The organism is Chryseobacterium sp. UF-290 (assembly GCF_058245615.1).
The window spans coordinates 115343-345016 of sequence record NZ_JBSICB010000004.1 but is presented as its reverse complement, the minus strand read 5'-3'; the positions used below and the strand labels follow the sequence as shown (position 1 = coordinate 345016).

The following is a 229674-nucleotide window of genomic DNA, read 5'->3' as shown; positions in this document are numbered from 1 at the left end:
AAGCAATCTTATCTGTCAGTGTCGCTCCGTATTTGCGAGTGCAAAAGTAAAAATTTATTTCTTAATGACCAAATTTTTGAAAGAAAAATTTAAAGTTTTTTTCGTAACCCAAATCCTTTCTTACAATTCAATCTACTACTCCTGCGCTCCCTGTAATTGGGACCGCAAAGATACAAACTTTATTTTAACTCACAACCTTTTTTATTGAAAAAAAGTAAAAGTATTTTTGTCTGTTTCTTCGGTACAATAAATGTTTATGCTTAGCTAAAAGCTCTTCTGCGCTTAACTGACTACTCTCGTTTTCAGTGGGGCAAAGATAATCACTTATTAATACACAAAACAAGTTTACTTAACATAAAATTTATACTCGTGGATAAGTATAATTGTAATATTTTAGTATACAGGAGATTATAAATTTATTGATAGTTATCCACAATAACCAAACGGTGTATTTAAATGCTTTATAGGACTGTTTATCTTACTATAGTAAGGAGCTTAAGCAGTTTTTCTTTATATAATATATATACTACATTATAAACAGAACCTCATCGGTTGTATGGATTCAGGTATGTTTATATTCAACCACAGATGGCACAGATTGACACAGATCATCATAGCGAGCGGGTTTTGGTAATTCGATGGGGGCATGTGGAATTCAAGTATTCAGAATATCTCTCAATTATTACCACATCCATAGCCCCCATAGAACGGTGAACACGCAACAAGACCCGGAATCCAGAAGGACTTCAGCATTGGAGAGCTTTGGAGTGAGCAGGATGAGGGAATAAAGGGAAATAGCTCCTAGATAAATGGAAGGGTTTGAGAGTCTTAGGGCTTTAGAATATCGGACGTTTATATATAAGTAAGATTGCTTTTTAAAAGTGGATAAAAAAAAACATTCCGTAAGAATCCTAAATATTGAATTCCTACGGAATGGCTATAAAACGAAGTATATGTTTTTAGTTCAGAACATAAGACGTTCCGTCTCTTCCATCTTTTAGTTCGATACCTTCTGCAAGCAGTTTATCTCTGATCTGATCTGAAAGCTCAAAGTTTTTGGATCTTCTTGCCTGATTTCTCAACTCGATCAGAACTTTTAGGGTCTGGTCAAGCTTTTCGTTATTGTTTTCTTCAATGGTCTGTAATCCTAAAACATCGAAGATAAAGGCATTCAATGTTGATTTTAAATCTTCAAGGTCGCCCGTTGAAATCGTTTCTTTACCATCATTTAAAGCAAAGATATATTTTACCCCTTCAAATAAATGGGCAATAAGAATTGGAGAATTGAAATCGTCCGTTAAGGCATCATAACATTTATTTTTCCATTCTGTAAGGCTGAATGCAGATTGTTTTGTATCATCAGGAATAATTGTGTTCAATACTTTCACAGCTTCCATTAGTCTTATGAAACCTTTTTCACTGGCAATCATCGCATCATTGGAAATATCCAGCACACTTCTGTAATGTGCCTGCAAGAAGCAGAAGCGCACAATTGAAGGATGGAAAGGCTTTTCAAAGAAATCATTTTCTCCTGTAACCAGCTGCATAGGAAGGATATAATTTCCAGTAGATTTGCTCATACGCTGAGAGTTCATTGTCAGCATATTGGCGTGCATCCAGTAATTTACCGGCGCTGCGTCATTACAAGCTTTTCCTTGAGCGATCTCACATTCATGGTGTGGGAATTTCAGGTCCATCCCTCCTCCATGAATATCGAAGGTTTCCCCTAAATATTTTGTGCTCATCGCTGTACATTCAAGGTGCCATCCCGGAAAGCCTTCTCCCCAGGGAGAGTTCCATCTCATAATATGAGCAGGAGATGCTTTTTTCCACAGGGCAAAATCCTGTGGGTTTTTCTTTTCTCCCTGACCATCAAGATCACGGGTATTGGCAAAAAGCTCTTCTATATTACGTTTTGAAAGTTCACCATAGTTCAGACCTCTTTTGTTGTATTCCAATACATCGAAGTATACTGAACCGTTACTTTCATAAGCAAAGCCTCTTTCAATTAATTTCTGTGTCAGCTCGATCTGTTCTACAATGTGCCCTGTAGCTGTAGGCTCAATATTAGGAGGAAGCAGATTGAACATATCTAAAACTTTATGAAAATCCACGGTGTACTTTTGTACGATCTCCATAGGTTCCAGTTTTTCTAACCGGGTTTGCTTCACGAATCTGTCATTGTCTACATTTCCGTCATCGGTAAGGTGCCCTGCATCGGTAATATTCCTAACATATCTTACTTTATACCCTAAATGCATTAAGGTACGGTAGATAAAATCAAATGAAAGAAATGTCCGTACATTCCCTAAATGTACATTGCTGTATACTGTAGGTCCACAAACATACATTCCTATATTTCCTTCCAAGATAGGTTTGAATATTTCTTTTTCTGCTGTAAGAGAGTTATATATTTTTAATTGCATTTATTTTAAATTAAAAGATTTAATGATTAAGATTCAAAAATTAGTTAAAAAATAGTTCTTCCACAACAAATAATTGTCGTGATGAAAATTTTATGTGAAACTTTTTTAAATTTTATCATAATTAAATCGCTTTAAATGGCTTTGCAAATGATTGACATAATGGTTCATTGATTAGTCAAGTTTTGCATGGCTTCCTACATAATGTAAGAATTCCTGTCTTGTAATCGGGTTGGTTCTGAAGATACCACTCAATTCAGCAGTAATGGTAGAACTAGCCGTATCTTTTATTCCCCTGCAATTTACACAAAGGTGCTTTGCGTCAATGATGCAGGCTACATCTTTCGTTCCCAACGCTTCTTTCAGAGCATTCACGATCTGCATGGTCAGCCTTTCCTGAACCTGTGGCCTTTTTGCATAGTAATCAACGATCCTGTTAATTTTTGAAAGACCGATTACTTCCCCGTTTGAGATGTAAGCAACATGTGCTCTTCCGATAATGGGTAAAAAATGGTGCTCACAGAAAGAGTATACGGTGATGTCCTTTTCTACCAGCATCTGACGGTATTTATATTTATTGGAAAAAGTAGATATACCCGGTTTGTTTTCAGGAAGAAGTCCTCCGAAAATTTCGTTTACATACATTTTCGCAACACGCTTTGGAGAATCTTTCAGGGAATCATCATTCATATCCAGCCCCAGCGTTTCCATAATCTCTCCAAAAAGCTCAGTAATTTTTTCTATTTTTTCCTGTGGCGATTTATCAAAAGCATCTTCCCTTATAGGCGTATGTTCTTTTCCAGTGAAAATATCATCGTCGTTATCAGTAAAATCAACCATTTTTATTTAATTTGCAGCAAAAATACGGATAATATCTGTTCCTCTATTTCAATTGGAATGAAAAACATTATCTTTTTATAACTAAAAATCTATGATTATTGTCGAAGAAGTACAAAGCAAAGACCAAAAAAGGGAATTTCTGGAATTTCCTGCGCAACTTTATCAACACGACAAAAATTATATCCGGCCTTTGGATCAGCATATTGAGGAAATTTTCGATCCTGAAAAGAATAAATTCTTTAAAAATGGGGAATGTAAAAGGTTTTTATTTAAAAAGAATAATAAAACCGCAGGTAAAGTAGCCGTATTTATCAACCATTGTTATCAACAAAAACTACCTACGGGAGGAATCGGTTTTTTTGACTGTATTCATGATCAGGAGGTAGCCAATTTTATTTTTGATCACTGTAAAGAATGGTTACAAAAAAGAGGGATGGAAGCCATGGACGGCCCTATCAATTTTGGAGAAAGGGATAAATTCTGGGGTCTTTTGGTCGAAGGATTTATTGAGCCTCTGTTTGGAATGAATTACAATTTCCCTTATTACAGGGAGCTTTTTGAAAATTATGGTTTTCAGGTGTATTTTGAGCAGCTTTGTTTTACAAGACCGATTTTTGCTGAAGTTTCAAGGGTTTTTAAGATTGCTTATGAAAGAAATAAAAGAAATCCAGCCATTTCTGCGCAGCCTATGAAAAAAAACAATCTTAAAAAATTTGCACAAGATTTTACAGAGATTTATAATAAAGCATGGGCTTCTCATGGTGAAGGCAAGCATCTGGACGAGACCAAGGTTCTTAAAATGTTTAATATGATGAAACCTATCATCAATGAGCACATTTCATGGTTTGTATATGAGAATGAAAAGCCTATTGCCATGTGGATCAATATTCCGGACCTGAATCAATGGTTTAAGTATTTAAATGGAAAGTTCGGTGCTTTTGAAAAACTTAAATTCTGGTTTCTAAAGCGGTTTAAAAAGAATGAAAAGATGGTGGGTCTTGTTTTTGGAGTAGTGCCTGAGTGGCAAAAGAGAGGGATTGACGGATACATGATCTGGGAGGGAACACTACATTTGAGGAAACATACTGATTTTACGATCACTGAACTTCAATGGATCGGTGACTTTAATCCTAAAATGGTCAAAATTGCGGAAACTCTTGATACAACAGTGACCAGAAAGCTGGCTACTTACCGGTATTTGTTTGACAGAAACAGAGAGTTTGAGAGGCATCATATTCTCTAGGAATCTTGGGTTGAAGATGGAAGCTATTGACATATGATCAATAACTAAAGATTCAGTTTTTATAGATTCCGTTATCCAAAAATCAGATTAAAATAAAAGCCCTGCCTTAAACGGCAGGGTTTCTTCATTTTTTGGCACTTTTATTAGAACAGTTCTCCTGCTATTTTTTTAATATTATCGCTTTTCCCCATTGAATAGAAATGAAGAACAGGCACTCCGAAATCTAAAAGCTCTTTGCATTGAGCAATCGCCCACTCTATGCCTATCTGTTTTACAGCTTCATTATTTTTAGCGTTTTCCACTTCACTGATCAGCTCTTCCGGAAGGTCTATTTTGAACACCTGTGGCAGGATCTTCAAATGTTTCTTTGTCGCGATCGGCTTGATTCCGGGAATAATCGGAACCGTGATTCCCATTTCTCTTGCTTTATGAACGAATTCAATATACTTTTTATTGTCAAAAAACATTTGGGTCACAATATAGTCAGCTCCGGCATCTACTTTTTGCTTCAGCCATTTCAGGTCATAATTCATAGATGGAGCTTCCATATGCTTTTCCGGATACCCGGCTACACCAATGCAGAATTTATTAAGCTCATCACAAATCTGCTCTTCATTATGAAGATATTTACCTCTTCCCAGATCATTGATCTGATTGACCAGGTCCATAGCACTTGCATGGCCTCCCTGAGTGGGTTCAAAATATTGATGTCCTTTCATGGCATCGCCTCTTAATGCCATTACATTATCTATTCCAAGATACATACAGTCTACCAAAAGATATTCGGTCTCTTCTTTGGTAAAGCCACCACAAAGTAAGTGCGGAACTGTATCTACATTATATTTATGCTGAATGGCGGCACAGATTCCCAGAGTTCCCGGACGCATTCTTGTGATACGGCGTTCCATCAATCCGTTTCCTTTATCGATATAGATATACTCTTCCCTTGAAGTGGTAACATCAATGAATGGCGGCTTGAATTCCATCAGCGGATCTATATTCGTATACAGGTCTTCAATACCGATTCCTTTCTGAGGCGGAACAACTTCCAGGGAGAACAAAGTTTTTCCATTTGCGCTTTTAATGTGTTCTGTTATCTTCATGTCTAATTTTAATCTGCTAAATTGGGTGACAACCACTTTCTTGCTTCCTGAATGCTACAACCTCTTCTTGCTGCATAATCCTTAAGCTGATCTTCTGTAATTTTTCCTAAACCGAAATATTTGGCGTGCGGACTTCCGAAATAATATCCGGACACGGATGCTGTAGGGAACATTGCCAGACTTTCGGTAAGGAAAACCCCTGTATTTTCTTCTACTTTTAGAAGATCCCAGATCGTTTTCTTTTCCAAATGGTCAGGGCAAGCCGGATAGCCTGGGGCAGGACGGATTCCTTTGTATTTTTCAGCAATCAGGTCTTCATTGCTCAGCTCTTCCTGAACCGCATAGCCCCAATATTCCGTTCTTACTTTTTTATGTAAAAACTCAGCGTAAGCTTCTGCAAAACGGTCTGCCAATGCTTTTACCATGATAGCGTTATAGTCATCATTGGCTTTTTCATATTCAGTCGCCAATTCGTCTGTACCGAAACCTGTGGTCACACAGAAAGCCCCCATATAATCTGTTTTTCCTGAACTTTGAGGAGCAATGAAGTCACTTAAAGCCAGATATTCTTTACCTTTTGATCTTTGAGCCTGTTGTCTTAAGGATAAAAACCTTACCTGCTCGTTATTATTCTCATCAAAAATTAAGATATCATCCGTTTCATTGGAATTGGCTTTAAAGATTCCAAAGATGGCTTTTGCCGTTAATAATTTTTCGTCTAAAATTCTCTTTAAAATAATCTGGGCGTCTTTAAATAATTCCTTAGCCTGAGCTCCTACCACCTCATCTTCCAGAATATTGGGATATTTCCCATGAAGATCCCAGCTTCTGAAGAACGGTGACCAGTCTATAAAGGGAACGAGTTCATTCAAATCCTGATCTTCGATAACTTTTATACCTAAATTATTCGGTGTGAAAATATCTTCTTTTTCCCAATCTATTTTAAAACGGTTTTCTCTCGCCTCTTCAATAGATACATAGTCCTTATCTACCTGTCTGCTCAGAAACTTCTCTCTGAAATCTGAATAGTCATTCTTCAGATCTGAAACATATTCTTTATTTCTGTCTCCTAACAATGAGCTTACCACATTTACAGCTCTTGAAGCATCATTAACGTGAACCACTGCGTTTTTATATTTTAAATCGATTTTCACTGCAGTATGCGCTTTTGAAGTCGTAGCACCTCCGATCAATAAAGGAAAATCTAAGTTTTGTCTTTCTAATTCTGAAGCGATATATACCATTTCATCCAAACTTGGCGTAATCAGCCCGCTCAATCCTATGACGTCTACTTTTTCTTCAATAGCTGTCTGGATGATCTTTTCAGCAGGGACCATTACTCCCAGGTCAACAATTTCATAGTTGTTGCACCCTAAAACCACACTTACAATGTTTTTTCCGATATCATGAACATCTCCTTTTACTGTAGCCATTAAAATTTTTCCATTGGCCGGCTTTGTACTGTCTTTCTCCGCTTCAATGAACGGCTGTAAATAAGCCACTGCTTTTTTCATTACTCTCGCAGACTTCACTACCTGCGGTAAAAACATTTTTCCGCTTCCAAATAAATCCCCAACGACTCCCATCCCTGTCATCAGATTGATTTCAATAACGTGGAGCGGTTTTTCTGCCTGCTGTCTTGCCTCTTCCACATCTTCTTCGATAAAGCGGTCAATTCCTTTGACTAAAGCATGAGTAATCCTGTCCTGCAATGGATGTGTTCTCCACTCCAGATCTTCAGTCTTTTCTTTCCTGACCGATTTATGTTTTTCGGAATAGTCAACAAGCCTTTCCGTAGCATCTTCCCTCCTGTCAAGAATTACATCTTCTACAAGCTCCAGTAATTCTTTATTGATTTCATCATATACTTCCAGCATGGCAGGATTCACAATACCGATGTTCATTCCTGCCTGAATAGCATGGTAAAGAAATACGGAATGCATTGCTTCTCTTACGGTATCATTTCCACGGAATGAAAAAGAAACATTGCTCACTCCTCCACTTACGGAGGCATAGGGAAGGTTTTGCCTTACCCATCGTGTCGCTTCAATAAAATCAACAGCATTTCTTCTATGTTCATCCATTCCCGTAGCCACCGGGAAAATATTTAAATCGAAAATGATATCTTCTGCCGGAAACCCGATCTGATTGACCAGAATATCATAAGACCTCTTCGAAATTTCAATCCTTCGTTCAAGACTGTCAGCCTGCCCTACTTCATCAAATGCCATTACAATCACCGCAGCACCATATCTTTTGATAGCTTTCGCGTGTTTGATAAATTCTTCTTCTCCTTCTTTTAAACTGATGGAATTCACTACACATTTCCCCTGGGCAACTTGAAGACCTGCTTCCAGGATCTCCCATTTGGAAGAGTCTACCATGATAGGAATTCTTGCAATATCCGGTTCGGAGGCAATTAAATTCAGGAATCTGATCATGGATGCTTTTCCATCGATCAGTCCGTCATCAAAATTAACATCCAAAATCTGCGCTCCACCTTCTACCTGATGGCGGGCAATATCCAAAGCTTCGGAGAATTTCTCCTCTTTTATGAGTCTTAAAAATTTTTTGGAGCCGGCAACGTTAGTTCTTTCACCAACATTGATGAAATTACTCTCCGGTGTTATGATAAGAGGCTCAAGGCCTGATAATCTTAAATACTTCATTTTATTCTTCTAAAATATAGTAGGCATTATTCGCATTCTGCCTCAATAAATCTCTATGCTTACCTAGAGCTGTGAGCAGCGGAAATCTCTTATAGGCTAAGCCATGCTCTTTAGCAAATGCCTCGATTTCTTCTGTGATCTCATTATAATACATATAGCTATAGTTCGGAAATAAATGATGGGCAACATGAAAATTAAAGTTCCCCAGCACATTTCTTACAAACCAGTTATTTTCTTTTAAATCATTGGTCACTTCCAATTGGTGACGAAGCCAGCTGAATGGAAGACCATTATCTTTATTCAATTTTGGAAAAGCATTATCAGGAAGCGGATGCAAAGGCAATAAAACAAACAATGCAAAAACGCTCGCGGAAATAACCTGTAAAAACCAGACTCCTAAAGCCAATCCTATTGATACTTTAAAGAACAGGACAGGAATCACGATCTGATAAAAAAAGTAAAATAACTTATAGCTTACCATTTTCACTTTTTCTATCACAGGTATTCTTCCCTGAGTTTTTAAAATCACTCTTTCTTTATCAAAGAAGTCTCTGAAATCCCTTATAAACATCCAGTTGAACAGATACAGCGGATATACTAAAAAGAAAAACCTGTGCTGATATTTCTGAACTCCTTTTGCCTTGATCCATGGAACTATTAAAAGTAAACCACTCTGCTCGATATCAGTATCCCAACCATCCACATTCGGATAGGCATGATGGCTTGCAATATGTCTTTTCTTCCAGATATAAGAGTTGGCTCCTACAAAATCAAAGATATGTAACACCATCTCATTCAACCTTTTACTTTTATAAATATTGTTATGAGCTGCTTCATGAATTAAGTTTAAATAAATCAAAACCAGGAATATCCCCATTGAAACAAAGCTCATGATATAAACCCAGGATCTTTCCGCATTGAGAATAGCAACGAAGTATAATCCTACATAGACCAATGGAAGGAGTATCGCTTTGACCTGAATATACAGATCCCTCTTTTCAGGAATTGCTTCTACCCGTTGGTTCACTTTCTTTCTCAGCTCATTAAACAGCCTGGCATCATCTGAATCTTTTAAGTAAATCGGCTTTTCCATTATATTAAATTTTGTGATTTATTTAAAGATAATATTTATAGCTCAGCCTTCATTCTTGATTTTAATTTAAAAAATCTATCAAATCATACAAATTCCCTCAATTTTCTTGGCGGATAATTTTCCACCAGATCAGCAATTGCTTTGATATGTTCCGGAGTGGTCCCGCAGCATCCTCCGATAATATTGATCAACCCTTTCTCTGCATATTCTTTGATCTGTCTTGCCATATCTTCCGGAGTTTCGTCATATTTCCCGAAAGCGTTCGGTAGCCCTGCATTCGGGTAAGCTGAAACATAAAATTCTGTGTTATGAGCCAATGTTTCCAGATAAGGAGTCAGCTGATCTGCACCTAAAGCACAGTTGAACCCTACACTTAACAGGTTCAAATGGGAAACTGAGATCAGAAAGGCTTCTGCCGTCTGCCCGCTCAGTGTTCTTCCTGAGGCATCAGTGATCGTCCCGGATACCATGACAGGAATTTTAATTCCTCTTTCTTCCTGAATTTCATCAATGGCAAATAAAGCCGCTTTTGCATTCAACGTATCGAAAATGGTTTCTACCAAAAGAATATCTGATCCACCATCCAGCAAAGCTTCACATTGTTGTTTGTAAGCTACCCTCAATTCTTCAAAAGTGATCGCTCTGTAACCAGGATCATTCACATCAGGGCTTAAGCTTGCCGTTCTGTTGGTAGGCCCTATAGATCCTGCCACGAATCTCGGTTTATCAGGATTTTTTGCGGTATACTCATCGCATGCTTTTCTGGCTATCTTTGCAGACTCATAATTCAGTTCGTAGACAAGCTCTTCCATATGATAATCCGCCATTGCAATCGTAGTTCCTGAGAACGTATTGGTTTCAATGATATCAGCTCCTGCTTCCAGATATTTCTTGTGAACTTCTTCAATGGCCTGAGGCTGTGTCAGGGAAAGCAGGTCATTATTTCCTTTTACAGGATGCTCCCAGTCTTTAAAACGTTCTCCACGGTAATCTTCTTCTTCGAATTTGTACCGCTGAAGCATAGTGCCCATAGCTCCGTCAAGAATTAATATTCTTGTCGATAAAGCTTTATATAATTGTTCTGAATTTTTCATTTTTATATGTTTTGGCTGAAACCGTTTGATATTCTAATCATCAAAACCCGTTCTTACTGAATTAGTCCAAAGCTTGTTTTAAGTCATTGATAATATCATCCACATTTTCCAATCCTACGGAACAACGAACCAATCCTGCGGTAATTCCCACTTCATTTCTTTCTTCATCTGAAAGTTTAGAATGGGTTGTAGATGCCGGATGCGTTACGATCGTTCTTGTATCACCCAGGTTGGCAGAAAGCGAACACATTTGTATCTTATCCAGGAAGTTTCTTCCACCTTCTATTCCGCCTTTGATTTCAAAAGCAACGATATTTCCCCCAAGCTTCATTTGCTTTTTGGCTACTTCATAACTTGGATGGGATTTCAGGAATGGATATTTTACCAATTCCACATTCGGATGGCTTTCCAGAAACTCAGCAACTTTCAATGCATTTTCACAGTGCTTTTCTACACGGATTGCCAATGTTTCCAGACTTTTTGATAATACCCAGGCATTAAAAGGGGATAATGCAGGTCCTGTATTTCTTGCGAAAAGATAGATCTCTCTGATCAGGTCTTCTTTTCCTACTGCTATTCCTCCTAATACTCTTCCCTGGCCGTCAATCAGTTTCGTTGCTGAATGTACAACAATATCTGCACCATATTTAATGGGCTGCTGAAGGTAAGGTGTTGCAAAACAGTTATCTACAATAAAAATAAGATTGTATTTTTTCGCAATCTGTCCAAAGAACTCCAGGTCCAGGATTTCAATAGCCGGATTGGTAGGCGTTTCAAGATATAAGATCTTTGTATTAGGCTTGATATACTGTTCAACATTCTCTGCTTCTTCAGCTTTGAAGTAAGTGGTTTCAATATTCCATTTCGGGAAATACTTGGTAAACAAGGTATGAGTGGATCCAAAAACGGACTGACAGCTTACGATATGATCTCCAGCGTCCAATAATGCGGCAAAAGTAGAATAGATCGCCGCCATTCCCGTTGCAAACGCATATCCTGCTTCCGCCCCTTCCATTTTTGCGATTTTCTCTGTGAATTCAGTTACATTAGGATTGGAGAAACGGCTGTATAGATTTTTAGGTTTTTCTTCTGCAAAGCTCGCTCTCATATCTTCCGCATCCTGAAAAATAAAGCTGGACGTAAGATACAATGGAGTGGAGTGCTCATCAAACTGGGTTCTTTCAGTCTGGGTTCTTATTGCTGATGTTTCAAAATTTTCCATATAGTTTTAATTTGTCAATTTACCCATGTACTTATCTAACAGTATAACAGTCAGATTCTTCGCTTTGATCTGAATTACAATAATAATTATTGGCAAACTGTTACATTGTTAGATTGTTACATTAATTTATTTTGTTTCACTTACTCTTAAAATATCTCCGAAAACACCTCTTGCCGTTACCTGTGCTCCGGCTCCGGCTCCCATAATAACAATTGGGTTTTCACCATAGCTTTCTGTATAGATCTCGAAAATCGAATCTGAGCCTTTTAGCTGCCCCAGGGCTGAAGTTGCAGGAACAGAAATCAGTTTTACATCCAGTTCCCCTTTGTCTTTCTGCAAATCACCATGTAAATCACCGACATATCTCAACACATGACCAGGTTCCTGATTTTCTTTTATTTTCTGGTATTCTTCATCCAGCTCTCCAAGTCTCGAAAGGAACTCTGCTTTTGAAACTGAAAGTAAATCTTTCGGAACGAGATTTTGAATATTGATATCTTCAAATTCATTGATTAAATCCAGTTCTCTTGCCAAGATCAATAATTTTCTTGCCACATCATTTCCGGATAAATCTTCTCTCGGATCCGGTTCTGTGTAACCTTTTTCCAACGCTTCGTTGATGATGGTGGAAAATTTATCATCTCTCAAAGAAAAATTGTTGAAAACATAGCTCAATGTTCCCGAGAACACTCCTTTTATTCTTGTGATATTCTCTCCCGAAAGGTGTAAGAGTTTGATCGTATCAATTAACGGAAGGCCCGCTCCTACATTGGTTTCATACAGATAACGTCTGTTATTTTTGTTCAAAGTATATCTTAGCTTACGGTATTCTTCGATAGGAAGCGTATTAAAAATCTTATTGGAAGAAACCAGGTCAAAGCCATTTTCTGCCAGGGTATGATAGTTTTTAACAAAATCTGTACTGGCTGTGTTATCCACAACAATCAGGTTCTCCAGCTGATTTTCGTTGGAAAAGCTGATCAGCTCTTCAACATTTGACGGACGTTCAGCTATCAACACCTCATCATTCCAATTAGACTCAAATCCCTTTTTATTGAATGCGATCTTTTTGGAATTGGCCACAGCCACTACTTTAAGATCTATATTTTTACGTCTCCTGATCTCTTCTGAAGATTCCAAAACCTGGTCAATCAAAGTTTTCCCTACATTTCCGTGTCCGATGATGGCCAGATGAACCGTTTTAGGCTTTTTGAAAATTTCGGATTCTATAATGTTTTTGGTTTTTTCATCCTGTGAGGAAGTGACTACAATATTGACTCTGTTTTCTCCTGCCACCTGATTCAAAAGCAATGGAAAAACGTTATTTCTGGCCAGCTCAGCAAAGACCTTATTGAAATCTTCTGCTACAAAACCAATGACAGAAACATTATTGATACTATAGATCTGTGATACTTTTCCTGATTTTCTTTCTGCTTCAAATTCATTAATAAGACAAGCCACCGCTTTTTCCGCATCATTTTCGTGAACCAATATGGAGATTCCATTTTCTATGGCTTGCTGGGAGATCACCCCAACGCTGATTCTGGCTAAAGTCAGCGCTTTAAAAATTCGTCCGTCAATCCCGATTTCTCCTAAGAAATCTTCTCCTTCAAACTTAATGATTGATCTGTTCTTTAAAAATTTTATTTCATTAGCCTTTTTCATTACTTTATAAAATGTTTTTTATGATATTATTTAATTGTTGATATTCCATTAGGAAGGCATCGTGCCCATGTATTGACTGGATCTCGTGATAAGAAGCATTCACCTTTTTCTCTTTTAAGCTTTCAAAACACATTCGAATTTCAGAAGCCGGGAAGAATAAGTCTGTATCTACGGAGATCATGTGCATTCGTGCTTTTATCTTCTCCAGGGCAGCTTCGTCAGCATTGATATTCATCAGCAGATGGTTCATCAGCCTGTATGCTTTTAAACTAAATCTCTCGTTTAATGCATTACCATGATATACTAACCAATCTTCTGATTCCAACCGCTGTTTATCGTGATTGTATGTATTTTGAAATCTGTCATTAAGCGATTGTGGAGTCCTGTAACATAGCATGGCATGAATTCTTGCTTTTTGTAAAGGTTCATTCTGAGCATTCAATAAGAATTTCTGAACCAGACATTGTGCATGAAGCCAGTCATGAGTCCTGTAATCACAGGCTATGGGGATAAAAATTTCTGCAAGCTTAGGTTGCTTTATCAGCATTTCCCAGGCAATTCCTCCTCCCAGTGAACCTCCAATAACAGCATATAGGTTCTGGATATGTAAAGCTTCCAATCCTTTCAGAAATATATTGGCAATATCTGAAGGAGTGAAATCCTCATAGTCTTCAATTAAAAAATTATCGTAACCGTTTCCGGGGATATTGAAGCACAGAACTGTGTACTTATTGGTATCAACGATCTGATTTTCTCCTACCAATTGTTTCCACCAGCCTTTTTCCCCGGATACTTTTGAATTTCCGGTCAGGGCATGGTTGATCAAAATGACGGGAGCTGTAAACAGGTCTTTCCCGAAAAGCTCATAGCTCAACGGGATATGGTATTCCTTTTGGGAATAGGTCTGATACGAAAGATTAATATAGTTTAGTTCTGTTTTCAATTCTATTATTTTAATACAATTGAAAATGCCACAGGAAATGGCTGAAAAGAACTTCAGTAAGTTATCTGTCCAAAATCATTTTGGTAGAACGTAGCACCTTCTTTGCTTGCACAAAGGGTTGCTAAGGTTTCATAGGGTCTAATCCCTCAACCTTTCTTGATAACATTTTCAATATTTGAATGAACGAATGGTGCAAAGGTAGTTCTTTTCTTTTAATTTCAAAAAAAAATTATTTTAATATTTCAAAAAGCCTTTAAACACAAGTATTTCAGGGCTATATTAATAATTATTCAGATGAAAAAAATTGGAATTACTTTCCAAAAAAACTAACTTCGTGTGGAAAAATGATGAGATATGACTGCCGAAAAAGAAAGATTACAAGATACCAAATGGAAAAACTGGGGACCTTATGTAAGCAACCGGCAATGGGGTAATGTACGGGAAGACTACAGTACGAACGGAAATGCATGGAACTACACCAATCACAATAATGCTGAGAGCTATGCCTATCGCTGGGGGGAAGAAGGCATTGCAGGGATCTCTGATGTAAAACAGCTTTTCTGTTTTGCTTTTTCATTCTGGAATAAGAGGGATAAAATGGTAAAGGAGCGTTTTTTCGGTCTGAGCAATCCACAGGGAAATCACGGTGAAGACATTAAAGAGATCTTCTACTATCTGGATAATACTCCTACTCATAGCTATATGAAGATGGTATATAAATATCCGATCAATGAGTTTCCTTATGATGAGATTGTTTCTGAGAACGGAAGACGCAGCAAAAAGGATCCTGAGTATGAAGTTTTTGATACCGGAATTTTTGACAATGATGAATATTTTGATATTTTCATCGAATACTGCAAGGCTGATCACAATGATATCCTGGCCAGGGTCACCATCTGCAACCGAAGCCGGAATGATGCTCCTATTGTCGTAATGCCAACCGCCTGGTTCAGAAATAACTGGAAATGGGGCTATAATACTTATAAAGGGGAAATGAATGCTTCCTCTCATGACGGAAGTATCAATATTGGTCACGATAGTATTTCAATCAAAAAGCTCTATTCCAGAAATGTAAATGCACAAAGTGCATTTTGTGATAATGAAACGAATACTTCAAAATTATATGGAGCTCCTTTAACTGAAAATATTTATTTCAAGGATGGGATCAATGATTTTATCATCCATGGAACAGATACGGTTAATCCTGAAAAAAGAGGGACTAAGGCATCTTTCCTGATCGATGAAATGATACAGGCAGGACAGTCTCAGGTTTTTGAGTTCAGATTATGTCCGGACGAAACAGATGAGCCTTTTGCAGGATTTGATGAGATCTTCCAAACCAGACAGGCGGAAGCGGAAGAATTTTACAGCGAAGTCCAATACGATACCGTGAATGAAGATGAAAAAAATGTTCAGAGGCAGGCTTTTGCCGGACTGCTTTGGAACAAACAGTTCTATCATTACAATGTTGGAAAGTGGCTGAAAGGGGACCCGAATCATGAAGCACCGAGAAATTTTAATGAGTATGTAAGAAATACGGAATGGAACCATCTTCACAATAAAGATATCATTTCCATGCCTGATAAATGGGAATATCCATGGTATGCCACCTGGGACCTGGCATTTCACTGTGTCCCTTTTTCCATCATTGACGCTGAGTTTGCCAAAGGACAGCTTTTGCTGCTGACCAAGGAATGGTATATGCACCCCAACGGGCAGATGCCTGCCTATGAATGGAATATGAGTGACGTGAATCCTCCTGTACATGCATGGTCCTGCTTCCGTGTTTTTAAAATTGATGAAAAAAATAACGGGAAGCCTGACTTATTATTCCTTGAGAAAGTTTTCCAGAAGCTTCTTCTCAATTTTACCTGGTGGGTAAACCGGAAGGATAAAAATGGTAAGAATATTTTCGGAGGCGGTTTCCTTGGGCTTGATAATATCGGAGCCTTTGACCGGAATATGGTTTTAAAGGATGGTCAGCATCTTGAGCAGGCTGACGGCACAAGCTGGATGGCGATGTATGCATTGAACATGATGCGGATTGCCATGGAACTTGCCCAGTATTATCAGGTATATGAAGATATGGCGATCAAGTTTTTTGAACATTATCTTTATATCGCCGAAGCAATAGAAAACCTGGGTGAAGGAACGAAAGGTCTATGGAATGAGGAAGACGGATTTTTCTATGATGTACTTCAGCTTGGAAACGGGGACAGTGTTTCTTTGAGATTAAGAAGTATTGTCGGCTTAATTCCGCTATTCGCTGTAGAGATCGTTGATCACCGGCTGCTTGAAAAGATGCCAAATTTCAGAAGCAGAATGGAATGGATCTTAAAAAATAAGCCGGAACTCACCAAGCTTGTTTCTCACTGGGATGAGGAAGGGCAAGGAAGAAAGCACCTTATGAGTATTCTCCGTAAGAACAGATTAACAAAGGTTTTAACGAGAATGCTGGATGAAAAAGAGTTTTTAAGCTCTTACGGAATCCGGGCCATGTCTAAGGTATACGAAGAAAATCCTTTTGTATTTTCAGTTCACGGAACAGAAAATGTAGTGTACTATACGCCTGCAGAGAGTGACAGCCGGATGTTTGGAGGAAACAGCAACTGGCGCGGTCCGATCTGGTTTCCTATCAACTTCCTGATTGTGGAGAGCTTGCAACGTTTCCATTATTATTATGGAAACAGCCTGAAGGTAGAGCTTCCAACCGGAAGTGGTGATAAAAGGAACCTTGATGAAGTGGCTCAGAATATCAGCAAGAGGTTGTGCTCAATCTTCTTAAAAGATGAGCATGGGCAGCGGGCTTTCAATGGTGGAAATCCAAAGTTCAATTATGATGAACATTTTAAAGATTATATTACTTTCTTTGAATATTTCCACGGGGATAACGGAAGAGGTGTTGGCGCCTCTCATCAGACAGGCTGGACTGCAACTGTGGCCAAACTGATCAAACCGAGACTCACGTTTTAGATGAGTGATGAATAATAGAAAAACCGGATAAAATATCCGGTTTTTCTATTTTTACAAGAGAAGATTCTAAAATATTAAAAGATTTATACTTTATTTTTTAGCCACAAATGCACGAATTTTTCATTTATTCGTGCATTTGTGGCTAAAAAAATGGGACTCTTTCGAGCCTCATCTATAGATCTATATCTTTTCCCCGTTGACAAATACTTCATATCCGATCTCTACATTCGGCTCTAAGGTTTTTGATACGGAACAATATTTTTCAAAAGACAATTCTGCAGCTTTTAATGCTTTTTTAGAATCAATTTCTCCTTCTAAAAGAAATTTCACATTGATCGATTTAAAAGGTTTAGCATCATCTACCTGCACTCTCTCCCCTTCTACTTCTGCCTGAAAGCTCTTAATATCCTGACGCTGCTTCTTTAAAATAGAAACTACATCAATCCCGCTGCAGCCTGCTACTGCCATCAGAACACTTTCCATTGGCGAAACCCCTTTTGCTCCCGGCTGGGATGTATTGTCCAAAAGGATAGAATTTCCCTGAGCATTTGTACATTCAAATAAAAAGTCGTCGTTGAGTCTGTTAAGTGTTATTTTCATTATTGCTTATTGCTTATTGCTTATTGCTTATTGCTTATTGCTTATTGCTTATTGCAAAGTTATAAAATTCCTCTCGCTTTTATTTCCAAATATTTATTGATAACATCGATATTCAGATTTTCAGGCAGCGTATATACGGTATAAATTCCATACTTACGGAGCTCCTGAATGATCAGTTTCTTTTCAAATTCAAATTTCTCCGCTACAATTTCGTCATAGATCTCCTGCATATCTTCCGGGTTTTTATTAATTAAAGTCTGCAGCTCAAAATTTTTAAAAAATACAACTACCAGCAAGTGGTTTTTGGCGATCCCACGAAGATATTTCAACTGGCGGTTAAGCCCATCCAGAGTTTCAAAGTTTGTAAAAAGCAGGATCAGACTTCTTTGGTTGACAGAGTATTTTACATCCTGATACAAACGGTTGAAATCGCTTTCAAAAAAATCGGTTTTAATATTGTAAAGCGCTTCTGATATCTTTTTCAGCTGTCCTGACTTATTATCGGCAGCAATTTTATTTTCGGCTTTTTTTGAGAAGGTCATCATTCCAGCCCGGTCACCCTTTCGGAGAATGATATGAGACAATGCCATGGCAGCGTTGATAGAGTAATCCAAAAGACTTAATCCGTTGAAAGGCATTTTCATTGTTCGCCCCTTATCGATCAGCATAAAAATACGTTGTGATCTTTCGTCCTGAAACTGGTTTACCATGAGACGATTGGCTTTAGAGGTCGCTTTCCAGTTGATCGTTCGGATATCATCCCCGGGAACATAATCTTTGATCTGCTCAAATTCCATCGTATGCCCCAGTTTTCTGACTTTTTTGATCCCTCCAAGCAAAAACTCACTTTGTAAAGCCATCAATTCATATTTTCTGAGATGGACAAATGACGGATAAGAGGGCAATGCTGCATCTTTCTGAAAAGTGAATCTCTTTGACACCAATCCTAAAGGTGAAGATGCATAGATATTCAATCCTCCGAAATGATACTCTCCTCTCTCCTTCGGTTCTAATGCATATTGAAAAAACGTATTGGTACCGGAAGCCATTTGCCTCTCAATCAGAAAGTCTCTTTTCTGAAACTGGAACGGTATTTCATCAATGACCTTAACATTGATCTTAAAGCTGTAATTATTTTTAATATCAATCTTTACAAAATTCTCGTCACCATTAGATAGCTTTTCCGGCAATATCCTTTGAGCCTGCAATGTATTTTTCTGATTAAAAAGCAGCAGATAATCTACCATTACGGCAAGAAAACACATCAACAGTACAATATGGGCTATCCACATGAATACCGGAAAGAAAAATGCCAGGACATACAGTACTCCCACTCCGATGAGTGTGAAGAAAAAGCGTGTATTGATGTATAAGTTTTTCATTATTCAGGTCACAGGTTGCAGATTATGGGCTTTAGGAGAGTGCTTATTAGTCTTTTCATAATCATTATTACTGCAAGGAATTAATTAATCCGTTCAACATTTTGGATATTTCTATAATTTCATTACTCCATCTTAAATAATCTTCTTCATTTAAAAATTTAAGATTTTTTGAATAGACTTCTGCCAGACTAAAAGTTCTTTAAAATTTGCCATATTGAATATTTTGTACTTTAATTAATTTTTTGGTCCATCTCCTGCTACCTGCCACCTCTATTATCTATTATCTATTATCTATTATCTATTATCTATTATCTATTATCTATTATCTATTATCTACCTAGGGATCTCTATTCCTTCTAAGATCTGGCGGATAATTTCATCTGCAGTAAGCCCTTCCATTTCTCTTTCCGGAGAAACGATTACTCTGTGCCTTAAAACTGCATAGCTTGCTTCTTTAATATCTTCGGGGGTTACAAAATCTCTTCCTCTTAATGCCGCAAAAGCTTTTGATGCAGTAAGAAGCGCCAGTGAAGCTCTCGGTGAAGCCCCCAGATATAAGAACTGATTTTCCCTGGTGTTGATAATTATTTTAGCAATATATTCCATCAGCTGGGCTTCCACGATGATATCTTTGACCAGACGCTGATAATTTTTCAACTGTTCTGCCGTGATAACACGATTTACCCCTTCCGTTTTGTCTTCTTTTTTGCTTTCGTGCTGATTTCTGATAATCGCAATCTCCTGCTCCAGGTTAGGATATCCAACATTGATCTTAAACAGGAAACGGTCCAGCTGGGCTTCCGGAAGTCTATAGGTACCTTCATGCTCTATCGGGTTTTGTGTCGCGACGACAAGGAACGGCTCTTCCATCGTATAGCGGATGCCATCCATAGTGATCTGCCTTTCCTCCATGACCTCAAATAAAGCGGACTGAGTTTTTGCCGGTGACCTGTTGATCTCATCAATTAATATAAAGTTGGAAAAGACAGGTCCTTTTTTAAATTCAAATTCAGAGTTTTTCACACTGAAAACTGATGTTCCCAGGATATCAGAAGGCATAAGATCCGGCGTAAACTGGATTCTGCTGAAGCCTACATCAATCGTTTTAGCCAGCAATTTGGCAGTAATGGTCTTGGCAACTCCGGGAACTCCTTCAATCAGGACATGCCCGTTTGAAAGTAATGCCGCCAGCAGGTGATCTATCATATTCTCCTGCCCTACAATGACCTTTCCGATTTCAGATTTTACTTTATCCAAGCTCGCACGAAGCTCAATCATATCAATTCTGGATTGAAACTGATCTTCGCTTTTATTAAGATTGATCGGGCTTTGATTTTCTATGTTTGGGTTTTCCTGGTTTTCCATAATAAAATTTAATTTACCAATCTAACAGCGCATCAATGTAACAATTATTTTATTGGGAATAGTCGTTAATATCATTGCTAGCTGTTACATTATTATATTGTTATATTATTTAAGTATTTCATCAAGGAGCTTATTGATCCTTGCAAGATCTTCTTTCATCACGCTGGCATAAGGATCCTGTGCCTTTTTGATCAGAATTATGGCTTCATTGATCATTTCCATGCTCTTTCCTGTCTTTAGCTGTAGCTTTTTAGCAAATTCCGCATCTAAATCCCGGGTATCAATGAGCAGGTCCATTCTTACTTTATTGAGGAAGTACTGGGCCTTTTTCGCCATCATATCATGAAAATCGCCTTCCTGAAGATAAAGATTTCCAATGCTTTTTACAAAATCCAGTGAAGTATTCCTTAGCGGCTCTATCACAGGGACTATTCTCTGCTTCCTTTTTGCATTGAAGAAAATGAACAACACCAAACCTCCCAGAAAGACCCACCATGCATATTTTAAAGCAGGATTTGCCAGTACAAACCTCATAAAAAAACGTGAAGCATTATTATTGCTTTTTATGAACCAAAACGTTTCCCTATCCTGAAGATAAGAGAATACATCCTGTGCGTATTTTACACTTCCTGGCTTCAGAAGGTAATAATTGGTCAGAAAAAGAGGCTCGCTGTGGACATAAATATTTCCTTTGCCAAATTTCACTTTAATAAAATTAGCCTGATCCGTATTCTTATCCTCCACTGTTTTTCCTAATACTTCAATTCCGGGTTTGATAAATGAAAATCCTCTTCCTGATGGAAATTTATCTAATGTAATAAAATCATTCTGATATTTTTTATCGGTAAGCTTCAGCACATTCTCCTCTTCAAAAGATATCTCCGAATCATAATATCCTATACTGTCTGAAATCTCTTTAGGCATACGGCTCACCATCAGCATAGCATCAGAGCCTTTCGAAACCTGATCCAGAATTTTGTTCCAGGATGCTTTGTCAATTTCATTTTCGATGACAACAATGTTGTGGGATTCTTTTTGACGCTGGCTATAGTATTCGTATGGAACCTGTTCGATTTTCTTCAGATTGTTCTTAAAAAGATTTTTCGCTTCATTATCAAAAACAAACAAACCAAAAGGTGATTTTTCATGAATATCAAAATTCTTCCGCCAATCTATCGTTTCTTTTTTATTAACTTCAAGCAACGCCAGAATAACCATCACAATGATGAAGATTACAGCATATATTTTGAAAGTTTTATTCATGGTTGGTTTTATTATGGTTTAAATGCCTGGTATTTATTTTTAAAATTCTGATAGCTTTGTTCTTCAATATTAAATTCACCGTACCAGACATAATCAAAAATATAGGACAGATCAGAAAAATCTTTTTTAATGTGAGGGGTTTTTAATTCTGCGGCATAATCCTTATTCGTCTTTTCGGGGTTCCAGCTGATCAGTTTTTTGTCACTTAATTTTTTAAGTGTAAATAAGAACTGATAGCGTACTGCTGAACGATAGTCCTTTGCATTTTCGAACATTGCAATGCTTTCCGGGAAGTTGATTTCATGGATATTTTCATGCAATTCTTCCACATTCAGATCCAGTTTTTTATTCTTTTTGCTAAAAATGAAATTTCCATCTTTTCCAAGAACATATTTTATGATAAAATAAAGCAGGAATCCTACAAGAATAATGGCAAACAGACGAATAAGAACGGTAGTAAATTTTACAGATTTTGTAAAAGCGGTCTCTCCAAAAATACTCTGCAGAAATTGGTTGATTTTTCTCATCAGCTTTTGGCCGAAAGACTCTCTCGGTTTCGATACTGAATAGTCAAATTCATTTCCTTTATATCTTGACGGAATATTTTCTTTGAACTTTTTCGGATAAACTACATTTTCTGAAACAGGTTTTCCCATCAATACAGAATCTGCACGCAGCATATTCCTGTAATGTCCTGTGGTATACAAAGAATCTCCCAAATAATCATCCACATAACCATCATCCTGAGCCTGAACAAGCCCAAGAGAAAGAAAAAACAGGATAAAAAAAAGAATCTTATTCATTGATACCAATAGTGTCTATTTCTGCAAGTTCCACTTTCTGATGAAGGTCTGTTCTGCTGTCATAATACATCAGCCCGGAATTTACATACATCAGATTCGAAAGGATAAACGAAAGCAACATGGAAACTCCGTAGAATACGAAAAAAACAATTCCAAAAACACCTGTAAAAGGATTCTGCTCAAAATTACCATCCGGAGCGGAAGTAAGAACAGCTCCATAAAAAAATATAAGCGGAATGTATGTAAAAACCGAAGATATAATAGATATGATCATCATCATAATAATGGATGCACCCCAATATTTCCAATAGGGAGATTTTTCGCTTCCATTCGGGTAAGAAAACTGTGCCCGTATAGAGTAGCTCAGACTTTCAAAAAATCTTCTGTCCGAATTAAAATAATCATACATCAGAAACGTAATGACATTGAATAGGGTAGGATAAATAAGGAATATCAGGAACAATCCGATGATCAGAAATATCAGGACATAAGAAAAGCCTACCAAAAAGAGGGCTAATGGGGCAACAATAAAGATCAGTCCAATACATAACCTGGCTATTTTCCCGGCATTCTTTTTAAAATCACCTAAAATATCATCCGTTTTTATCTTATCAGCCCCCTGGGCAATCCTTTTAATATAAAAAACCGGATACAGATAACTGACGATAGCCAGCACCATAAAAAGCAGAAGTGTCAGTAATCCAACGGCAATCAGCATTCCTGCATTATCAGAGAAATATTGTTCAAAATAATAGGTTTCACCTCTTAAATTGGATCCGAAAATCTGAGAAAAAAGTTCTTTGTATCCAAAAATAACAACGCCTACCATTAAAATCAATAGCAGCCCGTTGATCAACAGATAACTTTTAAAATAATTCTTCCCGTATAGCTTAAAGAAATTGAAACTGTCACCAATAAAGGTTCCGAAATCTCTTTTTTTATAAAATTGTATCATTGATGTGCTTATTAGTTTTTTTATTCACCACAGACGGATACACAAGATAGTAAAATATTACGATCGCAAGTGAACCCAAAATAATTGCCAGGTTGAGGATCAGAGGCATCTTCAGAGCATGTCTTGTAACATATCCTTCGATTACTCCGGCACAAACCGTGAAAGGGATCGTACTCAGAAAAATCTTAAATGAATCTTTAAAGCCTTTTTTAAAAGAATTAAACCTTGAAAATGTCTTTGGAAACAAGATAGAAGCCCCCAGGATCAACCCGCACATTGCTTCAATCACCATCGCAAAAATTTCAAACACACCATGCAGCCATATTCCCCTTGCACTGTCTTTCAATGCTCCATAGTCATAGAAGAAATATTGAAAGGCTCCCAGCATCACACTGTTGGAGAGAAGGGCAAATAGAGTTCCTACTCCTCCGGCAATGCCATAAACATACAATTTCGCACCCACCTGTATATTATTAAAAATAATACCGATGGTACTTCCCCAGGTTGAACCGCTCTCATATACAGCAACAGCATTTCCTTTTTTTATATTTTCAATAGTTTCATTCACATAAGCCTCACCGTTTGGTATGGCTACGGTCAGAAAACTTTTATCATAAATGGCAGAAAGCACACCTATTGAGGTAAACAGGATAAAAAAAAGGAAGGCATACACCAGATACCTTCGATACTGGTATACCAACAACGGAACTTCCGTTTTGAAAAAATAAATCAGCCTGTTCTCCTCTACTCTTTTCGTTTTATAAATCTTCTGAAAGATCTGAGATGATAAATGATTCAGATAAACTGTCGTATTGCTTTTGGGATAATAGGTCTGGGCAAAAGAAAGATCATTGATCAGGTTTATATACAACGAAGACAGGTCATCAGGATTTTTTTTTATTTTCCCTTCAATAACCTGTTCTATTCCCAACCATTTTTCTTTATTTTGTTTAATGAAATAAACCTCTCTCATAATTGTAAGGCTAAAATAATAAAAAATATGTCTCAAATTGCGATAAATACCTCACAAAATGTAAATATCAGCTTTAATGTTGCCAGCATAGGAGAAAGAATGCTTGCCTTCATCATTGATCTTCTGATAAGGGTGGCCTATATCGTTATTGTCCTGTATCTGTTCTTCAATATTTTCGATCTGGGGTATTTAATGAACGGATTGGATCAATGGTCTATCAGAGCTGTTTATATCCTTCTTACATTTCCGGTCTACATTTATCCTGTTGTATTAGAAAGCTTGATGGAGGGACAAACTCCGGGTAAAAAACTGATGAAGATAAGGGTTGTCAAGATCGATGGCTACCAGGCCGGTTTTGGAGATTATATGATTCGCTGGGTCTTCAGAATTATTGATGTTTCTTTTGCAGGTATTGTAGGTTTGGTTTCAATGATCATTTCTAAGAACAACCAGCGTCTAGGAGATATAGCTTCTGGCACAGCTGTTATTTCTTTAAAGAATAATATTAATATTTCCCATACCATTTTAGAAAATATCAAGGAAGATTATGTCCCTTCTTTTCCGCAGGTGATTGCCTTAAGTGATAATGATATGAGGATCATCAAAGATAATTATACCAAAGCTTTAAAAGTAGGAGACCGCCAAATCATCACAAAACTCTCGGATAAGATAAAAAGTATTCTGAAGCTGGAAATAGATCCTACCCAAATGACAGAGAAACAGTTTATCAGCGTCATCATTAAAGACTATAATTACTATACGGGAAAAGAGTAATTCTCTAATAATGTAACAATATATCAGTTTACCAATGTAGCAATAACATGCTCATAATGCCTGAATTGATACATTGTTATACTATATTACCATAATATTGTATAGCCTTTTGCTTCAGAGGATTTTTGCTCCAATCTTCCCATTTCCCTGTATATGGATCATAGCCACATTTTAAAGGCTTAGAAATATCCAAGCCATCTTTATCTGTATGAGTCTGCTCTGTGTAAGCCCTACAATCCGTACAGATATAACGAAACTCACAGTCTTTGCATACTTCTATATGATATAATAAATTGATTTTTATGTTAAAATAATCAGTATCATTTTTTCTTTAAAAATTCTTTTGTAATCTTTCTTCGATGTTGGATGCTTTGAAGGCCTATACATCTTCTATTACGGTTAATAATTACAGAATCTTTTATAAATTTATCATCAGTGCTTTTTAAACCATATACAGTTTTTAAATGGTTAATCTGATTGTATACTTCGACCATCTCTGCATAATCTCGTGGCGGGCATTCTCCGGATTTTACATAATCTAAAAGTTTATTTTTGAAATATAAATAATCTTCTGTTTGCGCCATATGGTTTAAATAAATCAACATTGGCATAAAAACACCATCCTCTGTTTCAAGTCCAATTTTCTGCATTGATGGATAACCAAAATTTATAAGAGACCATTTTAACAACTCAGCATTTTTCTTAAATTTTTTTAATGATTGTTTACCTGTTATAGAATCTTTTTCCTGATCCCGGATAAAGGCAATTCTAAAGGAATCAATGAGTTGTTTATTTAGATCTTTTTTCCATTCCGCAACTTTCCGCTCTATAGTAATACTGTCAATTCCATACTTCTTATAAAGTTTAAAGAAATCTGAATCTTCTCTTTTAAACTTCCAATAAGGAGCAACTAAAGGGATAAGCTTGTAAAGACTTTCCTTTCCCCCAAAATCTTCATTATATTTATCAGCAAGTGTAACATAAGTGGCATATTCTTCAATTCTTTCCTGGTTTTTAGGCTCATACTCTTTAAATAATTGCCGGTATTCCTGGATAGCTAATCGGGGATTGCCGGTCAGCCGGTAAATACTGTCAATTTCATTAACCTTGTTATAATAAACAATATAGTTTTTCTTACAAGATGACAGCATGAAAAAGGAAATCACTAAAATACTTATTGGTATTTTCATTTTTAAATTTTGTTTGATCAATGATGAGCATAAGAATATGTTCAAAACTAAATTTAGTAAAATAGATAATAATGTTAAAGTCCGGGTTTACATGAATGAGTATCTGTATTCACAGCCCTATCAAATAGGTAAAGTTCAATCATTAATCCCATAATATTGGATTGCTTTATTTTTTAAAGGATTTTTGCTCCAATCTTCCCATTTTCCGGTATATGGATCATAACCACATTTTAAAGGCTTAGAAATATCCAAGCCATCTTTATTCATATAAGTCCGTTCCGTATAAGCTCTGCAGTCTGTGCAGATATATCGGAACTCGCAGTCTTTACATACTTCAATATGATCTTTGGTCAGATTCCAGTATTTTTTGAAAGCTGGCCTTTTCAAAGCTTTTTCTAGGCTGGTATCATGAATATTTCCAAAACTTTCGGGCATTAAAGGACAGTTTTTTATATTACCGTCTATATCAATTCCAATTTTTTTATGTAAGCAGGAATTATGATTGATTGCTTCAAGAATTTTTGGAAGGTTAGTATTGAAATATTTTATATCCACTTTTCCGCAGGAGGATATTTTTAAATCTTTATCTGTAAAATGAATTGTGAACCTAAACTCATCTCTTACTTTGAAAGGGGGTTGGTGGCAATTATAGAAAATAAAATTGTAAATTCTTATAGTTGTCTGATTGAGGACTTTAAAAAAATCTTTGTTAATAGCATGATGAAAAGGAGCGTAAATCTCAATACCTTCCAGAACAGAGTTTTTAAATTCATAATCAATACCCTGAAATTCCTCAATAGAGAGTTCTTTACTGCAATATATAACCAGATGTTTTACTCCCAAATTATCAATAGAATTTCTTATTTTACCAAGTACAGATACATTATTAAATTCTATAAAAATATTTGAGATTTGAACAGCTTCATGATATTCATAAGATAAGGGATGAAAATTTTCATCCCTGCTACCGCTAGTGATGAAACCATATTCTTTTTCCAAAAGAAAGCCTATATACTCATGGATTATCTGTTTAGACTCAGTATCGTAATTTTTCAATATATTTTCAATTGAATCATGTTTCAACTCCTCAATAATATCATAAAGCTCCAAAGGATACAAATCAGAAAGATTTCTCTGAAGATCAGAGATTAGTATTCTTTTGGCTCCTTTTGTAATTAAAATATTACTGAATAGATTGAAATATTTCATAGCAGTCTTGTAAGTGGTTTTATTGGTTTTTCTCTCATAAGATAACTTGTTTGATAGACTCCACATTTTATATAGTTTATGGTAATATTGTTCTTTTCATTAGTTTTTTTAATTCCAAACTCCTCAATAAATTTAAAAGTGAGGGGAAGTTTATTCTTTTCTTTTTTTATTGTATTTTTCATAAATATTGGGCTATTTCTTTTTCTAATGAGTAATTGCAGATTGCTGACAAACCAATAAATTGACCTACAGGATTAACCTCCAAAAAGTAGAAATCATCGCCACTTTTTATGAAATCTATTGAACCGCAGTTTAAGTCTAAAGACTGCATAAGATAATGTACTTTTTCTTCAATGTTTTTGGGTAGTTGATAGCGTACTTTTCTGTTTGGGTTCTTATAATTATATTTTCTGAAGTCAGTTTTAGTTTGCTCATCGTTTTGAGAAATTATGGCTGTAGACCACATTTTACCATCGAGGTAAAAACTCCGTATTTCAAAGTCCTTTTCAATTTTTTCCTGAAAAAACGTGATAAAAAAATTATCCTTTTCTTTTTCCTTTATTATAGAAGTATAGATGATACCGTTTGAATTTTTATTAATAGAATCTAATATTACATTTTCTGTGATAACTTTTGTAATAGTTTTATTGACAATGACTTCATCCGTATTTTCAGCTAAAAAATATTTTGGAACGCTTAATCCTGTTTTTTGAGCCTGTTCTAAGACCAGAAGTTTATTTACATGGCTATTGCTCTGTTTATTAATGCTTTTTTTTGATTCTAAGGTTTTTATTACATAATCTTCCAGCCAGTGCTGGGTTTCATCCATATAAAGGTTGACAGTATCATTATCATAATGTAAACGTTTAAATTTTAGCCCTCCTCTTCTGTACCACACGCTCGTTATTTCATCTAGAAAAAAACGGTTTCTTTCACTTAGCAAATAAATTCTTTTTTTGTCTGTTTTAATCTCAAAAAACTCATCTTCATGGACACGGATAAACTGTTTTCTCATTTTTAAAAGATATCTAATGACTTTTGTCGTTGTTGAGTCTCCATTATTTGATATAATGAGTATCATCTTCTTTTTGTTTTTTAAAAAAATCCTTTCTTATTTTGGCACTGTGTTTTAGGCTCGGTATCCCCAAGGTTTTCCGATTGCGGTCAATCTGTGCACTGTCTATTACAGTAATCATATTAAAGCCATAAAGTGTAATCTTTTTAGGATATCCCATTTCTGCATCCACCATACGGGCATAATCACGAGGTGAACAGTCTCCCGACTTTACATATTCTAGTAGCTTTTCCTTTATATAAGGATAATGCTTTTTAGATTCAACCATATGAGTGGTAAATGTTGGCATAGGAAAGCTTCCTATTTTCTGTGGTGTTGGAAAACCATAATTTTTAAAGACCCATATAAAAAATTTTGCATTTTTTCCTACATTTTTCCTAGTCATTATTGTATCAAAAGGTCTTCCCTGCTGGTCTCTGATCAGAGCGAGTCTGAAAGAATCCACAAGGCTTTTATTAAGGCTGTTTTTCCATTCTGTTACTTTCTGTTCTACAGATGTATTATCTATTCCGTACTTATTGAACAGGTACAAATATTTTTTATATTTATCACCATATGGGGCTAACAGAGTAATCAATTTATAAAGGCTTTCTTTTCCTCCAAAGTCTTCGTGATACTGATCAGCAAGTGTAATATAAGTAGCATACTCTTCAATACGCTCTTGGTTTTTAGGATCATATTCTCTGAAAAGTTCTCGGTATTTTTTTATAGCAAGTTGAGGATTATTTCCCAGTCTATATATGCTGTCTATATCATTAACCCTATTATAATAAATAATATAATTCTTTTTACAGGATGAAAGAATTAGTAAAATACTAATAGAGATAATATACTTTATTAATTTTCTCATATATAAGCAAAATGTAACTTTAATAATAAAAATAAGGAGGGAATACCCCTCCTATTGTTTATGGGTCTAACAAACTGTTACCCTGCCAATATAATCACCACCATTAGATGTATAGTGATCTGCTTCATAACATCCCGGCGGTGTAACTGCTTCACTAGATTCAATAGCATGAGATGCTAGACTACCGTTAATAAGCTTTAAATCATTTCTTTTGATTTTCTTGTTTTCTAAAGAAGAAAAGTTTTTCTTCATTCCATTTAACTTTTTCATAATAATTTTTTTAATTGTTTTGTGTTACTATTAACATTTCAAATATATCAAACCATGTTGAAATATAACTATGATTTTTATGTGAATTTTATGTGATTTTCAGCCCATAAAAAGGAGTTCATTTTGATGTATAGAGCTTTATATTGCAGCGTTCATTCTTTTTATCTGTAGCTGTTTCAGGAGAATCAAAACCTAACAGGTTTTAAAAACCTGTTAGGTTTAGTTGGTTTTTATACTTATTCCAGCCCATAAAATGTTATATTTGTATTGATATAAAAAACACCACAATGATCAAGAACAAACTCATCAAAGTCCGCAAGGCCAAAGAACAAACCCAGGAAAGCATGGCAAAAACTCTGCATATGACACAGTCACAATATCAAAGAAGGGAAAAAGGAGAAATTAAAATTTCAGACGAAGAATAGGAACGACTGGCAAGAGCCTTGAATGTCCCTGTTGAAGATATAAAGGAAGAAGATACTCCTCATCAGATCATCAATAATTTTGATAGTAATGAAGGAAGTTATTTTGGTAGTAACAATTATTTTTATAACATTCCGGAATTCCTTCTTGAAAACCAGCAGGATTATATTAACCTCCTGAAACAGGAAATAGAGGAGCTTAAAGAGCGTATCAAGATACTGGAACAAAAATAACTAACAGCCTATCCAATGAAATTTGAAAACAATAAATCCGGAAACGGCGGAGTTCTTACACTAAACAACGAAATCAAAGAAGTGGGAAGGCTCACCTATACTATTTTCCCTGAAGATCATAAACTGATCATTTCCTTTGTATTGGTACATCCCGAATTTGAAGGAAGAGGAATGGGAAAATATTTAGTGGAAGAGGCCATTAAATTTGCCAGAGAAAATAACTGGAAGGTTTACCCTCACTGCTCTTATGCGAGATCTGTAATGATGAGAATGAATGATGTGGATGATATTCTTTTAAAGAATTAAAACCTCATTCAGAAGAATTTCTTCAATATCATCCGGATAATCTACTTTCAGATGATGACCGGAAGCTACCCACTCCATAATTTCCTGAAGATTTAAAACTTTAGAATTAGGGACTCCCATTTTATCCAACGCACAGGCATTACATTCCTGTTCATATTGATTATGAATGGGAATTACAAACAATTTTTTATCCATAAAAAGAGCCTCAGCAGGGGTTTCAAAACCAGCATTGCATAAAATTCCTTCACAGCCTTCAAAGTATTTCAGATATTCACTTTCATCGATAGGGAATACTTCCACATTCTTTATTCTCACCTTCACTTTACTGTATTTGGAAAACACTTTCCAGTCAACAGGAATATTTCTTAATACCTTGATAATATTTTCATCTGCAAAGCTTGGGAGGTAAACAAGGTAATATCCTTGTTTATTAGGGTTAAGATTTCGGATCTTTTTTCTGATCACGGGCTTTTTTATCTGGGGATGGTAATTTTCAAAATGAAAGCCGATTTTTCTCTCACTGGGAACATAGTATTTTAAGATCATTTCTCCCAGAAAATCTTTTTTTGTAGGCTTTGGTGTTTCAGGAAAGCTCATGGATGCCTGATGGCTAAGCTCTATCATTGGCAGTTTCTTCAGTTTGGAAGCCCAACCTGTCAGTGGCTCGTAATCATTAATGATCAAATCATAATTTGAAAGTTCCAGTTCTCTGATTGTTTTGGCTGCTTCCAGGAAATTATTCTCTGTAAATGTTTTGCGGTATGATAAACCTCCTGTTTTGTTATAAAGAAGGGAAATCCCTTTATAATGAAAGTTGATGTCAAAATCAGCCTTTAATTGTGACTGATGACCGCTGATCAGGGTATCAACCGAGGCATATTTTTTGAGAATAGGAATAATTTCCTGCGCTCTGGCCACATGCCCGTTTCCAGTCCCCTGGAATGCATACAGAATCTTCATCTAGGAAAAGTTAGTTACTATTTTTAAAAGCGCTGAAGAATCCATTTCCTGAATTTCTTCCGTTTCGTCATCTCTCAGCAGATGCTTATGGTCATCATAGTAAAAAATCTTCCATTCTTTATCGTTATATTCCAAAGCAGAGAGGTTTTCTATCCAGTCTCCTGAATTCAGATAAGTACATGAGCCTTTTTTATTGATGACCTCACGAATCTGCGGCTGATGGATATGCCCGCAAACCACATAATCGTATTGGTTGTCAATGGCCAGTTCAGAAGCTGTAAGTTCAAAATCTCCGATATATTTTACGGCCTTTTTCACATTGTTCTTGATCTTCTTTGAAAATGAGTATTTTTCCTTACCCATTTTTTCTAAGAACCAATTGACAACATTATTGATAATAATTAAAAGATCATAGCCTTTTCCGCCAAGCTTAGCAATCCATTTGGAATGCTGGACAGAGGCATCGAAAACATCACCATGAAATATCCAGGTTTTTTTCTGATCAATCGTCAGGCAGATCTTATTACAGACCTTAAGTTTTCCCAGCTCAAAATCTGTGAATTTACGGAACATTTCATCATGATTGCCTGTAATATAATAGACATCCGTATTCTTGGTAGCGAATGAAAGGATCTTTCTGATCACTTTCAAATGAGGTTTAGGGAAGTAAGACTTTTTGAACTGCCAGATATCAATAATATCTCCATTCAAAACTAAAGTTTTTGGCTGGATAGAATTGAGATATCTCAGTAATTCTTTAGCCTTACATCCATAAGTTCCCAGATGAACATCCGATATAACAACTAATTCAACGTTTCTTTTCATCCGTATGTTTTCAGCTTTTTAATTTGAACGGATGGAACGCCTCAAAATTTTTCCGGTATAGAAAATATAACAAAGCGTTTCATAGTTCATACAAAGAAACTAATTGAAAGTTAACTGTATATGAATGCTATATTATTTTTTATAAAGAGTTCATCAGCTCTTCTGTGATTTCCATATTATGGTAAACGTTCTGAACATCATCATCTTCCTCGAAACGCTCAAGCATTTTCATGTTGGCTTTGAACTGTTCTTCGCTTACTTCTTTTATATTATTCGGAATTCTTTGAAGTTCCGCGCTCTTTGCTTCAATTCCAAGCTCATCCAATTTATGAGACAAGGAACCGAAATCTTCAAAAGCAGTGGTAATCATTACTTCTTCTTCATCTTTTTCTACGTCTTCTGCACCGCCATCGATCATTTCCATTTCAAAGTCATCCCAATCCATTTTGATCTGTGCCAGATCTATCGTGAAAATACCTTTTCTGTCGAAGATAAATGCCAGTTCTCCATTTTTCCCAAGGTTACCATCAAACTTGTTGAAAACAGCTCTCACGTTGGCTACCGTTCTCGTTGTATTGTTTGTAGTACATTCTACAAAGAAAGCAACCCCTCCTTGCCCGTAACCTTCATAAGTGATCTCTTCATAGTTTTCAGCATCAGCACCACTTGCCTTTTTAATGGCTCTTTCTACATTATCTTTAGGCATATTAGCCCCTTTAGCATTCTGGATACATCTTCTCAGGGCCGGGTTAGATTCCGGGTCTGGTCCTCCGGCCTTTACTGCCAGCGCGATATCTTTTCCTATTTTAGAGAATGTTTTGGCCATTTTGTCCCATCTGGCCATTTTAGAAGCTTTTCTGTATTCAAATGCTCTTCCCATTTTAATTTTTTAAATTTTCAACAAAATTACTTAAAAGTCAACAAAAAAAAAATACCTCCAAAAAAATTGGAGGTATTCATTATTTAGAAAAATTAATTATTTTTTCTTTTTAGCCGGAGCTTTTTTCTTTTTAGCCGGAGCTTTTCCTTTCTTAACTACTACTTTTTTCTCAACAACGTCTAGGTCAGACTTCTGAAGAGCTTCCCAAGCAGCACCGTTAACAGCCTCAACAACTACTTTTCTGTCAGCCATTCTTTCAGCATCAGAAGCTTTTGCAGGAACTTGAGCATCTCTAGAACCTACACCTGTAGATTTTAATTGATTACCATTAACCCCTCTAGCTTCAAGAGCAGCAACTACAGCAGCAGCTCTTTGTCTTGAAAGTTTCAAGTTGTAAGCAGCAGCACCTTTAGCATCTGTGTGACCTGTTACTAAGAATGTACCATCCTGAGATTCTTTAACGATTCTAGCAGCTTCATCTAATTTACCATTAGATTCTGGTCTGATTGTAGCCTTGTTAAAGTCGAACAAGATACCTTTAAGAGCACCTGTAGCATCTTTAGCGATTACATCTTTTGGCTTAGGACATCCGTTGTATTCTGGAAGACCTGGAACAGTAGGACAAGCATCATCTTTATCTAAGATACCGTCACCGTCTGTGTCTGGCCAAGGACAACCGTTGTTTTCAGCAGGACCTGCTACTGTAGGACAAGCGTCATCTTTATCGATTACACCGTCACCATCAGTATCTGGCCAAGGACAACCATTGTTTTCAACTGGACCAGCTACATCTGGACATTGATCGTCTTTATCTGGAACTCCGTCACCGTCAGTATCAGGACATCCCTGGAATTCTGGTAAACCTGGAGTATCTGGACAAAGGTCATCTTTATCTAGGATACCATCCTTATCTCTATCTCTGTTTCCGAATCTGAATAAGATAGATGCAGAAGCTTGCCAGTGGTTAGCAACTGTAGATTTATCACCTGGAGTTGACACATAGTCACCTTGAATACCAAGACCAAAGTTTTTAGTTACCCAGAAGTTAGCACCAGCACCTGTAGATACAGCAAAGAAGTTAGCTTTACCGTTCTCGTTACCGTCTTTACCGTTATTAACGTTTTCAATTGGGTTACCGTTAGCATCTACACTTGTTCTTGGGAAAGTAAGTGAAGTGTAGTCATGTCTTAGGTAGTTAGCACCAACTCTTAAATATGGATCAAACCAAGATTCTTCGTTCCATAAAAGACCTGCAGCTTTAACCTGAAGACCAAGACCTGTCATTAGGTAAAACTCTTTCCCCATGTTGAATCTCTTGTTTTCAACATTACCTACTGAAGTTTGCCAGTCGATAACGAAACCTTTTCCAATGTTTCTAGCAACTGTTAACTTAGATAGTGGAGGTGTAATAGAGAAGTTGTTCACATTGAACATACTCTTTGTTAAATTTTTAGCAGAGAACGTATTACTGAAGCCTGAACGTGCTGCTACATGGTTTTCTGCGTGAGCACCAACTCCGATCAACCACGGATTGTTGGTAGTCTGTGCGAAAACAGTAGAGGCAACAGTAAGCGCCAATGCTGAAATTCCTAATTTTAGATTTTTCATAGAATTAAATGATTAAATAATTGATAATGCAAAATAAATATAATTTTTCTTTATATACAAAGTTTTTCAAATGATTTTTAACTTTTCTTTAATATTCTGTCCAGGTTCCGTTTATTTTCTCTATCTTTTATCGCCTCTCTTTTATCAAAAAGCTTCTTCCCTCTACCCAGCGCTATCAGCACCTTTGCTTTACCTCGATCAGTGATATATAATTTTAAAGGAATAATTGTATTTCCGGCATCCTTTAACTTTTTTTCAAGTTTCTGCAATTCTTTTTTGTGCAACAGCAATTTCCGTTCCCTTTTTGTTTTGTGATTGTAAAAAGTTCCTAATTTGTACTCATCTATCATCATGTTAATAATGTACAATTCCCCATCAATAAACTGACAGAACGATTCTGTGATAGATGCTTTGGAAGAGCGTAAAGATTTTATTTCTGTACCCGTCAGAACCATCCCCGCTTCATATTCTTCAAGAATTTCATACTCAAAACGGGCTCTTCTGTTTAATATACTGACTGTTTTCTCAATCTTCATCATTGTAAAATTTCGTTAATGAAATATATAAAAAATACCATACATTTAAAAACTTGACTATTATATTATTACAAAATACCCAAATTCTTTTTGTATTTTTGCGCCAAATTTACAAAACTATATGTTAACAGTATCTAACTTATCTTTACAATTCGGGAAAAGAGTTCTTTTTGACGAGGTAAATATTATGTTTACCAAAGGAAACTGCTACGGAATTATCGGAGCAAACGGTGCGGGAAAGTCTACATTCCTTAAAATATTAACAGGAAAGCAGGATCCTACAACAGGGAACGTATCTTTGGAACCAGGGAAAAGAATGTCAGTTTTGGAGCAGGATCACTTTGCTTATGATCAGTATACTGTTCTTGAAGCTGTTTTGAGAGGGAACAAAAAATTATTTGAGATAAAGGAGGAAATGGATGCGCTATATGCGAAGGAAGATTTCTCTGACGAAGACGGAATTAAAGCCGGTGAGCTGGGGGTAATCTATGATGAAATGGGTGGCTGGACTGCAGAATCAGATGCGCAGACTATGCTTTCCAACGTAGGAATTTCCGATGATATGCACTGGCAGCTAATGAGTGAACTTGAGAACAAGGACAAAGTAAAGGTTCTTTTAGCTCAGGCACTTTTCGGTAATCCTGACGTATTGATCCTTGATGAGCCTACCAATGACCTTGACATTGATACCATCTCCTGGCTAGAGGATTTCCTTGCAGACTATGAAAATACAGTAATCGTGGTATCTCACGACCGTCACTTCCTTGATACGGTTTGTACGCATATCGGTGACCTGGATTACTCTAAACTTAACCTTTATACAGGTAACTACTCTTTCTGGTACCAGGCATCTCAATTAGCAACAAGACAAAGAGCTCAGGCCAATAAGAAAGCTGAAGAGAAGAAAAAAGAACTTCAGGATTTCATTGCCAGATTCAGCTCCAACGTTGCAAAAGCAAAACAGGCAACTGCAAGAAAGAAAATGATCGATAAATTGAATATCGATGACATCAAGCCTTCTTCCAGAAGATATCCGGCTATCATTTTTGAAATGGAAAGAGAAGCCGGAGATCAGATCTTAGATGTAAAAGGGCTTGAAAAAACAAAAGACGGAGAATTACTTTTCTCCAATATTGATTTAAATCTTAAGAAAGGGGATAAAGTAGCTGTACTTTCCAAAAACTCTTTGGCAATCACAGAATTTTTCGAAATTCTGGCTGGAAATGTTGAAGCTGATAAAGGAACTGTTGCCTGGGGAGTTACAACAACTCAATCTCACATGCCTTTAGACAACACCAATTTCTTCCAGGAAGACCTTAGCCTGGTTGATTGGTTGAGACAGTTTACTAAAAATGATGAAGAGCGTCACGAAGAATTTGTAAGAGGATTCTTAGGAAGAATGCTGTTCTCGGGAGATGAAGCTTTGAAATCTTGTAAAGTACTTTCAGGAGGTGAAAAAATGAGATGTATGTTCAGCAGAATGATGCTTCAGAAAGCAAACGTTCTTTTACTGGATGAGCCTACCAACCACTTAGACCTTGAAAGTATCACCACATTGAACAACTCTTTGTCTAACTTTAAAGGAAATATTCTATTGTCCTCTCATGACCACGAAATGCTTCAGACGGTTTGTAACAGAATCATTGAACTGACTCCTAACGGAATCATCGACAGAGAAATGACTTATGACGAGTACCTTGCTGATAAGAAGATAAAAGAATTAAGAGAAAAAATGTATTCTTAATCCGATACCGCAATAACAAATATAAAAATACCTCAAAGCGATGCTTCGAGGTATTTTCGTTTAAACAATAAATAAAATAATTATTTTGTCAGTTTCGAAGTAGGAAGGGCAACAGTTCCCGGATCTTTCCATAATCCGTCTTTTTCAGCTCTCTTTTTGATCGCCTGAGCTCTTTTCTCACTGTCCGGATGAGAGTTGAACATTTTCTCAAAACCGGTCTGTGTACTTCCCTGTGAAAGCAATGCCAATTTTTTAAATGCTGTATAAGCTCCTACTACATCATATTTGTTGGTTTTCATAAAATCATAAGAGTAGGTATCTGCTTCTGATTCCTGCTTTTTGCTGTGAGAGGCATCTAAAAATGCATTAGCCATTTTCCCCACCTGACTTTCGTTAAGCGTAGCAACTGTTGATGAAGCCGACGAAGCTGCGTCTAAGGCTGCAGCCTTCAGATAAGCTGATTTCATTGCATCTTTGGTATCCTGGTTTTTCACGTGACCGATCTCATGGCCAATTACTGCCAACAATTCGTTATCCGTCATGATATCCATCAGAGAAGAAAATACACGTACACTTCCGTCTGCACAGGCAAAAGCGTTAATATCCTTTACTTTATAGACTTTGTAGTTCAGATTCAGCCCATCCTGGGACTTATGATTTCCAAACAATTTATTCAATCTTATGGTATATGGATCTTTTGGTCCGGCTATAGGATTGTTCTTATCCATCCAATCTACCGATTCTTTAGATAATTTGATAGCGTCCTCGTTGGTAAATGTTAAAGCTTTTGCACTATTTGAGACTATTCCGGCAGCTTTACCGAGATTAATTTTTTGTGCACTGATCGAATGCATTGCCCCTAATAACATAAGGCATACTGTAATTTTTTTCATAGTCATTTTAATTTGGAGCACGAAGAGAGCTATTTTTTAACAATTATTAAGTCAAAACTTAGCTTCGGTTCTTTTCAGAATGCTATTTTTTTCCTTATTTTTGTGAAATGAGTCAAAAATGGATTTACAAGCCCGAACCCGATGAGGAAGTTGTGGACAGACTAAGTTCGTCACTTGGTTTTGGTACTTTTGAATCTAAACTCCTCGTTCTGAGAGGAATTGACAATTATCAAAAGGCCAGAGAATTCTTCAAACCGAACCTTAACGATATACACAACCCGTTTTTAATGGCAGATATGCAAAAAGCTGTAGAGCGTATTGCCAATGCAATTGAAAATGGTGAAAAAATATTGGTATACGGCGACTATGATGTGGATGGAACCACTGCTGTTGCCCTGATGTACCTATACCTCAGCAAAATTGTTGAGAAAAAATACCTGGACTATTATATTCCGGATAGAAATTCCGAAGGATATGGAATTTCTACGGAAGGAATTGACTTTGCCAAAGAAAACGGCTTTTCACTGATCATCGCTCTGGACTGTGGAATCAAGGCGCTTGATATGATCAACTACGCCACTGGTCTGGACATAGATTTCATCATTTGTGACCACCACCTTCCGGGTGAAGAGATCCCTAATGCCGCTGCTGTTCTTGATCCTAAAAGAAGTGACTGCAGATATCCTTTTAAGGAACTTTCCGGATGCGGGGTCGGCTTTAAACTTTGCCAGGGATTAAATACGATCTATAAGATCCCTGAAGCAGAATTATTCGAGCTGACGGATCTTCTTGCCATTTCCATTGCGGCAGACATCGTTTCAATGACCGGAGAGAACAGGGTTCTGGCAAAAATGGGATTAAAAACCCTCAGAAAGACCAGAAATCTCGGATTAAGATTATTGATCCCTGAAGATAAGCTTTCTCATTTTGAAATTTCAAATATCGTTTTTGAAATAGCTCCCAAGATCAACGCTGCCGGAAGGATCTCACATGGCAGAGCTGCTGTAGAACTTATGGTCTCTGACAATCTGAAACATGCCAACCAGATTGTGAGTGACATCATGAACCTCAACGATGAAAGACGTGAACTGGATATGAACTCCACTCTTTCTGCTTTGAACCAAATCATAGAATCCCAGCAGGAGACCAAGCATACTACGATCGTTTACCATCCTGAATGGAATAAAGGGGTCATTGGAATCGTGGCTTCCAGACTTATTGAAACCTACTATAAGCCCACTCTCGTTTTTACAGACGGAAACAATGGGGAAATGGTGGCTTCTGCAAGATCTGTTTCTGATTTTGATGTGCATGAAGCGCTTGATATGTGCTCGGAATATTTCCTTAAATTCGGAGGACATCATGCCGCTGCCGGACTTTCTATGGAGAAAGATAAGTTTGATGCTTTCAAGGAAAAGTTTGAAAGAATTGTTTCTGAAAAAATTCAGGAACATCAGAAAGAGCCTTCCATCTCCATTGATACTGAGATCAAAATCGATGAAATCAACAGGGAGTTTATCAATTTTCACAGGAAGCTGGCTCCTTTCGGGCCTCATAATATGAAGCCTATTTTTACATTGACCAATCAGAAGCTTTCAGGATATGTAAAAACAATGGGTAAGGACAACAATCACCTGAAGTTTTATATCAAGCAGGAATCTACGGGACGCAATATTGAATGTGTCGGCTTTAAGCTTGGACAGTTCGTTGAAGATTTTAAGAATAAAAATTTTGACCTTGCTTTCACTTTGGAAGAAAATCACTGGAAAGGAAATGTAACCCATTACCTTAACATTAAAGATGTTCAGTTTAGGGATTAGATGCGAGGTTTCAGGTAATAGAAATCAATATAAATATGAGAAACTATAATGAATTAATTATTGTCAAGAAATTTATTGAGATTTATTCATCAATGAAACATTCAGCATCTCAAATATCTCCTCTTGTAAAATTCAATGATTTAAATCCTTCAGAACTTAAAAAGAACTTTACCTCCAATATTTGTACCCTAGGGACTACCTCCTGTTATCTGCCACCTAAAACACAATGAAAAAAATCGGTTTATTTTTCGGATCATTCAACCCAATACATATCGGGCATCTCATTCTGGCCAATTATATTCTGGAAAATTCGGATATGGATGAACTTTGGTTTGTAGTAAGCCCGCAGAATCCTTTCAAGGATAAAAAATCTTTACTGAAAGACCACAATAGGCTTGACATGGTACAGCTTGCGGTAAAGAACTACCCGAATATGAGGGCTTCCAATGTAGAATTTTCTTTGCCGAAGCCAAGTTATACCATTGACACCCTCACCTACCTTCACGAAAAATATCCTGACTATTCTTTCAGCCTGATCATGGGCGAAGATAATCTGGAAAGCCTTCACAAGTGGAAAAACTCTGATCTACTCATCAATAATCATCATATTATTGTCTACCCGAGAGTTTTTGAAGGAGAGAAAAAGCACCCGGAATATTTACAGCATGAAAATATTTCTTTGATAAAGGCTCCTGTTATAGAACTTTCTGCTACAGAAATCCGCAATATGCTCAAAGACGGCAAAAATGTAAGACCTATGCTTCCCCCTGAAGTTTTTGAATATTTGGATGGAAGCAGTTTTTATAAGTAATTTTGCAAATAAGAAATTAGAGGTTAAAGTTAGAAAGATTTTTCACTTTTAATCCTCAACTTAGTCAATACAATAATGAACTTCATCGAAAAATTTTTCTCAAAATATCCTCAGGAAAAACTTATCAAATGGTTTAAGCAGATCTGCCTTGCAGAAGCTATTACCTGTTTTCTTCTTTACGGGATTGCCATGATATGGAAAAGGTATGATGATGAAGGTCTTCTCCCTACTATTTTTATCATTATTGTGGGTAACATCCACGGTCTTTTTTTTACCCTTTATCTTCTATTCTGTATCCCGATAAGAAAAATTTTCAAATGGGACGATGAAGATTTTGTGTTTGCTTTATTAGCCGCATTTTTCCCTTTTGCAACGGTCTGGGTAGATAAAAAGCTGGCGAGATTCGACAGAGAATAATTGTTTTTTATTGAAATTTCAATTTTTCCTGTAACAAAATTATTGTTACAGTTGTCTTATTATGTAGAAAAGTCAAACAATTAAATTTTTAACGTAAATTTTTAATAACTGAAAATCAATCAGTTAAAACCACTTAAAGATATTTTTCAGTACTTTGTATTGCATAATACTAAATTTATTATATATCTTTGTAATGTTAAATAACAAACCATACAAGCTATTAATTAAAAAATAATAATTATGAAAACTCAAATTCTCATTGCTGCCCTATTTTTCAGTGGCCTCATTACTGCCCAGCAGAAAAAAGACAGCTTGAAGGTTAATAGTATTGAGGCAGTCAATATCAAGAAACAGGTTTTCAAAAAACAGGGAGACCGGTTAGTTTACGATGTGGCTTCTTCTCCTATCGCTAAAGGGACTAATACATTCAACCTTTTGAAACAGACTCCAATGGTTTCCAGTATAGACGGAAGAACGTTGAAGATCCTCGGTAAATCTGACGCGGTTATTTATATCAACAATAAAAAAACGAATATGGATTCTGAGGCATTAATCGAAATGCTGAAGTCTACTCCATCAGAAGACATCCAGAAAATTGAGGTGATTACGGTCCCCGGAAGTGAATTTCAGGTAGAATCTAAGGAAGGGGTGATCAATATTGTCATGAAAAAGAATAAAAATAATGGCTACAACGGAACCATTAAGATGCTTAATGAGCAAGGCTACTATAACAACCCTTCAGCCGGAGCTTCCTTTAATTTCAGACAGGGTAAATGGTCCGGCACCTCAAATTTCAGAACAGGAAGCTGGACAGAAAGACAAAAATATACTTTGTCTAACGGGGATCCTACTTTCAGGAATGAGTCATACGGATACAATGATGATCCAAACAAAAACTACGGCGGAGGCTTTAATATTGATTATGAAATCAATAAGAAACATAGTCTTGGATTCTCTTATAATATGAGATACAATAAAAGCTTCAATTCTATTCTGGATATAACCAACTGGCAAAACGGAGCTTTGACCAACAGAACCGTAAATAATGAGGATGCGCAAACAAGAAACCATTCTTTCAATTTAAATTATGAGATAAAAACAGATTCTATAGGCAGTAAACTTACCTCAAATGTTTCATATCTATGGTTCAATCGTGATAAAGTGAGCTTTAATGAAAGTTTCCCCTTAGACAATGATCCTGATAACAAATATTCAGCCCTGCATCAATCTGTACCGCAGATCATCAATAACTATGCAGCCAATATAGATTATCTGAAAAAAACACCTAAAGGAGCAACATGGCTTATGGGAATCAGCTACAATCACACCAATACGGATAATGATACAAGACAGGACAAGCTCCAGAATGGTGAGTTTATAATAGATCCAAACCAGACCAATCATTTCATTTATAAAGAAAATATCCTGGGAATCTATCTCAACTATGAAAGAAAACTGACTGAAAAGTTATCCGGAAAAGCAGGTGCCCGTTATGAAATGACCAGAAGTACCGGAGATATTCTGGATAAAACAGGATTTGAGAGGAATTATAATAATCTGTTACCTTATCTGAATTTAAATTATGCGATCAATTCTGACCACAATCTTAGCTATACTTTTTCCAGCAGGATCCGAAGACCGAGATTTTGGGAACTGAATCCTTCCAGAACGTATTTCACTCCTACAAACTATACTCAGAACAATCCTTTTATACTGGCATCCAAATTTTATAACCAGGAGCTGAACTATATGTACAAAAATGCCTTCTATGCCAATCTTAGCTTTAATATGGTAGAAGACGCCGCTGCTTCTGACCTGCTTCCTTTACAGGGAACTGTAACAACCTCCGACATGGAAACAACAAGGTTTCTCAGATATATAAGAACCAATTACGGAAACAACAGGGAACTTAGCTTAACTCTTGGAATGAACAAGTCCTGGTTCAAAGACATATGGACCACCAACTATTCTGTTAATTTAGGGTATGTTACCTACAAAGGCGGGGTATGGGAAGATCCTACGTCTATACCGGTTCCGGGAGAAACCGAAGTAGTGGATCCATATATTATTGATGTTAAAAACTACAATATATCTGCGACGATCAACAATACCGTTCGGCTTTCTTCCAAAAAAGACTGGTTTCTGGGTGTTAATTACTTTTTTGCAAGTAAAGTCGCCATGGAAGGAGGGGTAATAGGTGCAAGACAAAGTTTCGATCTCAGCCTGAAGAAAATTGCAGGTGACTGGACTATTGTAGCGGAAGTTAATGATCTATTCAATCAAAGCTATTATCGGGTCAACGGAACACAGCCTAATGGAAAATATAATAATATAACCAATTTCAACTATCCAAGACTACTGAATATAGGGGCTACCTATAATTTCGGGAATCAGAAACTGAAAAAAGCAAGGGAAATGAAATCAGCCAACGACGCTGTAAAATCAAGAACCTGATCTATAAAAATTTACCACTTCAACCACTTTTAAACAAACAGACATGAAACGTATCCTTTTGTCAATGGTAATCATATTCGGGACCTGCGCTTTTGCCCAGGAGAAGAAGTCTGATACGGCAAAAACAAAAAATATAGAAGGAATCACCCTGACGAAGCAGGTATTCAAAAAGCAAAGCGACCGTTTTGTATATGATGTCGCAGCGTCTCCTGTTGCCAAGGGAAATACCACTTTTGACCTTCTGAAGCAAACCCCGCTATTGTCATCAACGGATGATAAAACTCTGAAAATCGCAGGAAAGAACAATGCTTTAATTTATATCAACGGAAGAAAAACCAATATGGATGCTGAGTCTCTGGTTCAGTTCCTGAAAAATACTCCGGCTGAGAACATTCAGAAAATTGAGGTTATCACGGTTCCCGGAAGTGAGTATCAGGTGGAATCATCTGATGGGATCATCAATATCATTTTAAAGAAAAAGATGAGTGACGGCTTCAACGGAAACATGAGAATGTCTAATAGCACCAATAAATTCAACGGAAGCCAGGCCAGCTTTTCTGCCAATTACAGAAAAGATAAGCTGGGAGTCAGTGCCAGTCTGAGCGGTGGTGAAAATATTGACCCGCAAACCTACACTTTAAGAAACGGTACCGCCACTACTTCCAATGAATCTACAGGTGATATTAATGATCCGAACAAAAATATCGGAGGTTATCTGAACATCGATTACCAGCTGAATGATAAAAGTAATCTTGCCTTATCCTGGAATACATGGGCCAATAAAAGCTACAATTCAACGGTAGATCTGTTTAATACCATTAAAAATGGAGCAGATACAAAATATACATGGTCCAAAAACAAGGAAGATGCAAGATCCTATAACAACTCCCTGAATTTAAATTATGAGTTAAAAACAGATTCTCTGGGAAGTAAATTGAATATGAATGCAGCCTACCTGAACTATAGAAGATTTCAGTATACAGATAACCAGACCTTTATATCAGATATGAATATGGGATTGGGAAAAAGGACGACACAGGTGCTGCAGGACCTGCCACAGATCATCAATAACTTCTCCGGAATGGTGGATTATATTCAAAAGTTTAAAAATGATCTGACGGTTTCAGTTGGCGGAAATTATAACAAAACAAAAACAGACAACGATTCTAAAAACATTACTTATTCTTTTGATCCTGTGAAAGATCCGGACGCAAGGCCCAACCACTTTATCTATGATGAAAATATCTACGGTATGTACTTAACCGTTGAAAAAAAGCTGTCAGATAAGCTTTCGGGAAAAGTAGGAGCCAGATATGAAATTACAAACAGTCTTGGAACTTCTGATAATGCACCTACTGAAGCCCTTAAAAAGATTGAAAGAAATTACAAAAATTTCCTTCCTTATTTAAGTGTTAATTATGCGATCAATGATAAAAACAATATTTCTTATTCCTTTTCGAGCAGAATGAGAAGGCCAAGCTTCTGGGAGCTTAATCCGGTGAAAAATATTCTGACAGATGATAATTACACCCAGAACAACCCATTTGTAAAAGCATCTTCCACTTACAACCAGGAGCTTACCTATATGTACAAGAATTCATACTTCCTGATTTTAAACCATTCCTACATTCAGGACGCTATTACCCAGGTTCCGTTACAGGGGTATCCGGTTTCGCCTGACGGTACTGTAGGAAATAATCCGGTATTGAGATATATCAGAACCAATTTCGGGAACAAGCAGGAAATGTCCGCAATGATTGGTCTTCAGAAGTCATTCTTCAAACAATACTGGACAACGAACTTCAATATCGGAGTACAGCACAATATCAACAACGGAAGCCTTGATACTGATCCTACTACAGGAGACCGGTTCAAAAATGAACAAGGGGAATATATAGTATACACCAACAAAAACAATTCTACCAGCCTTTTGATCCAGACCAGCAACACCATTCGTCTTGATAAAAAGAAAACCTGGTTCTTTGGAGTCAATTATTTCTTTGTGGATAAGCAGCAGATTGAGCTTGGACTGTTGAAAAGTTTAATGAGTCTGGATCTCAGCATAAAGAAAATATGGAACGACTGGACCTTTGCTGTCAATGTGAATGATGTTCTTAATACCAATATTATTAAGATTGAAGATTATCAGGCTAACGGAAATTATAATTACATCCATCAGAACCGCTACAACAGAAACTTAATGGTAAGCCTTACCTACAACTTCGGAAACCAGAAAGTGAAAAAAGTAAGGGACATCGACGGTGCTTCTGACGCCATCAAAAGCAGAACAAGATAAAGTTATCTTTCTTCATATTCAATTATTTTTATTATGAAACCCACTGAAAAATCAGTGGGTTTTCTATCTTTATGGGAATGAAAAAAAATTTGATCATTATTACTGCTCTGCTCACTTTATTTTCTTTGCTGACAGCCTGTAAAGAAAAAAAGATAACATTGGGTGATACTATCATTTTTGACAAAGAGGAAAATATGCGATACGGGGATAGCCCTGAGCAGATTTTGGACTTATATATTCCTCATAAAAAAGAAACCTCAATGAGAGACGTCTTTATTATCATTCATGGTGGAGGCTGGCGTAGTGGAAATAAATCACAGCTGACCTTTTTCACTTTCTCAATAATGCAGAGATTTCCTGATTATATTTTTATCAATATGAATTACAGACTGGCTTCAGGAATTCAATATGGAATGCCTAACCAAATGGATGACATTCAAAGCGTAGCGGCGTTTATTAAAAAGAAATTGAATTACAATCCCAGACTGATCCTTATGGGGAATAGTGCCGGCGGGCACTTATCTATGCTTTATGCTTATCAGGCTGGTCCTGATAAAAATGTAAAAGCTGTGATCAATATTGTGGGTCCCACTGATCTTTCAGACCCAGGCTTTAAAGCCTATGAAGATTATTCTTTTGTGGAAAAACATCTGGTCGATCCCAGAGCTCTTCCTACAGGTACCTCAGCCGTTAATTTTGTCAGTCCGGTACATTGGATTACAAAGAACACTCCTCCTACATTATCCTATTACGGAAAAACAGACCGGGTGATTCCTATGACACAGGAACGGATCCTGGATTCTATTTTGAGTAAAAATAATATTATTCATGAATCTTATCAATTCAACGGAGGACATCTGGATTGGGATAAAAAGCCAAACAGCACATTCCTGATAGATAAAATGGAAACATTCCTGAAACAGGTTGATAAAAAATAGCACACCTTGACCTGTCAAAGTGTGCTACATTCTATCTTATTCGTAGTATTTATTCGGATTTTACAATTTCTGTCCTTTCAGATATTCCATTGGCATTGAAAGCTTCGATCTGGAAATAATAGGCATCCGCCCTGTCTGCTCCTGTAAAGAAATATTCATTCTTTCCATATACCATAATGCTTCCGTATAATTTGTCCGGAGATTTTCCCCAATAGATCACATAGCCATCAGCTTCTGAATTCTGCTGCCATTTCATCCAAATGCTTCTTCTCTCCCCATATTTTTTGGCATCAGCTCTGAGAGGGACAAATCCTTCTACCTTTTTAGGCTTTTCCCCGGCTCCTTTTCCGAATACTCTGAAGCCACTCAATGCAAATTTTCCCGTAGGCATTTTCAGGTTTTCCATTTTCAGGAATCTTGCTCTGGCAGGTTTTTCCAGCTCAATATAATCATGGGGTACATCTTTTGTATTCCTGCTTTTATCAACGATTACATTCCACTTTTTTCCATCATTTGATCCGTAAATTTTATACTGATGCATTTTTCCCAGGGTTTTGCCCATGAATTCTGCATCCTGATCCGCATAATTGATCTGAATGGCATTAATCGTAGATACTTCACCAAGATCTGTTTGAAACCATTCCCCCGAATTTCCTGTTTTCGCGCTCCAGTAGCTTTTGATATCCTCATCTACGGCAAAATTAGGCTGATAGCTTCCCAAGGTAGATGAAACCTGAACAGGTTTATTATAGTTCAGCAGCATCCATCCCGCAAAAAGCCCTTTTGTAAAATCTTTCCCCTGTGCAAACTGTGGAAGGTAGGTAGGATAATCTCCATAAGCGGTATTACAGTACATCACATCATCCTTGTCAAAACCTGCAGGCCAGATCCCGAGTCTTCTTTCAAAATTATTTTTAGTGGAAATAAATATGGTTGAAACATGCCACCAGTTTTTATAGTTATCTTCAAAGGTAGCTCCATGTCCCGCACCTCTTGCAAAGCCTCCCGGTTTATAGGAAAATGGATTGTGCTGCTGGTATTCAAAGCCTTCTAAAGGATTTTTACTGACGTATACTCCATCTGAATATCCGCTGAACTCCGTAGCAGGAGCGCCATACTGCATATAATATTTTCCGTTGTACTTCGTCATCCATGCCCCTTCTACAAAAGGCTGAAGGAATACATTGTCATTATATTCCCCAAATCTTTCCCAGCCATGGTCTTCAGGCTTTAGTTTGATGATCGGTTTTACGAAACCTTCAGACTGAAGTGTTTTTACTTTTACTTCGGTTCCCAATAAAGGCCATTCATTGCTGGAGCCCCAGTACAGATAAAGTTTATTTTTATCTTCATCATAGTGGAATGCAGGGTCCCACGCTCCTACTTTTAACGTGTCTACCGCTATTTTCCAATCGTCTTTGGTAGGATTTGTACTTTTCCAAATTGGAAAATCCTGCTCCCAGGTAGATCCGTAAACGTAAAGAGTATCTTTCATCGCCCAGACTGCCGGAGCATTGAGGTCATGAATATATTTATTATCTCTGAGAAATTTCCTTTTTACAAACTTCCAGTCCAGCATATCATCACTATACCAGTATCCTTCCTGGTTTGTGGAGAAAAGAAAAAGTTTATTTTTAAAATTGACAATCACCGGATCAGCTGTAGCACGATGCTTCCCTTGTTTGGAGAAAACTTCAAAAGGGGTATAGCCATAATCTATATTGATAGGATTGCAGAAAGTCTTCTGCTGTCCTCCCACAAATATTCCGAGGAGAATTGCTAATGATAAAAAATATTGTCTCATTTTTAGATTTTAAACATTCAGGACAAAGTTAATTAACTTTTTTCGGTTTCCTCCAGATAAAACCATCAATCACATGGATAAAAAATCCGGCGCTGAATAAAGGCCGGATACATTATTTAACATATTGTTTTTATTATTTTTTTGGAAGAAAAACTTCGGCAAGCATACATCTTGCGCTTCCTCCTCCGTTTACTTCGATTGTATTCAGATCCGAATAGATAATTCCGCAATATTTTTCGATGGCGGCCACCTGTTCAGCGGTTAATGACTGGTAAGCTGTCTGGCTCATTACCAGGAACTTTTCCCCATCTTTATTTTGGACCTGAAGCATATTTCCTGCAAACTGCTGCATTTGTTCCTCGGAAATTTCTATGATCTCTTTTCCTGAGTTCTTGATGATTTCTATTACTTTCTCTCTTTCCAGCTCATCATCGATACAATCCAGGCAGATTACCACAAACTTATCCGCCACACACATCATTACATTGGTATGATAGATAGGAAGTCTTTCTGATCCTACTGTCTGATATGAATGGAAAACCACAGGGGTAAAACCATATTTGTCACAAAATTCCCTGAATAAGTTTTCGTCAAGCCTCAAAGAAACGGAACCATAAGCGATCTTATTATCGTGATCGAAGATCATACTTCCTGTTCCTTCCAGGAAATGTCCCTGCGTTTCAGGGAATGACCAGTCATCGATCTCTGCGACCTCGAATCCCTGACCTTTGATGCTTTCAATAATATCATCCCTTCTTTCTACTCTTCTGTTTGATGCAAACATTGGGTATAGCACCACTTTCCCATCTCTGTGGAAACTTACCCAGTTGTTGGGGAAAATAGAATCGGGCGTATGAGGATCTAATGTATCTTTAATTGTAATAACATTGATTCCCTTTTCTCTCAGTTTTCCGACAAAGGTATTGAACTCAGCCAAAGCCTTTGACTGGATATCTGAACCTGTCTGCTCCACCTGAAAGTAATTGTTTTTCGCAGTTTCTGCGTTGTAACCGAATGCGATCGGCTCTATCATTAGTACTGTATCTGTTGTCTGCATTTTTTATAAGTTTGAAGGTGTTAGTGTATGAGAGTTTGAGAGTATTGACAACGGTTACAAATTATTCTCTTCTTTATTAATCTGAGAAAATGAACACCACTTTTCTGACTGACTCATCATATTAACTAACATTCCTATTATTTGGTTATATTGTTTGTGCAAATGATCATATTGCTCTTCATTCATATAATTACAGGCAAGCGCAAACTGAAGCCATGTTTGGGTTTCTCTTGCTTCTCCTTCTGAGTCTGTAAGTTTAGCTATGAAGGATTTTTCATATTTTCTTTTTCCCCAAGCTTCGCTAATATTCGCCGTCACAGATCTTGATGATCTTCTTATTTGGTCCGTAAGAGAATAAAGCTCTTCTTTTGGAAAAGATTTTGAGAGTTCATAAATCAGTCGGGCTGATTCAAATGATTTTTGATAAACTTTTAAGTCCTGATGAAATTTAATCGTTGACATACACTAATATTTATTTAAAATAAAAAAAATACTCAAACACATCAACGCTCTCACTCTCAAACCCAAAAACTCTCCTACTCCATTATTCTCTTACAAGGGGCATTGTTGAGCATCTTAATAAGCCTCCCATTTTAGAGATCTCTCTGTAAGGAATTTCCTCTACCGTCATTCCCCATTCGTTTCTTAAGTGGTCGTTCATTCTGGTGAACGCTTTATCGGAAACCACAATCTCCGGAGATATGGAGAAAATATTCGGGAACATTTCAAACATTTCCTCATCATTGATGTGGAAGCAGTTTTCTTCTCCAAAAATATCAATGATCAGACGGTAATCACTTTCGTCTACAAATCCGTTTTTGTAAATGATACATTTGTCTTCTCCCACCGGATTGAACGTACAGTCCAGATGCAAAATTCCCTCATACGGAACTTTATCATTTTTCTTCAGCTCAAGATCGATGATTCTTTTTTTCGGAAAATATTCTTTTAAAATTTCAATGGCATATTCGTTAGTTCTCGCCGTTTTGTAGTTTCTGTAATCTTCACTGAAGCAGGTTCCTATGAAAAGGAAATCATTCCATACGATCACATCTCCCCCTTCTATATGGGCTGTTTCCGGAAGATTGATAATTTTTCTCCAGGCTACTTTTTCAAAAACGCTTTTGTAGGCTTCCTGCTCATCTGCTCTATCAGCGATTACATTGGAAATGATCATTTTATCATCAATCACAAAGGCTACATCTCTTGAAAAAACCTGATTATAGTCTTCTATAATGCTTGGGCGCAGTACTTCAACGTCATATTTTTTCAGAACTGCTTCAAAAGCGTTCATTTCATTGATAATATCCTCTTCTTTAGGATAAATATTGTGTTCGATTGAGTAATATGACTTGGCGTCATAGCTTTCTTCTAATGTGGGAACCGGTCCCAATGAATTAGGCTGGCCTAGCACTACTGACCTCAGCCTTCCCGTTTCGTTTTTAATGTTTAGTCTCATAAAGATTTATGCAATACTACAAATATAAGTAAAGGTCTCTACCTAGAAAACTTTTGGATTATTTTATGTATGAAATTTGACCGTTTCCAGCAGCAGTTTTTAATATTTTTTAACAAAAAGTACGTTATAAAGTTTAATAACCATCTACAACTTACTCTATTTCATCTACATAAGAATAAAAAACAGAGTGAAAAACAAAAACAATTTCATATATTAGTGATATAATTCTCGAGAAATTATATTACTAAAACTTTACTATTAACATCAAAAAACAAAGTCATGAACAAGAACAATTCCGTGCTGAAAAATGCACAAAAATTAGGAAGAGAGCAACAAAAATCCCTTATGGGAGGAGCCCCTATCTCAACCGGCAGAAGATGCTGTGAGTGGGATGAGAATGGAGTATGTTATATCTGGACATGTGACAGATGCCACTGTCCATAATAAATTAAGAACCTGCTTTTCAAGCAGGTTTTTTTATATTGTCTTATTTTCTTTGATCTGGCAGATAGTCTGGTTTAATAATCCGGGCTGCACAAATATCAATCTTATCTGATTTCAAGTCTCTTTAAAATCAGCGTCCGTAAATATTCTTCGTGATCATCTCCCCATTTTCCCAGCACGGTAATTGCAGGAATTAGTGTCTTCCCAAATTCCGTAAGGCTATATTCTACTTTCGGAGGCACTACAGGATAAATTTTCTTGGTGACAAGATCATGCTCTTCCAGTTCTTTCAGCTGTACATTCAAAACTCTGCGTGAGGCATCAGGAATTTTACGCTGCAGCTCACTTGGCCTCTGAAATCCTTCATTGATGAACCACAGCAAACGGATTTTCCATTTACCATAAAGTACTTCTGCAATCAAATCAAGCCCGCAGTCCAGTTTGGGTGGAATTTTTCTTTCATACATAAAACAAAAGTAACGCAATGACACAAAAACCGCAATAGGGGATTAATTTATCCCTATATGATTCGTAACCCCGTACTTGTATGAGCGTGACATACTCCTGAAATTTGTACAAAAAAGAAATGACAGATCCATTTAATTTCAACAACGAATTATCAGATAAAATTGCTCTGGTAACCGGCGGAACCAAAGGAACAGGGAAAGCTATCGCCGAAAGATTATTAATGGCAGGAGCAACTGTAATTGTCACTGCGAGAAATCAGCCCGAACATATCCATGAAAAACTTCATTTCATCGCAGCAGACCTGAGTCTGCCTGAAGAAACTGAAAAATTGGTAAAAGAGGTTCTTTCATCTTTTGGCGGGCTGGATATTCTGATTAATACACTAGGAGGATCGGAAACACCGGGTGGTGGTTTTGCCATCCTGAGTGATGAGGATTGGGAGAACACGCTTCAGACTAATCTTCTCGCGCCCGTCCGATTAGACAGAGGATTTCTCCCACAGATGCTGGAGCGCAGACATGGGGTCATCATTCATATTGCTTCCATTCAGGGGAGATTGCCTCTGTTTGATTCCACATTACCCTATGCTGCCGCCAAAGCCGGCTTAATCAATTACAGTAAAGGTTTATCAAAAGAAGTTTCTCCAAAAGGGATCCGTGTTCTCACTGTTTCTCCGGGCTGGATCATGACAGCTTCTGCCACCAGAATGATGGAACGTATTGCTGAAAGCTCAAAAATCACTATTGAAGAAGCGACCCAAAGCGTTATGGATGCCTTGGGCGGAATTCCTATCGGTAAACCTGCACAGCCCGAAGATATTGCGGAATTTGTAGGATTTTTAGTTTCTCCAAGAGCCCAATATTTAACAGGAACCGAATATATAATCGATGGCGGCACCATTCCTACTATTTAATCATTTAAAACTATCAATATGAATTTACCCAAGATTTTAAAAGACCTCTTAAAAGCCCAGGAACTTTTTGACAGCACCTCTTTTTCTCGTTGCTTTTCAGATAATGCACTGATTTTTGATGAAGGAAAAATCTATAAAGGAAGAGAGGAAATAAAACAATGGAATGAGGAAACCAACAGTGAATATAAAACCTTGTTTGAGGTAACAGATTTTTCAACAGAGGATACAACCACTATTCTAAAAATCAATATTTCCGGTTCTTTCGATGGCAGCCCGGTGATGCTGAAGTTTCATTTCCGGATTGAGGACAATGTCATTGCCGCTTTAGTCATCACCTACTAACTTCAAACAACAAAAAATCCCAAAGCAAGCTTTGGGATTTTAATATGATAGAAACAGAGATTATCTGTTTGTAATATCGATATAATTTCTTTGTGGAGCTCCTTGGTAAACCTGTCTTGGTCTTCCGATCGGGTCTCCTTTCAATCTCATTTCTTTCCACTGAGAGATCCATCCCGGTAGTCTTCCTAATGCAAACATTACTGTAAACATTTCTGTAGGAATTCCTAATGCTCTGTAGATGATACCTGAATAGAAGTCAACGTTTGGATATAATTTTCTTTCTACGAAGTAATCATCCTCAAGAGCTACTCTTTCTAATTGCATTGCAATGTCAAGAGCTTTATCCTGGATTCCTAAAGCTTTAAGGATATCGTCAGCAGCTTTCTTGATGATCTTCGCTCTTGGGTCGAAGTTTTTGTAAACTCTGTGTCCGAATCCCATTAGACGGAAGTTATCATTTTTATCTTTTGCTTTAGCAACATATTTAGATACGTCACCACCATCCTGCTCGATAAGTTCAAGCATTTCGATTACAGCCTGGTTAGCACCACCGTGAAGTGGTCCCCAAAGTGCAGATACTCCGGCAGAGATAGAAGCAAAAAGTCCTGTATGCGCAGAGCCTACCATTCTTACTGTAGAAGTAGAACAGTTTTGTTCGTGGTCAGCATGAAGGATCAATAATTTATCCAGCGCATTGACAACTACCGGATCCATTTCGAAATCAGCGTTTGGTAATCTGAATGCCATTTTGTAGAAGTTCTCTACATAGTTCAGGTTATTGTCACCATGGTTTAATGGTAAACCTTGAGTTTTTCTGTAAGTCCAAGCACAAAGGTGAGAGAACTTAGCGATCATCAGCTCAGCAGCGTGATCCATTTCTTCTTTAGAGTTTACGTTAACGGCTTTCGGGTTGAAAGCTGTCAAAGCAGATGTTAGAGAAGATAAAACTCCCATAGGGTGAGCAGAACGAGGAAAAACATCAATGATCTTTTTCATCTCATCTGCGATGAAGTTATATTTTTTAATGTTGTGTTCAAAGGAATTAAACTGATCTTGAGTAGGGAGCTCTCCATGTAATAAAAGATACATTACTTCTGTGAAGTTTGATTTTTCGGCGATTTGCTCGATTGGATACCCTCTGTAGAATAATTCTCCTTTATCTCCGTCTAAGTAAGTGATGTCGCTGATGGTAGCTCCTGTATTTTTGTAACCTAAATCCAGAGTGATTAAACCTGTCTGGTCTCTTAATTTTGAAATATCAATCCCTCTGTCTCCGATAGTACTATCCACGATTGGATATTCATATGAATTACCTGCGTAATTCAATATTACTTTGTTGTCTGACATTATTTATTTTTTTTTAAATATACTACTTTCCATAAAATACGGCAAACAAAAATTATCGCTTGCCGTTATTTATAAATTCAATTATCTTTTAATTTTAAATGCTTCTAAACCCGGGAAAATCGCTGTTTCGCCAAGAGCTTCTTCAATTCTCAATAACTGGTTGTATTTAGCCATTCTGTCTGATCTTGAAGCAGAACCTGTTTTGATCTGTCCGCAGTTCATAGCAACTGCCAGGTCAGCGATAGTAGAATCTTCAGTTTCTCCTGATCTGTGAGACATTACTGAAGTAAATTTATTGTTCTGAGCCATTTGTACTGCTGCCATTGTTTCAGAAAGAGAGCCGATCTGGTTTACTTTTACAAGGATTGAGTTGGCAATGCCTTCTTTTACTCCTCTTGATAATCTGTCTACATTCGTTACAAATAAATCGTCACCTACCAACTGTACTCTGTCACCGATCTTATCCGTTAACATTTTCCATCCTTCCCAGTCATCTTCCTGCATACCGTCTTCAATAGAAATGATTGGATATTTAGCCGCCAATTCAGCAAGGTAAGAAACCTGCTCTTCTCTTGATCTGTGAGCTCCTTTGTCACCCTCAAATTTTCTGTAATCGTAAGTCCCGTCTTTATAGAATTCTGAAGCAGCGCAGTCTAATGCCAGCATGATGTCATCACCAGGCTTGTAACCCGCCTTTTCGATCGCCTGAAGTAATGTATCCAAAGCATCTTCAGTTCCGTTGAAAGTAGGGGCAAAACCTCCCTCGTCTCCTACGGCTGTAGAAAGACCTCTTCCTTTAAGGATTGATTTAAGGTTGTGGAAAATTTCAGTTCCTTTTCTCAATGCGTGAGAGAAAGAATCTGCCTTTACCGGCATGATCATAAATTCCTGGAATGCGATAGGAGCATCTGAGTGAGATCCACCGTTGATGACATTCATCATTGGAACAGGAAGTGTGTTTGCGTTCACTCCTCCTACATACTTATAAAGAGGCATTCTCAATTCTGCAGCGGCAGCTCTTGCTACAGCTAAAGAAACACCAAGAATTGCATTAGCACCAAGATTTCCTTTGTTCGCCGTTCCGTCAAGATCAATCATAATCTGATCGATATAATTTTGTTCGAAAACCGGCTGCCCAACTAAATTCTCTGCAATTACTTCTTTTACATTTTCAACAGCTTTCAGAACTCCTTTTCCTTGATATTCTGAACCTCCGTCACGTAATTCTACCGCTTCGTGTTCTCCTGTAGATGCTCCTGAAGGTACAGCGGCACGGCCCATAGCCCCGCTTTCTGTAAATACATCTACCTCAATCGTAGGGTTACCTCTGGAATCTAAAATCTGTCTTGCTTCTATATAAGAAATTGCACTCATATTTTATTTTTTTTAGTTTAGACAAATTTAATCAAAATTTAACTTTTAAGGGTATTGCAGGCAATATTTTTGAAATAATTCCAAGTTAAATTTTAGTTAATTTATATTATGATAATTCTACAATTTCTTTGTGAAGCAAAAGAGATTTAAAATGGGGAAATAATGATACTATTCCTTTTTCATTGCATCAAAATTAAAACTAACATTTAAGAAGCCAAAAAGATTATTGTTTTTAATGTCATACTTTAAAATCAATGGAATCCAAAGGTTTTTTAAAATTCTTATTCTTAAATCTGCATTGGCTAAGAATTGGTCATTTTTTTCTTCATCCATCAACCCTGAAACTATCCTTTTATATTCAAAATTCGGTTTAAGTTCTACTATAGATTTTTCTTTAGCTTCCCAAATTGAAATATTCAATCCTAATTGTGATGAAAATTCTTTTCTTTTTATGACAGATATCGTGATACTATCTTTTGCTCTAAACTGATTCCGGAAGTCAATTTCCAATTTTCCATTCTTAGATTTCAATCCCTGCAGATAAACCAAATTTGCATCAAACTCATCTAAAAACTTTGTGTTTTTTTGAAAGTTACTATGGAATCCTACAGTTAGTAAAGGTCGTCTTTTTAATCTTCCTAATTCATTTTGAAAAGTATCTAAAAATTGTTTAGCATCTATTCCATCTTGCTCTTCTAACAATATCTTTTTAAAATCCTCCGGCAGGTTATCTATGGGGAGGTAATATTGTTTTTCAATCGAAGCTTTTGCTAATTTCTCAATTTTTTGATAATTTTCAGAAGTTGCTATGTTTCTATATTTCTGTAAAGCAAATATTAAAGCAGAACTTAGTTTGGCGAAGTATTTACCTGATTCATATTCTTCTCTGGCAAAATTTGCTAAGGTTGTGTCTCTTTTATTAATGATCGCCCAATCAAATCCATAATTAAATCCCTTAAATTTATAATCATTGTCAAGGTTTAATCCTATTTGTATCTGGAAGTTTCTATAAAAGGTTTCTCGTTTACTTGCATAATTATAGTCAATTAATAGAGTACTATCAGCCTTAGCTCTCAATGAAAATATATTTGCTTTAAATTGAAAAGATTTATTTTCACTTGCCAGTCCTTTAAATGAAGCTTGCATAAAATCAGTCAACACATCTTTCCAATTTCCTGATTTTGTTTCTTCAATTTTATTATAAAGATTTTCTGATTTTAAATCCTTTTTGGCTAAAACTCCATCCTGAGCAAAACCCAATATTATATTAAAGAAAACTACAATAATCCCTAATTTATATGCTGATGTTTTCATAAGTCATGTTTTAGTTTACTTCAAAATGATAAGTTAATAAATACCCATTACCTTTTCTATTTGCGGGATTTAAATCAGAATCATCACTAAGTGTGATATCTCCATCGATTTTTATTTTCGTATTTCTATCTGGTGATAATGGATTTGAACCAATTATATAAAGATCATATTCTGCTCCTCTTTTAAGCTCAAACTCTTCAGAAAAAGTTCCACTTTCTATTTTTTCAAAAAGAGGTTCTGTACTGCCTTTTTTAAAAATTTTATAAACAATTCCTAAAATTGAAGTTCCACCGGTTACTGTAATATTCAATGTTATTGTTTTCATGATGTATAGTTTTTTAGGTTATTTATTATTTACTTTCTCGGTGAAGGAGATAAAAGCCCGGCTAAGGCGCCTATAGCTCCTGATGAGATGGTAGCAAAGATGGTTACCAACTGACTGTCCGGAGTCCCATCACTCCAAAAGGAAAGAAGAATAAGTCCTGCTATAATGGACATAATTGCCAACCCAAGCATAATCACGATAATCCTGTAGATCCAATAATCCGTGTCCTTAGGATTTCTTATTTCCACATTTCTTATGGCTTCCACAGGATTGCTTTTAAATTTCTCCTGAAGATCACTGTTGCTTTTTAAAGCCGCTTCCAGATCTTCAATGCTGTTGTTAATAAGAGTTTTCATGGCTTTCAGTTTATATATCAAATTTCCCTCTAAAAAACATACCTGTCAATTACACAAAAGGGTGATTATCAAACAAAGCAGCAGTATTAGAAATGCTGCTGCTAAAAGTTTATGGATAATTTATAGTATTATTTTGAAGAGTAAACTGGTTCCTGGGTTTTCAGACAAAATTCTACAATCCCCGTTGAGCTCATCCATTCTCCGCTTCATATTCCGAAGGCCATTTCCTTCATAGCAATCTTCAGAAATTCCTTTTCCATTGTCTGAAATTTTCATAGAAAAAACATTTTTATCCTGAAAAAATGAAAGCTTGAGGTGATCTGCATGACTATGCTTGTAAACGTTATTAACGGCTTCTTTCAGACACAAAAATAAATTTCGTCTTAACTCTGTAGAAATTGGAGTTTCAGCAATAATATTTTCATCATCAGCATGTAGTACTATTTTTGTTTTTTTCAAAAAGTTACCGGTATAAAGTACAGCGTAATCAATAAAATTTCCCAGGGTATCATTCCCTGAGTTCAGGCTCCAAAGCATCTCTCGCATGGAAAGATTCATTTCTTCTGAAGTTTTCAACAGTTCATCAATATCATTCAGCAGATCATCATCATCCGCTTTCTGTTTTAGAAATTCTGCCTGAAGCTTCAATGCAGAAATCCCGGCACCAAGATCATCATGCATATCATGGGAAATGCGTTCTCTTTCTTTTTCTATTGATTTTTGTTTTTCAAGTTCTTTCTGAAGAAGCTGGTTTTGATACTCCGATTCTTTGAGTTGTTTTTCTTTGAGATATAGAAGCTGCTTTCTGTTGTACATTAATACAACAAAAATGATAAATGCAACAAAAAACATCATTACAGTTATTGCAATGATATAGACCACTTTGATTTCTATAGGGAGGTTCTTCATTCTTTACAAAACAAGCTACGAAAAAACAATGAATATGTTATTATATTAATCATAGTAAATACTTTAGAAATTCCATCTAAAAAATGAGGATCTGTCTTATTGAAATAGTACATTGGTAATCCTCTGAAGAGAAAAAACACCCCCCATATTAAAAGACCGCTGCTTATCCAAAAGGCCATTTTATCAAAAATTAACCCCTCTATTCTCTGAGTAAGAATGTGTGTAAACCATCCCATACTTCCAAAAATATAAAATAATGGAAGAAGAGCTATAGTTACGGGACTGAATTGAACAAAACTATTTGGAATTTGGAATACAATAGTCACTAATAAAAATATAAGAAAAATCCACATCCAAATTCTTTTATAAATTTTTTCTGAAAAATTTTCTCTAAAAAAATAATAGAAGTATAAATACGAAATAACAATAAATAAGAAAAATATATAATTAGAATTTATTAAATGGTCTTTTCTTACTTTATTAAAAAGTATATCTACGATACAAACTACCGATATGTAAATATAAAAATGAAATTGTAATCTTTTCTTTCTCTTTATAATCAAATAGACTGAAAATAAAAGATTTAGTAAAACTACAATTTCATATGTTTTATTCAAAGTGTTCATTTATGGACAGGTTGGAGGGCATAAAGAATTCATATCATAATCTTTTAGCCCTTCAATCGGTTTTCTATCAGTATCTTCTGCGTCCGTAAGAGTGGTCAGTTGCCCAATATCATTTTTATATTTAGTTATATAATAATTTTTGTTTTTTTCTGCAACAACAACATCTGGATCTATGACTTCTGTTAATTTAAATTTCAAATGTTTAAACTTTACTGTTACATATCTATCATGAGCTTCGATACCACCTTGTTGCTTAGCAAAATCTATTGCATCTATTTTGAGATACTCTGTATTATCCTTTGTATTGCAAAAAGGATTAATATGTGGTTTGATATTTTTTTTATAATCATCATGCATTATTTGAAAATCTTCAGGAGTAACCTCAACTGTATTAGTGCCAGGATTTAGAGACATCATTCCATAGTACTTATCTCCAATCAATTCGTTACTCCCATTAAAGTAACCTAACAAAATATAAAGTTTACCATTATGATCCTGTAAACCATGATATTTTGCACCAAATTTACTTTGATTAAATTGGATAAAATAAAGGCGAATTACTGATACTTTATTATTATTTTGAAGAAAATCACATATTTCTAACCATTCTTTTTTATCTAAAATAAATTCATCGCTTTTTAATAAATTTAGTTTAATAAGCTCATTATATGTTCTATTTTTAAATGCCCTTTGCATTCCTTGGGAGATATTGGGTGGTACAGGATCATATTGAGGCTTACTTTTAGTTATTTCCTGTAATTCCTTAAGAAATTTCTTATTTTCATCACAGCCCGTGAGTAATAAAAAAAACATTACGCTGAATAAAATTTTAATAGTTTTCATGATTTCTTAGTTTTTAAAATGGTTAAATTTATTGATTGCTTCTACTTTATTGCTGACATGCAGCTTTCTGTAGATATTTCCAACATGTTTTTTTACCGTATCGATGCTGATGAATGTTTTATCGGCGATTTCCTTGTACAGAAGTCCTTGGGAAAGAAGTTCGAGCACTTCCTTTTCACGTACTGTAAGTTCATCGAAACCTTTAATCTCGGGTAGTTTCTTTTCAAAGTGTTTAAGAACTTTCCGGGCAATGGAAAAACTCATGGGAGCTCCGCCATTATAAACATCACGGATGGAAGACAGTATTTTATCCATGCTTTCCCCTTTTACAAGGAAGCCCATGGCACCGGCTTTTAAGGAATTAAAGATCTTTTCGTCATCCTCAAAGCTTGTACACATGATGAATTGAGTGTTGGGCATATCTTTTCTGAGCTTCTCGATGATCTCTATTCCGAGCATATCCTGAAGCTGGATATCCATCATGACTACATCCGGGGAAATATCAGAAAGTTGTTTCAGTGCGCTATCTCCATCAAAGAACTGGGCAACCACCTTCATATCATTCTGGTAATTGATCACCTTCTTCAACGCATTGTTGTAGTTCTTTTCGTCTTCTACTATGGCGATGGAAATGCTCATGTCCTTTTTTATTTGAAGCAAATTTCAACAGAAAACAGATTAGAATCAATTACACTTTTGTGTAATCTTTATATTTGAGTTTGTAATGATGGTCAGTTTTTAGTCTATTAAATTTAATCAATTTTTCATTCCAAAGTGTATTTTCATATAAATAAATCATCAATTATTTGATAAGCTGATCCAGAATCGGATGATCAATGCTGCTAACAGAATTTTGGGAATTGATCTGCTCAAAGATCTGAATAAGGTTCTTTCCTTTTTTCAGCCAGACTCCGGGAACATAAAGTGTTTGCTGGGGACCCGCTTTACTCCAGTATCTTCCAATATTTCTTCCGTTGATAAAGACAATGCCCTTTCCAAAATTCCGCATATCCAGAAAAGTATCTCCTGTTTCATCCAAACCGAACTCAGCTTCCTGAATTACAGGGGAACGATAGGCAATACTTTTTGTTTTATAAGCATGTTTTGGAAACCGGTCGAAAGGTAAAGGAAACATCTCCCAATTTCCTGAGATTTCAGTTCCGTTGATTTTTACAGGCTCTATAATGCCTTTTAAATTATGAACAATCTCTGCTCCATAATTGATCCTTCCCATATTTTCCACCAGAATATCCAGTTGATCTCCGGATTTGATGTCAATTTCAAGGTCATATTTTTTATAGATCCTGTTCAGCTCTCCTTTCCAGAAGCCATTAATATAAATATTGGCATAATCCCTTAGTCCCTTTATTTCTAATATTCCTTTATCATCTTTATCAAATTTTCTTCTGTACAGAACATATCCGTTTCCAATATTCAGATCTTCAAAGGTAAGCGGCTGGTCATCAATAACAGGCTTCTGCCCATCTATTACATCAAACAGGCTATTCATTTTTGAAAATTCAATTTTCGGGATCGTGATCACTTTTGCCGGTTTCGGAACATCGGGAAGCTTATTCTGATTTATTTTTTGAAAGATTTCTCTTAAAGCATTATACTTTGGAGTTGCCCAGCCTGATTCACTGACAGGCGCATCATAATCGTAGCTTGTAAGGTCCGGCTGGATATCAAAGTCTTTATTATAATTGGCTCCGCTTGTAAAGGCAAAATTCGTTCCTCCATGGATCATATAATAATTAAAGGAAACGTCATTCTTAATATACAACTCTGTCTGCTTCACCACTTCTTCCGTAGAAACTTTTACAAATGGCTCTGCCCAATGATCCAGCCATCCCGGATAATATTCAGCCACCATATAAGGTCCTTTTCCTCCGTTATATTCGTTGATGCTTTTCTTTAAAACTTCAATATCACTTTCTCCGTTTGCGGTAGGCAGAGCGCCTTCAATAGAACCTCCTTTAAAAAGTGAGCTTCCATCTGAGGTAAACAACGGAACAGAAATACCGCCTTTCAAAAGCATGTCTTTTATTTTGTGACTATACTTCCGATGTTCCTCTAAAGGGATATCTTTCCTCTGGGCGACATAAGATCCAAATTCATTTTCAGCCTGGACCATGATCACCGGACCTCCATTATTAATTTGTAACGGGACAATTTGCTTTGCTAACTGATTGATATATTTTTCACATTCCTTTAAAAAAGCTTCATTGTCTCTTCTTATCTCTAAACGCTTGTTTTTTTGAAGCCACCATGGATATCCGCCAAATTCCCATTCTGCACAGACATAGGGCCCGGGACGAATAATGACATACAGTCCTACCTCTTGTGCTGTTTTTATAAATTTTCGTAAATCTTTCTCTCCTGAAAAATTCCATTTACCAGGAGCTTCTTCATGGTAATTCCAGAAAACATAAGTGGTCACTGTATTCAGTCCCATTGCTTTCATCATCTGCAACCGGTGCTTCCAATATTCAGCCGGAACTCTGGGATAATGCATTTCACCGGAATAGATGGTAAATGGTTTTCCATTCAATAAAAAATGGCCATCTTTTATTTCAAAATTCCCTTTTTGGGAAAATGCTGAATTGATGGAAAAAATGAAAAGAATGATACAAAAATACCGGCTGAAATTTCTCATATTTGAAGGCATGATTTTTGTAAAATTAAAGAATAAAAATCATATTGAATATCAAATAAAATAATCATGAAAAAAAATCTCTTAGTACTTGGTGCAGTACTTACATTAACGGTGATCAGCTGTAAAAAAAGTGAAAGTGGCAATAAAAGTGTTATCAGGACGGACAGCTCAGAAACAGTCATTACAGATAACAATGGAAAAATAGATTCTGTAACACAAAGTTCCTCTACAATAGATGTCAACGGGCAGAAAACTGAAAAAACCGATTTTGTTTATAAAGCAACAGACGGTACTCTGGTAAAAGTAGTATTCAAAAACGATCCGAAAGAAAGCACCGTAGCTATTACCAGCAACAAAAAAACATTTACACTACCTAAGTCAGAAACCAAAGGTGATGAAACCATCTATAAAAAAGAGGATATGACAGCAAGAGTGAAAGGAGACAGTCTTCACCTTGAGCAGGGCAATGCTATCATTGAGCTGAAAAGAACCAAAATTTAGAACACAAAGTTTTAATATAACTTCCACCAGGGCTTATTGCTACAACGAAATTCAAGCAAGTTTATAAAAAAGGAGACAAAAAAGGTCTCCTCATTTTATTTTTAAATGTGTTTTATATAATAATCATTAGTATATTCCTATTCATTCCTCTTCATGGATAGTGCCACCAGCTTTCCATCTGCGAATATTTCTTTAACAATATGATATCCTAATAATGGTCCATACAGTTTTGCTGAGTCCCGGGTACTAGGCAAGATATAGGGTGTTTTATCATAGCCTTCCTTTTCAAAGTAATCATAAGACCATTTTATCAAATATCCTCCATAGCCAGATCTTTGATATCCCGGATAAACGGCCAGATATTCCGGCTCCATGATTTTATTATAATCATGAGGATTAAAATCCACATATCCGGTTTCATACACCCAGTAATACCGTTTTACTCCTTCCGGGCCAAGGACCTCCTGCCATCTCTTTTTAAATTCATTGGTGCTGTCTGAACCGCGCACAGTTGAAGTCCAGACAACAATGGCCTTATGATCCGGGCTGCTGAATACTTTTCCTCCTGATGAAAGACAGTCTTTAATAACAGCTTCAAAAAAGTCACTCATGGAACTCTCATCTGCATTTCCCCCGAACCAATAATTCAATGTAGGGTCATTTAAAAAAGCTTTGGCTAATAATTCCCATTGCCATGGTTCCGGATGGGTAACTAAAACAGGTTCTTCAAATTTTTGTGAAGATAATTTTTGTGTTGTGCTTTCCATATTGTATAATTTATAAAATGGTTAGTTTTTTTATATAAGACTTTACTTACAAGCATAAGTCACATGAAGATCTTTCGATAAATCAGAGAAAAAATGATCGATGACTTCTTTAGAGATACCCGGCATGCAAATGAGATGGGCATAGTCTTCTCTGGTCGCCAGTTGCCATTTTTTACATATAAATTCTGATGGTTTTGGAAATACTACGGTAATTGCATTCTTGTTACGGTAAGAGGATATTCCTAATTCCTGGAACATATTTTGGGTATATTCAGCTAATGCCAGAGATTCCAAAGTACTTCTGAGTAAGCCTTCTCTTCCCTGCTGTTTGATGGTATACCATAGAACCACAGGAGTAAAGCCATTTCTGGATCCACCGATAGTAGTATCTAGTGATCCTATATAAGATATATATTGATCGGCAAGGTTTTCCACATGCTTTTTTTTAACCACTACAATTCCACAGGGAATAGGTGAGCCTATGAATTTGTGCCCGCTACAGGCAATACTATCGGCACCATTTTTAAAGTCAAACGTTGGATCTTCCTCTACTAAAGGAAGGTAAACCCCGGCCAAGGCTGCATCACAATGGATATAATAATGCTCAATATTAAGTTTCTTTATCATATCCGCTATGACAGGAATATTATCCATTGCCTCTTTCATCGTTGTTCCTATATTAGCAGCAATAATAACAGGCAGATGGGAATGTTGCTTTACAGACTCTTCCAGCTCATCGTAATTGATCTCTCCATTAAAACCCGCAGAGATTTCAATGGATTTCATATTGAGTAATCGAATACTTTTCGGTATGCTGTAATGAGATTCCGAGGAATAATATACAATTCCATCGGGATATTTTTCCCTCGCGAGGTATAATCCATACAGATTCCCTTCACTCCCTCCATTAGTAACATAGCCAGAATAATCATTTTTTGGTGCCCTGAATAGGTCCGCAAAAAATTCTACGACTTCTCTTTCAATAGCAAAAGAGTTTACCTGGTAATTACTTTCAATAAACGGATCTCCTAAATTGATAAGAGGATAACGAAGCAGACTATACAATTCATGATAATTATTTCCTTTCGCAAAAGGATATCCAATGGATGTAACAGCATTTCCTGCCACGCGATCCATAAAATTTCTCAGTTTCTGAATTTCTTGCTCGATCATTGTTTTAGTTATTTAATAGGTTAATGATATTTTGAAAATAGTATCACTCTTATCGGGTAGAGTACTTACCCTCAATCATCATTCGATCACCTTCATCAATTCAGGTGCTTAGCGCTTTCTACAAAGGAATATTGCTGAAATACTCTACTTTTTCAGAATAGATAATCAAACATTCTTTATTTTTTAACATTTTTTATAAGATTAAAGAATTTTTTTACATAAGTTTATTTTCTATATTTATCACCACAATATGATTATTTATTTATCAAAAATAATTAAATAAAAAAACATAATTGACAACATAATTTGCAATTTATTTGCGATTAATCACAAATAAATGCAACATTTTGCAAAATATCATCACACAAATACAATGAACTAAATCTATTACCTAGAACCTATGATAAAATTTAAATTATTGGAAGCGAGAAAAAGGAAGAAATTCACTCAGGAGCAGATGGCAAATGCGCTGTATATGAATATTTCCAATTATAGCAGAAGGGAAAGCGGCCAGATTAAAATAAATACAAATGAATGGCAAAAAATTGCAGAAATATTAGATGTGCCTCTTGAGCAGATTTATGAAACGGATGATGAATTTTTCCTGAGCATTCAGAAAAAAAATGAAACCCACGACTGTACTACTCCCGACCTTTGCAATAATCAGGTACTTACTGAGCTGGAACATTGCATCGGGAAAATAGAAGAAGAACTCGGGAAACTAAAAGAAGAAGTAAAAAACCTGAAAGTCCCAAATACAGGATAAACTGTTGAATAAATAAAAAAGCCATCCGGGTTTCGGATGGCTTTTCATTTATCTCTGAATGAATATTATTCTTCAGTTTTCTCTTCAGCAGAGTCAGCTGCTTCAGCCTTAGGCTCTTCAACTTTCTCTTCTGCTTTTGGAGCTTCAGCAACTACTGCTTCAGCTTTTTTAGCAGTTGTAGATCTTCTGCTTCTTCTTGTAGCTTTTTTCTCTTCAGCATTAGGGTTGTAAAGCTCGTTGAAATCTACTAATTCGATAAGAGCAGTATCAGCAGCATCACCTGGTCTGAATCCTGTCTTGATGATTCTTGTATAACCACCGTTTCTTTCAGCGATTTTAGGAGCTACAGTTCTGAATAATTCAGCAACCGCAAATTTATTTTGAAGGTAAGAGAATACTACTCTTCTGTTGTGTGTAGTATCTTCTTTTGCTTTTGTTAATAGAGGCTCAACATATACTCTTAAAGCTTTAGCTTTAGCTACAGTAGTGTTGATTCTTTTATGCTCAATTAGAGAACAAGCCATATTAGAAAGTAAAGCACTTCTGTGAGAAGCTGTTCTTCCTAAGTGATTGAATTTTTTACCGTGTCTCATTATTAATTATTTATCAGCGTCTAACTTATATTTTGCAACGTCGAAACCGAAGTTAAGACCTTTTGAATGCACTAATTCTTCTAGTTCTGTCAAAGATTTTTTACCAAAATTTCTGAATTTCATCAAATCAGACTTACTGTAAGAAACCAATTCTCCAAGTGTTTCTACTTCAGCCGCTTTCAGACAGTTAAGGGCTCTTACGGAAAGATCCATATCTGCTAATTTAGACTTAAGAAGCTGTCTTGTGTGAAGTGTTTCTTCATCGTATTGGATAGATGCTTTTACAGCTTCAGTTTCAAGCGTGATTCTCTCATCAGAGAATAGCATGAAGTGATAAATTAATATCTTAGAAGCTTCAGTTAAAGCGTTCTGAGGGCTGATAGACCCGTCAGTTTCTATATCTAATACAAGTTTTTCGTAGTCTGTTTTTTGCTCTACACGATAATTTTCAATGCTGTATTGTACTTTCTTAATTGGTGTGAAAATAGAGTCAATAGCAATAGTACCTACCGGTGCATTGTTTGACTTATTCTGTTCTGAAGGAACATATCCTCTACCTTTTTCAATATTGAAAGTAATTTCGAAAGTTACATCAGTGTTTAGGTTGCAGATCATCAAATCCGGGTTTAGAACTTCGAATCCGTTGATAGACTTTCCTAAATCACCAGCAGTAATAACCGTTTGACCTGAAACTTTAGCAACAACCTGCTCGTTAGCCTGGCCTTCTGCTGCAGCTTTTAATCTTACCTGCTTAAGGTTAAGAATAATTTCGGTAACGTCTTCGATTACTCCTGGAATAGTTGAAAATTCGTGCTCTACACCTTCTATTTTGATAGATGAAATAGCGTATCCTTCCAGAGAAGAAAGCAACACTCTTCTCAAAGCATTACCGATTGTAAGCCCGAAACCTGGTTCTAAAGGTCTGAATTCAAATTGACCTTTAAATTCATCAGAGTTAAGTAAAATTACTTTATCGGGTTTTATGAATTGTAAAATTGCCATATTATTGGGTTGAGCAAAAATTTGATTAAAAAATTATTTAGAGTAAAGTTCGACGATAAGCTGTTCCTTGATGTCCTCCGGAATCTGGATTCTTTCAGGAGCAGAAACGAAAGTACCTTCTTTCTTCTCATCGTTGAATTGTAACCACTCATAGTTTGCTTTAGAAGCTAATGCGTTAGTAACAACTTCAAGAGACTTAGACTTTTCTCTTACAGCGATTACATCACCAGCTTTAAGCAAATAAGATGGAATGTTTACCAGTTCTCCGTTCACAGTGATGTGTCTGTGAGAAACCAATTGTCTTGCAGCAGATCTTGTTTTAGCAAAACCAAATCTGTACACTACGTTATCCAATCTAGATTCGCAAAGTTGTAATAGAACTTCACCTGTTACACCTTTACTTCTGTGTGCTTTTTCGAATAAGTTAGCAAACTGTCTTTCTAAAATACCGTAAGTATATTTAGCTTTTTGCTTTTCAGCTAACTGAACTGCATATTCAGATTTTTTAGCACCTCTTCTCTTGTTAGGACCGTGTTGTCCTGGCGGTTGGTTCTTTCTTTTTTCGAAGTTTTTATCATCTCCGTAGATTGCAGCACCAAACTTTCTAGCAATCTTAGTTTTAGGTCCAATATATCTTGCCATAATGGGTAAATTCTAAAAATTAAACTCTTCTTCTTTTTGGTGGTCTACATCCATTGTGTGGCATTGGAGTCACATCAATGATTTCGCTAACTTCAATTCCTGAATTGTGGATAGATCTGATGGCAGATTCTCTACCTGCACCAGGTCCTTTCACAAACACCTTTACTCTTCTTAATCCAGCTTCGTGAGCTACAGCAGAGCAATTTTCAGCTGCCATTTGAGCAGCAAAAGGAGTGTTCTTTTTAGAACCTCTGAATCCCATTTTACCGGCAGATGCCCAAGAAATTACTTCTCCGTTTTTATTTGTCAAAGAAATAATAATATTATTGAAAGACGCTTGGATGTGAGCTTCACCAATTGCCTCTACTTTTACTTTTCTTTTTTTAACTACTTTAGTTTGTTTTGCCATAATTCCTAACGATTATTTACTTGCTTTTTTCTTGTTAGCAACAGTTTTTCTCTTTCCTTTACGGGTTCTAGAGTTGTTTTTCGTTCTCTGGCCTCTTAAAGGTAATCCTAGTCTGTGACGTATTCCTCGTTGGCATCCTATGTCCATCAATCTCTTGATGTTCAATTGCACTTCAGATCTCAATTCTCCTTCTACTTTTACGTTTTCAGAGATATATGTTCTGATTGCAGCCAATTCATCGTCATTCCATTCGTTGACTTTCTTGTCTTCGCTGATACCGGCAGCTTTAAGGATTTCAGAAGAAGTACTTCTTCCTACTCCGTAGATGTAAGTTAAACCGATAACACCTCTTTTGTTTTTTGGTAAATCAATACCTGCAATTCTCGCCATAATTTAATGTTAACCTTGTCTTTGTTTAAATTTTGGGTTCTTCTTGTTGATTACGAACAGTACACCTTTTCTGCGTACAATTTTGCAATCAGCGCTTCTTTTTTTAATTGATGCTCTTACTTTCATTTTGATAGTATTTATTTTTTAACAAAGGCCAAATGGAATGCTTGTTCCATTTGGCTATTGTTTAATATCTAAATGTGATTCTCCCTTTCGTTAAGTCGTAGGGAGACATTTCTAGTTTTACCTTATCACCAGGTAAAAGTTTAATATAATGCATTCTCATTTTGCCGGAGATATGAGCAATAAGAATATGCCCATTTTCCAACTCTACACGGAACATGGCGTTCGAAAGTGCTTCCACGATCACGCCATCTTGTTCAATATGTTTTTGTTTTGCCATAAATTAATATCCAGTCGTTCTTGATAATTTAGACTGCATTAAGCCATCATAATGATGGTTCAGCAGATATGTATTAATCTGTTGAACTGTATCTAAAATTACACCCACCATAATTAATAGTGATGTTCCCCCGAAAAATAGGGCAAACGCATCTGTCTGAACAAAGCTTCCATGCACAATTGCCGGAAGGACTGCAAAGATAGATAAAAAAATTGCACCTGGCAAGGTAATTTTTGATAAAATATCATCTAAATAATCAGCTGTTTCTTTACCGGGTCTTACTTTCGGTACTAAACCTCCATTTCTCTTCAAATCATCAGCCATCTGGTTCACCGGAATTGTAATCGCAGTATAGAAAAATGAGAAGATAATAATTAATAGCGCAAACAATACATTGTACTGCCAGCTAAAAACATTCTTGAAACCTGCAAGAAAAGTGTTAGACTCATCGAATTTTGTTAATAATCCTGGTACGAACATCAATGCCTGGGCAAAGATAATCGGCATTACACCAGCAGCATTTACTTTCAATGGAATCCATTGTCTTGCTCCCTGCATAAGATTTCTGTTTACACCTCCTCTTGCTTGAGCTCTGCTTACATACTGAATCGGGATTTTTCTAACAGCGACTGATAAAATCACTGCCAAAAGAACTACCACCATCCAGAATAATACTTCAATAAGGATCATGATAGATCCCATTCCCCCTTTTCCGTTCTGCACGGCCATCTCCTGTACGAATGCTTCAGGTAATCTTGAAAGGATTCCCACCATAATAAGAATGGAAATACCGTTTCCGATTCCTTTATCGGTAATCTTTTCACCTAACCACATTGCGAATACTGAACCGGCAACCAGGATAACAATACTTGGTAACCAGAACATGATAGAGTTTGGCTCTACATAGTATGCAGACTGGAACTGAGCATACGGTAAGAATAATTGAGTAATAGAAGTTAAGTAAGAAGGTGCCTGTACCAGACAAACTCCGATCGTTAACCATCTTGTAATTTGGTTCAATGTATTTCTACCTGACTCTCCATCTTTCTGAAGCTTCTGAAGATAAGGAATAGCCATCCCCATCAACTGAACAATAATAGAAGCAGAAATATAAGGCATGATACCTAACGCCATTACGGAAGCGTGGCTGAAAGCTCCCCCCGTAAACGACGAAAGCAAGCCAAGGAGACCTGCTCCTTGCTTGTTACCGCCTTGATTTTTATAATGCTCTAAGAGATCTCCCACCTCTGCAAGGTTAATCGCAGGAAGCGAGATATAAGATGCGAATCTATACACAAGGATAATACCTAACGTAAAGAGAATTTTATCTCTTAATTCCTTTAGGCTCCATATATTTTTAAGTGTTTGTATAAATTCTTTCATTAGTAAGTATTATAAGGTAATTGCTTTTCCACCTGCCTTAGCGATAAGCTCTTCAGCAGATTTAGTGAATTTGTCAGCAGAGATTGAAACCGCAGATTTCAATTCTCCTCTACCCATAATTTTCACTAATTCGTTTTTAGAAATTATTCCGTTGGCTACTAAAACTTCTTTCGTGATATCTCCAGTGATGGATTTGTTCTCGATTAAAGTTTGGATCGTATCAAGGTTAACTCCTCTAAACTCTTTTCTGTTTACGTTTTTGAATCCGAATTTAGGTAATCTTCTTTGTAAAGGCATCTGTCCACCTTCGAAACCGATTTTCTGAGAATAACCAGCTCTAGCTTTCTGACCTTTGTGTCCTTTTGTTGAAGTACCTCCTTTTCCACTACCTTGACCTCTACCAATTCTCTTTGAGTTGAAAGTAGATCCTGCAGCAGGTTGTATGTTATTTAAATTCATTTTAATTTCTCTTTTATAAAATTATTTTTGAACTTCAAGTAAGTGACTTACTGCAGCTATCATTCCTAAGATAGAAGGAGTAGCTTCATGTTCTACAACTTGGTGAAGTTTCTTTAATCCTAATGCTTCAAGCGTTCTCTTTTGGGTTTTTGTTCTACCAATAGCGCTTCTTACTTGCTTTACTTTAATTGTTGCCATTGTTTTAATTATTAACCGTTAAACACTTTACTTAGAGAAACTCCTCTCATTCTAGCGATCTCTTCAGGTCTTCTGATATCCAATAACGCTTTGAAAGTAGCTTTCACCACGTTGTGAGGGTTAGAAGATCCTTTAGATTTTGAAAGGATATCGTGAATACCAGCAGATTCCAATACCGCTCTTACCGCACCACCTGCGATCAATCCTGTACCGTGAGAAGCAGGTCTTAAGAAGATATCTGCACCACCGTATCTAGCAGTAGTTTGGTGAGGAATAGTGTGGTTCATTACCGGAACTTTAACAAGGTTTTTCTTAGCGTCTTCAACTGCTTTAGCAATTGCAGAAGCAACCTCTTTAGATTTTCCTAAACCGAAACCGATAACACCTTCTTCGTTACCTACTACAACAATAGCAGAAAATCCGAAAGCTCTACCTCCTTTTGTTACTTTTGTTACTCTGTTAACAGCTACGAGACGATCTTTTAATTCTAATCCTCCCGGTTTTACTCTTTCTATATTATCTAGTCCTAACATATTTTCCGAAATTTAATGATTAGAATTTAAGTCCACCTTCTCTCGCTCCATCAGCTAGAGCTTTTACTCTACCGTGGTATACGAAACCGTTTCTGTCAAATACAATACTTTCGATTCCTGCAGCGATAGCTTTAGCAGCAATAGCTTTACCAACAGCGGCAGAAACTTCAGTCTTAGTACCTTTAGCGTCTACTCCTTTCTCTCTGGAAGAAGCTGATGCTAAAGTTTTACCATTTTTATCGTCGATTAACTGAGCGTAAATTTCCTTATTACTTTTGTATACAGATAATCTTGGCAATTCAGAAGATCCAGAGATTTTCCCTCTTACTCTTCTTTTTATTCTTATTCTTTTTTCTAATTTACTTAATGCCATAATACTTATAATTTATTAAGCAGATTTACCAGCTTTACGTCTAACATTTTCACCAACGAATCTTACACCTTTTCCTTTGTATGGCTCAGGCTTTCTGAAAGAACGGATCTTTGCAGTAACCATTCCTAGAAGTTGTTTGTCATGAGACGTTAAAGTAATAATTGGGTTTTTACCTTTTTCAGTCAATGTATCAACTTTTACTTCACTTGGAAGTTCTAATACGATACCGTGAGAGAATCCTAAAGCTAACTCAAGTTTTTGACCTGCGTGAGAAGCTCTGTATCCTACCCCTACTAGTTCTAGTTTCTTTTCGAAACCTTCTGATACCCCAACGATCATGTTGGCGATCAACGCTCTGTATAAACCGTGAAGCGCTTTGTGTTGCTTAGAATCAGATGGTCTGTTTACATTAAGCTCACCATCTTTTTGTTCTAAAGTAATTCCTGCTGTAAGCTCCTGAGAAAGTTCTCCTTTAGCTCCTTTTACAGTTACTACACCGTTATTTTCAGTGATTGTAACTCCTGCTGGAATTGTTATAATTGCTTTACCAATTCTTGACATTTTCCTCTGATTAAAAATTAATAAACATAGCAGATTACTTCACCGCCTACTTTCTCTTCTCTAGCTTTCTTGTCAGTCATTACTCCTTTTGAAGTAGAGATGATAGAAATACCCAAACCGTTTAGTACTCTTGGAAGTTCAGTAGAACCTTTGTACTGTCTCAAACCTGGTCTAGAAGCTCTTTGAATAGACTTGATAGCCGGTTTGTTGGTTTGCTTATCGTACTTTAAAGCGATTTTGATCACTCCTTGAACAGCGTTATCTTCAAACTTGTAGTTTAAGATATACCCTTGATCAAATAAGATCTTAGTAATCTCCTTTTTGATTTTCGATGCAGGAATTTCCACCACTTTGTGGCCTGCGCTTTGTGCGTTCCTTACTCTTGTTAGGAAATCTGAAATTGGATCTGTTACCATTTTTCTTTTATAAATTATTGGTTAAAGACAATCAGTTTTGCAAAGACTTGAAGAGTAAAATATCAGACTTCAGAAATTCTTAGGTCTGATATTTTTATCTTTAGTATCTGAACAACTTAATCGTCCCGATTTTAATTAGTAATTATTACCAACTAGCTTTTCTTACACCTGGGATAAGACCGTTGTTTGCCATTTCTCTGAAAGTTACTCTGGAAATTCCGAACGTTCTCATATATCCTCTTGGTCTACCTGTCAGTTTACATCTGTTGTGTAATCTTACAGGAGAAGCGTTTTTAGGTAATTTCTGAAGTCCTTCATAATCACCAGCTTCTTTTAAAGCTTTTCTTTTGTCAGCGTATTTAGCAACTAGTGCTTCTCTTTTGCGCTCACGCGCTTTCATTGATTCTTTAGCCATTTCTTAGTTCTTTTTAAATGGTAAACCGAAGTGAGTTAGTAATGCTTTAGCTTCTTTATCTGTCTTCGCAGTAGTAACGAAAGTGATGTCCATCCCTTGGATTTTTTTCACTTTGTCGATTACGATTTCAGGGAAGATAATCTGCTCAGTAATACCTAAGTTGTAGTTACCTCTACCATCGAAACCATCAGCTTTGATTCCAGAGAAATCTCTGATACGTGGCAAAGCAGAAGAAGTAAGTCTGTCTAAGAACTCATACATTTTGTTAGCTCTCAAGGTTACTTTAGCACCTACAGGCATTCCTTTTCTCAGTTTGAAAGCCGCTTCGTCTTTCTTAGAGATCGTACCTACAGCTTTCTGACCAGTAATGTTCGTAAGCTCTTCTACAGCATAATCAATGATCTTTTTGTCTGCAGTAGCATCACCTAAACCTTGTGATATAACGATTTTCTCTAATCTAGGTACCTGCATGATTGACTTGTACCCGAATTCTTCCATCATTGCAGGAACAATTGTCTCTTTATATGCTTTTTTGGGTCTTGCTATATATTCCATGTGTTATTTAAAATTATAAAGTTTCACCCGTTTTTTTGTTGATTCTTACTTTCTTATCTCCTTCGGTTTTGTAACCTACTTTGATAGCTTTTCCGTCTTTACCAACTAAAGCTACGTTTGAGATATGAATAGAAGCTTCTCTTTCAACGATTCCTCCTTGAGGATTTGAAGCTGAAGGCTTAACGTGCTTTTTGATGATGTTAAGTCCTGCAACTACTACTCTAGGGTCTCTTCCTTCTTTCTTGATCACTTCAATAACTTCACCAGTCTTACCTTTGATATCTTTCTTACCAGTAGTAATGATTACGTTATCTCCTCTTTTTATTTTTAACTTTGACATTTCTTTTAAAAATTTTAAAAATTAAAGTACTTCAGGAGCTAATGAAATGATTTTCATATATTCTTTATCTCTCAACTCACGAGCAACCGGTCCGAAAACACGAGTTCCTCTCATTTCTCCCGCTGCGTTTAGTAATACACAAGCATTGTCGTCGAATTTGATGTATGAACCATCTTTTCTTCTTACTGCTTTTTTAGTTCTTACTACTACAGCTTTAGATACCTGACCTTTTTTAGCGTTTCCTGATGGTGTAGAATCCTTGATAGTAACAACGATTTTATCACCAACTGAAGCATATCTTCTTCTGGTTCCTCCCAGAACTCTGATAACTAGCACTTCTTTTGCACCTGTATTATCAGCAACTTTTAATCTTGATTCTGTTTGTAACATTATTACTTAGCTTTTTCAATGATTCTTACTAATCTCCATCTCTTGCTCTTGCTCAAAGGTCTAGTTTCCTGGATCAGAACTGTATCTCCTTCTGTGCATTCGTTGTTCTCGTCGTGTGCAGTATATTTTTTCGTTTTCAAAACGAATTTACCGTACATCGGGTGCTTTACTCTTGTAGTTTCACTAACAACAATAGTTTTTTCCATTTTATTGCTGGAAACCACTCCGATTCTTTCTTTTCTTAAATTTCTATCCATTGTAAAATGAAATTATTGTTTGTTAGTTAACTCAGTGTTTAGTCTTGCGATTGCTTTTCTCAAATCTCTGATTTGAATCGGGTTTTCAATTGGGCTGATTGCATGAGCCAATTTCAATTTAGAATATTGAGCTTTTGCTTCAGTTAATTGAGTTTGAATATCACCCGCGCTTAAATTTTTAATATCAGCTTTTTTCATTGTATTCAAAGATTATAGAGGTTTAACAAAATCGTTAGCAACGATGAATTTAGTAACTACTGGTAATTTTTGTGCCGCAAGTCTAAGAGCTTCTTTCGCTATTTCGTAAGGAACTCCTCCTACTTCGAACATAATTTTACCTGGTTTTACTACAGCTACCCAATATTCAACAGCACCTTTACCTTTACCCATCCTTACTTCAGCTGGTTTCTTTGTAATTGGCTTATCCGGGAAGATTTTGATCCATAGTTGACCTTCTCTCTTCATATATCTTGTCGCAGCGATACGAGCTGCTTCAATTTGTCTTGCAGTGATCCAAGCTCCTTCAGTTGCTTTGATCCCAAAAGTTCCGTATGCAAGTTGACTACCTCTTTGGGCATTCCCCTTCATCTTCATCTTATGAACTCTACGGAATTTGGTTCTTTTTGGTTGTAACATAATTTAATATTAGATGTTAGACGTTAGATGTTAGATGTTAGATAAAATTGAATCAGTTCTTGTAACGGAAGATCTAATTTCTAGTTTCTATCTTCTAACTTCTAATTAATTATTATTGTTATTGTTATTTTTTCTAGGTCTTCTGTTGTCTCTGTCTCCTCCTCTGTTTCTATCTCCTGACTGACCACCTTTTTTCTGTTGTCCCACTAATGGAGAAAGTTCTCTTTTACCGTAAACTTCTCCTTTCATGATCCAAACTTTCACACCTAGTCTACCGTAAGTAGTGTGAGCTTCTGCCCAGTGATAATCGATATCAGCTCTGAAAGTTGACAATGGAATTCTTCCATCTTTGAAAGATTCTGATCTTGCCATTTCAGCTCCGTTCAATCTACCAGAGATCTGAACTTTGATACCTTCAGCACCCATTCTCATAGTACTTGCCATTGCCATTTTAACAGCTCTTCTGTAAGAAATTCTGTTTTCAATTTGCTTAGAAATACTATCAGCAACCAGTACAGCGTCTAATTCAGGTCTTTTGATTTCGAAGATGTTGATTTGAATATCCTTACCAGTCAATTTCTTCAACTCTTCTTTTAATTTATCAACTTCCTGACCTCCTTTACCGATGATAAGTCCCGGTCTAGCAGTAGTAATAGTTACTGTAACTAATTTTAAGGTTCTTTCAATATAAATTTTTGAAATACCACCTTTAGATAATCTAGCTTCAAGGTATCTTCTGATTTTGTAGTCTTCAGCGATTCTGTCTCCATAATCGTTTCCGCCAAACCAGTTAGAATCCCATCCTCTGATGATACCTAATCTGTTACCAATTGGATTTGTCTTCTGTCCCATACCTTGATTAATTTTCTTTATTACCTAAGATTAATGTAACGTGGTTAGATCTTTTTCTGATTCTATACCCTCTACCTTGCGGAGCTGGTCTTAGTCTCTTCAATTGTCTTGCACTATCCACGAAGATTTCTTTAACGATAAGGTTAGCTTCCTCGATGTCAGCTCCTTCGTTTTTCACTTGCCAGTTGGCAATAGCAGAAAGAAGTAATTTCTCTAATTTGTTAGAAGCTTCTTTCTTAGAATATTTTAGGATATAAAGTGCTTTGTCTACCTGCTCTCCTCTGATGATATCAGCAACTAATCTCATTTTTCTCGGAGAAGACGGGCAATTATTTAATGAAGCTTTAACAACGTCCTTGTTTGCTTCTTTTCTTGCGATTGCGCTATCTTGTTTTCTAGATCCCATGTTTATCTGCTTCCTTTGTTTTTGTTACCACCATGACCTCTGAAAGATCTTGTTGGAGAAAATTCGCCTAACTTGTGACCAACCATGTTTTCTGTAACGTAAACAGGGATAAAAGATTTCCCGTTGTGTACAGCGATAGTTTGTCCTACGAAGTCCGGAGAGATCATAGATGCTCTAGACCAAGTTTTGATAACTGTCTTCTTACCAGACTCTATATTTGCCTGAACCTTCTTATCTAAAGTATGATGAATGAACGGTCCTTTTTTAAGTGATCTTGCCATAATTATTTTCTTTTAGATACGATGTAACGGTTAGACACTTTGTTTTTCTTTCTAGTTTTGTAACCTTTAGCTGGTTTACCGTTTCTAGATCTTGGGTGACCTCCTGAAGAACGTCCTTCACCACCACCCATTGGGTGATCTACAGGGTTCATTACAACCGCTCTTGTTCTTGGTCTTCTACCTAACCATCTGCTTCTACCAGCCTTACCTGATACAGTTAATTGGTGATCTGAGTTGGAAACAGAACCAATCATAGCCATACATTCAGTAAGGATCATTCTTGATTCTCCTGAAGGCAACTTGATGATTGCATATTTACCATCTCTGGAAGTTAATTGAGCTGAAGAACCAGCACTTCTTGCTAAAATCGCACCTTGACCAGGCTTCATTTCAACACAAGAAATTACAGTACCCAATGGAATATTTTTCAATTTCATTGCGTTACCTACGTTTGGTTCAACGCTTTCACCTGATACTACTTTCTGATCTACTTTGATACCGTTTGGAGCGATGATATATCTCTTCTCTCCATCAGCATACTCTAATAAAGCGATAAATGCAGTTCTGTTTGGATCGTATTCTACAGATTTTACAGTTGCTTCAACGTTTGCTTTGTTTCTTTTGAAGTCAATAATTCTGTATTTCTTTTTGTGTCCACCTCCGGTGTAACGCATGGTCATTTTACCTGTGTTGTTACGTCCACCTGACTTTTTAATACCAACTACTAGAGATTTCTCTGGTTTGTTAGTAGTAATTTCCTCAAAATTGTTTACAATTCTGAATCTCTGTCCCGGGGTGATAGGTTTTAATTTTCTAACAGACATTACTATTATTTATAATTAATAATTAATTTACAGCAAAAATATCGATAACCTCACCTTCAGCAAGTTTGATTACCGCTTTTTTCAATTTGTTTGTCTTTCCTACTTGAAGACCTTTTTTAGTGTATTTTGAAGAAACCTTCGGAGCATAAATCATTGTGTTAACGTCTGCTACTTTTACACCGTAAGCTGCTTCAACAGCTTTTTTAATCTGGATTTTATTCGCCTTAGGATCAACTAAGAAAGAATAAGAACCTCTTAAATCTGTAAGGTAATTAGCCTTTTCTGAAATAACTGGTTTAATAATAACTGACATGACTTATTTCTTTAAATTTTCCTGGAATTTTTCAACTGCACCTTCTAAGAAAATAATCTCACCTGCATTTACTAAGTCGTAAGAACTGATTTCGTTGAAGTTCATTACTTTAGTTTTAGGTAAGTTTCTTGAAGATAAATACACATTCTTGTTAGCTTCAGGAAGAACGAATAAAGACTTCTTACCGTTAAGTTCCAATGCGTTTAATACATTGATGAAATCTTTAGTCTTAGGAGCACCAAAGCTCAAATCTTCTAAAACTTTAATGCTGTTGTCTCTCATTTTCTGAGATAAAACAGATTTTTTCGCTAATCTCTTAAGAGCTTTGTTCAATTTGAATCTGTAGTCTCTTGGTTTTGGTCCGAATACTCTACCTCCACCTCTGAATACCGGAGATTTGATATCACCGTATCTAGCAGATCCTGATCCTTTTTGTTTCTTAAGCTTTTTAGTAGAAGCAGTGATTTCGCTTCTTTCTTTTGCTTTATGAGTCCCTTGTCTTTGTGCAGCAAGGTACTGTTTAACTTCTAAGTAAACCGCGTGCTGATTTGGCTCAATTCCGAATACTGTTTCGTCTAGAGTTACTTTTCTTCCGGTCTCTTTTCCTGATGTATTTAATACTACTAGTTCCATTTTCTGATAATTACATAAGAATTTTTAGCTCCCGGAACAGCACCTTTTACTACTAAAAGATTTTGTTCTTGATCAACTTTTAACACTTGAAGGTTTTGAACAGTTACCTGCTTACCTCCCATTCTTCCAGCCATTCTCATCCCTTTGAATACTCTTGAAGGGTCTGAACCAGCACCGATAGAACCTGGAGCTCTAAGTCTGTTGTGCTGACCATGAGTTGCCTGCATTACACCTCCAAATCCGTGTCTTTTAACAACACCCTGGAAGCCTTTACCTTTTGAAGTTCCTGTTACGTCAACATACTCACCTTCAGTGAATAAATCAACTTTTACTTCTTCTCCTACTTTTACTTCATCAACGAATTCTCTGTAGAATTCAACTAATTTAGCTTTAGGAGCAGAACCAGCCTTTTTAAAATGACCAGCTAACGCTTTACCAACGTTCTTCTCACTCTTGTCATCGAAACCTAATTGAACAGCTTTATAACCGTCTTTTTCTAAGGTTCTGACCTGTAAAACCGAGCATGGACCAGCTTGGATAACTGTACAAGGAATGTTTTTTCCTTCTTCGTTAAACAAAGATGTCATACCGATTTTTTTACCAATAATACCTGACATTGTTTATATTATAATAAAATTTATCCTTTATTTATCACCATTTTTCGGGAGTCTGAAGTAATTTCTACTTTTGATATAGGCATACTACGCCCCTAAAATGAGTGTGCAAATTTATAAATAATTTTGTAACTGACAAATATTTACGCTAAAATATTTTGATTTTTAATCAATTAGATAATTTTGAAAAAATTCAGACGAATTTCCCGGGAGAATTATTTTGATTAAAAAAAGAATTTAAAAAACCTGATTTACACAATCACATTTACTCCCACTTCTTCCAACCCTTCCTTATCTTCATTAGAAATACCCACATCTGTAATCAGGTAATCTACTTTATCTAATAAGGCAATTTTACCAAAACCTTTCTTATTTAATTTTGAAGAATCCGCAAGAATTACCGTCTGGTCTGCACATTCAATCATAATTTGGTTCAAATGGGCTTCTGCCGCATTCGAAGTACTGATGCCAAATTCCAGATCAATTCCGTCCACCCCCAGAAAAAGCTTATTACAGGAAAATTGTTTAAGGATCCCTTCTGAAATAGATCCCACTATAGAAGTAGAGCTTTTCCGGACCTCACCTCCCAATTGAATAATATTAATATTAGGATTATTACAAAGTTCAATCGCAACCCGTAAAGAAGAAGTAAGCACCGTAAGCGGGCCAAAATTCATCAGCATCCTTGCAAGGTAATGCATCGTTGTTCCGGAAGCCAGTATGATACAGTCATTCTCCTGGATCAAAGACAAAGCCGCTTTGGCAATAGCCTGCTTTGCCTCTACATTGATATTTTCCTTCTCTCCTACATTTTTCTCATAGGCATATCTTACCTGCTTGCTCGCTCCTCCATGATTCCGGAAAAGCAGCCCCAGACTTTCAAGATGATTCAAATCCTTTCGGATCGTAACTGAAGAAACATTCAGTTTTTCACACAAATCCTGAACAAGAACATGACCTTTTTCATCAAGCTCTTTCAATATTTCATCATGCCTTGGAATTAGCTTCTCCATTTTATTCGTTTCTTCAAAAATACCGTTTTTTTTTCACATGTTGAAATTTCATTTATTTTCTTTTTACTTTCATTTTTAATTTATATATTTGAAAACGAAACATAAACGAAACATTTATGAAACGAAACGAAGAACTCAGTACATTAACCCATGTAAAAGAATGGGACTTTATTGTCATAGGAGGAGGAGCCAGTGGGTTAGGTTCAGCATTAGACGCAGTAAGCAGGGGGTTCAAAACTTTATTGCTTGAATCTCATGATTTTGCGAAAGCAACATCCAGCCGAAGTACAAAATTAGTACATGGTGGAGTAAGATATTTGGCACAGGGAGATGTCGGCCTGGTAAAAGAAGCATTAAAAGAAAGAGGTCTGTTAGCAAAGAATGCAGCGCATATCGTAAAAAACCAGTCTTTCATTATTCCCAATTATACATGGTGGGGCGGAATCTATTATAAAATAGGATTATCCGTTTACGATTTCCTTGCCGGAAAGCTGAGTTTGGGTAAAACAAAATACATCAGCAAATCAAAAACCGTTGAAAAGCTTCCCACTATTGAACAAAACCATCTGGTGAGTGGTGTGGTTTACCAGGACGGACAGTTTGATGACGCCAGATTGGCGATCAACCTTACCCAAACCATTATTGAAAAAGGAGGAACTGCCATCAATTATATGAAGGTTATCGGTCTATTGAAAAACAGCGCCGGTAAGATCATCGGGGTTACCGCTGAAGATCAGTTTACTCAGCAGCAGTATCAGATCCATGCGAATGTGGTCATCAATGCAACAGGAGTATTTACCAATGATATCCTTAATATGAACAATCCCAAGCATGGGAAATTCGTTGTTCCAAGCCAGGGAATTCATTTGGTACTGGATAAGTCTTTCCTTAAAAGCGACGATGCCATTATGATTCCGAAGACTTCAGACGGAAGGGTTCTGTTCGTGGTCCCCTGGCATGACAGGGCTTTGGTAGGAACTACAGATACTCTTCTGAAGGATGAAAGTTTTGAGCCTCGTGCTTTGGAGGAAGAGATCAGCTTTGTTTTGAATACAGCAAGACAATATCTGGCTAAAAAGCCAACCCGTGAGGATGTGAAGTCTGTTTTTGCCGGACTCCGCCCTCTGGCCGCTCCTAAAGACGGAAGCAAAAGCACTAAAGAGGTTTCAAGAAGCCATAAGGTTGTAACATCCGAAACAGGGTTGATTTCCATCATCGGAGGAAAATGGACGACTTACCGCAAGATGGCGGAAGACACGGTAAACGAAGCAATGAAAGTTCACAGGCTGGGAAATACTTCATCTAAAACAGAACATCTTTCCATCCATGGAAATGTGAAACCTGAACAGGTAGACAGAACCAACCATTTATATGTTTACGGGTCTGATATTCCGGCAATAAAAGCTTTACAGGAGATCAACCCACACTACGCTCAAAAGATCCACCCGGATCATCCATTCACCGTAGCAGAAGTAGTATGGGCAGCAAGGAACGAAATGGCAGAAACCGTTGAAGATGTTCTGGCAAGAAGAGTGCGCTTATTGTTCCTCGATGCAAGAGCAGCAATAGACAGCGCTCATCATGTAGCAGGGATCATTGCTGAAGAAAAAGGATATTCTGAAGAGTGGGCACAGAAACAGGAAAATGAATTCATTGAATTGGCAAGAGGGTATTTATTAACTCCTTACTCGCCTAAAGTTATCAACCTAAATTAACACACTATATATGAATGAAAAGTTAATTCTCGCTTTAGATCAGGGAACAACCTCCTCCAGAGCGATTCTATTCAACCACAGCGGAGAAATAAAGTTTGTATCTCAGAAAGACTTCAGACAGATCTACCCAACTCCGGGCTGGGTGGAGCACGACCCTAACGAAATCTGGTCATCACAGATCTCTGTAGCAGCAGAAAGCATTGCCAAGGCAGGCATTTCAGGATTGGAAGTAGCTGCCATCGGTATTACCAACCAACGTGAAACTACGGTTGTTTGGGACAAGGAAACCGGCGAGCCTATTTATAATGCCATCGTATGGCAGGACCGCAGAACTTCAAAATATTGTGATGAACTGAAAGAACAGGGCCACGCTGAGATCATCAAAGAAAAAACGGGACTTGTGCTTGACGCCTACTTCTCTGCCACCAAACTAAAATGGATTCTGGATCATGTAGAAGGAGCAAGAGAAAAAGCAGAAGCAGGAAAGTTATGTTTCGGAACTGTTGATACATGGCTTGTATGGAAACTAACCCGTGGAAAGATGTTCATCACCGACGTATCCAATGCCAGCAGAACAATGCTTCTGAACATTCACACTCTGGAATGGGATCAGGATCTGTTGGAATTATTTGACATTCCTAAAGCTATTCTTCCGGAAGTAAAGCAAAGCAGCGAAATATACGGAGAAACTGCAACGACCTTATTTTCAACTAAAATTCCTATTGCAGGGATTGCAGGGGATCAGCAGGCTGCTTTATTCGGCCAGATGTGTACATCTCCCGGAATGGTAAAAAACACTTACGGAACAGGGTGCTTTTTATTGATGAATACAGGGAAAGAAGCTGTATCATCTAAAAACAACCTGCTTACAACGGTAGCATGGAAGATCAACGGAGAGGTCAATTACGCTTTGGAAGGAAGTGTATTTGTGGGCGGTGCGGCCATTCAATGGCTGAGAGACGGCCTTAAGCTTATCAAATCGTCAGAAGAAGTAAATGAATTGGCAGCTTCCGTTGAAGATAACGGCGGAGTCTATTTCGTTCCTGCACTTACCGGACTGGGAGCTCCATACTGGGATCAGTATGCGCGGGGAACCGTTGTAGGCATCACCCGTGGAACAACTGACGGCCATATTGCAAGAGCAACATTGGAAGGAATTGCATTCCAGGTGTATGATATTGTAAAATCTATGGAAGCTGATTCCGGCAGAGAGAGTCTGGAGCTGAGAGTGGATGGCGGAGCTTCTGCGAGCAACCTGCTGATGCAGATACAGTCTGATCTGTTCGGCTTTAAAATAACAAGACCAAGGACCCTTGAAACGACTGCGCTTGGTGCCGCTTATCTTGCCGGCCTTGCAGTAGGCTATTGGAAAAACATAGACGAAATACAGGCTCAATGGATCGTAGACAAAGACTTTCACCCTCAACTGGAAAAAGAGAAAGTCGATAAAATGCTTCATTTTTGGAAAAAAGCCGTATCACATGCCCAAAACTGGATAGAAGATTAATTGCCTGACCTTAAAAAAACTCACATGACACCATTTATTGCAGAATTAATAGGCACAGCGCTTCTTATATTATTAGGAAACGGTGTTGTAGCCAATGTTGTACTAAAAGATACGAAAGGAAATAATTCCGGCTGGATCGTAATTACCACCGCCTGGGCATTAGCCGTGTTCGTTGGGGTAACGGTTGCCGGACCTGTAAGCGGAGCCCATCTGAATCCAGCTGTAACAATTGGCTTAGCTACCGCCGGAAAATTTTCCTGGGATTTAGTCCCTTCCTATATTGCCGCTCAGATGATGGGAGGCATGCTAGGCGCATTTCTGGTATGGCTGTTTCATAAAGACCATTTTGCTGTGACAGAGGATGAAGGAGCCATGCTGGCCTGCTTCAGCACCGGTCCCGCTATCAGAAAAACGTCCTCCAATCTTATCAGTGAGATCATCGGGACCTTCGTACTTATTTTTGTCATCTTTTATTTTTCAGATCCAAGTATTTCCCTTCATGCAGATCCTTCCGCTAAAGTAGGGCTTGGTTCTGTAGGAGCTATTCCTGTAACATTTCTGGTATGGGCAATAGGACTATCACTAGGAGGAACTACAGGATATGCTATTAACCCCGCAAGGGACCTCGCTCCCAGGATCATGCATTCCATTCTTCCTGTAAAAGGAGGCAGTGATTGGGGATACGCATGGATTCCGGTAATCGGCCCGGTTATAGGAGCCGTTATCGCAGCTTTTTTATTTGGATATTTAAACTAAAAAAACAAAGGATACAAATGATGAAAATCTTAAAAGGGATCTTCCTGCTTGCTTTAGGGGCAGGAAGGTTATTTTCACAGGAAAGCAATGAAGCAAAAGAAGGCAGACTTGACTTCACCGCCAATATTCAGAACAATCATTTATGGAGAGGGCTGATCATTACGGATAAGCCTGTTGTGATGGGAAATCTTTCCTATGCTTTGGACGCGGAAAAGAAATGGAAAGTAGGTATCTGGGGAGCCTCTGCTCTGGCAGATGATAAGGACAATACTCATTACAAGGAGATCAATTATTACATCCAATATTCTGACGGACGTTTTTACATCGGGCTATGGGATCTTTATAATTCAAGAAATATCAATACCACAGTTGCTGCTGATGACATATTCAGCTATTCCCAGAGAAGAACAGCACATATTATTGATCTGAGGACCAATTATACTTTCGGGCCTTCTTTTCCCATTAATATTGAAGCTGACATCATGCTTTACGGAGGAGCCAATGCAGGAGAGGTTATTCTGGAACCGGACGGAAGCTATAAAAAGAACAGATATTCCACTTACATTCAGGCAAGCTATCCCGTAATCAGCGGGCAGAAAGTGAATCTGGATGCTTTTGTAGGAGCCGGATTTGCTCTCAACGATAAAACCTTCCTGTATGGAAATGGTAAAAACAGTTTTGACATCGTGAATATAGGGGTAAAAGCCGGTAAGGTCATTAAAATCACAGATCACTACAGTCTTCCCGTATCTATGATGGCCATGTGGAACCCGTCTAATAAATATGCACGGATTCAGCTTGCTGCGACAGTTTTTTAAACTGAGTTTAACTCAATTATATAAGCCACTCCTTTTGGGGTGGCTTTCTTTGGGTCATACAGGTTATATAAAAACAGAGATTTAATGCCTGAATATTATAACACCAGTTAGTTTTTTTAATCACAACTGATGATCAATCACCGGGATTTTACGGTTTATAGTTTGTATAAATATATTTAATTTTGAAAAAAAAGTTATGAAAAAGATTTTCAGTTTACTCATCCTGTGTATCAGCATTTTCAGTCTGGCGCAGCAGGTAGAAGTTCCTTTTACCGGACACAGAAGTTTTGACATCATGAAAGGATACAGTGGGACCGGTACTCCCCATTATTACCTGGATGTGAAAAAAAACGGTGATGTATATTTCGGATATGTTCAGGTTAATCAGGCTAACGGAAAAGAAACGACAGAGGAAATAAATGCCGGCAAGTATGCTCCTGATAAAGTGATGAAAGTACAGTTCAAGAAATTTAAGGAAACTTTCTTTGTTAAGTTCGATAAGAATAAAATCTTTATGACTGACGAAAAAGGGAATGTTCAGAATCTTGAAGGATGCTGCTCTTCCAGTGAAAGTATAGATAAGGATACCTGCGCCTGTGAAAGCGAATTATATCAATGAAAATTATAAAAGTCTTATTACTATTCTTACTTGTTATATCATGTAGCAGTAAGGAGGATCACCCTTACACGTTTTATTACTGGAAAACGGGATTAAAGCTGGATAAGGAAGAAAAAAAGGCATTGGATAAAGCTTCGGCACCTTTTCTTTACACCAGATTTTTTGATGTGGATAAAACAGGCGGAAAGTTCCAGCCTGTCGCTGTGATCACAAAGGATCAGAGCTTTCAGACGGATAAACAAATTGTACCCACTGTATTTATCACCAATCCTACATTGATTGGTATTTCTTCTGAAGAAATCAAGTTTCTTGCGGAAAGCGTTCATCATTTAGTTCAAAAAAAAATTGAAGAGTATCATTTAAAGGTTAACAATGAAATTCAGATCGACTGTGACTGGACCGCCGGAACAAGAGATGATTATTTTAAATTTTTAAAGGAACTGAAAAAGGTTTCCGGAAAAGAAGTTACCTGTACCCTACGTCTCCATCAGGTCAGAGATAAGAAGAAAACCGGAATTCCGCCTGTGGAAAAAGTATATCTGATGTGCTACTCTACTTCTTCTCCTTTGGAAAGGTCTGATAAAAATTCAATTCTGGATGTCAATATTCTAAAAAGCTATCTTTCAAAACTGGAGGATTATCCTATAAAAAAAATTGAAGTAGCTCTTCCTATTTATTCCTGGGGCATTGTTACCAATCACCTGGAAAAGCACAGACTGATCAACGCCTTATCTAAAAAAGATCTTGAAAATCCTGATTTTAAAAAGATCTCGGATCATGAGATTGAAATTATGAAGGACGGCTTTTATTTTGGGAGCTATCTGAACAAAGGCTTCAGAATAAAAGTAGAGGAAATCTCAGAAGAACAGCTGGAAGAGGTCATTGCTTTCTTACAGAAAAAAATACCACACTTTACTATTATTTATTATCAATTAGATAGTAAATTTGTGTTTGATCGAAAATTGTAAATCTCCTGAAGATTAGACAGGTCATTCAATACTTACCTTATGAATTACCTGCCAGACATTTTAATACTAAACTATTATATAAGCAATACAAAAACACTACAAACCCTATGAAAAAGTATATTCTTTCACTTGCGGTTGTATCACTTTTCTATACGAAATCTGACGCCTGTGCCTGGTCGGATCCTGATTATGAATACTTCAACCTTTTTACACAAAGCATTATAAAGGATAAGTCTTATCTCCCTTTCCTGCACAATTATTCTTCAAGGTTTTACAGCGGGTACAATCCCTCCCTGATTCCTGATGACAATCTGGAGACTTGGAAAAAGTTCTTTAATAACCAGCTTAATTATGCTGAAACAGAGAGCCTGGTGTATAAAGTAAGCATGAATGATCTTAATGCACTGAAGAATGGGAATCCAACGAATCCCCTTCTGCAAAAGCTTGGAACAGGATTTTACCAGAAATATAAGGAAGCTGTTGATTATCTGATTGAGGCAAAATACCTGGAGCCTTATATGAGCATCAATTATGTAGAAAGTGATAATTCATTTTACTATGACAGGGATTCCAACAGGAAGAATGCGACAGCTCTTGATTATAACAAAACCATCACCGCGCTCACGTCATTGTATAATGCTGCCAGAAACCCTGAAATCAAACAGCGTTACGGATATCAGCTGGTACGCCTGAACCATTATACAAGAAATTACGATGCTGCTATCCAGGCTTTCAAAACATATATTGACCCTATAAAACTGAGAGGCACAGTTTACTTTATGGCACTGGATCAGCTGGCAGGCGCTCAAAGAGGACTGGAGATGAACAGTGATGCCAACTGGAACTTCTTTCAGGTATTCATGAACAGCAAAGACCGTAAGGAGTCTGCTTTTGTTTCTATGAAACTTTCGGATACGGCTTCTTTCAGCAACATCATGAAGAGAGCGGGAACGAATGAGGAAAAAAATATGGCTTATTTCCTTTTAGGATATGAGGATTTTAACAACCCGATCCCTATCATGGAAAAGATGTATGAGATCAATCCTGACTCTGAGATCCTGAAAGTAATGGCAGTGAGAAGCATCAATGAACTGGAAAGGAGCTATCTTCCTACGTATTACTATACTGACGCTGCTTCCGGGAAAGTATCCGTGCAAAGAGGGAAAACAGACAGCAAGGACTCACAAGATTCCCAAGCCGATAAAGCCACTACCGAAGTAAAAGAAGAGAAAGTTTCTTTCTGGCAGAAAATCGTAAGGTTCTTTAAAAATCTTTTCGGAGGTTCCAGGTCTGGCAAAACCGGAGATGGAAATAAAGCAGACCAAAGTGATGATGAGCTGTTCAGCAACCCGGACAGAATTCCGTTCTATACAAGAACAGGATACTATTATGATAATAATACCCAGGATTATCTGGATGACCTTGAAAAATTCACTGAAAAAACAAAAGAAAAGTCTAAGGATGAATATTGGCAGATCGCAGATGCTTATCTTAAGTTTTTAAAGAAAGATTATAAAGCAAGCTCTGCAATCCTGAATGACATTAAAACGACCAATCCTGAATATCAGGAAGAAATCAAAAGAATGAAAGTGCTGAACGATATTGTTTCCCAGCCCAAAATTGATGCTGCCTACGAAGATCATTTAATGAAGGATTATGCTGAATATTTTGCAGAGAAAAAAGTGGAGAAAGACACCGTTACTTCCAATGATTATGATTATTATGGCAATGCTCCTTCTACTGCTGATTTCCTGAAGGATGTTCTTGCCAACCGTTACTTCCTTCAGGGAGAAGACGGAAAGTCATTCCTGATGAATAATAAGCTTTCTGATCTTCAGTATAATCCGAATTCAAACCTGGTAAAAAGCGTTGAAGATTTCTACAGAAAAACGAACAAAACCCAGTTTGAGCAGCAGATCATTGCTAAAAACATGGACAGTGTAGGAAATATTGATGCGTTTTTTAATACCATCTACGGAGACAGGGCCATGAGGCTTGCCAACTTCGAAAAGGCTAAATCATATTACGAAAAGGCCCTGCAGTTTGCCGGAATCCCAAGAGTCAACTATGACTGGTCAGAAAAAAGTGGTCAGACCATTACCCCCAAACAGTATACTTCTACTGAGTATAACGGTTTTGATAACGTTTCAAATCTGGTTTTTGGCCACAATGTATGGGAAAGCTTTGGAAGCCCGGAAACGGAAAGTATGAAAGCGGAAAATTATTCTGATTTCCCTTTTATTAAGAACAGCATGAATAAGCTGGAACTGTGTGACGCATTGCTCCAGCTTAAAAAGATTGGAAACGGAAATGATGAAAAAGCGGCGAAAGCGAATCAGCTTATCGGAAATCTGTTATATAATACTTCTATTTTAGGGTATTACCGACAGTTGTTTGTCATGGATATTGATAACAGCAACGGAGGCAAGTATGACTTCTGGAACACAGACCGGACCAATCCTTACAAGTATTATTATAAGAACTTCCTTGACACATCTTATATTGAGCCTGATAATTTTGATCTGGCCATCGGTTATTACCAGAAGGCTCTTAAGCTTTCCAACAACAAAGAAGAAAAGGCAAGAATCCTGTTCCAGATGGCAAGTGCTGAACAAGGTAAATATTACCAGTATGAAGCGAAAGCTCCAAAAGATATCGACTATTCTGATCCGAAATGGTCTGAAAAAGAAGATGCCCGCCAGAAAGAGCTGGATCATCTTAAAAATCAAAAATACAGAACGTATTTTGCTCAGCTGAAAGCTCAGTATTCAGATACGGAAACAACCAAAGACCTGATGGGAAGCTGTAGCTATTTCAGCTATTTCATGAGATAGTAGTTACTATAAACGAATAAGCAGAAAATTATTAACTTCAAATAAAAAAGAGAATGATTTCTCATTCTCTTTTATTTTGTTGTTCCTGTTTCTGTAACCATTCTTCATGTTTCCTTTTGAAGAATTCATATTTATAATCCTGATTTCTTTGTGCCGCATCTATGGAATGAGACATATGAATATCTGCATCTTTTTTGGCAAACTGTGCCAGGTTTTCATAGTAGCAGTGGAGCTGATCCAGCTCTGCTTCCGTGAGATCTTCAATATCGACAATACGGTTACTCGCTTTTTCGTGAGCAGCTATGATTTCATTCAGCTTAATCTGTATTGCCTTAGAATCTTTATTTTGTGCTTTCTGAATCAGGAATACCATTAGGAATGTAATGATTGTGGTTCCGGTATTGATCACCAGCTGCCACGTTTCCGAATAATGAAAAAAAGGCCCGGAAACAGCCCAGACAATTACAAGAAGCATGGCTCCCATAAAGGCATTACCGCTTCCTGTGAATTTTACGGCCTGGTTTGAAAACTTTTCAAAAAAATTATTATTCTTGTGACTCATTGCGTTCATATTTTATTAATTAAATTTATAAAATTAACACGAACAAGCAGAAAGAATGTTGAAGTTAAGCCAAAAGTTGGAGCTATAAGCCGGAAGTACTATTGGGAATGTAAAATACTGGAAGAATTTTAATAGAAAATTATTGTATAATCTAATTCATAAGGAGAATGGATCTTTTTCAGACTAACAGAATTTCCATCATCCAGCTTCCTGCCTCCTTCCCTATTTCATTTTCCTGAACCTATGCCACCAAATCAGAAATCCTGTAACCGGTAAAGAGCAGCCGATAAGAGATACGATAAAGTACAGTATAATACTTGGAAGTCCCATAATTTCTCCGGTATGCAAAGGTTTTGCCAGAGAGGTAAACTGCTTGTTCAAAGGTTTATCTGAAAACAATTCTTTGGTTTTGAAGACCCCGGTTTTATCAAAGGTTACTCCATCCGGCAGCATCATTCCCAAAAGATTGTGGGTATTGGTCTTAATAACCACATACCTTGGATTATCCTTGTTGGGAAGCTCTATACTGGTAACAGCTACGTAAGGAAGATGCTGATCAGACAGCTTCAGGATCTTATCAATAGAAGCGGAAGCCGCATCTTTCAGATTCTTCTTTTCATCCTGCTTCTGGAGCATATCTTCCAGAAGTCCGCCGAAAGCATCATCTCCAGTATCTTCTTTTTTTGAAATATTGTCTATTGAAGATCCTCCCAAGCTGATGATAAGGCCGTTTTTTACCCAGGGATACGTTACATACAGACCTGTGACAGCAATAAAGAAGAGCATCAGAAAAGTATAAAAGCCGAGTGTATTATGAAGGTCATGATTAATACGCTGAAATTTCGCTTTCCACATGACAGTCAGCCCCTGTTTTAAAAACTTCAGCTTTTTAGGAAGCCAAAGAATCAGACCTGAAATCAGGAGCATACAGAATATCAGCACAGATGCCCCTACGATCTGACGCCCTGCGTTACCCATCATAAGATTTCTATGAAGGTCTAAAACCACTTCAAAGAATCTGCCTGACCCGATTTCCGGCTGCCCAAGGATATTTCCCGTATATTGATTGTAATAAGCACTTTTATCCAATTGATTTTCCCGGTAGCCGATCATATAGCTTCTTCCTTTATCATCAGGGATCATTAAGGAAGTAAGCTCTTTATTCTGTTGTAATAATTCGGTCTGGATCAGGTCAGGATTTTTAACTTTACCGGAGGTTGGGGTGATGTATACCTTATCTCTGTTGCTAAAATCAATGATCTGGTTTTTAAAAGCATATAAGCAACCCGTAAGGCACATCATAAAAACAACTATACTTGATAAAAGCCCCAGCCAGAGATGGAGAAGCCACATCAGGTATTTAATTACCGATTCATTTTTTCTCCTTTTTCTGTAAAGACTTTTAAAAAATAATTTCATGCTGGTACTAATAACAAAAACATTAAGACCTTTTTACGATCTTAATGTTCTTTACATTAAAATTAATATGAATGTTTAAAGTTATTTTCTTCCCTTGAACTGAACATCCTTTACAATCTCTTCGAATTTGGTATAATGCTCAGGAGTTAATGCTTTCTGAATAGCAGCCTTTCTCTGGGCATCAAATTTTTCCCAGTATTCTTTAGCCAGATCATTATTCCCATGATATACGTCATGAGCATCATTAAATGCTTTTTCAAAAGCGTCATTGGCCGCATTCACCACTTTGAATTCATCTTCGGAAAGCTGTGCTTCCGTTTTAATTCTTTCCAGTAAAGCATTATCATATCTTGGTCTCTTTCTGGAATTCTCATCAACGAATTTGTTGAATTTTTCCATTTGAGGACCATCCAGTACTTTAGCCATTTCCAGGGACTGCTGTGCTCTCAGTTCTTCATTTTTGATTCCTAATGCCACACGGTCCATATTTCCTCCCTGAGCTTTTGCAGCCTGGAAGTTCTGTTCCTGCAGATCCTGATATTTTTTAGTGATCTCATCGAAGCTTTTCTCCTGATCAGGGGTAAGCTGTACTTCAGTTTTGAACTGGTTATAGTCGATACCTTTCTTCTTATCTCCTGAACATGACATTGCCACTGCTCCAAGAGCTAATGCTAAGAATACTATTTTTATACTTTTCATAATTGATGATTTGTTAATTAGAATTTATAGTTTACCTGTACGGCAAAGTTTCTTGGCTGGATCTGATCGATGTATCCTCCTCTGAAGTACGAATTATACCCTACTGCATCGAAAATGTTATTAAAGAATGCTCTTAGTCCTAATCCATTTTTGAAGGAATATCCTACCTGAGCATCTACTGTAGTATATTGTGGCATAAAGAACGGTTTTTCTCCAGGTTGTGTCCCATTTACATGACCGTTATCCGTATTGGTGTATATTTGTTTATAATCGTCCACCGGTCTTTTTCCAACAAAATAAATTCCTGCACCTACATCAAGCCCCGTAAGAACTCCTGTATCAAATTTATAGTTCAACCATGCATTTGCTGAATGTTTAGGTGTATTAATAGGTGCTGAGCCATTAACAAATGAAGGACTATCTTCATATTTTGCATCAACATAAGCCCATCCGGTCATTACCTGAAGATTTGGAAGAATTTTACCAATTAATTCCACTTCAATACCTTGCCTTTTTAAGTTACCAGCCAATGCATATTTCCCGGTAGAGTTTCCTCCATCAAGAATTTCGTATGATAAATTGTCTGTATTGATGTCAAAGAGAGTTACATTAAATCTTAACCTTTCATTAAGCCAGTCGGATTTGATTCCTGCTTCCCATTGTTTCGTTGTGGATGCTCCTACAGTTCCTCCACTGAATAACTCATTATTAGAACTTCTCAAAGCAGTTGTACTTGTATAGGAACCAAATATATTCATGTTTTCAATCGGTGAAATCATAATTCCCAAGGAAGGATTCCAGGCATAGTCTTTTTCTTTATCCGAACCTATCAATCTACTGTAACGAACCCCTAAATGAGCCTTGATATATTTGTTGAAAGTAATAACGTCCTGAGCCATTAACCCAAAAGTTGGTGCCACTGTATTGACAATCGGATTTTTATCGATCAGTTCAAAATTATTAGCATCAATATTTGAAGGCAGAATATTATTGATATCATTAAGAACATTAATGGCATCTACGTTTTTTGCTTTATAAGACGTAGTTGTCACATTAGATTCTTTCCAGTCAAAGCCAACCTGAAAAGTATGTTTCATAAAACCTGTCATAACATCAGAACCGATGAAATCAAACTGGAAAGCTTTATTCAGATCTTCACGTTCTGATTTTGTAAGAGTTCTTTTTCTCATCTCATTCGGACTCTTATTATCAATTGGAGCTAATGCCGCTCCTACAATATCCGTTTGGTAAGATGAACTCATATAAGCAGCTCTCAATTTTAACTTCTCTGTCAGCTTCCTTGTTGCAGTGGTTGAAAAATTAAACGTCTCAGTTTTTGCTTTATCTGTAGAAAAACCAAGGAATTTTCTTTCTGGCATTCTGTATATTGCTTCAGTATCTCCCTTAGCCAGATTAACAGTACCTCTGTCCGGCGTGGTATTGTTATGCAGATAATCCATTTCCACTATAATTTCCGTTTTATCATCCGGACGGATCGCAATGGATGGGTTCACATAAATACGGTCTGTATTAATAAACCTTCTAAAACTGTTACTATTCTGATAGGCTGCATTGAATCTGACAGCAATTTTTCCCTGTGAATCAAGAACTCTCTGGAAATCCACAGTTGGTCTGTAAAAATCCCAGCTACCATATCTGAAACCTACGTTGGTCTGATTAATAAATTTTGGAACTTTAGTCACAACATTGATTACACCACCAGCAGATCCCAAGCCATCACCAATACCTTGTGTAACTGCTGCAGAACCTTTAATTACCTGAATACTTTCTATCCCCTGCATATCAGTAAGCATAGCTGCTGTACGGAAATCTGAATCCATCTGAACTCCGTTTTTTAAAACAGGAACTCCTCTGTACCCTCTGATTGACATACTTTCTCTTGTACCTCCATAGCTACCGAATTGGGTAACTCCAGGAACATTCTTAGCTACATCTGTAACAGTCAATCCTCCTAAGTCTTCGATTACTTTATAAGAAATTACAGAAATACTCTGAATCTGATCTCTGGTTTTTAATGGTAATCTGGTAATTGCATCTAAACCTTGCGGCTGTTTCTTTTTTTCACCAAATAGTTCTACTTCATCAATTTCTTTTGATTTCTTAATAGAATCATTCACTTGCTGTGCGCTTACGAAAACCCCACCTAATACAAGCAGAGAAAAGGATACTACTTTATTCATCTGATAATTTTTTGCAAAATTATTGTTTTTATTCATTCTAAATAAACAACAATAGATGATATATCTCATTGTGAAGAATTACTAAATATGAAATGTTAAATATCCCGTGTCATCTTAAAAGATACTCTCAACAATAGCTCCAATTAATTGGAAAATAAAAAGAGATGCTTCTGGTATGATAGCATCTCTTTAAATTTTGAAAGACAAATTCTTAAGATCATAGTTCTAAGCTGAGGAATTAAATTAATTCAAATCTCTTCTTTACTTTGAAGGATATTTTACTGCCTTATCTATTTCAATAGGGTTATTTTCTTTTAGCATCATTTTTTTACGCTCATCAGACATTCCCTTTATCTGGTCTATGCTCTTGATCTGCACTCCATAAACATAAAATGTATTTTCAGGATTGGTATTAGATTTAAATGATTCTGCAATATCATGCAACGGATCATTATAAAGTTCCAATTGTTTTTTTGCGATGATCTTATCATTCACAGGGATGGGTTTCTTTCCACTAAAACTCTCCAGGAAAGGTGTTTCATAGGTTTGGGAAAATTTCATACTTTTAACCAGTTTAAAAACATAATTCTTCTTGCTGTCTTCTATTTCGAATATCAGTCCCGGAAGCCCACGGAATTTATAAGGCCCCTCACTTAAATTGATGTCTTTACAAAACCAGGCCTCCCATTTTCTGCCTCCGAAAGCTGTAGTTGCTTTTTGTAATTTGTATTGACCTTCTATCTTAGTTTCATCTGATAATTTCCAGTTGATCCTATCATTAGATCTTAAAGAATAAAAATCGGTCAGCATAATGAGTGATGTATTTTCAGAAGAGTTCTTTTTCCTGATAACAGCAGGAAGATCGTCATTCCACATGGATCTTTTGCTTCCTCTGATCGTATTTAAAGAATCATTTTTTGCATAAGCATAAGGATAGAATTTAACATCTTCGGGATTCACATCCAAAATCATATTGGTTTTAATAAAGTCCTTGGCCAATGAGTCTTTTTTATATTCGAGCTGATACACAAAACGGTGGGTCTGTGCCCCAAATATTAAAGGAATTAATAAGAAAATGAGTTTTTTCATAGTATAAGTTTGAACCAAAAATATCAATAAAGCCTGAATTTATCTAACTATATTAATAATCTTTTTTGAAAATTGAAGCAAAAAAAATCCGTCCCTAAAAAAGAACGGATTCTATAATCATTGCAAAGTATGCAGTTATCACACTTTAATTTCAACATCTACACCGCTTGGTAACTCTAACTTCATTAGAGCATCAACAGTTTTAGAAGAAGAAGAGTAGATATCCATCAGTCTCTTGTGAGCTGAAAGTTGGAACTGCTCTCTTGCTTTCTTGTTTACGTGCGGAGATCTCAACACTGTGAAGATTCTCTTATTCGTTGGCAATGGAATTGGTCCGTTTACAACAGCACCAGTAGCCTTTACCGTTTTTACGATTTTCTCTGCAGATTTATCTACCAAGTTGTAATCGTAAGATTTAAGTTTTATTCTGATTCTTTGTGACATTTTAATCTAATTTAATATTAACCTTTAGCCTTAGCGATTACTTCTTCAGCAACGTTCTGTGGAGCAGCTTCGTATCTTTCGAATTCCATAGAAGATGTAGCTCTACCTGAAGATAATGTTCTAAGAGAAGTTACATAACCAAACATTTCAGAAAGCGGAACGAAAGCTTTGATAACTTTAGCGTTATTTCTGTCATCCATACCGTTTACTGTACCTCTTCTTCTGTTAAGGTCACCTACGATATCACCCATATACTCTTCAGGAGTTACTACTTCAAGTTTCATGATTGGTTCCATGATAACTGCTTTAGCAGCTCTACCAGATTCTTTGAAACCTAACTTCGCAGCAAGTTCGAAAGATAATTGGTCAGAGTCAACCTGGTGATAAGATCCATCTTTCAATGTAATCTTCATAGATTCAACCTCAAATCCAGCCAAAGGACCGTTCTTCATAGCTTCTCTGAATCCTTTTTCAACTGAAGGGATAAATTCTTTAGGAATGTTACCACCTTTAATTTCGTTGATGAATTCAAGACCTGTTTTACCTTCGTCAGCAGGACCGATTTCGAATACGATATCCGCGAACTTACCTCTACCTCCAGATTGCTTTTTGTAAACCTCTCTGTGGTTAGCTTTTTGTGTAAGAGCTTCTTTGTATTCTACTTGTGGCTGACCTTGGTTAACTTCTACTTTGAACTCTCTTCTCATACGGTCTACGATGATATCCAAGTGAAGCTCACCCATACCAGAGATAATAGTTTGTCCTGAAGCCTCGTCAGTTTTAACCTGGAACGTTGGATCTTCTTCAGCTAATTTAGCCAGAGCGTTACCCATTTTATCCTGGTCAGCTTTAGTTTTAGGCTCAACAGCGATACCGATTACCGGATCTGGGAAGATCATAGATTCAAGAACGATTGGGTTCTTTTCATCAGATAATGTATCTCCTGTTTTGATATCTTTAAATCCTACAGCTGCACCGATATCTCCAGCTTCGATATACTCAACCGGATTTTGCTTGTTAGCGTGCATCTGATAGATTCTTGAGATTCTTTCTTTGTTACCAGATCTTGTGTTCAAAACATAAGAACCAGCATCCAATCTTCCTGAATAAGCTCTGAAGAATGCTAATCTACCTACGAATGGGTCAGTAGCAATTTTGAAAGCTAATGCAGAGAAAGGCTCTTCTACAGATGGTTTTCTTTCGATATCAGCATCAGTTCTTGGGTCTGTTCCTTTGATATTATCCTTATCTAGTGGAGAAGGAAGATATTTACAAACAGCATCCAACATAAACTGTACTCCTTTGTTCTTGAAAGAAGAACCACAAGTCATAGGAATGATAGAAAGATCAATAGTAGCTTTTCTAAGCGCTTCGTTAATTTCCTCTTCAGAAATTGAATCCGGATCTTCGAAGAATTTCTCCATCAAAGTCTCATCGTAATCAGCTACAGCTTCTACTAATTTCTCTCTATATTCAAGAACTTCATCTTTCATGTCTTCCGGAATTGGAACTACTTCATAAGTAGCACCTTGTCCAGCTTCATCCCAAATGATCGCTCTGTTTTTAATTAAGTCTACAACTCCTTTGAAATCTTCTTCAGCACCGATTGGTAAAACGATTGGAACTGCATTAGATCCTAACATTTCTTTTACTTGTTTTACAACGTTCAAGAAGTCAGCACCTTGTCTGTCCATTTTGTTTACGAATCCCATTCTAGCAACTTTGTAGTTGTCAGCAAGTCTCCAGTTTGTTTCAGACTGAGGCTCTACTCCGTCTACTGCAGAGAAAAGGAATACCAATCCATCCAATACTCTCAAAGATCGGTTTACTTCTACTGTGAAGTCAACGTGTCCCGGTGTATCGATGATGTTGAAGTGGTAAGGTTTTGTTTCAGGTAATTTCTTACCTTGATCTGTTGGGAAATTCCAGTTACAAGTAGTTGCAGCAGAAGTAATAGTAATACCTCTTTCTGCTTCCTGTTCCATCCAGTCCATTGTAGAAGCACCATCGTGAACTTCTCCAATTTTATGGTTTACACCTGTATAGAATAAAATCCTTTCTGTAGTGGTAGTCTTACCTGCATCAATGTGAGCAGCAATACCAATATTTCTTGTAAATTTAAGATCTCTTCCCATTTCAGATTAGAATTTGAAGTGCGAGAAAGCCTTGTTAGCTTCCGCCATTTTGTGAGTATCAGTTTTCTTTTTGAAAGCTGCACCTTCTTCTCTTGAAGCAGCTACAACTTCGTTAGCTAATTTCAAAGCCATAGACTTATCATTTCTAGCTTTAGAATATTTGATTAACCATTTCATTGCCATAGAAATTTTTCTGTCAGCTCTGATTGGCATAGGGATCTGGAAGTTAGCTCCACCTACTCTTCTGGAACGTACTTCTACGTGAGGCATTACATTAGTCAATGCATCTTTCCAGATTTCAAGTGCAGTTTTTTCGTTATCTCCTTTTTTAGTTTCTACGATATCTAATGCATCATAGAAAATTTTGAATGCGATTGACTTTTTACCGTCAAGCATTAGGTTATTTACGAATCTAGTTACCAATTGATCATTAAATTTCGGATCTGGTAACAACGGTCTTTTTTTCGCTTTCGTCTTTCTCATTGTCTTATTCCTTATTTAATGATTATTTTTTCTTTCCTTTTGCTGGTGCAGCTGCAGCCTGACCTGGTTTAGGTCTCTTAGCTCCATACTTAGATCTTCTCTGTGTTCTTCCATTTACACCTGCAGTGTCTAATGCACCTCTTACGATGTGGTAACGTACTCCCGGTAGGTCTTTCACCCTTCCGCCTCTTACCAATACTATCGAGTGCTCTTGAAGATTATGTCCTTCGCCCGGGATGTAGGCGTTAACTTCTTTACCGTTAGAAAGTCTTACCCTTGCAACTTTTCTAAGTGCAGAGTTAGGTTTCTTCGGTGTAGTAGTATATACTCTCGTACATACACCACGTCTTTGTGGACAAGAATCAAGGGCAGCCGATTTGCTCTTCTTGGCAAGCGTGGCTCTTCCTTTTCTTACTAATTGTTGAATAGTAGGCATTTAATTGCTTTTTATTTTAGGGTGCAAAAATAGGAATATTTTTTTAATCTGCAAACACTTATATAAAAATTAAAATCAAACACTTACATCAAAAAACAGACACGATTCAATATGGCAATCAGAGAAGCATAATATACATGCGGAAAAGAGATTAAAAAAAATAGATCTAACCGCTAAAAAAATAAATATTAAATAATTATGAAATATAAACCAGTCTTCATATTTTATTCAGGATAAAAAATGCAAACAGAATCTGATACATCCAAACTATTTTAAAAAACTTTCGTATAGTTATCATCTATTAATATTCAGAGGAGTTCGGCACAATATTTCGTAAATTTGAGATATACAAAAATAAACTTCAAAAAATAAATATATACATATGAAAAACGCTAGTATTATCGGCCTTAAAGAAGCTGATTGCAAAAACATCTCAGAAAAATTAAATGTACTTTTAGCCAACTATTCTGTATTTTATCAGAACACCAGAGGTTCTCACTGGAACATCAAGGGCGATCAGTTCTTCACTCTTCATCCTAAGTTTGAAGAGTTGTATAACAGCCTTGTTTTAAAGATTGATGAAATTGCAGAAAGAATCCTGACGCTGGGAGCAACTCCGGCACACAATTATTCTGATTATTTAAAGGTAGCCACCATCAAAGAAAGCAAAGAAGTTACTGACGGCTCCAAAAGTGTTGAGCAGATTCTAAGTTCTTTCAAAGTGGTGATCGATCTGCAGAGGGAGCTTTTAGATATTACAGACCAGGCAGGTGACGAAGGTACGAACTCTCAGATGAGCGACTATATTACGGAGCAGGAGAAAGAAGTTTGGATGTACAATTCTTATCTGGGAAAATAACTCAAGCAAAAAGCATTGAAATATTTCAAAAAAATCGTCTTACATTTAGACGATTTTTATTTTTTATTTTTATATTTGCGTTAAAATTACACATATAATGAACGATGTAAGACTGAACTCAATTCTAGATAATGATTTTTATAAAATAACCATGCAGAATGCTGTGGTGAAATTATTTCCTAATTCTATTGTAAAATATGAATTCATCAACAGAGGTAAGCATCACTTTCCTGACGGTTTTGACGTTGCCTTGAAAGAGGCCGTCAATAAAATGGCAGAACTTAAGCTTACCAAGGATGAAAAAAAATTCATGGCAAGAACCTGTCCTTATATTGATCTGCCCTATCTTGATTTTTTGGAGGGCTATCATTACGACCCGTCTGAAGTAAAGATCCATCAGGAAGGAGGCGATCTTTCTGTCATCGTCGAAGGCCTCTGGTACAGAACCATTCTTTGGGAAGTTCCCTTGCTCGCACTGATCAGCGAACTCCATTATGAGATGAATCATATGGAAAGAGACTCCAATGAAGTGGTTATGAGCAAAACCATTGAAAAGGCAGATTCATTAGGCAGACTTGGAGTAACCTTTGCTGAGTTCGGAACCCGAAGAAGACATTCCTATAAAGTACAGAACCTGGTGATGGAAGCCTTAACCCAGAAAAAGGAATCCACCTTTATCGGAAGCTCCAATGTTCATTTTGCAATGAAATATGGGGTAAAGCCAATCGGGACCCATGCTCACGAATGGTTTATGTTCCATGCTGCTGAATATGGATTCAAAATGGCTAATGAACTGGCTTTGGAACACTGGGTGGATGTATACAGAGGAGACCTGGGAGTAGCACTCTCAGATACTTATACTACTGATGTTTTCTTCCAGCAATTTGACAAAAAGTTTGCCAAGCTTTTTGACGGGGTACGCCATGACAGTGGTGATCCTTTAGAGTTTGCCGATAAAACCATTGCCCATTATCAGAAGAACGGAATTAATCCTATGTTTAAATATATTATTTTCTCCGATGCGCTGAATCTTGAAAAAGTAGAAGAAATCACCAGCTATTGCAGAGGAAAAATAGGCATCTCTTTTGGTATAGGGACCAACCTTACCAATGATGTAGGATTAAAGCCAATGAATATTGTGATGAAACTGATCGGTGTACAGGCTCCTAATAAAGAATGGATCCCAACAGTAAAGCTTTCTGATGAGCATGGAAAATATACCGGTGATCCGAAAATGATCGAGCTGGCTAAAGAATTTTTAAGAATAAAAGATTAATACAATGATACTAAGAATATTTTTAACACTATTTATTTTTGCAACCATATCATCATCTGCGCAGGAAAAGAAAACTGAAAGTCCTAAATTTAATCAGGAATTAGCCACATCTCTGGGTGCAGATAAGTACGGAATGAAACCCTATACTATTGTCATGCTCACCACAGGTTCTGTCAAGATTGATGATCAAACAAAAATGGGAGATATAATGAAAGGCCATATGGCCAATATCGGAAAACTCGCCGACGAAGGTAAAATTGTGGTGGCGGGACCTTTTCTGGGGAAAAATAAGCAGAACTACCGTGGTATGTTTATTTTCAATACCCAATCAAAAGAAGAAGCTGAACAGTGGGTAAAAACTGACCCTGCGGTTCAGGCAGGCGTTTTCAGCTATGAGATTTTCCCGTGGTACGGATCTGCAGCATTGCCTTTATACCTTAAACATCATGAGGAAATATCTAAAGAAAATCCATAGCAGGATCTATTTAAAATTTTCCTGAAATTTTGAAACCAACCACTTTATTAGAATTAAACACTATTTTATCCTGGTTTTCAGACAATTATCTGCTAAATCACTTTTATCAATTTCTAAAATACTCCTTTAAAGCAGTAAAACAACCAAAATAAATCACAAAGAATAGTAATTTTTTAAATAATATTTAATAAAATACGAATTTTATTACATTTTCCATTACCAAAGATAATAATTATTATATTCGGTATAATAAAAAAACTTATCTTATGAAGAAAATTCTATTCTCGGGATTCATGGCATTGTCAATGATGAGCAGTGCCCAGATTTTAGTTACTGAAAGCTTTGAAAATGGAACCTATCCGGGATTTGTAATAAGCGGTGGCTATACCGGTTTATTATCAGGTCCCACAGCCGGTTCATACATTATTGGCAATTGCGATGGGACTACATCCATAGGTGCAGAATCTTATGGTTCGAGTACTACTAACAGAACCATTAACTTAGTCTATACAAAGCCGGCGAGCGTAACAGCTAATGGAAAAAAAATTGATATTTCTTTTTCATATTCAACACAACCTTATAATACTTCCAGTCTTATTGGAGGTAATATTAATGTGGAATATTCTACAAACGGAGGCACTACCTATACCCCTGTAAGCACACCTATTACATTAACCAGCGCAGCTCAAACATGTGCTACATATACAGGCACAATTCCTGAGAGCGCCAATGTAAACGGGGATTTTATGCTAAGAATCCAGACTGTAGGTACAGCAGGTACTACATATGATTTTTATAGCTTGATAGATAATGTAAAAATCAAACAGGAAGTCACTGCTGTTCCTACCTGTACCACCATAAGCAGCCCGGCCAATGGAGCAACCGGAACTTCTGTACGCCAGCAGATAGCCTGGAGTGCTGCTGCAGGCGCAGAAGCCTACCAAATAAAAATCGGCACTACCTCAGGAGGCTCAGATGTATATTCCGGAACAACCTTCAGTACTTTTTACACCCCAACATCATCTAATGCTTTTCCTGAAAATACCACCCTCTATGCAACAGTTACTCCTACGAATGCTTTAGGAAATGCAACAGGATGTCAGGAGATATCTTTCACAACAGCCACTAATCCTTTTACACCATACTGCGGTCCTCTTTTTGCTAAAAGCAGTGTATTTCCAATATCCAATATCATATTCAGTGATCTGACCAATGCATCCAGCACTACGGCCAATGCAGGTGAGGGTCATGAAAATTTCATCAGCAAAGCAGCCACTGTTACCAGAGGAACCTCTTATCCTATAACTCTTACCGGTACCGGGCTAGGTAGTAACCGATTCGGATTTACAGTATTTATAGACTGGAACCAGAACGGAAGCTTTGCAGATGCAGGAGAATCCTATTTTGTTACTTCAGATTTCGCCGGAGGCACTGGCAATACAGTCACTGTCAATAAAAGCATTGCGGTACCCGCTACTGCAATCCTGGGCAATACAAGAATGAGAATAAAATATCAATTTAATAGTTCAACAACCTCTGTGAGGACAGAACTATCGGACCCATGCACCGATCTCAATGAAGGACAGGCTGAAGACTATACCATTACAGTAGAAGATGTATTAGCCACTTCGGAAATCAATGGTAACAAAAAAGCGGATATTTCCGTTTACCCTAATCCATTCAAAGATATTCTGAAAATTTCTGATACAAAAGGAGTGAAATCAATTTCTGTAACGGATGTTTCCGGCAGACAGGTGAAAACGCTTAAGGCCGGCAATGAGCTCAACCTTTCTGATCTGAATTCAGGCCTTTACCTGATCAACCTTCATATGGAAGACGGAAGTGTAAAAGCGCTAAAAGCTATTAAAAAATAATATCTTTAAAACAATTTTTATAATTGAAAGGGCTGTTTCATTTCTGAAACAGCCCTTTTATTATGTCACTAATGTATGGATCCTTTTATGTAATACATGTATAATCTGAAAGGATAAAAAATAAGAGGTCACCCGTTTAAGGCAACCTCGTTCTTATTGTTTATTAGTAGTCAATACAGATAAACGGTTTTCTCTGCGGATAACAGCAGTAAGGATTACTACAAAATATATAACCCGGGCTACAACCTCCATCAATTGGGGTTTCACATGCTGCTATAGCTCCTCCTAAAACAGTTTTCAACTCTTTTCTGTTTAAGCTTTTTAAATTTTTCATGATTAATTTAGTTTAATTTGATTTCCTACTCTTTAAGATTTTCGGATTCCTCTCTTATTTATCTCTCTTTATATGGAATTAAATATACAATTTATTTTTCAAAATACTATATCTCAGTAAATTATAAATAAAATTATATACATTTATAAAATTATATCTTGAATAATTGAATTATTTTTTTTACTTTAACTGTATCAGAAATACACTTATCATATTCATAGTAAACAAGTTATAACTCAACCAATAGTATCATTAAAAATGAATTCCATGAAAAAAATGAATTTTACAAAACTTTCAAGAAAAGAACTTAAAGAAGTATCAGGAGGAACTTTGTATCCTGCCTTAGAATGCTATTCCAACAGAGATTGCAGCCGCTACGGAGAAGCTATGATCGCATGCCCTGATGGAACAACCTCCATGACCGGTTACTCATGTATGGGCGGGAAATGTATGATTGAAACAGGATTCTGTGGACCTTTGGTTCCTATTGGTCCTATTGGTCCGGGGCCTTTAGTACCGATACAGCCATAGTGAATGGAAAAATAAATGCAGTGAGTCTTGCCGACTCACTTTTTTAGTATCTTTAAATAAACAAAATCAACCATGAAAACTATCGAAGAAGTTCTGAAAAAGCTTGATGATATCATCATCCGGTGTAAGGAAAACAAAAGTCCGGCAGGATATTTCGCCTGTACATACCGGATCATGACGGTACAGGTACTGAAAGGTATTCAGCAGAAAAAATTTGAAGATAACCAGAGAATGACCTTACTCGACATCGCTTTTGCCCAAAGATACCTGGAAGCCTGGGAAAGCTACAGCAAAGGAAAAAAATGTACCCACTCGTGGTATATCGCCTTTGAAGCAGCCCAAAATAAAGATCTGATCATATTACAGCATATTTTCCTGGGTATGAATGCCCATATCAATCTGGACCTGGGAGTTTCAGCAGCTTCTATCATGCCCTACCGGAAAATAAACCCATTGAAAAAAGATTTCGAAAACATAAATACCATTATTGCTTCGATCAACCAGAATGTGCAGGATTCTTTAAACAAAATATGTTATCCGGTAGATCTGATAGATAAGCTCTCCAACGGTAAAGATAATACTGTGCTTGATTTTGCCATATCAAGGGCAAGAGATACCTCATGGGCAACGGCAGTGATCACTTCAAATACACCCAATTTCTTAAGAGATTCAGTGATCAGTATTGTGGATTACGCGGCAGCAAAAGTCGCAACACAAGTATTGAATCCAAAAATACTCACTCCTTCTCTTTTAAAGGAATTAAAAAAATGTGAAAGCAGTGATATTGTCAAAAATATTGAAATTTTAGAATCGACAAAAAATGCCTGATAAAATCAAAAAAAGCCGGGATCTTCCTCACGGATCCCGGCCCAATAATGAACAAAATAAAAGAACCTATAAGGTCTCTCTATGCTTTATGCTTTCTACGGTAAGCATAATGAAAGATGATCGGCAATACTGTAAAAGACAGCAGCATACAGATGATCAGTCCACCTACAATCATAATAGCCAGAGGTTTTTGTATTTCCGATCCCATCCCGTTAGACATAGCTGCCGGAAGAAGTCCCATAGATCCCATCAAAGCGATCATCACAACCGGGCGGATCCTGCTTTGAACCCCTTGGGCAATCGATTCTTTAAGTGACATTCTGTTTTGAAGATTCTCTTTCATCACACCAATCAGAACGATACCATCAATAGTAGCTACTCCGAAAAGAATAATAAACCCAATTCCCGCTGAAATCCCGAAAATAGTTCCTGTAAACCAAAGGGACAAAAATCCCCCGATAAATGCGAATGCCAGTGTAATGGAAGAGATCAGCGTATCTTTCATATTCCCGAAATTGAAGTACAATAGCATCAGGATAAGAACTAAGGAAATCGGAATCACCATCGCCAGTTGTTTTGCAGCTCTTTCTTTACTTTCAAATTCTCCGGCCCAGGTCATTTTATGATTCTTTGGCAGCTTTACCTCTTTATCGACCTTCGCTTTTGCTTCTTTGATCGTACTTCCTAAATCACGTCCTTCAATATTGAACCCAACTCCAATATATCTGCTGTTTCCTTCACGATAAATAAATGAAGGTCCGGTATGATAATCAATGGTTGCAATCTCTTTCAACGGAACTTTTTTATTATCCTGAGTAGGAATCAGAATATTCCCCATCTTTTCCGGAGTATCACGGTATTCCTTCTCAAATCTCAGCATGACATCAAACATCCTTTCTTCCTCATAAAACTTCGTTGCAGCCTGTCCGCCGATCGTCATTTCGATAACAGCCTGCGCATCTGCTGTGGATACACCATATTTTGCCATTTTAGAGTCATGAAGCTGTATCCTTAATTCCGGAAGTCCTATATTTTTAAAGACATTCACATCGGAAATTCCGGGAACAGTTCTGATAGAGCCAGCCACCTGATTCGCATAGTTTTCAAGCTCAAACAGATCATTACCGAAGATCTTGATTACCAATGGCGCTTTTACTCCCGCTACATATTCCTCCACGTTATCCTGTATCGGCTGGCTGAATCCAAAATTAATTCCCGGATATTTTTCAAGAGAAGTTCTCATTTCTTCAAGAAGCTCTTCTTTGGATATTTTTTTCTTCCATTCATTTTCCGGCTTCAGCTGGATATTAAATTCTATATTAAAGAAACCTGTAGGATCTGTTCCGTCATTCGGCCGGCCGGTCTGGGTCATTACAAATTTCACTTCATCATATTTCATTAAGATCTCCTTCATCTCTTTGGTCAGCCGAACAGATTCATCGAGATTGACACTATTCGGAAGGGTTGCCCTCACATAGATCGCGCCTTCATTAAGTTTAGGTAAAAATTCTGATCCGTAATTGGAGAATCTCCATCCACAAACAGCCAGCAATGCAATGAATCCTATGATAAATCCTTTTTTGTGACGGTCGCTGAATTCATAAATCCTGTAAATATTCACTCTGAAGAATCTTGAAATAAAGTTTTCTTTTTCCTCAATATTCTTTGTCAGCAAAAGCTTACACATCGCCGGAACATAGGTCAGACTCAGGATCAATGAACCCAATAGTGCATATCCCAGGGTAAATGCTAGTGGAGAGAACATCTTTCCTTCAACTTTCTGGAACGAGAAGATCGGCATCAAAGCAACAATAAGGATCAGTAAAGCAAAGAAAATATAGCTTGCCACACTTCCGGCACTTTTCTTAATGATTCCCAACTTGGAAATTTTATTGAACCGCCTTAGTCCTATTTTCTTGGCTTTATGTTCGAGGGCGACAAATACATGTTCTACGATCACCAACGTTCCTTCGAGGAGCAGGCCAAAATCCAGCGCCCCCATAGAGATCAGATTAGCCGGCAACCCTTGAATTTTAAGCATAATGATCGCAAAAAGGAAAGCCAGAGGAATAACCGAGGCCACAATGAACGTTGTTCTCCAATTATACAGGAAAATAAATACAATAATGGAAACCAGAATGACACCTTCGATCAGGTTTTTGGAAACGGTATGTACTGTTGTATTCACCAATTCTGTACGGTCAATGATCGGAACAATCTGGACATCACCCGGCAGCTCTCCTCCATTCAATTCTTCGATCCTTTCTTTCAGCTTTGCAATAACTTCGCTTGGATTTTCCCCACGAAGCATGATTACAATTCCTTCTACCACATCATTTTCCTGATTGTATCCCACCTGACCCAGTCTGGGCTTTGCAGACACTTTGACCTCCGCAACATGCTTCACCAGAATAGGGGTAGAACCTTTCACTTCGATCTGAATATTCTCAATATCGTCTTTTTTCTCTAAAAGACCTATCCCCCTCACTACATAAGCCTGGTCACCTTTTGCCACAACATCTCCTCCCACATTAATATTACTCCTCGAAACCGCTTCATACACATCCAGGGGGGAAAGGTCATAATTGTGTAATTCCGTAGGATTGATCTTTATTTCATAGGTCTTTTCTTCACCTCCAAAGCTCACGACATCAGCTACACCGGGAACTGCTAAAAGTTCTCTTTCTACAACCCAATCCTGGATTGCTGTTACTTCTTTAATCGGTAATTTACTTTTAATGATATACCTGTAGATTTCACCCGTAGCTCCGGATGGCGGCTCTATGCTATATTCCGCACCATTGGGCAGATCCACATTCCCCAGCTTATTGGAAGCGTACTGCTGCGCATAGAAATCATTCACATGATCATCAAAGATCACAGTAACAACCGACAGCCCGAATAATGAAATGGATCTTACCGATGTTTTATTCGGGATGGCATTCATTTCTTTGGAAATCGGTAAGGTGACAAATTTTTCTATTTCTTCAGCACTTCTCCCCGGCCATTGGGTGATTACCCTTACTCTGGTGTTGGTAACATCCGGAAAAGCCTCAATAGGGGTATGTATATAGGAATAGATTCCTCCTGCCAGCAATAGAAAAGTCCCCAAAAGAACGATCAATGAGTTTTTTAAAGAGAAGGAAACTATATTCTGTACAAATTTTCGCATTACTTCGTGGAATTATTTAATGGGTTCTTCAGGTTTTCGTAGATCAGCAGTCCATTGGAAGCAATGACATTTTCACCCTGCTTCAGGTTCCCTTCTACATAGATATACTGGCTGTTGGAAGCTATTTCCGTCACCGGTCTGATCTCCAGTTCACAGTCTTTCTTATATACCACAACATAGCTTTGGTTGTTGTCGAAGATCAATGCTTTGGCAGGAATCGCCAGGGCGCTTTTATTTTGTGAATTAACCGGTAAAACAACATCCGCCGACATACCAGGTCTTAGCTTCATTCCATTATTATCCATAATAATTTTGGCTTTAAGCACTCTTTCATTCTCATTGAATACCTGTGAAATATTGTTGATCTTTCCTGAAAAGCTGTCATCCGGATAAGCAAGGGTCTTTACCACGACAGGCTGGTCTACATATACATGCCTCATATTGGTAGCATACACATTCGCCATTACCCAAACCTTATCCAGATTGGAAATGGTAAAAAGCTGATCACCACCTGCAGTGACAGGCATCCCTTTGGAAATATTTTTGGCAATAACATACCCGTCCGCAGGAGCTTTGATCTGAATGGTACTGCCCCCTGCAGAATATAGCTGCATATTTTTCTGAGTCTTGGAAATATTGGACTGAAGAATCATTACTTCAGATCTTGCCTCCTGAAGATCTTTTTGGGAAGCAATATCGTCCTTATACATCGCTTCTACAGAAGCAAGTTTTCTTTTGGCCACTGCCAGCTGGGCCTGTAAAGTTTGGGTATCATCCTGCATTTCATTGACTGCAGTACTTTTTACACTGGCCAATACCTGCCCCTTTTTTACATAATCCCCTAAAGAAAAGTAAGTATCTGTAACCACTCCATCCACAAGGCTTACAAAAGGAACCGTCTTATCTGAGTTGCTCTCCACTTCTCCGGTAAGGGTAATGCTTTCCTCTATAGGAAGCATTTCCGCTTTCACCAGTTTAATATCCTTCTTAAGTTCTTTACTGATGCAGTAGCTTTTTTCAGTCTGTTTATTTTCCTCTTTTCCGGTACATCCCGTAAAGACTGCTAAGGCAGATAGAGAAATCGCAGCAATGTATTGGGTCGTATTTTTGTTCATATCTTATAAATCTTGTCCTACAACATATTGCAGGTTTTCATAGTATTGATTAAGTTCTTTTTTAGTATCCAGAATGATCATTTTATTGCTGATATAGGTATCCAGAAAGTCCATATATTCCAGCATGCTGATATTTCTCAACCGGAAATTTTTCTCATGGCTTACCAGCAGGCCATCTAATGTAGATTCGTAATTCTCATCTATTTCTTCGGAAATCTGTTGTGTCCTGATATAGTTTCTGAAGACAGAAACAATTTCATTTTCAGATTTCAGCATATTTTTCCGGGTTTCGTTTTTACTTTTCTCGATCTCAAGTTTAGCTTCCTGAATATTTCCTTTATTCCGGTCGAAAATGGGAAGATCAAACGAGACTCCCAGTCCAATGAAATCCTTCATAATGTTTCCACCCCGATCATAGCCTATGGAAACAGCAACATCCGGAGTTTTCATTGCATTTTGAATTTCCAGATTTTTCTCCGCATGTTTTTCCTTATTTTTCGAGATCAGGATATCCGGACGGTTTTCCTTCGCCTTTTCAAGCCACTGTGATACTTCAATTTCTGAAAGCTGTTTTTCCGGCATGGTAAAAGAATCGGAAATAATAAGATAAGTACCGGAAGGTACCATTAGCAAAGCTTTCAGTTCCATCTGCTGTTCTTCAATTTCCTGCTTCAGTGAAACCAGCTTTTTCTTGAATTCAATCTCCTGCGCTTTTAAGCGGACATATTCTGCTTTACTGATATTCCCGAGATTCAGCTGGTTCTGGTAAGACTTTGTTAATTTTTCAATAGAGGAGATCTGGCTCTGATAGATCTTCTGCTGCTCCTGGTTGTAAAGGATTTCTGTGATGGTATTCCTCAAAGACTTCTTAAGTTCCCGAAGCACTTCCTGCAATTCATATTTCTCTCCTTCTACTTCTATTTTCTGCAGTTCAATATTTTTTCTTCTCTTCCCTGCAGTCTGAATCACCTGCTCTATCTCAGCAGAGATCTGGGTATTCTTTCCCCAGTTCCCTATAAGGGCTGGCTGTTCTTCAATATCGTAAGTTCTCCATAGATTGACTTCGCTGATGCTGAGGGTAGGATTAGGCCAGTATTTTGCCTGGACAGCACGGGCCTCTGCCTGGGATATTTCCAGTTTCCGTGCAATGAGGTCCAGATTTTTAGCCAGAAAAACTGCTTCAGCCTCCTGTCTGCTGATTTTCAATGTATCGGAAATCTGTGCAGAAAAGAAGCTAAAGCAATGAATATAAAATAGTGTAAAAAGAATTTTCTTCAAGGTCTCTTATTTTAAGACCACAAAGCTATCTATCTAATATTAGAGCCAATTTCGAATGAAATTAAAATTCAGTTAGCCCAACATTAGAGTTTGATTAGAACTTTTTTACAACACAAAATCCACAATGTCTTTACAAATAGTGTAATCAGGAATGAGAGGGAAATATAAGGGTAACGGTAGTTCCCACATTGACAGCAGAGTCAATCTTCATCACAATACGATGATGGTCAAAGATACTTTTTGATAATGATAAGCCGATACCGCTTCCTTTGATGTCGTCCACATTTTTACCTCTGTAGAATGTTTCGGTTATTTTTACAAGATCATCCTGCGGAACCCCTTTACCTTCATCCTTCACTTCAATAACCAGATGATGATCTCTTTCTGATAATATGACTACAACAGGATTATATTCAGAATATTTGATGGCATTTTCTACAATATTATATAATGCAAGATAAAGTAACGTTTCATTTCCCGGCATTTCTAATAAGGCGGGTTTTGCAACGTTAAGCTGTATTTTAATGGATGAATTCTTTTCTTTTGCTTTAGGTTCCAGCTTCTCATAAATTTTCCAGATCAGCTCATCTATTCTAACCTGCTTATGTGAAGTTTCCAGTTTTGTCATACCGGACATCAGCAGGAGATTATTCAGGATGTTTTCAATTTCGTAAACATGATCCAATGATTCTTTTGCCACCTTCCGGTATTCTTCAGGAGTACGGTCCTTTTTGGCAAATACTTCGAGGTTTCCGGAAATAGCCGCTAAGGGAGTTTTAAACTCATGGGAAACATAATTGATGAAGTTCTGCTGCAACAGGACATTTTCAGAGATCCTGCCTAATAGTTTATTATAAGACCTGATCAGATCTTCAATCTCATCATTGGTATTGGCTGACGTAATTGCCGTGGCAATATTATTATACTCTGCTTTATTAATCCGTTCTACCACATTGGAAATAGGTTTATAAACAACCTTTGAAAGATATCTGCTCAGGAAATAAATAGCCAGCAAGCCAATAATCAGTACGGAAAGCATAATAATGGCAAGCCTTAAGATCTGTGACTGGAATGAATCGTCCGGAGATTTTACAAAAACAACAAAATCGCCCTGGTTGTCCGGATAAAAGATCCCATAATAAAACTGATTGTCAGACATGAATTGTATTCTCTTGTTGTTTCTGACCACCTGCAAATGAGAGGGCTTTATATTCTTATCATTCAGATTCTGCCCGAATGTGACCTCATTATTCTGATTATAAACCGCTACCCTGTTATTTTGAATAAGATGATTATATTCTTTTTTGACCTGCGCATGCCTGTCTTTCGGAAGCTCATCTTTCTCAAGGTAGTAGATTGCAGAAATAAGTGCCGTATTTCTCAGCTTTTCAAAATAAAAGATCTTCGTGCTGTCATAATAGGCGAAAAATATCACCGCAGATGTGATGATAGACACGATGCCGAATGAAAGGCTTGAGATAAGGGTAAATCGGTTTCTGAGTGTCATAGTCAGTCTTTAATTAAGTACCCGGTTCCTTTCACCGTATGAATAAATTTATGTTCGGTTTCATCGATCTTATTACGGACATAGGAAATATACACATCGACTACATTCGTAGTGTTGTCAAAATCAATTCCCCAGACCTTGTGTAAAATCTGTGTTCTGCTCAATACCTTATTCTTATTCTCCATAAGAAAGGTAAAAAGTTTATATTCTGTAGGAGAAAACTCGATCTCCTTATCGTTCTGTGTTACTTTATGAAGATCAGTATCAATGACTATATTTCCACACGTAAGGTAATGATCTTCCTTTTGATAGCTTAACCTGTTTCGCCTCGTCAGGGCTTTGATCCTTGAGATCAGCTCTTCAAAGTGAAAGGGTTTTGACAAATAATCATCAGCTCCCAGATCCAGCATTTTAATTTTATCATCCGGGCTGTTCAAAGCACTTAAGACCAGAATCGGGGTATAGTTTCCTTTGAATCTGATAAGCTGGGTAAGCTGCATTCCATCTAATCCCGGAAGCATAATATCCATTAAAATAATATCAAAATCGTAGGTATGAAGAAATTCCCGTGCCTTTTCACCGGAATCGGCAAGCGTCATATTGTAACCGGCTTCAGAAAGCCCTTTCATCAAAAAGTTACTGATTCTTTGATCATCCTCTACCAATAAAATATTCATATAATGCTGAAATTTCCCATAAATATAGGTAATTCTGATGTTAGAAAGGAAGCGACAGGCCTAAAAGGAGTGAATTCTGTGAATATTCAGAAATTAATTGCTCAATAGTAACTTCCAGCCTTTTTTCATAATTTTGGAAGATGGAGATGATATATTTATTTATTGGGTGTATTGCCGGTGCAATACTGGGAGCGGTTATTTTATACTTTGCACTGAAATCATCAATGGTTTCAAGAAGTTCCTATGATGACCTGAACGCCTTCTTCATCAGAACCCAATCTGACCTGGAGAATTCAAACCTGAAGATCCAGGAGCTTAATCAAAATATCAGCAAAGAGAGAGAAGCCAATATTCTTCAACAGGATTTACTGGATGACCTTAAAAATGAGTTTTCAAAAATATCAGCCGAACATTCTTCACTGACAGCACAGTTTCAGGAATTAAAGCAAATCAATCTGAGACAGACTTCCCAGATAGATACCTATACCATTGAGAAACAAGATCTTTTTGCCAAAAACGCTGAGCTTACCGCAAAAAATGAAAGCCTTCAAAGGTCTCTGGACACCCAAAAGGAAGAAATCACCAAAATACAGGAGGAGTCAAAACTTCAGTTTGAAAATCTGGCCAACAAGATCCTTGAGGAGAAAACAGAAAAGTTTACCACATTAAACCAGAATAATTTAAAAAACATCCTTGATCCTTTCCAGGAAAAAATTGCAGACTTAAAAAATAAGGTCAATGAAGCCTATGAGAAAGAAAATAAGGAACGTTTCTCTCTTGCTGAAAAAGTAAAGGAGCTCGCGGAGCTGAACCAGCAGATCTCCGACGATGCCAAAAAGCTCACCAGGGCTTTAAAAGGTGAAAGCAAAACACAAGGAAACTGGGGAGAAATGATCCTTGAAAGCATCCTTGAAAAATCCGGTCTGGTAAAAGGAAGGGAATATTTCCTGGAACATGAATTGCGTGATGAAGATAACAATGCGCTATTCTCTGAGTTCTCAGGAAAAAAAATGCGGCCGGATGCCGTTATTAAATATCCTGATGAAAGAAATGTAATCATTGATTCCAAAGTATCGTTAACAGCCTTCACTGACCTGATAGACGAAACCGATCCGGATGTATATGCTATAAAACTGAGCCAGCATCTCGGATCCATCAAGAACCATATTGCACAGCTAAGCCAGAAGGCATATGACGACTACGACAAATCAATGGATTTTGTCATGATGTTTATTCCAAGTGAGCCGGCTTATATTGCCGCTATGCAGGCAGACCCCAACCTTTGGAACTATGCTTATGAAAAAAGAATCCTTCTCCTGAACCCAAGCAACCTGATCACTTCCCTGAAACTGATTGCTGATCTGTGGAAACGCGAATACCAGAACAGAAATTCTATGGAAATCGCTGATCGTGGCGCTAAGCTTTATGATAAGTTTGTAGGGTTTGTGGAAAATCTTGAGAAAGTGGGAAGAAATCTTGACCAGGCTAAAAACGTTTACAATGATGCTTATAAGCAGCTTCATACAGGAAATGACAACCTTGTGATTCAGACCCAGAAGCTGAAGTCACTGGGAATCAAAAATAAAAAAGACCTGCCACAAAGCCTTATTGACAATAGTAATTTAACAGAATAAAAATTGCATGGGTATATTTTGAGTCCGGATACAACCTTTGGACTGCCATATTTCTTCATTTCTTTATGAATCTGTACCGGGAAATCTATTCTGTATCAGAAAATGTTTCCGGAAACCTCTATGGAAATCTTTACAAACTTCTTTCCATTGTCGTCATGATCTCAGTCGTTATCTATTTTAAAAGGAAAAATAAAATCCCGTTTGAGATCACATGGAAAAACCTTTTTGTCAAAACCAACGAAGCTCAATCATAAATTTTGCATAATTTTGCGGAATGTTGATAGAAAGTTTTCAAAACGATAAGATAAAAAATGTCACTAAGCTTCTTACTGACAACAGATTTCGTAAAAAATCAAAAGTTTTCGTCGTAGAAGGGCAACAGGAGAATGAAAGGGCAATACAGTATGATTTTGAACCTATAGAATTCTTTATCTGTGAAAATATCTTTAAAGGCAGGCTTCCTGACAGGAAAATCCACTATGTGAGCGAAAAGGTATATGAAAAAATAGCTTACAGAGGAAGTTCTGAAGGTATTATCGGAGTATATGCAGCAAAAGAAGCACCTCTTTCCTCATTCATTCCAAAAGAAAATTCTACGGTAATTATTGTTGAAGGCGTCGAAAAGCCCGGTAACCTTGGAGCGATTTTAAGGAGTTGTGAGGCATTTGGGATAGACGCCCTTATCGTAGCAGATGGAAAAACCGATTTTTATAATCCCAATGTAATCAGATCCAGTGTAGGCTGCCTCTTCGGAATGGAAGTTTATCAGGCTGAAAATAAAGAAACGCTGGAATTTCTTCAGAAAAATCAATTCAACATTTATACAACTCTGATGGATGAAAGTGCTGAGGACCTTTATAAAAGAGATTTCACACAGCGTTCTGCGGTATTATTCGGTACTGAGCATTCGGGGTTAAGTGATTTCTGGACCGGAAAGGGAAAGAACACCCTGATCCCTATGTCCGGAAGCATCGATTCTTTGAACCTGAGCAATGCTGTGGCTATTACCTGCTATGAGTCTTTAAGGCAAAAGAAAGGATAAGTCAGCTTTTTCAGGATTAAAAAAAATCTTTAGACATTAAGATTCAATAATATTGTCAGATAAAGCCTGGCTCTGATGCAATGAGATTGATTCGCCTCCGGTTCGCAATGACAGGTAAAGAGATTAAAATAAAAAGCATAAAAAAACCGTCTCACTGGGTGAAACGGTTCTTTTATTTTTAAGCTTACGCTAGAATTATTTCTTAGCAGCATCTTTAGCAGCATCAGCAGCACCTTTAGCAGCATCAGCAGCTCCTTTAGCAGCGTCAGCAGCTCCTTGAGCAGCATCTTTAGCAACTTCAGCACCAGCAGCAGTTGTAGCAGCAGCAGCATCTTTAGTAGCATCTACAGCAGCAGTTGCAGCAGAATCAACAACTTTAGCAGCAGAATCAGTAACTACAGCAGCAGAATCAGCTAAGCTAGCAGCAGCAGAATCAGTTGTACCTTCTGTAGAAGTAGCTTCAGTTTTTTTACAAGCAACTAAAGAGATTGCAGCGATAGCAGCTACGAATAATGACTTTTTCATAATAAATTAAATTTAATTTTGTTAATATTGTTTTATAAAATTTTCTTCTGTTCTGTTATTTGAACAATACAAAGGTAGAGCAGTTAGAAAATTTGTCTATGAAAAATAATTGTAATACCTTTGTAAAATTGTTTTACAAAAAAACATAGCTGATAATCAATAATTTAATTATTTCTTGAAAAATTGACAGATTTAGATCTATTACACTTTGAACAGCTGAAAAAGGATGTTCAGGGTCAATACTTAAAAGAATACACCCCTTCACAGGATGATATTTCCAAGTGGAAGGGTATAGATATCATATATTTCCAGGAAGACCTTCGCAAAAAAGCAAAAGGTAACATCAGTGAAAAATCATTTTACACCTACTTCAAAACTTCACCAGTCACCAAATTACCCAGGATAGACATGCTCAATTTATTGAGTATTTATGCGGGATACGACTCATGGTACGAGTTTAAGAAACAGCATCTTTTTGCCGGAGAGCTGCTTCAGGAAAATGAAAGCCTGGATGAAGAAGAGATCAGTGAACTGGAAAAAACAGTGTCTTCGGCTCCGGAACTTCCAAAAACGGAAATTCAGTCTAAAAAACTGGAGGCTCAGCCTGCTGAAAATTCTGATTTACAAAAATCAACTACTGAAAATCAACCTGTTAATGAAAATGAAAATTTTCAGAAAGATAGTCATACTTCACCTTCAATACCTAAGAAAAATTTCATCAGAAAGAATGCGTGGGCTCTTGTCACTTCAGTGCTGATTGCTGTAACAGGTTTACTTGGGTTTAAGGATGTGCTTTTTTCAAAAACCTATAAATATTGCTTCATCGATAAGGACAGGGGAGTTTCTGTAATCAATACATTGGAAATAATGGTGGTAAAGGAAAATGAGTCTCCGCTGATGTATAAAATAAAACCCGGAGAATGTTTTTATTATTCCACAAAAGATAAAAATCTTAAAATGCGGATCAGCGCTCCTTTCTATGAACCCTTAGAAGTCAACAGAAACCTGGAAAACGCTCCTGAAGAGGAAAAAATAGAGCTGAAACCGGATGATTATAAAATGGCAGCCTATTATTTCTCCATCAAAGATATAAAAGGGGGTAATAATGAGGAGCAGGTAGCCCTGATCAAACAAAAAAGAAATCAACTGGAAAATCTGATCAGCAGTAACGCTGTAATCTATCAGGTCTATGACAACGACACTTATGGAATAGAAAGGCTTGATAAGCAAAAGTATATCACCCTTGTAACGACACCTACTACTTCACTGAAAAATCTGAACGTAATAGAAATGAAAAAGGATACTAACGGTAAAATCATATCCATCAAATTTAAAATTGCCTCCACAGATGAAAAGAATAAATAACTTTCTAATTTTCACGGTGCTTCTGACTTTATTTGTTGCCTGTAATAAAAAAACAGAGGTAAGTGATCTCGATAAATTAAGAAACAGCAACAATGAAAAAAGCTATCCGGCTATACAGATGGACAGCATGCAGGCAATCAATTCAATCACCAAACAGAAAGTCCAGGAACTTCTTGATTTGTCTACCCTTTATTTGTCAGGCAACAGAAATACGGAAATAGATACTGTTATTTATTCACAAATGGAAAGCTATTTCCACAAACCGGATTCGTTGACCTTTAAAAGGCTTATCAATGAGCTGGACAGCATGAAAGTAAAAACAGTAAAGGTAAACAGTCTGAACGTTTATAAAGAATTTTATAAAAAAGATACACTGGACTATGCTAAATTCAATGTAGAGTATTTTGACAGCAAAAATAAATCTTTAGGAAGCTTTGAAAAGAATGCACAGTATATATTATTGTCAACCTCTAAACCTAAAAAGGAATTTAAATTCTATTTTTTAGATTTTTATTCCAAACCGCTTAAGAAAGACAGCACTGTCGCAGGAGTAACCAAATAGTCTAAAGGAATATCATTTTCCCAGACGTCATCGATATTTTCATCGGGGTCAAAGTAATTGACTCCGATTTTTTTTGTTTCTGTGGAAATACTTTGAAACAGTCCGTCATAAAAACCTTTTCCATAGCCTACTCTATTTCCTGTTTTATCGCAGTACAAAAGCGGAGTAATGACATAATGAAAGTGATTTTCACCGGAATCCTCGTTTGAAACAGGTTCTGAAATTCCCCAACGGTTTATTTCAAACCCGGTATCTTTGAAAATTTCAATATTGATAAGCTTATCAGCTACAACTTTAGGAACATATACGCGGATATTATGCTCCCAGAAATACTTAATAAAGATCTGGGTATCAATCTCATTAAACTTCTCAATCGGAACAAAAATATGTACCTTCTGTCCGGCATGAGGTTTAAAATAAGTGATAAAGTTTTGAAAAACATTTTCAGATAACAGGAAAGCCTCATCACGAGACAAGGCTTTCCTTTTTTGCATATATTTTTTTCTAAGCTCAGCTTTCAACATAACAGTTAAATTGTTTTTACTGAACAGTTTCTTTATACATTACGCGTTTTCGGCAGGTTCCAGAATTTTATAAAGCTTGTCTGACAAACGAACTCTAAATGGAATTTCAAAAGTGATCTGGTCTCCTTGTTTTGCCGTTTCACAAGGACCTCCGTTTGCATAGATCTGAGTCATGGTAAGCTCCTGTTCCCCAGTTGTAGGGCCAGAGATCAATACCTTATCTCCTACAGAAAGCTCTTTATTTTCAATTAAAAACTGTCCGATCTTTGATTTTGAATAATAGTGCTCTGCTTTTCCAACCAATACTTTTTTGACGGATATTTTCTGACGGATATTTTTTGTTTCCGCTTTTGCTAATGGTTGGGTTGGCAAATCTCCTGATTTTTTAAATTTCAAAGCATCAGATTTTCCTTTTCTGAAAACCTTATTTCCAACCTGCAGTCCTTTTCTTAATTTCACCTGCTCTTCCCATGGTAAGTGTATCGTCTCCAAACATTCTGTGGAACAACAGTTTTCCATCGCGGCTTTACATTCATCACACTGAATGAACAATAGATGGCATGCATCATTAGCACAATTGGTATGGTTATCACAAGGCTTACCACACTGGTGACACTGTGCGATAATATCATCTGTAATTCTTTCCCCTAACCGGTGGTCAAATACAAAGTTTTTACCAATGAATTTACTTTTTATCCCTTCTTCTTTTATCTGGCGGGTATACTCAATGATTCCCCCTTCTAACTGGAAGACGTTTTTAAAGCCCTGATGCTTGAAGTAAGCACTGGCCTTTTCACAGCGGATACCACCTGTACAGTACATCAGCAGGTTTTTATCTTCCTTATGGTTCTGTAATTGTTCGTTGATAATAGGTAAGCTTTCTCTGAAGTTTTCCACATCCGGAGTAATGGCACCTTCGAAATGCCCTACTTCACTTTCGTAGTGATTTCTAAAATCAACTACAATTGTATTGGGATCTTCAAGCATATTATTAAACTCCTGTGCTTTTAAGTGAATTCCTTTGTTAGTAACATCAAAGGTATCATCATTCAGACCATCGGCAACAATTTTATGTCTGACTTTGATGGTCAGCTTTAAAAAGGAATGATTATCCTGCTCAACCGCTACATTCAGACGGATTCCTTTCATAAAATCGTATACTTCTAACGTATCGCGAAAAGCTTCAAAATTATCCGCAGGAACGCTCATCTGAGCATTAATTCCTTCATGGGCAACATAAATACGGCCAAGCGCATCAAGGGCGTTCCAGGCTATAAATAAATCGTCACGAAATTTTTTGGGATCTTCAATTTTAGCGTACGCATAGAAAGATAAAGTAAGACGTTCCTTACCAGCTTCATCAATAAGTCTAGCTCTTTCTTCTGCGCTTAAGGTGTTATACAGTTGCATGCTATAAACGTTTTAAGTGAGAAAAATTTTTTGCAAAGATAATCATTTTTCAATTATGTATATTGATAAGTGTAACTGATGACTGATCTCTCCCGGCAATTATAATAAAATGAATAAGATATATGGAAGAACTATTTATACTTCACCCGGATATTCTGACCTATTTTCTTTAATATTTTTTTAAGTTTTGTTAAGTATGACATTAACAATTATGACATAATGTATAAAATGATTTAATAGCCGTTAAATTTTAGTTAAAATTGAAACATAGCATACTAATTGCTTACTTATTTAACAGTAAATTTGTTTACTCAAAAAACATAAAAAAGAAATTAATTAATAAACAAGAAAGATATACAATGAAGAGTACTTTAAAAAAACTTTTACCATTTGCAGTAGTGGGAGTTATCTCGGGAGCTACTACCGTTGGAGCTATACAATATTTCGGACATAACTCCAACAACGGAGATCAATCTTATTTCACAGCATCAGCACCTACGGCATCATTTGTAGGAATGAATACAGGTGCGGTAGGCGATGATTTTGTAAAAGCGGCCAAAACAACCGTTCCGGCTGTGGTCACCATCAAAAATTACCAAAGCAGAAGCTCAAGCAGAGCTTCAGAACAGGATCTGTTCGACTTTTTCTTCGGAGACCCTTTTGGAGGAAGAGGCCAGCAGCGACAAAAGCAGCAGGCTCCAGACAACCTCCCTTCAGGAATGGGTTCAGGGGTAATCATCTCTCCGGACGGTTATATCATCTCCAACAACCACGTAGTAGCCGGTGCCAATAAGCTGGAAGTGGTGTTAAGCAACAAAAAATCATATATCGCAACTTTAGTAGGAACTGACCCTAACACTGATATCTCTTTATTAAAGATTGAGGAAAAAGGACTTCCTTATCTAAATTTTGCCAACTCAGACAATATTGAAGTGGGACAATGGGTACTTGCAGTAGGAAATCCACTGGGATTAAATTCTACAGTAACCGCAGGTATCGTTTCTGCTAAAGGAAGGGGAATCGGAATCTTAGGAAGCCAGGGAAAAGCAGCAAACCCAATTGAAAGCTTTATCCAGACAGATGCCGCGATCAACCCGGGTAACTCAGGAGGTGCTCTGGTAAATACGAATGGAGACCTTATCGGTATCAACTCTGCGATCCAGTCTACAACAGGATATTATCAGGGGTACGGATTTGCCGTTCCGGCCAACCTGGCAAGAAAGATCGTTGAGGATATCAAGAAATTCGGAATTGTACAGAGAGGATTCCTGGGAGTTCAGTCATTAGACCTTTCCAATGATCAGCTGGTAGCAGGATACAACAGACAGTTCAAGACTAATCTTAAGGTAGGTTCCGGAGTTTATATTACAGGATTCGGAGAGAAGAGCGGTGCTGAGGATGCCGGATTGAAAAAAGGTGATATCATTACCAAAATTGATAATTATGCTGTAACGGACTTCGCTGATCTTTCAATGTCTATCGGAAGCAAGCGTCCCGGAGATAAGGTGCAGGTAACTTATTTAAGAGATGGCAAAGAAAATACAACTACCGTCACACTTAAAGACCAGAAAGGAGGAACTTCTACAAAAACAAAGGCTGATCTTACCGTAACTGAAAAGATCGGGGCTGACTTTGACCCTCTTAATGAGAGATTCAAAACAGAATACGGTCTGAACAGTGGTGTGGTTGCCAAAAACGTTTCAGAAGGTAGCGAAATGGCCAAAATCGGTATTGTAGACAATTATATCATCATTGAGATCAATGGCAAACCGGTAAATTCACAGAAAGATGTAGAAAAAATCCTGGATAAATACCAGGGGAATGTACAGGTGAAATTTGTGGATGACTATGGAAGAATCTATACAAAAGGATTTAAAATGCCTTAATCAAAACAATAGTTTTGTTTTCATATCAACAAAAAACGCTGCAGAGATCTGCAGCGTTTTTTAATATTTTTTTATTTAGGGTTATTCATTTTTTCAGCAATTCTTTTCTTTTTGTTCCGCTCATAAATCACTTCTACGATTTTACCGCCAATCCATGAAAACGGAAAGAAAGTAAGGAAGATCGATATCTTATAAAATGTGGGGTGATAAGGAAATATGATCACATCCAACATTGCGATAAAAAGCATAATAAAGCCGATAAGGATAGCATAAGCTACTTTGGCATATTTAACGATGATAGCCGTTGCCACCCCTCCAATTGTAGTTCCCAATCCGGAAATAAACAACAGGAAGCCGAAAAACGCCTGGTCATCTTTCATACTGAAAAGAAACCTTTGCCAATGCTCAAACGGAGCGAAAGCTTCAAAGGTAACCCATTGCGGAAAAGCCCTTATACCAAGAGTAATGATAAGCCCCGCAATACTAAGACCTACCAACACCGCAATTGTATTTCTTATAAAGTTCATTAATCCTGATGTGCGATCATAGAAATTTCGATATCCACATTTTTAGGCAGGCAAGAAACCTGCACGGTCTCACGGGCCGGATAGCTTTCTGCATCCAGATAAGATGCATAAATATCATTCATGACAGCAAAATCATCCATATTCTTAAGGAAGATCGTAGCCTTTACAACATTTTTAAAGGTCATTCCTGCTTCTGTAAGAACCGCTTCAAGGTTTTTCATTACCTGGTGCGTTTCTTTCTCAATTCCCTCCACCAATTTACCAGTTGCAGGATCTACAGGAATCTGTCCGGAGATATACAAAACTCCGTTTGCCATATTAGCTTGTGAATAGGGTCCGATGGCTGCAGGTGCATTAACTGTGTTTATTATTTGTTTCATATACGGATATTTATTTTTTCTAGATTCTTTACAACCACCATTCTTTGTTGATAAATTCCGGCAATGGTGATTTTATTAGAATTTATTCTGGTTGCAAATATAAAATATATATTCTCAAATGCCAATCTGATATTAGAAAGGGGCATTCGGCTGCGTAAAACTTCTGTCTTTGTACTTCAGGGCATCACTTAATATATTCGCTTTGATCCCGATAAAGAAATCGTAGACTTTATACTGCCCGAACGGAACCCAGTTGAAATTAATCGTAAAACTTCGCTGATCTCTTGAAAAACCTATTCTTGTATAGGCCAGTTCTTTTGTCACCAGGTCAAAGTGGGTACTTCCGTTGATATTCCAGTAAGGAGTAAGCTTGATGCTTCCGTCAAGACCTACAGATGCAATCTTGCTTCCAAATCTGCTAAGCCCTTTTGAGTAAGCATAATTGGCATTAATATTCAAAGTCCAGCTCTGGTCAAAATGGGCATAATTATCATCATCAAAATAATAATTCTCATTTCTTATCTCTCCTTTTTTAGAGTATTTTTTAGCATACTCTGTTTTTTCACCAAACATTTCACTGCTTAACGGATAAGATAGCTGAACATTGAATCCCTGTACGTTGAAGTGTCCGAACTGTTCCGTTCTGATACCGGTATCCTGCCCCGGAAGGAACTCGATCTTATAAGGATCAAGGGAAAGGCTCGTATTGACAGTAAGCTTACTGTTGAAAAAGGAAGACTGACCATTGATCGTAAAGATAGACCACGGATGGGTTTTTGCAGCAAAATTGTAGTTCCCTGAAAGGTTTAAAGATTCAAAGATCTTGATCTTTTTCACCCCGGTAGAGTCACTTTTGGACTTCACCTTCATCTCGATGTTGTTTCCGATATTAAAACCTAAAGCACCTACCACTCCACTTGACGGACTTCCTACGATTCCTTTTTCAAAAATAGAATAAGGGGTAAGGGCTCCGTTCGCATTATAGTAGTTTTTGTAATACCCGAAGTTAGGGCTTGAGAAATCCGGAGAATAGGTAAACCCGATACTTGGAGTCATCATATGTCTTACCGCTTCCACGGCAGATCCTTTTTTAAATTTCAGCATTCCGTAAAGCGTTGTCTGAAGACTGGCGGTAGTAGAGAATGTTGAATATCCTGTCAGATTTTTATTGATCTCGTCTACTGTAACGTTCTTTACAGGATCATAATATCGGTTCAATGTCTTTGTTGTCAAGGCATTGTCGATATTGGCATTTAAGCTGAATGTGAAATATTTTGCCAAAGTGGTGTTCGTTGCCAGTGCAATATTATTTTTAAGCCCTGTCTGCATTTTATCCCACATTTCCTTTTTAAACAGCTCATTTTCCTGAGTATTGACAAAGTTGGTAAGATTAAAGCCTGTATTGACCGTAATATTTTCAAGAAGTCCCTCTCTGACTCCTGTTTTTGATTTAAACAGATAAAACTGATTCACCGCTACGTTCATCTGCGGAAGGCGAAGATCTGCCAATCCTGTTGCAAAATTCTGGGAATATGATGCTGTTCCTGTAATGGTTATAGGAAGCGTCAGAAATCTTTTGGTAAGGGTTACCGTTGAATTCTGCTGTGTATTCAATACATTCTGGTTGAAGATATAGTTATTATTCAGCGGATTGTTGTAAAACTTTGTACTTACGATATCCACAGAAGCGCTGAATGTCAGGAAAGGATTCGCTTTGGCGTCCTGCGAATGGGTCCAGTTAATTCTATATGTGCTGTTTCTGGTATAGTCTTCCAGTCCTTTGATTCCTCTTACCATAGTTCCGATATCCGCATTGAAGCTTCCCGAGTAACGGTACTTTTTCTGATAATTCATCTGCGGACGCAGGTTCCAGCTTCCTTTGGTGTAAATATCCGCCAGTACTTTAAGGTCAAAGTGTTCTCCAATCGGCTGATAATACCCTATTCCATTCAGGAAAAAACCAACATCTTCCCTTTCTCCAAAACTCGGAATAAGAATACCTGCAGCTCTTTTGTCTGAAAACGGTAAAATGGCGAATGGGAGATAAAGAGGTGTAGGAACCTGCTCTATAAACATCTGAATAGGTCCGGTAACGATCTGGGATTTGGTTTTGGTTTTTACAAGCTTGATGTTGTAAGCCCTCATAAAGTAATCCGCAGCAGTATCTTTTTTCTTAATGAAATAATCATCGGTCGTATAATCTGCTCTTACCATGGCAAAAACAGAATCGTTATATTTTTTTGTTTTCTGAGCGATGATCACCCCTTCACTTTCTTCTGTTCTGGCATTGAAGGCTATAGCCTGCTTAGTCTTTGTGTTATAGCTGAATTCGTTGGTTTCATATTTTTTTCCGGCCTGTGTAGTGATCACGGGTTCAACGATCTTCCCTAAAGAATCCTGTTTTCCTCTGGCATAGATCAGATTTTTATTATCATCAATGGAGATATAATCTGCATCGATCTGCATATCCTGATACTTTACCTGGGCGTTTTTGTTAAGGAATGTCATTTTTTTAGGAATATCCCTTCTCTGGTCATCAGCTTTTGTACGAAGAACATCATCTAAAGCTTCTTTTTTTACAACTATGGTATCCTTTTTGGAAATAGTATCATTAACCACATTTTTAGGCAATTTTTCAGGAGTTTTCTGTGCTAAAAAATTGTTAAAAATTAGGATAATTAAAATTTGTAATATATTTTTGAGGACGGTTTTGGCCAATTTTATTCTATATAATTAAGGCCCAAAATTAATATAATTTTTATAACTGTAAGATGCACAAACAAAATTTTAAAATAATTTTATCATTTCTCCTTATCCTTATCAGCAACTTTTTTTTCTCCCAAAAGAAATTTACCATTGTTTTGGATGCAGGACATGGAGGAGGTGATCACGGGGCCAACAGGACCTATGCAGACATTGGAAGGGTCGCAGAAAAAGACATTACACTCGCCATTACCTTAAAAGTGGGTGCGATGCTTGAAAAGAACAGGGATTTCAAGGTAATATATACCCGTAAGATCGATGAGTATCCTTCTCTTTCTGACAGAACGAATCTCGCCAACAGAAGCAAAGCAGATCTTTTTATATCCATCCACTGTAATTCCTCACAAAGACCTACGGCATATGGCACGGAAACCTATGTTCAGGGGCCTAATCAGAATAATGAGAACCTTGAAGTTGCGAAAAGAGAAAATGACGTGATCTTTCTGGATGAAAAAGATAAACAGATCTTCGGTTCTTATAATCCTGACTCCCCGGAATCTTTGATCGCATTAAAACTTCAGCAAAGCAAATACCTTGAATCAAGTCTTCTTTTGGGAGGATTGGTAGAGGATAATTTCGTCAACAAAGACAAACGATTTTCCAGAGGAGTGTTCCAGAAGAACCTTCACGTTCTCCGTATGAATGCCATGCCTTCTGTACTGATCGAAACAGGATTTATCAACCATCCCGAAGAGAGTCATTATATCGCCTCGGAAAAAGGTCAGAATGAAATTGCTGAAAGTATCTATAATGCAATTATCGATTATAAGAAAGCAATCGACAGAAAATCCGGAGGATCATCAATTGCCGTCAAACCCCAGGAACCGGAAAAACCGGCAGAAACCCCTCTGAAAAATGATTTCAGAATATTGCTGATGAGTTCCCCTACAAAGTATAATGAAAACGATCCTGCTCTGAAAGGACTAAACTATATCCTTACGATCAAAGAGAACGGACAGTATAAGTATTACTATGCTGTAACCAATATGGCTTCTGTAAAGGACATCAACCTTAAGACGGCCAAGGATGCAGGGTTCCGAAATGCCTTTGCGGTAGGATTCATGCCTAATCAGCGGATCAGCATGGGATATTACACCATAGAGGTCTATGTGGGTGACAAGCTGAATGGGAATTCATATATCGTTCAGAATCTGAAAGACGTGGAAAGACAAAAGGACAATGGAGTCTTCTACTATACCTATGGAAAAGTCTATACATTGGAAGATGCTGTAAAGCTTCAGAAAGAGCTTGAAGCTAAAGGAATCAAAAACACGGTGATACAAAAAATATATAAATAATTTTAAAAAATAATTTTGAAGTTTAGAAGTTAATTATTACTTTTGCAACCTCAAAATTTGGCCTATTCGTCTAGTGGTTAGGACTCAAGATTTTCATTCTTGCAACAGGGGTTCGATTCCCCTATAGGCTACCAAATTTGATACCATGCCGGATTTAAAAATACAAGAAGCAAAATTGCTTTTTAAGAAAATCCACTCTAACCCAAAAAGTTACGATTTACAAATCAATGAAGAAGGGATTACAGGCAGGGATGATAAAATAAGTTTCAGACTTTACAGGACCGGAGAAAGGGTTGCTTTTGAAGTAACAATAGACGGACTTACTTTCACCAATACCACTGGAGAATGGAACAATGCACTGATCATGTTGGGAAACACGATCAAAAAAATAGAAAAAGAACAGGAAAATTTAAAAATAGAACAAGCAATAGATAAACTTAGAAAATACCTATCAGAAGAAAATTAAAAAATTTTAAAAATAAATTTGGTAGTTTTAAAAAAAGTTTATAGTTTTGCACTCACATTTAAACGATATGGCAAATCATAAATCAGCGTTAAAGAGAATTAGACAGAACGAAGCTAGAAGACTTCGTAACAGATACTACCACAAGACTGCTAGAACTGCAATGAAAGTCTTGAGAAGCGAGGAAGATAAAGCTGCTGCAACAGAGCAACTGCCAAAAGTTATCGCTTTATTGGATAAATTAGCTAAGAAAAACATTATCCACAAGAACAAAGCGGCTAACTTGAAAAGCAAATTAACAAAACACGTTAATAAGTTAGCGTAATACTATAGTAGGCCCGTTCGTCTATCGGTTAGGACCTCAGATTTTCATTCTGGTAAGAGGGGTTCGATTCCCCTACGGGCTACATAATTTAAGAGTTGATACTTATAAAAACAAAACTAACACATTACTTCGGCAATGGAAGATAGAGGGCCCGTTCGTCTATCGGTTAGGACCTCAGATTTTCATTCTGGTAAGAGGGGTTCGATTCCCCTACGGGCTACTTAGCAACAATTAAAAAACTCTGATCAATACAAGTATCAGAGTTTTTTGTTTTTTGAATCCTTACGATTTTCCGAATTCTTTTTATACTATCCATTAAGGTATTTTTACCACGTTAGGAAGATCTAAACTACGCAGGTTTTTACACACAAAGGAGCGATTCAGGTGTTTTATTTTAGCAAAGAAGGACAAACTTTGTCTCTGAAGAGGAGCCTTATCGCACTCATTTGCTTAAAAAGAAATTTTCACTTGCTCGTTTTACCGTATGACATCATAGACAAATCCTGATACTGAAGCTTCCATCAGTTGGTTTTTTGACGTCTTAAATTTTAAGCCTGTTCCACATTCAAACCATTCACATACTCCCTTCAAGCAATTGATACACATCCTACGTGTAACAGTCTATAAGATATGAAAATAGCAGTTCGGCCAAAAAAATCACCAAAAATGGAAATATTATTTTTTACTTTTCCTTTTAATTCTTAAATTTGGCTAAAACTATTCATTTAAATATAAATAACATGAAATTTAATTTACTTATGGGAAATCAGTGCTCATTTAAAGCAGCGCTAATAGCTTTATTTCTAATCTCAGCCAATACATTATCATTTGGCCAGAACAGAATTTATGCCCACGCTCAAAGTTCAGGCGTTTTTGGAGTAGCATGTCTAGGCTGTCGTGTAGACAACCCACAAAATGCAGTTGGGAACAATGAGGACGATTATTCTACAATGGTATTGGGAACTGTATTATTGGGTGGAATTCAGCAAACGTTAACCTTTCCGGATCTTCGGGCCGACACAAGATTGGTTGTAGGCATCGGAACAGATAATATACCATTATCAGTACAGCTGTTAAGCGGTGTAACTCTTGAAACAATGAATGGAGGAACTTCTAACGATGACCGCAGAACAATTGATGTAAGCCTTCTTAAGCTGGGAGCAACTCCTAACAGAGGTACTGTAGAGTTCAAGCCTGAAAAAGCATATGATGGAATCAGGATAGGATTAACAGGTGGAGTACTGAGCCTTGGAGGCGGATTCAGAATTTATTACGCCTATCAGGATCCACTGATCAACATTATGGCTCACAGCCAGGGCGGGCAAATTACCCTTGACGCCAATATTCCGCTGGAAGGATCTCAAGTTGCCCTGACCAATACATCTGGAAAAGAAGTATTCCGTACCAGACTCGGATCAAACACATTTGATTCAAAACAGCCTGAAGGGGTTTATTTCATGACGGTTCAGACCAAAGAAGGAAAAACATACTCACGCAAAATTATTGTTAAATAAATGACAACCCCCAGCCGGCAGATTTTTCAATCTGCCGGTTTTTTTGTGCTTATTTTTAACAAAATTAATATTAACTAAAAATTAATAAAATTATTTTATATAATAAAAATATTTAAACATATATAAAAATTAAAATAAAATAAATACCATAATTAATTTATACGTAAATTTACAAAAACTAAAATCCAAAAATTATTACATATGAAAACCAATTTACTTATGAGACAACGCATGATCAAAGCGGCATTGTCTGCTTCATTTCTGTTCCTGCTGAGCACTGTGTCTTCTGCTCAGATAACCAAAATTTATGCAAACAATCAAACCAGCCAGGTATACGGAATATGTATCGGCTGTGGGGTATTGAATCCTTTGAACGCAATAGGAAGTAACGAAAATGACTATTCCACTCTACAGGTTTCAATAGGTCTGCTGGCCAGAACAGAACAGACCCTCATCTTCCCAAGCAGCAACATCAACAATAACACCAACAAGCTTGTTATCGGAATCGGCTCCAACGGAACGCCTCTGTCTGCCCAGGTACTTGGAGGAGTATCGATCGAAACATTTAATGGCAATGTTTCCAACAATGATTACAGAAACCTCAACAATGACATTCTGAAGCTTGGAGATACTGATCCGAGCAAAGGTGAGATCGAGCTTACCATGAACATTCCTTTTGACCGTATTAAAATTAATGTAAACTCAGGGTTATTAAACCTGGGTGGCGAGCTCAGGGTTTACTACGGATATCAATACAAAGATCCGTATATCAACTTTATAGCTCACAGCGAAGGCGGACAGATCATCCTTGATAAAAATATTTCTGCTGAAGGCTCTGAGGTCACTTTGAGCAATACTTCAGGAAAAGAAGTATTCCGTTCCAAATTAAAATCAAATATATTCGAAACGAAGCAGCCTGAAGGCATTTACATTATGACTCTTCAGACCAAAGAAGGAAAAACGTACTCACGAAAGATTATTATTAAATAAATGAGAGATCCGGACCGGCAGGCTTAAAGCCTGCCGGTGCTGTTTATGTCGGCTTTCAAAGCAACCCTTATCCTGTTAAACAACTTTCAATAGTACAAAACCCCCGGCCAATGAATTGGCCGGGGGTTTTAAAATCAGCTATGCTTAAAAATTATTTTTTAAGCAGCTTTTGCTGGTATGTTGCTTTATTAGTTACAGCCTTCAAAATATATACTCCATTCGGAAGCATACTTACATTAATCTGGTTGTTATTGAGCTGTACATTTACTGATTTACCGGAAGCGTCATAAACAGAAACGTTTAAGATTTTCTCCTGAGTTTTAACCGTAAGGATATCCGTAACCGGATTTGGATAAATACTGAATTCTATTTTCCTCACTTCTGATGTAGCTAAAGTAGAAGCTGTACTGTTGACAGTAAGCATCTTTTCAACAAGTTTTCCGTTTGAATTAAAGCTGATCTTAACATCAGCGGTTCCGGAAGCCAATGGGGTCAGAACAAGCTCGTCATCTGCATTAATCACAGCAGACACAGCCGTCGGATTCGAATTTGATTTAATCGATTTTACAATGGCTGCTGAAAGGTTGTCATTATCTGAAACTACTGTTTTCAGATCAATTACAGAAGCACTGTTCAGGTTAACCTGTGACGGGAAAGTACTGCTAACGGTCGGAAGACCATTATCCGGGAATACGGCTAAAGCCGGGAACCAATAGTAGTCATTAAGTGTCTTTGTATTGGTAAGAGCTCCGGAAGCATTAAAAGTATGGATCCAGTTTTTCTGATAGTGTGCACCATAGCCGCTTTCTGTGGTGTTCAGGATCAGCTCATCAGTTACCGGGTTGACACGAAGTGCCGCACCGTAAGGAATCTGCTTGAATGTGCCTGTCTGGCCTGGAATTACTGCAAAATTTTCGTTAAACGCTTTCGTAGTGACATCAAACTTTACGATCTGTATTCCCGAAACAAAACTGTTAACTGAATTGATCCAGTATAATACATTCTGGCTGCTGCTGGCTGTAAAGCTGCCCGCATTCCATGCTCCCCAAGATCCAAGATATTTCGTAGTCGGAATATTGTATGAAGTAGTAACAAAAGTGGTCGGATGGATATTCACCACTTTCTGATCCTGGATAGCCCAGATGCTTCCGTCTTTCGCCTGAACAACAGAATGGAAAGCTCCGGGTATCGTATTAATCAGGGTATCAGTAGCAGGATCAATTACTAAAATCCCCGCAGACTGCTTCACGGCAAATACATATTTAGAAGAACGGATCATATTTCCGATCTGCCCCGCATATTGACCGCCGCCACCTGTTCCGGCTATTAAGCTTCCAACCTGTAAATTCGTAATATCAAATACATAAATACCATTAGAAGCTCCGATGTAGCCTTTATTCTCGTTAACACCTACAAATGATCTTCCATCTCCGCCGCCGATATCGTTAAAACCGGCAATTTTCTGCATGGTTTGCGCATTGGCTACTACAAGTCTTCCTCCCGGAGTATACTGAGTATCTCCGCCGTCTGCAGCCTGTTTTGAAATAAAATAAAATTTGTCACCATAGATCGTTCCGTATTGGGTCGTTGCTCCAAAGGCATGATTGTTATTTGCGTTACTGTAGACACGGTAGTTGATCTGTCCGTTGCTATCTATAAAGTTTACAGAGCCGTTGGTATGTCCAAACCATTCTTCATTCACCATAAAGTAGCCATTGGTAAAGTTGGCAGAAGCCACATAAGGTGACACCGGCGTCATGGTAGAAGAAATTTCCGGCGAATTAAATGAAGGATTAAAATTCCATACATCCCAGGAGCCGTTCTGCAGCACACGGGAAGTTGCACCTACCCCCGAATATCCGAAATCAGCATCTGTAGGATCTTTTACCCAATAAGACCAGTATCCGTTAACCGTCCATCCGGACTGCCAGTGATCACTGGCATCAGCGGCCGTATAGGTATCGAAATCATAGTCGCTGGTATTCACAACGCCACCTACAGGATAAAGCGGATATGTTGTATTTCCATTTTTGTAAAGAGCGTTGGTATTCTGCCCGTTCAAATCAAATCCTATTCCTCCGATTGCTGTTCCAAATTGTGTTCCCGGATAAAGCAGGGTAAAGAATCTGTGGTCCGCTTGGGCAATTGCTCTCAGCATATCTTCTCCGGTCGCATTTCCGTTCCATCTGAAACCCCATACCAAAGCATCAGGATTTTTACTGTCATTCCACTGTACAACAAAAGCTGCTTCATTCGTTCCGCTTCCCACCCAATACTGGATATCAGAAAAATTGATGTTGGTGGTTACTGTCGTATTCAGCTGGCTGCTGCCCGCACCCTGAATATCATTTCGGGGCACGCCCTGCACTGTTATCTGAGCATTCGTAAAGAACGCGAACAGAAACAGCATGGTAAAAAGGTAAAACTTTTTCATTTTTGAATTATATTGATTAAATTTTGTAGTCTGTATTATTAATTGAGATGCAGATCATAAGCTCCTGCCACTTCCGTAGAAACTTCTCCCAGCCAGCCGGCCTCCTGGTTGATTCCTGTGTACACTTTTATAAAATCTATACCCGGGAGCTTTACATAGTTCCCGTTTTTGTCTACGGCCCAGGAAATATCAATATTGGAAGCTTCATCATTATTCGGGGCATTGTCTGCATAACCATAATCATAAGATGTTCCCACCCAATAAGCTCCCGTTCCGCTCTGGTCGTAAAAATTATCCTTAAGTCTCGTTCCCGTCAGGCTATAAGAAGCATTCGGGAGCCATAAAGGATAATAGCTTTGTGCATGGAAGGTATTTTTAGTTTTAAATCCAGAATTCCCCATATTATCCTGCCATTTGATGTACTCCACATCAGTCTGCCAAAAATCACTTCCGGGAACCGGGGGCTTGTTTTCATTGGGCTTGAAGTATGTTATGCTGTAATTTTTAATTGTTGAACTTTTAAAATATTCACTGCCGGCGATCTCATACCATTCATCTTCATCAGGTTTGCCGTTTTTATTTTTGTCGTAGCCAACCATAATAATTCCGGGCTCGCAGGAACCTGATCTGGTTGCGTTGGCATCATTTCCCCAGAATGCATTGCCGAGGATCTTAAAATCTCTTCCTTCAAGATTAGGAATAGTATGATCGAAGCCGAAAACAACATAGCCTCCAAAACCGCCAAGTGTGATCATCGTAGAATTTCCACCTACCAATGATTCTTTTGCTTTTTTGATCATATCTGCCTCCGTATTTCCGTTTACATATTCCGGGATCTCATTGGTAAACTGCCCCACAGCCGGACGGAATTCAAAAACATCTGCGATATATTTGCTATAAGGCGTCAGCTCTTTATTAACGATGATCGACGACTGATAGCTTTTCACCAGCCCTTTTACTTCCACCTTTAACGTCAAAGGATAAGTTTTTGCATAAGAACTCACAAAATCCAGCTCCTGATTTTCAGAAATAATAGAATCATTGATACTCCATGTCAACTTACCTTCAATTTTCGGGTCTATATTTAAAAGCTTAAGTCTGTCAATCGTATAGGATTCTTTAAGAACTTCCGCAGGAAAAGTCACTTCTTCTACAACTTCTTCACTATCGCTTTTACAGGCTGCAGCTCCCAGCAGAAGCGAAGAGAGAAGTATGGTTTTTAAAATATGTACCGTTTTTCTTTCCATTTTTTCAATCTAATTTATTTATATAAAAAAGTAAAATGAGCAGGAATGTTACCTCCTTCTGTCTTCCATTTGAATTTTCCGTTCTTATCGAAACAGTATACATATCCGGTGGTCACATAGTTTCTGGCATCAGTCAGATAGATATCTTCCGTATAAGGATTTACAGCAATTCCGTAAGGAGCTTTGATCTCATCAGCGTATTGCTGATCAATAATTTTATTGGCAATGACCTGCTCAGTCTTGACATCGATGATCCCGAAGGTTTTGACATAACTATGTGTATTATAATTGAATTCATTGCCATAATAATACAGCTTGTCATTCACGATCGTCATTCCGCTGACAGCAACATGGAAGTCCTTCTTCACCGTTCCCGTAGCAGCATCCACAAGAAACAGACTTGATGGAATATTGTAATAATCTCCTCTGGAACTCACATATAGATCCCCGTAATTATCTTTCTGAATACGGTGGAGATTGATCGCCACATCAATTTTTTTGGTCTGCGTAAAAGTATTGAGGTCAATGACAGAAACTGTTTTATCATAATTCGGGAACATATATCCTCCGGAATTGGCCACAAAAAGCTGATCCCCGATAATTTCCATCTCTTCCGGCTGATACCCAACCACAACCTGTCTTTGAATCGTCAGTGAAGTAGTATCGATCTCTACCACTTTCCCGGGCGGAGAATTTGGGTTTAACTCAACAGGGCCGGCATAGCTGCTGGCATAGACTTTATTTCCTTTAAAAGACAAATAGCGGCAGTTCTGGAGCTGTATGGTCTTGATACGTTTTGCAGTCTTAGCTTCCAGTACTTCAATTTTATTGGAAACATTCACAATCACATACATTTTGCTTCCGTAGATCATGATATCATTTCCTACATCACCCAACTCTTTTACCACACTCGGGTTGATCTCTGCGTAAATATTTTTATGATAAGTTCCGGTAGCATAATCGAAATAATCGAGCGTACACTTGTTGCTGCCCATATTTCCTTCATTCAGAAGATAAAATCCTTTGATGGGAGTATCTTCTCCGGTACCTACTTCATTTTTTTCTGAAGGAACCACATAATCATCTGTCCGGCAGGAGAACAGAAAGAAGATGGTAAGAGCCAGCAGGCAAAAGTTTAGTTTTTTCATAGTATAAAGCTTACAATAAGTTTAAAATTTCTTCCGGGCATCGGATAGTTCCTTACCACGTCATAATATTGATCAAGCATGTTATTGACCTCAAAACTGACCTTGAACTGATGGGAATGCCAGTTGAATTTTCTCTGAATTGATATGTCATGAGTATACCACGGCTGAAGATAATTGGCACGGATATTATTCAGCTGCGCATCATAGCGTTCTCCGGTGTACATAAAGCTGTAATTGAAACTCCAGTCCTTATAATCTGCCATCATGGTAAAAGTTACAGCATGCCATGGCACATAAGGAATCTGGTCTCCATAATAGCTTTCTTTTTTATCGGTAAAATCTCCCGCTCTCTGGTAGGTATAGCTTACCAGAGGTTTCAGTTTAACTTTATTGATATCAAATTCAGCCCGGACATTCACATCTGCACCTATGATCTTTACATTACCCAGGTTTGTCATCATCCATCTGAAAAGATTAGTGGTAGGAACAGCGACAATCTTATCTTCGACTTCATTATAATATCCGTCCACTTTCACATAAATCCCTTTAAAAACTTTATGATCATACAATTTCTGGTAAGTGAAGCCGGCATCATATTGATTCGTATATTCAGGTTTCAGCATTGTGTTTCCGATCATAGTGTAATACAGATCATTGAAAGTCGGCATTCTGAAAACTCTTTTATAAAAAGCCCGTACCGTAAAATCTTTTGCATCAAAAGGCTGATAGCTCAAAAATACAGAAGGTGTCCATTCAGTTTTATCAGGAGACTTGGCATTCATTTTTACATTTTCGTGGACAAAGGTTCCGAGAACGCTTCCCAAAAACTTAAATCCTTTCCACTGATAGGTTGTAGCAAAGGCAAGCAATGAAGTATAGCGGGTAGGATATGAAAAATCCCTAAGGCTGGCATCCAGATTATTATACTGAAAATCAAAGCTGGCACTTACATCCCAGTCTTTATTAATGGAATAAATATTTGATGTGGAAAAATACAGCTCTCTCTGTACATAAGCATTATCTATGGGAAGAGCTGTTGTCGCGACATTAACTGTGTCCAGGAATCTTGTATAATCATATGCGAATTTGGCTTTAACCTGGGTTTCAAATTTTGGAAACAGTTTTTTCCTGAAACCGGCCTGAACAAAATAATTTTCATCCAGCATCTGCTGCCCTTTAGGTCCAAAATCATTATTGACAATGGCGGTAGGAATCCCACGATCTGAAATATAACCATACCCCCTCACATTCCAGCTTCCTTCATCAATGGTCCCGTGAAAACTGGTTTCAAAACGTTTGGCTCTGATATAAGAATCGTATCTTCTCGCAATGGTATCATTGGCAATAGATCCGTCAGAATTTTTCTTCTCATATTTATACTTATATAGTCCGTCGCTCTGTAAAAACTCCGAACTGAAACTTGCAGAAACCCTGTCTGAAAGCTTTTGTTCCAGACGGAACGAAGGATTAAATAAACTGATGGAGCCTAATTTGAGCTTAAGCGTCAAGTTCGTTTTTTGATCTCCCTTAAAAACAGGTGTTTTAGGCTGAAGATAAACTGACCCTGAAGATCCGAAGTCTTTTGCCGGCTGGAAAATCTCACTTTTCTGACCATTATACAAAGAAACCGATTCTATATCATCCAATGAAAATTTTCCAAGATCTACAATACCGTTCTGCACATTTCCCAGCTGGATACCATCATAGAAAACGCCTACATGCTGGCTTCCCATACTCCGGATATTCACCGTTTTCAGGCCGCCCATACCTCCATAATCCTTGATCTGTATCCCGGAAAAATACCGCAAGGCATCAGCTACCGACTGGCTGTTCAGCCTTTCAAGCTCCTCACCCTGTAATGTCTGTGCCGGAAGGATTTCCTTAAAATTCTTTTTATAGATTTCGACAGCTTTGATCGCTTCTTCTTTGAGACTGTCCTTTTTCTTTGTTTGGGAAAACAAGAATTGAGATGTTAACACCAAAGCGGTGAAAACAATTTTATGAAATTGAGATATAATCAGTTTTGCCACCATTAGCTCATTCATGGATAATGATGACGCCAATGGATATAAGAAAGCAACGACAAAGTACAGTGATCACTGCACAGAATCATTGTTGTCCTAAGCTTTATTCCACGAAAGCGTCAAACGTTTAATTTTCTGGCAGGTCTTCTGACTTACTCCATTTTTGAAATCCTTCCCATTAAAAAAACAGTGGATATATTCTTCAAAAACTCTGGTGCGGAGCTTACAGCAGCGGGTCTGTTCCGGATTTCCACCGGATTCCCTTTTAAGAGCTTTTTACGGCTCACCAAATTTCGGCAAATATAGACAATTATTAATATATATTCGTCAACAACGAAATGATTCACAATATTATAAATATACCAAAAGAAATAAAAACTGCCACGAATGCACAAATCCTTTTATTCGTACATCCGTAGCAGGAACAATTGTTTACATTCTCAGCTATATCCCGATATTCAGGAAAATACTGAACCTTGATTTCGCCTCGATATCTCCTCCCGCCAGATGGGTATACACCGGAAGCATGACTTCGCTTCCCAGGCTGAACCTTTTATAGGAAGCTTCAAATCCCAGCTTTCCATACAATGCGCTTCCGGAAGTATTAGGCAGCCCTTCACCAAACTGTTTATTTTGAGCGTAGACTTCTCCCTGAAGCCCGGTCTTAACAGAAAATACAGTCTTTTCATTTCCTGTAATCTGATAAAAACCTGTGGCTGCATAATTCCACTGATTTCCGAAGCGGTAATGCTTTTTGTTTTCTGTCTTGATGGTGTAATCCGTATTGATCAATACCGCAATCTTGTTTTTTTGAAATTTATAGTTCAGAGCAGCCTGATAATCCCAGCTTCCGGTTCCCAGCTGAAAGCTGGGATTGACTCCTGATATTCCTTTTTCATCGAACTTACCGAGAGGAACTTTCACTCCCAGCCCTCCACTCAGCTGATGAAAATTATCTTTAGAACCTATTAACCGGTAAATTCCCATCAGGTTCAGATCACCAATCCCATTGATCCTGATATCCCCCTGCATTGTTTTTTTTTCATGAAAATGGAATGGCAGACTTGCATAAACACTCAATTTTTCCGTCACCGGAATCTTACCCCAAAGCTGTAATGTATTGAAATACTGATCCTGAGTCAGGTCTTTTACAAATAAGTTTTCTTTTGCCTTATAATGCTGGGCAAAGTATTTGATCCCGATAAACTGTGGATTCAATAAAGATTCAAAACCGGATGAACCGTTTCCTGCCGCACAGCCACATGCATCACAATCTTCATAAAAACTGATCCGGCTGAAGCTTTCCGGAACAATATAAGCACTGTCTCTGACCGTCTTTGCCTGGTTCATATTAAATACAGCCAGACCTATTATCAATATGATCTTCTTCATGTTTTCTTAAATTATTCTGCAAATTTTGGATTGGATATAAAATTCTTATCGGACAATGTTTTCAGGAAAGCGATAATAAGCTGCTTTTCCTGATCACTCATTGCAATTCCCGTATGACCATTCTGTTTGAGCTGTGGGTCCAGATTGGGATTATCTTCCACATGATCAGAATAGAAATTTAGCACGGCCTCCAGGGTGTAAAATCTTCCGTCATGCATATAGGGAGCCGTATATTCAATGTTTCTTAAACTTGGAACCCTGAATTTCATCCAATCAGCCTGAGTAAGGGTAACACGATACCTTCCCGCATCTTTAAATCCGGTATTATAATACATTCCTGTATTCCTGAAGCTTTCATCAGTGAACAGCTCTCCGCTATGACAAGAAGCACATTTCTGATTAAATAAGGTCATTCCCTGAGATTCTTCAGTAGTAAACTGCTCTTTTCCCTGTCTGAACCTGTCATATTTTGAATCCGCTGATATCAATGAGGTCATAAACTGGGATAATGCCTTCAGAATCCTCTCCCCTGTAATGGCTTCATCTCCGTAGGCAGCCATAAAAAGTTTTTTATATTTCTGATCGTTTTTGATCTTCGAAATGGCTTCCGGAATGGAGCTGTCCATTTCATTGACATCCGTAATCGGGCTAATAGGCTGCTCGTTCAGATTATGGATCACTCCATCCCACATATATCTCTTCAAAAAAGCCATGTTTTGAAGAGGTGGTGCGTTTCTGATCCCGATCCTGTCATCAACACCGTGGCTCACCGTATGCCCGTGATGGGTAAACGCATTTTCCTGGATATGGCAAAATCCGCATGAAATGGTATTGTTCCCGGAAAGCCTGCCCTCATAAAATAATTTCCGTCCCAATTCTACTCCATTTTTTGTCACCGGATTCACCGATTGATCAAAAGTCATCTCCGGGAAGTAAGAAGGAAACTGCAGATTGTAAGCTTCATCTTTTTCCAATGGCTGAATGACCTCATCGGAACAGGAAATACAGCTTACTAAAAGTACCAATAGAACAAGTATGGTTTTAAACAAAAAATTAATCATTATGAACGTGATCTACTTTAAACATTTTTGTAATATTATTCGTCACATCCATAAGGTGCACGCCTGATCCCATCATCATATCATTCGCTGTTGTCAATGTAAGAGCTTTATCTCCGCTCAAAAACTGATTCAGGTCTGCAAGAATATGGATAGAAGGGCGTATCTGCCCGGTAACTCTTGCTGTTGTAGGTAAGTTCAGCGTAATTTCACGGTATAGATCCGGAGTGTTGTTGGCTGCCGTATTCCCCATATTTCCGGTATGATTCATAAATTCTTTAGAAGGAGCATCAGTACCATACTTGCCTTCCAGCTTTACAAAGACATACCCTGCAGCCCATGACCATGACATCCCTTTCTGCTTGGCTTTGGTCCAGAATTCCGCCTGACCATCCTGCCCAAGCAGATATGCTTTCTGGCTGATTCCCAATCCGAATTTTATCTTCTTATAGTTATTTTTCGGAATACCGGACAGATTGAGATATACTATTCCTGCTACAGCATCCGCCTGATCTACAATGAAAGCTCCTTTATCAGGATTATTTTCATTGTATTTAAACTCATTTCCACTCTCGTCGGTCAGGGTGATATTACTGACAACATATTTTAAAGACGAGAAATTATGCTTTTGCCCCTGTGAAGAGGTCTGTACGGTTTGATTCAGAACGATGTCTCCTAAATTATTGAATCCGTTTTCAAACTTGATCTGAAGGTTCCCGGGTGTGGTATCCTGCTGATCATCATCCCTGCTGCTGCCGCAGGATAAAAAAGTGAATAAAGTAAGGGCAATAAAGAATAATGATAAAAATTTATAAATTTTCATTGTTGATTTTTTAAGTTGGATAAATACAATAGAATTGTTTTGAATGCTGAAAAGCATTCATTTTTTTCCACAAAAGCACAAAAGTTTAAACACTTAAGTCATTGTAAGCTTTGCGCATGATACTTCCGGGCAAAGCCTTTTGTAACTTTTATGGTTAAATAGTTGAATAATATGTATGACTTAAAAAACCGGCGGTTTGAAAATAGACTTCAGAAACAGGAAAGAATACGCTGTTTCATAGATAAAATTGAAATTGAAAAACAGCTTTTTTTCAGTAACAGAAATCTCTGTAATGTCAGGAAGAATATAAATATCAAGGATCTTCTGTCCTGTATTTTTTGTTTTTTGTAAAGGTGAAGATTCTGAATCGTTGGTCTTTGCAAGTTCTTTGCTCAGGTAACATTTTCCGTTACAGTGAATCTCCGGTTTACTTTTATTAACACACAATGTGTTTACGATATAATCATAATTTACAGCATACTCCGCTAATGGTATCAAAGGTCTGAACACCATATAAAAGGTAAAGAGTATGCTGTAAAAGAATTTCATCAGATTATTTTTTGCTTAAAGCTTCATCATATCTTTTGCTGACTTCTTTCCAGTTCAGCACATTCCAGATAGCAGAAAGGTAATCCGCTCTTTTATTCTGATATTTCAGATAATAAGCATGCTCCCAAACATCGATTCCCAGAATGGGTGTTCCTTTTTCTTCTACAATATCCATCAGAGGATTATCCTGATTGGGTGTTGAGGAAACAAATAATTTCCCGTTTTTATCCACAGAAAGCCAGGCCCATCCCGAACCGAAACGATCTGCACCGGCTTTACTCATTTTTTCTTTGAAAGCATCCATGCTTCCGAAAGTTTCATTGATTGCCTTCGCCAATTTTGCAGAGGGCTGTGTATTTTTTTCCGGGGTTAGGATTGTCCAGAAAAGCTCGTGGTTGTAGTGACCTCCCGCATTGTTTCTTACGGCAGGACTTAACTTGGAAGTTTCAGCAAGGATCTGAACTAGCGTCTGTTTTTCCTGTGGTGTTCCTGCAATCGCTTTATTCAGATTGCTTGTGTAGGCTGCTCCATGTTTTGAGTAATGGATTTCCATGGTCTGCGCATCGATAGAGCCTTCCAATGCATTATACGCATACGGCAAAGGGGTCTGCTTAAACTGAGCCAGTGTAAACTGGGCTGCAAAAACTGCACTTACAGCAGCTATTTTCAAAATCTTCATAATGTTTTGTTTTATGGTTGAACAATATTTTTTTATTAAGCTGGAAGAGGGATAATGGAGGCTGGAAATAATTTACCATTAAAGTATCCCTTCTCCAACTTCTATTTACTTTATATCAAAAACCGTTAGAGCTTCATCGTCTGGAATAACTTCCAGCTTCCCTCCTTCCTATTTCAATAATTTATTAATGTCTTCGATCAGAATTTCCCTGTCAGGGTGATATTTCCCGTTTAGCCTCGGTGTCTTACCTTCCGGATCATCATAATTCAATCCTGAGTAATACAGGATCGGCATGTTCTCTTTATTATACCTGCACCGGATATTTCCGTCCTGATCTACCAGGGCAATCATTCCACTGTGATTAAGACTTTCGCTTTCATCTTCTTTGTCTCCAACATAGATATTAAACTGATCTGCAAGTTTACCTATATATGTTCTGTCTCCTGTTAAGAAATGCCAGTTGGGAGATGTTGCTCCTATCCTCTTTGCATGCTCTTTCAATGCTTCCGGAGTATCATTTTCCGGATCAATGCTGATGGAGATGATTCCAAAATCGGGATTATTGACCTGATTTTGGATCGCTTTCATATTGGTATTCATCACAGGGCATATCGTAGGACATTTGCTGAAGAAAAACTCTACGAGATATACTTTTCCCAACATATCTTTATTGGTAATTTTTTTATTGTTCTGATCAGTCAGTTCAAAATCCGGAACTTTCATCACGGTATAAAGATTCTTTTTAAAGTATCCCATCCCTATACCTATTCCCAGAAAAAGCAGCGCTATTACAGCAATTGGTACAATTACCTTACTCTTATTATTGGTCTTATTATTTTTGGGCATACTTTTCAGGGCTTTGTTTGAATTCATCTTTACAGTAAGAACTGCAAAAACCGTACGTTTTATTTTTGTATACGGCAGTATCTTTCAGGAATTCTGCCGTTTTCATATGACAGATCGGATCTTCTTCATTTACCACCTGTACATTCTTTATATTTTCTCCGGAAGAGCTCATATTGCTTTTATGCTTTACCTGAGGGGCTTCCTTGGCACATGACACTAATGATATTGACAGCAGAGCCGTCAAAATAATCTGAGATTTCATTTTAATGTTAAATTGAAATTAATAATGTTAAATAAATTGATAACTCCAGGGATAAGTTAAAACCTTCCAAGAGCAAACCACAAAATTCAGCACATTTAAACAAGTTAAAATGATACTGCTACAAATAAAACATTTCGACTTTGAGCAGAGAGAAAAGATTATACCTTCTGCAGCTTACATTTTTTATGTACCTGTATTTTATGACTTTATAGGAAAGCTTCAACATTTTCCGTCATAAAACTAAAAATATAGTTTAAATTGAAATTAAACTAAAGGAGGATGGAATATCCGGGAAACGTATTCTGAAGTATGAGAACTCATATATCCTGAATCTGATACGCCAACAGATAGCTCAGCGTTCAATTGATGGGAAAAGGAGAGAATATCATGAGAAAGAAAGACATCTAATCCTGCAATTTTTACCGTTTGGGAGCTATTGGACTGTTTCTCTGTCTTTGCCAGCTCTTTTTCCACATAGCATTTGCCTTTACATGTAGACTGTGGTATTTCTCTGTTTTCACAAAGGTTATTCACAATGTAGTCATAGTTAACAGCATAATTTACCAATGGCAAAACGGGACGTACTGCAACGGTAAAAATGATGAATATGGAAATTAATAATCTCAACGATTCTGTTCTCTTCTACAAATATACTACTTCAAAATTGTTTTATGCTTTATTTATGATGAATGTCATTGATGGTTTTTGTTAATTTTTCTTGATGATGGTTTGGATTGTTGTTCGAATACGCAGCGGGGCAAAGCCCCGTTCAATAAAGACCTTTATAAGTCGCAGGGATTTTATCTCTGACAAAACTGCATGGTGTCTACTGTATGTTTTTAATCTGTTACCTATAAAAATCGCATAACTGTGTCTGTTACTGTAACTATATTATTCGGAACTTTGGACGTAAAGTTTCAGAACTTAAAAGACACTCAAAATCAGGACGTTTGATATCTTTGCCCTTTCAAAACGAAAAAATTTAGTTCTTTATAAAAGTTTAATCTTGTTAATAAAGGCTCTGTTGGTTTCTCCGCAGAGCTTTTTTATTCTCGTGATGATCTGATTTATTGGAATACGCAAAAGATTTTAATCTATGATAAAACTGTAATACTGACTGATGTACTCTCGCCGATTGTGCTGATTACACAGATTTTCATAAGAAGGTATAAGAATTTTATTTGTACAACATTTTTTGTTCATAAAAAACTGTCTCTTAAATATTCTTTTTTTGGCTTTTTACCATTTCGCCCTTTTGCCTCTTAAGGAAAAATAAAAGCTCCACTGAAAACAGCAGAACTTTTATTCAATATAATTTAGTCTATGTCTATTTTTTTCGGTTTTATTTTCTTCGCCTTTTTACCTTCTAAAATTTCATTCTCTGAATCCGCACCGCATTTAAAATAGCCAGCAATGCCACTCCTACATCGGCAAACACAGCTTCCCACATAGTTGCCAGACCTCCTGCTCCAAGGATTAAAACAATTGCTTTTACGGCAAAGGCTAAGATAATATTCTGCCAAACGATCTTTTTCGTTTGCTTACCGATATTGATTGCCATGGGGATTTTACCTGGCTTATCATCCTGAATCACAACATCTGCTGTTTCTATGGTAGCATCACTTCCCAAGCCTCCCATTGCAATTCCGACGTCACTTAATGCAACGACCGGAGCATCGTTTACTCCATCTCCCACGAAAGCTACGGTTTGGTTTTTAGCTTTGATCTCTTTTACCTTATTCACCTTATCTTCAGGCAACAGGTCTCCGAATGCATTGTCGATACCAAGCAGATCGGCCACATATTTCACAACCGTACTTTTATCTCCACTCAGCATGGTGGCTTTTACATTCATTTTATGCAGGTTGTCAACCGTTTGTTTTGCATCTTCTTTTATACTGTCTGCAATGGTAATATATCCTGCAAACTTTTTATCATAGGCTACAGCAATCAAGGTATACACAATATTGGCATGGTTGAGATCATAGCTGATGCTGAACTTATCCATCAGCTTAAAGTTTCCTACCAATAGTTCTTTTCCGTTAACCGTTGCCTTCAGTCCATGCCCTGCAATTTCTTCAACGTTTTCCAACGGAATAGCGTAATTGATATCACCTACATAATTGTGAATCGCCGTAGCCACCGGATGTGTGCTTTTACTTTCCAGAACATTAACCATCTGAAGAATTTCATCTTTATTAAATTCAGGGCTGATGCTGACCTCCTGAACTTCAAATACGCCCTCTGTCATCGTTCCGGTTTTATCCATTACTACATTTTGGATCTCTGCAATGCTGTCCAGGAAATTACTTCCTTTAAATAAAATTCCATTGCGGCTTGCAGCACCTATTCCACCGAAATATCCTAACGGGATAGAAATTACTAAGGCACAAGGACAAGAAATTACAAGAAAGATCAGTGCCCTGTACAGCCAGTCTCTGAACTGATAGTCACTGACAAAGAAATACGGAAGTAAGCAGATTGCTATGGCCAGCAATACAACGATCGGTGTATACACTTTAGCGAATTTTCTGATGAATAGTTCTGTTGGTGCTTTTTGGGCCGTCGCATTTTGGACTAACTCCAGTATTTTACTCAGCTTACTGTCTTCATAAGCGGTAGTCACGTTTACGAGAGCAATACTATTCATATTGATCATTCCTGCCAGTACCGCTTCTCCCTTATTTTTGGTATCCGGTTTACTCTCTCCTGTTAAAGCAGCCGTATTGAATGAGGCTGAATCTGAAAACAGCTCACCATCCAAAGCCAGTTTCTCACCTGGTTTCAGCTGAATAACGTCACCTGCTTTGGCTTCTTTTGCCTTAATGGTTTTGGGCTGATTATTTTCCATAACCGTCACCTCATCAGGACGCTGATCAAGCAAAGCCTTTATATTTCCTTTTGCTCTGGTCACCGCCATAGACTGGAATACCTCACCTACTGCATAGAACAGCATTACTGCTACTCCTTCAGGGTATTCTCCGATAGCGAAGGCTCCAATAGTCGCTATTCCCATCAGAAAGAACTCTGAAAAAACATCTCCGTTGATGATACTTTTACAAGCATCTTTCAATACTGGAAATCCTACAGGGATATAAGCTACCAGGTACCATACTAAACGTACCCATCCTGTAAACCATGTCGGTTGTATATAATTGTCAAAAGCGATTCCCAATAGCAGGATGACAAAGGATATGATGGCCGGGAGAAACATCTGAAACGCGGTCTGGTCACCGGTATTATGAGAATGGCCATGTCCGTCATGATCATGCCCATCACCTTCTGAGTGATTATGCTTGTGTCCTTTTGTATCTGGTTTTTCCGGGGTTGTGCTACAGCATTTTTCCATAACTGATATTTTTATACAAATTTAGGGTTGAGACAGATGCAATGCTATTGCAAACTTTCAATACAGTTTTCGCAGATTCCTTTAGCAAACAATCTTATTTCATCAATCCTGAAACTGGTCTGTATATTTTCAGGAAAGGAAATATCCTCTTTGCAGGTAGTCTGCTTACATATTTTACAATAGAAATGCAGATGCCAGTCTTTATGTGTTTTTTCATCACAATCATCTTCGCACAGCTTATATCTGGTAGTTGTATTTTCCTGTATGCTGTGAACAATTCCTTTTTCTTCAAAGGTTTTTAATGTTCTGTAAATGGTGATCCTGTCCGCATTGTCAAAGTGGTTTTCTATTTCGGAAAGGGACAGGGCCGCTTCCTGAGCGCTTAAAAAATCATATACCAGAATCCTCATGCTGGTAGGCTTGGTATTTTTATCGATGAGTTTGCTTTCTATATCTTTTTTCATGTTCAATAAATTTAAATATTACAGATGTACTTCATTTTCTTCATAGCCTTCTTCCCCCATCTGATATCCGTATGTTTTGGAAATTACATTTCATAATACAATGTATTTTCTTTTTTTAAGGGAACGTTCTGTTCACCAGTCATTTGTCTGATATTGGTCTCAATGGTCTGAGCCAAAGAAGTCATCGGAGTATCTACCGGACCGTTCTCAAACGGATCCTGCATAATGATCGATGTTTTTTCTATCATAATAAATACAACGGGAATAAGAAAAGTAATCATCATCTCAACAGACAGCTGCGAATCATCAAGGCCAAATGGAAGTATCGCCGCAAACACATAGATCAAAATATGCACAAGGACACTGTAAGATCTTGGAAAAACGGTATTTTTCAGCCTTTCACATTTCCCCATACTGTCGCAAAGCCTTGTGATAATGTCATTCAGCTGCATTTGCTGAAAATCGGTAAGCCTTTTGGAAGCAGCAATTTCTTTCAGCTGCTGAGAATGGGCATCCAAAAGGGCATTCGGGATATTCATCGCCCTGATCTGATGCTGATCCAGATATTGCTGGACTTTTTCAGAAAAAGGCAGCCTTCTCAGAGATTCCCCAAGGGCATAGGTCCAGATGATCTGCCGGTCAGCAAATTCTTTTATGGCTTTATCATTTCCTTCAGGCATAAACTGAATGATCAGTCTCATAAATGTTCTGGAATCATTGACTATGGCTCCCCAAACCGTTCTGGCCTCCCACCATCTTTCGTACGATTGAGAGGTACGGAAAGCCAGCAACAGCGAAACCGCTGTTCCTAAAAGTGCCGGAATATTCAAAGGAAGGGATATCTTCTGAAACCATGGCAGCATATCTAAAAGTCCTATAGCTACGGCAAATATTCCGATGAACAGAATTTGGGATTTTATTTCACGGATGAAATACCAGACTGATATTTTTTTGTTTAATAACATACTAGGTCATGTATTAAATGTTGTAAGATGATCTTTACTTCCCTCAGTCGGTTAAACAGCTCTAATGTAAGGATAAAAATCGACATTTCACTGATTCCGACAGGCTTAATTAATGTTCGTGTTCTCCCGAATTCACTAATTTAGCGTTGACAAAAAAGGCTCCTTTTACCACAATTTTAGCATTGTCCGGAATGTTCCCTACAGGAGTGATAGCAGTATATCCCATATCTGAAGTTCCTTTCACCACCTCTATTTTTTCAAAGTTCAAAGTTTTAGGATGGGGTTTTCCTTTTTCATCATGCTCCTCCTCTACTTTTTTATCGGTCTGCATGAACACATAATATTTACCGTCCGCTTCTACAATCGCTTCTGTTGGAACAGCAGGTGTAGTACTTTTATCAAGGCTTACAATTCCGGTGATGTTCATTCCGTCAATCAGACCAGATTTGTTTCCGATCACTTCGCAATGCATCGAAATCGTTTTGCTTTCGTTTTCAAAAGAAGATCCTATGCTGTAAATTTTGGCGTCATATTCTGTTTCAGGGTTGTTCGTCAGTTTAAAATGAACGATCTGCCCTACTCTCATTTTAGGAAGGTCTTTTTCAAATACCTGAAGATCCAGGTGGATGGAACCATTATCAATTACCGTGGCAACAGGTTGAGAAATATCTACATAGCTTCCTATTTGTGCTGTAATACCACTGATCGTACCACTGATCGGAGATGTGATAACCAATCCTGATCTCATATTTCCGTTATTGACCTGCCCGGGGCTGATCCCCATCATCTGGAGCTGTTTTAAAAGAGACGCTCTTTTGGTTCTTAATGTTTTCAGCTCCGCATCAGCACTCTGCAGGTTCTTCTTTGCGCCCGCATCATTATCAAAAAGCTCTTTTTGTCTTCTGTATTCCTGTTTAGCATAGGTAATCCTGCTGTTTGTCGTCAGATAATCCTCCTGAAGCTGGATGTATTCAGGGTTAGCGATCGTTGCGATTACCTGCCCTTTTTTCACAATGCTTCCTACCTGAATATTTATTGTCTTAATAATTCCTCCGTATAAAGAAGTAATTGTTGCCTTGTTACTATTAGGAACGCTCAACAATCCGTTCGCTTTAATAGTGGACGTCAGTTCTTTCATCTCTACTGTACCTAAAGCAACTCCCACTGATTTCATTTGTTCTTCCGTCAATGAGGCAATGGTTTCCGGGGCTTCTTCATGTGGTTTTTCTTTCTGCTCGGTTTTTTCAGGGGCTTTTTCCTCTGAAGCTTCTTTTTTTCCACAGCTTATTATCAGCAGAGAGATCAGCGCAAGAAATAGGATATTATATTTGAGTATCATAGATGAGTATTTATTTTTTCCAGGATCACCTGCAAACGCTATTTCCATTTGCATTGGTGTGGCAGTGAATTTCGTTAACAGCGATTTCATATTATTTATTAATGATTGAATTAATAGTAACCACAGATTGATTAACCTGTTGGATCGATTCCAGATATTTTAATTGAATGTTTGTCGCGGTCTGCAATGCGAAAAGATATTCCACATAGGAGATTTCTCCCGTTTTATATCCCAGCTGGGCCGCTTTTACAATTTTCTCTGCATTCGGCAGCGCCTGATTGACATAGTAATCATATTGCTGTATATCCTGCTGATACTGGCTGAAAGCATTTTCCAGCTGTGCAGAAAGTTGTTTCTGCTGCATTTTCGCATTGGTTTCCGCAACCTGCTTTTCATATTCCAGAGCCTGAATTCTTGCTTTTGTAGCCCCAAATGTCAGCGGAATGGCTACTCCCACTGTTGCTGACTGGAAACGTTTACCGGAATTATAATAATTTTCCTGCCCGTTGATGGTATGAAAGCCAATCAGGGATTGGTTGGTATATCCTAAACTGAAATCCGGCAGACCAAGAGATTTTTCAACTTTTTTATTCTTCTCCGCAATCTCCATTTCCTGGTAAAAGGCTCTTACTGAAGGATTATTTGCAACCATTGAGCTATCCAGTACATTTTCTGCTTTTAAAGGTTCATAATCTTTTTTGAACGGAACTTCTAGTTCTTCTGAAGTGTTTAATAAGGTTTTTAAATTCTTGTAGGCGTTATTCAAATAGACTTCATTCTGTCTCAGCAGCAGGTCGATCTCCCCTTTCTGGGTTTCAGCCGTATTGATCTCGATCTTTTTAATGTCTCCTGCTTTAAATCTTACGGTAGCAATCCTGATAAATTCTTCGTAAAAGCCCTGCAGGCTTCTCAGCTGTGCTTTGTTGTACTGAAGATATTCGATCTGATAGTAATAGGTACGCACCTGTCTTATCAGTTCATTGACAGTAATCTCTTTATCAATCTGTTTGTTCTTAATATTTTCATTAATCAGTTCTCTTCTTGCTTTAAACAGCGTTGGAAAAGGAATATTTTGTGAGATCGCAAATGACTGATCAAATTTGGGGCTGTTGTACTGTCCCAGCTGCGCTTCTACACTTAATTTGGGAAGCTCTTTGGATGTTGGCCTTAATGCTTCAGCTGATTTAATGCTTAAATCTTTCGACTGCAGGGTTAGGTTGTTGCCTATTGCCATTTCTACAGCCTGCTCAACGGATATCGCCCTGGACTGTGCTTTAAAGGTCTGTCCCAACAGCATAAATCCTAAAATAAGAACGATGGTAAATGTCCCTGTCTTATTATTTTTCCTTTTCAAAATCTTTGTATTAAAAATAATATAAAGCATCGGCAAAACGAACAGAGTAAGGAATGTAGCCGTCACCAGGCCTCCTATCACAACGGTTGCCAAAGGCTTCTGAACTTCAGCGCCCGCTCCGGTGGAAATAGCCATCGGTAAAAATCCCAATGAAGCGACTGTAGCCGTCATTAAAACAGGTCTTAATCTTGTTTTCGTTCCTTCAAATACCCTTTTCAGAATATCCGCTTCCCCGTCTTTTTCCAACTGGTTGAAGGTTCCTATCAGCACGATTCCATTGAGTACAGCGACCCCGAAGAGCGCAATAAATCCGATTCCGGCACTGATGCTGAACGGCATATCTCTGATCAGAAGAGCGAATACTCCTCCGATAGCACTCATAGGAATTGCCGTAAAGATCAAAGCTGCCTGCTTGAATGAATGGAACGTAAAGTACAGCAGCATAAAAATAAGGAGCAGAGATACCGGAACAGCGATCATCAAACGTTTACTGGCTTCCTGAAGGTTCTCAAACTGTCCTCCGTAAGTAAAGTAATATCCGGATGGCAGCTTCACTTGATCCAGTTTTACCTGAATATCCTTCACAACACTTTCCACATCACGGTTTTTTACATTGAAGCCAATTACAATTCTTCGCTTACCCTGCTCACGGCTGATCTGCGCCGGACCAAGTTTATAACTTACGTTAGCCACCTGAGACAAGGGAATCTGTACTCCTGTAGCGGAAGTGATCATTAAATTATTGACATCTGAAATATCGGTTCTGTGAAGGCTGTCAAGACGGACTACCAGATCAAAACGTCTTTCGTTTTCAAAGACCTGTCCTGCTGCTTTTCCTGCAAATGCAGTACTCACCGCATTATTGACATCTTCAATATTCAATCCGTAATTGGCAATCCTTGTTCTGTCATATTGTACATTGATCTGAGGAAGACCGCTTACTCTTTCGATCTGGGGAGCCGTTGCTCCATCAACCGTTTGAATGATCTTCCCAACTTTATCTGCATACATCGCCAGCGAATCCAGGTTCTCCCCGAATATCTTTACGGCAACATCCTGCCTGATCCCGGTCATCAGCTCGTTGAAACGCATTTGAATAGGCTGGTTCTTCTCAAAAAATACTCCCGGAATAGTTTCCAGCTTTTCGCTGATCTCATCAGCCAGTTCATTGTAAGATTTTTTTGTTTTCCAGTCGCTTTGCGGTTTTAATACCACAATCATATCGGTTGCTTCAGGAGGCATAGGGTCTGTGGGAACCTCAGCGGATCCGGTTTTTCCTACAACCATTTTCACCTCATCAAACTGCCTGATTATTCTTGAAGCCTGCATTGATGTCTCTATACTCTGGCTCAATGAGCTTCCCTGTGGTAAGATACAGTGGAAAGCAAAATCACCTTCCTGTAGCTGTGGAATAAACTCACCACCCATATTTTTAAAAATAAAAGCAGAAATAAGAAAAACTGCTGCTGTCGCAGAAACCATTACATATTTTACTTTAATCGCTTTCTTTAATAACGGTTGATAAATCTTTTGAAGACGATTCATCATCTTATCTGAAAAAGTTTCTTTGTGTGATATTTTTTTAGATAAGAACAAAGCGCTCATCATTGGGATATAGGTCAAGGAGAGAATTAATGCTCCCAAAATGGCAAATCCTACCGTTTTTGCCATTGGTGTAAACATTTTCCCTTCTACTCCAGCCAATGTAAGGATCGGAATATACACGATCAGGATAATGATTTCCCCAAATGCGGCACTGCTTCTGATCTTTGATGCGGAAAGGAAGACTTCCTCATCCATTTCAGATTGCGTTAATGTCCGTAAAGATTTCCTTACTCCCAAATGATGCAGTGTTGCTTCTACAATGATCACCGCTCCGTCTACAATCAATCCGAAATCTATAGCGCCAAGGCTCATCAGATTGGCACTGACTCCAAAGACATTCATCATTCCCAGCGCAAACAATAAGGAAAGTGGAATAGCCGATGCTACAATAAGTCCCGCCCGTAAGTTTCCAAGAAAGATTACAAGAACGAAAATCACAATCAAAGCTCCTTCAATGAGGTTCTTCTCTACGGTATTAATAGCTCTGTCCACTAAATCTGTCCTATCCAGAAACGGCTCTATCACCACATCATCAGGAAGAGATTTCTGAATGGTCGGAATTTTTGCTTTGATATTGCCAACCACCTCATTGCTGTTTGCCCCTTTCAACATCATAACAACACCTCCTACAGCATCCACTTTTCCATCATAGGTCAGTGCTCCGTAACGGACTGCACTGCCTAAGCGGACATCCGCAACATCCTTTATAAAGATCGGAACACTCCCGGTTTCATTTTTAACAGCAATATTCCGGATATCCTCCAATGATGTTACCAGACCTATTCCACGGATGAAATAAGCGTTGGGCTTTTTATCAATATAGGCACCTCCTGTATTCTGGTTGTTTTTCTCAAGGGCTGTAAATATTTCGGTAATACTGGTTCCCATCGCCTTCAATCGATTGGGATCAATAGCAACTTCGTATTGTTTCAGTTCTCCTCCGAAACTATTAATCTCTGCGACTCCCGGAGTTCCATTAAGCTGTCTGCGAACAATCCAGTCCTGCATGGTGCGGAGTTCTTTAGCATTATATTTCTTTTCGCTTCCTTTTTTGGGATGAAGAATATACTGATATACTTCTCCCAGCCCTGTACTTACAGGAGCAAGCTCAGGAGTTCCTACCCCTTTTGGAATTTCTTCTACTGCATTTTTAAGTTGCTCACTGATGAGCTGTCTTGCAAAGTAAACATTTACATCTTCTTTGAAAACAACCGTAATGACAGAAAGCCCGAATCTTGAAATACTCCTTGTCTCCTGAATATCCGGAACATTGGCAATACTCTGCTCAATAGGAAAGGTTACTAATTGTTCCACTTCCTGTCCTGCCAATGTAGGACATACAGTGATGATCTGTACCTGATTGTTTGTAATATCCGGTACGGCATCTATAGGTAGCCTCGTAGCGCTCCAGGTTCCCCAGATGACCAGCACCAGGGTCATAATACCTACGAATGCTTTATTCCTGATACTGAATTTTATGATTTTATCTAACACGATTTATATTTAATTTTTATTGAAAACAGATGCGTACAGCATAAAATACCGCAGCAAAAATATCCTGAAAACCTCTGCAATGATATTGCAAAGTTCCAAGCACAGCTTAGAAAGATAACTTTCTAAGAATCAATAAAAATTAAATTTTGGGAGGCTGCCAGATAGGGTCGTAAATCTGGTAGGCAAAGTCGTTTTTATGGAATAAGATCTTCTTTGAAAAATAAGCAGGAATCTGCTCAGGAATTTCCAGCAGAGGATCCATCTTAAATGCCGAAACGGTAATCTGACAGCAGCTGCAGGCACAAAGCGGAGAACAAATATCTCCTTTCTCAGTAGATTGAGCTCCGTGAATACTTAATGCTATTTTTTTGTTCCCTGAATCCAGCGGATGCGACACGTCTTCACATGGCATCAATGATAACGCCATGAAATAAATTGTCAGTATCCATCTTAAAAGGTTCATTGTGACAAAGGTAAAACTTTTTTATAAAATGGGTTCAAACAAAATATTTGTATTTTTAACTAAAACACAAATTACAAAAAACCACCGCAAAAGCAGTGGCTAAAAAATCAAATCTAATTATGGTCTTTATCTTATAAATTCGGGTTATTCTCAGATTCTCTCTGTGGAATACTGAATAAATAGTAATTACTATTTGGAACAAATGCAGACTGATCAGGGAATGCAAAGACTGAGTGCCCTCTTCCGTCAACAGTTTTCACAGTCCCCTCCGGTGTGGTGATCTGAACCTTAACCGGTTTTCCGTCAGCATCTACAAATGGTTTTCTCTCTACTGTTCCCTGTGTTCTTATAATATCTGAAAGTGAGAAGCCTTCCCCGAATAATTCTTTTCTTCTTTCGATCAGAATTGCTTTTACTACATCATTCTGTGCCAATGGACCATTGTAGGTATTGGCATTCCTTGCTGCTTTTAACTGGTTTAAAGCAGCTACTGCCTGAGATACATTTCCATTTCTTGCTTCGGCTTCAGCTTCGATCAGGTACATTTCAGCAGCTCTCATATAGACGATATCAGCAATAAGAGTAGGTTTAAATTTAAACTTGGCATATCTCAGCAACCCTTCTCTTCCTTTCTCTCCATCCCATGAAAATAACTGATATCTGATATCATTAGTATCAAACAGATCTTTAAAGTAAGGATCCGCCATAAAGCTGTAGTAATAGCTTCCTGAAGAAGATACATCCAGATAATGGAAAGCATAGCTCGCATCAGACTGTTCCTGAGTCTGCTTATGTCCCCAGATCCATTCTGCATTCTCAATATCATTGAACCCGTCTTTATATTTTTCCGGAGCCATGAAAGCATAGCCTTCTCTTGCAGTTTTTGCAGCATCAGAAGCCTTGCTCCATTCGCCGGTATTCAGGTATGTTCTGGCCAAAAGCCCGTTAACTACATTTCTATTGATCTTATCCTTATTATTTCTTGAATATCCTTTCAGCAAATTATCAGCATCGGTAAGATCACTTTTAATCAATGTATAAATTTCTTCCAGACTCGCTTTTTTCTTCCCAACCGTACCTGTTGTCGACGGCTCCGTATAGATAGGGGCTGTCAAAGCTGACTTATCTTTAAGGTAGCTGAACTGATAAAAGCTGGCAATATTCAAATAGCAGAAAGCACGTAAGGCTTTTGCCTGTCCTTTCACCTGATTCTTTTTTTCCTGACTTCCTTCTGTATCATCAATTCTTGCAATAACATTGTTCATATTATTGATTGTGGAATACAGCATGGACCAGATAAACAACGGCCTGCCCGCCGTATTGTTGACCATTTCCGTAAAGTCATAGGTAGATGCAAATCCGTATTTATTTCTAAGCACCGCCACATCACTTCCCATAGCATCGCTCGCTCTCAGGACCGTTGAGTACCCGATATTAGCATACGTTGTCCCGTCATTATTGAATTTCGCCCAGGTTCCGTTGATCACGGTTTCAGCACTTTCTGCTGTTTTGAAAACTTCCAGGCTGTTAGCCTGATCAGTCGGCGCTGTAGTCAGATCACTTTCACAGCTTGTCAGGGACCACAATCCGATGAGAGCAAAAGATAAATATTTTAAATTTTTCATTGTTTCAATTTTAAAAGATTAAAGAGTTGCCTGAAGACCAAAAGTGATTGTTCTCATTGCAGGATATCTGTAATAAGTTGTACCATCCAACGCTTGTTCAGGATCCATTCCTTTGTGTTTGTAGAAGGTAAGAAGGTTTTCCGCCTGGATATAAATTCTGAATTTTTTAAGTCCTATTTTTTCAAAATAATCAGAAGGAAGCGTATATCCTAAACTTACATTCTTAAGTCTTGCATAGGTTCCTGAATACAGGAATCTTGAAGACGTTGAAGTCCAGTTGTTTGTTGTAGTGCTTAATCCCGGAACATCTGTATTGGGATTTTCCGGAGTCCATCTGTTCAGCATTTCCACTCCCCATGCACGTCCTCCGGCACTTCCGTTATGCAGCAGCGAAGTGTAGTCCGTATCAAGAATCTTTCCCCCAATCTTAAAGGTCAGTAATCCTGAAAGATCAAAGTTTTTATAATTAATACTTGTACTGACCGCTCCGGTCAGCTTAGGCAATGCGGATCCCTGCAATATTTTTGTTGCTTTTGCATATTCTGAGGTTGTTCCTTCCACCTCATTTCCGTTCGCATCTTTAGAAATAGTTTTCCACAACGGCTTTCCGTTGCTGGGGTCCACTCCTACCCATTCCTGAATAAAGAAGTCATATACAGAACCTCCTTCTCTCAATAGTTTACTTCCCACGACAAGAGACCCTTCAGGCAATTTAGTCACCTTGTTATTTAAAGTACTCAGATTAACATCCACATTCCACTGGAAATCTTCGTTATTAACCGGAGTTGTGAAGAGTGAAAATTCGAAGCCTGTATTCTGTATTGTTCCCACATTCGCCGGATAATCACTGATTCCCAAGGATGGTGCAACCGGTACATTGAACAGAAGATCCTGGCTTTTTCTTTTAAAATATTCGATATTACCTTTAATTCTGTTATTCAGGATGGCAAATTCCAAGCCTATATTCATATTAAGGTTGGTTTCCCATTTAACATTATTTGTTCCTGCTTTTTCCAGTGTTGTTCCTGCTTCCCCGCCAAGCGTAGAAATCCTGTACAATTCCTGATAAGCATAATAAAGAGGCTGTCCGTTTGGACGCAGTAGTTTATCATTCCCCTGCCCTCCATAGCTGGCACGTAAAGTCAGTTGATTGAAAATATTAAGGTTTTTAATGAAGTCTTCATTTGAAATTTTCCAGGAACCTCCTACAGACCAGAATCTTCCCCATCTGTTATCCGGTGAGAACCTTGAAGAACCGTCCGCTCTCCCTGACACCGAAAGGAAATAGGTATTATTAAAATCATATTCAACTTTTCCAAGGAAACTCAGTAAGCTCAGTTTATCACTATTTCCTCCAAAGTTTACCAATAAGGAAGCTGCATCCGGCTCATAGTAGTAAGGAAGGGAAAAACTGCTTCTTGATCCGGAGATTGTCTGATAATCGTACTTGTAAAATTCATGTCCTGCTAAAACATTTACATGGTGCTTTCCAAACTTCTTATCATAGGTAAGGATATTACTCGTGGTATAAGAAAGTGTTCTGGTATTGGATCTTGTCACAGAACCACCAATTTCAGCTCCCTGTCCTAAAAGCGGATTGGAATAATAATGTCCGTTATAATTAACCAGGTCAAGTGAAAAACTTGTTTTGAACTTCAGCTCCGGCAAGAAAGTAAATTCCATAAATCCTTTTCCTGAGAAGTTATCTTCTTTATTTTCATTTTTGTCCAGCGGTAAGGTTGCCGCCAGGTTCTGATTCTGAAGAGCACTGGTAGGTCTGTATTTTCCGAAATCGTAAATCCTGTTTCCGGCAGCATCGAGCACAAAAGATCCATCCGGGTTTCTTTCATAGTAAGGATAGAACGAAGGAACGACTCTTGCCGCCTGGATAATATTACTTGCCTTGGAATCTGAAGAGGTAGGGGCCTGTTGGATACTATTCGTATAGCTTAAATTAACGCCAACATTTAACCACTGTTTCACTTCTGAATTGATCTTTAATCTGGTATTGTATCTTTTAAATCCTGATTCAATAGCCATCCCTTTATCATCAAGATAGCCCAGGGAAAAGAAATAATTGCTTTTTTCGCTTCCTCCGCTGATATCAAGATCCACCTGATTTCTCGAAGCCACTCTCTGTAAAATATCTCTCCAGTCATCATTCCATAGAGGCGTTGCTCCTGGTAACAGCTTTCCATCTGTTCCTACCGGATTAGAATATCCGGGGCCATAAGGATTGACCCCCAATGCTGAAACAAGATTATCCGATGCCATCTGCGCAGCCTGCTGAGAGGATATCTGACTGGACTGATATCCGTTTCTTAAAGCTTCCCAGTATAATTGGAAATATTGATCTGTGCTTACCTGCTCATAATCTTTTACTGCTCTGCCGGAGAATCCCTGGCTGACATTAAGGTTCACTCTCGCTTCTCCTTTCTTTCCTGATTTTGTAGTAATGATGATGATCCCGTTTGCTCCTCTTGAACCATATAAAGCACTTGCCGTAGCATCTTTTAAAACACTGATCGATTCAATATCATTTGGACTTATTGCGTTCAGGTTTCCGTCAAAAGGAATTCCATCTACCACATATAACGGATCACTGGAGGCGCTTACTGAACCAATACCTCTGATCCTGATCGTGGAAACGGCACCAGGCTGCCCTGAAGCACTGGTGGTCTGGATCCCTGGTACCTGCCCTTCCAGAGCTTTGGTAATATTGGTCACAGGTCTGTTATTGATCTTATCGCTGGAAATAGTTGCTACAGAACCGGTATAGCTGTTTCTTTTTGCCTTTCCATAGGCTACAACCACAACTTCATCGATCTCCTTTTCACGGAGTGTATCTTTTTTCGGTTTGGATATCTGCCCGTTTACTCCTGCAATACCTAAGAAAAATACAGCAACTGGTGGGATCCAAACTTTAGAATTAAATAAATTTTTGCTAATCATAATCAATTTTATATATCAAATATTAAAATTTTGCCCTTTGCAGAAAAATCAGCAAAGGGCATCGATAAATACGATAAACCAAATGCTTATTTTTCCTTTTCAGGCTGAATGTAACACCTTACATATAGCAGGTTGTTAAGACTTCACAGGGTCAGTTCCCTCCATCTTTCTTTATAAGCCGATCGAAATTATGGTTGCAAAGCTATAAACTTTTAGTCTACAAAACAAGTAGACTTATTTATTTTTCATGATAATTTTTCAAAAATTAACATAATATTTTATCAAAAGCCATTGAAACAAAGCACTTAAAGAATTATCACTTTTTCAAACATGATAAATATCATTAAAAATAATTCAATTGTCAAAAAATGAGAAACCTTACCTAAATTTTTAATTTTTAATTGAAAAAACTTTTTAATTTTATAAAATGAAAGTTTTGATTATAAACGGGCCTAACCTGAATCTTTTAGGCACAAGAGAACCGGAGATCTATGGGAGCATTTCCATGGAGAGCTATCTGGAAGTTCTAAGATCTGAGTTCCATGCTCATGAATTAAAATATTATCAGTCTAATATTGAAGGGGAACTTATCAACAGACTTCAGGAAGATGATTTTGATGCGATAATCATCAATCCGGGAGCTTTCACTCATTATTCTTATGCTATAGCTGACTGCTTAAAGAACATACAGAAACCCAAAATTGAGGTTCACATCAGTAATATTTACAAGAGAGAAGAATTCAGACAGAAATCTGTAACAGCAGCTAACACCGATGCGGTTCTGTCCGGATTTGGAATGGCTGGATACAGATTGGCTTTATTAAGCTTACAATAAGACCTCACATCTTCCACAGATTTGTTATAATATTCGCTCGCAGATTTAACAGATTATGCAGATTTTATTCTTTAAGATCAAGTTTCCGTTTTTATGCTCAAGCACCTGCGAAAGTTGTGCTATCAGTGGGAAATAAAAAACAAAATGCCTCATCATGGATGAGGCATTTGAATATTTATAAGTAATCTTATTAGATTGTTTGCTGCTGCAATTGAGGACCTGAAGCGACCAATTTTTTTCCTTCTTCAGTATCACAATACTGCTCAAAATTCTTGATGTATCTTGAAGCCAGATCTTTTGCTTTTTCTTCCCATTCAGAAGCATTAGCATAGGTATCTCTAGGATCCAGAATACCGGCAGAAACATTTGGAAGCTCAGTCGGGATTTCAAGATTCATGATCGGAACCTGAGTTTTAGGAGCATTATCGATAGAACCGTCAATAATTGCATCGATGATCGCTCTTGTATCTTTCAGAGAGATTCTCTTACCTGTACCATTCCATCCTGTGTTTACCAAATAAGCCTTAGCGCCGTGCTCTTTCATTTTACCGATCAATGTTTTAGAATACATTGTTGGGTGCAATGTAAGGAATGCTTCACCGAATGCAGGAGAGAAAGATGGTTGCGGCTCTGTAATTCCTCTTTCAGTACCAGCCAGTTTGGAAGTATATCCGCAAAGGAAGTGGTATTGAGCCTGATCTTCATTCAGGATCGAAACCGGAGGAAGTACCCCGAATGCATCTGCTGAAAGATAAACTATCTTTTTAGCATGTCCTGCTTTAGAAGGTAATACAATTTTGTTGATATGATAGATTGGATAAGAAACTCTTGTATTTTCTGTAATAGATCCGTCTGTATAATCTGCGACTCCATTGTTAATAACAACGTTTTCAAGAAGCGCATCTCTCTTGATCGCTCTGAAAATATCCGGTTCTTTTTCTTCTGATAAGTCAATTACTTTAGCGTAGCATCCTCCTTCATAGTTGAATACTCCGTTGTTATCCCAACCGTGTTCATCATCACCGATAAGGTATCTTTTCGGATCTGCAGACAAGGTCGTTTTTCCTGTTCCCGAAAGACCAAAGAATAGCGCTACATCTCCTTTTTCTCCTACGTTAGCAGAACAGTGCATTGAAGCCATTCCTTTTAATGGAAGGTAATAGTTCATCATAGCGAACATTCCTTTCTTCATTTCACCACCGTACCAGGTACCACCAATGATCTGTAATTTTTCAGTAAGGTTGAACATGATAAAGTTCTCAGAGTTCAGCCCCTGAGCTTCCCAGTTCGGGTTAGTTGTTTTAGAACCGTTGATTACTGTGAAATCAGGTTCTCCAAAGTTTTCAAGCTCATAATGAGAAGGACGGATAAACATGTTCGTAACAAAATGCGCCTGCCATGCTACTTCCATGATAAATCTTACTTTAAGTCTTGTATCTGCATTCGTACCACAGAAAGCATCTACTACATAAATTTTCTTAGCTTCTGAGAGCTGGTTCATCACTAGTTTTTTACAAGACCCGAAAATTTCCGGTGTAGTTGGCAGGTTTACCTTACCATCCCAAAAAATTGTATCTCTTGTAACATCATCCTGAACAATATATCTGTCTTTAGGTGAACGACCTGTGAAAATTCCTGTTTTTACTGATACTGCGCCAGATTCCGTAAGCTCAGCTTTCTCAAACCCTTGATTTTCAGGAGAAACCTCTGCCTGATATAATTCTTCGTACGAAGGGTTATACACTACTTCATAGTTTCCTTTAATCCCTAATTGCTCTAAATCCTGGATGATTTTAGTGTTTTTCATTTTACTTATATTTTCTATTTCTTTATTGACTTCAACAAAAATAATATTAATTATTTGTTAAAGGTGGTTTAAATATACTGATATAAGTCAGAATGACAAATAAAAAAACGGGATTGTAAATTATTGATTATAAATTAATTATATCTGACCATTCAAAAACAGTCGTAAAACCTTTCTCCCAAAAATAGTCTTTAAAGCCCCCAAATTTGGCACTCATCACAAAATCTCCGCCCCAGGCTCCTAAACTTTTGACAAATGCAGGACAGTCTGAGAATATTTTTTCCTTAACTGCAGGAATTTCAAGGAAATTGGCAATTTTTTGTTCATGAATCATCATTAATTCGGAAAAATTTTCCAATTCGCTGCATAATAAAATTTTCTTTGTGATATCTGAAAATTCATTAACCAGTTCCCCGGATTTCTTTTTTGATTTATACAAATTGATCCCTTCTCTGCTATCCTGTTTCTGATTGAGATGAATAAAAATCAGTTCATTTTTAAAGGAAGGATTAAAATCTACCTTCTCATATCTGATCTCAGGCTTACTTTGGAAAAGAACGGCAGATTTCTCTTTTGCCACTGCAATATCATAGCCACTACCTCCCAAACTGATTGCATTTAAATAAAAAGGATCTATTTCAGCCCACTCTGCAAGGTTGGTCATTAAGGTAGAGCTGCTTCCAAATCCAAAGTCTGCAGGAAACTGAAGGTTTGTTTTTAAATGGTAAGTAAAGTCGTTCTTGAATTTAATTGTAGAAAGCTGCTGAACATTCTTTAATGTCTTCACAATGAATTCAGCTGATGGAATATTAGCTTCCAGGATCTGCCAGTTTTTATAATCAATGACAGCCTTTAGCCAGGGTCTGTTCTGATGGAGAGCTTCCCAAAGGATCAGAGATTGGCCGTCATCCTTTTCTTCAAAGAAAAACTCTTGTCCCAGCCTGGTAGGTACTGCTAAGACAAGAGCTCCATCGATTGCGAAATATTCTGAAGTAAGCATAAGCTTGCCCGGTGAAAATATCGCTTTCATATATTTTTATTTAGATGGCAGACGCAGCTTCCACTGATCCGTCAATTTTTCTGATCAATCCCTGAAGGGTTTTTCCTGGTCCAACTTCTATAAAATTAGAGGCTCCGTCTTTGATCATATTCTGGACAGACTGTGTCCATTTTACAGGACCGGTAAGCTGAGCGATCAGGTTTTGCTGGATCTCATCAGGGTTTGTTACCGCTGTAGTTGTGATATTCTGATATACCGGGATCGTCGCTTTTCTGAACTTTGTTTTTTCGATAGCTGCCGCCAGTCTTTCTTGTGCAGGCTGCATCAATGGTGAATGAAAAGCTCCGTTTACAGGGAGTAACAATGCTCTTTTCGCTCCTGCTTCTTTCAGCTTTGCACATGCTTCCTCTACAGCAGGTGTTTCTCCTGAAATTACCAATTGCCCCGGGCAGTTATAGTTTGCCGGAACAACTATTCCACTGATCTGTGCACAGATCTCTTCTACTTTAGCATCTTCCAGCCCTAAAATAGCCGCCATAGAACTCGGATTGGCATCACAAGCTTCCTGCATTGCCTTAGCTCTTTCAGATACCAATTTCAAACCATCATCAAAAGATAAAACGCCGTTCGCTACCAATGCTGAGAATTCTCCTAAAGAGTGTCCTGCTACCATTTCAGCTCCAAGACCGTTTACCGCCTTTAATGCTGCTACTGAATGTATAAATATTGAAGGCTGGGTGACCTCTGTTTTTTTAAGATCCGCATCCGTTCCGTTGAACATAATGGAAAGAATATCGAAACCTAAAATTTCATTGGCAGATTCCATCAGATCTTTAATATCTTTTCTAGAATCATACAATTCTTTTCCCATTCCTACGAACTGAGAACCCTGCCCTGGAAATACAAGTGCTTTCATGTATTGAATTAAATATTATGCAAATATAATTATAATGTTAAGAATATTCTTTTTAAGAGCTGTAAACATTTAAGGTACTAACCTGATTACTCTGTAGCCGGTATTTACATACGCTCCGTTGGCTTTTGATTTGACAAACTCAAATTTTGTAGCAAGCTGAGTCTGCACTTTATTCATCTGCTTGAATATTTCTCCTTTTTTGTTTTCTCTGGTCAGCATATCATTTACCACATCAAAACCTACGATGGCATATTTCGGAGGTGTTTTGCAGTATTTGCTCTTATAAGCAGCCAGGATCTCTTTTTCAAAACTTCCATCTGTATTGATTTTTCTATCCATCAGATACACAAGGCTTGCCTGGCTCAGATCATCCACCTTCTTTTCGAAGACTGGCGAATAGAACATACTGAAGGCTTTTACTCCCTGTACTTCTTTAGAAATAGCGATCACCTTATTGGCAAAAGCGTCTCCCACATTATTGTCATCATTCGCCAGAATTGCAATAACCGGGGCAGACTGTCCTGTCATCATGTTCTGATCCAGCTGAATATCTGCCGGAGAATTGACAAGAATAATTTCAGGATTTTTCACTGCTTTTTCAAGACCTGCCTTAATGTAATTGGCATTTTCTTTTTTAGCATCTGCCACTACATATATTTTCTGATTTGAGTAGATTCCTTTTACCTCTTCTACGATCTTATCAGCATAGGTCTGATTGTTCGTTTCAACGATAATAAGATTACTGTAGTTATAGAGTTCCGGAGTGTTGGCAAATGGTGCTACAACCGGTATTTTCTGATTTTTAGTAAAATCAAGAACATCAATTACGTTTGATTTGAAGAACGGACCGATAATCAAATCCGTATTATCAGGATTGATCTGAGTCAGAGAATTTTTGAAAGAAGCTTCGTTTCCTGAATCAACGATCTTGATATCCAGCTTCTGACCTCCTCTTGCATTTCTTTCTATAGCAAGCTTGGCTCCCGTCAAAAAGTCAAGTGCCATCCCTCTGTATTGCGTTTCGTTGGTGCTATACCCGAAAGGAAGCATTAAGATAACACTCAGTGCATCACCGTTTTTCTTTACGTAAGCGGCATCCTGTTTTTTGATCTTTAAAACCATTCCTGCTTTCAACCCATTTGAAAGGCTGGGGTTAAGAGCGATCAATTCATCAATTGAAACGCCAAATTTGTTTACAATGGAGAAAACAGTGTCTCCCTGCTGAACAGTATAGGTCACGTAATCATCTCCTACAACAACATTTGAGGAAGCAGAAGATTTTTCATTTCCTGAATCAATTTTTGCTTTTGAATTTACAGGTTCTGTAACGGTATCTGTATTTGATCTTTTTATTTTAATGGTATCACCAGGCTTCAATCCTTTTTCTTCCAATCCGGGATTTAAAGCAAAAAGATCCTGTTGGCTGATTCCCAACTGTTTTGTAATTCTGTAATAATTATCTTTGGCCTGGATCACGTACGTCTCACCTTCTACAGCAGATACTTCTGCTACTGTTTTTTCAACCGTAGTTTCTACAGGTTTAGTGGCCACTACAGTTTGCTGATCTCCATATTTTTTAATACTGGCAAGAGGTAATGTAATCTCATCGCCTATTTTCATATGAGAATCCAGTTCCGGATTCAGTTTTCTTAAGTCTGTTTCTGAAATTCGGTACTGTTTTGTAATTCCATAGATCGTTTGCTTTGGCTGCAAAACGATTTTACCTATTGCAGTACCGGCAGTAGTCTGTACTTTTTCAGCTACAGCCGCTTTAGTCACAACCGGAGTAGCTGTCTTATCTGATTTTATGGTCAAAACATCTCCGATAGCCAGTTTGCCATCTTTATGCTTAGGGTTTAGCTTCAGCAATTCATCTACAGTCATTCCATACTTTTTTGCAATGTTGTAAGGGTTATCGCCTTGTACAACCGTATGTGATTTCTGGGCTGAAACTCCCAAAACCATACATAAACTGGATAGAATAAAAAACCTCTTTATCATATTCGATAATTATAATTTACAAAAATACTTCTTTAAAATTAAATGGCAACAATTATTAATTTGGAATCTTGAACCACCATCTCTTCCAAACAATTTTCAAGCCATGAATAGCCATAATCTGAAAAGAATACACTGAAGTTATACACTCTTTCCTGCCAGGTCTTGGCAGGGTGAACATCTAAAAACAGATTTTCAAGTCTTTCCAGCAATTCATTCTGTTTTATTTTTTCCGCATGAAGCAAACGCTTTTTCATTCTTTTAAATGATTTCAGCTGCCTTACCTCCTCTGCTTTTACCATATTCCCAAAAGACTTTTCAGTGGTTTCCGCGGAAGCTTTCAGCTCTGAGAAATTGTGGATCAGCAATTCTTCTTTTTCGTCCAATAATTTTAAAATGGTATTATCTTCTAAAATTTTCTGATTGGTAAGTACGGTAAAATTCCGGAAAAAGTCTTCTACCTTAAGATCCAGCTTGTCAATCTTCCTAATTGTTTTTTCTTTTAAGAAAAGCATCGAATTCCTTGGAATAAGAATAGGGAAAGGAATTTTAACTGCTGAAAAGTAATCTTTAAGTTCCAGCCAGTACATGATCTCTGCATTTCCTCCGATATAGGCCAGATTGGGGAGCACTTTTTCCTGATATACGGGACGCATTAAAGCATTCGGGCTGAATCTTTCAGGGTGATTTTCCAATTCTGCCAGTATTTCCTCTTCTGTAAACCGGATATTTTTGTCTACAATGCTATATTCCTGGCCATTAAACTCGATTCGGTCTCTCGTATCGGAAAGATAGAACAGGTTGATTTCACGAGGGTTTACCTGAACCTTTCCATACTTTTCAGTCAGAAAATCCACTTTATTTTTAGAGTCCTTTTGCAGGCTGAAATGAAGAAGCTCATCTTTAAAGACCTCTTTCATCTGACTTTTAAGCGCTTTGGAATCTCCATCCAATATCAGAAGCCCAAATGCTGAAAAGAGACGGTTCACCAGAATTTTAATAGCCTGCGTCAAAGTATTTCCGGTCTTATAAGCTTCTTTCATCATCAGGATCAATTCGGTTCCGAAAACAGAATCTTTAAATTCTTTTTCAAATTCGGAAATGAAATAGGTATCGCTGATCCCGATTCTTCCTACCGGACCTCCTGATTTTTCGTTAGTCTCATAGTAATTGTTCTCGGTTTTAAAATGGTTGATCTCGGCAAAATCGTGATCTTCCGAAGCCATCCAATAAACAGGAACAAAGTTAAAGTCAGGAAAATATTCTTTCAGATAAGTACAGGTCTTGATTGTCTGTAAAATTTTATAGACAAAGAAAACAGGGCCTGAAAAGAGGTTCAGCTGGTGCCCGGTTGTAATGGTAAATGTATTAGGCTGCTGGAGTTTTTCCAGATTTTCTCTCTGCTTTGAAGAAAGTGTAAGATCCGAAAGCTGCTCTTCAAATACTTCTGACAGAATTTTTCTTTGGTCAGATGAAGAGCTGTTTATTTTAAGATGAATCTGTTGACGAAAATGTTCTACAGAAAATGTTTTATTTTGAAACCCCTCAATTTCCTGATTCAAAAAATCTTTTACCAATTGAGGAATGCTTTCTATATCGTTAAATGATATTTTATTAATCGTTTTCAACCCGTACAGTTTTTAGTTGAACAAATACCACACGATCCCGATGTTCAACCTGAAATCATACACCGGATAATGTGGAAATGCATATGCTTTGTTATTGGAAATAAAGGTTCCTATCTGCTGACCTTCTATGAAAAAGAACATTTTTTTCACCTTCATATTAATATACAGGTCGGCAATAGGCTGCCCTCCGATAGAGAAGGAATTTGTATTGGGAAGAATATATTCATTAAGAATTGGTGAATATTCTCTTGATGCAAATTTTGAGAAATAATATACTTTAATTCCAGCCTGAATTTCAGCGGCCTTTTTAAATGCCTGGGTCTGATAGAAGAAGTTAGCTCTTCCAATGAAGCCGGGTAAAGGGAGCAATTCTTTATTGGTCATTACATTTTGGAAATGTAATCTTGTATTCAAATAAAATTTACCGAAATTGAACGTTGCGTCTCCTCCAATCTGGGAGATGTTCACCGAGCTTTCACTCTGTTTCGGTACAGCACCAAATTCCGGCTTTACATCATTATCAAGGTAAGTATAGTTATCAATTCTGAAATAGTTGGCGAAAATTTCTGTTTTAAACCACTTCAGATTGATACTCCCTCCTGCTTCCATTACAGACTGGTTCTTTGCATTTTCAAAATAATAGTTGAAATTGCTGTAGACCGAAGTATTTAGAAGATAATTGAATGACGGATATGCGCTTTGAAAGTTGACTTTAGCATTGACAAAATAATCTTTTATCGGCTCAAATTTTAAGCTGTTGGTTGTTCTAAGATAGCTTTTGAACTGGCTTCCGTTAGAAAATTCTAAAAATGAGTTCAGCTGGATTTTATCCCAAAGTTTTACCTGTAGATTTCCCACAGCTCCTATCCTGTTCTCTTTAAGCTCACCCGGAAAAGGTACTCCATTAAGTGCAACCCAATCTCTGATACCTAGTTTAATCATCTGATATCGTACTCCTGCATCCAGTTTGAATTTTTCATTGTTGAAAATTAAACTCACCGTATTACTGAAATTATCAGAATACTTTTTGGTAGTCAAAGTAAATCCGTCCACTAAGTCTGTAGGCGCTTCATACCAATAAGTTTCCAGTGCACCCTGATTATAATAATATTTATTCCCCTGATGAGAAATGGTGTGTCTGATGCTGAAAGGAAATTTTTCTGCGTTGAACGGAGTGAACTGATGACTCAGATAATATCTTCTATAAGAGAACTGAGAGCTTGTCGATGCAAGATTTACCTGTGCATTCTGTCTGTTCTTATAATTGCTGTCACCATTCTGAAACAAATCATCTTCTGTAATCCCTCCACTTTCCTGGTTATTTACATTCTGATGAAGATAGTGGGCGAAGATTTCATAGTTCCCGCTTTTAGAAATGTAGTGCCCTGAAAATATTGTATTGTTGTTTGCTGCCAATGAATTCCTGTAAAGTCCCTGGGAACGAAGTCCCATGTATTCAAGAGCAAAGTTGAACCTTTTCCCTATATTCTGGGTATAGGTAGATCTTAAAGCGGCACCATTCCGCATAGCATTGTGATAAATGAATGAAGCGGTAGGTGTTTTTACATCATAATATTTTACCTCATTGGCCCCAAGGATCATATAAGATTTATTGGATGGCAGTAAAGCCAGGTTCTGTTCCGCATTTACTTCAAACACAAGAGGGTTAAACCCCGAACCAATATTGGCAGGCTGTACTCTTCCGAAATTATCTTGATTATTATACTGAGAGAAAATATGAGTTTTATCAAAAGTCATTACCGTGTCAAAAACTTTTTTTTCTGAAAACTGGGTCTGAAACTGATAATCATTAATGGTAGGTTTGAAAATCTCCAGGGAATCTTTTTTTCCCGAATCTATTACCAATGTATCTTCTTTTTTAATCGGTGGCACCTTGACATCTGCCTTATCAACGATCTGCGCCTTAATTACGAAACTAAAGAAGGAAAATATGAAAAGGATATACTTCATTATTCATTTTTGTACAGCAAAAATAAGAAATAATAGCAAATAAAAACCCCTGCTCGGAGCAGGGGTTCTATATAATATGATTATTGTTGATTAATTTAAAAGTTCATTAGCATCTATAGCACCTTGTGGGAAAGGTAATTTATATGTCTCTCCCTTAAGTTTCAAATCTGACCACCTAACCCATTCAAAAGATAATTCTAATCTTCTTTCGTCATCTAATGAAAGTGTTGAGTTTCTTATATTCTGAAGTTCTGCTAGTCTCGCTGTATTTCCTGCTTCTGCTGAAATAAGATACATCTCAGGAATTCTGGAAATTAACAAATCTGAATCATCATTTCTCGAATATTTATTTGAGAAAACGAAGTTACCCGTATCTGGAGCCTGGGCAATATCAAATAATACTTTCCTTGTATCATTTGTTCCCAATAATGCCAGCAGATCATCTGCTACGCCAAAACAGTTCCAAGTTCTTGCATCATAACTCATAATCCATCCCCAAGATCCATTTGCTTCCGCAAGGTTACCCGCAAATTTAAGGATTACTTCTCCCTCATTGTTTTTAGGATTTGCTGAAATAGTAAATTTACCACTTTGGATAAGTTCTTCAGCTTCAATACCTGCATTAACTAAATCACCATTCATTCTGTATACTCTTGCCAATAAAGCAGAAGCAGCTTCCTTAGTAGGAGTCAGTTTAGCTATCGAGTTAGCAGTATTTAAAGGTTCAATATTAGCTTTAGCATATTTAAGGTCTTCGATAATAAATGCTAAAACCTCTTTAGGTGTATTTGCTTTTATTGGCTTATTATCGTAGTTCTCATCTACCAATGGAACTCCTTCATAAAGATCGTACAGTCTAAGATACGACAATGCTCTCACATATTTTGCCTTCCCTTTTTGTGCATCAGATGCAGTAGGAACTTTTAATATTGTATTTGCCCTACTGATTGCAGTATAGAAATCTTTGTAATAATAAGATAATAGAATATCATCTGCCGGAACTATATGTTCATAAAGATACTGAACCTGAATAAATTGAAACTTATAAGGCTTATAGTTATCACCCATAATCTCGGAAGCCATCACATTAAAATAAGGATAACCGCTAGGTTCCATTATTCTTTTATATGCTCCTGTTAACAATTTATCAATATCTGCCGAAGATAAAGGAGCATTAGCATCTAGAGATGCCTCCGACTTAATATCTAACTCGTTCTCGCATGAAGTGAATAATAATCCAAATGCAAGTAATAATATACTTAACTTTTTCATTTTTAATTAAATTTTAGAAATTAACATTTAAACCTAAGCTATAAATTTTTACATTAGGAATACCATTTAAATCAACTCCCGAAGAAATTTTCGTAGTATCTGATGTTGTTTGGTCAGATGTTACAGCCTGATCTACATAGTATGTTTCTGGATCTAATCCAGAATACTTGGTAAATGTAAATGGATTTCTTACCTGAGCATAAATCCTCATAGACTTAACAAAACCTAAATGTTTACTATTAAGATTTACACCTAAAGTAATATCCGTAATTCTTAAATAATCAGCATTTTCTAAAAAGCGAGAAGATCTTTGATTATTCCAACTTGAAACAGAACTTGCTAAATGAGGTCTAGGCACATTAGTATTCATATTTTCAGGTGTCCAATAATCCATTTGCTCGCCAATCATATTAGTTGAAAAAGATGGATAGCCTACTCCTGCCCCACTTACACTTCTCTCTTTATACAAAGCGTATACTTTCTTACCGATAGAATATTGTGCATTAACAGATAAATCTAGTATACCATAACTAAATCTAGTATTGAATCCTCCATACATAGGAGCAATACCTCCGTTGAATACTTTTCTATCTTCTCCATTGATAATACCATCACCGTTGAGATCTCTATAAATCATATCCCCAGCTTCTACAACTTTAGTTACATTTCCAGCAGCATCTTTATATTCATATCTTTGTTGTGCAACCCCAAGAGATTCGTAAAGATAAAATGACCCTAAAGATTCTCCTTCTTTAACAATAGAAGCAAAACCTGTCGTAAATTGTCCTGCTTTGGTACCAATTTTTTCAACAGTATTTTTGTTGTAAGAGAAATTAGCTCCAAAATCCCACTTAAACTTTTCTCCCTTAATGATTTTAGCATCTAATGCAACTTCAAAGCCTTTATTATTGATTGAACCTACATTTTGCATTTGATTTAAAAACCCACTTTCCTGAACAACTGGCATCCTATATAATAAATCATTTGTTGTTTTATCATAATAATCAACTGTTAAATTAAGGCGTCTATTAAATATTGACAAGTCTAACCCTGCATCTATAGATTTTCCTTTTTCCCATTTAAGATCCGGATTATAAAGGTCTGTTACCGCTAAACCTGGATTCTGATTATGATTTTGGCCCGCTCCAATAAGATTTTGTCCGATTGAATAAGCAATACCTGTTTGATTGCCTGTAAAACCGTAAGAAGCCCTCAATTTCAATTCATTAATCGCTGGCACATTGAAAAAAGATTCATTAGAAACGGTCCAACCAAAGGATGCTGCAGGGAAATTTCCCCATTTATTACCTTTTGCAAATTTGGAAGAACCATCATATCTAGTCGATAACATTAAGTTATATTTATTATCCCATGACAACTGAGCTCTTCCAAAAAAAGAAGCCATTGACATTGCAACATAGTATGCTCTACCATTATTGATAACCCCTGCAGAAACTAACCAACGTAGATCATCTGAGGGAAAATTTTCTCCTTGTACAAAAGAATCTTCATACTCCCATCTTTGGAATGATTGTCCGACTAAAACATTAAGTTTTAATTTATTATCTACAAAAGACTTATCATAAGATGCTGTATTCTCGATCAAGTAATTTCTATTATTCTTAGTACTATAGTATCCATACCCCCATGGTTGACCTTCCTTCTCCCCTCTTCTTGTACTAGGAGCATCAAATCTGTTATATCTATTAGAATCTATACCTCCACTAAGAGAGGTTTTTAAAGTAAGTCCCTTAATGGGATTGTAAACAGCGAAGAAGTTAGCTCCCACTCTTTGCCATATATCACTAACCTGCCTTTCGAATGCCCAAAGAGGATTGTTAGTGTTTAGATTTCTGTTAGGTCTCCCATCAGCTCCATAAACAGCTTGATTAGGAGCTGCATTCATTGCATTGCTCCATGGCTGATAAGTATTATTGTCATCAGCGATTGGATTCGATTTTGTATAGGTAAAATAAGAATTAATTCCTATTCTAAATTTATCCGTTAGTTTTTGTTCTACATTTAGTCTAACTCTTCCAATCTGATATTTATCTTGTACTATAATTCCTTCTTGTTCAATGTGAGATAATGACAGATACATTTTTGACTTATCCGTTCCAGCAGTAATACTTAACTGGTTATTAGTAATAGTCCCAGTTCTTAGAACATAGTCCATCCAATTAGTATTGATACCTGTATCTGGCATCGGATTATTAATTCCTAAATAACCAACAGAACCAACGGCTGGATTAGGCAATATCCCATTCTGAATATCGTTGATATAATTTTGTCTTGCTACATCATGTACTTGCTTGTACTGAGAAGCATTAAGAAGATCTGGTTTTTTGATTATCTCTTGTATACCATAAGAACTTGAAAAAGACACTGTAGGCTTCCCACTGTAACGACCTGATTTTGTTTCAATTAAAACCACCCCATTTGATGCTCTGGAACCATAAATTGCACTAGATGCAGCATCTTTCAAGATTTCCATACTACTAATATCTTCAGGAGACAAATTCCCCATTGATTCTTGAGGTACCCCATCAATAATGTATAGAGGATTGTTGGATGCACTTAATGATCCATTACCTCTTATACTTATTTTAGTATTATTTCCAGCTCTACCTCCTGTATTAGCAACCTGAACACCCGGTGCCTTTCCCTGTAATGCTAATTCAACAGATGAAACCGGTTGTTCCTGTAAAGCTTCACTCTTAACAGTTGCAATAGCTCCTGTGACATCGCCCTTCTTTTGTTTTCCATAACCAACCATCACAACTTCTTCAATTTGAGTTTCCTTTGTGGTTGTATCCTTTTTTGTCGTTTGTGCAAAAGCGGCTTGTCCTATAAAGAACAATGCTCCAGCACTTAATACACGTAGCTTAACATTCATATTAACAAATTTTAATATATTTTAGGAGCAAATATGTTAATAAATATTAATACTGGCAAATTTTTCACCTCTACAGCCGTTGTTTACATTCACAATACAGTAACCTTACCACAATACATATATAATAATTCACAATATTTACTTCAAATTATTCATGAAAATTTAAAATCGATCTCAAAAACCCGCCCCTTTAACACTTTATAATCAGTTAAAAAAAAATTATTTATAATAAATCTAAATTACAACTATGCTAATTTTCAGCGATCTAACTATTATCAAGTTAAAAACCAATATTTTATATCACCTTTTATTGTTTTATCCGTTAATTAAAAAGAACTTTACTTTGTGATCCGAAAATCACTTAGTTTCTCTTTTGAAAATAATATATTTATACTTTTGAAAACAAATCATAAATTTAAAGAATGAAAAAACAATTTTGACCACATTAGTCATAGCTAGCTTTGCACAGCAGACCCTTTCAGTAAATGGTGCTACAGGGGCGCAATCGGTATTTGACGGTATCAAATCTACAACAGGTAAGACACTTAAATATGAAGAAATCGCAGGCGATTCTCCTTATATCAATAAAGAATTTTCCAATGCTAAAGTCGCTGCTAACTATGAGCAGGTACCTGTACGTTATAACAGCTACTCCGATGAAGTTGAGTTTAAGAAAAACGGAGAAGTTCAGGTTCTTCCAAAAACCTCAGATTTTTCAAGGATTGAGGTTGCTTCCCCAAAACAAACTATAGTACTTCTCCAAACTTCGGATGATCTAAACGGATACTTTTTTGAACTTTCCAATGGTAAAAACAGCCTGTATAAAAAGATCAAGACCAAATTCAACGATTTTGTTCCGGCAGCAAATTCTTATGCGAGCGACAGGCCAGCGAACTTCAAAACCCTACCTCCGGTATATTACATCAAAACAGACAATGGCTTTATAAAGAAGCCGAGAAATCAGAAAGAAATAATCGAGCAATTCCCGGATAAAAAAGAGAGTTTATCCGCTTTTTTCAAATCAAATAAGATCAAGTTTGACAAGGACGAAGATTTAATAAAGCTGGTTACTTTTTTAAATCAGAATTAAAAAATTGTTTAAATAAATTTAACATATAAAAAACCAGGCGCCTCAATGAGGCGCCTGGTTTTATTTTATCTGAATGTATTATTTCAGCTTTTTCTTAACAGCTACTTCTTCGTAAACCTCAAGAATATCCCCGATTTCGATATCGTTATACCCTTTCAGGTTCAGACCACATTCGTAACCTTTTGTCACTTCCTTCACATCATCTTTGAAACGCTTCAAGCTTTCAAGCTCTCCGTCAAATTTAACAATACCATCTCTCAACAAACGTACTTTCGACTGTCTTGTTACTTTTCCGGTAAGAACCATACAACCAGCAATTGAACCAACTTTAGAAATCTTGAATACCTCACGGATTTCAACATTTCCAATTACCTGCTCCTGGATTTCCGGAGAAAGCATTCCTTCCATTGCTTCTTTTACTTCATCGATTGCTTTATAGATTACAGAATATGTTCTGATTTCAATTTCCTCACGGTCAGCAAGCTCTTTTGCATTAGCACCAGCTCTTACGTTGAATCCAATGATAATTGCATCTGACGCTGCTGCTAAATTGATATCAGACTCTGTGATCTGTCCTACACCTGAGTGAAGGATTTTCACACTGATTTCTTCTGTTGATAATCTTTGTAACTGGTCAGAAAGTGCTTCCACAGAACCATCCACGTCACCTTTAAGAATAATATTCAGTTCTTTGAACTCTCCTAAAGCAATACGTCTACCTAATTCTTCAAGTGTTGTATGTTTTTTCGTTCTGATAGAAAGTTCTCTCTGAAGCTGCTCTCTCTTATTGGCAATTGCTTTACCTTCACTTTCATCAGTATAAACACGGAATTTATCACCTGCCGTAGGTGCTCCGTCCAAACCTAAAATCGTTGCAGGAATTGAAGGACCTGCTTCCGCAAGATTCTTCCCTCTTTCGTCAAGCAAAGCTTTTACTTTACCATGATTTTTACCTGCTACTACATAGTCACCAACTCTTAAAGTTCCGGTCTGTACCAACATTGTTGCCACATATCCTCTTCCTTTATCTAAAGAGGCTTCAATAACAACTCCATTAGCTGAACGGTCTGGGTTAGCTTTCAGTTCAAGCATTTCTGCCTGTAATAAAACTTTCTCCAATAATACATCTACATTGTTACCAAATTTAGCAGAAATCTCCTGAGCCTGAACATTTCCTCCCCATTCTTCAACTAAAACCGGCGGATTCAAGCCTGAAAGCTGTTGACGGATATTATCAGGATTTGCATTGGGCTTATCCACCTTGTTGATAGCAATAATCATTGGTACTCCTGCAGCCTGAGCGTGAGCAATTGCCTCTTTTGTCTGTGGCATTACATCATCATCGGCAGCAATTACAATAATTGCAATATCTGTGATCTGAGCACCTCTCGCTCTCATCGCTGTAAAGGCTTCGTGACCCGGAGTATCTAAGAATGTAATTCTCTGACCGTTTTCCAATTTCACATTGTAAGCACCAATATGCTGAGTAATACCTCCGGACTCACCTGCAATTACGTTAGTTTTTCTAACATAATCCAGTAATGAAGTTTTACCGTGGTCAACGTGTCCCATTACAGTAACTACCGGTGCTCTTGACACTAAGCTTTCTTCAGTATCAACTTCATCTTCTGAGTCTGTATCTTCAAGATCAGCATCAGAGAATTCAATTTTATAACCGAACTCATCCGCTACTAATAATAAGGTATCAGCTTCCAATCTCTGGTTCATGGTAACCATTACCCCAAGTGAGAAGCATGCAGAAATTACTTCTGTTGGAGAAACGTTCATTAAGCTCGCTAATTCCCCTACTGTAATAAATTCCGTTACTTTCAGCGTTCTGTCTTGTGCTTCAAGCTCCTGCTGACGTTCATCCTGCTCTCTACGGAAAGTTCTCTTATCTTTTCTGTGTTTTGCAGATTTAGATTTACCTCCTTTATTGGTAAGTTTTTCTAAGGTTTCCTTGATCTGGTTCTTAACTTGCTCGTCAGTTAATTCAACGGGCATCACTCTTTGACCAGGTCTGTTGTTTTGACCCCCTTTCTTAAATCCACCACCTGGGCCACCTTGACGGTTTCCTCCCTGGTTGTTTCCGAAACGGTTTCCTCCCTGGCCACCTTGACCTTGTGGACGATTTCCTTGCCCACCTTGTCCTTGACGGTTTCCACCTTGTCCACCGTTGTTGTTCTGACGGTTTCCTTGGCCCTGACCACCTTGGTTATTATTTCCTGAGTTTTGATTGTTCCCCTGGCCTTGATTATTCTGACCACCTGGTTTTTCAATTCTCTTTCTTTTCTTTTTCGCCCCAGCACCTGGTTTTGGCGCAAACTGAGTCAGGTCTATCTTTTCTCCAACGATCTTAGGACCATCAAGCTTCTGATATACCGTCTCAATTTTTTGAGGTTCCTGAGATTCAGGTTCAGCGTCAGCTTTTGGTGCTTCCGCTTTTTTCTCTTCTGCAACCACTGGTTTTGGAGTTTCTTTTACCGGTTCCACAGGTTTTGCTTCTTCTTTTTTCTCCTCCATTTTTGGTTTGTCTTTTTTCACAGGTCTGTTTCTAGATTCTATTTGAGACAAATCAATTTTATCCAAAACCTTAAATTCCTGTTTTTCTGGAGCTGCTTTTACTTCCGGCTGTTCTTCTTTCACAATTTCTTCTTTCTTTTCTTCAACCGGTGTCGCAACAGGGGCCACAGGAGCTGCAGGAGCCTCTTCAGCCTCAGGCTTCTTAGGTTCCAAATCTATTTTACCTAAAATTCTGGTTTCTGGTTTATTTGCTTTAGCTCTTATCACTTCAGGGGTTTTCTTCTCTTCAATTTCCAGCTTCTCTTCCGGAACTTTAGTGATCACCACCTCATGGGAAGCCTTTCGTTGTTCGCCGTCTTTAGCAAACTCAGCTTCCAATGCAGAATATGCCGCTTCTTCCAATTGAGCGTTAGGATTGCTTTCAACCTCGAAACCCCTTGACTGTAAAAACTCTACTAATCTGGACATCGAAATGTTGAATTCCTTAACCGCTTTATTTAATCTAATTTTTGGCATCTATATTATTTACTGTTTTTTAATTTTTAAAATTAAAGTATTTCCTTTTTACTGTTTATTAAATTTTATTCCTAAAATCTTAATCTTCAAATTCTTCTCTCAGAATACGTTTAACCTCTTCTATTGTTTCTTCTTCAAGATCAACCATATTTAAAAGACTTTCAGTTTCTTTATCTAATACTGATTTTGCAGTCGTAAGTCCTACTTTCTTAAACTCATCCAAAATCCACTGCTCGATATCGTCATTGAATTCTTTCAATTCAACATCGTCATCCTCGCTGGACTCTCTGTATACATCAATCTCATATCCTGTCAACCAAGAAGCCAGTCTGATATTTTGACCTTGTTTTCCGATTACCTTAGAAATTTCCTCAACCGGAGTATATACCAACGCATAGCTGGTCTCCTCATTGATCTCAATCTTGTTGATTGTAACGTTTCCTAATGCTCTCTTCACCAAGATCTCAGGGTTTTTAGACCACTGAATAACATCGATGTTCTCATTTCTCAACTCTCTTACAACGCCATGAATTCTGGACCCTTTTACCCCTACACAAGCTCCAACCGGATCAATTCTGTCATCGTAAGCATCTACTGCAATCTTCGCCTTCTCTCCAGGAATTCTTACTACCTTTTTCAGGATAATTGTTCCGTCCTGGATCTCAGGAATTTCCAGCTCTAATAACTTCTCAAGGAATTTAGGTGCAGTTCTGGAAATAATAATCTGCGGTTTAGAACCTTTAAAATCTACTGTCTCGACAATAGCTCTGATATTCTCACCCTTTTTAAAGAAATCGGATGGGATCTGGTTTTCTTTTGGTAAAATAAATTCGTTTCCTTCATCATCCAGCAAGATCACGTGCTTGTGACGGATATGGTGGATTTCCCCAACAACGATTTCCCCGATTTTATCTCTAAACTGCTCGTACAGCATCGCATTATTATGCTCCTGAAGTTTTGTAGCCAGGATCTGCTTAAGGGTAAGGATATTTCTTCTTCCCAACTGTGCAACAGGAATTTCCATTGTAAAGTCCTCACCTACTTCAAAGGTAGGATCAATCTTCTTTGCTTCAGAAATTTCAATTTCCAGATCATCATCTTCAGACATTTCGTCCTCTACAATCGTTTTATTTAAAAATATCTGAAAATCTCCTTTATCCGGGTTTACAATCACATCAAAATGGTCATCTGAGTCAAATCTTTTTCTCAAAAGTGTCTTCAGTGAATCTTCAATAATTGCCATAAGATCAATCTTACTGATCCCTTTTTCGTCTTTAAAATCACCAAAGGATTCAATCAACGCTATATTATCCATCTATTCTTTTTTCTTTTTAAAATTTAATTACTACTAATGCTTTTTTGATCTCGGAGTAAGAAATCTCTTTCTCCTCTTCTACATCCACTTTTCCTTTTCCGATATCTTTCGGCTTCCGGTAACGCAGAATAAGTGTGATCTTCTCATCGTCTACTTTTGACAATTCCCCCTCAATCTTGGAAGAATCCTCCAGCACTACCTCAATCTCTCTTCCTATGTTTTTACTGAACTGTCTTGGTGTGGATAATGGCTCGCTCAATCCTGCAGACATCACCTGAAGGCTGAAGTCATGCTCTTCACGATCCATATTGAATTCTATTGCACGGCTCGCATCAAGGCAGTCCTGCAACGAAACTCCATTATCACCATCCAAAATCACCGTAATATCATCCCCTGCAGAGATCTTAAGATCAATAAGAAACAGATCTTTTCTGGTCTCAAGGAATTCATTTAATAATTCTTCAATTCTTTTTCTAAACTCCATACGTACTTTTATCTTGGTTTACAGTACGAAAAAAGGCTTTCTTGCGAAGCCTTCTCATTTTTTCCGTAAATCCATTGCAAATATACGCTTTTTTTCTAAAAATGCAAAATAATCTTATTATCAAGCAAATAGACTAAAACTCATTTACAATAAATTAAAGAAGCAAGTGAAAGTATTTTTATTATTTTTGTCTTGAATTTTAAAAACAAAACATTTTGAATATAACGATTGTAGGAACAGGCTACGTAGGATTAGTTACAGGAACTACCCTAGCAGAGCTTGGCAATTCAGTTTACTGTGTTGACATTGATGAAAAAAAAGTAGAAGGTATGAAAAACGGCATTGTTCCCATCTATGAGCCGAACCTTGAAGAAATGTTTCTGAGAAACATCCAGTCTGAAAGATTATTTTTTACCACAAATCTGAAAGAAGCTTTAGATAAAAGCGAAGTCATATATCTGGCATTACCTACTCCTCCGGGAGAAGATGGTTCTGCAGATTTGTCCTATGTACTTCAGGTTGCCAACAACATTGGAGAGATGATGACAGAATACAAGGTCATTGTCAACAAAAGTACCGTTCCCGTAGGAACCGCAGACAGGGTAAGAGAAACGATATCCGCAAAAACAGATATTCCTTTTGATGTGGTTTCAAATCCGGAATTTCTCAGAGAAGGATTTGCTGTGGAAGACTCTATGAATCCCTCAAGAGTAGTGGTAGGAGCCAGTTCCGAAAGAGCAAAAGACATTATGTCTAAAATCTACCAGCCCTTTACCAATACAGGTATTCCGATTATCTTTATGGATGAGAAATCATCTGAGCTTACAAAATATGCTTCCAATTCGTTCCTGGCAGTAAAAATCACCTTTATGAACGAGATCGCCAATTACTGTGAAAAAGTAGGTGCCGATGTAGACAAGGTAAGGTTAGGAATGGGAAGTGATGATAGAATCGGACACCGATTTTTATTCCCCGGTATCGGATATGGAGGAAGCTGTTTCCCTAAAGACGTAAAAGCGCTAATCAAATCCGGAAAACAGGAAGATTTTAATTTCCAGATCCTGGAAGCGACTGAACAGGTAAATACGGCACAGAAAGTAATTTTAGTTTCTGAAATCGAAAAGTACTTTGGCGGAAATATTGAAGGGAAGAAAATTGCCCTGTGGGGACTTGCTTTCAAGGCTAACACGGATGACATCAGAGAGGCTTCGTCTTTAGACAATATTGCCCTGTTACTTGAAAAGGGAGCTAATATCACTGCATATGATGCTGTTGCAGAAAGCAACGTTCAGAAACTTATTGGAGATAAAATACAATACGCCAAAGGAATGTATGACGCATTAGAAGATGCTGACGCTCTGTTCATCGCTACAGAATGGCCGGAATTCAAAAATCCTAATTTTGAGCTTATGGCTAAGAAGATGAAAAATAAAGTCATTTTTGACGGAAGGAATATGTATCCGCTGGAAATCCCGGAACAAAACGGATTTTATTATAAAAGTATAGGAAGAAGGACCATCTCAAAATAATTAAATGAAAAATATAATCATTACAGGAGGAGCCGGCTTTATTGGCTCTCATGTGGTAAGAGAATTTGTAAAAAACAATCCGGACAGTACGATCATCAATCTTGATGCTTTGACCTATGCCGGAAATTTAGAAAACTTAAAGGACATTGAAAATGAGCCTAATTATGTTTTCGAAAAAGCAGATATCACCCAGCCGGAAGAACTCAGAAGAGTATTTGAAAAATATAACCCGGATGCTATTGTTCATCTGGCTGCAGAAAGTCATGTTGACAGAAGCATCACGGATCCTATGGCATTCATTAATACCAACGTGAACGGAACAGCCAATCTTCTTAATCTTTGTAAGGAGTTCTGGACACTTAACCCTGATCATACGCATGGCAGGTTCCCGGATGAAAAAAGAACGAATTTATTCTATCATGTCTCTACTGACGAAGTCTATGGAAGCTTAGGGGAAACCGGTTTCTTTCTGGAGACAACACCTTATGATCCGCAGTCTCCTTATTCCGCGTCAAAAGCAGCTTCTGACCATTTGGTAAGAGCTTATGGAAATACTTACGGAATGCCGTTCATTGTATCCAACTGCTCCAACAACTACGGGCCGAATCATTTCCCTGAAAAGCTGATCCCTCTTTGTATTTCAAATATCATTAATGAAAGACCGTTACCTATTTATGGCGATGGGAAATACACCAGAGACTGGTTATTTGTAATCGATCACGCCAGAGCGATCCACCAGATCTTCAATGAAGCAAAGACCGGAGAAACGTACAATATTGGAGGCTTCAATGAATGGCAGAATATCGACCTGGTAAAAGAACTGATCAGGCAAATGGATGCGAAGTTGGAAAAACCGGAAGGATATTCCGAGAAACTGATCACTTTTGTAAAGGACAGACCGGGTCATGACAAGCGCTATGCTATTGATGCGACTAAATTAAATAAAGACCTTGGCTGGAAACCTTCTGTAACGTTCGAGGAAGGATTAGGAAAAACCATCGACTGGTACCTTGACAATAAAGAATGGCTGGAAAATGTAACCAGCGGAGATTACCAGAAATATTACGAAAAACAATATAATTAACAAAGATGATGAAGCATATTTTTTTATTGCTTTTCGGGATATTTTCTGCTTTAGCGGGAGCGCAAGAACTCCCTCCTCCCGCCATGGCCAATTCATCTCAGCAAAAACTGATTGATGAGTTTATAGAGGTATCCCATTACAAAGAAGCACTGATCAATTATGCCAAAGAATATATCGAGCTCAGGATGTTTGATTATGATGTAACTCCTCCAAAGGAGCTTCTTACCAAAGAACAGGCCCGTTCTATTATCAGCAATTTTGATTTTAATAAATTAAGAATATCACTGTACAGCTCATTTTCTTTTATCCCTGAAGAAAATTTAAAAAAGTTAATTGCATTCCATAAAAGCATAGGAGGCACACTATCGAAGAACAATTCTGTACTCTTAATGACTGATACCATAAATTTTAACATCAGGAATCAGATAGACTATGCTATAGAGAATTTAAAAAATAAAAGATGAAAGGAATAATATTAGCCGGAGGTTCCGGAACAAGACTTTACCCTCTAACCATTGCAGTCAGTAAACAGCTGATGCCTGTTTATGACAAACCTATGATCTATTATCCGCTTTCCACGCTTCTTTTGGCGGGGATCAAGGATATTTTAATTATCACGACTCCGCATGATCAGGCGGGATTCATCAAGCTTTTAGGAGATGGCTCACAGATCGGCTGTAATATTGAATATATTGTACAGCCAAGTCCGGACGGACTCGCTCAGGCATTCATCCTGGGAGATCAGTTTATCGGTGACGACTCTGCGGCTCTTGTCCTTGGTGACAATATTTTCTACGGTTCCGAAATGGGAACATTGCTGAAAAACAAAACCAATCCGGATGGAGGGGTTGTTTTTGCTTATCACGTTGCAGACCCTGAAAGATATGGCGTGGTGGAATTTGATCATAATTTAAAAGCTGTATCCATCGAAGAAAAGCCTTTAAATCCAAAATCAAACTACGCTGTTCCCGGCCTGTACTTTTACGACAATGACGTGGTGGAGATTGCCAAGAACATCAAACCTTCCGCAAGAGGGGAACTGGAAATCACTGACATCAATAATGTCTATTTAAAGAATGGAAAGCTTGAAGTAGCTGTTCTCGACAGAGGCACGGCATGGCTGGATACCGGAACTTTTGATTCTCTTCATGATGCATCAGAATTTGTAAGCGTCATTGAAAAAAGACAGGGATTCAAGATTGGCTGCATCGAGGAAATTGCTTTCAGGAACAAATTCATCGATGAAGAAAAACTGCTGGAAACAGCCGTAAAATATGGCAAAAGCGGTTACGGTGAATACCTGAAACAACTTATTGGAAAATAACAACAAATTTTACACATTTTGCATACTATTGGCTTTATGCCAATAGTTTTTGCTCATGCCAACAAATATCAATATATTAGTTGTAATTTTTTAGTTTTATGTTAATAATAATTCATAAACTAAAAAAAATTGTAAGAATTAATTATCTATAAATTTGCAAAAACTTACACAGATGAATGAACCACAACAAAAGTGGACCGAAACGATTGATGCTGATCATTCGTTGTTTGATTTGAAGCTAAAAGAAGTCTGGAAATACAAGGATCTTGTCTATATGTTTGTCAAGAGAGATTTTGTATCCAGCTTTAAACAAACCATTTTGGGACCCATCTGGTTTTTTATCAATCCTATCTTAACGACCATTGTATATCTGATTATTTTTGGAAGGATTGCCAGATTACCTACAGACGGTGCCCCCCCACTTCTTTTTTATCTTGCCGGAGTTACGCTCTGGAATTATTTTTCCACCTCTCTTCTGGCTACCTCGTCTACATTTTCCGGAAATGCGGGAATTTTTGGGAAAGTTTATTTCCCGAGACTGGTTACGCCTATATCGATCGTAATATCAAATCTTATGCGATTGGGGGTTCAGTTTCTTCTGTTCCTTATCGTATGGGTATATTATTTAAGCCAGGGTAAGGTACAGCCCAATCTGTGGATTCTTGCCACGCCTTTTCTTATTCTGTTGATGGCATTCTTTTCTCTGGGGTTAGGAATGATTTTCTCAGCTCTTACCACAAAATATAAAGACCTCAACATGCTTTTAGGGTTTGGAGTCAGTTTATATATGTATACAACTCCTGTTATTTATCCTACTTCTTCGCTCAGAGGAGTTTTCAAAGAGATTGCCTTATATAATCCTTTAACAGGTATTTTTGAATGCTTTAAATATGCGTGGTTAGGTGTCGGCAACTTCTCTCCTCTTATGCTTGGTGTGAGCACGATCATTATCCTTATCATCATGGCTGTAGGAATTGTGATCTTCAATAAGGTTGAAAAAACCTTTATGGACACTGTATAATTATTCCCTTATTTAAAAATATAAATTGAAAAAATATGCTGGCTTTAAAAGCAGAAAATATATCTAAACAATATCGCCTGGGACAAGTCGGAACAGGAACTCTTTCTCATGACTTAAACAGATTCTGGTATAAGGTAAGAGGAAAAGAAGATCCTTATCTGAAAATCGGAGAGGCTAACGACAGAACGACAAAAGGAGATTCTGAATACGTATGGTCCCTGCGTGATATCAATTTTGAAATAGAAAAAGGTGATGCCGTAGGAATCATTGGAAGAAACGGGGCGGGAAAATCTACATTACTTAAGCTATTGAGCAAGGTAACAAAACCCACTACCGGAAAAATATACACCAACGGAAGGATCGCTTCTTTACTGGAGGTAGGAACAGGCTTTCACCCTGAGATGACCGGGAGGGAAAATGTATTCTTAAATGGTGCCATTTTAGGAATGACCCGTAAAGAGATCAAACGTAAGTTTGATGAAATTGTAGCTTTTTCCGGAGTAGAAAGATACATTGATACTCCTGTTAAAAGATACTCTTCAGGGATGTACGTTCGTCTGGCTTTCGCCGTTGCCGCTCACCTGGAATCTGAAATTCTTATTGTAGATGAAGTTCTGGCAGTAGGCGATGCCGAGTTTCAGAAAAAATGCCTGGGAAAAATGAATGACGTCACAAAAGGAGAAGGAAGAACCATTCTTTTCGTGAGCCATAACATGGCCGCTGTGAAGCAGCTTTGTACATCCGGTATCCTTCTGAAAAACGGACAGGTTGCCCACCGGGGAGATATAAACAGCGTGCTGGAAAATTATATCATCAATGAACTTTCTCCTAACAGCGAGTTTAAATATATTGAAGATATCAGCAAAAAAGCCCAGATCCAAAAAGTAAGGGTTTACAATAACAATGCTGTAGAGACTACCGAATTTGGACATAATGATGACATCAATCTTGATATCAGCTTTATCAACAGAAGCGTAAAAAACGGCATCAGGGTAAACATTGCCGTGTTAGATAAATTTGAAAATGTAATCTTCATCACAAGGAAAGTGTTTGAAGAAAAAAATGAAAATAATTTTACCATAAAAATCGAAGGAGGGAAATTAATTCCCAATACCTATGTACTGTCAGTCGCAATAGATACTCCGGCAGTAGAATTATATGATATTATAAAAGGAGGTATACAGCTTAATATCATTGAGACAGGTCATGAGAATTTCCTTACCGGAGATACAGAGAACGGAATCATCACTCCACCTGTTATATGGATATAAAAAATGAGTAAAAAAATATTAATTTTATCTACAGGTGATGTAAACGGAGCATACGAAGCAATGTATAAAGTGGCCCATATCATGAAAAATATGGGACATGAAGTTGCTATGTGTGTAAAGCACAAAACAAAGAACGAAGAATTTATTAAAGCATATAGCCACCCCTCTCCTAAAGCTGTACAACCTGGCACTCTGACTAAGATTATTAATAAGGTCAAAACAGAATTCAACCTCACAAAACCCAAAGAGGTAAAAAAAACGCTTAGCACAGACAGAAAATACTCTTTTTTCAGTAAGGATGAATCAGCAGAAAACATCAATACAGAAAGTCTGCTGAAAACCGTAGGCTTTATCCCTGACTTTATTTTTGTAGGGATGACCATCGATTTTCTCAATACCACAGACCTCCTCAATATATATAATGCAACGAAAGCCAAAATATATAATATCACGGTAGACATGAATCATTTCACCGGGGGATGTCATTTTTCCTGGGGGTGCGAAGGCTATGTAAGAGGTTGTGATGAAACGTGTCCTGCCATTACAAAAGAGGATGAAAAAGTGGTTGCAAAGAATAATTTTGAGAGAAAATACAGTAATGCCCAAAAAGCTAACTTTCAGATCATTGCAGGTTCAGGGCTCACATTGGAACAGGCTCAAAAATCAAAAATTTACAGAGAGCAGGAAATCATTTATAATATCAACAGCTTAATCGATACCAGGTTACTCAATGACAAAAATAAATCAATAGCAAAAAGGATCTTTTCATTATCTGATGACCGCTTCTATATTTTGACAGGGGCTCAGAACATGGAAGATCCCAGAAAAGGCTTTGCATACCTGATCGGGGCTCTTGAAATACTGGATCAGGAATTACCCCAGGATGTAAAGGATAAGATCGTTCTGCTGGTAGTTTCCAATAGCGTCAATGAAGAGTTTGACAGGGTTACCTTTACCAAACAGAAAATAGATTATATAAAAGACTACAGGCTGCTGGCATTACTATACCAGGCTGCTGATCTTTTTGTCAATTCCTCTATTGAAGATTCCGGTCCTATGATGGTTTCTGAAGCCTTAGCCTGCGGAACTCCGGTTGTAGGCTTTGATACAGGTGTGATAACCAATATGGTAATAGATGATTATAACGGCTATAAAGCTCCATTGAAGGACAGTAAAAAATTAGCTGAAGGAATAAGAAAAATCTTTGAACTCAATAAGGATTCCTATAATATTTTTTCTAAAAATGCGGTTCATCAGGTAGAAGAATTTTCCTCCTATGAATATGCTGAAGAAATTTTTACCAACATTTTAAAATAACGAATGATCAAAAGACTTTATAATAAAAAAATTTCCGGCCTGGGACTCTCCATATTCAGGATTGTCTACACGTCGGTATTGCTTTGTGAAGTAATCCAGTTCTATTATTTCAGGCATCTGATCTTTGATAAAATCCCTTTTCTGGATCCTGCCGAAATTGATTTTGGAATTCCAATAAAAATCTGGATGATTGCCCTTATTTTTATCATATTAGGGCTTTTCACAAGACTGGCAACGATCATTAATTACCTGATGACCATTATTCTTATAGGCAGTATCAACACCTATGAGTATCATATGTTCTATGCTTATCTGGGAATCAATTTCCTGATGCTGTTTTTACCGGTTTCGAGGAATTTATCCCTGGACCGGCTTATTGAGAAATATAAGTATTCAAATACCAGGTTTCAGTATGATCCTCCCAAAAAAGTAAGTATTTTATGCTATTATATTCCCATGTTTATTGGGGTTGCTTTTGTATACTTTGATTCTATTTTTTATAAGTTTACATCGGCATACTGGACCCAGGGACTGGGTATGTGGTACCCGACAAGCATTCCCTTCACCAACTTTATTTCGATTCCTGCCATATTGGATCAGAAATATTTAATGCTGTTCTTCGGGTATCTGACACTCGTTTTTGAACTTGTTTTCATTTTCACATTCTTCCGCAAAAAATGGAGAGTTCCTCTATTGATTATAGGTATGGGACTGCATCTGGGAATATTGATATGTTATCCTATTCCATGGTTTGGTTTAGGAATGTGTGCCATTTATCTTTTGATGGTACCTGTTTCCTGGTGGGAAAAACTATTCACTGTCCGTAAAAAACCGGCCAAACTTACTTTTTACTATGATGGGGAATGTCCTTTATGCAACCGTACAAAGATTACGATCCAGCATTTTGATATTGCGGGAAGAATAGACTTTAAAATGGTACAATATTATGCAGAGCAGAATCCGTTACTGAAAGATATTCCAACGGATGAGCTTCTGGATGACATTCATTCGGTACAGGATGGCAAGGTATACAAAGGACTGGATACCTATATCAGGGTTTTTAATGCCATCACTTATTTAAAACCTCTGAGCTGGATATTACGCATTCCCGGAATTTACCATATCGGTAAAGCCGTATACAAATTTGTTGCAGAGAACAGAAATACTGAACGATGTACGGAGGACAACTGCGGATACACACCCCCATCTCTTCCCCCAGATGAGGATAAATTCAAAATTCTTCAAAGCTATACATTAAAAGACCTTAAGGTTTCGCTGATCAGCCTTGGACTCAGCATAGTAATCATATTACAGATTATCGTTTCCTATAATTCCATTAAAAATAAAGGAGGCTTTGAAAAAACACTTCTAGGAAAAAAGATAAGCAGACTTTCCGACGCTGTAGAAAAGCCCTCAAAAACTTATCTGGGAATCACTCACCACGCTGTTTTCATGGATTACCATTTCAGCGAATACAATCACATTGTTTCCCTTGCTTATCTCGATAAGAACGGGAACGAGGTCTGGCTGCCTATTATAGAAAAAGACGGAACTGCCGGAAGGTATCTGTATGGACCTACATGGATCAAATGGTCGTTCCGTACTACAGACAATATCATCAATCAGGAAAACCTGAAAACCGGAATCCGGGACTTTACAGCATTCTGGGCTGCAATGAACAATATCAACTTACAGGACGCAAAATTCATTATCAAGGTAAAGAAAATTGACACCACTCCCCATCATTGGGAAAAAGGATTTCTTTTAAAACAAATGAATAAGCCATGGCAGAATGTAGGAACGGCCCAATGGAAGGATAAGGAATTTTCAATACAGGTACCGGAGATCGAAACGTTATAACAAAGTATCCTCTTTCAAATTTAAATATTAATTAAATGGTGAAAAAAATTGCAATATTAGGAGCCAGCTATTTACAGATGCCCCTTGTTCAGAAAGCAAAGGACAATGGGCTGGAGGTTCATTGTTTTGCCTGGGACGATGGGAAAGCAGTATGTAAAGAATACTCAGACTATTTTTATGACGTTTCCGTTCTGGAAAAGGATATCATTCTTGAAAAATGTAAAGAGATAGGTATAAATGGTATTATTACAATCGCCACTGACATCTGTATTCCGACAATAGCTTATGTAGCGCATGAGCTCAATCTTCCGGGAAACAGTGTAGAATGTTCATTACTCACCACCAACAAATCATTGATGAGAAAATGTTTTGAGGAAAATAATATCCGATCTCCCCACTCTATTACAGTTTCCGAATTCAACCCTGATGATTTTAAAAATTTTAACTACCCTTTAATTATAAAACCTTCCGACAGATCCGGAAGCTTAGGTGTTATAAAGGTCAACTCTCTTGAGGAATGCAAAACAGCCATAGAAAATGCGATAAACTGTTCTTTTTCTAAAACCTGTGTGGTAGAGGAATATATCAAAGGGAAAGAAGTAAGTGTTGAAACCATTAGTTTTAAAGGCGAACATAGGATGATAACAATTACGGATAAAGTGATTACCTCAGAGCCTTACTTTGTAGAACTGGCACATCACCAGCCAAGTTCATTTCCTGACCATATTCAAAATAAGATACTGGATATTACTTATGCAATACTGAATGCTACAAAAGTAGAAAACGGAGCATCTCATGTGGAACTCATGATCACTGCAGATGGTGATGTCTATCCTATTGAAATAGGAAGCCGGATGGGTGGTGATTTTATAGGTTCGGATCTGGTGCAGCTGTCCACAGGATTTGATTATGTACAGGCTGTTTTAGATATCGCGTTAGGCCAGTTTAAACTTCCTGTTGAAATAACACAAAAAAAATATGCAGGTGTTTATTTTCTGTCTGAAAACACAAAATACCTGTTGCCTTTTTTTACTGACAGCAAATTCGACCAATACATTGTAAAGAAAGAAATTACAAATCCTTCTTTACAAAATGTACATTCCAGCAATGACCGGTCTGGATATTTAATCTATCAGTCTGACCAAAAAATTGACTTTGCATGAAACGTATCGCCATAATTGGATCAGGCCATTTGGGGCAACAGATCCTGTATCATATCCATACTGATACAGAAGATCAGGTTGTAGGCTTTTTTGATGACTTTCAGGAAAAAGGAAGCCTGGTAAAAGACCTTCCGGTATTAGGAGGCAAGAATGATATTCCGGATTCTTTTCAACAAGGCCTTTTTGATGAATTGGTAATTGCTATAGGATACAAGCATTTAGACTTCAAGAAACAGGTATTTGAAAGCTTTAAAAACAAAATCCCTTTTTACACCTTCGTTCATTCAACAAGCATTGTTGATCCTTCAGCCAAAATAGGAAGCGGAACTATTATTTACCCTAATTGTATGATCGATCAGGATGTAGAGATTGGAGATAATGTACTGATGAATATTTCCTGCTCCATTGCCCATGATTCTGTAATAGGAAATCATTGTTTCCTGTCTCCATCAGTATCTATAGCTGGTTTTGTAAAGGTTTCCGAATTATGTATTCTCGGGATAAACAGCACCATTATTGACAATATCAGCATTTCGGAAAAAGTACAGCTGGGAGGAGGATCTGTTGTCATCAAGAACATTTCCAATCCTGGATTGTATGTAGGAAATCCTGTAAGATTTATACGGTAATTTCATATGGGGTCAAATAAAAATATTTTTTTTGGAGGGTTAAATGAGTTAAGGGCAATTGCAGCACTTTCCGTAATTCTGCATCATATTGAATTATTCAAACACCGTGATCAAATCGGAAGTTTATTTGATTCAAAATACAGTGCCTATTTTATCGGACATTTAGGGAAAAACGGTGTATATCTTTTCTTTGTGCTTAGCGGATTTCTGATTACGTATCTTTTATTAGCTGAAAAAGGAAAAAATAACCATATCAACCTTAAAAAGTTTTATCTGAGAAGGATTTTCAGAATATGGCCATTATACTATATTATTATTTTCATATCCTTTATTGTTATACCGTTTTTAGCATCTGCTTTTCCTCTTTTTTCCATCACTCCGTCTTATTACCATTTAATAAAAGATACTTCCAACTATGATATAATGTCGGTATTTCTCCACATTATGTTTCTCCCCAATTTTGCCCTGAAAGCAGGAAAAGTTATTGTAGGAGCTTCACAATCGTGGTCAGTAGGTGTAGAAGAACAGTTTTATATCGTTTGGCCCCTTATAGTTTCCTTTTTCAATAAAAAAATAATGGTCTCGGTTTTCTTATGCATTTTGATTGCTTTTATTGTGATTAACCTGAAATTCCCCCATTCACTGATAGGTGGTATTGTCAGCATTATTCCGTTTGAATTTATGGCTATTGGTTCGCTGGGAGGATACTTTTATTCAGTATACGCTGATAAAATTACAGCGTATACAAAAAGTAAAACGATTTATGCAGCTGTATTATTGTTGATACTGGCACTGATTTCCATTCCTGTCTTTACTTTGTATATCCAAAACATTATTTTAGGATTTGTATTTCTGTTGCTGATAATAATAAGTATAAACCCATCAAACAAAGTTGTTCTGAGGAACAAGTCCTTTTCGTTTTTAGGAGGTATTTCCTATGGAATTTATATGTACCATCCGTTTATTATGTTTTTAATATTCCCTGTTTTTTATAAGCTATTAAAATTTTATAATAATATATTTGTATTTAATATTGGTGTATTTATTTTCATTCCGGGCCTGAGTATTTTAATCAGCTATGGCTCTTACAGGTATATTGAAAAGAAATTTATAAACATCAAAGATTCAAAATTCAAAACACTATGATCCCATTTAATAAACCATTTATCATTGGTAAAGAGCTTACCTATATTGAAGAAGCGGTAAAAAGCGGTAAGATTTCCGGAGATGGAATTTTCACAAAGAAGTGCCAGCAGTTTTTTGAGCAAAAATATCATTTCCCAAAAGTGCTGATGACAACATCATGCACGGACGCGCTGGAGATGGCAGCGATTTTATGCAATGTGGAGCCGGGTGATGAAGTCATTGTTCCGAGCTATACTTTTGTATCTTCAGCCAATGCCTTTGCCCTTCGGGGAGCTAAAATAGTTTTTGTAGATTCTTGCCATGACAATCCTAATATTGATCCTGTAGAAATAGAAAAACATATCACAGAAAAAACAAAGGTTATCGTTCCCGTACATTATGCAGGAGTAGCCTGTGATATGGAAAAGATCATGGATCTGGCCCACAAGCACAATCTGTTTGTAGTGGAAGATGCGGCACAGGCTATTGACAGCTATTATACATTCTCAGACGGAACCAAGAAAGCATTGGGATCTATAGGGCATTTTGCAGCTTTCTCTTTCCACGAGACCAAAAATATCATTGCCGGAGAAGGTGGAATGCTGGTCATTAATGATTCCCAATATTTTGACCGTGCTGAAGTGATCCGGGAAAAAGGAACAAACCGAAGCGCATTCTTCAGAGGAGAAGTGAATAAATACGGCTGGGTGGATCTTGGCTCATCATTCCTACCTTCAGAGATCATATCGGCCTTTCTATATGCTCAGCTGGAAAACCTTGAGGTCATTCAGAAAAAAAGACTAGAGATATGGGACAAGTATCAGAATGGATTGTCTTCATTACAGGAGCAAGGTTTTGTTTCCTTACCGGATATCCCTTCCTATGCGACAAACAATGCCCATATGTATTATATTGTTTGCAGAAGTTACGATGAAAGAACCCATTTGATCCAGCATTTAAAAGCTCAGGATATTCACCCTGTTTTTCATTATTTAAGTTTAAACAAAAGTGATTTTTTCTTAGCCAATAATCCTGAAAAGGATATTCCTAATTCTGATCATTTCACAGATTGTCTGCTTAGACTGCCATTTTATTATGAATTATCTGAAACTGAGCAGAATAAAATTATCGAACTGATCAACAGTTTTTTTACAAAATAATATCAGGACTGCATCATTTTTCAATAATAAAAATATGAATTTTTTGAAAAAACATATTGTAAAATTTTTATTCAACGTACTGAATTCCAATGCTTATAAAATTCACCAGCAAAACAAGCTGAATGAATGGGCTAAAAAAAGCTTTAAGAAATTCGGGACAAATTCAGCCATTCCGGAAGAACATTGGATAAAAAATCCTAAATATATCTCTATAGGTAAAAACTTCAGCGCTCTATATCATTTAAGGCTGGAAGCCTGGGACCGTTTTCAGGGAGAGACATTCAATCCTGAAATAGTGATTGGTGATGATGTTATCTGCAATTCTGATGTTCACATCGGGGCGATTGATAAGATCGTTATAGGAAACAATGTTCTCATGGCAAGCAGGATATACATTTCCGATCATTCCCACGGAAATATTACTGCTGAAGATTTAGAAAAGATCCCAGGCATGAGACCCCTGTATTCCAAAGGTCCGGTGATCATCGAAGACAATGTATGGATCGGTGAAGGAGTATGCATACTTCCCGGAGTTACCATTGGAGAAAATTCTATCATAGGAGCCAATGCGGTAGTCAACAAAAGCTTTCCTAAAAATTCTGTAATTGCAGGAATTCCTGCCAGATTAATAAAAACATTAGAAAACTGATTATGAAAAAAATAAAGCCCCTTGCATTTTATCTTCCCCAGTACCACCCTGTTCCCGAAAATGACGAATGGTGGGGAAAAGGATTTACCGAATGGACCAATGTAGGTAAAGCCCAACCTTTGTTTGAAGGACATGAGCAGCCTATATACCCTGCAGATCTGGGATATTATGACCTGCGTGTTCCGGAAGTAAGAGAGCAGCAGGCCCAAATGGCCAAAGACTATGGAGTGCACGGATTTATCTATTATCATTACTGGTTCGGAAACAGTAAGCAATTACTGGAACGTATTGCCAACGATGTGCTGAAATCCGGAAAACCGGACTTCCCCTTTTGCTTCTGCTGGGCCAACGAAACATGGTCCGGGATATGGCATGGCCTTTCTGAAAAAATACTGGTAAAACAGGAATATCCTGATGAGCAGGACCTGATCGCCCATTTCGAATATCTTTTACCTTTCTTCAAAGATGAGAGGTACATAAAAGTAGATAATAGACCGGTTTTCATCATTTATGATCCGAATCATCTGAACGACGGAGACCCTCATTATATCTCAAAATTCAGAGAGCTGGCAAAGAAAAACGGATTTGATGATCTGTATATCATGGCTTCCAATAAGCTTCGTGACGATATAGATTTTCAATCGATGGGTTATGACGGCAAGATTTCCAATGCATTTCAGAAAGCATGGGCACCTTACGTTCAAAGTAAAGACTATATATCTTCTTACGACTATTACAAGAACAGGGTTAAAGGACTTGTAGGAATCAAGAAGAAAGAGCAAAAGAAAGTCAGAGTTCAGGACACCAATCTGGTGGTCAGAGATCTAAAGTTCGAAGAGCATAATATTCCTAATTTCCCCTGCATATTGCCTAACTGGGACAACACCCCAAGAAGCGGCTATAATGGAATCATCCTGGGCAACAATTCTCCGGAATTATTCGAAAAACAGGTAGAAAAAGCAGTCAATTATCTCGAGGATAAAAATGATTACCCCGAACTGTTCTTAATTGTAAAATCCTGGAACGAATGGGCAGAAGGAAATATACTGGAACCGGACAGAAAATATGGTTTCGGATATCTGAATGCATTAAAAAAAATATTGAATAAACACAAATAGAAATGAGTAAATTCAGCGTACTTGTCGCCAATTATAACAATGGACATTTTTTTGAAGAATGCTACCAAAGCTTAATTGCTCAGACTGAAACAGACTGGGAAACGGTAATCCTGGATGACGGCTCTACTGATAACTCCCTGGAAATTCTAAAAAAGATCGCAGACAAAGATCCCAGGGTCAAAGTTTATCAGAATGAAAAAAACAAAGGGATCGGGTATACCAAAAAGAGATTGATAGAACTCGCTGAATCTGAAATATGCGGTTTCCTGGATCCTGATGACGCTTTGGTACCTCAGGCGCTGGAGCTTATTTTAAAGGCCCACGCAGAGAATGAAGAAGCGGGACTGGTATATTCCAATCTGGTATTTTGTGATGAGCACCTCAACCCAAAATCGGTACACAAAGCAAAACAGATCACAGCATTAGACCAGTCTTATTATAATTTCAAAGGAGAAATTTCAAGCTTTGCCACTTTAAAGAAGACGATCTATGAAAAAACATCCGGTATCGATCCTTTCTTAAAAATCGCTGAAGATAAGGACTGGTACATGAAGATGTGCGAAACAGCCCCTGTAAAATATATAGACGAAGATCTCTATTTATACAGAATCCATAAAAACGGTATTTCTACAACCCAAAATATGGAAAAAGCCGTATTCTGGCACTGGGTAGCCATGATAAAGATGGCTGAAAGAAGAAACATTAATATTGAAGATCTTTTTCTGCAAAACTATGTTTCAAAAAACAAATATGAGCAGCTGCTTCATAAGCTGGATCGTGTAAAAAAATCGAAATGGGCAAAACTGGGTGATAGGCTTGGATTGTTTAAAATTTTTAAATATCTGTAACTGCCTTTACAGGACTAAGTGTAATATAATCCCAGCTTAATTAGAAAAAGAATATATGATTATTGGTAATGGAATTCTGGCAAACGCCGTAAGATCTTATGACAGAGAAGATGTAATGTATTTTGCATCGGGAGTTTCCAATTCACTGGAAAAAGATCCTTCTGAATTTGAGAGGGAAATCACCCTTTTACAATCCAGCATCGGAAAATATCCCGAAAAAAAACTGATCTATTTTTCAACATGCAGCATTTATGACCCTACCAAAGCGGACAGCCCTTATGTAGCTCACAAGCTGAACGCAGAAAAGATCATTACAGAGCAATGCGGAAATTTCATCATTTTCAGAGTAGGAAATGCTGTAGGCCGTGGAGGAAACCCGAATACATTAATTAATTTTCTTAAAAACTCTATCTTATCAGAAAAGCGGTTCACCATTTACAGCCATGCAAGAAGAATCCTGATCGGTATAGATGATATTGCATTATTTGCGGAGCGCTATCTTGACGACCTCAACAATGAAACCGTTAATCTTACTTATCCTTATCAATATTCCCTGTCAGAGATCCTGACCCGGCTGGAAGTTCACCTTGGTAAAAAGGCGGTCTATGAAAATATAGACGAAGGCTCCTATTATAATATTGAATTCAGTCCTCTTACGGAATCTTTTTTTACGGGGATATCCGCTGAAGAATACCTGAACAGATTATTCACAGCTTATTTATGAGTATTAAAAAATCATAAACAATCTACATGAAATACAGGGTGAATCTTTTGAATACAAGAAAAATCATACCTTTATAACCGGTAATGCTGCCGGAAAAAACAGCAGAAGCAAAAATTTAATTTATATTTCCCCTCACAATATAAAAGTTAATACAAATGATTACAATGACCGGAACCACAGTTCCACCTATAGAAAATGAGCAGCTGAGGCTGTCCCGCATACAGGAAAAACATACAGTTTTGACCTTCAAGGCACATACAGGTAAAGCTTTTGAAAACGGATTCAGTTATCTTTTACAATAAAAAACATATTGAATGGCAAATAAAGTCTCCATCATTGTTCCATGTTTTAACCATGCAAAATATCTGGAGGAATGCATACAATCTATTAAAAATCAATCCTATTCCAATTGGGAATGTATTATTGTAGATGATGGCTCAACAGATGATACTGAAGCTGTATCCCGTAAGCTTGAAAATGAAAAAATAAAATATGTCTATCAGGAGAACAGAGGGTTATCAGGAGCGAGAAATACAGGAATAAGAAATGCTTCAGGTGATTATATCCTGCCTTTGGATGCCGATGATACGCTTAATCCTCAGGCTTTAGAAAAAATGATTGCTGTTTTTGATCAGGCACCGGAAACGTTAATTGTATTTTCAGATACAGTGACCTTCGGACATACCAGCAAAAAATCTAACCTTCAGGAAAAATTTACCCTTAAAGAACTGCTTTTGGGAAACAAGCTATACTGTACTTCCATGTTTGCTAAAAAATACTTTGATGAAGGGATCATATATGATGAAAAATTAAGACATGGCTTCGAAGACTGGGAATTCTGGATCCAGCTGATATCCTCCCACAGAGAGCAGCCGATCACCAAAATTGACTATCCTGTTTTCAACTACAGATCCCACCCGGAAACCTCGATGATCAAAGAAATTACAGGAAGTAATGACAAAAAAGAGTTTATATACCATGCGGTGTATGAAAAGCATAAAGCACTCTTCCATGAGTTTTTCCCAAGCTATATTGCGCTCTTGAACAGAAAAACCTTTTATGAAAAAAAACTTGAAAATATATATGGCAGCAAGCCCTATAGAATATATAACTTTTTAATAAATTTATTTAGATGAGTCAGTTTGTTCACGTTATAATGACAAGATTCAATGTTCCTACAAGAGGCTGGAACGAAACACGTTCGGGTTTTAAACCACTTACAGAAGAATGGCTGGATGACAGATTCAGGCTGTTCAGAACCTATGTTCTTCCTTCCTATAAAAACCAAACCAATCAGAATTTCGTCTGGCTTCCTTTTTTTGATGTAAATACTTCAGAAAAATTCAGAAAAATCATTGCAGAGATTCAAGAGGAGTATCCTACTTTCAGGCCTGTTTTTGTAGAGGATTTTGATGAGATGAAAACAAAGGCGGTAGAAGTTATTCCGCAGTTTTTCACTCCGGAGACAAAATTCGTCATCACCAGCGAGCTGGATAATGATGATATGCTGCATAAGGATTATGTAAAAACCGTACAGGAATACTTCAAGCCGGTACATGACCTTGTTATCGATTTAAGAAGAGGCTATCAGCTTACTATGCAGCCGAACCATAAAGCGGTAGTTACGGTATACAATGCAGTGGCCAATCCGTTCGTAAGCCTGGCAGAAAGTGTAGACAACTTCAAGACCATGCTGAAAGAAAGAGCTCATAACAGCTACCGTGATTATGAAAACTTCTCTATAGAAGACAGCAAGGAGATGTATATCCAGATTGTTCATCAGTATAATTTAATGAATTCTACCTTTAAGCATAAGGCTGTTCCGGAAGTTGACTTTTCAGAATATGGAATGACGGAAAGCACCAGGTTTACGATAGACCGCTTCAAAACATTACAGCATAATATTGCCCGTGTGCCTTTCGTTCTGGGTCTTATCATGAAAAAGATCTTTAGGATCACATAATTGCAGTTAAAAGAATTCAGTATCATATTTCCCACTTATTAAAAATGAAAATTTCAGTAGTTGTTCCCGTTTATAATGCCGAAAAATTTGTTTCCCAGGCTGTAGAATCCGCTCTTCAGTTTGAAGAAGTCTATGAAGTAGTCCTGGTGGAGGATAAATCTCCCGACAACGCGTTGCAGGTCTGCCGGGAACTTGCTGAGAAATACAGCAGGGTAAAGCTTTATCAGCATCCTGACAAAGGTAATCACGGAGCCGGAGCCAGCAGGAATCTGGGAATAGAAAAAGCGGAAGGAGACTTCATCTCATTCCTGGATGCAGATGATTACTATCTTCCCAACCGCTTTGATGCGGAAAAGGAACTCTTTAAAAATGACGATGTAGACGGTGTCTATGGAGCAATTGGAGTTCATTATTATTCAGAAAAAGCAAAAGAGCAATATTACAAAGTATTCGGAGACCGTTTAACAACCGTTTATCAAAAACAGCAGCCCGGAGATGTATTTCCCGGACTGCTTAATATGAGAGGAACTTTCGGGCTGTTCAGCCTGGATGCTCTGACCCTCCGGAAAAGTTCTCTGAAAAACATGGAATATTTCTTTAAAACCCATTTAAGGCTTCACCAGGACACGGAATTTATATTCAGGCTTTCCTATTACCTGAATTTATATTCGGGAATTATTGACAGTGCTGTAGCCGTAAGGGGAGTACATGAGAACAACAGAATTACCAAAGTAGACAGCCGGGAAGTAAAACCGGCTTCAACAAGAGTTGTACTCTGGGCAGAGGTGAACAGATGGGCAGAAAGTGAAGATACGCTGCCTGAAGAGATCAAGCTCCATATCAAAAGAGTTTACAGAAGCTTCCTGATCGCCAATGCTCCCTTCCTGAAAAAATGGGGAATGATCTCCAAATATTTATTGACGGATTATCCAAGCATGCGCTCAGGGCTTTATAATATCAATTTTAGAAAGCACTTATTCTGACACTTCCAGTTATAAACTAAAAATTTAGTTTATAACTGGAAATCATTGATATTCATTCCTTTTGAAGCTGATCTTTCTCAAAATATTCCTCATTGGCTTTTCAATGCACTGATAGAAAATTGCTGAGCAGATCAGCATTACAATAATGTAGATAACAAATACGGTATCAATATCAAAGCTGTATTGCTGTGCTCTTAAAAACTCCCTCAGCAGATAAAGGATGGGGATATGGGTAATGTACACCGCATAGCTGATCTCACCAAGATATTCCAATGGCTTTTGTGAAAACATTTTTGTGAGCCATCCGTTATTAAAGGAGATCAGAATAATAGCAGGTACAAATAGTAAAGCCATCAGACCATTATGGTAAAACAGCGGAACGAACATCAGCGAAACCATTACCAGCAGAAAAAGCAGAACGATGTGAAGATCATACTTCTTTTGCCTGAAATTCTTAATAAAATATAGGCCTGCAAGGTTTCCGATCAGAAACTCATTGAGATGCCATACAGGAAAATAATATAGAAATTCGTGGCTTTTAGTATGGGGTCCCTTATATATTCCCAAGGTAGGATACCAGTTTGAAAAGACCTGGGTAACCATCCAGATGACAATAGCAAAGATCCAGATCGCTTTATTCTTTTTGGAATAAAAATAATTGTACAGTACAGGAAAAATCAGATAGAAAAAGAATTCTACTGAAATTGACCAACCTGGAAAATTTAAGATCATGGCTTCTCCGGGAATCCAGCTTTGTATGCCCAATCCGTACAAAAGAACCTTATGCCCGTCAAAAGGATGATATCTTGTTATAAAATACAGCAAAAGCCCAAGTACATACAACGGGTAAATTCTTGCAAACCTGTTCTTATAAAATTCTAAATAGTCTATTTTATTCTTCTGACCGTAAGCCACGATCATAATAAAGCCTGAGAGAATAAAAAAGTAGCTGACTCCCACATTCGCCCTCAAAAAAAGATTGGAAATATAATCTATTCTATATAAAAACAGATCTTTATTGAAATGGGAAATAACAATTGCCATGGCAGCAATAAATCTGGTAAATGTAATCTGACCTATCTTCACAGAAACACAAAATGCTTTACTTTATCAAAACACATCTGCCCCCAATCTGCTGACAGTTTTATTTCATTTAAAGTGTTAATTTTAAGGCACAAAAATAAGATTTATTATTATAATTCTGTAAAACAAATTATATTTGTAATTACAAGTGTGAAAACAAATTTAAATATGCTTCATGAAATCCTAGCAAAACTTCAACGAAAAAGTCAGATTTCACTTCTCAGAAAACACCCTAATGTTTCCTTTAAAGGAATAAAGCTTGGGACCAGCAACCATTTTATTCTTCATGGAAATTTAAAAAAGGTGAGTATCGGAGAGGGGGTCAGCTTCAGGAACTATGTTCATGTTCTTGTGCAGCAGAATGCCAGCCTGGAAATCGGAAATAACTTTTTCATGAACAATTTTTGCTCTATCAATTGTCTGGACAGCATTTCCATAGGTGACAATACGTTATTCGGTGAGAATGTAAAACTGTATGATCACAACCATGCCTATGAGACTCATCCTAACTTTAAGTTATATTCTTCTGAATTTACCACAGCACCTATCAAAATCGGGAAGAACTGCTGGCTTGGCAGCAATGTCACCGTGCTGAAAGGAGTGACCATAGGAGACAACTGCATTATAGGAGCAGGCTGCACCATTCATAAAGATATTCCATCCAATACAACAGTAATCAATCATCAGGAATTAATATTCAAGACACACCCATAATGAAGTTCTCCATCCTTATCGCACACTATAATAATGCGCTCTTTTTCAAAGACTGCTTTGATAGTATCATGGCCCAGACCTATACCAACTGGGAAGTCATTATTGTAGACGATTGCTCTGATGAATCAGAAAAACAGACAGTAAAAGAAATGATCTCCGCAGATCCCAGGTTTTCCTTTTATGAAAACACAGTCAATAAAGGAGTGGGATATACTAAAAAAAGATGTGCAGAACTGGCAACAGGTGACATATGCGGCTTTGTTGACCCTGATGATGCTTTAACGCCTGAAGCCTTAGAAGAAAGTATACAAGCCTTTACAGACAAGAATATTGTAGCTACTTATTCTCTTTTTCACGTCTGTAATGAACAACTGGTTCCTGAAAAGCTATTTCCATACACCAAAAAAATAAAAAACAGGGACCCGAATTTTTTTAATATAAGATTTGAAGTTGCTCACTTTTTCACTTACAGAAAAAAAACGTATGATCAGACCGAAGGGATAGATGACAGCCTTACCTCCTCAGTAGATCAGGATCTCTATCTGAAATTATACGAAAAAGGAGACTTTTATTTTATAAAAAAATCCAACTATCTGTACAGAATCCACGCTAAAGGAGTTTCCCAGGATAAAAAAAAGAAAGAAAAATTACGTAAAAACTGGCATATTGTATTGTATAATGCTCTCAAAAGAAGAAATACAGACCGCTTGTATGGTACAGATATTGATAAAATTGATGATCTGCCTGACTTTATTTTCAACAAACAAAACACATTGCTTTCACGAATCATAAGAAAGTTCTCATGACTTTAAATAAAAAAATAAAAATTTTGTTCAGACACCATTCCATGGAAATGGGAGGTGTGGAAAAAGTTCTGCTGGGACTTCTCAACAATCTCGACACTGACAAATACGAAATGACCGTATGCCTTACGCTCAATCAGGGAAAACTACGTGATGAACTTCCCAAGCATATCCGGAAGGTTTACCTTACGGACGGAAAAGAAGATTTTTCCGGCAATTCCGTATTGCAGAAACTGCAGCTGATCGCGAGAAGGATCAAGCTCAGAAAGCTGAAGAAAAACCCTGCTATTGCAGACCGCATCATCAATGACACTTTCGATATAGAGATCGGAATGGATTATAGAGATTACGATGTTATTCTCAACTCAACCCAGAAGAACTCAAAAAAAATAGGATGGTTTCACTCTGAGATCAATGTTCCTAAATTTCAGCCGTTGGTCCCTGGAATACTAAAAAGTTTTCCCCAGTTCGACCATATGGTGTACTGCTCCCACAAAATAAAGGATATGATGCATCAGTATTATCCTAAATTGGATTATCCTGCAGAAAGTGTGATCATCAACCCTATTCCTATCGAGGAGATCAAACGCAAGGCAGAAGAAAAACTGGAAAATTTCCCTGAAGGACCTGTTTTTGTCTCTATCGGAAGACTGCATTCAAGAAAAGGCTACCACAAGCTTATTGAAGCTCATAAAAGGCTTATAGATGAAGGTTTCCATCATAGTATTGTTATCATTGGTGATGGTGGGGAAATGAAGAACCTTAAGGCTCAGGCAGCGAGCAATAATGTAGAAAAAACGTTTATTTTAGCAGGAAATCAAATGAACCCTTATCCTTATATCAAAAAGGCGGATTATTTCGTTCTTCCTTCCGAATCTGAAGCGTGGCCGCTGGTAATCGCCGAAGCACTGATTCTTCAGAAGCCTATAGTGGCGACCAATGTGGGAGACGTAGGACTTATGATCAAAGACAGGGAAACAGGATACCTCATCAACTATGATGTTGATGAGATGTATAAAGGAATGAAAGCCTTTCTTACAGATCCTGATCTGGTTCTCCACATCAGGGAGAATCTTAAAAATATTGAGAATCAGTTTGACAACCAAAAGATATTCGACAGCGTGGAAGAGATCATAGAAACTCTCCATAAACAATAAATTACTGCGCAGAATATCCTCCGTCAATCACAAGATTGGTACCCGTCACCCATCTTGCTGCGTCGGAGAGAAGAAAAATACAGGCATTCGCTACATCTTTAGGCTCACCTATTCCCAGCGGATGCTTTTTTATGATTTCTGATGAAGCGTCTTCACCGAGATCTTCAAACATCTTTTCCAAAATCGGAGTATTGACCATGGCAGGACTTATACTGTTGACACGGATATTGCCTCTGGAAAGTTCCATTGCCAATGAACGGGTCCCGGCAATTACGGCTCCCTTACTGGCTGAATAGGCAGCCTTTCCTGCCTCTCCTACCATACCGGCGACAGATGAAATAAATACAAAGCTGGAAGTTTCCTCTTTATATTTCTTTAAAGACAAGATCTTTGCAATTTCAAACCCTGCAATGACATTGATCTCAAATATATCATGATACAGCTGGGCACTATGCTTTTTCAGCGGCAAGGTCTTCTCTATTCCCGCACAGTGTATAAAGCCTGATACTTTCCCCAAAACAGCAACTTTTTCTGCGATGATCGCTTCAAGCCGTTCAGAATGAGTAATATCTTCAGCAATGATCTCAACCTTTGTTCCGGGATTCAGCAAAGAGGCTGTTTTCATCAGCTCTTCCTCATTTCGTCCTACAAGAATCAGATTGGCTCCACTGTTGCTGCATTCAACAGAACAGCTTCTCCCGATGCCGGAAGAAGCCCCTGTAATAAGAATTGTTTTATTGGTTAACGAGAAAGCATCCATTAATCTTCAAAGTTTTCTTTCCCTATCGCATTCATCAGATCCGAAACGGTTTCTATATCCTTAAACTGTTTGGTATCGATCTTTTTATTGAAGTTTTCATCTACAAATGCAATGACAGAAAGCAAACTGATTGAATCATAGCTCTCCAAAGATTTTAAATTGGTTTCAACAGTAAGCGTTTCATCTTCTTCCAGCTCCTCCTGTAGTTTTTCTAAAAAAACGGATGTTTTCATATTTATAATTTTAAATGTTGTTAGTCTTATATTTCCATTATAGTGGCGCCCCAGGAGTATCCTACTCCAAATCCGGCCATTAAAACCTTATCTCCTTCTTTCAGCAATCCCTTATCCATCATATTCTTAAGAGCGATAGGAATGGTGGCTGAGACCGTATTCCCGGTTTTTTCCATATCAATATAGAACTTTTCTGCCGGTATTTTGGTTTTCTTCCTTAAATAGTTCAGCATAAAAGAATTGGCCTGATGAAAAACGAAATGATCAATATCATCCATCGTCATACCATTCACTTCAAGGGTTTCTTTTACCAGCCCCGGAATATTTTCAATGGTAAAATTAAAGATCTCAGGACCATTCATGTAAATATTTTCAGGACCGAACTCATGATCGGGATTCAGCTCAAAATCTTTTCTGAAAGCACCTTTTTTAACGATCAGGTTTTCAGCACCACCTCCGTCTGTTCCCAGACAGAACTGATAATCATTGATGCCCTCTGCTTTTTCAACAATTGCAGAAGCGGAAGCATCCCCGAATATGCTCCTGTTTCCTTTATCATCAGGATGAATATGCTTGGTATAGGTTTCTGAAGTAACCAAAAGAATACTTTTGGCAATTCCTGCAGAGATCAGTCCTTTGGCAAAAGCCAGCCCATACACAAACCCTGAACAGCCCAGGTTAAAATCTATAGCCCCGATATTTTTCCTGAGCCCCAATCTGTCCTGCAAAATACAGGCCGTTGTAGGCAGGAAATACTCCGGACTTTGGGTACAGAACAGGATAAAGTCTACTTTATCCCTGTCATAGTTTTCAAAAAGCTTTTCTGAAGACTGTACAGCCATATCCAGCACCGTTTCATCGTCAGAAGAGATATGGCGTTGGCTGATACCTACTTTTTCCTGAATTCTCTCAGCACTCCACTCTGGAAAGTGTTTTTCCAGATCAGCATTGGTAAGCACCTGCTGAGGAAGATAATATTCTATTTTTGAAATTTTCATCATATTAATAAATTCTCTTTCTTTGCAAAAGTAAATAAAAACAAATTTACACCTGTGATGATTTTTATATTTAGAATCCTATTAAAAATAGACTCCCTCTATCATTCTTTTTTGAATAGGGCCAGCCTTGAAGTGGCGAAATACAGAGGCATGAAAGTCGGCAAAAGCTTTAATATGCCGGATAAGATTTATTTCGGAACAGAACCCTACCTTATCGAGATCGGTGACAATGTGAATATTGCAGGAGGAGTAAGATTTGTCAATCACGGCGGAACCACTACCCTTCTGAGAAAGCTTCCCGGCTATGAGGACGCGAGGATTCTCGGAAGAATAAAGATCGGCAATAATTGTACAATCGGGCTGAATTGCGTAATCATGCAGGATGTACAGATCGGAAACAACTGTATTTTGGGAGCCAATTCCGTATTGTCACAATCTATGCCGGACAATACAGTATTTATCGGAAATCCGGCCCAGTTTCTCTGTACGATTGAAGACTATGGAGACATTGTCCTCAGGAACAGCCCGGAATATCCCCGTGAACTGGAGAAAGACAGGAAAAAGCTGGATGCCTATATCAAAGAAAATCTTCCTCACAAGTATAAAAAAGCAAGAAAAATTAAATAATTATTTTAATCTTGTAAAAATTATAAAACAAAAACAAATTGAAAAAGAAAAAACTCCTCATTCGTATAGGCTCTTTACGCCACGGCGGTGCTGAAAAAGTTTTGATCAACTTTCTGAAAAATCTTCCTCCTGATAAATATGAAGTGGATCTTTTGGTCAATCTTTATTCAGGGCTCTATATAAAAGAAGTTCCGTCCTGGGTGAATCTGTACTATCTGCTGAAAGGAGAAATGATAACCACCAACAGACCACAGGATATTCCTGTGAAAGCGTACAGGGTGCTTTATCAGAAAATGTTTCTTTGGTTCCCTTCCCTTCTTTACAAATTTGTTTTAAAAAATAAAAAATATGATGTAGAGATTGCAGCCATTCATGCAATGTACCGGGAAATTCTATCCAGCCCTCAAAAAGATTCGAAAAAGATCATATGGGTACAGAATGACATCTTCAATCTGAAAGAATATACCCCGGAAGTGATCAGGCAGTTCTTTAAGTTTGACAGAATCCTGGTGATTTCCAATAAACTGCAGGAAGGCATGCATAAGCTGGCAAAAAATGACACTGAAAAGCAATCGGTCATCAAAATATACAACCCGATCGACAAAGAAGATACTTTAAGAAAAGCTGATATCACGGTCAACGATTATCCTTTCCGGAATGATCTCCCTACCTTTGTAACGGTAGGAACCGTTTATCCTCAGAAAGGCTACGACAGACTGCTGAACGTCCACAAAAAACTGATCGACGAAGGATTGAAGCATCAGCTTCTGATCATCGGAGACGGATATGACTTTAACAATATTCAGGATCAGCTCAATAAATCAGGACTTCAGGATACGGCAAAAATGCTTGGCTTCAGCAGCAATCCTTATCCGTATATGAAAAAGGCAGACTTTTATATCATGTCTTCACGCCATGAAGGCTTTCCTACCATCATTGCTGAGGCCCTTATTCTCAACAAACCTATTTCCGCTACAGACATTTCAGGAATCAGAGATCTTCTGCAGGACGGAAAACTTGGAAATATCACACCCAACTCTGAAGAAGGGATCTATGAAGGGATGAAGAAGTTCCTTACAGATAATTCCGTTTCTGAGCAATATAAAAAACAAATTTCCGAAACTGAGCTTCCGTTTGTTTTAGAAAAATCTGTAGAGCATCTTCAGAAAATAATTGATGAAGTTTAAAAACCTTGACTATGGCCGATTATTCAATTATTCAAAAAGACTTTTACCGGGAAAGCGGAAAGTGGCTTTCAAAATTTGAGATCTGGAAAAAGTGTATTAATCCCAATCTCCATTTCATTTATATTCTGAGAATGGCTCAGAAGTACCAGAAAAAAGCTTTTCTGAATACGTTCTGGCGGATCGTTTTAAGACATTACCAGATCAAATACGGATTTCAGATCTATCCTGAAACGCAGATCGGAGAAGGCTTTTACCTGGGGCACTGGGGAAGCCTTGTGATCAATCCGAAAACCATTATCGGAAAAAACTGCAATATTGCACAGGGGGTTACTATCGGCCGGCAGAACCGGGGTAAAAATGAAGGTTCCCCTGTTATCGGTGATGAAGTATGGATAGGTGCCAACGCTGTAATTGTAGGCGCTGTAACGATCGGCAATAATGTATTGATCGTTCCCAACTCTTATGTCAACTTCGATGTTCCCCCGAATTCTGTTGTTATAGGAAACCCAGCCAAAATCATCCCGACAAGCGACGCTACGAAAGATTATATCAACCGTAAAGTATAGTGAATCCAGCAGTTATAGTAAAAAATCTATTGCGATCATAAATTATTTCATTTAAATTTGCAAAAAAATCATTGTTGGCCTTCCCAATAACAAGACAATAATTAATTTGAAGTCAATATAATCTTTGTCTGTGTCACATTTAGGGAGAGTTCCTGCAATGTTCTTGTTCTGAAAAACCGCTGAAGATTAAAAACACAACCCTAATATAATTATTAACTAAAAAATAATTTTTGATGAAAAAAATACAACTTGAAATCCATTCTTTTTTATCTGTATCATCTGTTCTATAGTTTCATTTTCTACAATTACGAAAATCTAAGCGGAAAAAGCAATCCGCTGTGAAACTTTGTCGACAATCTTACCAGCAGTTTCCTTTTGAGACGGTACAGTATCTGCAACACTAAAGAATTATTGTTTGATCTGATATTCATTTATTTCAGATAGTACATTATTCTGAACCTTCAGCTACCCTTACCGGAAACTCCTGAGACAGATTATACAATTATCTTAACAGTAAAGGCAACTTCATATAATAACCATGCTCAAAAAAACTATTCCCATTCTCATTATTTTAATTTATCTCGCAGGCTTCCTGCTTTCATTCCCTTATATATTTGATAACTTATTCGGGACTGAGAAATGGGAAAGCATCAGAAATATTTTCGAATACGGAATGATGTTCTTTTCCTTCCTTATTTTTAATGCATTCCTTTTTAAAAACAGGTATACATCAATTATTGCCGTTATTCTATGTTTATTCTTAGGGCTTAATTTTTTGATATCAGTATCCTGTTATTTTATTTACCATTCCGGATTTAATGTAGGAATGGCGATAAGTATAGTGGAATCCAATGTGGATGAAGCAATAAGCATGTCTTATATGTTTATTTTACCGGGTCTTTTGTTTCTCATTTTTATGGGATTGCTGATCTATTCGGTCAATTATCTGAAAGATACCGTTACATTTAATTTCAGATATGGGTTCATTGCTTTACTATGGCTGATCATGCCTTTCACATTTTTTCTTAAGCATAGATATGTAAGCAATAAAGGCGGAGGAAAGATGATCAAAAGTGTCTATTATCATTTATCCGATTTCAATACAGCATTGAAGATTCAGGAAGATATCAGTATGATCAAAAAAAATGTTCCGGTTTTCAACATAAAACAAATACAGCCGGGGATAGAGAACGTTATTCTTATCATTGGAGAATCTGAAAGAAAGCAGAATATGTCATTATACGGCTATTCCAAGAAAACGACACCTTATACGGATCTGGAAGCTGAAAACATGATGATCTATGATCAGGCAGTTTCCCCTGCAGGAATTACCAACCTTAGCGTACCGCTTATCCTTTCCAGCATACATCCTGACGAATTCAGATACCGTTATGATAAATTATCTTACAATATCGTCAATCTTGCCAATCAGGCCGGCTACAATTCATTCTGGATCAGTACACAGGCAAGCGCTAAAGGAATAACTGCAATCGCCTCCATGGCCAAAAATAAAAAATGGGTAAATGGATATGACGAAGCAATCATCCCGGAACTAAAAAATGTCATTCAAAAAAGAGATCATAAATTCGTTGTTTTCCACATTATGGGAAGTCATCCTAACCCATGCAACAGACTGCCGGATAACTGGAAGTCCGGAAATATGGACTGCTATGACAATTCCATAAAATATACCGATTATGTTATGAAAGACATTTTCAGCACTCTTAAAAACACCAATTCAGTAGTCATCTACGCTTCTGACCACGGTCTTAAAATACAGGGTGACAAATTACTGCATATAGACTCCAAGGAATCCACACAGGTCCCGTTCTTTGTATGGTATGGTGATAAAGTACCTGCTGCATACAGAATCACAGGGCGTGATCCTAAACTGATCCAGACCACCTATATCTATCCGCTGCTCATGAAGTATATGGGGCTGGAAGCACCTCAGCATTATAAAAACGAAGAAAATAAATATTTAAACCTGAATATGAAGAGTATAGATTATGAAAAACTGACAAACTAACATCAGTAACAGATTCCCCTTCTTTTCCAAACGGCAGAATAATTACAACTTACTCACCGGATATCTGAAAATTTATCCTGGTTCTATTTTAATGATTACCAACAATCTGGCAACACGCTTGATAATACTTTCAATAACAGTCGTTTTAAAATGGGAATCTCCCCAATAATCTTTACTCAAATAAGACGGCCCCGAATCGGGGCCGTTTTTATATCACAGACATTTTCCTGTTAATAAAATAGGCAACCAGTATATTAGGAACCCAGCATAACCACGCTACAGCAACATAAGAGCCGGCAGGATCCTGTGTAAGGTTTTTCAACAGAGGGTACCACAATCTAAGCGTTACAGCAGCAAACGTACAGGCATAGCTATAGATCATGAACTTTTTATGTTGTATGATACAGCCTTTTCTTATTTGTACAACGCCCAGAAGCGTCATGATCAACCACATCAGTCCTAAACAGATAAATCCCAACGCCGAAATAATTCCTCCATTGGCATAAAATCCCATGTATACAGCAGATACGGAGCTTATGATCACCGCTGCTACGTAGAGCTTCCCAATGATCCTGTGCATTGTGACATGTTTATTCCGGAATGAATCACCAAACTGACGCCAGCCTATAAAAAGAGCCAGCCCTCCAAAAATAATATGAGCAAAAAATGCTGTTCTCCATATCAGATCATGAAGTACTTCAGGAGATTTGGAACCCAGAAAAGTATGCTTATGTTCCACAAATGCGTAGATCAAAGGATAAGCTCCTATACACAACGCGAATACACACATGATCACAAATAATAATTTTTTCATAACCTTCAATTAAATTTCCTGTAAAAATGAGAATTACAAAAGCTCCAACTGTTCCAAAATGAAAGGTGGAACTTATTTAACCTGAGTTCGGGATAAGAAACAAAGGTTTAAGTCAGGAAGCTGGAAGAGGGAAGCTGGAAGTTAATATTGGACAAATAATTTCTGATAGTTATCATAAAACTTGATGAAGTACTTCTTAAAACAAGAATGAAATTGATCTTCAGCTGTTTTCAAACCTCAATAACTTCCTTCTTCCAGCCTCCAGCTTCCAAATCTTATTTTCAAGCAAAGTGCCTTATCCCGAATTCAGGTTATTTATAAACCATTAGAAATAAGCAGTTTAAAAGAAATATTATTCTATAGTAATCCTTTGCCCTTTTAAAAACTCTCTTGGAGAGCAATTCATATACTTCTTAAAATTCCGGTTAAATGAAGTTTTGGAATTAAATCCACTTTCAAAGGCCAGTGACAGAATGGTAAATTTTTGATTTTCCGGCAAGACAGCTATTCTTTTGAACTCGTCAATCCTCTGCCGGTTGACGTAATCATAAAAATTTTTATTCTCAAGAGTATTGATCGTCTGGGATAATATATTCGGATGTACATTCAGCAAGCTGGCAACATGATCCAAATTCAATTCCGAATCCTTGTATAGTTTTTCATGTTCCATCTGATACACCAGCTTTTCATAAACCTCCTGTATAGTTCCTTTACCTGGAAAATTCCTTTGATATTTTACTGCTTCGGAAGGGTCATCACCCACCCGGCCTTCTTCAATGGATTCCATTTCTGCAATATCCAGATTTAAAATACCCACACGGCTTATCCCGAAATAAGCTGCCACCAGAATAAATACAACCACTAATGAAAAAATCAGAATATCATTCTTCAGTACCACGGCAATCCATATCATTCCAATGCCTATGATCAGATAATAGACCCAATTCAGGTTAATCTTCTCGGTATTGGAGAACAGGTCGGAAATCTGCTTTTTATATTTTCTTACGGCAAGAATACTCAGGCTTACATATAGGAATCCTGATAAAATGATCAGAATCTTCATACTTTTCCTTAAAGATTTATAAGCATTTCCACCATTCTGATAAACAGCAATTTTATCATGAGGAGACAGTAGCAGAAATTTAAGCAGCGCCAGATAAATTACAAGAGCTGGTAACAGGTGCAGCAGCCAGATTCTCCTGGGGTGATGCCCCGTGAGACACAGAATGTACAGATATAGCATTGGCCCATGAATCAAGGGAAAGGGAATTTCAAGTCCGAGGAAATAAGGAAACTTTACATAGTAACCAGAAAAAAACAATACAAAAAAAGTGAGGTGTATTCCTATGATCAGGAACCATGCTGCCAACAGATAATCTGCCATTATTTTTTTGCGTTTTCCAGCAATCAGGAATGAGGAGAAACAGGCAATAAAAATTCCGGCCAGATAAAATAACGGCGACAAAGTCTGAAGATCAAAATCCGGCATATAAACTAAAGGCTTAAAATCAATGTTTTAATTTATTCATTTTTTTCAAGATCTGATGATTTTTCTGATATAAAATCGACTGATCTTCAAACTATTTCTCACAAATCTTATTCTATTTTTTTAAAATTAAGAATTTTTTAATTCTGAAATTACAGATTTTAATTTATACTTTGTAATTTTATCCTGGTTTTTAAACATCTGAATGATCAGACAGCCAACATACCCTTAAAGCAAAGTATATCGGTGTATTAGACATGATTTTAAGCATATTTTAATATTAAACTTTGTTAAAAATGGGCGATTTTTCGGCAAAAAGTATATTTTTGCACAATTATTGATCTAGTCTATTGATTTTGGAAATAATTTAAACGAAATAAATAATTATAAACCTTTTTAAAATTTAAATTATGTCACCATCGTACGAAAGTATTTTCGAAAACAATAGGAAATGGGTAGAATCTAAAGTTTCGGAAGACCCACATTTCTTCCACGAGCTGGCAAAGACTCAGAATCCGGACTATCTGTATATCGGATGTTCAGACAGCAGGGCCACAGCAGAAGAATTGATGGGAGCAAAGCCAGGTGAGGTTTTTGTCCACAGAAACATTGCTAATGTTATCAATACTTTAGATATGAGCTCCACAGCAGTTATTCAATATGCTGTAGAGCATCTTAAAGTAAAACATATTATCGTTTGCGGACATTATAACTGCGGCGGTGTAAAGGCAGCGATGACCCCTCAGGATCTGGGATTACTGAATCCGTGGCTGAGAAACATCCGTGACGTTTACAGATTGCATCAGGCTGAACTGGACGCTATCGAAGATCTTGACAAGCGTTATGACAGACTTGTGGAACTCAACGTTCAGGAGCAGTGCATCAACGTAATCAAAATGGCCTGTGTACAGGAAAGATACATTTTAGAAGAGTATCCTGTTGTACATGGCTGGGTATTTGACCTTCGAACAGGTAAGATCATTGATCTGGAGATCGATTTTGAGAAAATCTTAAAAGATATTCAGAAAATCTACAATCTTACAAGTTCTGACTGGGTAATGAGCAGAAAGACCAAATAGTTTTTCTAAAAAAATGTAAAATGAAATTCTGGAGTGTTATTGTATTAATGTTTTTTCTGAATTTTACAGCGCTGCCAAGCATAGCTGCGGTTGCGGGCTGGGATATTCTGAGAACAAATATAATAGTCAATGAAGAAGAGCCCCATTCTCATCCATCCTCTTTTATTGTTTACGAAAAGACACTTCCGAAAACTCTGGATGTATTCGATTATCTGAAGTTTTCTGAACCTGGCCTTCAGGCCGTATCTTTTGTGCTGGTAGATGATTCCTTTCATCTGTCACCCTTACTCACTATTTTTTCTCCGCCTCCGGAAGCTTAATTTTTAAGTATAATTAGATTTTTTACTGTATTCATGCCATTTCCGGTAATGAATATTATGTATGTGCTTTAAAAATTAAATTTCCAATCTTTTATAATTGATTATTTAAGGATAAATCAGTCAGTTATATCTTTTTCAAAAATATCATGAAAAAAACATCATTATTAGGAGGAATCAAGGAGAATTTCCCTTCCGGGCTCGTTGTATTCTTAGTAGCCCTTCCACTGTGTTTAGGAATCGCTTTAGCATCCGGAGCACCACCATTATCCGGAGTTATTTCCGGGATCGTAGGAGGTCTTGTAGTAGGGTTTCTCAGTAATTCAAACATATCCGTTTCGGGGCCGGCAGCAGGGCTGACCGCCATTGTACTGACTGCCATTACTGACCTTGGAGCATTTGAACTGTTCTTATGTGCAGGTATTATTGCCGGATTGATCCAATTGGCTCTGGGATTCGTGAGAGCCGGAAGTATTTCCAATTATTTCCCCAATAACGTTATTGAGGGGATGCTTGCTGCCATCGGAATCATTATTATTTTAAAACAGATTCCTCATGCATTAGGATTCGATAAAGATTATGAGGGAAATGAATCACTGTTCACTAACGGTCTTAATTTTAACTATTTTACAGAGCTTTTAGGAGCAATTCATCCGGGGGCAATCATTGTGACCCTGGTATCTGTAAGTATTCTTATTGCATGGGACAAATTTCCTGCCTTAAAAAGAATGAAAATGCTGCCGGGAGCCTTAGTAGCTGTAGCTATTGGAATACTTTTAAATGAAGTATTCAAATTAATGGGAAGCTCTTTAGCGATTGGTAAGGAGCATTTGGTTTCATTGCCTGTTCCCAAGTCCCTGGAAGATTTTAAGAACCTGATCACAATGCCTGACTTTGCAGGATTTACTAATCCTAAAGTATGGATCGCAGGAGCAACGATTGCCATTGTAGCTTCTATTGAGACCTTACTTTGTATTGAGGCAGCGGACAGATTAGACAGACAAAGAAGAATTACGGATACCAATCTTGAACTTAAAGCTCAGGGAATAGGAAACATGATAAGTGCCTTCATCGGAGGATTGCCTATGACCTCCGTAGTGGTAAGAAGTTCGGCCAATGCCAATGCAGGAGCAACCTCCAAAATATCAGCAATGATCCATGGTGTATTACTATTGGTATGTGTGCTGACCATTCCTTTTATACTCAACCTGATACCGCTTGCCACCCTTGCTGCCGTATTAATTTTAGTAGGATACAAACTCGCTAAACCTGCAACCTTCAAGCACTTCTGGCATTTGGGGAAATTTCAGTTTATCCCGTTCGTTGCCACTGTAGTAGCAGTAGTCGCTACAGACCTGTTGAAAGGGGTAGGAATAGGTCTTGCGATCTCTATTTTCTATATCCTTCAGGGAAATATGAAAAGAGCGTATTATTTAAGCAGGGAAAAGCTGGATGATGCAGACGGAATCAAGATCAAACTGGCTGAAGAAGTGTCATTCCTGAACAAAGCAGCCATCAAAAAAACATTGAAAAATATTAAACCGAACTCCAACATAATCATTGATGCCAGCGAAACATCATACATTACTACAGATGTTCTGGAAATGATTCAGGACTTTGCCAATATCCGTGCGAAGGAAGAAGACATCAATGTAGAACTTCTGGGCTTTAAAACCTCATACAGAGATTATGAAAAAAGTCAGGATTCTCACGTTCTGATCACTCACAAAAGAGCAATGTAAGCTCACTGAGCATCAATTAAATTTTTATTTAACTAAAATTCGAAAAACAATTAAATTATATGAAAGCACATACATACGAAACCCAGTCGACCATTACTCCTGAAAGAGCATTAGAGTTTTTAAAAGAAGGGAATCAAAGGTTTGTCAACAATCTTAAAGCAAACAGAGATCTTCTGGAGCAGGTAAATGATACCCGTGAAGGGCAATGGCCTTTTGCTGTCGTTTTAAGCTGTATAGACAGCCGTACTTCTGCAGAGCTGATCTTTGATCAGGGACTGGGAGATGTTTTCAGTATCAGAATTGCCGGTAATTTTGTCAACCAGGATATTCTGGGTTCCATGGAATTCGGCTGCAACGTTGCAGGCTCTAAACTTATCGTAGTGTTAGGTCACACTAAATGCGGTGCTTTAAAAGGAGGGCTTGATGCCGCTCAAATCGAAGGAATGGGAATGAATAACCTGAACCACCTGATCAACCATTTTGGTCCCATCATCGATGAAGTGATCGAAGAAAATGAAGAGCGTTCATCAAAAAACAGTTCACTATTGGAAAGACTTAATCAGCAGAACGTAAAAAATGCGATCGAAGATATCCGTAAACATAGCTCAACACTTAAAAAGCTTGAAGAAGAAGGTAAGATCAAGATCGTAGGAGCTAATTATGATGTTGAAACAGGTTCTGTAAGCTGGTTATAAGACCACTACATTTCAGCTGGTTACAAAAAAACGTATATAAAAACAGAGCATAGCTCAGCAGATAAATTGATTGGAAATTAATTTTAAAAGTGCATTCAAAAAAGGCCATCGGAATCCGATGGCCTTTATATTTGAATCTTACAAATTATCATTTTAGTTGAGTACTGCTCACCTGCAATCTGCTACCTCTTACCTATTTCCCGTTAAACGCAGACATTGTATTATTGATTCCGGCAAAAACAAAAGAAAGGCTGGCTTTGGAAAAAGTTTCAATTCTCTCGGAAAGCTTCTCCGTTTCCTCTTCATTCCAGGTTCCCAGTACATAATCTATCTGGCGGCCGGCACTAAAGTCTGCCGAGATGCCGAAACGCAATCTTGCATAGTTTTGGGTCTGCAGCATTTCATTAATATTTTTCAGACCGTTATGACCTGCATCAGAACCTTTCCCTTTCATTCTTAATGTCCCGAAAGGAAGGGCAAGATCATCGGTTATGATCAGAACGTTCTCCAAAGGAATATTCTCCTTCTGCATCCAGTACTTTACGGCGTTGCCAGAAAGATTCATATAGGTATCAGGCTTAAGGACAAAGACTTTCCTGCCTTTATATTTTCCTTCTGCCATCCAGCCGAAATTTGATGTATTAAAGGGCACTTCAAGCGCTTCCGCTATTTTTTCCGCTACTTTAAAACCTATATTATGTCGTGTATTTTCATATTCTGAGCCTTTATTTCCAAGCCCGACGATTAAATATTTCATCAGAAATTTTTTGCAAAATTAAGAGATAAAAAATAAAAAACTCAACCTTATAAAGATTGAGTTTGAATATTGTTAAAAAATGGCTCTATTGTGGTTTGTAAATATAGTTAACGCCATATCCTTTAGTCATGTAAGTCTGCGGATCATAAACATAATTCGTACTCTTGATAATCGGAGTCGGAATAGGTGGTGTAAGATCAGTTACTGACCATCTCTTAGGGTTATTTGGAGATAAAATAAGACTTTCTTTATCATTTTTCGTTGTAGTGAGCAGTCTTGAAATCTTATACACATCCGGCAGCAAAGTAAACGGGCTCACCTGCTCATCATAGGCAAAGTATTCATAGCTAAACTTTCCTGTAATATTACCCACTACATTTCCGGATATTGAAGTACCATAATCTCTAAGCACTTTAGATACGTTATCTCCCAGATAGCTATAAGTCGTCATAGAGAAGTCTGTGAAAGTAAGTGGAGTTCCTGGAACATCAGGGCCATTGCTCATCTTTATAGACTCCAGCTTACCTGTGGATGCACTGAATACTATCTCGTAAAGGGTTTTCTCCTTTTTCAGTAATGTCTGAGGACCTGGAGTTGTTGCAGGCGGTACAGGCGGAGGTCTTCTGAAGACAGAACGGTTTTCAGAAATTTTCTGTAACTTATTATTGGCATAAGTGAATAGCTGAGTATATGAAACGCTGTCCTGATCCAGTTTTCCATTTCCGTCAAGATCTAAAAAGCCATTAAAATTGATTTGGCTGATTTTGTCTCCACTATACATAATATCTGTAACAGATGCACTGTCTGTAATCACTTTAGTCACAAGAAGTCCGCTGTAGTGATATTCTGCTATAGTATCTTTATCTGTAATTTCTCTATACAGCGCTCTTGGGCCACTTAAACCTTGTGTATCATTCAGATCCAATAAAGGATTCCCATCCTCATCCAGTAAATTTTTGCAGGAATGTATTGAGGAAAACCCCGCAATTAATAAAATAAAATAGAAAATTTGTTTCATTTCCCGGTAATTAATTATTTTTTGACAAATATAATTTTTTTTTTGCTTAAAAATTATATTATTATTTATATTCTGATAAGATTAACAATTATAATGTCTCTTATAAATTTTTATAAGTATAGGTCATGTTCTGATTCTTCTCAAAGCTAGGATATCCCTGATTATCATAAGAATAACTCTGAGCTGTATTCACAGAGGAAGACGGCATCTGAATATACATAGACGTAGGATTGCTTGGAGATATTTTGTAGAAATTAGCCGGATTGATCAGGCTCTGCAAAATAAAATACGTTGACGGAAGTGTAGAGAAAGGACTTTTTCGCCCATCATGGTTCTGAAAGCTGTATTTCGTAACGACTGCCGTACCCAGGTTCGGAACTCCGTTTATATCAAATATTCCTTTGGAGCAAACAACCTGGAAAACATTCTCTCCTTCATATATAAAAGCGTATTCTATAAACATATTATAGGCACTGATTCCTCCCGCTTTTCTTTTTTCAAGGATTTTAGTAAGCTTATTGGTGGCAGCATCATAGGTAAATGAATAGTCACTGATATGAGAGGCTGCCGTTGTTGCTCCTGTCGCAGTACAGCTAGCATTATAAATCTTCTTTCCGCTACTGTCCGGAACAACATCGAATTCGTAAGCAAGACTGCCCGTTGCAGGACTTACAAATTTAACTTTCGTAATATTTTTTTCGGTATAAGTTACGTTTCCGGTATAATAAGCATTGGCTGCATTCGTATCTTTAAAAACCGCCTGTTCCAGAGCTCCTGTTACTGCCGTTGTAACATATTCTTCCTGAATAACATTATCCACACTGATTTTTGACAGGATTTTCTGAGGTGGCGTACCTTGATCAGGGTCAGGGATCGATTCCATAGGATCCGAGGTTGTATTACATGATACCAGCATCCCTAAGAAAGCAATACCGGCAAACATTTTAAAAAAATAGTTTTTTACCATAGACAGTTTTTTTTAGCTTCTTCAAATATAATTCAATTTTTGGTAACACACTGTACCTTATTCAAATAAATTCACAAAGAAAAGAGTTAATAAACAAAAAAAATCTAAAAACATAACGTTTTTAGATTTCCAATTATTGTATGATGATCAAAATTAATAGGGTTGCAACACGGATGTTGTCAGAACAGATTGCGACATATCACTGTTCAGATAAGTAGTATTCACAGCCCTGCCTATTCCCAGCGTATTGCTGCTGATCGCTCTTTTGATGCAGGCTACCTTAACCGTATATTTATTTTTAGGGGTAAGATTGGCAAGCGTGGCATTAAGGTTAAAAATTTTATAGGCACCGCTTTCTCCCAGCAATACATCTGTTCTTACGGCTCGCAGCTTATCATCTACAAATACACCACAGGCAAAACTTGCAGAATTTGCTCCTGATTTTTGAACCGTGGTCTGAAATGAAAAGGTCACTTTATTTACGCTGTTGGTAATAGAAAACGTATCGGTTGTACCCGGAAGTACACTCCAGCCATTGATAGAATTCCCTTCATAATAAGGAACTGAATCTCCATTTTGTCCGGAAAAAGAAACTCCGGTCTGGTCCGCAACCGTATTGATAGAAAACACAGACATGCTTCCCTGCCCATCAGCTATTTTAATACTTTTCCAGTCATTGACAGCCATATCTGAGTTATTATGGAGAATATCCCCAGGCATCCCTGCTGAACCTTTTAAAGCATCGGTTCCTCCGGTTCTCAGCTCTTTTCTGATATTTAAGTCTCCGTTGATATCCAGCATATTAACAGGATTGGATGTATTGATTCCCACCTGAGCGCTCATCAATGCGACCGATAATAAAAATGTAAGAAAGAATATTTTTTTCATAATTGGTTTTTAATTGATTATCGGGTTAAATGTTTGCGGAACTTCATATACATCTACTTTTAAAGATGACTGAGCAATAAAGTCATTAATATTGGTGTTCGTATTGGTTCCAATAGCTAATGTTTTATAGCTTTCTCCATAGGAGGCAATTCTTGAACACGCGACACTCACAACATGATTCCCTTTGGAAAGATTTTCTACAATCCCGATTTGATTGTGGGTAAGAAAAGGATACTGAGAATTGTTCGCTTTTAAATTCCTTTGTCTTAAATTCACCAGCTTATCATCTACAAAAATACCGCAGGCATAATCTATTGAAGTATCGGCAGCACTGTTGTTTACCCCAAAATCTGCCTGCACTACCGTTTCAAACTGAAAATAAGCTTTACTCTCAGTACTAAATACATTGATAGTCTGTGTCAAACCTTCTATTCTTCTAAATCCTTTAAGGCTACTGATATTGGCACCTTTAGTAAAGGTAGCGGCTTTGGAGGTTGTAAAACTTGCCTGATCATAATAAGGAAAAACAATTCCATTTTTATCTGAAAAGGAATTATTGAAGATCAGATAAAACTTATTCGGTTCATATTCCGGAATACGTAGGGTTTTCCAGACAGGAGGATAGCCTTCTCCCTGAGAAACCAGCAGCTGGTCATTATTCCCCTGGGAAAGGGTATTATCTGTCACATCAAGTACAGCAATTTTATTTCTGAAGTTCATATCTCCGTTCACATCCAGTTTTGCTTTCGGAGATTCGGTATTGATTCCCACCTGAGCTGACAGCAGTAATCCGGCAGGAAGAAGTAAAGTCGATATTATTTTTTTCATCACTTAATTAATTGTTTTTATAGCTTACGTATTCAATGACATCCATCTTCATTGTAGATTCCAGGGTAAAAGCATTGGATGATCCGTTGGAATTCTGCACATTACGTCCTATTGCAAACTGAGATCCCAGATTTGAAGTTTCGATCTTTCTGCATCCGATTTCGATCTTATGGGGCCCCACAGGCACATTAAGCTCTGTATAATTAAGGGTAAAAATATAATCCTGAAGTCCTTCCTTTTCACTGTTATTATTAGAAGCAACCCTGTCAGGACGTACAGCTACCAGCTTTCCGTTTCTGAAAACCGCACAGGTAAATCTGATACTCTGTGAAGTTGTAGATACCGGAGCTTTCATTTCAATTCCTGTCTGGAACTGATAGGTCAGCCTGTTTCTTCCGTTTTTGATGGTAAAGTTGTTTTCAAGACCGGTAATCTTTTCCCATTTTCCTTTGGTGATATCAGTGATGTTATCTCCAACATTGTTTTTGTAGACATTATCACCGGCAACACCATTAGAAAGTGTAATAATGCCCGTCTGATCTGATGACAGATAAGAATTGATCAGTTTGTACTGACCCTCTTCCATAAAGGAAACATTCAATGATTTCCAGACAGGAGGCAAACCTTCTCCCTGGGAAACTAAAACCTGACCGTTCAACCCTGCACTTCCGGCCTGGGTTGAAGTCCCGCCTACTCTAAGTTCTTTTCTTAAGGTGGTTTTACCATTTACATCGAGAACAGACTTTGGTTTGGAGGTCCCGATTCCCACCTGTGCGCTGGCATAGAAAGGAAGAAAACCAGCTATGCAACAATATATAATCTTTTTCATAATAAGGATTGCAAAGGTACAAATTGAAGCCCAAAAAATTCCAGTTACACATTTGTAAGCCTATAGAAATAAACATATTACATGATAGAAAGAATAATAATAAAAAGTAGAATTATTTCTACATAACTCTAATTTTATTAATTAGAATTAACCCCATACCATCTCAAACCCTTACTGTACGGTGCCTCACAAATTATTTTTTATCAATAAAAAGTGATTTCACCCTTGTTAAAAAGAGCTTAATTCTCTTCAACAGGAATATTTCCACAAAAAAACCTGACAACAATCACAAAAAAAACATACAAAAACCTGGGTTTTTGTATGTTTTTTCTAACTTTTATGAAAGTTCTTATGATATATGAAAACTATATTCTAATTATGTTCAATAATTGTCTTCAAAAGCATATTGACCTCATCCACATTTTTTACTTTTTCTTTTCTCATCATGAGCTGACTCCCTTCTTTCCCGGATTTTTCTTTAAGCTGAGCTTCTGCCGGATTTCTGGTTAAATAATTAATGATGTGCCTGAATCTGTCTGTCTGGTAAAATTTATCCTGGGGATTGCCCGGGAAATATCCCAGAAACACCCCGTTCTTCATCACAATCTTTTCAAAACCGATATCTGCTGCAAGCCATTTCAGGGAAACACTTTTCAACAGATTTACCGCCTCTTTCGGCAATGGCCCGAAACGGTCGATCAGCTCAAGCTCAAACTGATGAAGCCCTTCTTCATTATTAATCTCGGCGATCTTTTGGTACAACAGCAATCTTTCTTCTGTATTCGATATATATGAATCCGGCAGCATTAGCTCCAGATCAGTATCAATATTAACGTCTTTTACAGATTTGAAAAGCTTCTGCCTGTCCTCTTCATTATCAAATAAATTCTCGAAGTCAGCATCATCTTTCAACTCTTCAAGGGCTTCCTGCATCAGCTTCTGATAGGTTTCAAATCCCATTTCATTAATAAATCCACTCTGTTCTGCTCCCAGCAAATCACCTGCTCCACGGATCTCCAGATCCTTCATGGCAATCTGGAAGCCGCTTCCGAGATCAGAAAACTGCTCAATCGCTTCAAGACGTTTTCTGGCGTCTGAAGTCATCATATCATAAGGAGGTGTGATCAGGTAGCAGAATGCTTTCCTGTTGCTACGTCCTACCCTTCCACGCATCTGGTGAAGATCAGCCATCCCGAATCTTTGAGCATCATTGATGAAAATAGTATTCGCGTTCGGAACATCCACTCCGCTTTCCACGATTGTAGTAGAAACCAGGACGTCATATTTACCTTCCATAAAGTCCAGGACATTCTTTTCGAGCTGCTTTCCTTCCATTTGTCCGTGTCCGGTGATCACCCTTGCATCTGGTACCAATCGCTGGATAAGCCCTGCAATATCTTTAAGGTTTTCAATTCTGTTATTGATAAAGTAAACCTGGCCATCCCGTTGAAGTTCATAAGAAATGGCATCACGAAGCGTTTCCTCATTAAACCCGATCAGATGCGTATCTACCGGCTGTCTATTCGGCGGAGGTGTTTTGATAACTGATAAATCCCTGGCAGCCATTAAAGAGAACTGTAATGTTCTCGGAATCGGAGTCGCGGTAAGGGTAAGGGTATCAACGTTACTTTTAAGGGTTTTCAGCTTATCCTTCACTGAAACTCCGAATTTATGTTCCTCATCAATGATCAGCAGTCCCAGATCTTTAAACTTCACGGAACTGCCTACCAGCTGATGGGTTCCGATGATAATATCCACTTTGCCGTTCTTCAGATCTTCCAGGGTTTCCGATTTCTGCTTCGCTGTTCTGAACCGGTTGACATAAGAAACATTCACAGGGAAGTCTTTAAGTCTTTCCCTAAAGCTCCTGTAGTGCTGGAACGCCAGAATGGTCGTCGGCACCAGTACAGCCACCTGCTTCCCATCCGTTGCCGCTTTAAATGCTGCACGGATCGCTACTTCGGTCTTACCGAACCCTACATCTCCACAAACCAGCCGGTCCATCACCGTATCGGCCTCCATATCCCTTTTTACATCTACCGTTGCTTTTTCCTGATCCGGAGTATCTTCATAAATAAAGCTTGCCTCCAGTTCATTCTGCAGATAAGAATCCGGTGTGTAAGCAAAACCCTTTGCCGTTTTTCTTTGAGCGTATAATTTAATAAGGTCAAAAGCAATCTGCTTTACCTTAGCTTTTGTTTTTTGCTTTAACGATTTCCAGGCCGGAGATCCGAGCTTGCTCAGAACAATCTCTTTTCCGTCAGGTCCGTTATATTTTGAGATCTTATGAAGGGAATGAATGCTCACATATAACAGGTCTCCATTTTTATAGGTCAACTTGAAGCACTCCTGGATCTTACCGTCATTATTGACTTTTACCAGTCCCATAAATTTCCCTATCCCGTGATCAATATGGGCAATATAATCCCCGATCTTCAAGGACATCAGATCTTTCAGGGTAAGCTGCTCAGACTTTGCAAAAGTATTTTTCGCCTTATATCTCTGGTAACGGTCAAAGATCTGATGATCCGTATACACCAGCAGCTTATGTCCGTTGTCTACAAATCCTTCATGCAGTTCGGATTTAAAACTTTTAAAAGGGAGCTCATGCTCAAGCTCTTCAAAGATAGACTCCAGCCTTTCTTTCTGTTTCTCCGTTGAAAAGGAAATCCATGTATCAAATCCGGCTTCCTGCTTTTCTTCAATATCTTCGATCAGCAGTTCAAAATTTTTATGGAATGAAGGCTGTGGCAGCTGTTCTGTTTTAATTTCGGCAACTTCCTTTAAACCTTCGATCATCACACCTCCGAAGTCAACCGTTTTGAACTTTTTATAATCGAACAAAAATTCCTGATCGGAAATAAAAAGTTCCTGCGGTGTTCTATGGGCGATATCCTTACTTAAAGTATCATACTTCTCCAGAGATTTTTCGTAGAACGTTTTGATCTTCTGCATTCCTATCATTCCGTTCCTGGAAACCACATAGCTTTCTTTAGGCAACAGCTGCAATAATGAAACCCTGCTGCCCGTTACCGAAAAATTCATATTGGAAACCAGCTGAAACTCTTTTACTTTATCCACAGAAAGCTGCGTCTCAATATCAAAGGTTTTAATGCTTTCCACCTCATTTCCGAAAAAGGTAATTCTATAAGGCTTTTCATAAGAATAAGAAAACACATCTACAATTCCTCCCCGTACAGAAAATTCTCCAGGTTCCGAAACAAAATCCGCCTGCTGAAAATGATAATGATTCAACAGCTCATCCACAAAATCAAAATCCAGCTGATCACCTACCTTTATGTGATGCGAAATCGCTTTAAAGTCTTCTTTCTTCAATACTTTTTCTGAGAGAGCTCCGGCGTAGGCAACAATCACCTTCGGAGACCTTCCGGAGTTGATCTTATTCAAGACCTCCGTTCTCAGAACCAGATTGGCATTCTGTGTTTTTTCCACCTGATATGGTTCAAGATGAGTTGCCGGAAAATACAGCACCTTATCTTTTCCCAACAGGTCTTCCATTTCCGTATTGGCGTATAATGCATCCTCCTTATCATCTACCAGATAAAGAATATTTTTCTTATGAACCAAAAAAAGCTCAGCCACAAAAATGGAAACCGAAGATCCGGCACTTCCTTTCACAGCAATATGCTGATCGTTTTCTAACCGGGTGAAAATTTCTTTTCCGAATTCTTTTTGCAACAGATCGGGAAGAAACTTTTCTTTGATGGATTTTAACTGCATAAATAGTAGGGTATAAACGACAAAAGCGATTTCGGGAGTTTTCCGAAACCGTTTATGCTCTACAAAGGTACGGATATTTTTTTCTTTGGATAAAAACAGGAAGAGTTTAAGACACAGAATGAACAGCTTATAGTTTTAAATCTTAATTTTTAACAATTTTATCTAATAAGTCGTTAAAAAGATTCCATTATCCTCTCATGGCATAGTGTTTGGCACTTTAACCTTACCAACCCATTAAGAATAGTATTATGAAAAAAGCAATTAAAATCTTAGGAATATTAATGCTGTTGATGTTTACAGCATTTTCTTTTTCGTCGTGCAGCAGTGATGACGATCCTGTAAACAATGACTTTTTTGCAGGCACCTATAAGGGAAGTGTTTCTTATAATGATGGCGGATCTACCAATATCAGTACTGATAACGGAAGCGTATTTGTAACAAAGATCGCCAGCGGCACCAAGTATAACTTCGCTTTCTCAAACAGCATCCCTGATCTTAACGGAATTGAGTTTGAGCAGAAAGGAGATCATACTCTTATTATGATCGGTGCCACAGCAACCTCTTATATCAGAATTGACAACAACGAATTAAAAATCCTGTATATAAAAGACGGGAAAACATGGACTGCCAATTGTACACGCTAAACATTCTGACTCTATAATAAAAAGGCCTGCTTCGGATGAAGCAGGCCTTTTTATGTTCAATCAATGGAAAAGCTTTAATTTTTTTTTAAGCTGTAATAAACTTTCGTTAAGTTTAAAAATACAAATTTTCTAGCCTGCTTTTTGCATATCTTTATTTAACAAAAAAGCAAACATTAGTTCCTATGAAAAAATTATTATCCGCAATATCATTAATCTTAGGGTTAGGACTTGCAACGGCCCAGCAAACTGCTCCCTCTACCAATACTACAGCTCACCAAACTGTAAAAACCGCAAACTCCGCAAAACCTGTGGCAGCTAAATCAGCAGAGGTAAAACCGGCACAGCCAGCAGCCAAAATGAAAAAAGACGGTACCCCGGACAAAAGATACAAGCAAAATAAACACCTGAAAAAGGACGGAACTCCAGATAAAAGATACAAGGTAAACAAATAAGCATAACATTAACATATAGTTGTTATTTTCATAATCAAATTTCAAAAAAGCCGATGGAACCTGTTTCATCGGTTTTTTATGTCAAGCTTTGTAAAAATGGTTTCAGATTCTCTACTTATTTATAAATTTGAACCATGTTAAACTTCTTCAAGAAAAATGCAGCGCTGATCTGGGCAAAAAAACATGTTCAAAAAGCGGAGGGATTCAAAAAAAATGCGGAAAAAAATCAGGAGGGATTATTGCTTTCTCTTGTCAGCACAGCTCAAAAAACGCTTTTTGGGCGGGAACATGATTTTGAAAATGTTCACTCTGTGAAGGATTTCCAGGACAGGGTTCCGGTAGCGGACTATGAAGATCTGAAGCCTTATATCGAAAGGGTAAAAAAAGGACAGGCCAATATCTTATGGACAGAGACTCCGGAATATTTTGCCAAAACCTCGGGAACCACCTCCGGCTCTAAATATATCCCTATTTCTAAAGAAGGTATGCCTTTTCAAATTGCAGGAGCCCAAAGTGCTCTGTTCCATTATATCAGCAAAAAGAACAATGCGGATTTTGTCAACGGAAAAATGATATTTCTACAGGGAAGCCCCGAACTGGAAGAGGTCTTCGGAATAAAAACGGGAAGATTATCCGGTATCGTTGCCCATCATATCCCCAATTATCTTCAAAAAAACCGTTTACCAAGCTGGGAAACCAATATTATGGAAGACTGGGAAGCCAAAGTAGACAAAATCATTGAAGAAACAGAGCAGGAAAATATGACCCTGATCTCAGGAATCCCGCCATGGCTGATCATGTATTTTGAAAAGCTGACTGAAAAGCATGGGAAAAAGATCAAACAGTTGTTTCCCAACCTTCAGCTTATCGTCACGGGAGGGGTCAATTATGAACCTTATCGCGACAAAATGGAAGATCTTCTGGGAGGCAGAGTAGATATTATACAGACATTTCCGGCTTCCGAAGGTTTTTTTGCATTCCAGGACGATTATACAAAAGAAGGGCTTTTGCTGCTGACCAACCACGGAATTTTCTATGAATTCATCCCTCTGGAAGAATACGGAAAGCCTAATGCCAGAAGGCTGACATTAAAAGAGGTTGAACTTCATAAAGATTATGCCCTTATCCTTACCACCAATTCAGGGTTATGGGCCTATTCGATCGGAGATGTCGTGAGATTTATCAGTAAAGATCCGTACAGGATTTTAGTAAGTGGCAGAACCAAACACTTTACTTCTGCTTTCGGGGAACACGTGATTGCCTTCGAGGTGGAAGAGGCTATGAAAGCGACCCTTGAAAAGTATCCTGCCCAGATTACGGAATTCCACCTTGCACCACAGGTAAACCCTGATGAAGGACTTCCTTACCATGAATGGCTGATAGAGTTTGAAAAGGAACCTGAAGACACAGAATTATTCAGAAATGAACTGGACCTACAGCTCAGAGCCAGAAACACTTATTATGACGATCTGATCTCAGGAAATATTCTCCAAAAGCTTCAGATCACCAGACTTACCAGAAACGCTTTCCATGAATACGCAAAATCTCAGGGAAAACTGGGAGGTCAGAACAAAACGCCAAGATTAGCCAATGACAGAAACATTGCAGATCTCTTAGAAATTTATAAACTTTAATCATATTTTTTCAATTCCAAAAACGTATATTCGAAAAAAATTATAAATTTGAAAAACTAAAAGAAAATAATGAAAGCATCTGTACTGTTGAAATCGTCTTTATTAACGTCTTTATTTGTCATTACCTCTTGTGCTACTACAAAATACAGCGAGGATATTTCAAAAAATAACTATTCGAATCTCGAAGCCGGAAAAATCTATAAGGTTACGATGAGAGACGGATCTCCGAAACAGAAAATATTATTCAGGAATGTGGTTGGGGATAATCTTGTGGGTACGGCAGGCAAAAAGGACAGTACAGAAGTCATCATCCCTAAAGCCAATGTAGCGGCTGTAAAAGATTCAAGAAAAGCAACCATCGCGGCCGGAGCCACAATCATTGGAGCAGCAGGTGTTGCAGCCCTGGTAATCAGTTCTTCAAGAGCAGACTAAAATAGATTTTATCTTTCAGGATATATTTACTATATCTTTTAAAAATCAGCATATGAATAGCCTTAAATAAATTTTTAGGGCTATTTTTGTTCATGATTTCCTTTACCCCGTTACAAACATTACAAAATGTTGAGTTCAGAAATCTTCTTACCGGAAGGTTCTTTATTGTTTTAGCTTTCAGAATGCTGGCCACTTTATTAGGATGGTGGGTATATCAATTAACAAAAGATCCTTTTTCAATAGGACTCATCGGTCTTTCGGAAGTGATTCCCGCTGTAAGCTGTGCCCTGTACGCCGGACACGTCATTGATATGAATGAGAAAAAAAGATTGCTTCTCATCTGCAATTATGCTTATATTTTCCTGATAGGGCTTCTTTTGATTCCTGCATTCTTAAATGTTGAAATGCATTTTACCGGCCATCAGATCACTTATTACATCTACGGAGTTATATTTTTCACAGGGATTGCAAGGGCTTTTATCGGGCCTATTGTTCCTTCGATGATTCCCAAAATCGTAAAAAAGGAAAACCTGCCCAATGCCGTTACGCTGAATCAGGCGACGTTTCTTATATCTTCTGTCTGCGGACATGCCATAGGAGGTCTTCTCATCGGATATATCGGTGTAAAATGGACACTGGTTGTTATTTTATCGCTGATATGGGTAGCTTCACTATTTTTCTGGCAACTGAACAAACAGTATTCTGAATATAAAAAGGAAACTGTAAATGTTGTTGAGAGCATGCGGGAAGGGATCTCCTATATTTTTAGAACCAAAGAAATCTTAGGGGCTTTGTGCCTTGATATGTTTGCTGTACTTTTCGGGGGTGCCGTGGCCATGATCCCGGTATTTGCCACAGATATCTTAAATTCCGGAGCTGAAGGATTCGGGTTGCTGAATGCGGCTTCTGACATAGGATCAATGTGCATCATCACCCTTTTATCTATTGTTCCCTTGCAAAAAAACCAGGGAAAGATACTTCTTGCCGTGGTAACAGGATTCGGGTTATGCATCATCGGATTTGGGCTATCCAGATTATATTGGCTGTCTTTTATGTTCCTTGTGATGAGTGGTATGCTTGACGGAATTTCGGTAGTGATCAGAGGAACAATTGTACAGTTAAAAACACCGGACCATATAAGAGGGCGTGTTCTCAGCGTCAATTCAATTTTCATCATGTCCAGCAACGAAATGGGACAGTTCGAAAGTGGGTTGATGGCCAAAGTTCTTGGTGTTGTACGTTCTGTAGTCTTTGGTGGTTGTATGACAGTCCTGGTAGCGTTAGTGGTAGGAAGCACCAATCCCAAACTAAGAAAAATGCAATATTAAAGCTCTCTGTATCAGAGTCATTTTTAAAAAAACAAAATTAGAAATACTTAAAATCAGGATAGAAATGTTTTTTATCCTGATTTTACTTTTATGCCATTTTATTTAAAATTATTCACTTTATTTTCTCAAAATATCAAACTGAAGCAACAGTATTTTTACGATCCCCGTATAATTTCATCCAAACAGAAAATACAACATTAGATAACAATACCCTATTTTTTTAAATATATCTCATAATCTTTAATTTAACGTTAATAATTTTTTATATTTGCTTTATAAAATATCCCCTATGAATAAACTTTTATTTATTTTAAGCTTTTTCGTGACCAGTGCCTGGGTAAGCGCCCAGACTTTTTCAGATCAGGCTTTACAACAGTCTGCTCAGCAGCTCAGCAATGCTAAAACAGACGGTGACTACGATACTCTTTTCAACATATTTTCCGAGGCTAAAACTTCTGAAAAATGGAAAGCTAATTACTATGCTGCTGTAGCTATGTATC

General features: G+C 37.5%; 219 protein-coding genes, 3 tRNA genes and 3 riboswitches (1 of these 225 running past the window's edge). Of the genes, 84 read left to right on the top strand and 138 right to left on the bottom strand.

What is annotated here, in order from left to right:
- Positions 1-959: 959 nt before the first annotated feature.
- On the bottom strand, positions 960-2426 hold the full coding sequence (gene cysS / locus AC4IF5_RS07125) for a cysteine--tRNA ligase (RefSeq protein WP_490733017.1): 1467 nt from the start codon (positions 2424-2426) through the stop codon (positions 960-962).
- Positions 2427-2597: 171 nt separating this feature from the next.
- Positions 2598-3263 (bottom strand): GTP cyclohydrolase I FolE, encoded by a 666-nt coding sequence (gene folE, locus AC4IF5_RS07120; protein ID WP_490733015.1) that lies wholly within the window; start codon positions 3261-3263, stop codon positions 2598-2600.
- 91 nt (positions 3264-3354) lie between these two features.
- Here folE and AC4IF5_RS07115 point away from each other — a divergent pair, with 91 nt between their 5' ends.
- Positions 3355-4506 (top strand): hypothetical protein, encoded by a 1152-nt coding sequence (locus AC4IF5_RS07115; RefSeq protein WP_490733013.1) that lies wholly within the window; start codon positions 3355-3357, stop codon positions 4504-4506.
- A gap of 143 nt (positions 4507-4649) precedes the next feature.
- Here the strand turns inward: AC4IF5_RS07115 and metF are convergent, their stop codons facing one another.
- From metF to AC4IF5_RS07080, 7 genes are all read right to left on the bottom strand, one after another.
- Positions 4650-5609 (bottom strand): methylenetetrahydrofolate reductase [NAD(P)H], encoded by a 960-nt coding sequence (metF, locus tag AC4IF5_RS07110; RefSeq protein WP_490733011.1) that lies wholly within the window; start codon positions 5607-5609, stop codon positions 4650-4652.
- An 8-nt stretch (positions 5610-5617) separates the two neighbouring features.
- Positions 5618-8278, bottom strand: coding sequence for a methionine synthase (gene metH / locus AC4IF5_RS07105; protein ID WP_490733009.1), 2661 nt, complete (start codon positions 8276-8278; stop codon positions 5618-5620).
- A gap of 1 nt (position 8279) precedes the next feature.
- Entirely contained in the window at positions 8280-9371 is a 1092-nt protein-coding gene (locus AC4IF5_RS07100; protein ID WP_490733007.1) for a fatty acid desaturase family protein, read from the bottom strand.
- A gap of 83 nt (positions 9372-9454) precedes the next feature.
- Positions 9455-10465 (bottom strand): homocysteine S-methyltransferase family protein, encoded by a 1011-nt coding sequence (locus tag AC4IF5_RS07095; protein WP_490733005.1) that lies wholly within the window; start codon positions 10463-10465, stop codon positions 9455-9457.
- 61 nt (positions 10466-10526) lie between these two features.
- Positions 10527-11687 (bottom strand): O-succinylhomoserine sulfhydrylase, encoded by a 1161-nt coding sequence (locus tag AC4IF5_RS07090; protein WP_490733003.1) that lies wholly within the window; start codon positions 11685-11687, stop codon positions 10527-10529.
- A 126-nt stretch (positions 11688-11813) separates the two neighbouring features.
- Positions 11814-13352, bottom strand: a complete 1539-nt coding sequence (locus tag AC4IF5_RS07085) for an ACT domain-containing protein (protein ID WP_490733001.1) — start codon at positions 13350-13352, stop codon at positions 11814-11816.
- Between the two features lie 4 nt (positions 13353-13356).
- Entirely contained in the window at positions 13357-14295 is a 939-nt protein-coding gene (locus AC4IF5_RS07080; protein WP_490732999.1) for an alpha/beta fold hydrolase, read from the bottom strand.
- A 58-nt stretch (positions 14296-14353) separates the two neighbouring features.
- A riboswitch (SAM riboswitch) is annotated at positions 14354-14461 on the bottom strand.
- A 188-nt stretch (positions 14462-14649) separates the two neighbouring features.
- Here AC4IF5_RS07080 and AC4IF5_RS07075 point away from each other — a divergent pair.
- Positions 14650-17268 carry an MGH1-like glycoside hydrolase domain-containing protein gene (locus AC4IF5_RS07075; protein WP_490732997.1) on the top strand — a complete coding sequence of 873 codons (2619 nt, stop codon included), beginning with the start codon at positions 14650-14652 and terminating at the stop codon, positions 17266-17268.
- A gap of 180 nt (positions 17269-17448) precedes the next feature.
- On the opposite strand, the gene AC4IF5_RS07070 is transcribed toward AC4IF5_RS07075, so the two are convergent.
- From AC4IF5_RS07070 to AC4IF5_RS07040, 7 genes are all read right to left on the bottom strand, one after another.
- A complete protein-coding gene (locus tag AC4IF5_RS07070; RefSeq protein WP_490732995.1) occupies positions 17449-17868 on the bottom strand; it encodes an OsmC family protein in 420 nt (139 codons plus the stop codon).
- Between the two features lie 59 nt (positions 17869-17927).
- Positions 17928-19250, bottom strand: a complete 1323-nt coding sequence (locus AC4IF5_RS07065) for a DUF58 domain-containing protein (protein WP_490732993.1) — start codon at positions 19248-19250, stop codon at positions 17928-17930.
- Positions 19251-19583: 333 nt separating this feature from the next.
- On the bottom strand, positions 19584-20615 hold the full coding sequence (locus AC4IF5_RS07060) for an AAA family ATPase (RefSeq protein WP_490732991.1): 1032 nt from the start codon (positions 20613-20615) through the stop codon (positions 19584-19586).
- Positions 20616-20720: 105 nt separating this feature from the next.
- On the bottom strand, positions 20721-21878 hold the full coding sequence (locus AC4IF5_RS07055; protein ID WP_490732990.1) for a DUF4350 family protein: 1158 nt from the start codon (positions 21876-21878) through the stop codon (positions 20721-20723).
- 11 nt (positions 21879-21889) lie between these two features.
- On the bottom strand, positions 21890-22681 hold the full coding sequence (locus tag AC4IF5_RS07050) for a DUF4129 domain-containing protein (protein WP_490732988.1): 792 nt from the start codon (positions 22679-22681) through the stop codon (positions 21890-21892).
- Positions 22674-23636, bottom strand: a complete 963-nt coding sequence (locus AC4IF5_RS07045; protein ID WP_490732986.1) for a DUF4013 domain-containing protein — start codon at positions 23634-23636, stop codon at positions 22674-22676. The genes AC4IF5_RS07050 and AC4IF5_RS07045 overlap by 8 nt, the downstream gene beginning before the upstream one ends.
- Positions 23620-24609, bottom strand: a complete 990-nt coding sequence (locus AC4IF5_RS07040; protein WP_490732984.1) for a stage II sporulation protein M — start codon at positions 24607-24609, stop codon at positions 23620-23622. The genes AC4IF5_RS07045 and AC4IF5_RS07040 overlap by 17 nt, the downstream gene beginning before the upstream one ends.
- A gap of 27 nt (positions 24610-24636) precedes the next feature.
- Between AC4IF5_RS07040 and AC4IF5_RS07035 the strand changes: the two genes are divergently transcribed.
- Entirely contained in the window at positions 24637-25383 is a 747-nt protein-coding gene (locus AC4IF5_RS07035) for an RDD family protein (RefSeq protein ID WP_490732982.1), read from the top strand.
- A gap of 320 nt (positions 25384-25703) precedes the next feature.
- Here the strand turns inward: AC4IF5_RS07035 and AC4IF5_RS07030 are convergent, their stop codons facing one another.
- The 6 genes from AC4IF5_RS07030 to AC4IF5_RS07005 form a co-directional block, all read right to left on the bottom strand.
- A complete protein-coding gene (locus AC4IF5_RS07030) occupies positions 25704-26573 on the bottom strand; it encodes a hypothetical protein (RefSeq protein WP_490732980.1) in 870 nt (289 codons plus the stop codon).
- 135 nt (positions 26574-26708) lie between these two features.
- Positions 26709-27782, bottom strand: coding sequence for a grasp-with-spasm system SPASM domain peptide maturase (gene gwsS, locus AC4IF5_RS07025; protein ID WP_490732978.1), 1074 nt, complete (start codon positions 27780-27782; stop codon positions 26709-26711).
- Complete coding sequence (locus tag AC4IF5_RS07020; RefSeq protein WP_490732976.1) at positions 27779-27964, bottom strand: hypothetical protein; 186 nt, start codon at positions 27962-27964, stop codon at positions 27779-27781. Before AC4IF5_RS07020 ends, gwsS begins: the two co-directional genes overlap by 4 nt.
- Complete coding sequence (gene gwsG, locus AC4IF5_RS07015) at positions 27961-28863, bottom strand: grasp-with-spasm system ATP-grasp peptide maturase (protein ID WP_490732974.1); 903 nt, start codon at positions 28861-28863, stop codon at positions 27961-27963. Before gwsG ends, AC4IF5_RS07020 begins: the two co-directional genes overlap by 4 nt.
- Positions 28841-29707: a hypothetical protein gene (locus AC4IF5_RS07010; RefSeq protein WP_490732972.1), complete on the bottom strand. Its 867-nt coding sequence runs from the start codon at positions 29705-29707 to the stop codon at positions 28841-28843. The genes gwsG and AC4IF5_RS07010 overlap by 23 nt, the downstream gene beginning before the upstream one ends.
- 66 nt (positions 29708-29773) lie before the next feature.
- A complete protein-coding gene (locus AC4IF5_RS07005; protein ID WP_490732970.1) occupies positions 29774-29977 on the bottom strand; it encodes a TIGR04139 family peptide modification target in 204 nt (67 codons plus the stop codon).
- A gap of 287 nt (positions 29978-30264) precedes the next feature.
- On the opposite strand from AC4IF5_RS07005, the gene AC4IF5_RS07000 reads away from it, so the two are divergent.
- The 3 genes from AC4IF5_RS07000 to AC4IF5_RS06990 are packed head-to-tail and all read left to right on the top strand — an operon-like array spanning position 30265 to position 30939.
- Complete coding sequence (locus AC4IF5_RS07000) at positions 30265-30402, top strand: helix-turn-helix domain-containing protein (protein ID WP_490732968.1); 138 nt, start codon at positions 30265-30267, stop codon at positions 30400-30402.
- Positions 30403-30420: 18 nt separating this feature from the next.
- Positions 30421-30633, top strand: a complete 213-nt coding sequence (locus tag AC4IF5_RS06995; protein ID WP_490732966.1) for a hypothetical protein — start codon at positions 30421-30423, stop codon at positions 30631-30633.
- A 15-nt stretch (positions 30634-30648) separates the two neighbouring features.
- On the top strand, positions 30649-30939 hold the full coding sequence (locus AC4IF5_RS06990) for a GNAT family N-acetyltransferase (protein ID WP_490732964.1): 291 nt from the start codon (positions 30649-30651) through the stop codon (positions 30937-30939).
- On the opposite strand, the gene AC4IF5_RS06985 is transcribed toward AC4IF5_RS06990, so the two are convergent.
- The 5 genes from AC4IF5_RS06985 to smpB all read right to left on the bottom strand — a co-directional run bounded on the left by AC4IF5_RS06985 (position 30928) and on the right by smpB (position 35748).
- Entirely contained in the window at positions 30928-31899 is a 972-nt protein-coding gene (locus AC4IF5_RS06985; RefSeq protein ID WP_490732962.1) for a glycosyltransferase family protein, read from the bottom strand. The two genes, AC4IF5_RS06990 and AC4IF5_RS06985, sit on opposite strands and share 12 nt — an antisense overlap.
- Positions 31900-32724 (bottom strand): UDP-2,3-diacylglucosamine diphosphatase, encoded by an 825-nt coding sequence (locus tag AC4IF5_RS06980; protein WP_490732960.1) that lies wholly within the window; start codon positions 32722-32724, stop codon positions 31900-31902.
- A gap of 139 nt (positions 32725-32863) precedes the next feature.
- Positions 32864-33604 (bottom strand): YebC/PmpR family DNA-binding transcriptional regulator, encoded by a 741-nt coding sequence (locus tag AC4IF5_RS06975; RefSeq protein WP_490732958.1) that lies wholly within the window; start codon positions 33602-33604, stop codon positions 32864-32866.
- Between the two features lie 96 nt (positions 33605-33700).
- Complete coding sequence (locus AC4IF5_RS06970) at positions 33701-35212, bottom strand: OmpA family protein (RefSeq protein ID WP_490732956.1); 1512 nt, start codon at positions 35210-35212, stop codon at positions 33701-33703.
- Between the two features lie 77 nt (positions 35213-35289).
- Complete coding sequence (gene smpB, locus AC4IF5_RS06965; protein ID WP_045501613.1) at positions 35290-35748, bottom strand: SsrA-binding protein SmpB; 459 nt, start codon at positions 35746-35748, stop codon at positions 35290-35292.
- Positions 35749-35869: 121 nt separating this feature from the next.
- Between smpB and AC4IF5_RS06960 the strand changes: the two genes are divergently transcribed.
- The gene (locus tag AC4IF5_RS06960) at positions 35870-37492 is read left to right on the top strand and encodes an ABC-F family ATP-binding cassette domain-containing protein (protein ID WP_490732954.1); all 1623 of its coding nucleotides are present in this window, start codon (positions 35870-35872) and stop codon (positions 37490-37492) included.
- Positions 37493-37572: 80 nt separating this feature from the next.
- On the opposite strand, the gene AC4IF5_RS06955 is transcribed toward AC4IF5_RS06960, so the two are convergent.
- Entirely contained in the window at positions 37573-38385 is an 813-nt protein-coding gene (locus AC4IF5_RS06955) for a M48 family metallopeptidase (RefSeq protein WP_490732952.1), read from the bottom strand.
- 107 nt (positions 38386-38492) lie between these two features.
- Between AC4IF5_RS06955 and recJ the strand changes: the two genes are divergently transcribed.
- The 6 genes from recJ (at position 38493) to AC4IF5_RS06925 (ending at position 47121) form a co-directional block, all read left to right on the top strand.
- Complete coding sequence (gene recJ / locus AC4IF5_RS06950; protein WP_490732950.1) at positions 38493-40205, top strand: single-stranded-DNA-specific exonuclease RecJ; 1713 nt, start codon at positions 38493-38495, stop codon at positions 40203-40205.
- Between the two features lie 226 nt (positions 40206-40431).
- Positions 40432-41016: a nicotinate (nicotinamide) nucleotide adenylyltransferase gene (gene nadD, locus AC4IF5_RS06945; RefSeq protein ID WP_490732948.1), complete on the top strand. Its 585-nt coding sequence runs from the start codon at positions 40432-40434 to the stop codon at positions 41014-41016.
- A 75-nt stretch (positions 41017-41091) separates the two neighbouring features.
- Positions 41092-41433, top strand: coding sequence for a DUF3817 domain-containing protein (locus AC4IF5_RS06940; protein WP_490732946.1), 342 nt, complete (start codon positions 41092-41094; stop codon positions 41431-41433).
- Positions 41434-41673: 240 nt separating this feature from the next.
- Positions 41674-43887, top strand: coding sequence for a TonB-dependent receptor domain-containing protein (locus AC4IF5_RS06935; RefSeq protein ID WP_490732944.1), 2214 nt, complete (start codon positions 41674-41676; stop codon positions 43885-43887).
- A 43-nt stretch (positions 43888-43930) separates the two neighbouring features.
- A complete protein-coding gene (locus tag AC4IF5_RS06930; protein WP_490732942.1) occupies positions 43931-46183 on the top strand; it encodes a TonB-dependent receptor domain-containing protein in 2253 nt (750 codons plus the stop codon).
- A gap of 77 nt (positions 46184-46260) precedes the next feature.
- Complete coding sequence (locus AC4IF5_RS06925; RefSeq protein ID WP_490732940.1) at positions 46261-47121, top strand: alpha/beta hydrolase fold domain-containing protein; 861 nt, start codon at positions 46261-46263, stop codon at positions 47119-47121.
- A 49-nt stretch (positions 47122-47170) separates the two neighbouring features.
- Here the strand turns inward: AC4IF5_RS06925 and AC4IF5_RS06920 are convergent, their stop codons facing one another.
- The 4 genes from AC4IF5_RS06920 to AC4IF5_RS06905 form a co-directional block, all read right to left on the bottom strand.
- On the bottom strand, positions 47171-48925 hold the full coding sequence (locus tag AC4IF5_RS06920) for a discoidin domain-containing protein (protein WP_490732938.1): 1755 nt from the start codon (positions 48923-48925) through the stop codon (positions 47171-47173).
- 133 nt (positions 48926-49058) lie between these two features.
- On the bottom strand, positions 49059-49982 hold the full coding sequence (gene ctlX / locus AC4IF5_RS06915; RefSeq protein WP_490732936.1) for a citrulline utilization hydrolase CtlX: 924 nt from the start codon (positions 49980-49982) through the stop codon (positions 49059-49061).
- 54 nt (positions 49983-50036) lie between these two features.
- On the bottom strand, positions 50037-50444 hold the full coding sequence (locus tag AC4IF5_RS06910) for a four helix bundle protein (protein ID WP_490732934.1): 408 nt from the start codon (positions 50442-50444) through the stop codon (positions 50037-50039).
- Positions 50445-50526: 82 nt separating this feature from the next.
- Positions 50527-51441 (bottom strand): dimethylarginine dimethylaminohydrolase family protein, encoded by a 915-nt coding sequence (locus AC4IF5_RS06905; RefSeq protein WP_490732933.1) that lies wholly within the window; start codon positions 51439-51441, stop codon positions 50527-50529.
- Positions 51442-51720: 279 nt separating this feature from the next.
- Here AC4IF5_RS06905 and AC4IF5_RS06900 point away from each other — a divergent pair, with 279 nt between their 5' ends.
- Complete coding sequence (locus AC4IF5_RS06900; RefSeq protein WP_490732931.1) at positions 51721-51885, top strand: hypothetical protein; 165 nt, start codon at positions 51721-51723, stop codon at positions 51883-51885.
- A gap of 104 nt (positions 51886-51989) precedes the next feature.
- Here AC4IF5_RS06900 and AC4IF5_RS06895 read toward each other — a convergent pair whose 3' ends face one another.
- The gene (locus AC4IF5_RS06895) at positions 51990-52352 is read right to left on the bottom strand and encodes a winged helix-turn-helix transcriptional regulator (RefSeq protein ID WP_490732929.1); all 363 of its coding nucleotides are present in this window, start codon (positions 52350-52352) and stop codon (positions 51990-51992) included.
- Positions 52353-52471: 119 nt separating this feature from the next.
- On the opposite strand from AC4IF5_RS06895, the gene AC4IF5_RS06890 reads away from it, so the two are divergent.
- Together AC4IF5_RS06890 and AC4IF5_RS06885 are read left to right on the top strand one after the other, a co-directional pair.
- Entirely contained in the window at positions 52472-53266 is a 795-nt protein-coding gene (locus tag AC4IF5_RS06890) for an SDR family oxidoreductase (protein WP_490732927.1), read from the top strand.
- A gap of 18 nt (positions 53267-53284) precedes the next feature.
- Positions 53285-53608, top strand: a complete 324-nt coding sequence (locus AC4IF5_RS06885; RefSeq protein WP_490732925.1) for a nuclear transport factor 2-like protein — start codon at positions 53285-53287, stop codon at positions 53606-53608.
- Positions 53609-53668: 60 nt separating this feature from the next.
- Here AC4IF5_RS06885 and AC4IF5_RS06880 read toward each other — a convergent pair whose 3' ends face one another.
- The 9 genes from AC4IF5_RS06880 to AC4IF5_RS06840 form a co-directional block, all read right to left on the bottom strand.
- Positions 53669-54955, bottom strand: a complete 1287-nt coding sequence (locus AC4IF5_RS06880) for a citrate synthase (protein ID WP_490732923.1) — start codon at positions 54953-54955, stop codon at positions 53669-53671.
- Between the two features lie 81 nt (positions 54956-55036).
- Positions 55037-56329, bottom strand: a complete 1293-nt coding sequence (gene eno, locus AC4IF5_RS06875) for a phosphopyruvate hydratase (protein ID WP_490732921.1) — start codon at positions 56327-56329, stop codon at positions 55037-55039.
- A 168-nt stretch (positions 56330-56497) separates the two neighbouring features.
- Positions 56498-57643, bottom strand: coding sequence for a hypothetical protein (locus AC4IF5_RS06870; RefSeq protein ID WP_490732919.1), 1146 nt, complete (start codon positions 57641-57643; stop codon positions 56498-56500).
- 10 nt (positions 57644-57653) lie between these two features.
- Positions 57654-57968: a hypothetical protein gene (locus AC4IF5_RS06865; RefSeq protein ID WP_490732917.1), complete on the bottom strand. Its 315-nt coding sequence runs from the start codon at positions 57966-57968 to the stop codon at positions 57654-57656.
- Between the two features lie 29 nt (positions 57969-57997).
- A complete protein-coding gene (locus AC4IF5_RS06860) occupies positions 57998-58324 on the bottom strand; it encodes a hypothetical protein (protein WP_490732916.1) in 327 nt (108 codons plus the stop codon).
- A gap of 120 nt (positions 58325-58444) precedes the next feature.
- Entirely contained in the window at positions 58445-59233 is a 789-nt protein-coding gene (locus AC4IF5_RS06855) for a sensor histidine kinase (protein ID WP_490732915.1), read from the bottom strand.
- A gap of 626 nt (positions 59234-59859) precedes the next feature.
- Positions 59860-60702 carry a hypothetical protein gene (locus AC4IF5_RS06850; RefSeq protein WP_490732913.1) on the bottom strand — a complete coding sequence of 281 codons (843 nt, stop codon included), beginning with the start codon at positions 60700-60702 and terminating at the stop codon, positions 59860-59862.
- Between the two features lie 6 nt (positions 60703-60708).
- Positions 60709-61341: a response regulator gene (locus AC4IF5_RS06845; protein WP_490732911.1), complete on the bottom strand. Its 633-nt coding sequence runs from the start codon at positions 61339-61341 to the stop codon at positions 60709-60711.
- Positions 61342-61504: 163 nt separating this feature from the next.
- A complete protein-coding gene (locus AC4IF5_RS06840) occupies positions 61505-63370 on the bottom strand; it encodes a glycoside hydrolase family 35 protein (protein ID WP_490732909.1) in 1866 nt (621 codons plus the stop codon).
- Between the two features lie 54 nt (positions 63371-63424).
- Between AC4IF5_RS06840 and AC4IF5_RS06835 the strand changes: the two genes are divergently transcribed.
- Complete coding sequence (locus tag AC4IF5_RS06835) at positions 63425-63859, top strand: hypothetical protein (RefSeq protein ID WP_490732907.1); 435 nt, start codon at positions 63425-63427, stop codon at positions 63857-63859.
- 137 nt (positions 63860-63996) lie between these two features.
- On the opposite strand, the gene AC4IF5_RS06830 is transcribed toward AC4IF5_RS06835, so the two are convergent.
- Together AC4IF5_RS06830 and AC4IF5_RS06825 are read right to left on the bottom strand one after the other, a co-directional pair.
- Positions 63997-64626, bottom strand: a complete 630-nt coding sequence (locus AC4IF5_RS06830; protein WP_490732905.1) for a GNAT family N-acetyltransferase — start codon at positions 64624-64626, stop codon at positions 63997-63999.
- Positions 64627-64668: 42 nt separating this feature from the next.
- Complete coding sequence (locus AC4IF5_RS06825; protein WP_490732903.1) at positions 64669-65799, bottom strand: histidine decarboxylase; 1131 nt, start codon at positions 65797-65799, stop codon at positions 64669-64671.
- 400 nt (positions 65800-66199) lie between these two features.
- Between AC4IF5_RS06825 and AC4IF5_RS06820 the strand changes: the two genes are divergently transcribed.
- Positions 66200-66565: a helix-turn-helix domain-containing protein gene (locus AC4IF5_RS06820; RefSeq protein ID WP_490732901.1), complete on the top strand. Its 366-nt coding sequence runs from the start codon at positions 66200-66202 to the stop codon at positions 66563-66565.
- Between the two features lie 65 nt (positions 66566-66630).
- Here AC4IF5_RS06820 and rplQ read toward each other — a convergent pair whose 3' ends face one another.
- The 29 genes from rplQ to AC4IF5_RS06675 all read right to left on the bottom strand — a co-directional run bounded on the left by rplQ (position 66631) and on the right by AC4IF5_RS06675 (position 81456).
- Positions 66631-67158 (bottom strand): 50S ribosomal protein L17, encoded by a 528-nt coding sequence (gene rplQ, locus AC4IF5_RS06815; protein WP_062650893.1) that lies wholly within the window; start codon positions 67156-67158, stop codon positions 66631-66633.
- A gap of 6 nt (positions 67159-67164) precedes the next feature.
- Complete coding sequence (locus AC4IF5_RS06810; RefSeq protein ID WP_047096811.1) at positions 67165-68160, bottom strand: DNA-directed RNA polymerase subunit alpha; 996 nt, start codon at positions 68158-68160, stop codon at positions 67165-67167.
- Between the two features lie 33 nt (positions 68161-68193).
- Positions 68194-68802 (bottom strand): 30S ribosomal protein S4, encoded by a 609-nt coding sequence (gene rpsD / locus AC4IF5_RS06805; RefSeq protein ID WP_490732898.1) that lies wholly within the window; start codon positions 68800-68802, stop codon positions 68194-68196.
- Positions 68803-68821: 19 nt separating this feature from the next.
- Positions 68822-69211: a 30S ribosomal protein S11 gene (rpsK, locus tag AC4IF5_RS06800; protein ID WP_002983263.1), complete on the bottom strand. Its 390-nt coding sequence runs from the start codon at positions 69209-69211 to the stop codon at positions 68822-68824.
- 12 nt (positions 69212-69223) lie between these two features.
- Positions 69224-69601 (bottom strand): 30S ribosomal protein S13, encoded by a 378-nt coding sequence (gene rpsM, locus AC4IF5_RS06795; RefSeq protein WP_002983260.1) that lies wholly within the window; start codon positions 69599-69601, stop codon positions 69224-69226.
- 9 nt (positions 69602-69610) lie between these two features.
- Positions 69611-69727: a 50S ribosomal protein L36 gene (gene rpmJ / locus AC4IF5_RS06790; protein ID WP_007839480.1), complete on the bottom strand. Its 117-nt coding sequence runs from the start codon at positions 69725-69727 to the stop codon at positions 69611-69613.
- A 61-nt stretch (positions 69728-69788) separates the two neighbouring features.
- A complete protein-coding gene (infA, locus tag AC4IF5_RS06785) occupies positions 69789-70004 on the bottom strand; it encodes a translation initiation factor IF-1 (RefSeq protein WP_002983257.1) in 216 nt (71 codons plus the stop codon).
- Positions 70005-70007: 3 nt separating this feature from the next.
- Positions 70008-71387 (bottom strand): preprotein translocase subunit SecY, encoded by a 1380-nt coding sequence (gene secY / locus AC4IF5_RS06780; protein WP_490732893.1) that lies wholly within the window; start codon positions 71385-71387, stop codon positions 70008-70010.
- A 9-nt stretch (positions 71388-71396) separates the two neighbouring features.
- A complete protein-coding gene (rplO, locus tag AC4IF5_RS06775) occupies positions 71397-71846 on the bottom strand; it encodes a 50S ribosomal protein L15 (protein WP_490732891.1) in 450 nt (149 codons plus the stop codon).
- A 21-nt stretch (positions 71847-71867) separates the two neighbouring features.
- Positions 71868-72044, bottom strand: a complete 177-nt coding sequence (gene rpmD, locus AC4IF5_RS06770) for a 50S ribosomal protein L30 (RefSeq protein WP_029297759.1) — start codon at positions 72042-72044, stop codon at positions 71868-71870.
- A gap of 11 nt (positions 72045-72055) precedes the next feature.
- Positions 72056-72577, bottom strand: coding sequence for a 30S ribosomal protein S5 (gene rpsE / locus AC4IF5_RS06765; RefSeq protein ID WP_042721505.1), 522 nt, complete (start codon positions 72575-72577; stop codon positions 72056-72058).
- Between the two features lie 19 nt (positions 72578-72596).
- Positions 72597-72950 carry a 50S ribosomal protein L18 gene (gene rplR / locus AC4IF5_RS06760; protein WP_034694689.1) on the bottom strand — a complete coding sequence of 118 codons (354 nt, stop codon included), beginning with the start codon at positions 72948-72950 and terminating at the stop codon, positions 72597-72599.
- Between the two features lie 15 nt (positions 72951-72965).
- Positions 72966-73511 (bottom strand): 50S ribosomal protein L6, encoded by a 546-nt coding sequence (gene rplF / locus AC4IF5_RS06755; RefSeq protein WP_490732889.1) that lies wholly within the window; start codon positions 73509-73511, stop codon positions 72966-72968.
- Between the two features lie 17 nt (positions 73512-73528).
- Positions 73529-73927 (bottom strand): 30S ribosomal protein S8, encoded by a 399-nt coding sequence (gene rpsH, locus AC4IF5_RS06750; RefSeq protein ID WP_034694686.1) that lies wholly within the window; start codon positions 73925-73927, stop codon positions 73529-73531.
- A 145-nt stretch (positions 73928-74072) separates the two neighbouring features.
- Entirely contained in the window at positions 74073-74342 is a 270-nt protein-coding gene (rpsN, locus tag AC4IF5_RS06745) for a 30S ribosomal protein S14 (RefSeq protein WP_047376574.1), read from the bottom strand.
- Between the two features lie 3 nt (positions 74343-74345).
- Positions 74346-74897, bottom strand: a complete 552-nt coding sequence (gene rplE / locus AC4IF5_RS06740) for a 50S ribosomal protein L5 (protein ID WP_490732886.1) — start codon at positions 74895-74897, stop codon at positions 74346-74348.
- Between the two features lie 13 nt (positions 74898-74910).
- Positions 74911-75237, bottom strand: a complete 327-nt coding sequence (gene rplX, locus AC4IF5_RS06735; RefSeq protein WP_490732884.1) for a 50S ribosomal protein L24 — start codon at positions 75235-75237, stop codon at positions 74911-74913.
- A 21-nt stretch (positions 75238-75258) separates the two neighbouring features.
- Positions 75259-75627, bottom strand: a complete 369-nt coding sequence (rplN, locus tag AC4IF5_RS06730; protein WP_002983226.1) for a 50S ribosomal protein L14 — start codon at positions 75625-75627, stop codon at positions 75259-75261.
- 2 nt (positions 75628-75629) lie between these two features.
- Positions 75630-75884 carry a 30S ribosomal protein S17 gene (rpsQ, locus tag AC4IF5_RS06725; RefSeq protein ID WP_027371715.1) on the bottom strand — a complete coding sequence of 85 codons (255 nt, stop codon included), beginning with the start codon at positions 75882-75884 and terminating at the stop codon, positions 75630-75632.
- A gap of 12 nt (positions 75885-75896) precedes the next feature.
- Positions 75897-76082: a 50S ribosomal protein L29 gene (gene rpmC / locus AC4IF5_RS06720; protein WP_045491147.1), complete on the bottom strand. Its 186-nt coding sequence runs from the start codon at positions 76080-76082 to the stop codon at positions 75897-75899.
- A gap of 12 nt (positions 76083-76094) precedes the next feature.
- Positions 76095-76520, bottom strand: a complete 426-nt coding sequence (gene rplP, locus AC4IF5_RS06715) for a 50S ribosomal protein L16 (protein WP_034694677.1) — start codon at positions 76518-76520, stop codon at positions 76095-76097.
- A 105-nt stretch (positions 76521-76625) separates the two neighbouring features.
- Positions 76626-77372 carry a 30S ribosomal protein S3 gene (gene rpsC / locus AC4IF5_RS06710; RefSeq protein WP_490732880.1) on the bottom strand — a complete coding sequence of 249 codons (747 nt, stop codon included), beginning with the start codon at positions 77370-77372 and terminating at the stop codon, positions 76626-76628.
- Positions 77373-77379: 7 nt separating this feature from the next.
- The gene (gene rplV, locus AC4IF5_RS06705; RefSeq protein WP_050020604.1) at positions 77380-77778 is read right to left on the bottom strand and encodes a 50S ribosomal protein L22; all 399 of its coding nucleotides are present in this window, start codon (positions 77776-77778) and stop codon (positions 77380-77382) included.
- A 2-nt stretch (positions 77779-77780) separates the two neighbouring features.
- Positions 77781-78059, bottom strand: a complete 279-nt coding sequence (gene rpsS, locus AC4IF5_RS06700; RefSeq protein ID WP_002983209.1) for a 30S ribosomal protein S19 — start codon at positions 78057-78059, stop codon at positions 77781-77783.
- A 2-nt stretch (positions 78060-78061) separates the two neighbouring features.
- Positions 78062-78883: a 50S ribosomal protein L2 gene (gene rplB / locus AC4IF5_RS06695; RefSeq protein WP_002983208.1), complete on the bottom strand. Its 822-nt coding sequence runs from the start codon at positions 78881-78883 to the stop codon at positions 78062-78064.
- Positions 78884-78905: 22 nt separating this feature from the next.
- A complete protein-coding gene (rplW, locus tag AC4IF5_RS06690) occupies positions 78906-79196 on the bottom strand; it encodes a 50S ribosomal protein L23 (protein WP_490732876.1) in 291 nt (96 codons plus the stop codon).
- Between the two features lie 3 nt (positions 79197-79199).
- Positions 79200-79829, bottom strand: a complete 630-nt coding sequence (rplD, locus tag AC4IF5_RS06685) for a 50S ribosomal protein L4 (protein WP_065400321.1) — start codon at positions 79827-79829, stop codon at positions 79200-79202.
- Positions 79820-80446 (bottom strand): 50S ribosomal protein L3, encoded by a 627-nt coding sequence (gene rplC, locus AC4IF5_RS06680; RefSeq protein ID WP_050020602.1) that lies wholly within the window; start codon positions 80444-80446, stop codon positions 79820-79822. Before rplC ends, rplD begins: the two co-directional genes overlap by 10 nt.
- A gap of 248 nt (positions 80447-80694) precedes the next feature.
- Positions 80695-81456, bottom strand: coding sequence for a DeoR/GlpR family DNA-binding transcription regulator (locus AC4IF5_RS06675; RefSeq protein ID WP_490732874.1), 762 nt, complete (start codon positions 81454-81456; stop codon positions 80695-80697).
- A gap of 116 nt (positions 81457-81572) precedes the next feature.
- On the opposite strand from AC4IF5_RS06675, the gene AC4IF5_RS06670 reads away from it, so the two are divergent.
- From AC4IF5_RS06670 to AC4IF5_RS06640, 7 genes are all read left to right on the top strand, one after another.
- Complete coding sequence (locus tag AC4IF5_RS06670) at positions 81573-83171, top strand: glycerol-3-phosphate dehydrogenase/oxidase (protein WP_490732872.1); 1599 nt, start codon at positions 81573-81575, stop codon at positions 83169-83171.
- A 10-nt stretch (positions 83172-83181) separates the two neighbouring features.
- A complete protein-coding gene (glpK, locus tag AC4IF5_RS06665) occupies positions 83182-84678 on the top strand; it encodes a glycerol kinase GlpK (RefSeq protein WP_490732870.1) in 1497 nt (498 codons plus the stop codon).
- Between the two features lie 24 nt (positions 84679-84702).
- Positions 84703-85434, top strand: a complete 732-nt coding sequence (locus AC4IF5_RS06660) for an MIP/aquaporin family protein (RefSeq protein WP_490732868.1) — start codon at positions 84703-84705, stop codon at positions 85432-85434.
- 17 nt (positions 85435-85451) lie between these two features.
- A complete protein-coding gene (locus tag AC4IF5_RS06655; protein ID WP_490732866.1) occupies positions 85452-86252 on the top strand; it encodes a hypothetical protein in 801 nt (266 codons plus the stop codon).
- 196 nt (positions 86253-86448) lie between these two features.
- Entirely contained in the window at positions 86449-86871 is a 423-nt protein-coding gene (locus AC4IF5_RS06650; RefSeq protein ID WP_490732865.1) for a hypothetical protein, read from the top strand.
- Positions 86868-87839, top strand: coding sequence for a hypothetical protein (locus AC4IF5_RS06645; protein WP_490732863.1), 972 nt, complete (start codon positions 86868-86870; stop codon positions 87837-87839). Before AC4IF5_RS06650 ends, AC4IF5_RS06645 begins: the two co-directional genes overlap by 4 nt.
- 107 nt (positions 87840-87946) lie before the next feature.
- Positions 87947-90673, top strand: coding sequence for a hypothetical protein (locus AC4IF5_RS06640; RefSeq protein WP_490732861.1), 2727 nt, complete (start codon positions 87947-87949; stop codon positions 90671-90673).
- Positions 90674-90734: 61 nt separating this feature from the next.
- On the opposite strand, the gene AC4IF5_RS06635 is transcribed toward AC4IF5_RS06640, so the two are convergent.
- The 9 genes from AC4IF5_RS06635 to rpsL form a co-directional block, all read right to left on the bottom strand.
- Positions 90735-91235: a low affinity iron permease family protein gene (locus tag AC4IF5_RS06635; protein WP_490732859.1), complete on the bottom strand. Its 501-nt coding sequence runs from the start codon at positions 91233-91235 to the stop codon at positions 90735-90737.
- Between the two features lie 222 nt (positions 91236-91457).
- Positions 91458-92654 carry a PepSY-associated TM helix domain-containing protein gene (locus tag AC4IF5_RS06630; RefSeq protein WP_490732857.1) on the bottom strand — a complete coding sequence of 399 codons (1197 nt, stop codon included), beginning with the start codon at positions 92652-92654 and terminating at the stop codon, positions 91458-91460.
- 81 nt (positions 92655-92735) lie between these two features.
- Positions 92736-93353, bottom strand: a complete 618-nt coding sequence (locus tag AC4IF5_RS06625; RefSeq protein WP_490732855.1) for a hypothetical protein — start codon at positions 93351-93353, stop codon at positions 92736-92738.
- 17 nt (positions 93354-93370) lie between these two features.
- Entirely contained in the window at positions 93371-95554 is a 2184-nt protein-coding gene (locus AC4IF5_RS06620; RefSeq protein WP_490732853.1) for a TonB-dependent siderophore receptor, read from the bottom strand.
- Between the two features lie 261 nt (positions 95555-95815).
- The gene (locus tag AC4IF5_RS06615; RefSeq protein WP_490732851.1) at positions 95816-96643 is read right to left on the bottom strand and encodes a GLPGLI family protein; all 828 of its coding nucleotides are present in this window, start codon (positions 96641-96643) and stop codon (positions 95816-95818) included.
- A gap of 138 nt (positions 96644-96781) precedes the next feature.
- Positions 96782-97087, bottom strand: coding sequence for a 30S ribosomal protein S10 (rpsJ, locus tag AC4IF5_RS06610; protein WP_002661363.1), 306 nt, complete (start codon positions 97085-97087; stop codon positions 96782-96784).
- A gap of 17 nt (positions 97088-97104) precedes the next feature.
- Positions 97105-99222, bottom strand: coding sequence for an elongation factor G (gene fusA / locus AC4IF5_RS06605; RefSeq protein WP_490732847.1), 2118 nt, complete (start codon positions 99220-99222; stop codon positions 97105-97107).
- Between the two features lie 6 nt (positions 99223-99228).
- Positions 99229-99705, bottom strand: coding sequence for a 30S ribosomal protein S7 (gene rpsG / locus AC4IF5_RS06600; RefSeq protein ID WP_002983149.1), 477 nt, complete (start codon positions 99703-99705; stop codon positions 99229-99231).
- A 22-nt stretch (positions 99706-99727) separates the two neighbouring features.
- Positions 99728-100141 (bottom strand): 30S ribosomal protein S12, encoded by a 414-nt coding sequence (rpsL, locus tag AC4IF5_RS06595; protein ID WP_002983146.1) that lies wholly within the window; start codon positions 100139-100141, stop codon positions 99728-99730.
- A 382-nt stretch (positions 100142-100523) separates the two neighbouring features.
- Between rpsL and AC4IF5_RS06590 the strand changes: the two genes are divergently transcribed.
- The 4 genes from AC4IF5_RS06590 to AC4IF5_RS06575 all read left to right on the top strand — a co-directional run bounded on the left by AC4IF5_RS06590 (position 100524) and on the right by AC4IF5_RS06575 (position 104625).
- Complete coding sequence (locus AC4IF5_RS06590; protein WP_490732842.1) at positions 100524-101000, top strand: Dps family protein; 477 nt, start codon at positions 100524-100526, stop codon at positions 100998-101000.
- Positions 101001-101097: 97 nt separating this feature from the next.
- Complete coding sequence (gene pncB / locus AC4IF5_RS06585; RefSeq protein ID WP_490732840.1) at positions 101098-102276, top strand: nicotinate phosphoribosyltransferase; 1179 nt, start codon at positions 101098-101100, stop codon at positions 102274-102276.
- Between the two features lie 4 nt (positions 102277-102280).
- Positions 102281-102751, top strand: a complete 471-nt coding sequence (locus AC4IF5_RS06580) for a YciI family protein (RefSeq protein WP_490732838.1) — start codon at positions 102281-102283, stop codon at positions 102749-102751.
- A gap of 266 nt (positions 102752-103017) precedes the next feature.
- The gene (locus AC4IF5_RS06575; protein WP_490732836.1) at positions 103018-104625 is read left to right on the top strand and encodes a GEVED domain-containing protein; all 1608 of its coding nucleotides are present in this window, start codon (positions 103018-103020) and stop codon (positions 104623-104625) included.
- Positions 104626-104788: 163 nt separating this feature from the next.
- Here AC4IF5_RS06575 and AC4IF5_RS06570 read toward each other — a convergent pair whose 3' ends face one another.
- Positions 104789-104959, bottom strand: a complete 171-nt coding sequence (locus AC4IF5_RS06570) for a bacteriocin-like protein (RefSeq protein ID WP_490732834.1) — start codon at positions 104957-104959, stop codon at positions 104789-104791.
- A gap of 267 nt (positions 104960-105226) precedes the next feature.
- On the opposite strand from AC4IF5_RS06570, the gene AC4IF5_RS06565 reads away from it, so the two are divergent.
- Together AC4IF5_RS06565 and AC4IF5_RS06560 are read left to right on the top strand one after the other, a co-directional pair.
- Positions 105227-105490: a bacteriocin-like protein gene (locus AC4IF5_RS06565; RefSeq protein WP_490732832.1), complete on the top strand. Its 264-nt coding sequence runs from the start codon at positions 105227-105229 to the stop codon at positions 105488-105490.
- Between the two features lie 72 nt (positions 105491-105562).
- Positions 105563-106318, top strand: a complete 756-nt coding sequence (locus AC4IF5_RS06560) for a DUF5995 family protein (RefSeq protein WP_490732830.1) — start codon at positions 105563-105565, stop codon at positions 106316-106318.
- A 79-nt stretch (positions 106319-106397) separates the two neighbouring features.
- Here the strand turns inward: AC4IF5_RS06560 and AC4IF5_RS06555 are convergent, their stop codons facing one another.
- The 5 genes from AC4IF5_RS06555 to AC4IF5_RS06535 all read right to left on the bottom strand — a co-directional run bounded on the left by AC4IF5_RS06555 (position 106398) and on the right by AC4IF5_RS06535 (position 114067).
- Positions 106398-109490, bottom strand: a complete 3093-nt coding sequence (locus AC4IF5_RS06555; protein ID WP_490732828.1) for an efflux RND transporter permease subunit — start codon at positions 109488-109490, stop codon at positions 106398-106400.
- Positions 109490-110605 carry an efflux RND transporter periplasmic adaptor subunit gene (locus AC4IF5_RS06550; protein ID WP_490732826.1) on the bottom strand — a complete coding sequence of 372 codons (1116 nt, stop codon included), beginning with the start codon at positions 110603-110605 and terminating at the stop codon, positions 109490-109492. Before AC4IF5_RS06550 ends, AC4IF5_RS06555 begins: the two co-directional genes overlap by 1 nt.
- Positions 110606-110608: 3 nt before the next feature.
- Positions 110609-111883 carry a TolC family protein gene (locus AC4IF5_RS06545; protein WP_490732824.1) on the bottom strand — a complete coding sequence of 425 codons (1275 nt, stop codon included), beginning with the start codon at positions 111881-111883 and terminating at the stop codon, positions 110609-110611.
- A gap of 145 nt (positions 111884-112028) precedes the next feature.
- Entirely contained in the window at positions 112029-113390 is a 1362-nt protein-coding gene (locus tag AC4IF5_RS06540) for a sensor histidine kinase (RefSeq protein WP_490732822.1), read from the bottom strand.
- Between the two features lie 2 nt (positions 113391-113392).
- Entirely contained in the window at positions 113393-114067 is a 675-nt protein-coding gene (locus AC4IF5_RS06535; RefSeq protein WP_490732820.1) for a response regulator transcription factor, read from the bottom strand.
- Positions 114068-114207: 140 nt separating this feature from the next.
- Here AC4IF5_RS06535 and AC4IF5_RS06530 point away from each other — a divergent pair, with 140 nt between their 5' ends.
- From AC4IF5_RS06530 to AC4IF5_RS06520, 3 genes are all read left to right on the top strand, one after another.
- A complete protein-coding gene (locus AC4IF5_RS06530; protein ID WP_490732818.1) occupies positions 114208-115701 on the top strand; it encodes a DNA recombination protein RmuC in 1494 nt (497 codons plus the stop codon).
- Between the two features lie 65 nt (positions 115702-115766).
- On the top strand, positions 115767-115955 hold the full coding sequence (locus AC4IF5_RS06525; RefSeq protein ID WP_490732816.1) for a hypothetical protein: 189 nt from the start codon (positions 115767-115769) through the stop codon (positions 115953-115955).
- 20 nt (positions 115956-115975) lie between these two features.
- Entirely contained in the window at positions 115976-116743 is a 768-nt protein-coding gene (locus AC4IF5_RS06520; protein ID WP_490732814.1) for a TrmH family RNA methyltransferase, read from the top strand.
- Positions 116744-116938: 195 nt separating this feature from the next.
- Here the strand turns inward: AC4IF5_RS06520 and AC4IF5_RS06515 are convergent, their stop codons facing one another.
- A complete protein-coding gene (locus AC4IF5_RS06515; RefSeq protein ID WP_490732812.1) occupies positions 116939-117268 on the bottom strand; it encodes a hypothetical protein in 330 nt (109 codons plus the stop codon).
- Positions 117269-117451: 183 nt separating this feature from the next.
- Here AC4IF5_RS06515 and AC4IF5_RS06510 point away from each other — a divergent pair, with 183 nt between their 5' ends.
- Positions 117452-118633 (top strand): hypothetical protein, encoded by a 1182-nt coding sequence (locus AC4IF5_RS06510; protein WP_490732810.1) that lies wholly within the window; start codon positions 117452-117454, stop codon positions 118631-118633.
- The gene (locus tag AC4IF5_RS06505) at positions 118617-119195 is read left to right on the top strand and encodes a hypothetical protein (protein WP_490732808.1); all 579 of its coding nucleotides are present in this window, start codon (positions 118617-118619) and stop codon (positions 119193-119195) included. The genes AC4IF5_RS06510 and AC4IF5_RS06505 overlap by 17 nt, the downstream gene beginning before the upstream one ends.
- On the opposite strand, the gene AC4IF5_RS06500 is transcribed toward AC4IF5_RS06505, so the two are convergent.
- Positions 119144-119719, bottom strand: coding sequence for a 5-formyltetrahydrofolate cyclo-ligase (locus tag AC4IF5_RS06500; protein WP_490732806.1), 576 nt, complete (start codon positions 119717-119719; stop codon positions 119144-119146). The two genes, AC4IF5_RS06505 and AC4IF5_RS06500, sit on opposite strands and share 52 nt — an antisense overlap.
- Before the next feature lie 39 nt (positions 119720-119758).
- Positions 119759-121129, bottom strand: a complete 1371-nt coding sequence (gene trhO / locus AC4IF5_RS06495) for an oxygen-dependent tRNA uridine(34) hydroxylase TrhO (RefSeq protein WP_490732804.1) — start codon at positions 121127-121129, stop codon at positions 119759-119761.
- Between the two features lie 359 nt (positions 121130-121488).
- Between trhO and AC4IF5_RS06490 the strand changes: the two genes are divergently transcribed.
- Positions 121489-123015 carry a trypsin-like peptidase domain-containing protein gene (locus AC4IF5_RS06490; RefSeq protein ID WP_490732802.1) on the top strand — a complete coding sequence of 509 codons (1527 nt, stop codon included), beginning with the start codon at positions 121489-121491 and terminating at the stop codon, positions 123013-123015.
- 71 nt (positions 123016-123086) lie between these two features.
- On the opposite strand, the gene AC4IF5_RS06485 is transcribed toward AC4IF5_RS06490, so the two are convergent.
- From AC4IF5_RS06485 to AC4IF5_RS06475, 3 genes are all read right to left on the bottom strand, one after another.
- Positions 123087-123542 carry a hypothetical protein gene (locus tag AC4IF5_RS06485; protein WP_490732800.1) on the bottom strand — a complete coding sequence of 152 codons (456 nt, stop codon included), beginning with the start codon at positions 123540-123542 and terminating at the stop codon, positions 123087-123089.
- Positions 123542-123922, bottom strand: coding sequence for a RidA family protein (locus AC4IF5_RS06480; protein ID WP_490732798.1), 381 nt, complete (start codon positions 123920-123922; stop codon positions 123542-123544). The genes AC4IF5_RS06485 and AC4IF5_RS06480 overlap by 1 nt, the downstream gene beginning before the upstream one ends.
- A 132-nt stretch (positions 123923-124054) precedes the next feature.
- Complete coding sequence (locus AC4IF5_RS06475) at positions 124055-126640, bottom strand: putative LPS assembly protein LptD (protein WP_490732796.1); 2586 nt, start codon at positions 126638-126640, stop codon at positions 124055-124057.
- 53 nt (positions 126641-126693) lie between these two features.
- Between AC4IF5_RS06475 and AC4IF5_RS06470 the strand changes: the two genes are divergently transcribed.
- From AC4IF5_RS06470 to AC4IF5_RS06435, 8 genes are all read left to right on the top strand, one after another.
- Positions 126694-127983, top strand: a complete 1290-nt coding sequence (locus AC4IF5_RS06470; protein ID WP_490732794.1) for an N-acetylmuramoyl-L-alanine amidase family protein — start codon at positions 126694-126696, stop codon at positions 127981-127983.
- A 59-nt stretch (positions 127984-128042) separates the two neighbouring features.
- Positions 128043-128117 (top strand) — tRNA-Glu (locus AC4IF5_RS06465).
- A gap of 11 nt (positions 128118-128128) precedes the next feature.
- A complete protein-coding gene (locus tag AC4IF5_RS06460) occupies positions 128129-128449 on the top strand; it encodes a hypothetical protein (RefSeq protein ID WP_490732792.1) in 321 nt (106 codons plus the stop codon).
- Between the two features lie 67 nt (positions 128450-128516).
- Complete coding sequence (gene rpsT, locus AC4IF5_RS06455; protein WP_101238480.1) at positions 128517-128771, top strand: 30S ribosomal protein S20; 255 nt, start codon at positions 128517-128519, stop codon at positions 128769-128771.
- A gap of 10 nt (positions 128772-128781) precedes the next feature.
- Positions 128782-128853: transfer RNA gene (locus tag AC4IF5_RS06450), tRNA-Glu, on the top strand.
- Between the two features lie 66 nt (positions 128854-128919).
- Positions 128920-128991 (top strand) — tRNA-Glu (locus AC4IF5_RS06445).
- Positions 128992-129511: 520 nt separating this feature from the next.
- On the top strand, positions 129512-130285 hold the full coding sequence (locus AC4IF5_RS06440; protein WP_490732790.1) for a T9SS type A sorting domain-containing protein: 774 nt from the start codon (positions 129512-129514) through the stop codon (positions 130283-130285).
- Positions 130286-130486: 201 nt separating this feature from the next.
- Positions 130487-131275: a T9SS type A sorting domain-containing protein gene (locus AC4IF5_RS06435; RefSeq protein ID WP_490732788.1), complete on the top strand. Its 789-nt coding sequence runs from the start codon at positions 130487-130489 to the stop codon at positions 131273-131275.
- Positions 131276-131426: 151 nt separating this feature from the next.
- On the opposite strand, the gene AC4IF5_RS06430 is transcribed toward AC4IF5_RS06435, so the two are convergent.
- The 20 genes from AC4IF5_RS06430 to AC4IF5_RS06335 form a co-directional block, all read right to left on the bottom strand.
- Positions 131427-133709 (bottom strand): DUF5074 domain-containing protein, encoded by a 2283-nt coding sequence (locus AC4IF5_RS06430; protein WP_490732786.1) that lies wholly within the window; start codon positions 133707-133709, stop codon positions 131427-131429.
- A gap of 38 nt (positions 133710-133747) precedes the next feature.
- Positions 133748-134956, bottom strand: coding sequence for a cell surface protein (locus tag AC4IF5_RS06425; RefSeq protein ID WP_490732784.1), 1209 nt, complete (start codon positions 134954-134956; stop codon positions 133748-133750).
- 14 nt (positions 134957-134970) lie between these two features.
- On the bottom strand, positions 134971-136104 hold the full coding sequence (locus AC4IF5_RS06420) for a YncE family protein (protein WP_490732782.1): 1134 nt from the start codon (positions 136102-136104) through the stop codon (positions 134971-134973).
- The gene (locus AC4IF5_RS06415) at positions 136101-138065 is read right to left on the bottom strand and encodes a TonB-dependent receptor plug domain-containing protein (protein ID WP_490732780.1); all 1965 of its coding nucleotides are present in this window, start codon (positions 138063-138065) and stop codon (positions 136101-136103) included. Before AC4IF5_RS06415 ends, AC4IF5_RS06420 begins: the two co-directional genes overlap by 4 nt.
- A 183-nt stretch (positions 138066-138248) precedes the next feature.
- Positions 138249-138434, bottom strand: a riboswitch (cobalamin riboswitch).
- 138 nt (positions 138435-138572) lie between these two features.
- A complete protein-coding gene (locus AC4IF5_RS06410) occupies positions 138573-139520 on the bottom strand; it encodes a transporter (protein WP_490732778.1) in 948 nt (315 codons plus the stop codon).
- Positions 139521-139531: 11 nt separating this feature from the next.
- Positions 139532-140581 (bottom strand): cytochrome-c peroxidase, encoded by a 1050-nt coding sequence (locus tag AC4IF5_RS06405; RefSeq protein ID WP_490732776.1) that lies wholly within the window; start codon positions 140579-140581, stop codon positions 139532-139534.
- Complete coding sequence (locus AC4IF5_RS06400) at positions 140574-141401, bottom strand: MbnP family protein (RefSeq protein WP_490732774.1); 828 nt, start codon at positions 141399-141401, stop codon at positions 140574-140576. Before AC4IF5_RS06400 ends, AC4IF5_RS06405 begins: the two co-directional genes overlap by 8 nt.
- A 180-nt stretch (positions 141402-141581) precedes the next feature.
- Positions 141582-141950, bottom strand: a complete 369-nt coding sequence (locus tag AC4IF5_RS06395; protein ID WP_490732772.1) for a hypothetical protein — start codon at positions 141948-141950, stop codon at positions 141582-141584.
- A gap of 4 nt (positions 141951-141954) precedes the next feature.
- On the bottom strand, positions 141955-142629 hold the full coding sequence (locus AC4IF5_RS06390) for a superoxide dismutase (RefSeq protein ID WP_490732770.1): 675 nt from the start codon (positions 142627-142629) through the stop codon (positions 141955-141957).
- A gap of 168 nt (positions 142630-142797) precedes the next feature.
- The gene (locus AC4IF5_RS06385; RefSeq protein ID WP_490732768.1) at positions 142798-143475 is read right to left on the bottom strand and encodes an SCO family protein; all 678 of its coding nucleotides are present in this window, start codon (positions 143473-143475) and stop codon (positions 142798-142800) included.
- Complete coding sequence (locus AC4IF5_RS06380) at positions 143462-143737, bottom strand: YHS domain-containing protein (protein WP_490732766.1); 276 nt, start codon at positions 143735-143737, stop codon at positions 143462-143464. Before AC4IF5_RS06380 ends, AC4IF5_RS06385 begins: the two co-directional genes overlap by 14 nt.
- Positions 143738-144001: 264 nt before the next feature.
- Positions 144002-144364 (bottom strand): hypothetical protein, encoded by a 363-nt coding sequence (locus AC4IF5_RS06375; protein ID WP_490732764.1) that lies wholly within the window; start codon positions 144362-144364, stop codon positions 144002-144004.
- A gap of 739 nt (positions 144365-145103) precedes the next feature.
- Entirely contained in the window at positions 145104-146753 is a 1650-nt protein-coding gene (locus AC4IF5_RS06370) for a heavy metal translocating P-type ATPase (protein ID WP_490733023.1), read from the bottom strand.
- Positions 146754-147130: 377 nt separating this feature from the next.
- Positions 147131-147550, bottom strand: coding sequence for a Fur family transcriptional regulator (locus AC4IF5_RS06365; protein WP_490732763.1), 420 nt, complete (start codon positions 147548-147550; stop codon positions 147131-147133).
- An 83-nt stretch (positions 147551-147633) separates the two neighbouring features.
- On the bottom strand, positions 147634-148515 hold the full coding sequence (locus tag AC4IF5_RS06360; RefSeq protein WP_490732761.1) for a bestrophin family protein: 882 nt from the start codon (positions 148513-148515) through the stop codon (positions 147634-147636).
- A gap of 109 nt (positions 148516-148624) precedes the next feature.
- The gene (locus AC4IF5_RS06355) at positions 148625-149854 is read right to left on the bottom strand and encodes an efflux RND transporter periplasmic adaptor subunit (protein ID WP_490733021.1); all 1230 of its coding nucleotides are present in this window, start codon (positions 149852-149854) and stop codon (positions 148625-148627) included.
- 91 nt (positions 149855-149945) lie between these two features.
- Positions 149946-154307 (bottom strand): CusA/CzcA family heavy metal efflux RND transporter, encoded by a 4362-nt coding sequence (locus AC4IF5_RS06350; protein ID WP_490732759.1) that lies wholly within the window; start codon positions 154305-154307, stop codon positions 149946-149948.
- A 139-nt stretch (positions 154308-154446) separates the two neighbouring features.
- On the bottom strand, positions 154447-154770 hold the full coding sequence (locus AC4IF5_RS06345; protein ID WP_490732757.1) for a DUF6660 family protein: 324 nt from the start codon (positions 154768-154770) through the stop codon (positions 154447-154449).
- A 131-nt stretch (positions 154771-154901) separates the two neighbouring features.
- The gene (locus tag AC4IF5_RS06340) at positions 154902-156395 is read right to left on the bottom strand and encodes a RagB/SusD family nutrient uptake outer membrane protein (protein WP_490732755.1); all 1494 of its coding nucleotides are present in this window, start codon (positions 156393-156395) and stop codon (positions 154902-154904) included.
- A gap of 18 nt (positions 156396-156413) precedes the next feature.
- Positions 156414-159347 (bottom strand): SusC/RagA family TonB-linked outer membrane protein, encoded by a 2934-nt coding sequence (locus AC4IF5_RS06335; protein WP_490732753.1) that lies wholly within the window; start codon positions 159345-159347, stop codon positions 156414-156416.
- A gap of 83 nt (positions 159348-159430) precedes the next feature.
- Positions 159431-159527, bottom strand: a riboswitch (SAM riboswitch).
- Positions 159528-159774: 247 nt separating this feature from the next.
- Between AC4IF5_RS06335 and AC4IF5_RS06330 the strand changes: the two genes are divergently transcribed.
- Complete coding sequence (locus AC4IF5_RS06330; protein WP_490732751.1) at positions 159775-160182, top strand: type II 3-dehydroquinate dehydratase; 408 nt, start codon at positions 159775-159777, stop codon at positions 160180-160182.
- Between the two features lie 190 nt (positions 160183-160372).
- Here AC4IF5_RS06330 and pckA read toward each other — a convergent pair whose 3' ends face one another.
- The 8 genes from pckA to AC4IF5_RS06290 form a co-directional block, all read right to left on the bottom strand.
- A complete protein-coding gene (gene pckA / locus AC4IF5_RS06325) occupies positions 160373-161989 on the bottom strand; it encodes a phosphoenolpyruvate carboxykinase (ATP) (protein WP_490732749.1) in 1617 nt (538 codons plus the stop codon).
- Positions 161990-162116: 127 nt separating this feature from the next.
- The gene (locus AC4IF5_RS06320; RefSeq protein ID WP_490732747.1) at positions 162117-163019 is read right to left on the bottom strand and encodes a GYDIA family GHMP kinase; all 903 of its coding nucleotides are present in this window, start codon (positions 163017-163019) and stop codon (positions 162117-162119) included.
- Positions 163020-163029: 10 nt separating this feature from the next.
- Positions 163030-163905 (bottom strand): ACP S-malonyltransferase, encoded by an 876-nt coding sequence (gene fabD / locus AC4IF5_RS06315; RefSeq protein WP_490732745.1) that lies wholly within the window; start codon positions 163903-163905, stop codon positions 163030-163032.
- 69 nt (positions 163906-163974) lie between these two features.
- Positions 163975-165906, bottom strand: a complete 1932-nt coding sequence (locus AC4IF5_RS06310; protein WP_490732743.1) for an amino acid ABC transporter substrate-binding protein — start codon at positions 165904-165906, stop codon at positions 163975-163977.
- A 38-nt stretch (positions 165907-165944) separates the two neighbouring features.
- Positions 165945-167531: a bacillithiol biosynthesis cysteine-adding enzyme BshC gene (gene bshC, locus AC4IF5_RS06305; RefSeq protein ID WP_490732741.1), complete on the bottom strand. Its 1587-nt coding sequence runs from the start codon at positions 167529-167531 to the stop codon at positions 165945-165947.
- 12 nt (positions 167532-167543) lie between these two features.
- Positions 167544-169502, bottom strand: a complete 1959-nt coding sequence (locus AC4IF5_RS06300) for a putative porin (protein ID WP_490732739.1) — start codon at positions 169500-169502, stop codon at positions 167544-167546.
- Positions 169503-169592: 90 nt separating this feature from the next.
- Positions 169593-170774, bottom strand: a complete 1182-nt coding sequence (locus AC4IF5_RS06295; RefSeq protein ID WP_490732737.1) for a RagB/SusD family nutrient uptake outer membrane protein — start codon at positions 170772-170774, stop codon at positions 169593-169595.
- A gap of 13 nt (positions 170775-170787) precedes the next feature.
- Positions 170788-173670: a SusC/RagA family TonB-linked outer membrane protein gene (locus AC4IF5_RS06290; RefSeq protein WP_490732735.1), complete on the bottom strand. Its 2883-nt coding sequence runs from the start codon at positions 173668-173670 to the stop codon at positions 170788-170790.
- A 436-nt stretch (positions 173671-174106) separates the two neighbouring features.
- Here AC4IF5_RS06290 and AC4IF5_RS06285 point away from each other — a divergent pair, with 436 nt between their 5' ends.
- On the top strand, positions 174107-174760 hold the full coding sequence (locus AC4IF5_RS06285; RefSeq protein WP_490732733.1) for a hypothetical protein: 654 nt from the start codon (positions 174107-174109) through the stop codon (positions 174758-174760).
- A gap of 78 nt (positions 174761-174838) precedes the next feature.
- On the opposite strand, the gene infB is transcribed toward AC4IF5_RS06285, so the two are convergent.
- The 3 genes from infB to rimP form a co-directional block, all read right to left on the bottom strand.
- Complete coding sequence (gene infB, locus AC4IF5_RS06280) at positions 174839-177799, bottom strand: translation initiation factor IF-2 (protein WP_490732731.1); 2961 nt, start codon at positions 177797-177799, stop codon at positions 174839-174841.
- A 79-nt stretch (positions 177800-177878) separates the two neighbouring features.
- Positions 177879-179114 carry a transcription termination factor NusA gene (gene nusA, locus AC4IF5_RS06275; protein WP_066691517.1) on the bottom strand — a complete coding sequence of 412 codons (1236 nt, stop codon included), beginning with the start codon at positions 179112-179114 and terminating at the stop codon, positions 177879-177881.
- Positions 179115-179130: 16 nt separating this feature from the next.
- On the bottom strand, positions 179131-179598 hold the full coding sequence (gene rimP, locus AC4IF5_RS06270; protein WP_490732729.1) for a ribosome assembly cofactor RimP: 468 nt from the start codon (positions 179596-179598) through the stop codon (positions 179131-179133).
- A gap of 215 nt (positions 179599-179813) precedes the next feature.
- Here rimP and AC4IF5_RS06265 point away from each other — a divergent pair, with 215 nt between their 5' ends.
- The 20 genes from AC4IF5_RS06265 (at position 179814) to AC4IF5_RS06170 (ending at position 199366) form a co-directional block, all read left to right on the top strand.
- A complete protein-coding gene (locus AC4IF5_RS06265) occupies positions 179814-181127 on the top strand; it encodes a UDP-glucose dehydrogenase family protein (protein WP_490732727.1) in 1314 nt (437 codons plus the stop codon).
- 4 nt (positions 181128-181131) lie between these two features.
- Positions 181132-182211, top strand: a complete 1080-nt coding sequence (gene rfbB, locus AC4IF5_RS06260) for a dTDP-glucose 4,6-dehydratase (protein ID WP_490732725.1) — start codon at positions 181132-181134, stop codon at positions 182209-182211.
- Positions 182212-182216: 5 nt separating this feature from the next.
- Complete coding sequence (locus AC4IF5_RS06255) at positions 182217-182675, top strand: hypothetical protein (protein WP_490732723.1); 459 nt, start codon at positions 182217-182219, stop codon at positions 182673-182675.
- Positions 182672-183535: a glucose-1-phosphate thymidylyltransferase RfbA gene (rfbA, locus tag AC4IF5_RS06250; RefSeq protein WP_490732721.1), complete on the top strand. Its 864-nt coding sequence runs from the start codon at positions 182672-182674 to the stop codon at positions 183533-183535. The genes AC4IF5_RS06255 and rfbA overlap by 4 nt, the downstream gene beginning before the upstream one ends.
- Positions 183536-183707: 172 nt before the next feature.
- Entirely contained in the window at positions 183708-184556 is an 849-nt protein-coding gene (locus tag AC4IF5_RS06245) for an ABC transporter permease (RefSeq protein WP_490732719.1), read from the top strand.
- A 35-nt stretch (positions 184557-184591) separates the two neighbouring features.
- Entirely contained in the window at positions 184592-185827 is a 1236-nt protein-coding gene (locus AC4IF5_RS06240; RefSeq protein ID WP_490732717.1) for an ABC transporter ATP-binding protein, read from the top strand.
- Positions 185828-185830: 3 nt separating this feature from the next.
- Positions 185831-187144 carry a glycosyltransferase gene (locus tag AC4IF5_RS06235; protein WP_490732715.1) on the top strand — a complete coding sequence of 438 codons (1314 nt, stop codon included), beginning with the start codon at positions 185831-185833 and terminating at the stop codon, positions 187142-187144.
- 3 nt (positions 187145-187147) lie between these two features.
- The gene (locus tag AC4IF5_RS06230; protein ID WP_490732713.1) at positions 187148-189004 is read left to right on the top strand and encodes a DCC1-like thiol-disulfide oxidoreductase family protein; all 1857 of its coding nucleotides are present in this window, start codon (positions 187148-187150) and stop codon (positions 189002-189004) included.
- Positions 189005-189039: 35 nt separating this feature from the next.
- The gene (locus AC4IF5_RS06225; protein ID WP_490732711.1) at positions 189040-190167 is read left to right on the top strand and encodes an ATP-grasp domain-containing protein; all 1128 of its coding nucleotides are present in this window, start codon (positions 189040-189042) and stop codon (positions 190165-190167) included.
- Positions 190164-190796: an acetyltransferase gene (locus AC4IF5_RS06220; RefSeq protein ID WP_490732709.1), complete on the top strand. Its 633-nt coding sequence runs from the start codon at positions 190164-190166 to the stop codon at positions 190794-190796. The genes AC4IF5_RS06225 and AC4IF5_RS06220 overlap by 4 nt, the downstream gene beginning before the upstream one ends.
- Before the next feature lie 6 nt (positions 190797-190802).
- Entirely contained in the window at positions 190803-191942 is a 1140-nt protein-coding gene (locus AC4IF5_RS06215; RefSeq protein ID WP_490732707.1) for an acyltransferase family protein, read from the top strand.
- Positions 191939-193081: a dTDP-4-amino-4,6-dideoxygalactose transaminase gene (gene rffA, locus AC4IF5_RS06210; protein ID WP_490732705.1), complete on the top strand. Its 1143-nt coding sequence runs from the start codon at positions 191939-191941 to the stop codon at positions 193079-193081. The genes AC4IF5_RS06215 and rffA overlap by 4 nt, the downstream gene beginning before the upstream one ends.
- Positions 193082-193124: 43 nt before the next feature.
- Positions 193125-193730 (top strand): DapH/DapD/GlmU-related protein, encoded by a 606-nt coding sequence (locus AC4IF5_RS06205; protein ID WP_490732703.1) that lies wholly within the window; start codon positions 193125-193127, stop codon positions 193728-193730.
- A 2-nt stretch (positions 193731-193732) separates the two neighbouring features.
- Positions 193733-194848, top strand: coding sequence for a glycosyltransferase WbsX family protein (locus AC4IF5_RS06200; protein ID WP_490732701.1), 1116 nt, complete (start codon positions 193733-193735; stop codon positions 194846-194848).
- A 2-nt stretch (positions 194849-194850) separates the two neighbouring features.
- The gene (locus tag AC4IF5_RS06195) at positions 194851-195696 is read left to right on the top strand and encodes a glycosyltransferase family 2 protein (protein ID WP_490732699.1); all 846 of its coding nucleotides are present in this window, start codon (positions 194851-194853) and stop codon (positions 195694-195696) included.
- Between the two features lie 55 nt (positions 195697-195751).
- Positions 195752-196420 (top strand): NAD-dependent epimerase/dehydratase family protein, encoded by a 669-nt coding sequence (locus AC4IF5_RS06190; protein WP_490732697.1) that lies wholly within the window; start codon positions 195752-195754, stop codon positions 196418-196420.
- Positions 196421-196575: 155 nt separating this feature from the next.
- A complete protein-coding gene (locus AC4IF5_RS06185) occupies positions 196576-196722 on the top strand; it encodes a hypothetical protein (RefSeq protein ID WP_490732695.1) in 147 nt (48 codons plus the stop codon).
- Between the two features lie 12 nt (positions 196723-196734).
- A complete protein-coding gene (locus AC4IF5_RS06180) occupies positions 196735-197556 on the top strand; it encodes a glycosyltransferase family 2 protein (protein WP_490732693.1) in 822 nt (273 codons plus the stop codon).
- Positions 197553-198383 carry a glycosyltransferase gene (locus tag AC4IF5_RS06175; RefSeq protein ID WP_490732691.1) on the top strand — a complete coding sequence of 277 codons (831 nt, stop codon included), beginning with the start codon at positions 197553-197555 and terminating at the stop codon, positions 198381-198383. The genes AC4IF5_RS06180 and AC4IF5_RS06175 overlap by 4 nt, the downstream gene beginning before the upstream one ends.
- Positions 198384-198427: 44 nt before the next feature.
- On the top strand, positions 198428-199366 hold the full coding sequence (locus tag AC4IF5_RS06170; RefSeq protein WP_490732689.1) for a glycosyltransferase: 939 nt from the start codon (positions 198428-198430) through the stop codon (positions 199364-199366).
- 42 nt (positions 199367-199408) lie between these two features.
- Here the strand turns inward: AC4IF5_RS06170 and AC4IF5_RS06165 are convergent, their stop codons facing one another.
- A complete protein-coding gene (locus AC4IF5_RS06165; protein ID WP_490732687.1) occupies positions 199409-200452 on the bottom strand; it encodes an acyltransferase family protein in 1044 nt (347 codons plus the stop codon).
- A 165-nt stretch (positions 200453-200617) separates the two neighbouring features.
- Here AC4IF5_RS06165 and AC4IF5_RS06160 point away from each other — a divergent pair, with 165 nt between their 5' ends.
- The 3 genes from AC4IF5_RS06160 to AC4IF5_RS06150 are packed head-to-tail and all read left to right on the top strand — an operon-like array spanning position 200618 to position 203123.
- Positions 200618-201163, top strand: a complete 546-nt coding sequence (locus AC4IF5_RS06160) for an acyltransferase (RefSeq protein ID WP_490732685.1) — start codon at positions 200618-200620, stop codon at positions 201161-201163.
- The gene (locus tag AC4IF5_RS06155) at positions 201163-201969 is read left to right on the top strand and encodes a glycosyltransferase family 2 protein (protein WP_490732683.1); all 807 of its coding nucleotides are present in this window, start codon (positions 201163-201165) and stop codon (positions 201967-201969) included. Before AC4IF5_RS06160 ends, AC4IF5_RS06155 begins: the two co-directional genes overlap by 1 nt.
- Positions 201966-203123, top strand: coding sequence for a glycosyltransferase (locus AC4IF5_RS06150; protein ID WP_490732681.1), 1158 nt, complete (start codon positions 201966-201968; stop codon positions 203121-203123). The genes AC4IF5_RS06155 and AC4IF5_RS06150 overlap by 4 nt, the downstream gene beginning before the upstream one ends.
- A 1-nt stretch (position 203124) precedes the next feature.
- Here AC4IF5_RS06150 and AC4IF5_RS06145 read toward each other — a convergent pair whose 3' ends face one another.
- From AC4IF5_RS06145 to AC4IF5_RS06135, 3 genes are read right to left on the bottom strand one after another with little or no spacing between them, the layout of a single operon-like run.
- A complete protein-coding gene (locus AC4IF5_RS06145) occupies positions 203125-203883 on the bottom strand; it encodes an SDR family NAD(P)-dependent oxidoreductase (RefSeq protein WP_490732679.1) in 759 nt (252 codons plus the stop codon).
- Positions 203883-204116: a phosphopantetheine-binding protein gene (locus tag AC4IF5_RS06140; RefSeq protein WP_490732677.1), complete on the bottom strand. Its 234-nt coding sequence runs from the start codon at positions 204114-204116 to the stop codon at positions 203883-203885. Before AC4IF5_RS06140 ends, AC4IF5_RS06145 begins: the two co-directional genes overlap by 1 nt.
- A 26-nt stretch (positions 204117-204142) precedes the next feature.
- Positions 204143-205117, bottom strand: coding sequence for a 3-oxoacyl-ACP synthase III family protein (locus AC4IF5_RS06135; protein ID WP_490732675.1), 975 nt, complete (start codon positions 205115-205117; stop codon positions 204143-204145).
- Between the two features lie 147 nt (positions 205118-205264).
- Between AC4IF5_RS06135 and AC4IF5_RS06130 the strand changes: the two genes are divergently transcribed.
- From AC4IF5_RS06130 to AC4IF5_RS06115, 4 genes are all read left to right on the top strand, one after another.
- Positions 205265-205741 (top strand): acyltransferase, encoded by a 477-nt coding sequence (locus AC4IF5_RS06130; protein ID WP_490732673.1) that lies wholly within the window; start codon positions 205265-205267, stop codon positions 205739-205741.
- A gap of 38 nt (positions 205742-205779) precedes the next feature.
- Positions 205780-206928: a glycosyltransferase gene (locus tag AC4IF5_RS06125; protein WP_490732671.1), complete on the top strand. Its 1149-nt coding sequence runs from the start codon at positions 205780-205782 to the stop codon at positions 206926-206928.
- A gap of 11 nt (positions 206929-206939) precedes the next feature.
- Entirely contained in the window at positions 206940-207494 is a 555-nt protein-coding gene (locus AC4IF5_RS06120) for a serine O-acetyltransferase (RefSeq protein ID WP_490732669.1), read from the top strand.
- A gap of 538 nt (positions 207495-208032) precedes the next feature.
- Positions 208033-209523: a phosphoethanolamine transferase family protein gene (locus tag AC4IF5_RS06115; RefSeq protein WP_490732667.1), complete on the top strand. Its 1491-nt coding sequence runs from the start codon at positions 208033-208035 to the stop codon at positions 209521-209523.
- Between the two features lie 208 nt (positions 209524-209731).
- On the opposite strand, the gene AC4IF5_RS06110 is transcribed toward AC4IF5_RS06115, so the two are convergent.
- Both AC4IF5_RS06110 and AC4IF5_RS06105 read right to left on the bottom strand, forming a co-directional pair.
- Positions 209732-210337, bottom strand: a complete 606-nt coding sequence (locus AC4IF5_RS06110) for a DUF2306 domain-containing protein (RefSeq protein ID WP_490732665.1) — start codon at positions 210335-210337, stop codon at positions 209732-209734.
- Between the two features lie 352 nt (positions 210338-210689).
- Positions 210690-211721, bottom strand: a complete 1032-nt coding sequence (locus AC4IF5_RS06105; protein ID WP_490732663.1) for a helix-turn-helix domain-containing protein — start codon at positions 211719-211721, stop codon at positions 210690-210692.
- 512 nt (positions 211722-212233) lie between these two features.
- On the opposite strand from AC4IF5_RS06105, the gene AC4IF5_RS06100 reads away from it, so the two are divergent.
- The 4 genes from AC4IF5_RS06100 (at position 212234) to AC4IF5_RS06085 (ending at position 215656) form a co-directional block, all read left to right on the top strand.
- Positions 212234-212902 carry a carbonic anhydrase gene (locus AC4IF5_RS06100; protein ID WP_490732661.1) on the top strand — a complete coding sequence of 223 codons (669 nt, stop codon included), beginning with the start codon at positions 212234-212236 and terminating at the stop codon, positions 212900-212902.
- Between the two features lie 20 nt (positions 212903-212922).
- Entirely contained in the window at positions 212923-213222 is a 300-nt protein-coding gene (locus AC4IF5_RS06095) for a hypothetical protein (RefSeq protein WP_490732659.1), read from the top strand.
- A 146-nt stretch (positions 213223-213368) separates the two neighbouring features.
- Positions 213369-214961 carry a SulP family inorganic anion transporter gene (locus AC4IF5_RS06090; protein ID WP_490732657.1) on the top strand — a complete coding sequence of 531 codons (1593 nt, stop codon included), beginning with the start codon at positions 213369-213371 and terminating at the stop codon, positions 214959-214961.
- Between the two features lie 59 nt (positions 214962-215020).
- The gene (locus AC4IF5_RS06085; RefSeq protein WP_490732655.1) at positions 215021-215656 is read left to right on the top strand and encodes a carbonic anhydrase family protein; all 636 of its coding nucleotides are present in this window, start codon (positions 215021-215023) and stop codon (positions 215654-215656) included.
- A gap of 193 nt (positions 215657-215849) precedes the next feature.
- Here the strand turns inward: AC4IF5_RS06085 and pth are convergent, their stop codons facing one another.
- The 7 genes from pth to mfd all read right to left on the bottom strand — a co-directional run bounded on the left by pth (position 215850) and on the right by mfd (position 224684).
- Positions 215850-216413, bottom strand: a complete 564-nt coding sequence (pth, locus tag AC4IF5_RS06080) for an aminoacyl-tRNA hydrolase (protein WP_490732653.1) — start codon at positions 216411-216413, stop codon at positions 215850-215852.
- A gap of 85 nt (positions 216414-216498) precedes the next feature.
- Entirely contained in the window at positions 216499-217431 is a 933-nt protein-coding gene (locus AC4IF5_RS06075; RefSeq protein ID WP_490732651.1) for a hypothetical protein, read from the bottom strand.
- A gap of 100 nt (positions 217432-217531) precedes the next feature.
- Positions 217532-218398 carry a hypothetical protein gene (locus tag AC4IF5_RS06070; protein WP_490732649.1) on the bottom strand — a complete coding sequence of 289 codons (867 nt, stop codon included), beginning with the start codon at positions 218396-218398 and terminating at the stop codon, positions 217532-217534.
- A gap of 153 nt (positions 218399-218551) precedes the next feature.
- Positions 218552-219286, bottom strand: coding sequence for a hypothetical protein (locus AC4IF5_RS06065; RefSeq protein WP_490732647.1), 735 nt, complete (start codon positions 219284-219286; stop codon positions 218552-218554).
- A gap of 9 nt (positions 219287-219295) precedes the next feature.
- A complete protein-coding gene (locus AC4IF5_RS06060) occupies positions 219296-220114 on the bottom strand; it encodes a hypothetical protein (RefSeq protein WP_490732645.1) in 819 nt (272 codons plus the stop codon).
- Between the two features lie 7 nt (positions 220115-220121).
- Positions 220122-220943, bottom strand: coding sequence for a hypothetical protein (locus AC4IF5_RS06055; protein ID WP_490732643.1), 822 nt, complete (start codon positions 220941-220943; stop codon positions 220122-220124).
- 372 nt (positions 220944-221315) lie between these two features.
- Complete coding sequence (gene mfd, locus AC4IF5_RS06050; protein ID WP_490732641.1) at positions 221316-224684, bottom strand: transcription-repair coupling factor; 3369 nt, start codon at positions 224682-224684, stop codon at positions 221316-221318.
- A gap of 248 nt (positions 224685-224932) precedes the next feature.
- Here mfd and AC4IF5_RS06045 point away from each other — a divergent pair, with 248 nt between their 5' ends.
- The 6 genes from AC4IF5_RS06045 to AC4IF5_RS06020 all read left to right on the top strand — a co-directional run.
- Positions 224933-225328 (top strand): hypothetical protein, encoded by a 396-nt coding sequence (locus AC4IF5_RS06045; RefSeq protein ID WP_490732639.1) that lies wholly within the window; start codon positions 224933-224935, stop codon positions 225326-225328.
- Positions 225329-225510: 182 nt separating this feature from the next.
- Entirely contained in the window at positions 225511-225780 is a 270-nt protein-coding gene (locus tag AC4IF5_RS06040; protein WP_490732637.1) for a hypothetical protein, read from the top strand.
- Positions 225781-225914: 134 nt separating this feature from the next.
- Positions 225915-227414: a GH3 auxin-responsive promoter family protein gene (locus AC4IF5_RS06035; protein ID WP_490732635.1), complete on the top strand. Its 1500-nt coding sequence runs from the start codon at positions 225915-225917 to the stop codon at positions 227412-227414.
- A gap of 69 nt (positions 227415-227483) precedes the next feature.
- Positions 227484-227846, top strand: a complete 363-nt coding sequence (locus AC4IF5_RS06030; protein ID WP_490732633.1) for a hypothetical protein — start codon at positions 227484-227486, stop codon at positions 227844-227846.
- 92 nt (positions 227847-227938) lie between these two features.
- Positions 227939-229174, top strand: coding sequence for an MFS transporter (locus AC4IF5_RS06025; protein ID WP_490732631.1), 1236 nt, complete (start codon positions 227939-227941; stop codon positions 229172-229174).
- Positions 229175-229463: 289 nt separating this feature from the next.
- Positions 229464-229674 carry the 5' portion of a hypothetical protein gene (locus tag AC4IF5_RS06020; protein WP_490732629.1) on the top strand. Its footprint extends 389 nt past the window's final position, so the window shows 211 of its 600 coding nt (coding positions 1-211); the start codon lies at positions 229464-229466; its stop codon lies beyond the right edge, outside the window.

What these genes read in the sequence shown, in the direction of transcription:
- AC4IF5_RS06575 (WP_490732836.1), top strand. Translation starts at nt 103,018, where the DNA reads ATGAAGAAAATTCTATTCTCGGGATTCATGGCATTGTCAATGATGAGC.
- rimP (WP_490732729.1), bottom strand. Translation starts at nt 179,598, where the DNA reads ATGGAGTTTAGAAAAAGAATTGAAGAATTATTAAATGAATTCCTTGAG.
- AC4IF5_RS06565 (WP_490732832.1), top strand. Translation starts at nt 105,227, where the DNA reads ATGAAAAAAATGAATTTTACAAAACTTTCAAGAAAAGAACTTAAAGAA.
- rplP (WP_034694677.1), bottom strand. Translation starts at nt 76,520, where the DNA reads ATGTTACAACCAAAAAGAACCAAATTCCGTAGAGTTCATAAGATGAAG.
- AC4IF5_RS06215 (WP_490732707.1), top strand. Translation starts at nt 190,803, where the DNA reads ATGGGGTCAAATAAAAATATTTTTTTTGGAGGGTTAAATGAGTTAAGG.
- AC4IF5_RS06025 (WP_490732631.1), top strand. Translation starts at nt 227,939, where the DNA reads ATGATTTCCTTTACCCCGTTACAAACATTACAAAATGTTGAGTTCAGA.
- rplN (WP_002983226.1), bottom strand. Translation starts at nt 75,627, where the DNA reads ATGTTACAAACAGAATCAAGATTAAAAGTTGCTGATAATACAGGTGCA.
- AC4IF5_RS06300 (WP_490732739.1), bottom strand. Translation starts at nt 169,502, where the DNA reads ATGAAGTATATCCTTTTCATATTTTCCTTCTTTAGTTTCGTAATTAAG.
- AC4IF5_RS07010 (WP_490732972.1), bottom strand. Translation starts at nt 29,707, where the DNA reads ATGAGAAAATTAATAAAGTATATTATCTCTATTAGTATTTTACTAATT.
- AC4IF5_RS06195 (WP_490732699.1), top strand. Translation starts at nt 194,851, where the DNA reads ATGAGTAAATTCAGCGTACTTGTCGCCAATTATAACAATGGACATTTT.
- smpB (WP_045501613.1), bottom strand. Translation starts at nt 35,748, where the DNA reads ATGAAGATTGAGAAAACAGTCAGTATATTAAACAGAAGAGCCCGTTTT.
- AC4IF5_RS06480 (WP_490732798.1), bottom strand. Translation starts at nt 123,922, where the DNA reads ATGAAACAAATAATAAACACAGTTAATGCACCTGCAGCCATCGGACCC.
- AC4IF5_RS06140 (WP_490732677.1), bottom strand. Translation starts at nt 204,116, where the DNA reads ATGAAAACATCCGTTTTTTTAGAAAAACTACAGGAGGAGCTGGAAGAA.
- rpsH (WP_034694686.1), bottom strand. Translation starts at nt 73,927, where the DNA reads ATGGTAACAGATCCAATTTCAGATTTCCTAACAAGAGTAAGGAACGCA.
- AC4IF5_RS06120 (WP_490732669.1), top strand. Translation starts at nt 206,940, where the DNA reads ATGGCCGATTATTCAATTATTCAAAAAGACTTTTACCGGGAAAGCGGA.
- AC4IF5_RS06410 (WP_490732778.1), bottom strand. Translation starts at nt 139,520, where the DNA reads ATGAAGAAGATCATATTGATAATAGGTCTGGCTGTATTTAATATGAAC.
- AC4IF5_RS06220 (WP_490732709.1), top strand. Translation starts at nt 190,164, where the DNA reads ATGAAACGTATCGCCATAATTGGATCAGGCCATTTGGGGCAACAGATC.
- AC4IF5_RS06095 (WP_490732659.1), top strand. Translation starts at nt 212,923, where the DNA reads ATGAAATTCTGGAGTGTTATTGTATTAATGTTTTTTCTGAATTTTACA.
- AC4IF5_RS06460 (WP_490732792.1), top strand. Translation starts at nt 128,129, where the DNA reads ATGCCGGATTTAAAAATACAAGAAGCAAAATTGCTTTTTAAGAAAATC.
- AC4IF5_RS06405 (WP_490732776.1), bottom strand. Translation starts at nt 140,581, where the DNA reads ATGATTAATTTTTTGTTTAAAACCATACTTGTTCTATTGGTACTTTTA.
- AC4IF5_RS07045 (WP_490732986.1), bottom strand. Translation starts at nt 23,636, where the DNA reads ATGATACAATTTTATAAAAAAAGAGATTTCGGAACCTTTATTGGTGAC.
- AC4IF5_RS06335 (WP_490732753.1), bottom strand. Translation starts at nt 159,347, where the DNA reads ATGATTAGCAAAAATTTATTTAATTCTAAAGTTTGGATCCCACCAGTT.
- AC4IF5_RS06845 (WP_490732911.1), bottom strand. Translation starts at nt 61,341, where the DNA reads ATGAGCATTTCCATCGCCATAGTAGAAGACGAAAAGAACTACAACAAT.
- gwsG (WP_490732974.1), bottom strand. Translation starts at nt 28,863, where the DNA reads ATGATACTCATTATATCAAATAATGGAGACTCAACAACGACAAAAGTC.
- AC4IF5_RS06590 (WP_490732842.1), top strand. Translation starts at nt 100,524, where the DNA reads ATGAAAAACGCTAGTATTATCGGCCTTAAAGAAGCTGATTGCAAAAAC.
- AC4IF5_RS06470 (WP_490732794.1), top strand. Translation starts at nt 126,694, where the DNA reads ATGCACAAACAAAATTTTAAAATAATTTTATCATTTCTCCTTATCCTT.
- AC4IF5_RS06385 (WP_490732768.1), bottom strand. Translation starts at nt 143,475, where the DNA reads ATGCCCAAAAATAATAAGACCAATAATAAGAGTAAGGTAATTGTACCA.
- AC4IF5_RS07020 (WP_490732976.1), bottom strand. Translation starts at nt 27,964, where the DNA reads ATGAAAAATACAATAAAAAAAGAAAAGAATAAACTTCCCCTCACTTTT.
- AC4IF5_RS06420 (WP_490732782.1), bottom strand. Translation starts at nt 136,104, where the DNA reads ATGAAAAAACTAAACTTTTGCCTGCTGGCTCTTACCATCTTCTTTCTG.
- AC4IF5_RS06820 (WP_490732901.1), top strand. Translation starts at nt 66,200, where the DNA reads ATGATAAAATTTAAATTATTGGAAGCGAGAAAAAGGAAGAAATTCACT.
- AC4IF5_RS06645 (WP_490732863.1), top strand. Translation starts at nt 86,868, where the DNA reads ATGAAAATTATAAAAGTCTTATTACTATTCTTACTTGTTATATCATGT.
- rpsL (WP_002983146.1), bottom strand. Translation starts at nt 100,141, where the DNA reads ATGCCTACTATTCAACAATTAGTAAGAAAAGGAAGAGCCACGCTTGCC.
- AC4IF5_RS06110 (WP_490732665.1), bottom strand. Translation starts at nt 210,337, where the DNA reads ATGAAAAAATTATTATTTGTGATCATGTGTGTATTCGCGTTGTGTATA.
- AC4IF5_RS06905 (WP_490732933.1), bottom strand. Translation starts at nt 51,441, where the DNA reads ATGAGACTAAACATTAAAAACGAAACGGGAAGGCTGAGGTCAGTAGTG.
- rpmC (WP_045491147.1), bottom strand. Translation starts at nt 76,082, where the DNA reads ATGAAAAAAGCTGATATTAAAAATTTAAGCGCGGGTGATATTCAAACT.
- AC4IF5_RS06630 (WP_490732857.1), bottom strand. Translation starts at nt 92,654, where the DNA reads ATGAAATTATTTTTTAAAAGTCTTTACAGAAAAAGGAGAAAAAATGAA.
- rplC (WP_050020602.1), bottom strand. Translation starts at nt 80,446, where the DNA reads ATGTCAGGTATTATTGGTAAAAAAATCGGTATGACATCTTTGTTTAAC.
- AC4IF5_RS07085 (WP_490733001.1), bottom strand. Translation starts at nt 13,352, where the DNA reads ATGAAAAAGGCTAATGAAATAAAATTTTTAAAGAACAGATCAATCATT.
- AC4IF5_RS06030 (WP_490732633.1), top strand. Translation starts at nt 227,484, where the DNA reads ATGAAAGCATCTGTACTGTTGAAATCGTCTTTATTAACGTCTTTATTT.
- rpmD (WP_029297759.1), bottom strand. Translation starts at nt 72,044, where the DNA reads ATGGCAACAATTAAAGTAAAGCAAGTAAGAAGCGCTATTGGTAGAACA.
- rplX (WP_490732884.1), bottom strand. Translation starts at nt 75,237, where the DNA reads ATGTCAAAGTTAAAAATAAAAAGAGGAGATAACGTAATCATTACTACT.
- AC4IF5_RS06535 (WP_490732820.1), bottom strand. Translation starts at nt 114,067, where the DNA reads ATGAATATTTTATTGGTAGAGGATGATCAAAGAATCAGTAACTTTTTG.
- AC4IF5_RS06955 (WP_490732952.1), bottom strand. Translation starts at nt 38,385, where the DNA reads ATGAAAAAAATTACAGTATGCCTTATGTTATTAGGGGCAATGCATTCG.
- AC4IF5_RS07065 (WP_490732993.1), bottom strand. Translation starts at nt 19,250, where the DNA reads ATGAAAAACTTATACATCAATACACGCTTTTTCTTCACACTCATCGGA.
- AC4IF5_RS06515 (WP_490732812.1), bottom strand. Translation starts at nt 117,268, where the DNA reads ATGAAAAAGTCATTATTCGTAGCTGCTATCGCTGCAATCTCTTTAGTT.
- AC4IF5_RS06580 (WP_490732838.1), top strand. Translation starts at nt 102,281, where the DNA reads ATGATACTAAGAATATTTTTAACACTATTTATTTTTGCAACCATATCA.
- AC4IF5_RS06810 (WP_047096811.1), bottom strand. Translation starts at nt 68,160, where the DNA reads ATGGCAATTTTACAATTCATAAAACCCGATAAAGTAATTTTACTTAAC.
- AC4IF5_RS06135 (WP_490732675.1), bottom strand. Translation starts at nt 205,117, where the DNA reads ATGATGAAAATTTCAAAAATAGAATATTATCTTCCTCAGCAGGTGCTT.
- AC4IF5_RS06650 (WP_490732865.1), top strand. Translation starts at nt 86,449, where the DNA reads ATGAAAAAGATTTTCAGTTTACTCATCCTGTGTATCAGCATTTTCAGT.
- AC4IF5_RS06530 (WP_490732818.1), top strand. Translation starts at nt 114,208, where the DNA reads ATGGAGATGATATATTTATTTATTGGGTGTATTGCCGGTGCAATACTG.
- metH (WP_490733009.1), bottom strand. Translation starts at nt 8,278, where the DNA reads ATGAAGTATTTAAGATTATCAGGCCTTGAGCCTCTTATCATAACACCG.
- AC4IF5_RS06115 (WP_490732667.1), top strand. Translation starts at nt 208,033, where the DNA reads ATGCTCAAAAAAACTATTCCCATTCTCATTATTTTAATTTATCTCGCA.
- gwsS (WP_490732978.1), bottom strand. Translation starts at nt 27,782, where the DNA reads ATGAAATATTTCAATCTATTCAGTAATATTTTAATTACAAAAGGAGCC.
- AC4IF5_RS06150 (WP_490732681.1), top strand. Translation starts at nt 201,966, where the DNA reads ATGACTTTAAATAAAAAAATAAAAATTTTGTTCAGACACCATTCCATG.
- AC4IF5_RS07115 (WP_490733013.1), top strand. Translation starts at nt 3,355, where the DNA reads ATGATTATTGTCGAAGAAGTACAAAGCAAAGACCAAAAAAGGGAATTT.
- AC4IF5_RS06065 (WP_490732647.1), bottom strand. Translation starts at nt 219,286, where the DNA reads ATGAAAAAAATATTCTTTCTTACATTTTTATTATCGGTCGCATTGATG.
- AC4IF5_RS06295 (WP_490732737.1), bottom strand. Translation starts at nt 170,774, where the DNA reads ATGAAAAAGTTAAGTATATTATTACTTGCATTTGGATTATTATTCACT.
- AC4IF5_RS06930 (WP_490732942.1), top strand. Translation starts at nt 43,931, where the DNA reads ATGAAACGTATCCTTTTGTCAATGGTAATCATATTCGGGACCTGCGCT.
- rfbB (WP_490732725.1), top strand. Translation starts at nt 181,132, where the DNA reads ATGAAAAATATAATCATTACAGGAGGAGCCGGCTTTATTGGCTCTCAT.
- AC4IF5_RS06640 (WP_490732861.1), top strand. Translation starts at nt 87,947, where the DNA reads ATGAAAAAGTATATTCTTTCACTTGCGGTTGTATCACTTTTCTATACG.
- AC4IF5_RS06240 (WP_490732717.1), top strand. Translation starts at nt 184,592, where the DNA reads ATGCTGGCTTTAAAAGCAGAAAATATATCTAAACAATATCGCCTGGGA.
- AC4IF5_RS06435 (WP_490732788.1), top strand. Translation starts at nt 130,487, where the DNA reads ATGAAAACCAATTTACTTATGAGACAACGCATGATCAAAGCGGCATTG.
- ctlX (WP_490732936.1), bottom strand. Translation starts at nt 49,982, where the DNA reads ATGCAGACAACAGATACAGTACTAATGATAGAGCCGATCGCATTCGGT.
- AC4IF5_RS06390 (WP_490732770.1), bottom strand. Translation starts at nt 142,629, where the DNA reads ATGAAGATTTTGAAAATAGCTGCTGTAAGTGCAGTTTTTGCAGCCCAG.
- glpK (WP_490732870.1), top strand. Translation starts at nt 83,182, where the DNA reads ATGAATGAAAAGTTAATTCTCGCTTTAGATCAGGGAACAACCTCCTCC.
- AC4IF5_RS06830 (WP_490732905.1), bottom strand. Translation starts at nt 64,626, where the DNA reads ATGGAAAGCACAACACAAAAATTATCTTCACAAAAATTTGAAGAACCT.
- AC4IF5_RS06990 (WP_490732964.1), top strand. Translation starts at nt 30,649, where the DNA reads ATGAAATTTGAAAACAATAAATCCGGAAACGGCGGAGTTCTTACACTA.
- AC4IF5_RS06185 (WP_490732695.1), top strand. Translation starts at nt 196,576, where the DNA reads ATGATTACAATGACCGGAACCACAGTTCCACCTATAGAAAATGAGCAG.
- AC4IF5_RS06190 (WP_490732697.1), top strand. Translation starts at nt 195,752, where the DNA reads ATGATTATTGGTAATGGAATTCTGGCAAACGCCGTAAGATCTTATGAC.
- AC4IF5_RS06970 (WP_490732956.1), bottom strand. Translation starts at nt 35,212, where the DNA reads ATGAAAAATCTAAAATTAGGAATTTCAGCATTGGCGCTTACTGTTGCC.
- rpsG (WP_002983149.1), bottom strand. Translation starts at nt 99,705, where the DNA reads ATGAGAAAGACGAAAGCGAAAAAAAGACCGTTGTTACCAGATCCGAAA.
- rpsK (WP_002983263.1), bottom strand. Translation starts at nt 69,211, where the DNA reads ATGGCAAAACAAACTAAAGTAGTTAAAAAAAGAAAAGTAAAAGTAGAG.
- AC4IF5_RS06620 (WP_490732853.1), bottom strand. Translation starts at nt 95,554, where the DNA reads ATGAATAAAGTAGTATCCTTTTCTCTGCTTGTATTAGGTGGGGTTTTC.
- rpsJ (WP_002661363.1), bottom strand. Translation starts at nt 97,087, where the DNA reads ATGTCACAAAGAATCAGAATAAAACTTAAATCTTACGATTACAACTTG.
- rpsC (WP_490732880.1), bottom strand. Translation starts at nt 77,372, where the DNA reads ATGGGACAGAAGACAAATCCAATTGGTAACAGATTAGGTATCATCAGA.
- AC4IF5_RS06170 (WP_490732689.1), top strand. Translation starts at nt 198,428, where the DNA reads ATGAAAATTTCAGTAGTTGTTCCCGTTTATAATGCCGAAAAATTTGTT.
- rpmJ (WP_007839480.1), bottom strand. Translation starts at nt 69,727, where the DNA reads ATGAAAGTAAGAGCATCAATTAAAAAAAGAAGCGCTGATTGCAAAATT.
- AC4IF5_RS06425 (WP_490732784.1), bottom strand. Translation starts at nt 134,956, where the DNA reads ATGGAAAGAAAAACGGTACATATTTTAAAAACCATACTTCTCTCTTCG.
- AC4IF5_RS06655 (WP_490732866.1), top strand. Translation starts at nt 85,452, where the DNA reads ATGATGAAAATCTTAAAAGGGATCTTCCTGCTTGCTTTAGGGGCAGGA.
- AC4IF5_RS06660 (WP_490732868.1), top strand. Translation starts at nt 84,703, where the DNA reads ATGACACCATTTATTGCAGAATTAATAGGCACAGCGCTTCTTATATTA.
- rplE (WP_490732886.1), bottom strand. Translation starts at nt 74,897, where the DNA reads ATGGAATATATAGCAAGACCCAAAAAAGCATATAAAGAGACAATTGTT.
- AC4IF5_RS07040 (WP_490732984.1), bottom strand. Translation starts at nt 24,609, where the DNA reads ATGAGAGAGGTTTATTTCATTAAACAAAATAAAGAAAAATGGTTGGGA.
- AC4IF5_RS06865 (WP_490732917.1), bottom strand. Translation starts at nt 57,968, where the DNA reads ATGAAAACAATAACATTGAATATTACAGTAACCGGTGGAACTTCAATT.
- AC4IF5_RS06180 (WP_490732693.1), top strand. Translation starts at nt 196,735, where the DNA reads ATGGCAAATAAAGTCTCCATCATTGTTCCATGTTTTAACCATGCAAAA.
- AC4IF5_RS07075 (WP_490732997.1), top strand. Translation starts at nt 14,650, where the DNA reads ATGACTGCCGAAAAAGAAAGATTACAAGATACCAAATGGAAAAACTGG.
- AC4IF5_RS06860 (WP_490732916.1), bottom strand. Translation starts at nt 58,324, where the DNA reads ATGAAAACTCTTATTAACAACAGCATTGAAGATCTGGAAGCGGCTTTA.
- rplB (WP_002983208.1), bottom strand. Translation starts at nt 78,883, where the DNA reads ATGTCTGTTAGAAAATTAAAACCTATCACCCCGGGACAGAGATTCAGA.
- nusA (WP_066691517.1), bottom strand. Translation starts at nt 179,114, where the DNA reads ATGGATAATATAGCGTTGATTGAATCCTTTGGTGATTTTAAAGACGAA.
- AC4IF5_RS06100 (WP_490732661.1), top strand. Translation starts at nt 212,234, where the DNA reads ATGTCACCATCGTACGAAAGTATTTTCGAAAACAATAGGAAATGGGTA.
- AC4IF5_RS06255 (WP_490732723.1), top strand. Translation starts at nt 182,217, where the DNA reads ATGATGAAGCATATTTTTTTATTGCTTTTCGGGATATTTTCTGCTTTA.
- AC4IF5_RS06340 (WP_490732755.1), bottom strand. Translation starts at nt 156,395, where the DNA reads ATGAAAAATTTAAAATATTTATCTTTTGCTCTCATCGGATTGTGGTCC.
- AC4IF5_RS06910 (WP_490732934.1), bottom strand. Translation starts at nt 50,444, where the DNA reads ATGTCAACGATTAAATTTCATCAGGACTTAAAAGTTTATCAAAAATCA.
- AC4IF5_RS06935 (WP_490732944.1), top strand. Translation starts at nt 41,674, where the DNA reads ATGAAAACTCAAATTCTCATTGCTGCCCTATTTTTCAGTGGCCTCATT.
- folE (WP_490733015.1), bottom strand. Translation starts at nt 3,263, where the DNA reads ATGGTTGATTTTACTGATAACGACGATGATATTTTCACTGGAAAAGAA.
- AC4IF5_RS06555 (WP_490732828.1), bottom strand. Translation starts at nt 109,490, where the DNA reads ATGCGAAAATTTGTACAGAATATAGTTTCCTTCTCTTTAAAAAACTCA.
- AC4IF5_RS06520 (WP_490732814.1), top strand. Translation starts at nt 115,976, where the DNA reads ATGTTGATAGAAAGTTTTCAAAACGATAAGATAAAAAATGTCACTAAG.
- AC4IF5_RS06355 (WP_490733021.1), bottom strand. Translation starts at nt 149,854, where the DNA reads ATGATACTCAAATATAATATCCTATTTCTTGCGCTGATCTCTCTGCTG.
- AC4IF5_RS06310 (WP_490732743.1), bottom strand. Translation starts at nt 165,906, where the DNA reads ATGATAAAGAGGTTTTTTATTCTATCCAGTTTATGTATGGTTTTGGGA.
- AC4IF5_RS06825 (WP_490732903.1), bottom strand. Translation starts at nt 65,799, where the DNA reads ATGATCGAGCAAGAAATTCAGAAACTGAGAAATTTTATGGATCGCGTG.
- pncB (WP_490732840.1), top strand. Translation starts at nt 101,098, where the DNA reads ATGAACGATGTAAGACTGAACTCAATTCTAGATAATGATTTTTATAAA.
- AC4IF5_RS06540 (WP_490732822.1), bottom strand. Translation starts at nt 113,390, where the DNA reads ATGACACTCAGAAACCGATTTACCCTTATCTCAAGCCTTTCATTCGGC.
- AC4IF5_RS06400 (WP_490732774.1), bottom strand. Translation starts at nt 141,401, where the DNA reads ATGAAAATTTATAAATTTTTATCATTATTCTTTATTGCCCTTACTTTA.
- rplR (WP_034694689.1), bottom strand. Translation starts at nt 72,950, where the DNA reads ATGGCATTAAGTAAATTAGAAAAAAGAATAAGAATAAAAAGAAGAGTA.
- rpsE (WP_042721505.1), bottom strand. Translation starts at nt 72,577, where the DNA reads ATGTTAGGACTAGATAATATAGAAAGAGTAAAACCGGGAGGATTAGAA.
- AC4IF5_RS06130 (WP_490732673.1), top strand. Translation starts at nt 205,265, where the DNA reads ATGAAAGTCGGCAAAAGCTTTAATATGCCGGATAAGATTTATTTCGGA.
- rpsD (WP_490732898.1), bottom strand. Translation starts at nt 68,802, where the DNA reads ATGGCAAGATATATTGGACCTAAAACTAAGATTGCTAGAAAGTTTGGT.
- AC4IF5_RS06975 (WP_490732958.1), bottom strand. Translation starts at nt 33,604, where the DNA reads ATGGGAAGAGCATTTGAATACAGAAAAGCTTCTAAAATGGCCAGATGG.
- infA (WP_002983257.1), bottom strand. Translation starts at nt 70,004, where the DNA reads ATGGCAAAACAAAAACATATTGAACAAGATGGCGTGATCGTGGAAGCA.
- recJ (WP_490732950.1), top strand. Translation starts at nt 38,493, where the DNA reads ATGAGTCAAAAATGGATTTACAAGCCCGAACCCGATGAGGAAGTTGTG.
- AC4IF5_RS06490 (WP_490732802.1), top strand. Translation starts at nt 121,489, where the DNA reads ATGAAGAGTACTTTAAAAAAACTTTTACCATTTGCAGTAGTGGGAGTT.
- AC4IF5_RS06290 (WP_490732735.1), bottom strand. Translation starts at nt 173,670, where the DNA reads ATGAATGTTAAGCTACGTGTATTAAGTGCTGGAGCATTGTTCTTTATA.
- AC4IF5_RS06055 (WP_490732643.1), bottom strand. Translation starts at nt 220,943, where the DNA reads ATGAAAAAGATTATATATTGTTGCATAGCTGGTTTTCTTCCTTTCTAT.
- AC4IF5_RS06345 (WP_490732757.1), bottom strand. Translation starts at nt 154,770, where the DNA reads ATGAACCTTTTAAGATGGATACTGACAATTTATTTCATGGCGTTATCA.
- AC4IF5_RS06925 (WP_490732940.1), top strand. Translation starts at nt 46,261, where the DNA reads ATGAAAAAAAATTTGATCATTATTACTGCTCTGCTCACTTTATTTTCT.
- AC4IF5_RS07030 (WP_490732980.1), bottom strand. Translation starts at nt 26,573, where the DNA reads ATGAAAATACCAATAAGTATTTTAGTGATTTCCTTTTTCATGCTGTCA.
- AC4IF5_RS07100 (WP_490733007.1), bottom strand. Translation starts at nt 9,371, where the DNA reads ATGGAAAAGCCGATTTACTTAAAAGATTCAGATGATGCCAGGCTGTTT.
- AC4IF5_RS06840 (WP_490732909.1), bottom strand. Translation starts at nt 63,370, where the DNA reads ATGCCTTCAAATATGAGAAATTTCAGCCGGTATTTTTGTATCATTCTT.
- rpsM (WP_002983260.1), bottom strand. Translation starts at nt 69,601, where the DNA reads ATGGCGAGAATTGCAGGTATTGATTTACCAAAAAACAAAAGAGGTGTT.
- AC4IF5_RS07055 (WP_490732990.1), bottom strand. Translation starts at nt 21,878, where the DNA reads ATGAATAAAACTTTCAAAATATATGCTGTAATCTTCATCATTGTGATG.
- mfd (WP_490732641.1), bottom strand. Translation starts at nt 224,684, where the DNA reads ATGCAGTTAAAATCCATCAAAGAAAAGTTTCTTCCCGATCTGTTGCAA.
- AC4IF5_RS06040 (WP_490732637.1), top strand. Translation starts at nt 225,511, where the DNA reads ATGAAAAAATTATTATCCGCAATATCATTAATCTTAGGGTTAGGACTT.
- AC4IF5_RS06320 (WP_490732747.1), bottom strand. Translation starts at nt 163,019, where the DNA reads ATGAAAGCGATATTTTCACCGGGCAAGCTTATGCTTACTTCAGAATAT.
- AC4IF5_RS06090 (WP_490732657.1), top strand. Translation starts at nt 213,369, where the DNA reads ATGAAAAAAACATCATTATTAGGAGGAATCAAGGAGAATTTCCCTTCC.
- AC4IF5_RS06550 (WP_490732826.1), bottom strand. Translation starts at nt 110,605, where the DNA reads ATGAACAAAAATACGACCCAATACATTGCTGCGATTTCTCTATCTGCC.
- rpsS (WP_002983209.1), bottom strand. Translation starts at nt 78,059, where the DNA reads ATGGCAAGATCACTTAAAAAAGGACCGTTCATTCATCATACTTTAGAT.
- rpsT (WP_101238480.1), top strand. Translation starts at nt 128,517, where the DNA reads ATGGCAAATCATAAATCAGCGTTAAAGAGAATTAGACAGAACGAAGCT.
- fabD (WP_490732745.1), bottom strand. Translation starts at nt 163,905, where the DNA reads ATGAAAGCACTTGTATTTCCAGGGCAGGGTTCTCAGTTCGTAGGAATG.
- rplD (WP_065400321.1), bottom strand. Translation starts at nt 79,829, where the DNA reads ATGGAACTAGTAGTATTAAATACATCAGGAAAAGAGACCGGAAGAAAA.
- AC4IF5_RS06985 (WP_490732962.1), bottom strand. Translation starts at nt 31,899, where the DNA reads ATGAAGATTCTGTATGCATTCCAGGGGACTGGAAACGGGCATGTGGCC.
- AC4IF5_RS06895 (WP_490732929.1), bottom strand. Translation starts at nt 52,352, where the DNA reads ATGTATGAAAGAAAAATTCCACCCAAACTGGACTGCGGGCTTGATTTG.
- AC4IF5_RS07095 (WP_490733005.1), bottom strand. Translation starts at nt 10,465, where the DNA reads ATGAAAAATTCAGAACAATTATATAAAGCTTTATCGACAAGAATATTA.
- trhO (WP_490732804.1), bottom strand. Translation starts at nt 121,129, where the DNA reads ATGCAACTGTATAACACCTTAAGCGCAGAAGAAAGAGCTAGACTTATT.
- AC4IF5_RS06615 (WP_490732851.1), bottom strand. Translation starts at nt 96,643, where the DNA reads ATGAAAAAACTCATTTTCTTATTAATTCCTTTAATATTTGGGGCACAG.
- AC4IF5_RS07060 (WP_490732991.1), bottom strand. Translation starts at nt 20,615, where the DNA reads ATGGAAAACCAGGAAAACCCAAACATAGAAAATCAAAGCCCGATCAAT.
- AC4IF5_RS07070 (WP_490732995.1), bottom strand. Translation starts at nt 17,868, where the DNA reads ATGAAAATAACACTTAACAGACTCAACGACGACTTTTTATTTGAATGT.
- rffA (WP_490732705.1), top strand. Translation starts at nt 191,939, where the DNA reads ATGATCCCATTTAATAAACCATTTATCATTGGTAAAGAGCTTACCTAT.
- AC4IF5_RS06980 (WP_490732960.1), bottom strand. Translation starts at nt 32,724, where the DNA reads ATGAAAAGAAACGTTGAATTAGTTGTTATATCGGATGTTCATCTGGGA.
- metF (WP_490733011.1), bottom strand. Translation starts at nt 5,609, where the DNA reads ATGAAGATAACAGAACACATTAAAAGCGCAAATGGAAAAACTTTGTTC.
- AC4IF5_RS06525 (WP_490732816.1), top strand. Translation starts at nt 115,767, where the DNA reads ATGAATCTGTACCGGGAAATCTATTCTGTATCAGAAAATGTTTCCGGA.
- fusA (WP_490732847.1), bottom strand. Translation starts at nt 99,222, where the DNA reads ATGGGAAGAGATCTTAAATTTACAAGAAATATTGGTATTGCTGCTCAC.
- AC4IF5_RS06440 (WP_490732790.1), top strand. Translation starts at nt 129,512, where the DNA reads ATGAAATTTAATTTACTTATGGGAAATCAGTGCTCATTTAAAGCAGCG.
- AC4IF5_RS06060 (WP_490732645.1), bottom strand. Translation starts at nt 220,114, where the DNA reads ATGAAAAAAATAATATCGACTTTACTTCTTCCTGCCGGATTACTGCTG.
- AC4IF5_RS06380 (WP_490732766.1), bottom strand. Translation starts at nt 143,737, where the DNA reads ATGAAATCTCAGATTATTTTGACGGCTCTGCTGTCAATATCATTAGTG.
- AC4IF5_RS06200 (WP_490732701.1), top strand. Translation starts at nt 193,733, where the DNA reads ATGAAAAAAATAAAGCCCCTTGCATTTTATCTTCCCCAGTACCACCCT.
- AC4IF5_RS06245 (WP_490732719.1), top strand. Translation starts at nt 183,708, where the DNA reads ATGAATGAACCACAACAAAAGTGGACCGAAACGATTGATGCTGATCAT.
- AC4IF5_RS06045 (WP_490732639.1), top strand. Translation starts at nt 224,933, where the DNA reads ATGAAAAAAGCAATTAAAATCTTAGGAATATTAATGCTGTTGATGTTT.
- AC4IF5_RS06835 (WP_490732907.1), top strand. Translation starts at nt 63,425, where the DNA reads ATGAAAAAAAATCTCTTAGTACTTGGTGCAGTACTTACATTAACGGTG.
- AC4IF5_RS07090 (WP_490733003.1), bottom strand. Translation starts at nt 11,687, where the DNA reads ATGGAAAATTTTGAAACATCAGCAATAAGAACCCAGACTGAAAGAACC.
- AC4IF5_RS06855 (WP_490732915.1), bottom strand. Translation starts at nt 59,233, where the DNA reads ATGAAGAACCTCCCTATAGAAATCAAAGTGGTCTATATCATTGCAATA.
- AC4IF5_RS06505 (WP_490732808.1), top strand. Translation starts at nt 118,617, where the DNA reads ATGAAAAGAATAAATAACTTTCTAATTTTCACGGTGCTTCTGACTTTA.
- AC4IF5_RS06870 (WP_490732919.1), bottom strand. Translation starts at nt 57,643, where the DNA reads ATGAAAACATCAGCATATAAATTAGGGATTATTGTAGTTTTCTTTAAT.
- AC4IF5_RS06155 (WP_490732683.1), top strand. Translation starts at nt 201,163, where the DNA reads ATGAAGTTCTCCATCCTTATCGCACACTATAATAATGCGCTCTTTTTC.
- AC4IF5_RS07000 (WP_490732968.1), top strand. Translation starts at nt 30,265, where the DNA reads ATGATCAAGAACAAACTCATCAAAGTCCGCAAGGCCAAAGAACAAACC.
- rplO (WP_490732891.1), bottom strand. Translation starts at nt 71,846, where the DNA reads ATGAATTTAAATAACATACAACCTGCTGCAGGATCTACTTTCAACTCA.
- AC4IF5_RS06235 (WP_490732715.1), top strand. Translation starts at nt 185,831, where the DNA reads ATGAGTAAAAAAATATTAATTTTATCTACAGGTGATGTAAACGGAGCA.
- AC4IF5_RS06035 (WP_490732635.1), top strand. Translation starts at nt 225,915, where the DNA reads ATGTTAAACTTCTTCAAGAAAAATGCAGCGCTGATCTGGGCAAAAAAA.
- secY (WP_490732893.1), bottom strand. Translation starts at nt 71,387, where the DNA reads ATGAAAGAATTTATACAAACACTTAAAAATATATGGAGCCTAAAGGAA.
- AC4IF5_RS06850 (WP_490732913.1), bottom strand. Translation starts at nt 60,702, where the DNA reads ATGAAAACTATTAAAATTTTATTCAGCGTAATGTTTTTTTTATTACTC.
- AC4IF5_RS06560 (WP_490732830.1), top strand. Translation starts at nt 105,563, where the DNA reads ATGAAAACTATCGAAGAAGTTCTGAAAAAGCTTGATGATATCATCATC.
- AC4IF5_RS06145 (WP_490732679.1), bottom strand. Translation starts at nt 203,883, where the DNA reads ATGGATGCTTTCTCGTTAACCAATAAAACAATTCTTATTACAGGGGCT.
- AC4IF5_RS06225 (WP_490732711.1), top strand. Translation starts at nt 189,040, where the DNA reads ATGGTGAAAAAAATTGCAATATTAGGAGCCAGCTATTTACAGATGCCC.
- rpsQ (WP_027371715.1), bottom strand. Translation starts at nt 75,884, where the DNA reads ATGGATAGAAATTTAAGAAAAGAAAGAATCGGAGTGGTTTCCAGCAAT.
- AC4IF5_RS06430 (WP_490732786.1), bottom strand. Translation starts at nt 133,709, where the DNA reads ATGAAAAAGTTTTACCTTTTTACCATGCTGTTTCTGTTCGCGTTCTTT.
- rpsN (WP_047376574.1), bottom strand. Translation starts at nt 74,342, where the DNA reads ATGGCTAAAGAATCAATGAAAGCGCGTGAGCGCAAAAGAGAAGCACTA.
- AC4IF5_RS06395 (WP_490732772.1), bottom strand. Translation starts at nt 141,950, where the DNA reads ATGAAATTCTTTTACAGCATACTCTTTACCTTTTATATGGTGTTCAGA.
- AC4IF5_RS06105 (WP_490732663.1), bottom strand. Translation starts at nt 211,721, where the DNA reads ATGGCAGATTATCTGTTGGCAGCATGGTTCCTGATCATAGGAATACAC.
- rfbA (WP_490732721.1), top strand. Translation starts at nt 182,672, where the DNA reads ATGAAAGGAATAATATTAGCCGGAGGTTCCGGAACAAGACTTTACCCT.
- infB (WP_490732731.1), bottom strand. Translation starts at nt 177,799, where the DNA reads ATGCCAAAAATTAGATTAAATAAAGCGGTTAAGGAATTCAACATTTCG.
- AC4IF5_RS06635 (WP_490732859.1), bottom strand. Translation starts at nt 91,235, where the DNA reads ATGAGTCACAAGAATAATAATTTTTTTGAAAAGTTTTCAAACCAGGCC.
- AC4IF5_RS06920 (WP_490732938.1), bottom strand. Translation starts at nt 48,925, where the DNA reads ATGAGACAATATTTTTTATCATTAGCAATTCTCCTCGGAATATTTGTG.
- AC4IF5_RS06880 (WP_490732923.1), bottom strand. Translation starts at nt 54,955, where the DNA reads ATGTCAGACAACAAAGTAATATTGAATTACGCAGGTAATTCATATGAA.
- nadD (WP_490732948.1), top strand. Translation starts at nt 40,432, where the DNA reads ATGAAAAAAATCGGTTTATTTTTCGGATCATTCAACCCAATACATATC.
- AC4IF5_RS06890 (WP_490732927.1), top strand. Translation starts at nt 52,472, where the DNA reads ATGACAGATCCATTTAATTTCAACAACGAATTATCAGATAAAATTGCT.
- AC4IF5_RS06330 (WP_490732751.1), top strand. Translation starts at nt 159,775, where the DNA reads ATGAAAGTTTTGATTATAAACGGGCCTAACCTGAATCTTTTAGGCACA.
- AC4IF5_RS06230 (WP_490732713.1), top strand. Translation starts at nt 187,148, where the DNA reads ATGATCAAAAGACTTTATAATAAAAAAATTTCCGGCCTGGGACTCTCC.
- AC4IF5_RS06900 (WP_490732931.1), top strand. Translation starts at nt 51,721, where the DNA reads ATGAACAAGAACAATTCCGTGCTGAAAAATGCACAAAAATTAGGAAGA.
- pckA (WP_490732749.1), bottom strand. Translation starts at nt 161,989, where the DNA reads ATGAAAAACACTAAAATCATCCAGGATTTAGAGCAATTAGGGATTAAA.
- AC4IF5_RS06070 (WP_490732649.1), bottom strand. Translation starts at nt 218,398, where the DNA reads ATGGTAAAAAACTATTTTTTTAAAATGTTTGCCGGTATTGCTTTCTTA.
- AC4IF5_RS06940 (WP_490732946.1), top strand. Translation starts at nt 41,092, where the DNA reads ATGAACTTCATCGAAAAATTTTTCTCAAAATATCCTCAGGAAAAACTT.
- AC4IF5_RS06365 (WP_490732763.1), bottom strand. Translation starts at nt 147,550, where the DNA reads ATGAAAAAAGATATAGAAAGCAAACTCATCGATAAAAATACCAAGCCT.
- AC4IF5_RS07035 (WP_490732982.1), top strand. Translation starts at nt 24,637, where the DNA reads ATGTCTCAAATTGCGATAAATACCTCACAAAATGTAAATATCAGCTTT.
- rplF (WP_490732889.1), bottom strand. Translation starts at nt 73,511, where the DNA reads ATGTCAAGAATTGGTAAAGCAATTATAACAATTCCAGCAGGAGTTACA.
- AC4IF5_RS06485 (WP_490732800.1), bottom strand. Translation starts at nt 123,542, where the DNA reads ATGAACTTTATAAGAAATACAATTGCGGTGTTGGTAGGTCTTAGTATT.
- AC4IF5_RS06075 (WP_490732651.1), bottom strand. Translation starts at nt 217,431, where the DNA reads ATGAAACAAATTTTCTATTTTATTTTATTAATTGCGGGGTTTTCCTCA.
- eno (WP_490732921.1), bottom strand. Translation starts at nt 56,329, where the DNA reads ATGAGTGCAATTTCTTATATAGAAGCAAGACAGATTTTAGATTCCAGA.
- AC4IF5_RS07050 (WP_490732988.1), bottom strand. Translation starts at nt 22,681, where the DNA reads ATGAATAAGATTCTTTTTTTTATCCTGTTTTTTCTTTCTCTTGGGCTT.
- AC4IF5_RS06675 (WP_490732874.1), bottom strand. Translation starts at nt 81,456, where the DNA reads ATGGAGAAGCTAATTCCAAGGCATGATGAAATATTGAAAGAGCTTGAT.
- AC4IF5_RS06500 (WP_490732806.1), bottom strand. Translation starts at nt 119,719, where the DNA reads ATGTTGAAAGCTGAGCTTAGAAAAAAATATATGCAAAAAAGGAAAGCC.
- pth (WP_490732653.1), bottom strand. Translation starts at nt 216,413, where the DNA reads ATGAAATATTTAATCGTCGGGCTTGGAAATAAAGGCTCAGAATATGAA.
- rplQ (WP_062650893.1), bottom strand. Translation starts at nt 67,158, where the DNA reads ATGAGACACGGTAAAAAATTCAATCACTTAGGAAGAACAGCTTCTCAC.
- AC4IF5_RS06085 (WP_490732655.1), top strand. Translation starts at nt 215,021, where the DNA reads ATGAAAGCACATACATACGAAACCCAGTCGACCATTACTCCTGAAAGA.
- AC4IF5_RS06570 (WP_490732834.1), bottom strand. Translation starts at nt 104,959, where the DNA reads ATGAAAAATTTAAAAAGCTTAAACAGAAAAGAGTTGAAAACTGTTTTA.
- AC4IF5_RS06670 (WP_490732872.1), top strand. Translation starts at nt 81,573, where the DNA reads ATGAAACGAAACGAAGAACTCAGTACATTAACCCATGTAAAAGAATGG.
- AC4IF5_RS06175 (WP_490732691.1), top strand. Translation starts at nt 197,553, where the DNA reads ATGAGTCAGTTTGTTCACGTTATAATGACAAGATTCAATGTTCCTACA.
- AC4IF5_RS06885 (WP_490732925.1), top strand. Translation starts at nt 53,285, where the DNA reads ATGAATTTACCCAAGATTTTAAAAGACCTCTTAAAAGCCCAGGAACTT.
- cysS (WP_490733017.1), bottom strand. Translation starts at nt 2,426, where the DNA reads ATGCAATTAAAAATATATAACTCTCTTACAGCAGAAAAAGAAATATTC.
- AC4IF5_RS06160 (WP_490732685.1), top strand. Translation starts at nt 200,618, where the DNA reads ATGCTTCATGAAATCCTAGCAAAACTTCAACGAAAAAGTCAGATTTCA.
- AC4IF5_RS07005 (WP_490732970.1), bottom strand. Translation starts at nt 29,977, where the DNA reads ATGAAAAAGTTAAATGGAATGAAGAAAAACTTTTCTTCTTTAGAAAAC.
- AC4IF5_RS06370 (WP_490733023.1), bottom strand. Translation starts at nt 146,753, where the DNA reads ATGGGAATAGCGACTATTGGAGCCTTCGCTATCGGAGAATACCCTGAA.
- rplV (WP_050020604.1), bottom strand. Translation starts at nt 77,778, where the DNA reads ATGGGATCTAGAAAACAAGATAGCGCAATCGCAAGAAAAGAAGCAAAC.
- rplW (WP_490732876.1), bottom strand. Translation starts at nt 79,196, where the DNA reads ATGTCAGTTATTATTAAACCAGTTATTTCAGAAAAGGCTAATTACCTT.
- AC4IF5_RS06625 (WP_490732855.1), bottom strand. Translation starts at nt 93,353, where the DNA reads ATGAAAAGTATAAAAATAGTATTCTTAGCATTAGCTCTTGGAGCAGTG.
- AC4IF5_RS06960 (WP_490732954.1), top strand. Translation starts at nt 35,870, where the DNA reads ATGTTAACAGTATCTAACTTATCTTTACAATTCGGGAAAAGAGTTCTT.
- AC4IF5_RS06360 (WP_490732761.1), bottom strand. Translation starts at nt 148,515, where the DNA reads ATGTTATTAAACAAAAAAATATCAGTCTGGTATTTCATCCGTGAAATA.